Origin of the sequence: Sphingomonas sp. SORGH_AS_0879 (assembly GCF_030819175.1) — a bacterium.
Classification (GTDB): domain Bacteria; phylum Pseudomonadota; class Alphaproteobacteria; order Sphingomonadales; family Sphingomonadaceae; genus Sphingomonas.
The window spans coordinates 3,905,001-4,133,565 of record NZ_JAUTBJ010000002.1; the positions used below are offsets into that span (position 1 = coordinate 3,905,001).

At 66.8% G+C, this 228,565-nt stretch carries 197 protein-coding genes, 3 tRNA genes, 6 pseudogenes and 2 riboswitches (2 of these 208 only partly in view); of the genes and pseudogenes, 102 read left to right on the forward strand and 104 right to left on the reverse strand.

All coding sequences use genetic code 11. The features are described from left to right. Positions 1 to 762 carry the beginning of an aldehyde dehydrogenase (NADP(+)) gene (locus QE379_RS18260; protein ID WP_307002657.1) on the reverse strand. 762 nt of this gene lie to the left of the window's left edge, so only the first 762 of its 1,524 coding nucleotides appear in the window; it begins with the start codon at positions 760 to 762; its stop codon lies off the left edge, out of view. Between the two features lie 125 nt (positions 763 to 887). Between QE379_RS18260 and QE379_RS18265 the strand changes: the two genes are divergently transcribed. After that, entirely contained in the window at positions 888 to 1,649 is a 762-nt protein-coding gene (locus tag QE379_RS18265; protein WP_307003297.1) for a FadR/GntR family transcriptional regulator, read from the forward strand. A 412-nt stretch (positions 1,650 to 2,061) separates the two neighbouring features. On the opposite strand, the gene QE379_RS18270 is transcribed toward QE379_RS18265, so the two are convergent. The 3 genes from QE379_RS18270 to QE379_RS18280 are packed head-to-tail and all read right to left on the reverse strand — an operon-like array spanning position 2,062 to position 4,908. Then, positions 2,062 to 2,931 (reverse strand): SMP-30/gluconolactonase/LRE family protein, encoded by an 870-nt coding sequence (locus tag QE379_RS18270; protein ID WP_373461827.1) that lies wholly within the window; start codon positions 2,929 to 2,931, stop codon positions 2,062 to 2,064. A 31-nt stretch (positions 2,932 to 2,962) separates the two neighbouring features. Beyond that, complete coding sequence (locus QE379_RS18275; RefSeq protein ID WP_307002659.1) at positions 2,963 to 3,751, reverse strand: SDR family NAD(P)-dependent oxidoreductase; 789 nt, start codon at positions 3,749 to 3,751, stop codon at positions 2,963 to 2,965. Between the two features lie 11 nt (positions 3,752 to 3,762). Further along, the gene (locus QE379_RS18280; protein WP_307002661.1) at positions 3,763 to 4,908 is read right to left on the reverse strand and encodes a fumarylacetoacetate hydrolase family protein; all 1,146 of its coding nucleotides are present in this window, start codon (positions 4,906 to 4,908) and stop codon (positions 3,763 to 3,765) included. 247 nt (positions 4,909 to 5,155) lie between these two features. On the opposite strand from QE379_RS18280, the gene QE379_RS18285 reads away from it, so the two are divergent. Beyond that, positions 5,156 to 5,500, forward strand: coding sequence for a hypothetical protein (locus QE379_RS18285; RefSeq protein WP_307002663.1), 345 nt, complete (start codon positions 5,156 to 5,158; stop codon positions 5,498 to 5,500). A 56-nt stretch (positions 5,501 to 5,556) separates the two neighbouring features. Here the strand turns inward: QE379_RS18285 and QE379_RS18290 are convergent, their stop codons facing one another. Together QE379_RS18290 and QE379_RS18295 are read right to left on the reverse strand one after the other, a co-directional pair. Beyond that, positions 5,557 to 7,347 (reverse strand): IlvD/Edd family dehydratase, encoded by a 1,791-nt coding sequence (locus tag QE379_RS18290; protein WP_307002665.1) that lies wholly within the window; start codon positions 7,345 to 7,347, stop codon positions 5,557 to 5,559. Between the two features lie 13 nt (positions 7,348 to 7,360). Then, positions 7,361 to 8,455: an aldose epimerase family protein gene (locus tag QE379_RS18295; RefSeq protein WP_307002666.1), complete on the reverse strand. Its 1,095-nt coding sequence runs from the start codon at positions 8,453 to 8,455 to the stop codon at positions 7,361 to 7,363. 182 nt (positions 8,456 to 8,637) lie between these two features. Between QE379_RS18295 and QE379_RS18300 the strand changes: the two genes are divergently transcribed. The 3 genes from QE379_RS18300 to QE379_RS18310 all read left to right on the forward strand — a co-directional run bounded on the left by QE379_RS18300 (position 8,638) and on the right by QE379_RS18310 (position 11,915). Continuing rightward, entirely contained in the window at positions 8,638 to 9,948 is a 1,311-nt protein-coding gene (locus tag QE379_RS18300) for a sugar MFS transporter (protein WP_307002668.1), read from the forward strand. Positions 9,949 to 10,185: 237 nt separating this feature from the next. Further along, entirely contained in the window at positions 10,186 to 10,737 is a 552-nt protein-coding gene (locus QE379_RS18305; protein ID WP_307002670.1) for a DUF1826 domain-containing protein, read from the forward strand. Further along, a complete protein-coding gene (locus QE379_RS18310; RefSeq protein ID WP_307002672.1) occupies positions 10,734 to 11,915 on the forward strand; it encodes a DUF1624 domain-containing protein in 1,182 nt (393 codons plus the stop codon). The genes QE379_RS18305 and QE379_RS18310 overlap by 4 nt, the downstream gene beginning before the upstream one ends. Here QE379_RS18310 and QE379_RS18315 read toward each other — a convergent pair. From QE379_RS18315 to QE379_RS18340, 6 genes are all read right to left on the reverse strand, one after another. Continuing rightward, positions 11,912 to 13,048 carry a copper resistance protein B gene (locus tag QE379_RS18315; RefSeq protein ID WP_307002674.1) on the reverse strand — a complete coding sequence of 379 codons (1,137 nt, stop codon included), beginning with the start codon at positions 13,046 to 13,048 and terminating at the stop codon, positions 11,912 to 11,914. The two genes, QE379_RS18310 and QE379_RS18315, sit on opposite strands and share 4 nt — an antisense overlap. Further along, complete coding sequence (locus tag QE379_RS18320; protein ID WP_373461872.1) at positions 13,045 to 14,862, reverse strand: copper resistance system multicopper oxidase; 1,818 nt, start codon at positions 14,860 to 14,862, stop codon at positions 13,045 to 13,047. The genes QE379_RS18315 and QE379_RS18320 overlap by 4 nt, the downstream gene beginning before the upstream one ends. Before the next feature lie 51 nt (positions 14,863 to 14,913). Next, positions 14,914 to 15,474 (reverse strand): RNA polymerase sigma factor, encoded by a 561-nt coding sequence (locus QE379_RS18325; protein ID WP_307002677.1) that lies wholly within the window; start codon positions 15,472 to 15,474, stop codon positions 14,914 to 14,916. Between the two features lie 10 nt (positions 15,475 to 15,484). Further along, on the reverse strand, positions 15,485 to 15,916 hold the full coding sequence (locus QE379_RS18330) for a periplasmic heavy metal sensor (protein ID WP_307002678.1): 432 nt from the start codon (positions 15,914 to 15,916) through the stop codon (positions 15,485 to 15,487). Continuing rightward, positions 15,916 to 16,203 (reverse strand): hypothetical protein, encoded by a 288-nt coding sequence (locus tag QE379_RS18335; protein WP_307002679.1) that lies wholly within the window; start codon positions 16,201 to 16,203, stop codon positions 15,916 to 15,918. Before QE379_RS18335 ends, QE379_RS18330 begins: the two co-directional genes overlap by 1 nt. A 401-nt stretch (positions 16,204 to 16,604) precedes the next feature. After that, positions 16,605 to 17,375 (reverse strand): hypothetical protein, encoded by a 771-nt coding sequence (locus tag QE379_RS18340; protein ID WP_307002681.1) that lies wholly within the window; start codon positions 17,373 to 17,375, stop codon positions 16,605 to 16,607. Positions 17,376 to 17,528: 153 nt separating this feature from the next. Between QE379_RS18340 and QE379_RS18345 the strand changes: the two genes are divergently transcribed. The 9 genes from QE379_RS18345 (at position 17,529) to QE379_RS18380 (ending at position 25,835) form a co-directional block, all read left to right on the forward strand. Then, on the forward strand, positions 17,529 to 18,047 hold the full coding sequence (locus QE379_RS18345) for a hypothetical protein (RefSeq protein WP_307002683.1): 519 nt from the start codon (positions 17,529 to 17,531) through the stop codon (positions 18,045 to 18,047). A 1-nt stretch (position 18,048) separates the two neighbouring features. After that, positions 18,049 to 18,690: a hypothetical protein gene (locus QE379_RS18350; RefSeq protein WP_307002685.1), complete on the forward strand. Its 642-nt coding sequence runs from the start codon at positions 18,049 to 18,051 to the stop codon at positions 18,688 to 18,690. Continuing rightward, entirely contained in the window at positions 18,687 to 19,085 is a 399-nt protein-coding gene (locus tag QE379_RS18355) for a hypothetical protein (RefSeq protein WP_307002687.1), read from the forward strand. Before QE379_RS18350 ends, QE379_RS18355 begins: the two co-directional genes overlap by 4 nt. Before the next feature lie 69 nt (positions 19,086 to 19,154). Continuing rightward, positions 19,155 to 19,655, forward strand: a complete 501-nt coding sequence (locus QE379_RS18360) for a hypothetical protein (protein ID WP_307002689.1) — start codon at positions 19,155 to 19,157, stop codon at positions 19,653 to 19,655. 434 nt (positions 19,656 to 20,089) lie between these two features. Next, positions 20,090 to 20,254 carry a DNA modification system-associated small protein gene (locus QE379_RS19705; RefSeq protein ID WP_373461873.1) on the forward strand — a complete coding sequence of 55 codons (165 nt, stop codon included), beginning with the start codon at positions 20,090 to 20,092 and terminating at the stop codon, positions 20,252 to 20,254. Continuing rightward, positions 20,254 to 22,296 carry a DNA sulfur modification protein DndD gene (dndD, locus tag QE379_RS18365; RefSeq protein ID WP_307002691.1) on the forward strand — a complete coding sequence of 681 codons (2,043 nt, stop codon included), beginning with the start codon at positions 20,254 to 20,256 and terminating at the stop codon, positions 22,294 to 22,296. The genes QE379_RS19705 and dndD overlap by 1 nt, the downstream gene beginning before the upstream one ends. Continuing rightward, on the forward strand, positions 22,289 to 23,785 hold the full coding sequence (locus QE379_RS18370) for an FtsK/SpoIIIE domain-containing protein (protein WP_307002693.1): 1,497 nt from the start codon (positions 22,289 to 22,291) through the stop codon (positions 23,783 to 23,785). The genes dndD and QE379_RS18370 overlap by 8 nt, the downstream gene beginning before the upstream one ends. Further along, positions 23,782 to 24,924, forward strand: a complete 1,143-nt coding sequence (locus tag QE379_RS18375) for an ATP-binding protein (protein WP_307002695.1) — start codon at positions 23,782 to 23,784, stop codon at positions 24,922 to 24,924. Before QE379_RS18370 ends, QE379_RS18375 begins: the two co-directional genes overlap by 4 nt. After that, positions 24,924 to 25,835 carry a hypothetical protein gene (locus QE379_RS18380; RefSeq protein WP_307002697.1) on the forward strand — a complete coding sequence of 304 codons (912 nt, stop codon included), beginning with the start codon at positions 24,924 to 24,926 and terminating at the stop codon, positions 25,833 to 25,835. Before QE379_RS18375 ends, QE379_RS18380 begins: the two co-directional genes overlap by 1 nt. A gap of 15 nt (positions 25,836 to 25,850) precedes the next feature. Here QE379_RS18380 and QE379_RS18385 read toward each other — a convergent pair whose 3' ends face one another. From QE379_RS18385 to QE379_RS18400, 4 genes are read right to left on the reverse strand one after another with little or no spacing between them, the layout of a single operon-like run. Beyond that, positions 25,851 to 26,279 (reverse strand): DndE family protein, encoded by a 429-nt coding sequence (locus QE379_RS18385; protein ID WP_307002698.1) that lies wholly within the window; start codon positions 26,277 to 26,279, stop codon positions 25,851 to 25,853. After that, a complete protein-coding gene (locus tag QE379_RS18390) occupies positions 26,276 to 28,492 on the reverse strand; it encodes an AAA family ATPase (RefSeq protein WP_307002700.1) in 2,217 nt (738 codons plus the stop codon). Before QE379_RS18390 ends, QE379_RS18385 begins: the two co-directional genes overlap by 4 nt. A 5-nt stretch (positions 28,493 to 28,497) precedes the next feature. Beyond that, on the reverse strand, positions 28,498 to 29,625 hold the full coding sequence (gene dndC / locus QE379_RS18395) for a DNA phosphorothioation system sulfurtransferase DndC (protein ID WP_307002701.1): 1,128 nt from the start codon (positions 29,623 to 29,625) through the stop codon (positions 28,498 to 28,500). Then, positions 29,622 to 30,779, reverse strand: a complete 1,158-nt coding sequence (locus QE379_RS18400) for a cysteine desulfurase family protein (RefSeq protein ID WP_307002703.1) — start codon at positions 30,777 to 30,779, stop codon at positions 29,622 to 29,624. Before QE379_RS18400 ends, dndC begins: the two co-directional genes overlap by 4 nt. Before the next feature lie 490 nt (positions 30,780 to 31,269). Between QE379_RS18400 and QE379_RS18405 the strand changes: the two genes are divergently transcribed. Together QE379_RS18405 and QE379_RS18410 are read left to right on the forward strand one after the other, a co-directional pair. After that, the gene (locus QE379_RS18405) at positions 31,270 to 31,632 is read left to right on the forward strand and encodes an HNH endonuclease (RefSeq protein WP_307002705.1); all 363 of its coding nucleotides are present in this window, start codon (positions 31,270 to 31,272) and stop codon (positions 31,630 to 31,632) included. Positions 31,633 to 31,893: 261 nt separating this feature from the next. Next, positions 31,894 to 34,842: a MobA/MobL family protein gene (locus QE379_RS18410; protein WP_307002707.1), complete on the forward strand. Its 2,949-nt coding sequence runs from the start codon at positions 31,894 to 31,896 to the stop codon at positions 34,840 to 34,842. Between the two features lie 222 nt (positions 34,843 to 35,064). Here QE379_RS18410 and QE379_RS18415 read toward each other — a convergent pair. Then, positions 35,065 to 35,418 (reverse strand): annotated as a pseudogene (locus tag QE379_RS18415) (recombinase family protein); the annotation flags it as partial. 183 nt (positions 35,419 to 35,601) lie between these two features. On the opposite strand from QE379_RS18415, the gene QE379_RS18420 reads away from it, so the two are divergent. The 6 genes from QE379_RS18420 (at position 35,602) to QE379_RS18445 (ending at position 40,601) form a co-directional block, all read left to right on the forward strand. Continuing rightward, a complete protein-coding gene (locus tag QE379_RS18420) occupies positions 35,602 to 35,793 on the forward strand; it encodes a hypothetical protein (protein WP_307002709.1) in 192 nt (63 codons plus the stop codon). Positions 35,794 to 36,042: 249 nt separating this feature from the next. After that, positions 36,043 to 37,356, forward strand: a complete 1,314-nt coding sequence (locus QE379_RS18425; protein ID WP_307002711.1) for an AAA family ATPase — start codon at positions 36,043 to 36,045, stop codon at positions 37,354 to 37,356. 71 nt (positions 37,357 to 37,427) lie between these two features. Further along, a complete protein-coding gene (locus QE379_RS18430) occupies positions 37,428 to 37,751 on the forward strand; it encodes a helix-turn-helix domain-containing protein (RefSeq protein WP_307002714.1) in 324 nt (107 codons plus the stop codon). Next, positions 37,748 to 38,992, forward strand: a complete 1,245-nt coding sequence (locus tag QE379_RS18435; RefSeq protein ID WP_307002716.1) for a type II toxin-antitoxin system HipA family toxin — start codon at positions 37,748 to 37,750, stop codon at positions 38,990 to 38,992. Before QE379_RS18430 ends, QE379_RS18435 begins: the two co-directional genes overlap by 4 nt. Positions 38,993 to 39,039: 47 nt before the next feature. Next, entirely contained in the window at positions 39,040 to 39,453 is a 414-nt protein-coding gene (locus QE379_RS18440) for a hypothetical protein (protein ID WP_307002718.1), read from the forward strand. Continuing rightward, on the forward strand, positions 39,414 to 40,601 hold the full coding sequence (locus QE379_RS18445) for a hypothetical protein (RefSeq protein WP_307002720.1): 1,188 nt from the start codon (positions 39,414 to 39,416) through the stop codon (positions 40,599 to 40,601). Before QE379_RS18440 ends, QE379_RS18445 begins: the two co-directional genes overlap by 40 nt. A 193-nt stretch (positions 40,602 to 40,794) precedes the next feature. Here the strand turns inward: QE379_RS18445 and QE379_RS18450 are convergent. Next, positions 40,795 to 40,869: transfer RNA gene (locus QE379_RS18450), tRNA-Val, on the reverse strand. Between the two features lie 44 nt (positions 40,870 to 40,913). Next, positions 40,914 to 41,291 carry a cell cycle two-component system response regulator CpdR gene (cpdR, locus tag QE379_RS18455; protein ID WP_267434382.1) on the reverse strand — a complete coding sequence of 126 codons (378 nt, stop codon included), beginning with the start codon at positions 41,289 to 41,291 and terminating at the stop codon, positions 40,914 to 40,916. A gap of 100 nt (positions 41,292 to 41,391) precedes the next feature. On the opposite strand from cpdR, the gene QE379_RS18460 reads away from it, so the two are divergent. The 3 genes from QE379_RS18460 to QE379_RS18465 all read left to right on the forward strand — a co-directional run bounded on the left by QE379_RS18460 (position 41,392) and on the right by QE379_RS18465 (position 42,965). Beyond that, complete coding sequence (locus QE379_RS18460) at positions 41,392 to 42,246, forward strand: N-formylglutamate amidohydrolase (RefSeq protein ID WP_307002723.1); 855 nt, start codon at positions 41,392 to 41,394, stop codon at positions 42,244 to 42,246. A 342-nt stretch (positions 42,247 to 42,588) separates the two neighbouring features. Further along, on the forward strand, positions 42,589 to 42,804 hold the full coding sequence (locus QE379_RS19710; protein WP_373461875.1) for a GFA family protein: 216 nt from the start codon (positions 42,589 to 42,591) through the stop codon (positions 42,802 to 42,804). After that, positions 42,720 to 42,965, forward strand: coding sequence for a hypothetical protein (locus QE379_RS18465; protein WP_307002725.1), 246 nt, complete (start codon positions 42,720 to 42,722; stop codon positions 42,963 to 42,965). The genes QE379_RS19710 and QE379_RS18465 overlap by 85 nt, the downstream gene beginning before the upstream one ends. 69 nt (positions 42,966 to 43,034) lie before the next feature. Here QE379_RS18465 and QE379_RS18470 read toward each other — a convergent pair whose 3' ends face one another. The 3 genes from QE379_RS18470 to QE379_RS18480 form a co-directional block, all read right to left on the reverse strand. Beyond that, entirely contained in the window at positions 43,035 to 43,574 is a 540-nt protein-coding gene (locus QE379_RS18470) for a cytochrome b (protein WP_307002726.1), read from the reverse strand. 4 nt (positions 43,575 to 43,578) lie between these two features. Further along, positions 43,579 to 44,352, reverse strand: coding sequence for a SapC family protein (locus tag QE379_RS18475; protein WP_267434378.1), 774 nt, complete (start codon positions 44,350 to 44,352; stop codon positions 43,579 to 43,581). Positions 44,353 to 44,427: 75 nt separating this feature from the next. Next, positions 44,428 to 45,852, reverse strand: a complete 1,425-nt coding sequence (locus tag QE379_RS18480) for an FAD-binding oxidoreductase (protein ID WP_307002729.1) — start codon at positions 45,850 to 45,852, stop codon at positions 44,428 to 44,430. 67 nt (positions 45,853 to 45,919) lie between these two features. On the opposite strand from QE379_RS18480, the gene QE379_RS18485 reads away from it, so the two are divergent. The 3 genes from QE379_RS18485 (at position 45,920) to QE379_RS18495 (ending at position 48,144) form a co-directional block, all read left to right on the forward strand. Then, positions 45,920 to 46,366, forward strand: a complete 447-nt coding sequence (locus tag QE379_RS18485; protein ID WP_267434376.1) for a hypothetical protein — start codon at positions 45,920 to 45,922, stop codon at positions 46,364 to 46,366. 145 nt (positions 46,367 to 46,511) lie between these two features. After that, positions 46,512 to 47,915, forward strand: coding sequence for a DEAD/DEAH box helicase (locus QE379_RS18490; RefSeq protein WP_307002730.1), 1,404 nt, complete (start codon positions 46,512 to 46,514; stop codon positions 47,913 to 47,915). A 7-nt stretch (positions 47,916 to 47,922) separates the two neighbouring features. Then, positions 47,923 to 48,144: a DUF1289 domain-containing protein gene (locus tag QE379_RS18495; RefSeq protein WP_307002733.1), complete on the forward strand. Its 222-nt coding sequence runs from the start codon at positions 47,923 to 47,925 to the stop codon at positions 48,142 to 48,144. Positions 48,145 to 48,241: 97 nt separating this feature from the next. Here QE379_RS18495 and QE379_RS18500 read toward each other — a convergent pair whose 3' ends face one another. Continuing rightward, on the reverse strand, positions 48,242 to 49,009 hold the full coding sequence (locus tag QE379_RS18500; RefSeq protein WP_307002734.1) for an enoyl-CoA hydratase/isomerase family protein: 768 nt from the start codon (positions 49,007 to 49,009) through the stop codon (positions 48,242 to 48,244). Between the two features lie 364 nt (positions 49,010 to 49,373). On the opposite strand from QE379_RS18500, the gene QE379_RS18505 reads away from it, so the two are divergent. From QE379_RS18505 to QE379_RS18515, 3 genes are all read left to right on the forward strand, one after another. Next, positions 49,374 to 52,313 (forward strand): TonB-dependent receptor domain-containing protein, encoded by a 2,940-nt coding sequence (locus tag QE379_RS18505; protein WP_307002736.1) that lies wholly within the window; start codon positions 49,374 to 49,376, stop codon positions 52,311 to 52,313. Positions 52,314 to 52,381: 68 nt separating this feature from the next. Further along, a complete protein-coding gene (locus tag QE379_RS18510; RefSeq protein ID WP_307002738.1) occupies positions 52,382 to 53,809 on the forward strand; it encodes a glucoamylase family protein in 1,428 nt (475 codons plus the stop codon). 26 nt (positions 53,810 to 53,835) lie between these two features. Next, positions 53,836 to 54,615 (forward strand): SDR family oxidoreductase, encoded by a 780-nt coding sequence (locus QE379_RS18515; RefSeq protein WP_307002741.1) that lies wholly within the window; start codon positions 53,836 to 53,838, stop codon positions 54,613 to 54,615. Positions 54,616 to 54,779: 164 nt separating this feature from the next. On the opposite strand, the gene QE379_RS18520 is transcribed toward QE379_RS18515, so the two are convergent. From QE379_RS18520 to QE379_RS18560, 9 genes and pseudogenes are all read right to left on the reverse strand, one after another. Further along, positions 54,780 to 54,992, reverse strand: coding sequence for a hypothetical protein (locus QE379_RS18520; RefSeq protein ID WP_307002743.1), 213 nt, complete (start codon positions 54,990 to 54,992; stop codon positions 54,780 to 54,782). Positions 54,993 to 55,065: 73 nt separating this feature from the next. Next, a pseudogene (gene rarD / locus QE379_RS18525) lies at positions 55,066 to 55,674 on the reverse strand (EamA family transporter RarD); the annotation flags it as partial. Between the two features lie 284 nt (positions 55,675 to 55,958). Continuing rightward, a complete protein-coding gene (locus tag QE379_RS18530; protein ID WP_307002744.1) occupies positions 55,959 to 57,257 on the reverse strand; it encodes a dihydrolipoamide acetyltransferase family protein in 1,299 nt (432 codons plus the stop codon). Position 57,258: 1 nt separating this feature from the next. Next, positions 57,259 to 58,266: an alpha-ketoacid dehydrogenase subunit beta gene (locus tag QE379_RS18535; RefSeq protein ID WP_307003301.1), complete on the reverse strand. Its 1,008-nt coding sequence runs from the start codon at positions 58,264 to 58,266 to the stop codon at positions 57,259 to 57,261. A 178-nt stretch (positions 58,267 to 58,444) separates the two neighbouring features. Continuing rightward, positions 58,445 to 59,740 carry a 3-methyl-2-oxobutanoate dehydrogenase (2-methylpropanoyl-transferring) subunit alpha gene (locus QE379_RS18540; protein ID WP_307002746.1) on the reverse strand — a complete coding sequence of 432 codons (1,296 nt, stop codon included), beginning with the start codon at positions 59,738 to 59,740 and terminating at the stop codon, positions 58,445 to 58,447. Between the two features lie 208 nt (positions 59,741 to 59,948). After that, on the reverse strand, positions 59,949 to 61,922 hold the full coding sequence (locus QE379_RS18545) for a sialate O-acetylesterase (protein WP_307002748.1): 1,974 nt from the start codon (positions 61,920 to 61,922) through the stop codon (positions 59,949 to 59,951). 222 nt (positions 61,923 to 62,144) lie between these two features. After that, positions 62,145 to 63,044, reverse strand: coding sequence for an endonuclease/exonuclease/phosphatase family protein (locus QE379_RS18550; RefSeq protein ID WP_307002750.1), 900 nt, complete (start codon positions 63,042 to 63,044; stop codon positions 62,145 to 62,147). 68 nt (positions 63,045 to 63,112) lie between these two features. Then, complete coding sequence (locus QE379_RS18555; protein ID WP_267434363.1) at positions 63,113 to 63,796, reverse strand: Fe2+-dependent dioxygenase; 684 nt, start codon at positions 63,794 to 63,796, stop codon at positions 63,113 to 63,115. An 18-nt stretch (positions 63,797 to 63,814) separates the two neighbouring features. After that, entirely contained in the window at positions 63,815 to 66,217 is a 2,403-nt protein-coding gene (locus QE379_RS18560) for a TonB-dependent siderophore receptor (RefSeq protein WP_307002753.1), read from the reverse strand. 507 nt (positions 66,218 to 66,724) lie between these two features. Between QE379_RS18560 and QE379_RS18565 the strand changes: the two genes are divergently transcribed. The 3 genes from QE379_RS18565 to QE379_RS18575 all read left to right on the forward strand — a co-directional run bounded on the left by QE379_RS18565 (position 66,725) and on the right by QE379_RS18575 (position 69,416). Then, complete coding sequence (locus QE379_RS18565; RefSeq protein WP_307002755.1) at positions 66,725 to 67,195, forward strand: GNAT family N-acetyltransferase; 471 nt, start codon at positions 66,725 to 66,727, stop codon at positions 67,193 to 67,195. A gap of 206 nt (positions 67,196 to 67,401) precedes the next feature. Further along, positions 67,402 to 69,021, forward strand: a complete 1,620-nt coding sequence (locus tag QE379_RS18570; RefSeq protein ID WP_307002757.1) for an NAD(P)/FAD-dependent oxidoreductase — start codon at positions 67,402 to 67,404, stop codon at positions 69,019 to 69,021. Further along, a complete protein-coding gene (locus QE379_RS18575; protein ID WP_307002759.1) occupies positions 69,018 to 69,416 on the forward strand; it encodes a reverse transcriptase-like protein in 399 nt (132 codons plus the stop codon). Before QE379_RS18570 ends, QE379_RS18575 begins: the two co-directional genes overlap by 4 nt. A gap of 195 nt (positions 69,417 to 69,611) precedes the next feature. Here the strand turns inward: QE379_RS18575 and QE379_RS18580 are convergent, their stop codons facing one another. From QE379_RS18580 to QE379_RS18595, 4 genes are all read right to left on the reverse strand, one after another. Next, positions 69,612 to 70,607, reverse strand: coding sequence for an IS5 family transposase (locus QE379_RS18580; protein WP_307002762.1), 996 nt, complete (start codon positions 70,605 to 70,607; stop codon positions 69,612 to 69,614). Further along, the gene (locus QE379_RS18585) at positions 70,604 to 71,971 is read right to left on the reverse strand and encodes a chloride channel protein (RefSeq protein ID WP_307002763.1); all 1,368 of its coding nucleotides are present in this window, start codon (positions 71,969 to 71,971) and stop codon (positions 70,604 to 70,606) included. Before QE379_RS18585 ends, QE379_RS18580 begins: the two co-directional genes overlap by 4 nt. Positions 71,972 to 72,048: 77 nt before the next feature. Then, the gene (locus QE379_RS18590; protein WP_307002764.1) at positions 72,049 to 72,759 is read right to left on the reverse strand and encodes a SapC family protein; all 711 of its coding nucleotides are present in this window, start codon (positions 72,757 to 72,759) and stop codon (positions 72,049 to 72,051) included. Continuing rightward, complete coding sequence (locus QE379_RS18595) at positions 72,707 to 74,326, reverse strand: tryptophan halogenase family protein (RefSeq protein WP_307002766.1); 1,620 nt, start codon at positions 74,324 to 74,326, stop codon at positions 72,707 to 72,709. The genes QE379_RS18590 and QE379_RS18595 overlap by 53 nt, the downstream gene beginning before the upstream one ends. Before the next feature lie 136 nt (positions 74,327 to 74,462). On the opposite strand from QE379_RS18595, the gene QE379_RS18600 reads away from it, so the two are divergent. Together QE379_RS18600 and QE379_RS18605 are read left to right on the forward strand one after the other, a co-directional pair. After that, entirely contained in the window at positions 74,463 to 77,294 is a 2,832-nt protein-coding gene (locus QE379_RS18600) for a TonB-dependent receptor (protein WP_307002768.1), read from the forward strand. A gap of 104 nt (positions 77,295 to 77,398) precedes the next feature. Beyond that, positions 77,399 to 77,611: a hypothetical protein gene (locus tag QE379_RS18605; RefSeq protein WP_307002770.1), complete on the forward strand. Its 213-nt coding sequence runs from the start codon at positions 77,399 to 77,401 to the stop codon at positions 77,609 to 77,611. A 107-nt stretch (positions 77,612 to 77,718) separates the two neighbouring features. Here the strand turns inward: QE379_RS18605 and QE379_RS18610 are convergent, their stop codons facing one another. From QE379_RS18610 to QE379_RS18625, 4 genes are read right to left on the reverse strand one after another with little or no spacing between them, the layout of a single operon-like run. Next, the gene (locus tag QE379_RS18610) at positions 77,719 to 78,354 is read right to left on the reverse strand and encodes a TetR/AcrR family transcriptional regulator (RefSeq protein WP_307002771.1); all 636 of its coding nucleotides are present in this window, start codon (positions 78,352 to 78,354) and stop codon (positions 77,719 to 77,721) included. Positions 78,355 to 78,359: 5 nt separating this feature from the next. Then, positions 78,360 to 79,886 carry an efflux transporter outer membrane subunit gene (locus tag QE379_RS18615; protein ID WP_307002773.1) on the reverse strand — a complete coding sequence of 509 codons (1,527 nt, stop codon included), beginning with the start codon at positions 79,884 to 79,886 and terminating at the stop codon, positions 78,360 to 78,362. Positions 79,887 to 79,889: 3 nt separating this feature from the next. Further along, positions 79,890 to 83,075: an efflux RND transporter permease subunit gene (locus QE379_RS18620; protein ID WP_307002775.1), complete on the reverse strand. Its 3,186-nt coding sequence runs from the start codon at positions 83,073 to 83,075 to the stop codon at positions 79,890 to 79,892. Positions 83,076 to 83,081: 6 nt separating this feature from the next. Beyond that, positions 83,082 to 84,275 carry an efflux RND transporter periplasmic adaptor subunit gene (locus QE379_RS18625; RefSeq protein WP_307002777.1) on the reverse strand — a complete coding sequence of 398 codons (1,194 nt, stop codon included), beginning with the start codon at positions 84,273 to 84,275 and terminating at the stop codon, positions 83,082 to 83,084. Positions 84,276 to 84,377: 102 nt separating this feature from the next. Here QE379_RS18625 and QE379_RS18630 point away from each other — a divergent pair, with 102 nt between their 5' ends. Both QE379_RS18630 and QE379_RS18635 read left to right on the forward strand, forming a co-directional pair. Then, positions 84,378 to 84,968, forward strand: a complete 591-nt coding sequence (locus QE379_RS18630) for a TetR/AcrR family transcriptional regulator (protein ID WP_307002779.1) — start codon at positions 84,378 to 84,380, stop codon at positions 84,966 to 84,968. Positions 84,969 to 85,055: 87 nt separating this feature from the next. Then, positions 85,056 to 85,436 (forward strand): hypothetical protein, encoded by a 381-nt coding sequence (locus QE379_RS18635; protein ID WP_307002781.1) that lies wholly within the window; start codon positions 85,056 to 85,058, stop codon positions 85,434 to 85,436. A 173-nt stretch (positions 85,437 to 85,609) separates the two neighbouring features. Here QE379_RS18635 and QE379_RS18640 read toward each other — a convergent pair whose 3' ends face one another. The 6 genes and pseudogenes from QE379_RS18640 to QE379_RS18665 form a co-directional block, all read right to left on the reverse strand. Beyond that, positions 85,610 to 86,257 (reverse strand): OmpA family protein, encoded by a 648-nt coding sequence (locus QE379_RS18640; protein WP_307002783.1) that lies wholly within the window; start codon positions 86,255 to 86,257, stop codon positions 85,610 to 85,612. Then, positions 86,254 to 88,090: pseudogene (locus QE379_RS18645) on the reverse strand (cation:proton antiporter). The gene QE379_RS18640 and the pseudogene QE379_RS18645 overlap by 4 nt, the downstream one beginning before the upstream one ends. A gap of 147 nt (positions 88,091 to 88,237) precedes the next feature. Then, entirely contained in the window at positions 88,238 to 89,815 is a 1,578-nt protein-coding gene (locus tag QE379_RS18650) for a glycoside hydrolase family 27 protein (RefSeq protein WP_307002785.1), read from the reverse strand. Next, positions 89,815 to 90,621 carry a glycoside hydrolase gene (locus QE379_RS18655; protein WP_307002786.1) on the reverse strand — a complete coding sequence of 269 codons (807 nt, stop codon included), beginning with the start codon at positions 90,619 to 90,621 and terminating at the stop codon, positions 89,815 to 89,817. Before QE379_RS18655 ends, QE379_RS18650 begins: the two co-directional genes overlap by 1 nt. Positions 90,622 to 91,078: 457 nt before the next feature. Continuing rightward, entirely contained in the window at positions 91,079 to 92,383 is a 1,305-nt protein-coding gene (locus tag QE379_RS18660) for an IS701 family transposase (RefSeq protein WP_307000416.1), read from the reverse strand. Positions 92,384 to 92,809: 426 nt separating this feature from the next. Then, a tRNA-Ser gene (locus QE379_RS18665) sits at positions 92,810 to 92,900 on the reverse strand. A gap of 96 nt (positions 92,901 to 92,996) precedes the next feature. On the opposite strand from QE379_RS18665, the gene QE379_RS18670 reads away from it, so the two are divergent. Next, complete coding sequence (locus QE379_RS18670) at positions 92,997 to 93,866, forward strand: peptidylprolyl isomerase (RefSeq protein ID WP_307002788.1); 870 nt, start codon at positions 92,997 to 92,999, stop codon at positions 93,864 to 93,866. 145 nt (positions 93,867 to 94,011) lie between these two features. Here QE379_RS18670 and acs read toward each other — a convergent pair whose 3' ends face one another. After that, positions 94,012 to 95,964: an acetate--CoA ligase gene (gene acs, locus QE379_RS18675; RefSeq protein ID WP_307002790.1), complete on the reverse strand. Its 1,953-nt coding sequence runs from the start codon at positions 95,962 to 95,964 to the stop codon at positions 94,012 to 94,014. Between the two features lie 274 nt (positions 95,965 to 96,238). On the opposite strand from acs, the gene QE379_RS18680 reads away from it, so the two are divergent. After that, a complete protein-coding gene (locus QE379_RS18680) occupies positions 96,239 to 98,764 on the forward strand; it encodes a PAS domain-containing sensor histidine kinase (protein ID WP_307002792.1) in 2,526 nt (841 codons plus the stop codon). Positions 98,765 to 98,801: 37 nt separating this feature from the next. Here QE379_RS18680 and QE379_RS18685 read toward each other — a convergent pair whose 3' ends face one another. Continuing rightward, a complete protein-coding gene (locus tag QE379_RS18685; protein WP_307002794.1) occupies positions 98,802 to 100,262 on the reverse strand; it encodes a sensor histidine kinase in 1,461 nt (486 codons plus the stop codon). Between the two features lie 165 nt (positions 100,263 to 100,427). Between QE379_RS18685 and QE379_RS18690 the strand changes: the two genes are divergently transcribed. The 5 genes from QE379_RS18690 (at position 100,428) to gloA (ending at position 105,738) form a co-directional block, all read left to right on the forward strand. Then, positions 100,428 to 102,074, forward strand: a complete 1,647-nt coding sequence (locus QE379_RS18690; protein ID WP_307002796.1) for an MFS transporter — start codon at positions 100,428 to 100,430, stop codon at positions 102,072 to 102,074. Positions 102,075 to 102,077: 3 nt separating this feature from the next. Then, positions 102,078 to 103,250 (forward strand): HlyD family secretion protein, encoded by a 1,173-nt coding sequence (locus QE379_RS18695; protein WP_307002798.1) that lies wholly within the window; start codon positions 102,078 to 102,080, stop codon positions 103,248 to 103,250. Further along, a complete protein-coding gene (locus QE379_RS18700; protein WP_307002800.1) occupies positions 103,247 to 104,638 on the forward strand; it encodes an efflux transporter outer membrane subunit in 1,392 nt (463 codons plus the stop codon). The genes QE379_RS18695 and QE379_RS18700 overlap by 4 nt, the downstream gene beginning before the upstream one ends. An 85-nt stretch (positions 104,639 to 104,723) precedes the next feature. Next, the gene (locus QE379_RS18705) at positions 104,724 to 105,149 is read left to right on the forward strand and encodes an organic hydroperoxide resistance protein (protein WP_307002802.1); all 426 of its coding nucleotides are present in this window, start codon (positions 104,724 to 104,726) and stop codon (positions 105,147 to 105,149) included. Between the two features lie 73 nt (positions 105,150 to 105,222). Then, the gene (gene gloA, locus QE379_RS18710) at positions 105,223 to 105,738 is read left to right on the forward strand and encodes a lactoylglutathione lyase (protein WP_307002803.1); all 516 of its coding nucleotides are present in this window, start codon (positions 105,223 to 105,225) and stop codon (positions 105,736 to 105,738) included. A 6-nt stretch (positions 105,739 to 105,744) separates the two neighbouring features. Here gloA and QE379_RS18715 read toward each other — a convergent pair whose 3' ends face one another. From QE379_RS18715 to QE379_RS18730, 4 genes are all read right to left on the reverse strand, one after another. Beyond that, on the reverse strand, positions 105,745 to 106,242 hold the full coding sequence (locus QE379_RS18715; protein ID WP_307002805.1) for a hypothetical protein: 498 nt from the start codon (positions 106,240 to 106,242) through the stop codon (positions 105,745 to 105,747). Between the two features lie 214 nt (positions 106,243 to 106,456). Then, on the reverse strand, positions 106,457 to 108,382 hold the full coding sequence (locus tag QE379_RS18720; RefSeq protein ID WP_307002807.1) for a TonB-dependent receptor: 1,926 nt from the start codon (positions 108,380 to 108,382) through the stop codon (positions 106,457 to 106,459). Then, positions 108,336 to 109,346: a TonB-dependent receptor gene (locus QE379_RS18725; protein WP_307002809.1), complete on the reverse strand. Its 1,011-nt coding sequence runs from the start codon at positions 109,344 to 109,346 to the stop codon at positions 108,336 to 108,338. Before QE379_RS18725 ends, QE379_RS18720 begins: the two co-directional genes overlap by 47 nt. A 290-nt stretch (positions 109,347 to 109,636) precedes the next feature. Further along, positions 109,637 to 110,449: a ferredoxin--NADP reductase gene (locus QE379_RS18730; protein ID WP_307002810.1), complete on the reverse strand. Its 813-nt coding sequence runs from the start codon at positions 110,447 to 110,449 to the stop codon at positions 109,637 to 109,639. A 328-nt stretch (positions 110,450 to 110,777) separates the two neighbouring features. On the opposite strand from QE379_RS18730, the gene QE379_RS18735 reads away from it, so the two are divergent. From QE379_RS18735 to QE379_RS18745, 3 genes are read left to right on the forward strand one after another with little or no spacing between them, the layout of a single operon-like run. Then, the gene (locus QE379_RS18735; protein WP_307002811.1) at positions 110,778 to 111,125 is read left to right on the forward strand and encodes a hypothetical protein; all 348 of its coding nucleotides are present in this window, start codon (positions 110,778 to 110,780) and stop codon (positions 111,123 to 111,125) included. Then, a complete protein-coding gene (locus tag QE379_RS18740; protein WP_307002812.1) occupies positions 111,122 to 112,687 on the forward strand; it encodes a PepSY domain-containing protein in 1,566 nt (521 codons plus the stop codon). Before QE379_RS18735 ends, QE379_RS18740 begins: the two co-directional genes overlap by 4 nt. Next, complete coding sequence (locus tag QE379_RS18745; RefSeq protein ID WP_307002814.1) at positions 112,680 to 113,054, forward strand: DUF3325 family protein; 375 nt, start codon at positions 112,680 to 112,682, stop codon at positions 113,052 to 113,054. Before QE379_RS18740 ends, QE379_RS18745 begins: the two co-directional genes overlap by 8 nt. Here QE379_RS18745 and QE379_RS18750 read toward each other — a convergent pair. Next, complete coding sequence (locus QE379_RS18750) at positions 112,960 to 113,895, reverse strand: glutaminase (protein WP_307002815.1); 936 nt, start codon at positions 113,893 to 113,895, stop codon at positions 112,960 to 112,962. The genes QE379_RS18745 and QE379_RS18750 overlap by 95 nt on opposite strands. Before the next feature lie 115 nt (positions 113,896 to 114,010). Between QE379_RS18750 and QE379_RS18755 the strand changes: the two genes are divergently transcribed. Beyond that, positions 114,011 to 115,312, forward strand: coding sequence for an MFS transporter (locus QE379_RS18755; RefSeq protein WP_307002816.1), 1,302 nt, complete (start codon positions 114,011 to 114,013; stop codon positions 115,310 to 115,312). Here QE379_RS18755 and QE379_RS18760 read toward each other — a convergent pair. Together QE379_RS18760 and QE379_RS18765 are read right to left on the reverse strand one after the other, a co-directional pair. Next, the gene (locus QE379_RS18760) at positions 115,270 to 116,025 is read right to left on the reverse strand and encodes a DeoR/GlpR family DNA-binding transcription regulator (protein WP_307002817.1); all 756 of its coding nucleotides are present in this window, start codon (positions 116,023 to 116,025) and stop codon (positions 115,270 to 115,272) included. The two genes, QE379_RS18755 and QE379_RS18760, sit on opposite strands and share 43 nt — an antisense overlap. Positions 116,026 to 116,176: 151 nt before the next feature. Continuing rightward, positions 116,177 to 118,978, reverse strand: a complete 2,802-nt coding sequence (locus QE379_RS18765; RefSeq protein WP_307002818.1) for a TonB-dependent receptor — start codon at positions 118,976 to 118,978, stop codon at positions 116,177 to 116,179. A 211-nt stretch (positions 118,979 to 119,189) separates the two neighbouring features. Between QE379_RS18765 and QE379_RS18770 the strand changes: the two genes are divergently transcribed. The 3 genes from QE379_RS18770 (at position 119,190) to QE379_RS18780 (ending at position 122,619) form a co-directional block, all read left to right on the forward strand. Next, on the forward strand, positions 119,190 to 120,416 hold the full coding sequence (locus QE379_RS18770) for a histidine-type phosphatase (protein WP_307002819.1): 1,227 nt from the start codon (positions 119,190 to 119,192) through the stop codon (positions 120,414 to 120,416). A gap of 158 nt (positions 120,417 to 120,574) precedes the next feature. Then, complete coding sequence (locus QE379_RS18775) at positions 120,575 to 121,255, forward strand: response regulator transcription factor (protein ID WP_307002820.1); 681 nt, start codon at positions 120,575 to 120,577, stop codon at positions 121,253 to 121,255. Then, positions 121,252 to 122,619 (forward strand): HAMP domain-containing sensor histidine kinase, encoded by a 1,368-nt coding sequence (locus QE379_RS18780; RefSeq protein WP_307002821.1) that lies wholly within the window; start codon positions 121,252 to 121,254, stop codon positions 122,617 to 122,619. The genes QE379_RS18775 and QE379_RS18780 overlap by 4 nt, the downstream gene beginning before the upstream one ends. 94 nt (positions 122,620 to 122,713) lie before the next feature. Here the strand turns inward: QE379_RS18780 and QE379_RS18785 are convergent, their stop codons facing one another. Further along, the gene (locus tag QE379_RS18785) at positions 122,714 to 125,119 is read right to left on the reverse strand and encodes a TonB-dependent receptor (protein WP_307002822.1); all 2,406 of its coding nucleotides are present in this window, start codon (positions 125,117 to 125,119) and stop codon (positions 122,714 to 122,716) included. Between the two features lie 110 nt (positions 125,120 to 125,229). Continuing rightward, complete coding sequence (locus QE379_RS18790) at positions 125,230 to 127,710, reverse strand: DUF3772 domain-containing protein (protein WP_307002823.1); 2,481 nt, start codon at positions 127,708 to 127,710, stop codon at positions 125,230 to 125,232. A gap of 240 nt (positions 127,711 to 127,950) precedes the next feature. On the opposite strand from QE379_RS18790, the gene QE379_RS18795 reads away from it, so the two are divergent. The 7 genes from QE379_RS18795 to QE379_RS18825 all read left to right on the forward strand — a co-directional run bounded on the left by QE379_RS18795 (position 127,951) and on the right by QE379_RS18825 (position 137,652). Further along, entirely contained in the window at positions 127,951 to 129,516 is a 1,566-nt protein-coding gene (locus QE379_RS18795; RefSeq protein ID WP_307002824.1) for a sensor histidine kinase, read from the forward strand. Then, on the forward strand, positions 129,513 to 129,896 hold the full coding sequence (locus QE379_RS18800) for a response regulator (RefSeq protein ID WP_307002825.1): 384 nt from the start codon (positions 129,513 to 129,515) through the stop codon (positions 129,894 to 129,896). Before QE379_RS18795 ends, QE379_RS18800 begins: the two co-directional genes overlap by 4 nt. Beyond that, on the forward strand, positions 129,893 to 130,663 hold the full coding sequence (locus tag QE379_RS18805; protein WP_307002826.1) for a Crp/Fnr family transcriptional regulator: 771 nt from the start codon (positions 129,893 to 129,895) through the stop codon (positions 130,661 to 130,663). Before QE379_RS18800 ends, QE379_RS18805 begins: the two co-directional genes overlap by 4 nt. A gap of 226 nt (positions 130,664 to 130,889) precedes the next feature. Next, positions 130,890 to 133,532, forward strand: a complete 2,643-nt coding sequence (locus QE379_RS18810; RefSeq protein ID WP_307002827.1) for a TonB-dependent receptor — start codon at positions 130,890 to 130,892, stop codon at positions 133,530 to 133,532. Further along, positions 133,532 to 134,626, forward strand: a complete 1,095-nt coding sequence (locus QE379_RS18815; protein ID WP_307002828.1) for a phosphatidylinositol-specific phospholipase C1-like protein — start codon at positions 133,532 to 133,534, stop codon at positions 134,624 to 134,626. The genes QE379_RS18810 and QE379_RS18815 overlap by 1 nt, the downstream gene beginning before the upstream one ends. A 293-nt stretch (positions 134,627 to 134,919) precedes the next feature. After that, entirely contained in the window at positions 134,920 to 136,431 is a 1,512-nt protein-coding gene (locus tag QE379_RS18820) for a DUF1800 domain-containing protein (RefSeq protein WP_307002829.1), read from the forward strand. Between the two features lie 9 nt (positions 136,432 to 136,440). After that, complete coding sequence (locus QE379_RS18825; protein WP_307002830.1) at positions 136,441 to 137,652, forward strand: DUF1501 domain-containing protein; 1,212 nt, start codon at positions 136,441 to 136,443, stop codon at positions 137,650 to 137,652. On the opposite strand, the gene QE379_RS18830 is transcribed toward QE379_RS18825, so the two are convergent. The 3 genes from QE379_RS18830 to QE379_RS18840 form a co-directional block, all read right to left on the reverse strand. Further along, entirely contained in the window at positions 137,590 to 138,081 is a 492-nt protein-coding gene (locus tag QE379_RS18830) for an Rrf2 family transcriptional regulator (protein ID WP_307002831.1), read from the reverse strand. The genes QE379_RS18825 and QE379_RS18830 overlap by 63 nt on opposite strands. A 223-nt stretch (positions 138,082 to 138,304) precedes the next feature. Next, complete coding sequence (locus QE379_RS18835; protein ID WP_307002832.1) at positions 138,305 to 139,090, reverse strand: glutaminyl-peptide cyclotransferase; 786 nt, start codon at positions 139,088 to 139,090, stop codon at positions 138,305 to 138,307. Continuing rightward, entirely contained in the window at positions 139,087 to 139,650 is a 564-nt protein-coding gene (locus QE379_RS18840) for a helix-turn-helix domain-containing protein (RefSeq protein WP_307002833.1), read from the reverse strand. The genes QE379_RS18835 and QE379_RS18840 overlap by 4 nt, the downstream gene beginning before the upstream one ends. A 106-nt stretch (positions 139,651 to 139,756) precedes the next feature. Here QE379_RS18840 and dapF point away from each other — a divergent pair, with 106 nt between their 5' ends. Next, entirely contained in the window at positions 139,757 to 140,692 is a 936-nt protein-coding gene (dapF, locus tag QE379_RS18845; protein ID WP_307002834.1) for a diaminopimelate epimerase, read from the forward strand. A gap of 184 nt (positions 140,693 to 140,876) precedes the next feature. Further along, complete coding sequence (locus tag QE379_RS18850; RefSeq protein WP_307002835.1) at positions 140,877 to 141,701, forward strand: oxygenase MpaB family protein; 825 nt, start codon at positions 140,877 to 140,879, stop codon at positions 141,699 to 141,701. 47 nt (positions 141,702 to 141,748) lie between these two features. Here QE379_RS18850 and QE379_RS18855 read toward each other — a convergent pair whose 3' ends face one another. The 6 genes from QE379_RS18855 to QE379_RS18880 all read right to left on the reverse strand — a co-directional run bounded on the left by QE379_RS18855 (position 141,749) and on the right by QE379_RS18880 (position 146,370). Next, complete coding sequence (locus QE379_RS18855; protein WP_307002836.1) at positions 141,749 to 142,669, reverse strand: MarR family winged helix-turn-helix transcriptional regulator; 921 nt, start codon at positions 142,667 to 142,669, stop codon at positions 141,749 to 141,751. Positions 142,670 to 142,814: 145 nt separating this feature from the next. Further along, entirely contained in the window at positions 142,815 to 144,326 is a 1,512-nt protein-coding gene (locus tag QE379_RS18860; RefSeq protein WP_373461877.1) for an NAD(P)(+) transhydrogenase (Re/Si-specific) subunit beta, read from the reverse strand. 20 nt (positions 144,327 to 144,346) lie between these two features. After that, entirely contained in the window at positions 144,347 to 144,646 is a 300-nt protein-coding gene (locus QE379_RS18865; protein ID WP_307002837.1) for a proton-translocating transhydrogenase family protein, read from the reverse strand. A 2-nt stretch (positions 144,647 to 144,648) separates the two neighbouring features. Further along, positions 144,649 to 145,044 (reverse strand): endonuclease domain-containing protein, encoded by a 396-nt coding sequence (locus tag QE379_RS18870; RefSeq protein WP_307002838.1) that lies wholly within the window; start codon positions 145,042 to 145,044, stop codon positions 144,649 to 144,651. A gap of 59 nt (positions 145,045 to 145,103) precedes the next feature. Beyond that, the gene (locus QE379_RS18875; protein ID WP_307003303.1) at positions 145,104 to 146,225 is read right to left on the reverse strand and encodes an NAD(P) transhydrogenase subunit alpha; all 1,122 of its coding nucleotides are present in this window, start codon (positions 146,223 to 146,225) and stop codon (positions 145,104 to 145,106) included. Between the two features lie 10 nt (positions 146,226 to 146,235). Continuing rightward, positions 146,236 to 146,370: an aa3-type cytochrome c oxidase subunit IV gene (locus tag QE379_RS18880; RefSeq protein ID WP_307002839.1), complete on the reverse strand. Its 135-nt coding sequence runs from the start codon at positions 146,368 to 146,370 to the stop codon at positions 146,236 to 146,238. A gap of 248 nt (positions 146,371 to 146,618) precedes the next feature. Between QE379_RS18880 and QE379_RS18885 the strand changes: the two genes are divergently transcribed. Then, positions 146,619 to 148,040 carry a sigma-54 dependent transcriptional regulator gene (locus tag QE379_RS18885; RefSeq protein ID WP_307002840.1) on the forward strand — a complete coding sequence of 474 codons (1,422 nt, stop codon included), beginning with the start codon at positions 146,619 to 146,621 and terminating at the stop codon, positions 148,038 to 148,040. Between the two features lie 15 nt (positions 148,041 to 148,055). On the opposite strand, the gene QE379_RS18890 is transcribed toward QE379_RS18885, so the two are convergent. After that, on the reverse strand, positions 148,056 to 148,940 hold the full coding sequence (locus tag QE379_RS18890) for a bestrophin family protein (RefSeq protein ID WP_307002841.1): 885 nt from the start codon (positions 148,938 to 148,940) through the stop codon (positions 148,056 to 148,058). 558 nt (positions 148,941 to 149,498) lie between these two features. On the opposite strand from QE379_RS18890, the gene thiD reads away from it, so the two are divergent. The 8 genes from thiD to QE379_RS18930 all read left to right on the forward strand — a co-directional run bounded on the left by thiD (position 149,499) and on the right by QE379_RS18930 (position 157,596). Beyond that, complete coding sequence (thiD, locus tag QE379_RS18895; RefSeq protein ID WP_307002842.1) at positions 149,499 to 150,326, forward strand: bifunctional hydroxymethylpyrimidine kinase/phosphomethylpyrimidine kinase; 828 nt, start codon at positions 149,499 to 149,501, stop codon at positions 150,324 to 150,326. Between the two features lie 172 nt (positions 150,327 to 150,498). Continuing rightward, entirely contained in the window at positions 150,499 to 151,095 is a 597-nt protein-coding gene (locus tag QE379_RS18900; RefSeq protein ID WP_307002843.1) for a ribonuclease HII, read from the forward strand. A gap of 331 nt (positions 151,096 to 151,426) precedes the next feature. Next, a complete protein-coding gene (locus QE379_RS18905; RefSeq protein ID WP_307002844.1) occupies positions 151,427 to 152,566 on the forward strand; it encodes a site-specific DNA-methyltransferase in 1,140 nt (379 codons plus the stop codon). Between the two features lie 112 nt (positions 152,567 to 152,678). Further along, positions 152,679 to 153,734 (forward strand): dihydropteroate synthase, encoded by a 1,056-nt coding sequence (gene folP, locus QE379_RS18910; RefSeq protein ID WP_307002845.1) that lies wholly within the window; start codon positions 152,679 to 152,681, stop codon positions 153,732 to 153,734. 40 nt (positions 153,735 to 153,774) lie between these two features. Continuing rightward, positions 153,775 to 154,536, forward strand: coding sequence for an exonuclease domain-containing protein (locus tag QE379_RS18915; protein WP_307002846.1), 762 nt, complete (start codon positions 153,775 to 153,777; stop codon positions 154,534 to 154,536). A gap of 65 nt (positions 154,537 to 154,601) precedes the next feature. Beyond that, positions 154,602 to 156,104, forward strand: coding sequence for an ATP-binding protein (locus QE379_RS18920; protein ID WP_307002847.1), 1,503 nt, complete (start codon positions 154,602 to 154,604; stop codon positions 156,102 to 156,104). After that, positions 156,105 to 156,548 (forward strand): response regulator, encoded by a 444-nt coding sequence (locus QE379_RS18925; protein WP_307002848.1) that lies wholly within the window; start codon positions 156,105 to 156,107, stop codon positions 156,546 to 156,548. It begins immediately after the preceding gene. 13 nt (positions 156,549 to 156,561) lie between these two features. Beyond that, a complete protein-coding gene (locus QE379_RS18930) occupies positions 156,562 to 157,596 on the forward strand; it encodes a sensor histidine kinase (RefSeq protein ID WP_307002849.1) in 1,035 nt (344 codons plus the stop codon). A 123-nt stretch (positions 157,597 to 157,719) separates the two neighbouring features. On the opposite strand, the gene QE379_RS18935 is transcribed toward QE379_RS18930, so the two are convergent. The 6 genes from QE379_RS18935 to QE379_RS18960 form a co-directional block, all read right to left on the reverse strand. Beyond that, a complete protein-coding gene (locus QE379_RS18935) occupies positions 157,720 to 158,205 on the reverse strand; it encodes a DUF1440 domain-containing protein (RefSeq protein WP_307002850.1) in 486 nt (161 codons plus the stop codon). 67 nt (positions 158,206 to 158,272) lie between these two features. Beyond that, positions 158,273 to 159,034 (reverse strand): class I SAM-dependent methyltransferase, encoded by a 762-nt coding sequence (locus QE379_RS18940; protein WP_307002851.1) that lies wholly within the window; start codon positions 159,032 to 159,034, stop codon positions 158,273 to 158,275. Positions 159,035 to 159,209: 175 nt separating this feature from the next. Then, complete coding sequence (gyrB, locus tag QE379_RS18945) at positions 159,210 to 161,702, reverse strand: DNA topoisomerase (ATP-hydrolyzing) subunit B (protein WP_307002852.1); 2,493 nt, start codon at positions 161,700 to 161,702, stop codon at positions 159,210 to 159,212. A gap of 413 nt (positions 161,703 to 162,115) precedes the next feature. Continuing rightward, positions 162,116 to 163,159 carry a DNA replication/repair protein RecF gene (recF, locus tag QE379_RS18950; RefSeq protein ID WP_307002853.1) on the reverse strand — a complete coding sequence of 348 codons (1,044 nt, stop codon included), beginning with the start codon at positions 163,157 to 163,159 and terminating at the stop codon, positions 162,116 to 162,118. Positions 163,160 to 163,311: 152 nt separating this feature from the next. Next, positions 163,312 to 164,427, reverse strand: a complete 1,116-nt coding sequence (dnaN, locus tag QE379_RS18955; RefSeq protein ID WP_307002854.1) for a DNA polymerase III subunit beta — start codon at positions 164,425 to 164,427, stop codon at positions 163,312 to 163,314. Between the two features lie 151 nt (positions 164,428 to 164,578). Further along, positions 164,579 to 165,193 carry an outer membrane protein gene (locus QE379_RS18960; protein ID WP_307002855.1) on the reverse strand — a complete coding sequence of 205 codons (615 nt, stop codon included), beginning with the start codon at positions 165,191 to 165,193 and terminating at the stop codon, positions 164,579 to 164,581. Positions 165,194 to 165,333: 140 nt separating this feature from the next. Here QE379_RS18960 and QE379_RS18965 point away from each other — a divergent pair, with 140 nt between their 5' ends. The 4 genes from QE379_RS18965 (at position 165,334) to QE379_RS18980 (ending at position 168,866) form a co-directional block, all read left to right on the forward strand. Beyond that, a complete protein-coding gene (locus QE379_RS18965; protein ID WP_307002856.1) occupies positions 165,334 to 165,993 on the forward strand; it encodes a histidine phosphatase family protein in 660 nt (219 codons plus the stop codon). A 26-nt stretch (positions 165,994 to 166,019) separates the two neighbouring features. Then, positions 166,020 to 166,460, forward strand: coding sequence for a hypothetical protein (locus QE379_RS18970; RefSeq protein WP_373461835.1), 441 nt, complete (start codon positions 166,020 to 166,022; stop codon positions 166,458 to 166,460). A 257-nt stretch (positions 166,461 to 166,717) separates the two neighbouring features. Continuing rightward, positions 166,718 to 167,902, forward strand: a complete 1,185-nt coding sequence (gene rlmN / locus QE379_RS18975) for a 23S rRNA (adenine(2503)-C(2))-methyltransferase RlmN (protein WP_307002858.1) — start codon at positions 166,718 to 166,720, stop codon at positions 167,900 to 167,902. A 205-nt stretch (positions 167,903 to 168,107) separates the two neighbouring features. Next, entirely contained in the window at positions 168,108 to 168,866 is a 759-nt protein-coding gene (locus tag QE379_RS18980; RefSeq protein WP_307002859.1) for a sulfite exporter TauE/SafE family protein, read from the forward strand. A gap of 31 nt (positions 168,867 to 168,897) precedes the next feature. Here QE379_RS18980 and QE379_RS18985 read toward each other — a convergent pair whose 3' ends face one another. Further along, the gene (locus QE379_RS18985) at positions 168,898 to 169,518 is read right to left on the reverse strand and encodes a flavin reductase family protein (RefSeq protein ID WP_307002860.1); all 621 of its coding nucleotides are present in this window, start codon (positions 169,516 to 169,518) and stop codon (positions 168,898 to 168,900) included. A 28-nt stretch (positions 169,519 to 169,546) separates the two neighbouring features. Between QE379_RS18985 and QE379_RS18990 the strand changes: the two genes are divergently transcribed. From QE379_RS18990 to QE379_RS19000, 3 genes are read left to right on the forward strand one after another with little or no spacing between them, the layout of a single operon-like run. Next, the gene (locus QE379_RS18990) at positions 169,547 to 170,275 is read left to right on the forward strand and encodes a cytochrome b/b6 domain-containing protein (RefSeq protein ID WP_307002861.1); all 729 of its coding nucleotides are present in this window, start codon (positions 169,547 to 169,549) and stop codon (positions 170,273 to 170,275) included. Further along, entirely contained in the window at positions 170,272 to 171,015 is a 744-nt protein-coding gene (locus QE379_RS18995) for a molybdopterin-dependent oxidoreductase (protein ID WP_307002862.1), read from the forward strand. Before QE379_RS18990 ends, QE379_RS18995 begins: the two co-directional genes overlap by 4 nt. A gap of 18 nt (positions 171,016 to 171,033) precedes the next feature. Further along, a complete protein-coding gene (locus QE379_RS19000) occupies positions 171,034 to 172,263 on the forward strand; it encodes a cyclopropane-fatty-acyl-phospholipid synthase family protein (protein WP_307002863.1) in 1,230 nt (409 codons plus the stop codon). A 131-nt stretch (positions 172,264 to 172,394) separates the two neighbouring features. Here QE379_RS19000 and QE379_RS19005 read toward each other — a convergent pair whose 3' ends face one another. Then, positions 172,395 to 172,796 (reverse strand): LPXTG cell wall anchor domain-containing protein, encoded by a 402-nt coding sequence (locus tag QE379_RS19005; RefSeq protein WP_307002864.1) that lies wholly within the window; start codon positions 172,794 to 172,796, stop codon positions 172,395 to 172,397. Further along, positions 172,793 to 173,224 (reverse strand): TIGR01244 family sulfur transferase, encoded by a 432-nt coding sequence (locus QE379_RS19010; RefSeq protein WP_267432832.1) that lies wholly within the window; start codon positions 173,222 to 173,224, stop codon positions 172,793 to 172,795. Before QE379_RS19010 ends, QE379_RS19005 begins: the two co-directional genes overlap by 4 nt. A gap of 158 nt (positions 173,225 to 173,382) precedes the next feature. On the opposite strand from QE379_RS19010, the gene QE379_RS19015 reads away from it, so the two are divergent. The 3 genes from QE379_RS19015 to QE379_RS19025 are packed head-to-tail and all read left to right on the forward strand — an operon-like array spanning position 173,383 to position 177,086. Continuing rightward, positions 173,383 to 174,405 carry a YncE family protein gene (locus QE379_RS19015; RefSeq protein ID WP_307002865.1) on the forward strand — a complete coding sequence of 341 codons (1,023 nt, stop codon included), beginning with the start codon at positions 173,383 to 173,385 and terminating at the stop codon, positions 174,403 to 174,405. A 48-nt stretch (positions 174,406 to 174,453) separates the two neighbouring features. Beyond that, the gene (gene crtY / locus QE379_RS19020) at positions 174,454 to 175,614 is read left to right on the forward strand and encodes a lycopene beta-cyclase CrtY (protein WP_307002866.1); all 1,161 of its coding nucleotides are present in this window, start codon (positions 174,454 to 174,456) and stop codon (positions 175,612 to 175,614) included. Continuing rightward, entirely contained in the window at positions 175,611 to 177,086 is a 1,476-nt protein-coding gene (locus tag QE379_RS19025) for a phytoene desaturase (RefSeq protein ID WP_307002867.1), read from the forward strand. The genes crtY and QE379_RS19025 overlap by 4 nt, the downstream gene beginning before the upstream one ends. 286 nt (positions 177,087 to 177,372) lie before the next feature. On the opposite strand, the gene QE379_RS19030 is transcribed toward QE379_RS19025, so the two are convergent. Continuing rightward, positions 177,373 to 179,202 carry an ABC transporter ATP-binding protein/permease gene (locus QE379_RS19030; protein ID WP_307002868.1) on the reverse strand — a complete coding sequence of 610 codons (1,830 nt, stop codon included), beginning with the start codon at positions 179,200 to 179,202 and terminating at the stop codon, positions 177,373 to 177,375. Positions 179,203 to 179,459: 257 nt separating this feature from the next. Further along, positions 179,460 to 181,430, reverse strand: a complete 1,971-nt coding sequence (locus QE379_RS19035) for a S9 family peptidase (RefSeq protein WP_307002870.1) — start codon at positions 181,428 to 181,430, stop codon at positions 179,460 to 179,462. Between the two features lie 121 nt (positions 181,431 to 181,551). Between QE379_RS19035 and QE379_RS19040 the strand changes: the two genes are divergently transcribed. Further along, a complete protein-coding gene (locus tag QE379_RS19040; protein WP_307002871.1) occupies positions 181,552 to 181,782 on the forward strand; it encodes a hypothetical protein in 231 nt (76 codons plus the stop codon). Between the two features lie 151 nt (positions 181,783 to 181,933). Here the strand turns inward: QE379_RS19040 and QE379_RS19045 are convergent, their stop codons facing one another. From QE379_RS19045 to QE379_RS19055, 3 genes are all read right to left on the reverse strand, one after another. Beyond that, the gene (locus QE379_RS19045; protein WP_307002873.1) at positions 181,934 to 182,884 is read right to left on the reverse strand and encodes a phytoene/squalene synthase family protein; all 951 of its coding nucleotides are present in this window, start codon (positions 182,882 to 182,884) and stop codon (positions 181,934 to 181,936) included. After that, entirely contained in the window at positions 182,881 to 183,462 is a 582-nt protein-coding gene (locus QE379_RS19050; protein ID WP_307002875.1) for a TIGR00730 family Rossman fold protein, read from the reverse strand. The genes QE379_RS19045 and QE379_RS19050 overlap by 4 nt, the downstream gene beginning before the upstream one ends. Positions 183,463 to 183,576: 114 nt before the next feature. Then, complete coding sequence (locus QE379_RS19055) at positions 183,577 to 183,861, reverse strand: CsbD family protein (RefSeq protein ID WP_307002877.1); 285 nt, start codon at positions 183,859 to 183,861, stop codon at positions 183,577 to 183,579. Positions 183,862 to 184,008: 147 nt separating this feature from the next. Between QE379_RS19055 and recQ the strand changes: the two genes are divergently transcribed. From recQ to QE379_RS19080, 5 genes are all read left to right on the forward strand, one after another. Next, the gene (gene recQ, locus QE379_RS19060) at positions 184,009 to 185,778 is read left to right on the forward strand and encodes a DNA helicase RecQ (RefSeq protein ID WP_307002879.1); all 1,770 of its coding nucleotides are present in this window, start codon (positions 184,009 to 184,011) and stop codon (positions 185,776 to 185,778) included. Between the two features lie 10 nt (positions 185,779 to 185,788). Further along, positions 185,789 to 186,301, forward strand: coding sequence for a GNAT family N-acetyltransferase (locus QE379_RS19065; protein WP_307002881.1), 513 nt, complete (start codon positions 185,789 to 185,791; stop codon positions 186,299 to 186,301). Positions 186,302 to 186,547: 246 nt separating this feature from the next. After that, entirely contained in the window at positions 186,548 to 187,303 is a 756-nt protein-coding gene (locus QE379_RS19070; protein WP_307003304.1) for a sterol desaturase family protein, read from the forward strand. After that, positions 187,284 to 187,667 carry a DUF2141 domain-containing protein gene (locus tag QE379_RS19075; protein ID WP_307002883.1) on the forward strand — a complete coding sequence of 128 codons (384 nt, stop codon included), beginning with the start codon at positions 187,284 to 187,286 and terminating at the stop codon, positions 187,665 to 187,667. Before QE379_RS19070 ends, QE379_RS19075 begins: the two co-directional genes overlap by 20 nt. A 71-nt stretch (positions 187,668 to 187,738) precedes the next feature. Continuing rightward, on the forward strand, positions 187,739 to 188,623 hold the full coding sequence (locus tag QE379_RS19080; protein WP_307002884.1) for a MipA/OmpV family protein: 885 nt from the start codon (positions 187,739 to 187,741) through the stop codon (positions 188,621 to 188,623). A gap of 134 nt (positions 188,624 to 188,757) precedes the next feature. Here QE379_RS19080 and QE379_RS19085 read toward each other — a convergent pair whose 3' ends face one another. Then, positions 188,758 to 189,270 (reverse strand): hypothetical protein, encoded by a 513-nt coding sequence (locus tag QE379_RS19085; protein WP_307002885.1) that lies wholly within the window; start codon positions 189,268 to 189,270, stop codon positions 188,758 to 188,760. 66 nt (positions 189,271 to 189,336) lie between these two features. Here QE379_RS19085 and QE379_RS19090 point away from each other — a divergent pair, with 66 nt between their 5' ends. After that, positions 189,337 to 189,780, forward strand: a complete 444-nt coding sequence (locus QE379_RS19090; RefSeq protein ID WP_307002886.1) for a DUF1810 domain-containing protein — start codon at positions 189,337 to 189,339, stop codon at positions 189,778 to 189,780. A gap of 25 nt (positions 189,781 to 189,805) precedes the next feature. On the opposite strand, the gene QE379_RS19095 is transcribed toward QE379_RS19090, so the two are convergent. After that, on the reverse strand, positions 189,806 to 190,180 hold the full coding sequence (locus tag QE379_RS19095; protein WP_307002887.1) for a hypothetical protein: 375 nt from the start codon (positions 190,178 to 190,180) through the stop codon (positions 189,806 to 189,808). 114 nt (positions 190,181 to 190,294) lie between these two features. Between QE379_RS19095 and ung the strand changes: the two genes are divergently transcribed. The 5 genes from ung to QE379_RS19120 all read left to right on the forward strand — a co-directional run bounded on the left by ung (position 190,295) and on the right by QE379_RS19120 (position 193,031). Next, complete coding sequence (gene ung / locus QE379_RS19100) at positions 190,295 to 190,990, forward strand: uracil-DNA glycosylase (protein WP_307002889.1); 696 nt, start codon at positions 190,295 to 190,297, stop codon at positions 190,988 to 190,990. Between the two features lie 79 nt (positions 190,991 to 191,069). Continuing rightward, a complete protein-coding gene (locus tag QE379_RS19105) occupies positions 191,070 to 191,381 on the forward strand; it encodes a zinc ribbon domain-containing protein YjdM (RefSeq protein ID WP_307002891.1) in 312 nt (103 codons plus the stop codon). 38 nt (positions 191,382 to 191,419) lie between these two features. Then, the gene (locus QE379_RS19110) at positions 191,420 to 191,674 is read left to right on the forward strand and encodes a type II toxin-antitoxin system Phd/YefM family antitoxin (RefSeq protein WP_307002893.1); all 255 of its coding nucleotides are present in this window, start codon (positions 191,420 to 191,422) and stop codon (positions 191,672 to 191,674) included. Then, positions 191,671 to 191,937, forward strand: coding sequence for a Txe/YoeB family addiction module toxin (locus tag QE379_RS19115; protein WP_307002894.1), 267 nt, complete (start codon positions 191,671 to 191,673; stop codon positions 191,935 to 191,937). The genes QE379_RS19110 and QE379_RS19115 overlap by 4 nt, the downstream gene beginning before the upstream one ends. Positions 191,938 to 191,972: 35 nt before the next feature. Beyond that, the gene (locus QE379_RS19120; RefSeq protein WP_307002895.1) at positions 191,973 to 193,031 is read left to right on the forward strand and encodes a RelA/SpoT domain-containing protein; all 1,059 of its coding nucleotides are present in this window, start codon (positions 191,973 to 191,975) and stop codon (positions 193,029 to 193,031) included. A gap of 23 nt (positions 193,032 to 193,054) precedes the next feature. Here QE379_RS19120 and thiC read toward each other — a convergent pair whose 3' ends face one another. From thiC to gluQRS, 8 genes are all read right to left on the reverse strand, one after another. Beyond that, positions 193,055 to 194,923, reverse strand: a complete 1,869-nt coding sequence (gene thiC / locus QE379_RS19125; protein ID WP_307002896.1) for a phosphomethylpyrimidine synthase ThiC — start codon at positions 194,921 to 194,923, stop codon at positions 193,055 to 193,057. 48 nt (positions 194,924 to 194,971) lie between these two features. Continuing rightward, positions 194,972 to 195,062: riboswitch (TPP riboswitch) on the reverse strand. 157 nt (positions 195,063 to 195,219) lie between these two features. After that, positions 195,220 to 196,224, reverse strand: a complete 1,005-nt coding sequence (locus QE379_RS19130) for a ferritin-like domain-containing protein (RefSeq protein WP_307002898.1) — start codon at positions 196,222 to 196,224, stop codon at positions 195,220 to 195,222. Between the two features lie 33 nt (positions 196,225 to 196,257). Next, entirely contained in the window at positions 196,258 to 197,241 is a 984-nt protein-coding gene (locus QE379_RS19135) for a ferritin-like domain-containing protein (RefSeq protein ID WP_307003306.1), read from the reverse strand. 200 nt (positions 197,242 to 197,441) lie between these two features. Next, on the reverse strand, positions 197,442 to 198,419 hold the full coding sequence (egtD, locus tag QE379_RS19140) for an L-histidine N(alpha)-methyltransferase (protein ID WP_307002899.1): 978 nt from the start codon (positions 198,417 to 198,419) through the stop codon (positions 197,442 to 197,444). A gap of 2 nt (positions 198,420 to 198,421) precedes the next feature. Next, positions 198,422 to 199,693, reverse strand: coding sequence for an ergothioneine biosynthesis protein EgtB (gene egtB / locus QE379_RS19145; protein ID WP_307002901.1), 1,272 nt, complete (start codon positions 199,691 to 199,693; stop codon positions 198,422 to 198,424). A gap of 40 nt (positions 199,694 to 199,733) precedes the next feature. Continuing rightward, on the reverse strand, positions 199,734 to 200,297 hold the full coding sequence (locus QE379_RS19150; protein ID WP_307002903.1) for a cob(I)yrinic acid a,c-diamide adenosyltransferase: 564 nt from the start codon (positions 200,295 to 200,297) through the stop codon (positions 199,734 to 199,736). Between the two features lie 4 nt (positions 200,298 to 200,301). After that, on the reverse strand, positions 200,302 to 200,529 hold the full coding sequence (locus QE379_RS19155) for a twin transmembrane helix small protein (RefSeq protein ID WP_307002905.1): 228 nt from the start codon (positions 200,527 to 200,529) through the stop codon (positions 200,302 to 200,304). Positions 200,530 to 200,538: 9 nt separating this feature from the next. Continuing rightward, the gene (gene gluQRS, locus QE379_RS19160) at positions 200,539 to 201,390 is read right to left on the reverse strand and encodes a tRNA glutamyl-Q(34) synthetase GluQRS (protein ID WP_307002907.1); all 852 of its coding nucleotides are present in this window, start codon (positions 201,388 to 201,390) and stop codon (positions 200,539 to 200,541) included. A gap of 95 nt (positions 201,391 to 201,485) precedes the next feature. Between gluQRS and QE379_RS19165 the strand changes: the two genes are divergently transcribed. The 4 genes from QE379_RS19165 to QE379_RS19180 all read left to right on the forward strand — a co-directional run bounded on the left by QE379_RS19165 (position 201,486) and on the right by QE379_RS19180 (position 205,819). Further along, positions 201,486 to 202,052, forward strand: coding sequence for an HNH endonuclease (locus tag QE379_RS19165; RefSeq protein ID WP_042485172.1), 567 nt, complete (start codon positions 201,486 to 201,488; stop codon positions 202,050 to 202,052). 18 nt (positions 202,053 to 202,070) lie between these two features. Continuing rightward, a complete protein-coding gene (locus QE379_RS19170; protein WP_307002909.1) occupies positions 202,071 to 202,514 on the forward strand; it encodes a hypothetical protein in 444 nt (147 codons plus the stop codon). 222 nt (positions 202,515 to 202,736) lie between these two features. Then, positions 202,737 to 205,412, forward strand: coding sequence for a phosphoenolpyruvate carboxylase (gene ppc / locus QE379_RS19175; RefSeq protein WP_307002910.1), 2,676 nt, complete (start codon positions 202,737 to 202,739; stop codon positions 205,410 to 205,412). 5 nt (positions 205,413 to 205,417) lie between these two features. Continuing rightward, positions 205,418 to 205,819 carry an OsmC family protein gene (locus QE379_RS19180; protein ID WP_307002912.1) on the forward strand — a complete coding sequence of 134 codons (402 nt, stop codon included), beginning with the start codon at positions 205,418 to 205,420 and terminating at the stop codon, positions 205,817 to 205,819. A gap of 204 nt (positions 205,820 to 206,023) precedes the next feature. Here QE379_RS19180 and QE379_RS19185 read toward each other — a convergent pair whose 3' ends face one another. From QE379_RS19185 to QE379_RS19205, 5 genes are read right to left on the reverse strand one after another with little or no spacing between them, the layout of a single operon-like run. Next, positions 206,024 to 206,653 (reverse strand): FMN-binding negative transcriptional regulator, encoded by a 630-nt coding sequence (locus tag QE379_RS19185; RefSeq protein WP_307002914.1) that lies wholly within the window; start codon positions 206,651 to 206,653, stop codon positions 206,024 to 206,026. Next, positions 206,650 to 207,147, reverse strand: coding sequence for a methylated-DNA--[protein]-cysteine S-methyltransferase (locus QE379_RS19190; protein ID WP_307002916.1), 498 nt, complete (start codon positions 207,145 to 207,147; stop codon positions 206,650 to 206,652). Before QE379_RS19190 ends, QE379_RS19185 begins: the two co-directional genes overlap by 4 nt. A 49-nt stretch (positions 207,148 to 207,196) precedes the next feature. After that, positions 207,197 to 207,592 (reverse strand): thioesterase family protein, encoded by a 396-nt coding sequence (locus tag QE379_RS19195; protein WP_307002918.1) that lies wholly within the window; start codon positions 207,590 to 207,592, stop codon positions 207,197 to 207,199. Beyond that, positions 207,589 to 208,194 (reverse strand): DedA family protein, encoded by a 606-nt coding sequence (locus tag QE379_RS19200; protein WP_307002919.1) that lies wholly within the window; start codon positions 208,192 to 208,194, stop codon positions 207,589 to 207,591. The genes QE379_RS19195 and QE379_RS19200 overlap by 4 nt, the downstream gene beginning before the upstream one ends. Next, positions 208,170 to 210,239 (reverse strand): S9 family peptidase, encoded by a 2,070-nt coding sequence (locus tag QE379_RS19205; protein WP_307002921.1) that lies wholly within the window; start codon positions 210,237 to 210,239, stop codon positions 208,170 to 208,172. Before QE379_RS19205 ends, QE379_RS19200 begins: the two co-directional genes overlap by 25 nt. 247 nt (positions 210,240 to 210,486) lie before the next feature. Here QE379_RS19205 and QE379_RS19210 point away from each other — a divergent pair, with 247 nt between their 5' ends. Next, on the forward strand, positions 210,487 to 212,289 hold the full coding sequence (locus QE379_RS19210) for an aminopeptidase P family protein (RefSeq protein ID WP_307002923.1): 1,803 nt from the start codon (positions 210,487 to 210,489) through the stop codon (positions 212,287 to 212,289). A gap of 345 nt (positions 212,290 to 212,634) precedes the next feature. Here QE379_RS19210 and QE379_RS19215 read toward each other — a convergent pair. Further along, positions 212,635 to 217,249, reverse strand: a pseudogene (locus tag QE379_RS19215) (NAD-glutamate dehydrogenase). Between the two features lie 77 nt (positions 217,250 to 217,326). Beyond that, positions 217,327 to 218,130, reverse strand: a complete 804-nt coding sequence (locus tag QE379_RS19220) for a hypothetical protein (RefSeq protein ID WP_307002924.1) — start codon at positions 218,128 to 218,130, stop codon at positions 217,327 to 217,329. A gap of 138 nt (positions 218,131 to 218,268) precedes the next feature. Between QE379_RS19220 and QE379_RS19225 the strand changes: the two genes are divergently transcribed. Both QE379_RS19225 and QE379_RS19230 read left to right on the forward strand, forming a co-directional pair. After that, a tRNA-Thr gene (locus tag QE379_RS19225) sits at positions 218,269 to 218,344 on the forward strand. Positions 218,345 to 218,494: 150 nt separating this feature from the next. Continuing rightward, the gene (locus QE379_RS19230) at positions 218,495 to 219,712 is read left to right on the forward strand and encodes an integrase arm-type DNA-binding domain-containing protein (RefSeq protein ID WP_307003308.1); all 1,218 of its coding nucleotides are present in this window, start codon (positions 218,495 to 218,497) and stop codon (positions 219,710 to 219,712) included. A gap of 31 nt (positions 219,713 to 219,743) precedes the next feature. On the opposite strand, the gene QE379_RS19235 is transcribed toward QE379_RS19230, so the two are convergent. Continuing rightward, positions 219,744 to 219,944, reverse strand: coding sequence for an AlpA family transcriptional regulator (locus QE379_RS19235; protein WP_084220569.1), 201 nt, complete (start codon positions 219,942 to 219,944; stop codon positions 219,744 to 219,746). A 97-nt stretch (positions 219,945 to 220,041) separates the two neighbouring features. Here QE379_RS19235 and QE379_RS19240 point away from each other — a divergent pair. After that, positions 220,042 to 221,207, forward strand: a protein-coding gene (locus tag QE379_RS19240) for an IS3 family transposase (RefSeq protein WP_373461696.1) whose coding sequence is annotated in 2 segments (ribosomal slippage) — positions 220,042 to 220,303 and positions 220,303 to 221,207 — 1,167 coding nt in all. Because the reading frame shifts where the segments join, the coding sequence is not laid out codon by codon here. Between the two features lie 217 nt (positions 221,208 to 221,424). On the opposite strand, the gene QE379_RS19715 is transcribed toward QE379_RS19240, so the two are convergent. Further along, complete coding sequence (locus tag QE379_RS19715) at positions 221,425 to 222,147, reverse strand: FUSC family protein (RefSeq protein ID WP_373461880.1); 723 nt, start codon at positions 222,145 to 222,147, stop codon at positions 221,425 to 221,427. After that, positions 222,059 to 223,804 (reverse strand): annotated as a pseudogene (gene poxB, locus QE379_RS19245) (ubiquinone-dependent pyruvate dehydrogenase); the annotation flags it as partial. The pseudogene poxB and the gene QE379_RS19715, both read right to left, overlap by 89 nt. Between poxB and QE379_RS19250 the strand changes: the two are divergent. Further along, complete coding sequence (locus tag QE379_RS19250; protein ID WP_307002929.1) at positions 223,798 to 223,995, forward strand: hypothetical protein; 198 nt, start codon at positions 223,798 to 223,800, stop codon at positions 223,993 to 223,995. The pseudogene poxB and the gene QE379_RS19250 sit on opposite strands and share 7 nt — an antisense overlap. A gap of 42 nt (positions 223,996 to 224,037) precedes the next feature. Here the strand turns inward: QE379_RS19250 and QE379_RS19255 are convergent, their stop codons facing one another. Beyond that, positions 224,038 to 224,652, reverse strand: a complete 615-nt coding sequence (locus QE379_RS19255) for a LysE family translocator (protein ID WP_307002930.1) — start codon at positions 224,650 to 224,652, stop codon at positions 224,038 to 224,040. Between the two features lie 35 nt (positions 224,653 to 224,687). Beyond that, positions 224,688 to 224,768, reverse strand: a riboswitch (ZMP/ZTP riboswitch). 135 nt (positions 224,769 to 224,903) lie between these two features. Here QE379_RS19255 and QE379_RS19720 point away from each other — a divergent pair. After that, a pseudogene (locus QE379_RS19720) lies at positions 224,904 to 225,285 on the forward strand (phosphotransferase); the annotation flags it as partial. A gap of 14 nt (positions 225,286 to 225,299) precedes the next feature. On the opposite strand, the gene QE379_RS19260 reads toward QE379_RS19720, so the two are convergent. Then, complete coding sequence (locus tag QE379_RS19260; protein WP_307002931.1) at positions 225,300 to 227,201, reverse strand: TonB-dependent receptor domain-containing protein; 1,902 nt, start codon at positions 227,199 to 227,201, stop codon at positions 225,300 to 225,302. 160 nt (positions 227,202 to 227,361) lie between these two features. Then, positions 227,362 to 228,565, reverse strand: the 3' portion of a protein-coding gene (locus tag QE379_RS19265) for a TonB-dependent siderophore receptor (protein WP_307002933.1). 977 nt of this gene lie beyond the right edge of the window; only the last 1,204 of its 2,181 coding nucleotides appear in the window; its start codon lies beyond the right edge, outside the window; its stop codon occupies positions 227,362 to 227,364.

Sequence of the window (228,565 nt, forward strand, 5' to 3'; positions counted from 1 at the left end):
CGGGTTGATGCTCGACATTTCGGCATAGACGGGGATCGGCACGGGGCGTTCCTGGGCGATCTTGACCAGCGCCAAGCCACCCGCGCGCGAGCCGGTGAAGCCGACCGCCGTGATGCGCGGATCGCGGACCAGTGCCCCGCCCAGCTCGTTGCTGGGGCCGGTCAGATGGCCGAACACGCCCTTGGGCAGACCACAGGCTTCGACGGCCCGCTCGATCGCGGCGGCGACCAGCGCGCCGGTCTGCGGATGCGCCGGGTGGCCCTTGACGATCACTGGGCAGCCCGCCGCCAGCGCCGAGGCGGTGTCACCCCCCGCCGTCGAGAAGGCCAGCGGGAAGTTGGACGCGCCGAACACCGCGACCGGACCCAGCGGCACCATGCGCAGACGCAGGTCGGGGCGCGGCAGCGGCTGGCGGTCGGGCAGGGCGGGGTCGATGCGAACCTGGAGATAGGCTCCGGCGCGCAGCACCTTGGCGAACAGGCCCAACTGGCCGACCGTGCGGCCGCGCTCACCTTCCAGACGCGCGCGCGGCAGGCCGCTCTCGCGCATCGCCGCCTCGATCAGCGCGTCACCGACGGCCATGATCTCGGCCCCGATCCGGTCGAGGAACGCGGCTCGCTCTTCACGGCTGGTGGCGCGATAGACGTCGAACGCCTCCTCGGCCGCCGCGCAGGCCGCATCGACATCGGCGGGGCCATGGACCGCGAAAGCGTCGCCCACCGGCTGTCCGGTGGCGGCGTCGATCGAACGGAAATCGGTCATAGGGGAAGCTCCTTTATATTACTCCGACATATTGATTTGACGGAGCGATGGCAATGTTAAACGTTGTGCGCGAAGATAGGGGCGGAGAGGTAAGACACGCGATGACCGACACCAAGATGCAGGACATGCCGCCCGGCCAGGACGTAGAATCGGGGGATGACGCGATCACGACACCGGCCCGCGCACGGCGCGGCACGGGCCGTCGCCTGCACGGCGCGATCGCGCACAAGCTGGGCGCGGCGATCGTTTCGGGCGAGTACCGCCCCGGCGACACACTGTCGGGCGAGGTCGCTTTTTCCGAGGCGCTCGACGTGTCGCGCAGCGCGTACCGCGAGGCGGTACAGGTGCTGAGCGCCAAGGGGCTGGTCGAAAGTCGCCCCAAGACGGGCACACGTGTCCTGCCGCGCAACCGCTGGAACCTGCTCGACCCCGATGTGCTGGCCTGGGCCTTTTCCGGCGAGCCGGACATTCATTTCGTGCGCAGCCTGTTCGAGTTGCGCGCGATCGTGGAGCCCGCCGCTGCGCGGCTGGCGGCGGAGCGGCGCGACAAGGCCGATCTGAAGGAAATGCGCGATGCGCTGGCCGCGATGCGCCGCCACACGCTGGCGACCGAGGCGGGACGCGCCGCCGACCGGGATTTCCACAATGCGGTGCTGGCCGCGACCCGCAACGACGCGCTGGTCGTGCTGACCGCCAGTATCGGCGCGGCGGTCGCCTGGACCACCCAGTTCAAGCAACGATCGCGCGCGCTGCCCCGCAATCCGGTGCCCGACCATGTGAAGGTCTATGACGCGATCGCGGCGGGCGATGTGGAGGCGGCAGGAGAGGCCATGCGGCTGCTCGTCGATCTGGCGCTGGAGGATACCCGCAGCGCGATGGAGAAATAAGCGGCCCGCTCCCCTCGAAGGAGCGGGCCACCCGAGATGCCGGGTTCGGGAAAGGGGATTCTCAGGGCGGATCGCGATTCTTCTCATTCCTCCCCTGCAAGGATTCCTCTGCAAAACTCCCGCCAGCACCATCCCGGCGAAGGCCGGGATCCAGTTGCGGAACGATGATAAATGCCTCTCATCGCTTCCAAACTGGACCCCGGCCTCCGCCGGGGTGGTCGATGTTCATGGGCGGCGTCCCGACTTTCGCAGAGGAATCCTGATAGGGGAGGGGGACCATGCGAAGCATGGTGGAGGGGTGTCCCCGGTTGTTGTTGCAGTCCAACCTCTCACGCCGAGACACCCCTCCGTCAGGCCCTCCGGCCTGCCACCTCCCCTGCAAGGGGAGGAATAAGGGAGTGTCGATCAGCTCTCAGATCACCGCCCGGTGAAGCGGCTTGGCCGGAACCTCGACACGGAAGGTGAAGATATCGCCCGCCTGGATCTGTTCGGCCAGTTGTTCCTCCGACAGACCCTGCCGCGCGGTGGTGGCATAGGCGGTGCGGCCGTCCGGGCCGCCGAGCGCGATCTTGGTGATGTTGGAGACGGGGAAGCGCACCTCGTCGGTCATCACGCCGTCGGGGCCATAACGCCGCGCCGCCGATCCGCCGAAGAAACCGACCCACACGCCGCCTTCGCAATCGCAGATCGCGCCATCGGGATGGCCGTCCGCTTCGCCGAAGCGCGCGAACTCGGTCGCGGGGCCAAGCGTCCCGTCGCTGAGGATCGGATGCGACAGGATCACCTTGCCCAGCGTATCGACATGATAGAGCGTCGAATCATCAGGCGAGATCGCGGGACCGTTGGTGATGCACACCGGATCGGCGGCGGTCGGCTCGACCAGACCCGCCGTCCAGCGGAACAGCCGGCCCGACAGCGCGGCCTCGTCATTGTCCATCGTGCCGAACCAGATACGCCCCTGCCCATCGACACCGGCATCGTTCAGGCGGTTGGCGGGCAGATGCGCATCGACCTCGGCCAGCCGTTCGAACCCGCCGGTCGCGGGGTCGAAATGATGCGGGCCCGACTTCAGCCCCGCGACGAAGCCGCCGCGCTTCGCCGGGACCACCCAGCCGACCATTTCGGGCGAGGCCCAGTGATCGAGCGTGCCCGCCACGGGATCGTGCCGGTAGATGCGCTGCTGCTTGATATCGACGAACCAGAGCGCCTCATCGACCCAGATCGGGCCTTCGCCCAGCGTCGCGCCCACCGTCAGGCAATGTTCGGCCTGCTGCATCTGCATCACTCTCTCCTGCTTGCTCTCGCCCGGTCGGTCAGCGCCAGCCGGCGTCGATGAAATAATCATGACCCGTGCACATCTTCGCATCGTCCGAGGCGAGGAACAGCACCAGCGCCGCGACGTCGGACGGCTGGATGCGCCCGTCGAGGCACTGGGCCGCGACGATTTCCGCCTCGCCTTCGGGCGTGTACCATTTTTCCTGGCGCGGGGTCTGCACATTGCCCGGCACGATGGTGTTCACCCGGATATTCTCACGGCCCAGATCGCGCGCCAGGCTGCGGGTCAGACCTTCGATCGCGGCCTTGCAGGTCTGGTAGAGCACGAGATCGTTGAGCCCGAGATGCCAACTGATCGACCCGAAGTTCAGGATCGCGCCGCCCCCTGCCCGCTTCATCGCGGGGATCACCGCCTGGGCGGCGAAGAACTGGTGCCGCAGATTGACGTTCAGCCGCTCGTCCCAATAGGCCGGGGTGACTTCTTCGATGCTGTGGCGATCGTCATTGCCCGCATTGTTGACGAGAATATCGACCCCGCCCAGCGCCGCTTCCAGATCGGCAAAGATCGCCTTCAGGCTGTCGAGATTGGTCAGATCGCAGCGGCGATGGATCGGCGCGTGGCGCGCATCGGGGGTCAGCCGGTCGACCAGTACCCGGCTTGCCTCCTCGGCGATGTCGACGAAGGCGACGCGCGCGCCCTGCGCTACGAACGCCTCGACCAGCCCCTCGCCGATCCCGGAGCCCCCGCCCGTCACGATGACGCGCTTGTCGATCAGGCTGGGGTAGCGCGCGACCATGTCGGTCGCGGCGCTGGTCTTCTGCAACATGGAAGTCTCCGTCACAACAGGCCGCGCTTGGCCAGGTTGCGCATCAGGTCGCCCAGCCCGAAGGTCCAGGCGGGGGCATCGGCGCTGGTCGTCACCGGATTGACCAGCGTGCCGAGACGCGGGTTGGTGATGACGACGGTGTCGCCGACCTTGTGGGTGAAACCGCGGCCGGGCTCGTCGCGGTCCTGGGTCGGCGCGAACAGCGTGCCGAGGAACAGGACCAGGCCGTCCGGATAATGATGTTCGCTCAGCGCCTGGCCGAGCAGATCTTCCGGATCGCGGCTGATCTGGTCCATCGAACTGGCACCTTCCAGCACATAGCCGTCGGTGCCGGTGATGGTCAGCTTGACCTCGCTCGACCGCACATCGTCCATGGTGAAGCCGTCGTCGAACAGGCGGACCAGCGGCCCCAGCGAGCAGGAGGCGTTGTTATCCTTCGCCTTGCCGAGCAGCAGCGCCGAGCGCCCCTCGAAATCGCGCAGATTGACGTCGTTGCCCAACGTCGCGCCGACCGCGCGCCCATGCGCATCGGCGACCAGCACCACCTCGGGCTCGGGGTTGTTCCAGGTCGAGTCGGAGCGGACGCCGACCGGCATCCCCCAGCCCACCGTCGAGAGCACCGGCGACTTGGTGAAGATCTCCGCATCCGGGCCGATCGCGACCTCCAGATATTGCGACCACAGCCCCTCGGCGATCAGCGCGTCCTTGAGCTGCGCCGCCTCGGGCGAGCCCGGCACGACCGAGCGGATATTGCCGCCCAGCGCCTGTTCCAGCGTGGCGCGAAGCCCCGCCGCCTTGGCATGGTCGCCGCGCGCGCGCTCCTCGATCACCCGCTCCAGCGCGGAAACCGCGAAGGTCACGCCCGCCGCCTTCACGCATTGCAGATCGATCGGCGACAGCAGGCGGTTGGCCGCGCCCTGTTCGGGCGACAGGGTCAGGTCGGCGAGTTCGCCCAGCACCTCGCCCCGCGATGCCTCGATCGCGCCATCCGCGATCAGCGCGGAGACGGTCGGCGCGACCCGGCTCATGTCGTAAACCTGGCCCGCCTCGACCAGAACGGGACAGGGGCCCTCGCCCCGGTCGATGCGACCGACGAAACGCCCCTCGCGCCAATCGTCCGGCAAGGCTTGGATGAGGTCGGTGAACTGGCTGGCCATAAAGTCCTCTCCGCAAATTTTGTTAGCGGTATCGATTGGTGTCGTTCGCTCGTCAAGCGCTGGATGGCGGTGGCGGGGGCCGTTCATCAATCCTGTACCAATGTAGATCCATAACCGTCTGGCTTTATGCGATGATTCGCTTATGGCCGCTATTGGTATCAACGCCGCAGCCGCCGATGCGACGAAAACGGGTGCCCAGGGACAGATGAGTTTGCAGAGAGTCGACGACCCTTCGTTCGTGATCCGGATGGACGATCATCATATCGTCCATGTCCGGGTTTGCGACGTCTGGACCCCGGATGCCGCCGAACGCTATTGGCGCGCCTTCCTCCCCTTTCTGCACCAGTCGCGGGCCCATTTCGCGGGCTATGCCAAGGCATTGATCGATCGGCGCGGTGCCCCCATCATGCCGGTCGCCATGGTCCAGAAAATGCGCGAGGGCATTCTGGAACATTATCGGCCGGAGGATCGGCTGGCGCTCGTCGTCGATTCCAGCCCGCTGAAAGCGCAAATCCGCCAGAACTATCCGCTGCTCAATCTCGACGCCTTCCTGTCCCACGACGCCGCACTGGCCTGGCTCATCAACACCTGAGGCCCCCGCAAACGGGCCGGGCACTCGCCCGACCCGCCCGCCCGATCAGTGCCCGATCAATGGTTGTCGCGCGGCAGCCCCTGAGTCTGGGCGATACGCTGATACTTCTCCGCGCCCTCCAGGATCGCGCCGGTCGACATCTGGCCGACCACCGAGCGCTGGATTTCCTGCCACGGGGTCTGCGACGCCGGATATTTATACCCGCCCGCCGCCGCCAGCACCTTGCGACGCTCGGCCAGTTCCTCGTCCGAGATCAGGATGTTGGCGGTGCCCTTGTTCAGGTCGATCCGCACCCGGTCGCCGGTCTGGATCAGGGCCAGGCCACCCATCGCCGCCGCCTCCGGGCTGGCGTTCAGGATCGAGGGCGATCCGCTCGTGCCCGACTGGCGCCCGTCACCGATGCAGGGCAGCGAGTGGATGCCCTCGGTGATCAGATACGCCGGCGGGCGCATGTTGACGACTTCCGCCGCGCCCGGATAGCCGATCGGCCCCGCGCCGCGCATGAACAGCAAGGTCTGTGGCGTGATGCCGGTCGCGGGATCGTCGATCCGGTGGTGATAATCCTCCGGCCCGTCGAACACGACCGCAGGCCCCTCGAACGCGTCGGGGTCGTCCGGGTTGGACAGATAGCGTTCGCGGAACTCGGGCGAGATCACGCTGGTCTTCATCACGGCGGCGTCGAACAGATTGCCCGACAGCACGATGAAGCCCGCTTCCTCCACCAGCGGCTGGTCGAACGGACGGATGACCTTCTCGTCCTCGATCGCGCGCCCACGGCAATTCTCGCCCATGGTCCTGCCGTTGACGGTCAGCGCGTCCTCGTGGATCAAGCCCTGCTCGATCAACTGGTTGACCACGGCGGGAACGCCGCCCGCGCGGTAATAATCCTCGCCCAGATACTCGCCCGCCGGTTGCAGGTTCACCAGCAGCGGAATCTTGTGCCCCTCGGTCTCCCAATCCTCGACGGGCAGGTCGACGCCGATGTGACGCGCGATGGCGGCCAGATGGATCGGCGCGTTGGTCGAACCGCCGATCGCCGAGTTGACCTTGATCGCATTGTGGAACGCCTGCTTGGTCAGGATGTCGGAGGGCTTCAGATCCTCATGCACCATCTCGACGATGCGCTTGCCGGTGAGGTACGCGACCTCCTGGCGGTCACGGTACGGCGCGGGGATCGCCGCCGAACCCGGCAGCGACATGCCCAGCGCTTCGGCCAGCGAGTTCATCGTGGTCGCGGTGCCCATGGTGTTGCAATAGCCGGTCGAGGGGGCCGAAGAGGCAACCAGACGGATGAACTCCGCATCGTCGATCTCGCCCGCCGCCAGCATCTGGCGCGCCTTCCACACGATGGTGCCCGAACCGGTCCGCTCGCCCTTGTGCCAGCCGTTGAGCATCGGCCCGACCGACAGCGCGATCGCGGGGATGTTCACCGTCGCGGCCGCCATCAGCATCGCCGGGGTCGTCTTGTCGCAGCCGATCGTCAGCACCACGGCGTCGAGAGGATAGCCGTACAGCACCTCGACCAGGCCCAGATAGGCAAGGTTGCGATCCAGGCCCGCGGTCGGGCGCTTGCCGGTTTCCTGGATCGGGTGAACCGGGAATTCCAGGACGATACCGCCCATTTCGCGCACGCCCTCGCGCACCCGCTCCGCCAGCACCAGATGGTGGCGGTTGCAAGGCGACAGGTCGGAACCGCTCTGCGCGATGCCGATGATCGGCTTGCCCGACTGAAGCTCTTCAAGGCTCAGACCGAAGTTCAGATAGCGCTCCAGATAGAGAGCGGTCATGTCGATATTGTCGGGATTGTCGAACCAGGCGCGGCTGCGCAGTTTGGGCGTGTCGGTCATGTCAGGCTTTCGGTCAGCGAACGGTGGAGAAGCGATAGATCATGGTATGCCGGTAAGGCTTGCCGGGATCGACGCGGGGCGAGACGAAGTCGGGCTTGTTGGGCGAATCCGGGAATTTCTGCGGCTCCAGCGCGATGCCGTCGCCCATGCGGTACAGATGGCCCTGCTTCCCGACATAGGTGCCGTCGAGAAAATTGCCCGTGTAGAATTGCACGCCCGGCTCGGTCGACAGCACTTCGAGCACGCGGCCCGAGGCCGGATCCTCCAGTCGCGCGGCAAGCTGCGGCGTGGCGGTCAGGCCCTTGTCGAGCGCGAAATTATGGTCGTAGCCCTGGCCGTAGCGGATCTGCTGGTCGTTGCCGTCGCGAATGCCATCCGCCACCACGCGCGGCTGACGGAAGTCGAAGACGCTGCCCGTAACGGGCTTGCGCTCACCGGTCGGGATCAGCTTGGCATCGACCGGGGTATAGGCCGCCGCCGGGATGGTCAGCTTGTGATAGGTCGCGCCCAGCGGCGAACCCTCGCCGTTCAGGTTGAAGATGGCATGGTTCGTCATGTTGACGATGGTCGGCTTGTCGGTCTTCGCCTCGAACGCAATGGTCAGCGAGCCCGCTTCGTCCAGCGAATAGGTGACGGTCGCATCGACCTTGCCGGGATAACCCTGATCGCCATCGGGGCTGGTCAGCGCCATCACCACGCTGGCGGTCGGGCCGTCCTTCATCGAGACGATGCGCCACAGATGCTTGTCGAAGCCCTTGGTCCCGCCATGCAGAGAATTGACCTTGTCGTTCAGCGTCAGTTGATAGCTGCGCCCGTCGAGCGAGAAGCGACCGCCGCCGATGCGGTTGGCGAAGCGGCCCACCGTCACGCCGAAGAAGTTCGGATGGTTCACATAATCCTCGGCCTTGTCATAGCCGAGCAGCACATCGGCCAGCTTGCCGTCGCGATCGGGCGCCATCACCGACTGGAGCGTCGCGCCGTACGTCAGGACGCGCGCCGACAGCCCGGCCCTGTTGGTCAGGGTCACCGATTCGACGCCCGCGCCTTCGACCGAATAACCGGCGGGCGTACGCTTTGCCTCGCTCGCCAGAGCGGCCGTGGATGTCATTGCGGAGGTTACCGCTACCAAAGTAAGAAAGGTCTTGATTGACGCCATCGACATGCCTCATCCCTCCGTCGCCAGACGCCATTGACGCGCCTTTTGCGTCACTATAGTCAGACAAAATATCAGGAGCAAGCCGGTCGGCGAACAGTTTTTCGCGCCAGGTCGGACCGAAAGAGAGGAATGCAATGGCGGTACCCGTTACGTCACGCGCCACCGGCGCACCGGTCGGGGGAGGAGGGGCGACCAGCTACGGACCAGCACTGGCCCTGCTCGCCAGCCTTTTCTTCATGTGGGGCTTCATCACCGTCCTCAACGACATTCTGATTCCCCATCTGAAGGCCGTTTTCGATCTCAACTATACCCAGTCGCTGCTGATCCAGTTCGTCTGGTTCATCGCCTATGGCGTGGCCTCCTTCCCGTCGGCCAAGTTGATCGAACGGATCGGCTATAAGCGCTCGATGGTGGTCGGGCTGGTCATCATGGCGGTCGGCGCGGTGGGTTTTGTCCCGGCGTCGCAATTCGCCTCCTATGGCTTCTTCCTGACCGCATTGTTCGTTCTGGCTTGCGGGATCACGCTGCTTCAGGTCGCGGCCAACCCCTATGTCGCCGTGATCGGGCCGCCCAGCACGGCGTCCTTCCGGCTCAATCTGGTGCAGGCCTTCAACTCGCTCGGCACCTTCGTCGCACCGACCTTCGGCGCGATGCTCATCCTGTCGCGTTCGGCCTCGGGCACGGCAGAGGGTGGCGAGGTCAAGCTCACCGCCGCGCAGAAGCTGGCCGATGCGCAGTCGGTGCAGATCCCCTATCTGCTCATCGCAGCGGTGCTGGTCATCATCGCGGTCATCATCGGCCGGTTCAAGCTTCCCAATCTCGGTTCCGCGACCAGCCGGATGGCAGCGGCCGAACGGCATCGGCATTCGCTATGGAAGCACCGGAACCTGGTCTTCGGCGTGCCGGCGATCGGCCTGTACGTGCTGGCGGAAATCTGCGTCGGGTCGCTGCTCATCAGCTTCATCCAGCAGCCGAACATCGCCAATCTCAGCGCATCCGAAGCCAGCCATTACCTCACCCTGCTCTGGGGTGGCATGATGGTCGGTCGTTTCCTGGGCGCGTTCATCATGCGCTATGTCGCCCCCGCGCGCCTGCTGGCTTTCAATGCCCTCGTCGCGACCATTCTGGTGATGACGGCGGTGCTGGGCAGCGGCCATCTGGCGATGTGGGCACTGGTCCTGGTGGGGTTGTTCCACTCGATCATGTTCCCGACCATCTTCACGCTGGGCATCAAGGGCCTCGGCCCGCTGACCGAAGAAGGTTCGGGGCTTTTGGTGATGGCGATCGCCGGCGGCGCACTGGCGACCGTCCAGGCGTGGATCGCCGATCACCATGGGTTGAGCATCTCGTTCCTCATTCCGGCGGTCTGCGAACTCTACATCCTGTTCTACGCGGTGTGGGGGTCGAAGCCGACCAACGCCTTCCCCGACGAAGACGCAGGGTAATCCCACCCGTTCCGGCGGAATGACGGACAAGGGCGGTGCCGCGAGGTGCCGCCCTTTCCTTATGGAACCGACCAAAGTCCCTCCCATGCCAAGGGAAGGTAGATCGTCACCCTTTCGCCATCCAATATTCTTTGGTAATGTTACACTGTAACACGAAGAGTGATGATGGCAGGCGTGATCCAGAGTCCAGAATGTAAAGCTTCCCGAACGGACCCGGCCTTGCCCGATCACGTCAGGATGGGCGACGACGCCGAAATCCTCCGCGTGATCGAGGACGACGCCGTGACGCTGGCGGTCTGGCAACGTCCCTCCCCTCTGCCGAGCCCGGATCTGGGCGACTTCCCGGCCATCCGCTTTGCCAGCGACATGCGGCGGGTGGCGCACGGGATCGCCGACGCACTGGCCGCCCTGCCGCGGCAGGACTGGCATCATCGGCTCGCCGCCGATGTCCAGCATCTCGCGCAGCTTTATGGCGCGCTGACCGGCGACGACCGGGTGGAGGTGCGGATCGAGCGGGTGACCGGCAATGGCTGCTGGAAATTCCATGCCGATTACGTCGCGCTCCGCCTGATCACCACCTATTGCGGGCGCGCGACCCAGTGGCTGCCGCACGGCGCATCCGACGATACCGAGCCTCACGCCCTGTCGACGGGCGATGTCGGCCTGTTCAAGGGGCGCGAGCGGGCGGGCGACCGGGCGATCATCCACCGATCGCCGCCGATCGCGGGGTCCGGCGAAGACCGGTTGCTGCTCGTCATCGATGCGCCCTGGCCGGAGGATGACGCATGACCAGCCTCGCTTTGCCCCAAAGCGCGAACCGGACGATCGCGCGTCCCGCCGCCGCGGCCGCGCGGCTGGCCAGCATCGATGCAGTGCGCGGGCTGGTGATGGTCATCATGCTGCTCGACCATGTCCGCGACACCTTCTGCACCCATTGGCAGGTCGGCGATCCGATGGATGCGCGGATCGTCGCGCCTGCATTGTTCTTCAGCCGGACGCTCGCCTCGATCTGCGCGCCGACCTTCATCGCGCTGACCGGCCTGTCGGCCTGGCTCTATGGCCAGACCCACAGCCGCACGGAGACCAGCCGCTTCCTCCTGACGCGCGGCGCCTTTCTGATGCTGTTGGAGGTGACGCTGGTCGCCTTCGGCTGGTCGGCCAAGTTTCCGCCCGAGACCATCTGGCTGCAGGTCATCTGGGCGATCGGGCTGTGCATGATCGCGCTCGCCGGGCTGATCCATCTGCCGCGCATCGCGATCGCCGCGATCGGGCTGGCGATCGTGGCGGGGCATAATCTGCTCGACCCTGTCGTCTTCGCGCCGGACAGCCCCTGGTTCGCCATCTGGGCGCTTGTGCACAAGCGGACCGCGTTCGAATGGATGGGGATCACGATCAAGACGACCTATCCCGTCCTCGCCTGGATCGGGGTGATCGCGCTGGGTTACGCGGTCGGCCCGTGGTTCCGGCAAGCGGCCGAGGAACGGCGGCGCTGGTTCGCCGCGCTGGGGGTCGCATTGCTGCTCGGCTTCGTCCTGCTGCGGACCATCAACGGTTATGGCGATACGCCCTGGGCGCCGGTGGCGGGCGATACGCTTCGCAGCGTGATGAGCTTCCTGGCGCTGACCAAATATCCGCCCTCGCTGATGTTCCTGATGGCGACGCTGGGTGTCGCGGCGCTATTGCTCGCCCTGTTCGAAGGGCGCACCGGCCCCGTCGCCCGCGCACTGGCGGTGATGGGCGGCGCACCGATGGCCTTCTACCTGCTGCACATCTATGTCTTGCGCTTCCTGTATCTGGGCGCGGTGGCGATCTGGGGCACCAATCAGGGGGCGGTGTTCGGCCTGCCCTCGGTCGGGGCGATGTGGCTGATGTATCTGCTGCTCATCGTGCCGCTCTATTTCCCCACCAAATGGTTCGCCGAGTTGAAGCGCCGCCGTCGCGACCTTCGCTGGCTGCGGTACTTCTAGAACCAGGTACGGATACCCAGCGCGAGCGCCGCGCCGCCACCGCTCGCCGGGCCATAGCGCCGCTCCCAGCTGACGCCGACATAGGGGGCGAATTCCCGCGCGATCTCGTAGCGGAGCCGCACGCCCAGTTCGAGATTGGAGACACCCGACGCGATCCCCTGTTCGGGCACGTCCTGCGCGGCGAGGTTCATCTCCACCCGGGGCTGAAGGATCGCGCGCTGGGTGATGCGCTGATCGATCCAGGCTTCGGCCCGCGCCAGCACCTCGCCCTTGTCGGACAGGAACAACGCTCCCTCCACGTCGAACCAATAGGGGGCGAGCCCCTCGATCCCAAGTACGGCATAGGTCCGCCGAGCCCCCGCCCCGACATCCTGCCGCAGACCCGCTTGCAGGTTCCAATAGGGATCGATCGCCCGCGCATAGAGCGCCTGCACCTCCGCCGCGCCGATCCGGGCGCCCAGCCTGCCTTCGCCCTCGCTCTTGATCACCAGCCGGTCGATATCGCCGCCGAACCAGCCCTCCCCGTCCCAGCGATAGCTGTCGCGGCCATCGCGTATCTGCACTTCGGCCAGATTGAACAGGATCTGCGAGAAGCGCATGCCGCCATGCTCCATCCGCATCCGGCGATCGGCGACGGCCATCGCGGCGGGATCGTAGAAACGGTCGGCGGCGCGGTCGCTCGGCGGCAGGGGCGGCGGGGCGTCGCCGACGGGCTGCGGCCCGTTCGCCATGCCCGACATGGCGGCATGATCCATCGCCATGCCGCCATCCGCCGCCGCTGCTGGTTGGCAATGGCCCATCGCAGCGTGTTCGGGCGGACAGGCTTGCGCGGTCGAAGCCTGGGGCATCGAGGCCATGCCCGGCATCACGTCATGCCCCATGGCGTCCTGGCCTTGGGACGGTCTCTCCGCTCGGCAATGCCCCATGGCCGCATGTTCAGGCGAGCACGCGCCGGACTGATCGGAAGGGGACGGGGCGGACCGCGCCTTGGCGGTCGGCCGGGAAGTCTGCCACTTGCCGGCCTTCCGCTTCGCCGCCTGAGCGGCCTTGGGTTTGGCCATCGGCATGGTCATGCCCGGCATCGCCATGTCATGATGCTGTGGCTGAGCGAGCAGCAGCGCGAGCAGGATCATGCCGGGTCCTCCTGCTTCGCATCGCGCCGCACCGTGACGACCTGCATCATCCCCGCATGCATGTGATAGAGCAGGTGACAGTGAAAGGCCCAGTCGCCCTCCGCATCGGCGGTCAGGTCGAAGGTCACGGTGCCGCCCGGCGCGACATTGACGGTATGCTTGCGCGGGGCGTGGTCGCCATGCCCCGTCACCAGTTCGAAGAAATGGCCGTGCAGATGGATGGGGTGCGCCATCATCGTGTCGTTGACCAGCGTCACCCGCACCCGCTCGCCCAGCCGGAACGGGATGGGCGCGGTCACGGCGTTCAGCTTCACCCCGTCGAACGCCCACATATAGCGTTCCATATTGCCGGTCAGATGAATGGTCAGCGCGCGCGACGGCACCCGCCGGTCGGGATTGGGCGTAACGCTCATCAGGTCGCGATAGGTCAGCACGCGGTGCCCGACATCGCCCAGCCCCTGCGGCGGTTCGCCGGTCCGGTCGACCGGCATCGGTGCGACCGTCTGGACGACGGGCGTGCGCGGCAGGCCGGGCGCATTGGCGAAGTCGCGCATGCTGTGCTTCATCGCGCCATGGGCCATAGGTTCGGCGGGCTGGCAATGCCCCATCGCGGCGTGTTCGGGTGAGCAAGCGCCGCCGCCTCCACCGCCGCCGCCATGGTCCATCGTGCCCATGCTCCCCATCCCCATGTCCTTCATCGTGGCGAGCGGACGCGGGCGCAAAGGGGGGACGGCGGCGATCATGCCGGATCGCGGCGCCAGCGTGCCCCGCACCATGCCCGACCGGTCCCAGGTTTCCGCGACCAGCGTATAGGCGCGGTCCTCGATCGGGGTGACGATCAGGTCATAGGTTTCGGCGACCGCGATCTGAAGCTCGTCGACCGTCACCGGTTGCACGTCCTGCCCATCCGCCTGCACCACCTGGAACGACAGGCCCGGTATCCGCAGGTTGAAGATGGTCATCGCGGAGGCATTGACGACGCGCAGCCGTACCCGCTCGCCCGGTGCGAACAACCCCGTCCAATTGTCCGCCGACCCATGGCCGTTGATCAGGTATCGATAGGTCGATCCCGTGACGTCGGACACGTCGCTGGGGTCCATCCGCATCGCGCCCCAGCGCAGCCGCTCCGCCAGGGGTTGGTCCCGCCCGGCCAGCAGGCCCGCCGCCGTCTGCTTCTGATAGTTGAAATAGCCGCCTTGAAGCTTCAGCCGCCGAAAGATCGCATGGGGGTGGAGCGGACTGTGATCCGACAGCAGGATCACATGTTCGCGGTCCGAGGCGATTGGGTCCGCCCCCGCCGGATCGATGACGATGGGGCCGTAATGCCCCTCCTGCTCCTGCAACCCCGAATGGCTGTGATACCAATAGGTCCCGGCCTGGACGACCGGAAACTCATAGGTGAAGCGCCCGCCCGCCGGAATGCCGGGAAAGCTGATCCCCGGCACCCCGTCCATCTGGAAGGGCAGGAGCAGCCCGTGCCAGTGGATCGAGGTCTCCTCGTCCAGCGTGTTGATGACGGTGATCTTCGCCCGCTGCCCCTCGCGCAGGCGGATCAGCGGCGCGGGGGTCGAACCGTTGATGCCGATCGCATGATAAGCTTTGCCGTCGATCATCATCATCTGCCGCGCGACGGTCAGCGTGATCTCCGGCCCATTCAGCACGGCCCCATTCAGCACCGGACGCACGCCGGGCATCGCCGTCGATCCGTGCGCCAACCCGCCGCCATGGCTCTGCGCCCAGGCGGGCAGCGCGACCAGTGCGCCCAGCCCCATGCCACCGGCCAGCATCTCACGGCGGCGGATCGAAATCGCGATGTCGTTCATACCCCCTATACGCCCGCCCGGCGGCCTTCCCTCATGATGCGGTCAGGGAATCGCATCGCGCAGCGCGGCCCGCGCGCGGCGGATGCGAAGCTCCACCGCCTTGCCGCTCAGCCCCAGGGCCTCCGCCGCCTCCGCCTGGCTCAACCCCTCGATCGTACACAGGATCAACGGCACCCTCAGCGCATCGGGGAGGCGGTCCAGCGCCGCCAGCGTCCGCGCCAGCGAATCGCGGTCGATCGCCGCCGCCTCGCCCCCGACCCGGTCGTCGGCGATCTCGGCGGCGGCCTCGACCGGCAGGACCCGCGCGAGCATCGCGCGCACCCGCCGCCGCCGCGCCCAGTCGCGGCATTTGTTGAGCGCGATCCGGCTGAGCCAGGCACGCAGGGACCGCGTCTCGTCGAACCGCGCCAGCGCGCCGTGCGCGGCGACGAAGCTTTCCTGCACCAGGTCCAACGCCTCGTCGGCATCGCGGACATGCGCCAGGATCAGCCGGTACAGCGCCGTCTTGTGCCGCGTGACGATCACCGCATAGGCACCGGGCCGCCCGCTCCGCGCCAGCGCCACCAGATCGCCATCGGCCAGTCCCGCCAGATCGCGGCTCACCGCCCCCGGCTCAACGATCGCTATCGGTCAGCTTGGCCACGACCAGCCGATCGAAGGTCGCCGCCTGATCGGGACGCAGAACCCTGCGCATCGCGAAGACATGCGCCAGCGTCGCCTTTTGCAGGTCGCCCATGCTGTGATGGACGGCATCGATCGCCTGGCTGACCCGCGGCCCGTCACGATGCTCCGCCTCGATCGCCGCCGCCAGCCGCGCATTGTCCCCGCGCAGCCGCGCCTCCAGCGTCGCGCGGGTGGTGGCGAACCGCGCCTCCAGCCGGTCCAGCGCGACGCTCTGCGCCGGGTCGAGCCGGATGTCGCGGTGGACCAGCGCATGAAGATCGCTCGCCGGCGGCTCGGCGGGCATCAGGACACGGCACCCGATCGCCACGCCCGCCAACGCCGCGACGAAGGCGATCACCAGCGTCAGCAGGTTGCGCCGCATCACCGCCCCAGCAACAAGGTCGAAGGGGCCAGGCGCGCATCCAGGGCGACGAGCGCGACGGGGCGCGCCTTCGCCTCGATCCGCCCCGCCATCACGCCCCCCCCGGTCAGCCCGAGCAGCAAGGCGGCCCCACCCGCCAAGGCGATACCCCGAAGCGACACCCCCTCGCCCGCCAACGCCCCCGGTTCGATCGCCGAGGCCACACGGCACTCCAGGTCGTTCAGGGCATCGGGCGGCACAAGGCTGGCCAGCCGGGCAAGATCGCGGTCGAAGGCGTCGGTCATCATGCCGTTATACGCAAAAACCACCCACATCCCTCATCCGCATTTGGAGAAGGCATCCCAAGCTTTGACAGTCACCTGAGCACCAGAGGCATTACAATGGGGAGCGGCGCCATACCAAGAAGCCGCCAAAACCGAGCGATGGGCTATGCCGGATCGCCAAAAACCAAAAACCCCGCCAAGCCGTTGGCTTAGCGGGGTTTTCGATGGTGGGCGTGGCAAGGATTGAACTTGCGACCCCTGCGATGTCAACGAAGATGGGACCGCCTAAGTCGTTGATTTTGCGCCATGCGAGCGCGCAAACGCGAGAGAACGCGACGAGAACAGGCCGTGAAGGGCGATTGCTTCCACGCAAAACACACGCAAGACGATTTTCGAGCCTATGTCCTTTTGAACGAAGGGTTTCCTCATGGCCGCGGCCGACGTCGGGTCGCTGTTGTTTCTGACGGCTTGGCGCTGGGGTCCGGCTCATGGTTCGTGGAGACCCAGCACCGCCGGGGCGATCGAATGCATTCGTTGGGAGCATTGCGCAATTCGATGCCCATCGACCGCCCGAACAACCGCTTGGCTTCGATCTGGTCGAAGGTCCGGGTGATCCGCCTCGCGCGCCAGTCGACCTCATAGGCCTTGAAGGTGCCGAAGCTGTCGCAATTGCTGTGGGGCATGATCTCGGCGGCGAGGATCACCTTCTGCGATCCGCCTTGCCACTGAACGACGGCGACATTGGGATCTTCGCGCCAGCCGCATTTGACCGGGTGCCCGAACGCCGAGCGGATGAGCGGCGATAGGTCCGTTACCTGCAACCCGTTCCGTCCCGCCGCGACGACGATCGCGCGATAGAGGCCGATCGCCCCGCCATCGCTGGTCGTCACCGCGAACGCTCTGGAATCCGGTGCCCAGAGGAGTTCTGAATTAACGCCAGCGCCGAGCGACACGGTGCCCGTTCCGAGCTTGCCGCGCACGCGCAGGGTGACTTCGCCGTCCGTGTTCTCCGTTTCCGTGTAGCGGGCGAGAACATGCGTTTGTCGATCCGGTGCCTCAAGCCGCAAGCCGGTCGGTGCACCGGCAATCCTGTGCCAGATCGGCTGCGCCTGACGCGCGTAGAAACCGGCCGGGGCCGCGGCGACCAATAAGGTCGCTGCAGCCGCAGCAAGGATCGATCGCAGGCGAAGGGTCATATCGCGAGGGTAATGGCACGTCGCAACGCGTGCAATCAGACGTACCGAGGGAAGAGCAGCTGCGCACGGCGAAGCTGCCGGTGGAATGAAAAAACAGGCGGCCTGATCCGGACCCGAGACGGGCCGGTGATCCTCTCGCTGAAAGTGCCCAACATGTTGACCTCCCCGATCAAGCCGTCGCTCGATCCCTCGCTGCGCGTCCTGTCGCTGCCGCTCACCGCCCTCTACGAAGCACCCGTGCCGATCGGCGCACTGGCCGGTCTGCCCGCTGGCGTGCTCGACATCGCCTCGGCCAATCTCCTGATCGCCGCCACGCCCTGCGATCCGCCGCTATTCGGTATGAAGATGGAGGATGCCTGCACCCGCTTCGGGCGCGACGTCATGCTCGTGCGTACCGGGCTGTTCCCGGAGACGATGAACCCGGTCACGGTCGATGTCGCGCTGGTCGGGCCGGACGGGCCGTTCACGATGACTGACCTCGTCTTCATGCGACGGCGCGACGACAGCCTGTGGCTGGTGCCGCAGCGGGCCGGCGCTTTCGTGGAGATCCGGGGCGATGGCCTGGCGCTGCAGACGACGCCTCCTTTCGTCACCTGGGACGAGCGCTGCGACGGGGTCTGCCGCGCGGCCGCCGAGATCGTGCGGATCGTGACCTATCGGCGGGGACGCTGACATGGCTGCGCGCAAGCCCCCCAAGCTGCCGGTCAAGCCGACGCCGACCGACGCCGATCCGCAGAGCTGGCTCTATCTGAACCCGTCCGGGCCGTCCCCGGCGGGGACGGTCTTTGCTGTCCTGCGCCGGGGCTACGCCGGTCGCGTCAACAGCGCGCTGGAGTTCGGCTATCGCAAGGCGCATCTCGGCCCCGCCGTCGCGGGCGCGGATCTCACCGCCTGGTCGCCCAACGTTGAGCGGCTGGAGGTGCTCCTCCCCGCAGGCGCCGACGACAGCCTCGCCGATCCGGCGACGCTGTTGGGGCAGATGGACGCGTATGCCGTCGAGCGCGAGAAGGCGCTGCTCACCTATCTGACGCTGCCGCTCGGCGACGTCGACCGGGTGCATGTCGGCTGGGAGCGGGCGCGCGCCTTCCTGCACGATCGGTTTGCCCGGGATCGCCAACTCGCGTCTGTCCTGATCCTGCATGCGCCGGGGACGATCAACGCCGCCTTCCCGCTCCACGCACACGCGTTGATCGTGCCCAGGCGCCTCACCGGTCTCGGCATCCGCCAGGGCCTGTACGACGAGGACATGATTCACGATCGCGGACAGGCGATCGTCGAGGCGATGTGGGCCGACCATCTGGCGGGATCCCGGTGACCGGCACACAGGACGGAGACAGCGCGGCGCTGGTCGATCTCGCCGGCCGGATCATGCTGACCCATGGCATCAATCCCGGCTATGCCATGCGCCTGCTCGACATCGACCGCGCCGAAGCCGAGGACATGGTTCATCTTGGTCGGCTGCGGTCGCCAACGGACACCGCTCGCGTGGAGCGGCTGCGCCTGTTCATCAACATCCTGATGCGTCTGGAATGGCGGCTGAACCACGACAGCCGCGCGATCCGCCATGTGCTGGACCTGCCGCTCGATGCGCTGGGCGGCGCTTCCCCTGCCGACCGGTTCGGCGGCAGCCTGGACGACCTGCGCGAACTGCGCGGCGCGATCGACAACGTCGCCGCGCCCGCGATCAAATGGTGGCGGGTCGGTCACTGACCGCCCGCCAGAATGAAGAGGAGGCGAAGGCGATCCCGGATTGCGGGATGAAAACAGGAGTAAGCGACCATGACCCACCACGACGACGCCATCCTCCGCGCCTACACCATTGCGGCGACCTGGCTTCTGCTCGGCAACCGCAAGCTGAAAGACGGCGTCGTCGTCACGGGTGGTGAGGCGCTCGATCAGGAAGAGCGCGCCCAGATGGCGCGGACGGCGGCCCTGTCCAGCACCGACGTCGTCGCGCTCGAGTTCGGCACCACCGCGGACGGTCGATTCGGGCGGACCGGGATCACGGTCTACCTGCCGCGCGACGAGGGCTGCTATGTCCAGACCGACTGCCGCTTCTGGCTGAGCAAGGCGGGCAACCGCGCCGTGATCCTGCCCCGGCAGGAATCTCGGGGGCATTTCCGCTTGTCGCCGCGCGAACTGATCCACATCGACGGCAAGCCGGCGGAGGATGTGGTCGACGGCATCGCGCGGGCGGATGCCTGGCTGGCTCGTCGGATGGGGGCGAAGTTTGCCAAGGCCGCGAACGCAGATTTCTTCAGCGTGCATGAACTGGCATGATCACCTGCTTTCGCAAAAGGGCGTTCGCTCATGGCAGGCGCACGCGTCAAAGAGGGAATTGCTGGGTTTGGGGATGCGCTTCAGTCAAGTGCGGACCGGAAAGTCTGGTGGAGAGCCGCTGGTCCGCTTTCGGGCGGCCAAGGGCTAAACTGGACCTTCGTTCATAACGGGATGGGTTTCGCTCGACAGTGCGAATGACGACCTGCGGGGGACGGAGGTCGCCTACTGCGAAGGCTCTGATTGCCCATCTTGGCGTGCGGTAAACCGCCGTCTTGCGGGAACATGCGCGAACTAAATGGCGTGGCTTCAGTGGAGGGACGGTATGATCCTTGTCGAAACCGGTGCTTGTGGTAGGCATCGGTGGCGAGCAGTTCGCACTCACAGTCGAGGTCTAAACGCGGGTGGCGACAAACGAGGTTCTTGAGGAACAGCTGATGGAGGTAAGCAGCAGACACGGTGTGCCTGTCCGCGTCCTGCGGCGCCTCCTTGCTTTAGAAGATGATCATCGGAATCTCCACGGTTGGGGCGCTCGTCCGGCTCTGCGGCGAGACATCGCAGCGGTAATCGAGGAGGAGATGCGGGAAGGTGCCGCGGACTGATGCGTTTCCTCCGGATCGAACTTTCCAACATCTTCGCCTATGATCGCGCGGTCTCCATCGATCTGTCGGTGACCACGCCAGAGCGGCCGATTGTGCTTGTCTGGGGCAGGAACGGCATGGGTAAGACGAGCTTTCTCAATTCAATGAAGCTCCTGTTCATCGGCACTGACGACGACCGACTGCGCCACGTCGGCTTCCCGCCACGCAAGCTGCAACCGAAGGCCTACGTGCTCGGCGACGAGGGCGGCTGGTCAGGCGTCATCAACAGGCGCGCGCGTCATCGTGCGCAGAGCACCGGCGTGCCGGTGACCGCCCACGTTGGGGCCACGTGGGAGATGCCCGACGGGAGGATCATAACCGCGACGAGAAGTTGGACGTCGAGCGGCGGCGGGTTCCAGGAGGGGCTGGTCGTGACCGACGGTGAGGCTCGGCTGACCGGGCTCGCGGCGGGTGAGCGGCTCGAGGAGTTCATGCCCCGGGAGTTCGTCGGCTTCTTCTTCTTCGACGGTGAAGACATTAAGAGCCTCGCCGAGGCCGACGGGATCTATCAGACCCAGTTTGATCGTCTGCTTCGCATCACCTTCGTGGACAGTCTCGCCGGCGAGGTGCGCAAGCTCGCGGCCGACCGGGGTCGCGGCATGCTAAGCGACAGTCTGCGGGAACAGATTCAACAGGCCGAAGAGAGTTTGCTGCGGCTGAGGAATGGTCGCGAGATCGCACAGCAGGAGCTCGAGCGGCTGAATGCGCTTCTGAATGTGGACGAGGCCGATCTGCGGCGTCAGCTGATCAAGCGCGAGAACCTCAGCGGCGGTGCGTCGGAGGCCAAGCGCGAGGCTCTAGAACGGCGGCAGGGCGATCTGCGCGCCGACCTCGCGCGCGTGGAGAGCGAGATCATCGAGAGGGCGCCGGCCGACGCTCCGATGCTGGCCAACCTCGAGCTTCTGGTCGCGGCTGAGGAGGCACTCCGTCACCGCCTCAAGTCGCTCGGTGGCAACGCGCACGACGTGTCGGGCCGTATCGTGGGCGCGCTACCGAGGTGGTTGGACGAGATCGATCTGCCCGTCGACCTTGATGAGAGACGCAGGGTGGTGGCGTTCCTGTCCGAGCGCATGACAGGGTTAACCGCGGCGCCCAGAACGGGAGGCCCGTTCGACTCCCTCGACGCTTTGCACGCGCAGCGCATGCTGGACGACGTCATGCGCTGGACGACGGCCGGCCGCGACCTTCGCCGTGGCCAGGTGGCCCTGCTTGCACAGGTCCGCCGCCTCCGTGGCGATCTGGCCGACCTCGCAGAGGAGATGATGCAGCTGGAGGTCGGCTCGCAGACGACCCTCGAACGGTACAGGGAGGCCGCGGCGGCCGTCGCCGCGCTCGAGGTCCGCGTGGCCGAATACAACCAAGCGATCGGACGGTACCGCACGCAGCTCGACGAGGCCGATCAGCGAGAGCGGAACGCGGCCGAGCTCCTGGCGGGTCTGCGCGCCCGGGAGGACGAGGAACTGCGCAACCAGGAGGAGTCGCGCCATATCCTCAAGATCAGCGCGGCGCTCGTCGACCTGAGGGAGGGGCTGCGCTCCGCGCTCAGAGGACGTCTCGAGGATCGGATCAACGAGCGCTTCCAGTCACTGCTGCACGACAATGAGGTGGTCGAGAGGGTCGCGATCGATGAGAGCTACACGCTCACGTTTTACGGTCGCCTTGGTGACCGCATCGGTCGATCGAGCCTTTCGAGCGGCCTCAAGCAGCTTGCCGCGACGGCGCTTCTCTGGGCGCTGAAGGACACGTCGGGGGTGGTGATGCCGGTCGCTGTCGACACTCCGCTCGGGCGCATCGATCGGGCTAACCAGGGCAGGATGCTCCGTGACTACTATCCCCGCGTCGCGGAGCAGGTGATCGTGCTCCCGACGGACGCTGAGATCGACGCGGAGAAGTATCGCATGCTGCTGCCGCACGTCGCGACCGAGTACCTGATCGAGAATCCTTTCGGCGACGGGGCCGGAATCTCGCAGGGTAGCCTCATGCCGGAGAGCGTACGTGGTTGATCGGATTCATCTGTCCGGAGAGGATCGCGAGACTCTGCAGTCCGTCCTTCGCAAGGGCCTCGCGCAGAGGACGGAGCAGTGGCTCCCCGCCAGGATCGCGCTTGCCCAGTCGCTCCGTATACCCGAACCCCCCGACGCCGAGCGCTACAAGGCGCTCTCGTCCCGACCGGGAGGCGTCGAGATGCACGCGCCCCAGCTCATCGGGGAGGGAAGGGGCCGCGGCGGCGACCTCACCGACGTCATGAGAGCCATGCTCTCCATCTACCACGGCGCGGACGTGGCGGAGGACGACGAGCTGCTGCGGGATCTGCTGCAGCGGCACGTCAGGCGGGGTCTGGACCACATCCGAGCGAGATGGGACGGCGAACGCGACTTCGTCGACTACATGCTGGACGACCTCTACTTCGACGAAGGCGCGGTCGACGAGGCGGCGGCCGCTACCGCCGATGGCGAGGAGAGGCTCGCGCGTGTGCTGGGCCAGCTCGGCGTCGGCGCCACCGTCGTCGAGGTGCGCGACGGACCCAGGCTCACCCGGTTCACCCTCGACCTCCACTCCCTTGAGGATCTTGACCGCCTCCGGCGCAACCTCGCCAAGCTGGCGTTCGCGCTGGGCTTGGACGACAATGCCATTACCCAGACCCGTGCGCCGGGCGAGCAGCAAGTCCACCTTCTCGTCCCGAGGCCCCCGGCGACGTGGCGCACCGTCTCCTGGGTGGATCTGCGCGGCGAACTCTCCTCGGCGCAGGCACGCGCCATGCGGCTTCCGCTCTGCCTCGGCACGGATGCGATGGGGACGCCGCTCCTGCGGGATCTTGCCGACGCGCCGCACCTGCTCGTCGCCGGCACCACCGGCAGCGGGAAGAGCATGACGCTGCACGCGATGCTGCTCTCGCTCATCGAGGCGCCCGACGCCGCGAGCGAGCTCCTGTTGATAGATCCGAAGGCGGTGGAGTTTTCCGCCTACTCGAAGTTCCCGCGGCTCCGCACCGGCGGCGTCGTCACGACGGCTGACGCCGCGCTGGTCGCACTCGAGGATCTCGTCGAGGAGATGGGCGTCCGACAGGAGAGGATGCGCGCCCTCGACGCTCGCGACATCGACGAAGCAAATGCGCTGGGTGCGCGCATGCACCGCATCGTCGTCGTGGTCGACGAGCTCGCCGACCTCTTCTTCTCCAAGAGCGATGTCGAGACGCCGCTGATCAGGCTGGCGCAGAAGGCTCGATCTTCCGGCATCCACCTCGTGCTGGCGACGCAGCGTCCTGAAGCGGCGACCTTCTCGGGCTTGCTGCGGTCGAACATCCCGAGCCGGATCGCTTTGACGGTCCAGAAGGCTGCGGAGTCGCGGATCATCCTGGACGAGGGCGGTGCGGAGGCGCTGCAGAAGCGGGGCGACATGCTTGTGCGGTTCACCGGCGAGAGCACGGTGCGGGCGCATGGCTGTCGCATACTGCCCGGCGACATCCAGGCCGCCATGGGAGATTTGCGATGAGCCTCCGGGTGAGCGACTGGAAGATGGTCGGACTGACCCTCAGCGAGGTCGGCCCGTTCAGATCCGGCAAGCGCGAGTTCTCGTTCATAGGGGAGACCGCTCCCGCCGACGCGGATCCGGGCTCGAGCCCGGGTCCAAGCAACCTCTACATGCTCCTCGCGCCCAACGGCATGGGCAAGACGACCGTCATGGAATCGATCCACGGGCTTTTCGGTCTCATGGCCGATCCCGTAGCCGGACGCTTCTCGAACCCGCGGCATGGAGGTGCGGCCCAGCTTGACGTCCGGGCGTCCTGGGAGATCGATGGCGCGAGCCAGACAGTCCTGCTGTCGATATGGACCGGCGCCGACGCGCCGCTGAAGTTCTGGACCGAGGATCAGATAGCGGATCAGGTCCAGGCCGAAGGGTGGGTGCGGCTCGGACTGACGAGCGGTCTTCAGGGGCCGATCGTACTTCCGGGAACCGACGACCTCGGCCGTAGGCTCTTCACGACCATCCGCGAGGGGCAGAGCGACAAGACGCGGTCGCTGACGGATGAACCAAGCCTCCTGCCCACCGTCCTCTACTTTCCTGCTGACCGATCCCTTGTCGCGCCCCAAGGCGAGAGGGTCGTCATACCTCCCGAAGACTGGGGCTATTCGCCAGTGTACCGGTTCGGGCACGACGGTCCTGAGTGGCGTACCACCGTGGACAGCCTCTTCGTATGGCTTGAGTGGCTCGGCGAGGAGAACGTCAAGCCGTTCCTCGACCGCGTGAGCAGGCACGTCTTCGAGGATGAGAGCGGGAAGACGATCCTCAGGCCCGAGCGCGCCGAACTTACGACCTACGTCGCGACGAGGGACGGTCCGCATCCGCTCGCCGGTTTGAGCCATGGCGAGCGAGCGCTGCTGCAGATGTTCGGCCGCATCTTCAGCTACAGCACGTCCAACACTATCGTGCTCATCGACGAGATAGAGCTTCATCTGCACACGAGATGGGTGAACAGGATGTTCCGTGAGTTGAAGGCGATGCTTGTGGATAAACCCGGGGTGTCATTGTTCTTCTCGACGCACGACCGCGAGCTGATCAAGACGTTTGACTACGAGAACCCAGAAGTTGGCCTGACGAAGGGCGGCTTCCTAATCGATGAGATGAATTGATGCCTCGTCTTTCGGAAATTGGTGACAACGAGGCCATCGACAATCGTTACGCGCGAAAGGTCATCGTCTACGTCGAGTCGGAAGCCGACGCCACGATCTTCTACGGCCTCACCGAGCCGGGCATCAGGGAGTTCCTGGAGTTCAAACCGCCAACGTCTTTGTCCAGAGGAGCCGACGCGGTCATTGAGGAGGTGAGGCTCAGACGTCCGCAGTACCGGCGAACCTTCGGCCTGATCGACGGCGAGGAGGCGGCCGGTTACGGCGCGATCGACGTATTGCTCGAATGTCGCACGACGATCTTCAGGCTCCAGGAGGCCGAGGAGGGTCTGATCTTCCTGGGTCAGCACGAGATCGAGAACGTCCTGATCCTGCACGGCGGTCTGGCGGAGCTCATACGCCGCGACCGCAGCATCCTTTCCTCGGCCGAGCTGTCTGACGGCGAGATCGCGGAGCGGGTGGCGACCGTGGTGCGCCAGTTCTTCCAGGCGGCTCTGCTGAAGTACGCCTCGATGACGTACAACCACCTGGTCAACAAGGTGACGCCAAAGAGCGGCTGCAAGGTTATCGACAGCGCGCGGTTCCTGCGATCGGCACCACGGGGCGCGGTACTCGGTGAGATCAAGGCGTCGGTCGAGGCCGAGGGCATCGTCGCCTGGGATGATCTCATGCGGGAGGTCAAACGGACGTGGCGCCTCGTGCGGCGGGAGTTCATCGACACGCGACCTGATTCCGCGCGGTGCGGCCTCGAGCGCATGCGCCTCACGGATGGGAAGAGCGTGGTGGCGAGGCTGGCCGCCTTGTCGTCGTCGGACTCGGGCAAGTGGAGCAACCATCTGCTCGAGACCGCGAAGACCAGCGACTACGCTGACCGCTTCAGGGCGGAGCTTCTCGAGTTCACGGGCGCCGCCTGAAGGCCGGGCCGGGCTTCACCGCCTCTGAAGAACCTGGCCCGCCGCCTCGAGCAGGGGATCGGCGCGATTGCGCAGGCCGTCCCAGAGCAGCCCCGCACCGCGGGCCCAATGAGCGGCCACAGCGTCTTGTAGTTCCCGGCGACCCAGCGGGCCCGTGTTCGAGTAGCCGGTGATCACGCTGATCCAGGAAGCGAGATCCTCCGCCCCGGCCCCGAAGAGGGTCTCACCGCGGATCACCTTGCCGTCAAGGTTGTCGACGGCGGCCGGAGGGGTCGTGATACTGAGGGACTTGGCGATCGCGAGACGCGCGGGTTGATAGCGGTACTGGAACTCGAGCGCCTTCAGGAGCGAGAGCGTCGCGGTCTCTCCCGAACGGGAGGTGCGGAAATCGATCCGGCCGATTTCTGAGAGGCTGAGGAGCTTTGGAGCGGGAGGGACGTTCACGCGGCCACCTCCTCGACGTATCCGTCGGCGAAGTCGCTGACGCCGACCCCTGAGCCGAGCTGCAGGCGGTGGGTGATGCGTACGACGCCCGCCGTCGCTGGCGCCAGTGCGGAGAGGTGCCGATGGCCGATCTCCTCGGGCTGCGTCAGCAGTATGGTCTGACCGCCGCGCTCCATGAGCATCTTCATGACGCCGGCTCGATGCTGGGAGTCGAGCCGGCTGAGCGGCGTGTCGACCACCAAGGGCAGCTCGCGCTTGGCGACCGCTCCGACCGCGGCGATGAGCGACAGGGCGAACAGCTGGCTCTCTCCGGCCGACAGCCTGTAGTCGGTAACGTCGTGGCCGTTGGCGTCGAACAGCGCGACGGATCCGTCCCGCTTTATCGATACCCGCGCGATCTGGTCCTTGTGGGACAGTCGCCTGAAGCACTCGCTCACTGCCTCGGCGAAGCGGTCGTACTTGGACGCCGCCTGGGCGGCGATCCACCGTTCCAGCTCGTCAGCCAGGTGGCGCGCGGCCGACGCGCCCTTCGTCTTCGGCGCCAGGGTTGCAAGTCTACCTTCGACTTCGCGCAGTTCACGGAGCTCGGGTTCGAGAGAGGCTTCCAGGAGGGACAGCTCGCGCTCGATGCCGCGACGCTGCTCCTCTGCCCTTTCCAGCCGTGCGGCAATTTCCACCAGCTCTCGCTGAGCGTCCTCTCGCCCCGCCTGCCGGCGCTGCTCGTCGAGGCGTGCCATCTCAAGCTTCGTCACCTCGCCGCTGACCTGCTCGAGCTCCGTCCGCAGGGCGCCCACCCGCCCGACCGCGTCGGCTCCCGCGCTCCGGAGGCGGTTAGCGACCATGCGATGCTCGGTACCGGCGAGATGCACATGCACGGGGGCGCCCGCGGGAGCTGCGCCGTCGCCCGCCCAAGCGCGCTCCAAGCGCGAGCGCATCGCCTTCGCCACCGACCGATCCAAAGGAGGGTGAAGCGCTGCGAACCTATGCCAGACCTCCTCCAGACCGGCTCGTCCAAGTTCCGCCGTGGAAGCTATCTGGCCCTCCCGCTCGACCTCGTCGGCAACACGCGACGTGAGTGCCGAACCCATCACGGCGAACGGGCCGAACTCGGCAAGGACGGCGGCGAGTTCCCGGCGGAGCCGCGCCTTCTCGACCTCGAGCGCGTGGCTGTGCTCAAGCGACGCCTGGAGGTCGGCGTGCGTACCGTTGGCTGTGACGGCCAGGGCGATCAGAGCGGCTTCGCGCAGACCGCGTTCTCGCTCCACCTCCTCCTTGACGGCCACGAGGCGCTCGTCGGCGCTGGCGATGGTATTCCTCAAGCGCCCGATGCGATCGTGGAGCTTGACCAGTTCGTCCGGGTCACCAGCGGCCGCGCCGCGTTCGCGATCCTTGGCGTAGGCGCGAAGGTCGTCGGCCAGCGCCACGACGTCGTCCAAGCCCAGGACCCTCTCGATCGCGGTCCTCACTTGGTCGGACAGCCTGCGGTCCGCCCAACGCTCGATCTGCTCGCCATCGAAGACGAAGAACGGCGCGAGGCCGGCGGGCATGATCCTGTGCTCGACCTGCTCCTGCAGCCAGCCGAACGGCTCCGCGCCGTCCGGGGCGCGGAGCAGTTCGCGGTTCCAGCCGACGTGGACGAAGAGCTCCTCGTCGGCTTCGATGAGCGACCCGGACTCGTCGAAGTACCACTTCCTTTCGACTTCGATCGGACCGTCGGCGGTATCGAAGTCCAGCCGGACGGCGCAGGCGCCCTCGCGCCTGGAACGTTCCGCTCGGTGCAGGACGCGTTCCATGACCGCGGCGTAAGATCGACGCAAAGAGTTGCGGCCGGTCGTCACGCCGATGAGCGGTGCGAGGTCGACGAGGGCACGCCGCCCGAACAGCCCGAACGCGAACGCTTCGAGGATCGAGCTTTTGCCGAAACCGTTCTGGCCACCGACGATGAAGAGGGGACGCGCAGGATCCGCGTCGCCGAGACGGAGCTCGGCGCGTTCGAAGGAGCGCCAGTTCCTGAGCCGGATGCGGCTGAGCCGAACTGGGCCTCGATCCGTAATCGAGTCCCCGGCCGCGCGGGGCTCGTCAAGACCTTGGAGCTCGGGGGCGGCCAGCAGCTCGTCGAACTTCGCAAACAGCGTGCGGCGGTTGCCGGCTCCCAGGCTCGCGGAGCGGTTGAGCAGCAAACTCGGGACAATTGCTGGAAGGCGGTCGTCCATGAGCGTCATGCCGCATTCCCCACGGCAGGCGCGAGTGCATCCTCCACCCAATGGCGGTGGATGGCGTCGATCTCGTCCTGTCGGATCAATTCGAAACCGACCTCGGCCTGGGTCGTGAGCAGTCGGTCGAGGATTTCGCGACGCGCCTGCAGCGTGAAGGGGCCGGGGATGAGGCGGCCGCTCCCCACGAAGTTATGGGAGCCGTTGCGCCGCGTGGGGCTCCGCTTGCTGTTGTCGTCGCGCAGCGCCTTGAGCCAGTCCCGCATCTCGAGCAGTGGCTCCAGGGCCTCGTGACCGGCGTCGACGAACGCCTCGGCGCTCTTGTCCTTCTCCACCACCGTGCACGTCCAGCATCCAAATCGCGAGGACTTGGTGCCGCAGGACGGTGCCTCCTCCTTGTCCGTCACGAGGGGGCATTCGCCGCCGCCGGCGTTCCGGTAGATGGTCACCAAGTCGCGATGGCTCCCTCCCCATGGCGGATCGGACTGCAGCAACACCTGCCAGACCTCGTCAGTCGACAGGTCGACTATAGGCTTGAAGATGAAGCATTTCTCGAGGCTGTTGTGCGGATTCAACCGCTTACCCCCGTTGCGATAGCGATGCACGCTGACGGCACGTTGGGGGGACTCCGCCGCCCGAACCCCGAGCAGAAGGACGCTCCTGCCCGCGGACTCGGTCTGCTGCCGTATGTACTTGCTGGTCGGTGCGATCTTCATCCTGTCCGTGCACCAGCGGAACATCCGGCTGGGGGAGGGATAGCCGCGACCGATCAAGTTCACCCAGAACGTCTGTTCGACCTCTGGCATTGTGCGCGCCACGGTGAGCGGCAGGCGGAGCGGCTCGACGCACGCTTCGATCCGGTCGAGGACGGTGTCGAGGTGGCGCGCGATGATGGGTGATTCCACCAGCGTGTCGTTGGCCACCACGTGGACGTGCCGCTTCCGTGCCCTGGGCGGGAGGTCCATCAGCATCTCGAAGACCAGCTGCGCAAGGAGGGTGCTGTCCTTGCCTCCGGAGAAGCCTATGATCCAGGGCGCCGCGTCGGGCTGCGTATACTCGTCGCGGAGCTCGTCGATAATCCCCCTGATCTTGACGTCGAGCGTGGGCTGCTCGTTCTCTCGGGCTGGAGTCATGCTACCTTCCGGTTCATAGATCGCAGTGAGGTGACCGCTTCGGCAAGCGCGTCAATGGCGGTGCTGACTTCGGCACGGTTGGTGGAGGGCCCGAGACTGATGCGGACCGCTCCCCTGGCGCGGCGGTCGTCGGCACCGATCGCCTTCAGGACGTGGGAGGGGTCCAGCGACGAGGATGTGCAGGCCGAACCAGTGGCGAGCGCTATCCTCTGCCTTACGGCCATTACGAGAGCCTCTCCGTCCACTCCTTGGAAGCTCACGTTTAGGTTTCCGGCGAGCCGATGCTCGAGGCCGCCGTTGACCGTGAGACCGCCGAGCGCGCGTAATCCGGTCAGAAGCTTGTCGCGGAGTTCGCCGACACGCGCCTCTCGCTCGACCATCTCCTTAGCGGCGTGTTGGCAGGCGGTACCGAAGGCAATGCACAGGGGTGCGGGCACGGTGCCGGACCGCAGACCGCCCTCCTGTCCGCCGCCTCTGAGCAGCGGCGCGAGCCGGCGTCGCAGGCGCCGGCGGCAGTAGAGGGCCCCGATGCCGGAAGGCCCTCCCATCTTGTGTGACGATAGGCTGGCCAAGTCCATTCTCGCCGCCTGCAACGGGACCTTCGTCAGCGCCTGCGCGACATCAGAATGCAGCAGCGCGCCGGACGCTTCGACGAGGTCGGCGATCTGGTCGATCGGCTGGACGGTGCCGATCTCGTGGTTCGCCGCCGCGATCGACACGAGGCCGACGTCCGGACCCAGGAGGTCGGCGAGATGGTCTAGGTCGACCCGGCCGTCGGCGGCGAGGCGAACCTTATCCACCGCGAAGCCCGGCAGGGACTCTGCCGCCGCGAGGACGGAGGGATGTTCGCCGGCTGATACGACGAGGCGGTTGCGTCCCCCTTCAAGCAGGAACGCGGCGACGCCGCCGAACGCCAGATTGTTGGCCTCGGTTGCGCCAGACAGGAAAACTATCTCTCCCGGCTGCGCCGAGATGGTCCTGGCCACCTCGGCCCGGGCGACTTCGAGCGCGGCCTTGGTCGCCTCACCGGGGCCGTGGGAGGAGTGCGGATTGAAGTCGTAGCGCCCGTACGCGTCGTTCAGCGACGAGAGGGCGCGGGGGTCGATCGGGGTGTGCGCCTGATGATCGAGATAGATGACCGTACCAACCGACAAATCGTGCTCCAGCTTGCATCGGCGCTGCGAGCTTCGCTCCAGCGACGTGGTCTTCTTATAGTTTGACGGTGCTCCGCTTTGAAGCGATTTCCAGTTCGGTAGCCTGGGACTTGCGATGTAATTTCCAGACACGGTGTCAGCGGCGGACGACAATGGGGGCACCGTGCCGACGCGCGAGCCGCGGGGAGGCTCCAAGCGGCACGCGGACGTGCTCGTCGGCTATCGTCAGGACGGACATCCGAAGATGCGCAATTCGTGGGGGCTGCGAAACCCGGACGGGGACGCCATCCGCGATCGGAGCCACTGCCATCTCCCACACGGGTATTTCTAGGGCATCGTCTCGGCCGGGCTCGACGACACCAGCCCGCTGCTGCCGCGCACCGACGACGTTGATCCTCCAGCCGCCGTCCGGGAGGATCGCACGCCCTTCGTCTTCGACGAAGCCCGCGAACGGGTCGCAACGCTGGTCTCGCGCGTGGTCCGGGACCGGGTGTTCCGTCGTATCGTGCTGCGCGCCTATGACGAGCGCTGCGCCGTCACCGGGCTAAAGCTGATCAACGGCGGCGGTCGTGCCGAGGTCGAGGCCGCCCATATCCGGCCGGTCGAGGCGAACGGTCCCGACATCATAAGCAACGGCATGGCGCTGTCGGGCACGGCGCACTGGATGTTCGACCGGGGCCTGATCGGCTTCGACGATGACATGCGCATCCTGGTGTCGCGCCAAGTCAACGATCCCGACAGCGTCCGCTTGATCGTGAACCCGTCCGGGCGCGCGATCCTGCCCGCGCATCTGGTGAGCCGACCGCACCCGGACTTCGTGCGGTGGCACCGCGACCACCGCTTCAAGCAGTAGCTGACACCGGTCCGAACGCTCCGTTGAGGCGGAGCGGTGAACAGCGTGATTCAGGGAGGCGCAATTCCGCTAAGGTGAATCCTTCACCTTTGCGTGCGTCGCCATGCGGCGAGGCGAGGCCGGGACGCCGGGGTCGGCGTCCCCAAGGGCGCGCCGGGGGCGCGGCCCGTCGGTGTCGGGGCCACCTCGGGGAAATCGACATGGAGGTGATTCTCACCGTGATTCACGTCCTGTACCATAGCGGGCATCAGGAGCCCGGCTATGTCGATCCAGCGTCCCCTCGGTCCCATCGGTCATTGTTCTGCACGGTTGCGACGCCTGCTGGCGATCGAGGAGGAAGAGGCGCTCGGCCGCACGGTACGGGTCCGGCGGGATGTCCGTGACGCGGTCAGGGACCGGAAGCCGCACGGCAATCGCTGGTCGCGCTCCCCCAATTTCGCGGTGCCGGGTGCCTTCCACCAGCGGTTCGTCTCGGCAGACGGAAAGGTCACCTTCAACTTCACCTTCGAGCCGGTCAGCAAGACCAGCGATGGCGGCTGCCAGATCAAGACGTCGGAGGGAACCAGGCGATTGGAGGCCGGGGCGGCGAAGGATCACGACGCCTATATCGACCGTCCCGGGGCGGTGGAGGTCACGATCTCGCCGGACTGGTTCGATCGCTATGCGGTGCGACCGTCCGCGACAGAGGCAATCGATGGCAAGCGCGCCGTCTTTTCCAACATCTCGCCCGACCCACTGGAACGGCAAGCCTATTGGCAGGCCGTGCACGAGTGCGAACGCACGCCCGGCGTGGACCGGCTGACGCTGGTGCCGGAGAATGCGTCGCGCGGCGCCTGGCAGGCGCTGGCGGCCGCGCCCGATGTCCCCGAGGCGGTGCGCGACATTGCCGCCGTCTTCGCCACCGCCAGGGGCAAGCGCAAAGCCCGCGCCATCCCGCTCGATGATCTGGCAATCGACGGTGCCGCCGCGCGCGAATTGGCGGAGACGCTCGCCACGATCCTGGGGACCGGCAAGAAGAAGTCGGCTGTCAGGGTCTCGAAGGGACGTGGCGGACGGACGCAATACCGGTTGACGGCGGAGTTTCCCGATGGGCTCGATGCCGCGGGTCGGCGAGCGGTCACCCAAGCCATCTGCGACCGGCTGGATTCGGCCGGCATCATGTACGTCGCCGCGATCCATGCGCCCGATCATCACAATGACCACCGCAATCACCACCTGCACCTCGCCTGTCATGACCGACCCGCCAGGAAGATCGGGGACCGTTGGGACTTCACGATCGCCGAGAAGGTCGAGGGACAGCATCGCCGGGTCCGCTATCCGTACGCACAGAAGAAGGTGGCCGAATGGTCTCGCGATCCGGACGGCGGTAACCATCGCTACTATGGCAGCACCTCGGTGGCTGAGATGCGGGCATTCTTCGCCGACCGGTGCAACGAGGAACTCGACCGACTGGGCGCCACCCGCAAGTTCCATCCAGGCACGCTGCGCTCGCTGGGGTGCGAGCGCGACGGGCAGAAGCCACTCGGCACCCGTGCGGCGCCGCTGGAGGCCGTCGGCGTGCCGACCGCGACGGGCATCGACAATGCCGAGCTCCTCTGGTCGGCCCTGCTCTGCGAAGCGTGGACCGCGGCTGAGGAGCGCACCAAGGCCCGCACCGCCCTCCGCCGCCGGCTGGCCGAGGCGGAGCGTCGGTTCACGGAGGGAGCGGGTGTCGATCAGGCCCACGTCGCCGCCATCCGTGATCTCACCGCCCGGCTCGATGTGGCCGACGCGGTGCTGCGCCAGCATGATGCCGAATGCGCCGAGTACGACGTCACGCTGGCAATGGCACGCGCCCGGCCGGACAAGACGATCACCGTCTGCCGCCGCATCCTGAAGGCTATCGGCGAAGGCAAGGCGGACTCGGCCGAGCAGCGGGCGAACGCCGCGATCGCCGCCCGCGCCGACGCAGCCGAGGCGTTCCTCGCCGGCATCGCTGCCATCGAGCGCGATCATGCCCCGGTGCTGGCCAAGTACCGGACGGCGGTCACAACGGCCCGGGCAGAGGTCGAGGCGATCGCGGATGCTGCAACGCCGCTGATCGAACGCCCTGCACCGGCTCGCACGCTCGAGCCGGCCCGTCCGGACCCGCGGGCAACGCTTGAGGCGCTGTTCGACCGGATCATGACGGACGACATACCGATCCTGCCGCCGGGCGGCACGGTGACCGAATATCGTGTGCCCGGCGTGACGCGCGTCGAGTTCGCCGCTCTGACCACGCCCGCCCTGGCGGAGATGGCGCAGAAGCGCCTCGCCGTTCTGGCCGACATCCAGGCCAAGCGGATGACCGCTGCCGCAAAGCACCTTGCATCGGTCGGCACGGAGGTCCTGACGCGTGCCGCCGCCGATGGCGACCCCGGCGCAGCGCGGACACTGAAGCACGTCCGCGCCTATGGCGCCCATCCCGTCTATCTGCGCGCTCTGGCCGAGGCGCAGAAGACGGAGCCGCCGGTCACTGCGCCCGCCGAGAAGACCGGCCGCACGTGGCGGGATTTCATCGGGGGCCTGCTGGGTCACAATCCGCCGGTCCAGCCTTCTACTCCCATCGAACCGACGCCACAGCCGCCCGTCCCGGAACCGGTCAGGGATGCGGCACTCTCGTCGCGTGACGAGGCGATCGCGGCCCTAGCCGCCGCGCTCCTTGTCGACTCCACCCTGCGGGTTGTCGAAGGGAAGCATGGGCTCGTCATCGACACTGCCGACGCTCCCGACTGGCGGGTGTCCGCCGACGTCTTTGCCGACGCGCCTGCGGTCCTTGACGCGATGCGTCGACGTCACGCGGCGCCGTGGCTTGACCACAGTGCCATCGAGCGGAACCGCCTGCTGGCCGACCTCCGCGCCGCGCTGATGAGTGTCACCCGGCCTCCCCTCCGGAAGATCGGGGAACAGTGGAACGTCGATCTCCCCGACAAACGGCTCGCTGCCCTCGTCACCCGCTGGCGCGGGTACGACAGTCTCGACGCCCTTCTGACTGACGTCGATCGCCAGTGGCGGGGGACCGACGTAGACCGGTACATCGTCGAGGGATCGACTAGCGTTGGAACCGGCGACGCGACCGTCAGCCACGTCCCGGATCTCGGCACGGACCGTGGTGATGGGCTGCACGACGACCGCGCCTTCGCCCCCATGGGCTGGGGGGACCGGGGTCGGGGGTGGAGTGGTGAACGCTAGATAGCGCTTCACCGTCGCCCCGCTGATGCCGAAGTGCCTGGCGGTGACGGACAGGCTCGCCCCGTTCGTGATGCGCCAGGCGATGACCTCGACGGGATCCGCCTTGCGCGGTCGTCCGAGGCTCGGCTTGCCGCGATGCGTCAGACCGGTGGCGGCGAGCGACTTCCTAGCGAGATCACGCCCGGCCTGGGTGCGCTCGCGGATGGTCTCGCGCTCCATCTCCGCGATCTGCGCCAGCACCGCGAGGACCAGGAGACCGACACCCGACGTGATCGTACCGAGCGTGGGCACCACGACTTCAACCTTCTTGTCCATGAGCGCCCGCACCGTCGCCTGGATGTCCAGCGCATCGCGGCCGAGCCGATCGATAGCGGTGACGTGCAGCCTGTCGCCCTCGCGGATGTATTCGAGCAACGCGGCGAAGCCGGGCCGGTCCTGGGTCAGCACCGAGCCGCTGACGTTCTTATCGAAGAACTCCTTGTCGAAGGGCTGGACGATCGATCCGAGCAACGCGCTACGCTGCGCCTCGATCGTCTGACCGCTGGTCGACACACGGTAATAGGCAATCTCACTCATTCTTTTTCATCCTGGGGTGAAAGTTACCCCAGCACTTCCGAACCTAGCTCAATTGCCTTTCTTCTATCTTCTGGGCCCGCGCTGACGCCCGCCGAGACCTTGGCGCGAAAGTTGGAACTTTCGCACGGAGGAAGATGAGGAAGGACCGATTGTGTGGAGGAGGATGAAATGAGACCACCGACGATGACGGACGAAGAGGCAGACGCCCTGTGGCGCGAGATGTGCCTCGAACTGGCGAAGCCGCCCACCGAAATCATCGCGGTGAACGACAATCCTGGTCACATGCCCGTCAGAAAGGACCGGGGACCGCGTCGTTACGATTTCATCTATACCGCTCGGGCATTCATGATGGCCGAATGGCAGGCTGTTCGCTGATCGACGTATCGATCATGAGAACGCGAACGCTTGGCGTTAAGTGGGGGTAAGGGGGTGTAGTCGCTGTGCAGTTCCCACTGCTCATCGCCTCCACCCCCTTACCCCCACAACTATTATACTGCCCAATCCCTGCGATCCGGTTAACATCTGCGTGCCCTCGACAAAGCGATCGGGATCGCCGGTCGCTGTGCGTAAGCCTGACTTTAACGACCCGACCGTATCTCAGCTGCCTAAAGGGGGAACCGCCAGATGACCGGAGAAAGTTGGACTGTCCGCGCACGCCAGGGACACTATCAAGCTGTCGATGCGGCATCGGACCGACAGACGATGGACTATGCCGTCGAGGGCCTGATGCCTGCCACCGGGGCCACGATCTGGTTCGGCGCGGGATCGACCGGCAAGACGCAGCTTCTCCTCTGGCTCGCGGCGCATGTTGCCGCCGCCGGCGACAAGGCGCCGCGTCAGTGGCTGGGCGCGGACGTCAACGTCCGCGGCCACGTGCTGGTCCTGACCGCCGAGGATCTGCGCGAGCATGTGCTCCAGCGCATCGGCATGATCGCCCGCCGCATGATCGACCAGTCCGGCGGCTCCGACGAGGACGTCGCGGCGCTGTGCCGGCGCATCCATGTCATGGCGTTCCTGAGCATGGATACGGCCGAGTTCACGGAGCCTAATCCCTGCCTGTTCAAACGGGGAGCAGGCGGATGGCAGCCAAGCGCTGTCCTCAAGGGCGTCGAATCCTTCCTCGACGACTGGAACGCCCGCGCCGAGGACAATGGTCGCCCCGAGGACCGGATCGTCGGGGTCATTCTCGACTCCGCCGTGTCGATGGCGGGATTCGAACTCGCCAATTCCGAGGCGACGACGAACTTCCTCTTCTACCTGAATCGCCTGTCACGGCGGCAGAAGATGTTCTGGGCGGTGATCGGCCACACGCCGAAGGACGCGGCAAAGAAGGCCGACGACGCCGCGATCGAGCGGCTGCGTGGCTCGGCCATGTGGTCGACCACGCCCCGTACCGTCGTCGAAGTCCGGCTCGCCGGACCGTCCGAGGACCTGGAATCCGTTCGCGCCGCCCATCCCGGCCTGACCGACCGCGACGTCGTCATCGTCGAGGTGGCCAAGGCAAACTCGCTCGGCGCCGATCTGCGGCCTCGCGCGCTGCTCCGGGACAAGCGCGGCGCCTATGACGATATCACGTCGGACTTCCCCGGCATCTTCAGTGCGGCCCCTTCGCCGTCGCGGGGCAAGGCGACCCTGCATACACCCGAGCTCCGCCGCGCCGTTCTAGCCCTGCTCGCGACGTTCGACGGCGGTAAGCCAGGCACCGTCATCGAACGGGACGCGATCCGTGGCGCGTTCAACGCGGCGAAGGCATCGTCCCCGGTCCTCGCCGCAATCTCCGACGAGATCGAAGGCAAGCGTGGAAAAACACCCGGAACGCTGGCCAAGGAACTGGCGGACATGAACAAGGCTGGTCTGATCGATACGCACCGGGGTAACATCCGCATCGTCGATCTCGCGGCCGACAATGACCAGTCGTTGGCTAAGGCCGCAGAATAGCAAGAGCCTGCATTCGTCCAAATATGGCCATCAATGTTGCGCGATCTCGCTTTACGGGCCATATTTGGACGATGCTGCACACACCTGGTGAAATCGCGGCGGATCTCGGCCGGAGGATACAGCATCGTCGCCTGGCGATGAACCTGACGCAAGTCGACGCGGCGGCCCGCGCCGGCGTCTCCTATCGCACCTGGCGGCGCCTCGAGGCCGAGGGCAAGGCGTCGATCGACGACCTCGTCCGCGCGGCCGTGGCGCTGCGGTGCGAGCAGGATCTGTTCACCCTCTTCCCGGAGCCGGTGGCCAGTTCGATGGATGCCCTGCTGGAGCAAAAACGGATGACCGAACGCACCGCGCCGAAGCGCCGCCGCCGGGCCGCGTCGAGGATTCCATCGTGAAGCTGAGGCCGGGGGCACCGCTGGGGCTCGCACTGGCGTTCGACGATTCCGCGCCGGCCGCGCAAGCGGGGCGAGTCGTGATGGCCGGTGGCGTCGCCCAGCTCGAATGGTCTCCCGATGTGATCCGCAGCGGCTTGCTCGTTGCCCCGCTGCTCTATCCTCCCGAGCCGGGCTTGCACGCCGCGCGGAGCCGGTCGTTCGGCGGGCTGCACGGCTTCCTGGCAGACAGCCTGCCCGATGCCTGGGGACGGCTGCTGCTGCGGCGTCGCCTCGCCAGGATCGACGTCCAGTTCGACACGCTGAACCCGGTCGATCAACTGGCGATCATCGGCGCCGGTGGCCGTGGCGCGCTGGTCTATCAGCCAGCCACCACGCCTGACGATGCGATCGGGACGATCGACCTAGATGCCCTGGCCGAGGAATCGCGGTTGCTCCTCGCCGGGGACGAGGGCGCACTGGTCGACACGCTGGCGGCGCTGGGCGGCGCGTCGGGCGGCGCTCGTCCCAAGGTCCATGTCGGCTTCGCCCCCGACGGCGCGATCAGCGTCGGCGAGGCCGCGGACGGCCATGACGCCTGGATCGTCAAGTTCCGCGCGACCGGCGACCCGGTCGACATCGGCCCGGTCGAGGAAGCCTATGCCCGCATGGCCCGCGCCGCCGGTCTGACGATCGCGGAATCCCGCGTCCTGCCCGAGCGCGACGGGCCTGGCTATTTCGCGACGCGCCGCTTCGACCGACCGGCCCCCGGACGCCGGCTGCACATGGTATCCCTCGCCGGGGCAGCCGAAGCCCCGTCCGAGATGCCGAGCCTCGACTATGACGGATTCTTGCGTGCGACCATGGCGATCACCCGCCATGCCGGCGACGTCGAACAAGCCTTCCGCCGCATGGTCTTCAACGTCCTGGCGCATAATCGCGACGACCATACCCGGCAGCATAGCTATCTGATGGGACCGAGCGGTGAGTGGCGCCTCGCCCCGGCCTATGATCTGACCTTCTCGGTCGGCCCGGGCGGCGAACACTATCTCGCGGTCGAAGGCGAAGGCCGCACCCCGACCCGCGCCCACGTCCTCGCGCTGGGCCGCCGCCATGGCCTGTCGGATCGCGTCATCGCCCAGATCATCGACCGAACGCGCGGCGCGCTGGCCGAATGGCCGGTCATCGCCGCCGATGTCGGCGTCACTGTCTCGCGACGCGAGATCGCGGATCGTCTGAAGATCACCGACGACCGCTTCGGGTGAGAAGAAGGCCCTGCACGTGGGGTAACCCACGACAGGAAGGAAAAGACATGATGAGCATCGACGCGGACGCCGGCGGCACCGTCGCGATGACGCCGGGGACCGGCCCGGTCCTCCCCCAGGACATGATCGACGCGGCAACCGCCGACGCCATCCTGCGGCTCGACCGCAAGATCGCCCGTGCGATCCAGACGGACCGGGGCATCAACCTCAAGTCGGAGGATCTCGACCTCCTTACCCTGGTGGGTGCAGTGAACCTGCTCGGAAAGGCGCGAAGCGAAATCCTGAAGGAAAAAGCGCAGTGCCGGCACCGAAAGTTCTCTACCGCCGGGGTGAATTCCACCTCGATCACGTCCGGGGCAAGGACGGCGAGGTTGCCAGTCCGAACTTCTACGTCTGCTGGTACGACCAAGCCACCGGCCGGATGCAGCGACGCAGCACGCGCACGGCTGATCTTCGCCTAGCGATCGAGGTGCTCGACCGTCACTATCTGGCGTTCCACCAGCCTGCCGATGACGACAAGGCGTCCTACACGGTTCATCAGGCGATGACCGACTATTGGACGCTGCACGGCGCCGAACAGGCCAGCGCCGACGCGATCCGCGCCCGGCTGAAACTGGTGAACCGGTTCATCGACCATGAGATCGCGATCGGTGTACTGCGTGAACCCGTGCTGCCGACGGTGCTGGACGCCGAATGGCTGATGCGTTTTCGAAAATGGGGGACCGAGATCGATCCCGTGACCCAGCGGCGGCGTGACCCGGAGACCGGCGAATGGACCGTGTCGACCCGCAAACGGGCGAAGTCGACGGTCGAGGAGAGCATCATCCAGCTGAAGGCAGCCTTGCGGTTCAACGTGAAGCGTATGGAGGCGGTGCCCGAACTGAAGCACCTGCCCCGCGCCGCCGTGACGCCGGAGCGCAACTTCCGCCTCTCGCTCGACCAGATCGCCGAGATGCTCGACTATACGGCGGAAGGAGAGCCGGAGCTCAGCCCGGCGCATCCGGCACGACTGATGCCACTGCGCCGCTACCTGATCGGTGCGATCTGCACGCTAGCGCGGCCGGACGCGCTCTACGATATCTCGGTGCGGCCCGACCGGCAGCAATGGCACCGCGACGCCGGCGTGCTCGACCTCAACCCAGCGGGGCGGATCCAGACGCGCAAAAACCGACCGGCGCTCCCCGTCACATCGCTTCTGGCGAACTGGCTCGAGGCGACGGACGACCGGCTGGTCTGTCACGAGAGCGTGGCAGAGGAGGACGAGGACCGTTGGGTCGTTCAGCGGCCCGTGGCAGACGTCAAAAAGGCATGGAGCGTCATGGCAAGGCGGTTCGGGGTGCCGGTCGGCTTCGGCCCCAAGCTGATGCGCCACAGCATGGCGACCCTGATCGCACAGCGCGGCGTCTCGCAGCAGGAGATCCCGTTGGCGCTCGGACACGTGGTGCTGCCTCAGTCGACGCGGCGCTACGTGATCTTCAGTCCGGCTTATCTCTCCGAGACCCGACAGGGGCTGGAGGACATTGCCTCCGAGCTGGCGCGGAAGATGTCGACGCCGCTTCACGCAAAACCCACGCAAGTCGGTCCCGATGGACGGCGGCGGCGGACGTGACGGCCTGGCATTTTCACGCCATCGCTGCCGCTCCCAATCCGCTGGCGCAGCCGCCCTAGTGCCCTCGAGGCCCCCGTGGACCCGGATGTTCCACTCGGCATGACACGCAAAAGGCACGCAAAACCTTGACGCGCAACTCGGAAGCCTGAAAACCAAAAACCCCGCTAAGCCGTTGGCCTAGCGGGGTTTTCGATGGTGGGCGTGGCAAGGATTGAACTTGCGACCCCTGCGATGTCAACACAGTGCTCTACCACTGAGCTACACGCCCGCCGGAGGTGGGCCAATTAGCAGGTTCGATCGGGCTGGCAACCCCTAAATTGCGCCGTCGACCGAATCCGTGTGAAAAAGTCGGTCCACCTCCATCACCAGGTCACGCAGGTGGAAGGGTTTGGACAGGACGCGGGCGTTGGGCATCGCCTGCCCGGCCTTCAGCGTGACCGCCGCGAAGCCGGTGATGAACATCACGCGCAGATCGGGGACGATCGCGGCGGCGCGCTGGGCCAGTTCGATGCCGTCCATCTCGGGCATGACGATGTCGGTCAGCAGCAGATCGAACCGCTCGCTCTCCAGCAACGGGAGGGCCGCCGTGCCGCGATCGACCGCCGAAACCCGGTATCCCGACCGGGTCAGCGCGCGCGTCAGATATTCGCGCATGACCTCGTCATCTTCGGCCAGCAGAATGTGAAACATGTCGTGATTCCGATCCATCTTGGCCATCAGCTTAGCGAAAAGGTGGTTAATATTTCCAGACCATTGCGTCGATCCGTGCCCCGACCTAGGCTCATGGGCAATGGCAAGCCCGATCCCCGGCGCATCTTTCCAAAGCCTTGGCGGGCCGGTCACTGGCCCGGTCGTGATCTCGGTGCCCCATGGCGGGCGCGATTATCCGCATGCCCTGATCGAGGCGTTGCGCGTGCCGCTTTCCGCCGTGATGGGGCTGGAGGACCGGCTGATCGATCTGGTCGCGCAGGGGGCCTGCACCGACGAGCCGATGCTGGTCCAGACCCTGCCCCGCGCCTGGATCGACCTCAATCGCGACGAGGGCGAGCGGGATCCGGTCATCGATCTGGGCGCACGACCACGAGGGCGCGCCTCGGCCAAGTTGCGCAGCGGGCTGGGGCTCGTCCCACGCCGCGTCGCCGGGCATGGCGACATCTGGTCGCGCCGCTTCAGCGATGCCGAGATGACCGAGCGGATCGCGACCGATCACCGCCCCTATCATGAGGCGCTGGAACAGGCTCTGGCGGAAGCACGGGCGCGGTTCGGCGTCGCCGTCCTGCTCGACCTTCATTCGATGCCGCCGCTGGGGGCCGCCGACCTGGTGCCCCGAATCGTGATCGGGGATCGCCACGGGGTGACGGCGGACACCCGCTTCGTTCGCCGGATCGAGGCGGAGGCGCGGGCTTGCGGCATCGCCGTGACCCGCAACGCGCCCTATGCCGGGGGCCATATCGTGCAGCGCCATGGCGCCCCCCGACGCGGCATCCATGCGATCCAGTTGGAACTCGACCGCTCGCTCTATCTCGACAGCGCGCTGGAGGCCCCCGGTGCGGGCTTCGACGCGACGGTGGCGATGGTCCGCACGATGCTGGCCGCCCTGGCCGCCGAGGCGCTGGGCCAGCCGGTTTCGCTCGCGGCGGAATAGCCCGAACAAAAAACCACCTCGCGCAAGGGGGAGAGCGCGAGGTGGCCAAGGTTCAGGGAGGAGACACGCTGAAAGCGTGTCATACGACATCGCGAAAGGGGGGACACGACGCCGTACAGGATATAAATAAGAAGGGGCCTATTTGGTTCAACCCTGCCCAGCACAATTCGTCATTTTTTCGTCACGGCTGGTGGAAGACCGCCCATTGCGGCCGCCGGGCGAATGTGAAACGCTCCCGCCATGATTACCAATATGCAGGCCAGCACCGGAGGATGCCAGTGCGGAGCGGTGCGCTTTCGTGTCGAGGGGCCTTTGGGCGACGCCTCCATCTGTCATTGCCGAATGTGCCAGAAGGCCACGGGCGGATTGTTCGGTCCTTATGTCAACGCTCTACGCGATGCGGTGACCTGGACCAGGGGCCAGCCTGCTCATTTTCAGAGTTCCAACAAGGTGCGCCGCGGATTCTGTCGGACTTGCGGGACACCCTCACCTTTGAATATGGGGAAAGCATCAGTTTTGCGATCGGCGCGATGGACGAACCGCGATCGATCGAACTGAAAGAGCAACTGGCTTCGCCGGAACGGATCGCGGACTTTGAAGCATGGGCGAAGCTACCGGAACATCCGGTGGATGAGCCCGAGGCAGCGGCCTATCTCGCCCAAATCGTCTCGTTCCAGCATCCCGATTTCGATACGCACGATTGGTCGCCAAGGGCATAGGCGGGGCTATTCGCCCCTCGGCGGTCTTGGGCCGGGTCTGGTTTGTCGAAGCCCCTATCCGGGGGACCATCAGCGCGCGCGAAAACTCATCCGGGCGAGCAGGCCGTCGCGCAGCAGGAAATGATGGCGCAGCGCCGCCGCGACATGGATCGCCACCAAGGCCAGCATCACCCAGCCGAGAATCTCATGCGCCTCATGCCCGACCCCGGCGGCGGCCTTGCCGATCGGCAAGGGCGGTACGTCGAACAGGCCGAACCAGCTGACCGGGCGCGGCACGTCGCGGCCCGATCCCATCGCCCAGCCGGTCATCGGCATGGCGATCATCAGAAAATAGAGGGTGGCGTGCAGCGCATGGGCACTGCCACGGGCCCAAACCGGAATTTCGGCGGGCAGGAACGGCGGGCGATGGCCCAGTCGCCAGACGATCCGCGCGGCGGTCAGCGCCAGCACGGTCAGGCCGATCGCCTTGTGCAGGGGGATGGTCCCCGGCAACAGGCTTTCGTGAAGCAGTCCGATGGCCAGATTGACCACGACCAGCGCCGCGATCGTCCAGTGAAAGACGATCGCGACCTGGCTGTAGCGCGGACTGGCAACGACCGGCCCGCGCATCCCATCAACCCAGCGGCTGGAGCTGCGGCTGCGGCATCTTGCCGAGCTGCGCCTGGCGGGCGAAGATGTCGCGCATCAGCGACAGCGAGAAGAGATGCGCATAGAGCAGCGGCAGCATGCCCGACTGGCTCATCTTGCGGAGCTGGTCACCGCGAAGGTCGACCAGCTTTTCCTCGTTGATCATCTGGAAACCGCGATAGACGAAGGGCTGGTCCGCGCCTTCCGGCTGGATCGAGACTTCGCCGTCCATCAGCAGACCCATTTCGGTCAGCTCGGTCATGAAGTTCTGGGTGCGGGCACCGGCCTGTTCGAACGATTCGTTGAACGACAGGATGTTCTTGGTCAGCTCGCTGGGCTGGTTGCCGTCGAACAGCGCATCGCCCTCGTCGAACGCGCCGATCGTCGGCGAGGTCGGGTCGAAGCAGAGCGACAGCTCTTCCGACTCGGGGCGCAGCTTGGCCAGCATGTACGGATAGCGGCGGATATAGGCCGGGACGTAGAAGTTCGTCTCGGTCAGGCGGCCTTCGTCGTCGACGAAGACGTTCACGCCCTCGTTCAGGCCCATCAGCGCCAGCGGGATCGGCTGGTCGCCGACCGAGAAGACGATCGGCATGAAACGCTGCACCAGCGGAAATTCATCGACGGTCACGGGGATCGCGTGCTGGCCGACCAGGAAAGGCGCGGTCTCTTGCGGACGAACCTTGAAGTTGGCGTGAGCCTCGCTCGAAAGCGGCTCCAGGCCGTTATAGAAAAGGGGAAGGGACGGCGCGCTGGCCATGATAATCTCCAAAAAACTCGTCCACGCGAGCCCCCCGGCCGCGCGTCGTGCCCCCGTGTCTATGGGCCCGGAGCCTCATGCGCAAGCGACGAGCTTGCCGGGATTGAACAGACCGTGCGGATCGAGCGCCGTCTTGATCGCGCGGATCGCGCTAACCCTTTCAGGGGAAAGGCGTAGCAGTTCGTCGCGCTTCATCTGGCCGATGCCATGCTCCGCCGAAATGGTCCCCCCCGCCGCCATCACCAGGTCATGGACGAAGCGGGTGATGGTCGCCGCCTGCTCGGCATAGAATCGGTCGCGATCGGTGCCGGGGGCGGCGCGGACATGGAAATGGATGTTGCCGTCGCCCAGATGACCGAAGCCCGAGGCATGGGTGCCGGGAAAGCGCGCGTCGCACGCCGCCGCCGCCTCGACCATGAAGCGCGGCATCGCCTCGACCGGCACAGCGATATCGTGCTGCACCGCCGGGCCCAGCGCCCGCTCGGCATCGGACAGCGAATGGCGGAGCAGCCAGAAGGCCTCGCTCTGCGCCTGCGACGCGGCGATCACCGCATCGGCGGCGATGCCCTCGGCCAGCGCCTTGGCCAGTTGCGCCTCCAGCATCGCGGCTGGATCGGCGGCGGGATCGCCGGTCACCGCCTCGATCAGGACATGCCAGGGGTGGCTGGTCTGCAACGGGCTGCGCGCCCCGGGCAGATGCGCGACGGCGGCGGCCAGGCTTTCGGCGGGCATGATCTCGAAACTCTCGATCATGTCGCTCGCCGCCTGCAACCGGCGGAGCAGCGCCAGCCCGGCGGCGGGGTCGGACAGGCCGACCCAGGCGGTGGCGCTGGCCGCGATCGCCAGGGCGAGCCGCAGCGCCGCCGCCGTGACGATGCCCAGCGTCCCCTCCGCGCCGATCAGCAACTGGCCGAGATCATATCCGCGATTGTCCTTCTTGAGCGCGGACAGCCCGTCGTAAAGCGTCCCGTCGGGCAGCACCGCCTCCACGCCCAGGGTCAGCCCGCGCATCGTCCCGAAGCGCAGCACCTGCGTCCCGCCCGCATTGGTCGAGACCAGCCCCCCCACCGTCGCATTGCCCTTGGCCCCCAGGGTCAGCGGAAAGCGTGCCCCCTCCCCTTCGGCGGCGGCGTGCAGATCGGCCAGGATCACGCCCGCCTCGGCCACGATCATCGCCGACCCCGTGTCGATCCGCCGAACCCGGTTCATCCGTCGGGTGGACAGGATCAGCGCCGACCCGTCCGCCGGTGGCGTCGCGCCGCCGACCATCGAGCTGTTCCCCCCCTGCGGAACCAGAGGCACGCGGTGCTCGGCCGCCGCGCGCAGCACCGCCTGCACCTCGCCTTTGTCGGCGGGAGCGAGGATGGCGGGGGCATGACCCGAAAAGCGACGCCGCCAATCCACTTCCCATGGTGCGATCAGCGCGGGGTCGGTGACGATCCCCTTCTCCCCCAAGATGGGCGACAGGGCGTGGAGCAGGGCGGTCTGGGCAGGCGTCATGGCGAATGCGACTAGGACAGGTTCATAAAGCGTTCAACGATGGGGCTTATGAAGGGCTCCTGCTGACATGTTGCGCCGCTATCGAAACCTCGCCGCCATCGCGTCGATGACGCTGACGACGCCCGCCTTGCTGGGGGCGGCGGATGCGCCCGCGCAAGTGCAATATGCCCAGGTGATCCTGCGCGAACGGGTCGTAATCCGCGTGCCGCGCACGGCGATCCGCCCGATCGCGCCGACCCGCTGGAAGGAGCGCAAAGGCCCCCGCTGCATTCCCGCTCAGCAACTGGCCGGGGCCCTGCCGGGCGAGGACGGGACGGTCGATATCGTCCTGACCGGCGGCAAGCGGGTGCGCGCCAAGCTGGCCCGCGCCTGTCGCCAGATCGATTATTATTCCAGTTTCTATATCCGCCCCGGCCCCGACGGACAGATTTGCGCCGATCGCGATCCCATCCGCACCCGCGCCGGTCGGACCTGCGATATCCAGAAATTCCGCGCGCTTACGCCGATCCCCTGACCGGGCGGCCCACACGCCGAATCGCGTCGCCCGGATGCTCCCGATTCGGGAGAAACCTTGACTTTTATCGTGGAATCCGCAAGCGCCGGATCGCTGCTGGGCGAGCGCGGGGCGATTCCCATCCCGCCATATCTCGGAAAACTGCATGAGCTTTGCCGATCTCGGCCTCTCCGACGAACTCCTGAAGACGGTCAACGACGCCGGCTATACCGAGCCGACGCCGATTCAGGCCTCCGCCATCCCGTCCGTGCTGATGATGCGCGACATCATCGGCATCGCGCAGACGGGCACGGGCAAGACCGCGTCCTTCGTGCTGCCGATGATCGACATCCTGGCGCATGGGCGCAGCCGCGCGCGGATGCCGCGCAGCCTGATCCTGGAGCCGACGCGCGAACTCGCCGCGCAGGTCGCGGAGAATTTCGAGAAATACGGCGCCAACCACAAGCTTTCGATGGCCCTCCTCATCGGCGGCGTGTCGATGGGCGACCAGGTCAAGGCGCTGGAAAAGGGCGTCGATGTGCTGATCGCGACGCCGGGCCGGTTGATGGACCTGTTCCAGCGGGGCAATATCCTGCTGACCGGCTGTTCGATGCTGGTCATCGACGAGGCGGACCGGATGCTCGACATGGGGTTCATCCCCGATATCGAGGAAATCTGCACCAAGTTGCCGTCGCAGCGGCAGACCCTGCTCTTCTCCGCGACGATGCCGCCGCCGATCAAGAAGCTGGCGGACAAGTTCCTCGACAATCCCAAGACGATCGAGGTGGCCCGTCCCGCCTCGACCAATATCAACATCAAGCAATGGGTCGTGCCCGTCGCGGCGCAATCGTTCGAGAAGCGCAAGCGCCTGCGCCAGCTGCTCCAGCAGGAGGAGGTGCGCACCGCGATCATCTTCTGCAACCGCAAGACGACCGTGCGCGAGCTGAACAAGTCGCTCAAGCAGCATGGCTTCCGTTCGGGCGAAATCCATGGCGACATGGAACAGCCGCAGCGGCTGGCCGAGCTGGAACTGTTCAAGCGCGGCGAGGTCAACATCCTGGTCGCCTCGGACGTCGCGGCGCGCGGGCTGGACATCAAGGGCGTCAGCCATGTGTTCAACTTCGACGCGCCCTGGCACCCGGATGATTATGTGCATCGCATCGGCCGGACCGGGCGTGGCGGTGCGACCGGCATCGCCTATACCTTCGTCGCGCCGGACGACACCGAGAATCTCGACAATATCGAGAAGCTGACCGGCCAGAAGATCGACCGGCTCGAACTCCCCGCCCCCGCCGAAGAGGAACGCCCGGCCCGTCGTTCGCGTCGCGACCGGAGTGCGCGCCCGACCGAGACGGAGGCTCCCGCGCCCCAGGCCGAAGTCGTGGCGGAGGAGCCCCGCGCCCGCCCGCCGCGTCCGCGTCGCGAAGAGCCCCGGTTCGAGGAACCACGCGCCCCCCGTGCCGAGGCTCCGCGCCGCGACCGTCGCCGGTCGGGCGGCGAGGAGGTGGCGGACGACAATGGCTGGAACGGCCCGATCCCGGACTTCCTGAAAGTCTCGTTCGGCCTGTAACCCGATCATGTCGCTCGACATCATCAGCTTCGTCGAACCCCAGCCGCCAAGCCTGGCCAGCCCCTGCGTCAATGTCTGCACGATGGACAAGGCGACGGGCTGGTGCTTGGGCTGCGCGCGGACGATCCGCGAAATCTCCAACTGGAGCGCCAAGCCCGCCGAGGAACGCCAGGCGATCCTGGCGGCCCTGCCCGCCCGCAAGACGGAATTGGCGAAGCGCAAGGGGTAGGGTCGCGCGTTCCGACGCTCCCCCCTTTCCCCCCTCCGTTCAGGCTGAACGGAGGTGAGGGCCTTGCCGGAACGGAGGCGAAAACCGTGACCGCCCCTTACCGTCCCACGAAACGCCCCGGCCGTCGCTCGCTTACGGCCCGCACGCCCTCGGCGAAATCCTCGGTCCGCATCAGCTTCGCCTGTTCGGCCAGTTCGTGATCCGTCGCCGCCTCGACCAGCGCACGCAGATCGCCGCGTAGCGTCCGCCGAGTCGCCGCCACCGCCAGCGGAGCCGCCGCCGCGATCTCATGCGCCAGGGCCAGCGCGGTGTCGTACAGCGCGTCGGCGGGTACGAGCTGGTCCACCAGCCCCCAGCGCTCCGCCTCTTCGCCCCGAATTCGCCGTCCGGTCAGCAACATCATCGCCGCCCGCTGTCGCCCGATCACCCGTTCCAGCACCGCCGAAATGCCGAAGCCCGGATGCAGCCCCAGCGCGACGAAGTTCGCCACGAACCGCGCCTCGGGCGCGGCGATGCGGAAATCCGCGACCAGCGCCAATCCCAGCCCGGCCCCGACCGCCGCCCCCTGCACCGCCGCGACCACGGGTGTCGCCACCCCGAACAGCCGGGCCGCCGCCATGTAGAAGGGGCTGCGCTCCCCCTGCGGCAGGGGATCGGCCACCGGATTGGCGTTGACCAGATCGGCTCCGGCGCAAAATACCCGACCCTCGGATCGAAGCAGGATCGCACGGATATCGGGATCGGCATCGGTGGTATCGAACGCACCCGCCAGTTCGGAAATGGTTCCCAGCCCCAAATGATTATTTGGGCTATTCCTTAGCGTTAGGATCGCGACAGGTCCGTCACGGCGAATTTCCACAGTCATGCCCCCCCTTTTAGCGCGGTTTTGGAACCCATTGCCACCACCATACCCGTTGCTCGAAAGTCACACCCGCCGGGCTTTGTAACCGGTACCATGAAGGGGCGCTTGAGGCCTTCGTGGCGTTGGGACTAGATGACGGGCATGTCACGATGATCGGTCGGCACAGGCCGGGATCGGGCATCAGGAGCCGGCGGGCTCCGTGCCGGGAGAGGATGCCGGGCGGCCCGATGGCGGGTCGCCCTTTCCTCCCCAGCCGACCCGCCCCGCGCGCCCTTCGCGTCGCGGGAACCCGTTCCGGGTCCGGTACCAAAAAACATGGACCGGCGCGGGACGCAGCATCTCAGCCGTCGGCATATGGGGAACAGACATGAAGACGATGATGACGGCTGCATTGCGCGCGGCGCTGGCGACCTCCACGATCCTGGGCAGCGCGACGATGCTGGTCGCGCCCGCCGCCGCGCAGACCACGACCGCGCAGGTGCGTGGACAGGTGCGTAGCGCGGATGGCACCCCTGCCGGAGGCGCACAGATTGCCGCCGTCAATACCGGCACCAACCAGACCTTCCGCCAGATCGCGGACGCACAGGGCAACTATGTGCTCGGCGGCTTGCGTCCCGGCCAGTATCGCATCACCGCGACGGCAACCTCGGGTGAGACCGTCACGCAGGTCGTGGTCGTCGCGATCGGCCAGTCGGCGACGCTCGACCTGACGATCGGCACCGCCGCCCAGCCCGGCGGCGCGGACACGGCGGACATCGCCGGCGGCGGCAGCAGCAATGTCGAGGGCGGTGAAATCGTCGTGACCGGTGGCCGACTGGTCGAAACCAAGACCAGCGAAATCGCCACCAACATTTCGCAGGAGCAGATCCGCACCCTGCCGCAGACCGACCGCAACTTCCTGAGCTTCGCAGCGCTCGCTCCCGGCGTCCGCTATAATGACAGCGAGACCGACAAGAGCTTCTCCTCGGGGGCCTCGCCCGCCGGGCAGGTCAACGTCTTCATCGACGGCGTCAGCTACAAGAACAACGTGCTCGACAGCGGCGTCGCGGGCCAGGAAGACAGCCGTGGCAATCCCTTCGGCCAGCTGGCGGTCGGCGAATTCCGTGTCCTGACCCAGAATTACAAGGCCGAATATGAACAGGCCGGCGCCGCGATCATCACCGCGACGACCAAGTCGGGCACCAATGAATTCCATGGTGAGGCCTTCGCCCAGTATACCGACCGCAACCTGTCCTCGACCGATTATTTCGTGAAGCAGGCCGGGCTGCCCAAGCCCGCCTTCGAGCGCAAGCAATATGGCATCTCGCTCGGCGGCCCGATCATCAAGGACAAGCTGTTCTTCTTCGCCGCCTATGAGGGCAACGACCAGAATCGCGCGTTCAACGTCCGCCTCCAGAATCGCACGCCCGAAAACGTCGCGCGCTTCGGCCAGTATGAGGGCGCGTTCGTCAGCCCGTTCCGCGGCGATTTCTATTTCGGCAAGCTGACCTTCGTCCCCGACGATCGCCAGACCTTCGACCTGATCGTCAGCAAGCGCGTGGAAACCGACATCACCGGCTTTGGCGGGGCGTCGACCAACGCCTATTCCAACGCGCTGAACAAGAAGAACAACGTCGACACCTATATCTATCGCTGGACCTATCGCGGCGACAGCTTCATCAACGAATTCAACGCCAGCTATCTGAACTATACCTACAACCCGACCTCGCTCGATCCGAACAGCAGCACGTTCAACTATCAGGGCGTGATCCGCTTCGGCGGCAAGGAAAGCACGCAGCGGATCAGCCAGGCGAGCTACACGCTGCGCAACGACCTGACCTGGACCGGGATCGACAACCACGTCATCAAGGGCGGCATCCGCTTCGCCTTCCAGGACTATACGTTCCTGAAGAACTTCTTCGTCCAGCCCTTCTACGATTTCCGCAACGATCCGACCAACGGGCTGGACTTCTCGTTCCCGGCGACCGCGCAGATCGGCATCGGCAACCCGCGCATCGCCGCATCCAACTCGCAGGTCGGCCTGTATCTCCAGGACGACTGGGACGTGACCGACAAGTTGCAGGTCAATGTCGGCCTGCGCTGGGATTATGAGAGCAATCTGTTCAACAACAACTATCGCACGCCGGACGCCGCCGCCGCGCTGCTGCGCCAGTTGCCGCAGACCTCCTATTTCAATCCCACCGACTATATCACCGACGGGACCAACCGCCCGCCCTTCCTGGGCGCATTCCAGCCGCGTGCCGGCTTCTCCTATGACTTCAAGGGGGATCAGAGCACGGTGCTGTTCGGCGGCTATGGCCGCTATTACGACCGCAACGTGTTCAACAACACGCTGGATGAGCAATTCCGCCTGCAATATGCCTATGGCCAGCTCTTCTTCTCGCGCGACGGTCGCCCGCGCGCGGACGGCACGCCGACCGTGGTGTGGAACGACCGCTACCTGACGCGCGACGGCCTGCTCTCGCTGATCGCCAATGCGCAGACCGGCCAGCCCGAGCTGTTCGCGGTGAAGAACAACGCCCGCCCGCCCGTTACCGACCAGTTCACCCTGGGCGTGCGCCAGCGGATCGGGATTTTCCAGGCGAGCCTGAGCGGCAGCTATGTCGCGGGGCGCAACGGCTATACGCATCTGTTCGCCACCCGGAACGCCGATGGCACCTGCTGCAATGTCGGAGACGGCAGCCCGACGCGCAATGCGGGCTTCTCCAACGTGCTGATCGGCTATGACGGGCTGAAGACGCGTTACAAGGCGCTCTTCTTCACCCTCGACAAGAACTATACGCAAAGCTCGGGCTGGGGCTTCAATCTGGCCTATACGCTGTCGAAGGGCGAGCAGAACGGCAACGACCTGTTCAGCCTGCAATATGCCACGCCCGAGGCCTATGGCTATCGCCCGCGCCCCGGCGACGAGCGGCACCGGCTGGTCCTGTCGGGGATCGTCGACCTGCCGCTGGGCTTCAAATTCTCGACCATCACCACGCTGGGCAGCGGCAGCGCGTACCAGGTCACCGACGAGACGCGGGGCAGCACGCCCAGCCAGGTGCAGGTCTATACCGTCTATCCACCCAAGAACTGCATCAAGGGCATCGCTGCCTTCTGCGAGGTCAACATGACGTTGCAGAACGACATCGAGATTTTCGCCGGCCACAAGCTCAATCTCGCGGTCGACCTGCTCAATGCGTTCAACAGCAAGAACTTCGGCGGCTTCGACGATTTCACCAATGCCACCGACCCGCTGACGCAATTGCCGCGTGAGCTGATCACCCTGCCCCGCCGGGTGCAGTTCCGGGTCGGCTATCGCTTCTGACGATCGACCGGGCCGGGCGCCGCACAGGCCCCGGCCCGGCCCATCCCGGATCGAAGCGAGGAGAGACCATGTACGATCGTCGCCGCGTCCTGACACTGGGCGGGCTGAGCCTGGCCGCGCTGGCGACGGGCTGTACCGGAATGGCAGAGCGGGTTCGCCCTCCGCGCATCATTCCCCCGCCCCAGCCCGACCTGATCCGCGATCTTCAGGAGCGCACCTTCCGCTTCTTCTGGGAAACCACCGATGCGGAGACGGGCCTCGCCCCCGATCGCTGGCCGACGCCGTCCTTCGCCTCGATCGCGGCGGTGGGCTTCGCGCTGACCGCCTATCCGGTGGGCGTGGTCAATGGCTGGATCACGCGGGAAGAGGCGCGCGTGCGGACGCTGGCCACACTGCAATTCTTCGCCGACGCGCCGCAGGGGCCGGGCGAGACGGGGTTCAGCGGCTACAAGGGCTTTTTCTACCATTTCCTGGGCGTGACCAAGGGCCAGCGCTTCGCCCGGTGCGAGCTGTCGACGGTCGACACCGCGCTGCTGCTGGGCGGCGTGCTGTTCGCGCAGAGCTGGTTCGACGGCGATCATCCCGAGGAAGCGCGCATCCGCACGCTGGCGGACCGGATCTACGGCGCGGTCGACTGGACCTGGATCACCCCGCGCGCGCCGCTGCTGTCGATGGGCTGGCACCCGGAGACGGGGTTCATCAAGTCCGACTGGAACATCTATAACGAGGGGATGCTGCTCTATCTGCTGGCGCTGGGCTCCCCCACCCATCCGCTGCCCGAGGGTACGTGGCAGGCCTGGTCGAGCCGGTTCGAGCCGAGCTGGAGCGATCGCTGGGGAGAGCCGCACCTGCATTTCGCGCCGCTGTTCGGCCATCAGTACAGCCATGTCTGGGTCGATTTCAAAGGCATCCGCGACGGCTATATGGCCGCCAAGGGCATCGACTATTTCGAGAACAGCCGTCGCGCGGTTCATGCCCAGCGGCAATATGCCATCCAGAATGCCGGGCGCTGGCGCGGCTATGGCGCGGATGTTTGGGGGCTGACCGCATGCGACGGGCCGGGCGATTTCGTCCAGACGATCGACGGCGTCCCTCGCGAATTCTACAGCTATTCGGCGCGCGGGCCGGGCGAGCGCGACGATGGAACGCTGGCCCCGACGGCGGCGGCGGCCTCCATTGCCTTCGCCCCCGACATCGCCATTCCGGCGGTGCGCGCAATGCATGACCGCTATGGCCAGGCCATTTACGGCAAATACGGCTTTCTCGACGCGTTCAACCCGACGCTGACCGATCCGCCCGAGCCGTTGAAGCACGGGCATATCGTCCCCAGCATCGGCTGGGTCGACAAGGATTATCTGGGAATCGACCAGGGCCCGATCGTCGCGATGATCGAGAATCAGCGGACCGGCCTGATCTGGAAGACGATGCGACGGAACCCGCATCTGCGGCGGGGATTGCAACGGGCAGGATTTACCGGCGGCTGGCTGAACGAATAGCCGCCGCCCCTGTTGGGAGCGCGGCGATGACCGACACCATCCTGATCACCGGCGCCTCCGCCGGACTGGGCGCGGATTTTGCGCGGGCGCTGGCGAAGAAGCCCGTCACGCTGGTCCTGACCGCCCGGCGGACCGACCGGCTCGCGGCGCTGGCGACCGAACTGGCGCAGCGGCCGGGCGTGGAGATTCATGTCATTTCCGCCGATCTGGGACGGCCGGAGGGGGTGAAGGCGCTGCTCGCCGGGATCGCCGACCGTAGCCTGTCGGTCGACACGCTGATCAACAATGCCGGTTACGGCGCACTGGGCGACTTCGCCGACAGCGATCTGGCGACGCAGACGGGGATGATCGACCTGAACATCCGCGCGCTGGTGACGCTGACCCATGCGCTGATCCCGCCCATGCTGGCGCGCGGGCGTGGAAGGGTGCTGAACATCGCCTCCACCGCCGCTTTTCAGCCGGGGCCCTATATGGCGGTCTATTATGCCAGCAAGGCGTTCGTGCTGCATTTCTCCGAGGCGCTGCACGAGGAGGTGAAGGGCCGGGGCGTGACCGTCACCGCCCTGTGTCCGGGGCCGACCAGGACCGAGTTCGCCGATGTCGCGGGGATGGCAGAGACGCCGCTGTTCACCCGTTTCGCCTCGGATTCCGAACAAGTGGTGCGCGACGGGCTGGCGGCGCTGGAGCGGGGACAGGCGGTGATGGTGTCGGGACTGCTCAACCGCCTGACCGCCGCCAGCACCAGGGTGACGCCGCGCGGCGTTCTCCGGCGGGCGGTGGCGAAATTGCAGAGCGGGCGGCGATAGGTTTTTGTTCGCGCGGAGGCGCGGAGACGCGGAGGTGTCTGGACGCGCCGCGCTGGCGACTTTCATCTCGATCGGCAGACAAAGCCGCCTGGTTGTTGAAATAGGCGGCCTGCGGCGGGGCGGGACACCTCCGCGTCTCCGCGCCTCCGCGCCTCCGCGCGAACCTATTCCACCGTAACCGGCGTCCGGCTCCCCCGAACGCTGTCGAAGGCATAGAGCGCGCAACCGGTCCAGATCAGCGCGAAGGTGACGATATGGACGGGCTTGAGCGGCTCGCCGAACAACAACACGGCCTGTGCGAATTGCAGGGTCGGGGCGATATATTGCAGCAGCCCCAGCGTCGTGTAACGCATCCGCCGCGCCGCCGCCGCGAACATCAGCAGCGGCGCCCGCCGTCACCGCCCCCGCCAGGATCAGCAGCATGTCGAGATGCCGGTCCGCCCCGAACGCCGCCGTGCCATTCGCGCTGGCATGGAACAGCACCGCCAGCGCAGGCGCGGCCAGCAGCAATGTCTCCACCGTCAGACCACCCAGCGCGTCGATCGCCGCGATCTTGCGGACGAAACCGTAAAAGCCGAACGACAGGGCCAGCGCCAGCGAGATGCCGATCGCTCCACCGCCGCTGAACGCCAGCACCGCGACGCCGAGCGCGGCGATCCCCACCGCCACCGCCTGTCCCCGCCGGATCCGCTCACCCAATAGCGCGACGCCGAGCGCGACATTGACCAGCGGATTGATGAAATAGCCGAGGCTCGCCTCCAGCACATGATTGTGCTGGACCGACCAGATATAGACCAGCCAGTTGATCGCGATCAGCGCGGCGCTGATGCACAGCAGCAACAGCGTCCGCCCTCGCGCCGCCGCCACGATCGCCCGCCCCCGCCGCGCGATCACCACCACGGCGGCGAGCAGCAACAGCGACCACAGGATGCGATGCGCCAGCACCTGGAGCGCGGGCACGCCCTTCAGCAATTTCAGATAGAGCGGCAATATGCCCCAACTGACATAGGCTCCGATGCCGAAAAGCAGACCGGTGCGGGCGGTGCGATCGATTGTCATGTCGCCTCTGTTCCACGCACGGCGGGCGGTTGGCAAGCGGCGGCCATGACCGTGATGGTCGTGCGAGCGCCGGACGCCACGATCCCATCGCAGCCGACATGCCGTCCCGCGCTTTGGAGGGACGCGCGCTGGGGGATAGGTTCAAGCGTGCGCTTCGACTTCGCTCAGCGTGAACGGATGTCGGGTATGAGGTGCGGCTGCCGGGTGCGGATGCGGGTTAGGGTCGCGGAACCTCAACCCCCACCCCGTTCAGCCTGAGCGAAGTCGAAGGCCAAGGGAACCCCTCAATCCGCGAACAGCATCACCGGCGTCTCCAGCAACTGCTTCAACGCCTGGACATAGCTTGCCGCATCATAGCCATCGACCACCCGGTGATCGCAACTGATCGACAGGTTCATCAGCTTGGCCCGCGCGATCGTCTCTCCCCCGCGTCCGTCGGAGCGGAAGACCGGGCGCTCGACGATGCGGTTCGGCCCGATGATCGCGACCTCGGGTCGATTGATGACCGGCGTCGTCGCGATCCCGCCCAGCGGCCCCAGCGAGGTCAGGGTGATCGTCCCGCCGCCCATATCGGTGCTGGCGATATTCCCCGCGCGCGCCGCATCGGCCAGCCGCCCGATCTCGGTCGCGAGTTGCCAGACATTGCGGCTCTCGGCGTTGCGGATGACCGGGACCATCAGCCCGGCGGGCGTCTGCGTCGCCATGCCCATATGCACCGCACCCGAACGGTTCACCACGCCCGCCTCGTCATCGTAGCGCGCATTGAGCATCGGAAAGTCGGGCAGCGTCTTGCAGATCGCAACGATCAGCAGCGGCAGCATCGTCAGCTTGGGGCGGTTGCCGCGCCCCGCGTTCAGCTGCGCACGCGTCTCCTCCAGCGCGGTGACGTCGATTTCCTCGACATAGGTGAAATGCGGGATGGCGCGCTTGGACGCGGCCATGTTCTCGGCGATGCGGCGGCGCATCCCGATGACGCGGACCTGCTCGTCGGCGCGGGGGGCACGGATGGGGGTGTAGCCCTGTGCCGAACCATAACGAAGGAAGGCGTCGAGGTCCGAATGGCGCACCCGGTCGCCCTCGGCGGGCTTTACGCTGGCCAGGTCGATGCCCAGGTCCAGCGCACGGGCACGAACCGCGGGCGAGGCCAGCACCTTCTTCTGCTCCCTCTCCCCTTGTGGGAGAGGGTCGGGGTGAGGGGTGGCCACGGGGGACGTCGCTTGCGGCTCCCCCTCACCCCGCCCCTCTCCCACAAGGGGAGAGGGAGTTTGCGCTTCTTCGACGCCGGGATTTTCGGCTTCGAGCACGGGTTCTTCCGTCGCGGGCGATACCGTCTCTTCCACGACGTCCGTCTCGATCACCATCAGCGCCGATCCGATCGGCACCTGATCGCCGACCTCGCCCGCCAGTTCGACCACCGTGCCGGACACGGGCGACTCCATCTCGACGGTCGCCTTGTCGGTCATCATGTCGGCGACCGACTGGTCCTCCTCGACCCGGTCGCCGAGCTTGACGTGCCAGGCGACGATCTCGGCCTCGGAAATGCCTTCGCCGATATCGGGCAGGCGGAAGGTGAAACGAGCCATGTCAGGCGTCCTTCAACAGGGTCTTGAGCGCCTGGCCGATGCGGACCGGGCCGGGGAAATAGGCCCATTCCAGGCTGTGCGGATAGGGCGTGTCGAAGCCGGTCACGCGCGCGATCGGCGCTTCGAGGTGATAGAAGCAGCGCTCCTGGACCAGCGCGGACAGCTCCGCGCCGAAGCCCGCCGTGCGCGTCGCCTCGTGCACGATCATGCAGCGTCCGGTCTTCTTCACCGATTCCTCGATCGACTCGATGTCGAGCGGGATCAGCGTGCGCAGGTCGAGGATTTCGGCGTCGACGCCCATCTCCGCGACCACGGCGGCGCAGACATGGACCATCGTGCCATAGCAGAGGATCGTCACCGCCTCGCCCGCGCGCACCGTCGTCGCCTTGCCGAGCGGGACTTTGTAATAGCCGGTCGGCACCGCGCCACCGGGATGCTTCGACCAGTTCTCGGCCGGGCGATCCCAATGGCCGTTGAACGGGCCGTTATAGATGCGCTTGGGCTCGAAGAAGAGGACGGGGTCATTGTCCTCGATCGCGGCGATCAACAGGCCCTTGGCGTCATAGGGCGTGGCCGGGATCACCGTCTTTATCCCGGAGACATGGGTGAAGATGCCCTCCGGCGACTGGCTGTGCGTCTGCCCGCCGAAGATGCCGCCACCGAAGGGCGAGCGCACCGTGATCGGCGCGGTGAACTCGCCCGCCGAGCGATAGCGCAGCCGCGCCGCCTCGCTGACCAACTGGTCGAGCGCGGGGTAGATATAGTCGGCGAACTGAATCTCCGGCACCGGTCGCAGGCCGTACGCGCCCATGCCGACCGCGACGCCGATGATGCCGCATTCGGTGATCGGCGTGTCGAACACGCGGGTCTTGCCATATTTCTTCTGGAGGCCCGCAGTCGCGCGGAAGACGCCGCCGAAATAGCCGACATCCTCGCCCATCACGACCACATCCGGGTCGCGCGCCATGACCACGTCCATGGCGGAGTTGATCGCCTGGATCATGTTCATGCGGGTGGTTTCGCCCGTTTCGGGGGCGGTTTCGGTGCTAGGATCGCTCATCGATACTCTTCCACCCCGGCGAAGGCCGGGGTCCAGTTGCAAGACGATAGGAGGCGCGCAATGCCCTGCGGACGCCGGGACGTGGCGACTGGACCCCGGCCTTCGCCGGGGTGGTGCGGACGGGTGTTCACTTGCGCGCCCATGGCCGTCCGCTCGCCCGTTCCTCGTCGAGCATCTGCTGGCGCTGCTCGCGAAGGTGCCAGGGCATCTCCTCGAACACGCCGTCGAACATGCTGTCGAGCGGCTGGTGCAGGCCGTGACCGAGAATGCCGTTCGCCTCGGCCGCCTTTTGCGCGGCGCGGACTTGCTCGGCGACTTCGCGGTCCTGAGCCGCGTGGCGGTCCTCGTCCCATTCGCCCAAGCCGATCAGATGATCCTTCAACCGCCGGATCGGATCGCCCAGCGGCCAGGCGGTCGGCTCGCCCGCCGAGCGATACTGGGTGGGATCGTCGGAGGTCGAGTGCCCCTCGGTGCGATAGGTGAAATGCTCGATCAGCGTCGCGCCCTGATTGGTCCGCGCCCGCTCGGCCGCCCATTGCGTGGCCGCATAGACCGCCAGCGCGTCATTGCCGTCCACCCGAAGGCCTGCAAGGCCATAGCCGATCGCCCGCGCGGCAAAGGTCGTCGCCTCCGCGCCCGCGAAACCGGAAAAGCTGGAGATCGCCCACTGGTTGTTGACGACGTTCATCACGACCGGCGCGCGATAGACGGCGGCGAAGGTGCAGGCCGAGTGGAAGTCGCCCTCCGCCGTCGAGCCCTCGCCGCACCACACCGCCGCGATCCGCGTATCGCCCTTCGCGGCCGAGGCCATCGCCCAGCCCACCGCCTGCGGATACTGCGTCGTCAGATTGCCCGAGATCGAGAAGAACCCGGCCTCTTTCGCGGAATACATGATGGGCAATTGCTTGCCCCCCAGCCGGTCCGCGCTGTTGGAATAGATCTGGTTCATCATGTCGACCAGCGGCCAGTCGCGCGCGATCAACAGCCCCTGCTGGCGATAGGAGGGGAAGCACATATCCTCATGATCCAGCGCATGGGCGGCGGCGACGGCGACCGCCTCCTCGCCCAGCGCCTTCATGTAGAAGCTGGTCTTGCCCTGACGCTGGGCGCGGAACATGCGCTCGTCAAAGGCGCGGAGCAGCACCATGTGGCGCAGCATCCGGCGGAGCCGATCGGGCGAGAGCTTGGGATCCCAAGGGCCGACCGCGCGGCCCTCGTCATCGAGCACGCGGATCAGCGTGTAGGCGAGTTCGTGGAAGCTGTCGGCAGGCGCGGCGGTGTCCGGGCGGCGCTGGGCACCGGCGGGCGGAACCTCCACCCCGGCGAAGTCGACCGCATCGCCCGGCCGGAATTTCGGCTCGGGCACGTGCAGTTGCAACGGGGCCAGGTTGGCGCGCGAAATGCCTTCTGGCGGCACGGCCATGCTCTCTCCTCAACGCTTCGCCCGATTCCGTCGGGTCGTTGCTATCTTTCAACCGGATGACATTTTATTTCAAGCACCTTTTGGAGCGCTTCATCCGGTCGAACGCGTCGAGTGGCGGGATTTCTCCCATCATTCCCGTCGCCCCAGCGCAGGCTGGGGCCTTTTGGAGAGGGAAGGCTGCTCTCTCCAAGGGGCCACGACGGGTGCTTTACTGGCCGCTGATCGCCATCTCGAACGGCACCACCGGATGCGGGGCCTCGTCATAGACATTGACGACCGGCGCATCGGCCCAGGCATAGCGGACGCGGACATCGCCCGGCGTCGCACCGGCCAACCGCACCTCCGCGCCGTTCACCGTCGCACTCGCGTAGCGACAGGCCGACGCATCGCACAACTCGAACCCGATCGGTGCCGCCCCGCTCCACGCATGGAGCGCCCCCTGCACGCCCGCAAAGCGCAGCACCACCTCGCCCTGGCCCCGCGTCGCAGAGGCGATCATCGGGCCCGAGGCATTGGCGCGGTCCCCCGCGTCCAGATGCGTTTGCGCGAAGACCAGCCGCTTGGCGAGTTCGTTCTTGTCCGCCGGGTGGATGTCGTTGCGCACCCCGATATCGATCGTCGTCGCCAGCGCGCTATGCGCATCGCGCAGCACCGCCAGCCGCTGCGTCTCCCGCAGCGCCGCCCAGCCGCTATCCTCGATCTTGACCGGCGGCGCGCCGAAATTGGCGAGTTGCACGATCAGGAAGGGCAGGTTCGCATCCCCGAACTGCCGCCGCCACCCGGTCATCAGCGCGGCCAGACGGTCGCCATAATCGGCACGGCCCACATCGGATTCGCCCTGATACCAGGCGACGCCCTTCAACCCGATCGGCCCCAGCGGTGCGATCATGCCGTTATAGAGGGTGCCGAGCCCCGCATGGCTTTCCCAAGGGCTGCGCGGATAACTCTGGTCGTTCGCCTTGTAGATGGAATAGCGCCAGCCGGAGCCGAGCGGGATCGGCTGGCCGCCGGCGGGCGTGAACCGGATCTTGTCGCCGGGCCCGAACATGCCGCCCGGACCATAGGTATCGCCCAGCCCGATGACGATCTCGTTGCGCCCCTTCTTCAACGCCGCACGCGGCACGGTGTAGCGCCGCCAGTCGCCCCAGCCGAAGGTCGCCCCGACCACCACGCCGTTGATCCACACGGTGTCGAGTTCGTCGATCCCCGCCAGTTCGATCACCCCGTCGCCGGTCGGCGCGGCGGGAAGGTCGAAGTCCTGCCGGAACCAGACCAGCCCGTTATAATCGGCAAGCGCAGGCACGCCCCATTCCTCCCAGGGGCTGAATTTGGGCACCAGTTGCCAGGTCAGGCGGTCGGGCGCGTTCCATGGCTCCTGCCCGCGCTTCGTCCCGCTCGCCTTGCGCCACCAGTCACCCCAGCGATCGCCGAACGCGCGGAGCCCCGCCGCATGGTCGCGGGCATAAAGCGCCAGCAGATCGGCATCGGCGGACAGGCCCGGCAGCTTGCGCGCGTCGGCCCCGGCGATCCAGGGCAGGATCTTGGTCCCGCCCCAACTCGAATCGATCGCGCCCATCGGCACGTTCGCCTTGGCGGCCAGGTCCTTGACCATCAGATAGCAGGCCGCCGAGAAATCGCGGACGCTCTCGGGGGCCGACGCCGCCCAGACGGGACGCTTCTCCAGCATTTCGTCGGCGGACAGTCCGACATGATGCGCGATATCGAGCAGCCGGATACGGTCATTGGCCGAACCGCCGACCAGCCCTTCGCCGTTCAACGCCTGCTTGGTCGGATATTCCATGTTGGACTGGCCCGAACACAGCCAGACATCGCCGATCAGCAGATCGTCCATGCTGTCCGCCGCGCCGTCCCTGCCGGTCGCGCTCAGGGTCAGCGGGGTCGCCGTCGCCGCCATGGCGGGCAGCGTCGCGCGCCAGCGGCCCTGGCGATCGGCCGTGGCATCGGTGCTTTGGTCACCCAGCTTGACGGTCACGCGCTCGCCCGCATCGCCCAGCCCCTCGACGACGATCGGGCGGTCGCGTTGCAGGACGGCATGCGCGCTCATCGGGGTCAGGATGCGGGGCCGCGCCTCCGCCATGAGCGGCCATGCCGCCACCGCGCCAAATGCGAGCGCCAGACCCACGCCGCCCCGAGCACCCGAACGCCATTGCCCCTTCCGCATCGTCAACCCTCTCCTGTACCGACGATACCGCCCGTTCGCGTCCATCGGCTGTCCCGCCGATCATAGGTTCTCCGGAATGATAACGCTATCGGGAAACGATCCTCCCCGGCACGGGGAGGGGGACCAGCGAAGCTGGCGGAGGGGCGTCCCACACAGGACATGCCTTGCGGAAGCCCCCCTCGTCAGGGCTTCGCCCTGCCACCTCCCCTGCCGGGGAGGATTTCAGCGATCGTCCTCGAACGACACTATCGCCTGGATCGGGAAATGGTCCGATGGATAGGTCTTGCCCTGATGGTAGGTATCGGTGGCGACCGTGTCCGCCCTGAACCCGCGCAGGAACAGATAGTCGATCCGCCGGTCGGGCGTGCCGGTGAAGTCGTGAAAGGTCATCTCCGGCCCCTCGCGCCGCTTGGCGGTGGTCCATGCATCGCTCAGCGCGGTCGCCAGGGTGCGATAGGCGGCGGTGTCGGGCCGCGCGTTCATGTCCCCGGCCAGCACCACCGGCAAGTCCTTCGCCAGCTTGGGCAGGCGCGACAGGATCAGCTTCGCCGAGCGGTCCCGCGCCTCGGCATCCTCCTCCCGGTGCGCCAGATGGGTGTCGATGAACAGGAAGCGCTGGGGCTTTTGCCCCTTGGTCTCGAACACCGCCCAGTTCGCCATGCGCGGCAGGTCGGTGCCCCAGCTCCGGCTGCCGACGGTTTCGGGTGTATCGGACAACCAGAAGTCGCCATGCCCGATCAGGGTCAGGCGATCCGGACGATAGAATATGCCCATATGCTCGTCGCCATGCCCGCCACGCCGGTCGCGCCCGAACCAGCGATAGGCGGGAAGCGCGCGCACGATGTCGTCACCCTGCCGCTGGAGCAGTTCCTGCGTGCCTATCAGATCGGGCGCGGCGCGGCGGAGCAGTTCGACCAGCACGGGCCGCCGCACTGCCCAGCGCTGCGGCCCCTCGTCGGAGGCATAGCGGACGTTGAACGTCATGACCTTCAGCGGCTGGGCGATGGCCGCCACCGGGGCCAGCAGCGCCGCCGCCAGCGCCATCACGATCCGCCCGTTCCGCCACGCTTTCATCATCTCGCCATCCTCAAACACCCGCCCGCCCCGATCGGAGCAGGCCATGGCCGCTCTTGGCAAGCCTGCATGGCATTGGCGTGACGGTTTGACGGTTCGGATGCTTACCCCAGCGATCAGGCGTCGGCCCAGCGCCTTAGCAAATTATGATAGACCCCGGTCAGTTCGACCACCGACCGGTCGCCCTGCCCCTTGTCCGCCCCGACCCGCTGGATCGCGCGGTCGAGGTCGAACAGGATGCGCCGCTCGCCATCGTCGCGGACCATCGACTGGATCCACAGGAACGAGGCGACCCGCGTGCCGCGTGTCACCGGCTCGACCCGGTGGAGGCTGGAGGCCGGATAGAGGACCGCGCTGCCCGCCGACAGCTTGACCCGCTGTTCGCCGTACAGATCCTCGACCACCAGTTCGCCGCCGTCATAGGCCGCCGCGTCCTCCAGGAAGAGCGTCAGCGACAGGTCGGAGCGCATCCGAAAGTCGCTGCCCCGCTTCAACCGGACGGCATTGTCGACATGCACGTCGAACGCCTGCCCCCCGGCATAGCGGTTGAACAGCGGCGGATAGACTTTGAGCGGCAGGGCCGCCGCCACGAACAATGGCGAGCGGCCCAGCGCGTCGAGGACCATCCGCCCCGCCTCGATCGCCGCCGCCGAATCCTCGGGCAACTGGTCGTTGCGTTTCGCCAGCGCCGCCTGTGGCCCGGAGGTGGCGTTGCCGTCCGCCCAGGCGCCCGCATCGATGAGGCTGCGGACCCGGGCGACCCCGGCGGGATCGAGGATGTCGGGGAGGACGATCAACATCGGCGAAGCCTAGCCCGTTCAGAAATTGTAGAACAGGCTCAGCGTCGCCTGCCGCCGGTCGCCGGGAATCGCCCAGCCGCCGGTGACGACGCCGGTCGTCGCATTGATGTTGTTGCGCACGCCCGTGACATATTTCTCGTCGGTGAAATTCTGGACGTTGAGCTGCATCGTCCAGCGCTGCGCGATGGTATAGGCCAGATAGGTCCGGTGGATGAGGTAATCGTCCACCTTGAACTGCACCGGATTGGCCGCGACCGGCGCATTGGTCGCGAACGACCCCTGATAGGTCAGGCCGTAACCGACCTCCAGGCCGAAGGGCAGTTTGTAGGTGGTGAACAGGCTGCCCGAATGTTTGGGCGTCTGGATCAACTGGCTGCCCGCCTGCGGATCAGCGACGCCCGCCGCCTTGTCGCGGTTGGAGATGCTCTGGAGCACCTTTCCGTCGAGATAGGTATAGTTGGCGAAGATCGTCCAGGCCCGGGTGATCGTCCCCGACGCGCCCAGCGCGATGCCGTCGACGCGGCTGCGACCGTCAAGCACCTGGAGGCCCGCTGGCAGCGCGGGATCGTTGGAGGGCACACGGTAATTGGTCCGCTCGTTGCGGAACACCGCCGCCGTCAGCTCCAGCTTGCGGTCGAACAGTCCGGCCTTCACCCCCGCCTCGTAATTCCTGGCGGTTTCAGGCGCGACGGCGCAGGGGTCCGCCGCCGTCGCGCTGGCGGGTACGCCGCAGCCCAGCCGCACGGTCGAGGAGGACGGCGTCTTGGCATTGCCGTAGCCCGCATAGAGGCTGACATTCTCGACCGGGTGGAACACGCCGCCGACCCGCCAGGAGAACAGGCGCTCGCTGCTGACCTGCGGACGTGCCTGAAGCGCGGTCAGCGGGGTCGACCCCGGCGGCACCACCGCCAGCGGCAATGCGCGGAAATCGGCGTCCTGGGTTTCATAGCGGACGCCGCCGTTCAACTCGAAATAGCGGTTCAACTCCACGGTGTCGAAGGCATAGACGGCCAGGTTGCGCGTCTCGCTGCGCGACTGGGCGGTGATCGTATAGTTGATCGGCCCGGTATAGTTGGTGTTGGGATTGGCGATGTCGATCAGCGGCAGGGGCGACACCGCGCTGCCATTCGCATTGCGCAGCAACGAGGCGGTGGTGATCCGGTAATTTTCCAGCATCCCCGACACGCCGACATTCAGCACATTGTGGAACCCGCCCTTGCTGCCCGCTTCGTGCCGCAGGTCGAGCTGATCGTAGAGCATCTGGTTCTGCTGGTCGCGCACCAGCCCGCGCGGGCCCGAGGGCAGGTAGGAGCCCGCCGGCACGTTCGCCGGACAGGCCGCGCCCACCGTCGCCCCCGGCGTCGCGGTGATCGGCTGCAACCCGGTCGAGGCGAGGCAGAAGGTGCCCTGCGGCGCGGAGGTGACGCTATACTGGGTCACCTGCTGCCAGCGGGTCAGGTTGCGGACGCTCCAATGCTCGTCGATCTGGTGGCGGAAGGTCGCGGTAAAGCGATCGACCGTCGTATCCTGCCGGTCGAGATTGGCGATGCCGTAATAGCTGCTGCGCTTGGCCCCCGGCACGAAGCCGTCGACCAGGCCGTTGTCGAAATAGGGAATGCCATAGATCGGCGTGTTGCGATCTTCCTGATGCACATAGGCGAGCGTCAGGCTGGTAGGGCCGGTGATGCCGATCGTGACGGAGGGGGCGATGCCCCAACGCTCCATCTTCTCGACGTCGCGACCGGGCACGTCGTTATGGTGATAGGCGCCGTTCAGCCGCACCGCGACCAGATCCGACACGCGGACATTGCTGTCGATCGCGCCGCGATAATAATTGTCGGTGCCGACCGAGCCCTGCGCGATCGTCAGCGTCTCGGGCGTCGGCACCTTGGAGACGAGGTTGATCGTGCCGCCGACGGAGCCCGATCCGTTGAAGACGCTGTTCGCGCCGTTATAGACCTCGACCTGTTGCAGGTTGAACGGGTCGGTGCGGCTATATTGCGCGCTGTCGCGAACCCCGTCGATGGTGATGTCGTTGTTCGCCGAATAGCCGCGCAGGTTGATCGAGTCGCCATAACCGCCGCCGCCTTCGCCCGCGCCGAAGGTGATGCCCGGAATCGTCTGAAGTACGTCGCGCAGCGTCTGGAGATTCTGTTTGCGGATGGTCTGCTCGCTGACCACGGTGATCGTCTGCGGCGTGTCGAGCAGCGGCGCGGTCGCCTTCGGGCTCTCCAGCGTCTCGGTGGCGGCACGCTGGCCGGTGACGATGACGGTGTCGCGCTGGCCGGTCGAATCCTGGGCGCGCGTCGCGGGTGCATGGACGCCCGACGGATCGGCGCGTCCCTCCGTCTCGGCGGCGGCGACATGCGGTGCGGTCGCCAGGAAGCCCACGCACGACAGGGCGATGAACGTTTGTGACATGATGATTCCCCTTCGCACCCGCCGCTAATGCGAGACACTCTCATCGTCAATGAGATTGATAGTGATTATCATGAATGTCATGCAATGTGGCGGTTTCGCCCCCCGGTGCCGTGAGACGCGGACGTCAGCCATTTCTTGCAGGGCGAACCACATTGCCTTACGAGCCCGATGCTGACCGAAATGGGCAGCCAGGCAGAGATTCAAGGCATCAAGCGGAAATCACGCTGCCTGTGCTTGTCAGCGGGAAACCAAGTTTTCACATGCCTTTGTTATCGATCCCCTTATGAGAAAGCCGTCAAATGCGCGCCTGCGCCTTCCTATCGGGGGGCGGCAGATGGAACGGGGCATATATGGTCATACTGTCCGCCGCTCCCCGCCGAAGAAACCATTTTGGCGAAAGTCCTTCCTGCTGGTGGATGAGCGGGACCGAGCCAAGATTGGCGAAACGCTGTCCCATGTCGCTATCGACCTGAACACGGCGCACCGCCCGACCGACCGCGTGCCGTCATGCTGATCCGCCCGGCCGTCGAACGGGATGCACCGGCGTTGAGCCGCGTCCTGCTCGACATCATCGCGCTTACCGGTCGGATGCGTCCGCACGATCCGGACTTCACCCTGTCGCACTATATCGCGAACCGCGACAGCATCCGGTGCAGCGTCGCCCTCGACGCCGAGGGTATGGTCATGGGCTTTCAGTCGCTGGTCCGCGCGGTGCCCGGCAATCGCTATGACGTGCCCGAGGGTTGGGGGATCATCGGCACCCATATCAGCCCGCGCGCGCATCGCAGGGGCGTGGGCACCGCGCTGTTCGCGGCGACGCGGCCCGCGGCGGTCGCGGCGGGCCTGCCCCGGATCGACGCCTATATCGGTGCCGACAATGCGATGGGTTTGCGCTATTACGAAGCCATGGGTTTTCGCACCTGGCGCGAAAGCGACGGCATCGTGCAAAAGATGCTGGTCATCACGCCCGACGACTGAGAGTCTGTCTGGAAAATTGGCGAAAGAGCCAATTTCCGGCGGCACCGGCCCGCTCCCCCACCCGACCTCCCATCAAGGATACTCTGTGGGAGGTCGGGTGGGGGAGCGGGCCGGTGCCGCTCGAAACTCGCTGCAAGCGAGTTTCCAAACGGACTCTGACACGCGGGCGATGGCGGGACCTCGCGCAATTCTGTATGGCGCGCGGGATGATCCGCCTCAGTGAATTGAAACTGCCTCTCCACCATCCGGACGAGGCCCTGCCCGCCGCCATCTGTCGCCGGTTGCGGGTGACGCCGCGCGAGCTGGTGCGCTTCGTCGTGGCGCGGCGCGGGCATGACGCGCGTGACAAGAACAATATCCAGTTGGTCTATTCGGTCGACGTCAACCTGAAGAACGAGGCCGCCGTGCTGGAGCGTTTCCGGCGCGACCGCGATGTGCAGCGGACGCCCGACACCCGCTATCACCTGCCCAGCGCGCCGCCGCCGGGTGCGAAGCGCCCCGTCGTCATCGGCGCGGGCCCCTGCGGCCTGTTCGCCGCCCTCGTGCTGGCGCAGGCCGGATATCGCCCCATCATCCTGGAGCGCGGCAAGGTGGTCCGCGAACGGACGCAGGACACCTGGGGCCTGTGGCGGCGCAGCGTGCTCAACCCCGAATCCAACGTCCAATATGGCGAAGGTGGGGCGGGCACCTTTTCGGACGGCAAGCTCTACAGCCGGATCAAGGACCCGCGTCACCTGAACCGCAAGGTGCTGACCGAGTTCGTCAAGGCGGGCGCCCCGCCGGAGATCCTGACCGAAGCGCATCCGCATATCGGCACCTTCCGCCTGGTCACCATGGTCGAGAGCATTCGCGCGACCATCGAGGAACTGGGCGGCGAATATCGTTTCTCCACGCGCGTCGACGGGCTGGACGTGGAAACCGACGGATCGGGCGAGCGGCGGGTACGCGGGCTTCACCTGAACGGCGGCGGCTATCTGGAAGCCGATCATGTCGTGCTCGCCATCGGCCACAGCGCGCGCGACAGCTTCGCGATGCTGCAAGGCGCGGGCGTGTATGTCGAGGCCAAGCCCTTTTCGATCGGCGTGCGCATCGAACATCCGCAAGGCTGGATCGACCGCGCACGCTTCGGGCATCAGGCGGGCAACCCGATCCTGGGCGCGGCGGAGTATCACATCTCGCACCACTGCCAGAACGGACGCACGGTCTACAGCTTCTGCATGTGCCCCGGCGGCACGGTGGTCGCCGCCACCTCCGAAGAGGGCCGCGTCGCCACCAACGGCATGAGCCAATATTCGCGCAACGAGCGCAACGCCAATTCGGGCTTCGTCGTCGCCATCGACCCGGAGCGCGACTATCCGGGCGACCCGCTGGCGGGGCTGGCGCTGCAACGCCATTGGGAGGAGCGCGCCTATGTCGCGGGCGGCTCCAACTACAAGGCCCCGGCGCAACGGGTCGGCGACTTCCTGGCGAAGCGTCCCTCGACCAGCCTGGGTTCGGTCACCCCCTCCTATCGCCCCGGCGTGACGCCGACCGACCTGTCCGAATGCCTGCCCGACTTCGTGGTCGAGGCGATGCGCGAGGCGATTCCGGTCTTCGGCCGCCAGATCGCCGGATACGATCACCCCGATGTGGTGATGACGGGGGTGGAGACGCGCACCTCCTCGCCCGTCCGCTTCACGCGGGGCGAGGACGGGCACAGCCTGAACACGCGCGGGCTGTTCCCCGCAGGCGAGGGCGCGGGCTATGCGGGCGGCATCCTGTCGGCGGCGGTCGACGGCATCAAGACCGCCGAGGCGGTCGCACAGAGCATCGCCACGCGCCCGTGAAGATCTTCTTCGACGGCGGCCACCGCCCCTCCGGCATGGAATGGGCGGTGGTGCTGGGAGGGCGCACCCATATAGCCCGTGACCTGGGACCGGGCAGCAGCATGACCGCCGAGTGGCTGGCGCTGATCGCGGCCATGCGGGCGGCGCGGGAGGCGGGGCTGGACGATGTCCTTCTGCTGGGCGACGCGGCGGCGGTGATCGCGCAGGCCATGGGCAAGGTGCGGGTGCCGCCCGCTCATCGGGAGCATTTCGCGCTCTGGTCCACGCTTCCCCGCCCGCCGCGCTTCCGGCTGCGTCACATCAAGCGCACCCAGAATCTCGCCGGGATCGCCTTGGCAAGACAGCCGCTCCGCCACCAAATTCCTCCCCTGCAAGGAGAGGGGGACCATGCCTAGCATGGTGGAGGGGTATCCTCACTGGCCGTGACACCCCTCCGTCAGTCCTGCGGACTGCCACCTCCCCTTGCAGGATTCCTCTGCGAAACGGCTCATTTGTGACAGAGGATCTGGGCGAGGCTTTCGCTGCAGGGATCCGGTACGGGCCTTGGTCAGCTTTGGCTGGCCGGTTTGGAGGGGCAGGATCGCCCCGGCTCAGCCAGCGGCAAGGATGGCGGCGCGTCTGAGATTGTAGATGGTGGCAAAGGCGAGGAAGTCTGCGGCGTTCCGCTCGATCGACAGGCATCTGGTGCGCGCCTTGCCGTAGAGGCGCTTCATGGCGCTGAAGACCGCCTCGACAGGGGCGCGCCGTCTGGCGATGAGGTGGTTGCGCCGGGCCTGCCAGCGCGGCAGCTTTGGCATGTAGCGGTGCCGGCGATGCATGATGCGATCCTTGATCCCGGCCGCCTTCAGGGCCTTGCGACGCGCCTGGCCCTCATAGGCCCGGTCGGCATAGACCGCGCCTTCGTCGCCGCAGACCAGCGCGTCGGCCCGTTCGACATCCTGGACCCTGGCCGAGGTGAAGGCCAGCTTGCGGATCAGGCCCGAGCCCTCGTCCATGCCGATAGGGAAGCGGTAGCCGAACACCGGCTTGCCGTCCTTGCGCGTCCAGTCGGCACCCGGCTCCTGGGGGTGCGGATCACCCGGCGCGATCCCGTCCCCGCGCGGGGGCTTGCGGGTCGCCTTGACCACCGAGGCATCAAGGATCGTCCCCCGCCGCAGCACCAGCCCCTGCGCATCCAGCTGCCGGTTGATCTCGGCAAAGCAGCGCTCCAGCACGTCCCCCGCCGCCGCCGCCGCGCGAAACCGGCACAGCGTCGTCTCGTCCGGCGTGCCGCCATCCAGCGCAAAGCCGCAGAACCGCCGGAACGACAGCCGGTCGAGCAGCGCCTCCTCCAGCCCGGGGTCCGACAGATCATACAACGCCTGCAGATACAGCGCCTTGACCATCGCCAGCGGCGCATAGGGCGGTCGACCCGTCCGACCCTGCCGCAGCGGCGACACCAGCGGCTCCAGCCGGCTCCAGTCGATCAGCCGCTCGATCCCCGACAGCTTCGCATTCGATCCCAAGCGCGGATCCATCAACGCTTCCACCAGCGATCGCTGCTCGACCATCACCATGCCCTCCTGCCCGCACAGTGAATCACTCAACCATCCTCATTGCCAGACGTTTCGCAGAGGAATCCTTGCAGGGGAGGATGAGCCATCGCGAAGGTGCGCGACAGGCCGTGGTACAGTTTCTCGCGGCACACCAGCTGGCTGACCCCGTCGGCGATGAAGGCGGTCGCGAACATGGGCAGCATCAGGCCACGGCTGGCGGTCGTCTCCGACAGGATGATGACGGCGGTCAGCGGCGCGCGGACCACGCCCGCGAAATAGCCGACCATCCCCAGGATCACGATGGCGGAGGCGGGCGAGTCCGGGAAGATCGAGCGGAGCAGATTGCCCACCCCCGCCCCGACCGCCAGCGACGGCGCGAAGATGCCGCCCGGCAACCCCGCGATCGCCGTGGCGAGCGTCGCCAGGAACTTGGCCGGGCCGAACCACAGGGGCGCATCGACCCCGACGATCATCGCCCGCGCCGCGCCGTAGCCGGTGCCCCAGGTCAGCCCCGTCCCGACGCCCAGCCCCGCGACGACGCAACCGCACAGCGCCGCAAACAGGATCGGCCGCTGCTTGCTCCACCGCGTCACCCGATTGGTGCCGGTCGCCATCACCAGCATCAGCCGGGCAAAGCCGCCGCCCGCCAGCCCGCCGACGATCCCGGCGACCGGTGCCGCGACCAGCGCCGTCACGATCGGCATATGTGCCCCGATCAACCCGAAATACACATAGTCGCCCTGCACCGACTGGGCGACCATGCCCGCAATCGCGATCGCCGCGATGACCAGCAGCGTGACCTTCTGCTCATAGGCGGAGGCCAGTTCCTCGATCGCGAAGAGCAGCCCGGCGAGCGGCGTGTTGAACGCCGCAGCGACCCCCGCCGCGCCACCCGCGATCAGCACCGCCCCGCGCAACGGCACGCCCAGCAACCGGTGCGTCAGCCCCATGATCGCGGCGGCGATCTGCACCGTCGGCCCCTCTCGCCCGACCGACGCGCCGCCCAGTACCGCCGCCAGGGTCAGCCCCGCCTTGCCGACCACGGTGCGGATCGACACCAGCCCTTGCGTCGCCTGATCGGGATCGGCCTGCGCCGCCATCACCTGGGGGATGCCCGACCCGCGCGCCAGCGGCACGAAGCGCCGCGTGATCCAGACCAGGGCAGCGAACAGCAGCGGCGTCGCCACCAGCGGCGCCCAATGCCAGCGCGCGGCGAAATGGCCGAACATCTCGCCCGCCAGATCCGCGGCCTGGGCAAAGACGGTCGCGGCCAGCCCCACCGCGACCGCACCGATCAGGATGGCGAGCCGCGTCCGGAAATGGACGGATTTGGGCCCCTGCGCCCGCAACAGCGCCCGGTAGCGGGCGGGCGTCCATTTCCGTATGCCGGGATTGTCCGATCGGGGGTCTGCCATATGCCGTCCTCTACACCCGGATCGCGATCGAAAACCAGCCGGAGGCCGCCGTCCGCCTCCCCGATCCCGGCTGCGCGTCAGCCCAACGTCACCCGGTCGATGGCGGGGGTGAAGCGCGCATTGTGCAACTGGCGCAATCGCTCGGTCTGCGCCAGCGACGCGGCCATCACCGCCGCCGGGGCAAGCGCGTCGGCGCGGTGAAGCGCGACCAGCGCGGCCTCGGGCAAGGCCCGCATCGCCGCCTCGTCGATGGTGTACAGCCCGGCCAGATCATGCTCCCCACCGCCCGCCAGCCCCAGCGACAGCGGCAATGGCCGGATCAGCCGCAGCGCGGCATAGCGGTCGACCAGCGCCTGCGCCGCCTGCATGTCGGCGATCACCTCGGTCAGCGCGGTGCGGACGCGGCCCGGCAACGGCGTGGGCGCTCCTCGCTCGAACAGCGGCTCGCCCGTCTCGCCGATGGTCGGATCGGCGGGATCGATCGCCAGCCCCTCCACCCCGCCATCATGCAGCCGAAACCCGCCGAGCAGCGCCGCGCGCGGGACATAGGTCGCCTGGAACCCGCCGCCGAAGACGAACAGATTGGCGGGCTCGACCAGCGCCATCAGCGCGATCATGTTGAACCGCCCGGTCTGCCCGTCCTTGGCCAGGCAGAGCGGCATGTCGGCGGCGGCGAAGGCGAGTTCGGACAGGCCGATGCGCACGAAGCGCCGCGTCGCCCCCGCCGCATGACGGTCATAACGCAGCGCGGCATGCGCGGTCGGGGAAAGCGGGACGGGGCCGGTCATACCCGTTGCAGACCATGTTCGCGGATCGCGCGCAACAGGTCGCGGTGACGCGGGGCCCGTGCGCGCAATTCATCCTTCGCCCGCGCGTTGCGTGCCGCGAAACGCTGCGCCGTCGCCGCATCGGGCGAGGCCGGATCGACCCGGGGATAGGCGCTGGCAAAGCCCATGCCGTGCAGGATGTACTGATAGCTGGGCCAGGAGAACACCTCGCGCGCATGGTCGAAATCCTGCGGGCCGGGCGAATGCCGTGCCGCCACAGCTCCAGCCGCTCGCGCAAGCCGTCCGGGATGGAGGCGGCGGCGACATTGTCGCGCCAGAATTCCGTATCGGTCCGCCGGGTCAGGACATAATGCAGCTTCAGGAACTCGATGATCCGCATCCAGTGATGGGTGAAGGTCGCGTTGAACTGCCGCGCCATCACGTCCATCGCGGCGCGGGTGCGCGGCAGGCGGTCGGCGATCGCGTCCATCGACGTCTCGATCAGCATCAGGGCGGACGCCTCCAGCGGCTCGATGAACCCGGCGGACAGCCCCACCGCGACGCAGTTGTTCTGCCAGAAGCGGGTCCGGTGCCCGGCATCGATGGTGATCCGGCGGACGTTCAGCGTGTCGGCCCCGGGCCCGGCATAACGACGCAGCGCCGCCTCCGCCGCGTCGTCGCTGATATGCGCGCTGCTATAGACATGGCCGATCCCGCGCCGCGTCCACAGCCCGATGTCCCAGATCCAGCCCGCATCCTGCGCCGTCGCCACGGTGTGGCAGGTGATGGGGGCGTCTTCGGTGTCATAGGGAAGCTGCAACGCCATCGCCCGGTCGGCGAACAGCACATCGCCACAGCGCCGGAACGGCACCTCGTAAACGCCCCCGATCAGCAGCGCGGCGAAGCCCGTGCAATCGACGAAGAAATCCCCCTCCACCACGCGGCCATCCGCCAGGTCCAGCGCGGCGATATCGCCATGGTCGGTCATCCGGGGCGTCACCACGTCGCCCAGCACATGCTCCACCCCCAGCACCCCGACGCCGTGATCGCGCAACAGGGTCGCGAACTTGCCCGCGTCCAGATGATAGGCGTAATTGGCGTGACCCGCATATTCGGGCATCACGATGCTCTTGGGTGCCAGCCCCGCATCGCACAGCATCGCCTGGTAATCGACCCAGTCGGCGAAATCGCCCGCCCCTCTCTCGCGCCCGTGCAGCCAATGCGGAGCCATGTCGATCTCGGTCGCCCCCGCAGGCGGATTGAGCGGGTGGTAATAGGCGTCGCCGGGCGTCCCGTCGGCCCAGCCGACGAAGCGCGCGCCCTGTTTGAACGCCGCGTCGCAGGAGCGGATGAAGTCGGTTTCGGTGATGCCGATCCTGGCCAGCGTGTTGCGCATCGTCGGCCAGGTCCCTTCGCCCACGCCGATCGTCGGCACGGTGCGCGATTCGACCAGGGTGACCGCAACCTCGCCACCCGTCCGCCGCGCGCTGGCGGCCAGGCGACAGGCCGCGATCCATCCCGCCGAACCGCCGCCCACCACGACCACCCGCCGCACGGGCCGATCCCCCGCCCCCGCTCGATCCGTCATCGCTTTCCTCTCCCCCCGCCGCACATTGATCTACATCGACATTGTTTTCATTTGAATTTGTCAGACATAGCGCATAACAGACGCCAATCAAGCAGCCCGGCCGAGGCTGAAATCGAGACTGACATAGGGGAGAGACATGACTCAAGTCGCTGCAACAACCAATGGTGGCCGTTTGCTCGGCCGTGCCGGATTGTCCACCGCACTTGTCGCACTTATCACCGCCACGCCGGCGCTGGCCCAGACGCAGACCCCGCCGGCCGACCAGACCGCCACCCTGCCCAGCCAGAGCGAGGCGGACGGCACGTCGGGCGACATCGTCGTCACCGGCATCCGCCGCAGCATCGAATCCGCCGCTGCGATCAAGCGCGACGCCGCCGGTATCCTCGATGCGATCTCGTCCGAAGACCTGGGCAAGTTCCCCGACGCCAACGTCGCCGAATCGCTCCAGCGCATCCCCGGCGTCGCGATCGACCGCAGCAATGGCGAAGGCGCCTCGGTCAGCGTGCGCGGCCTCGGCCCCGCCTTCAACACGGTGTTGTTCAACGGGCGCAGTTTCGCATCGGACAATTACAACCGCGCCTTCTCCTTCGACCTGATCCCCGCCGAGCTGATCAGCGGCGCACAGGTCTATAAGAGCTCGCAAGCTCCGCTCCAGGGCGGCGGCATCGGCGCGACGATCAACGTCCAGACGCCGCGCCCGCTCGCGCTCAAGGAGTTCAAGGGCGTCTTCACCGGCAAGGCCCTGTACGAAGGCAACAGCAAGAAGTTCACGCCGCAGCTGTTCGGCCTGCTCAGCGACACCTTCGCCGACGGCAAGCTGGGCCTGCTCGCCTCGCTCTCCTATCAGAAGCGTATCGCCTCGATCCGGGCGATCAGCACCGACGGCTATATCCCCGGCACCTCGGTCGGGCCGAACAGCGCGCCGCTCTACACCAATGTCTATGCGCCGCGTAACCAGGACGTGAACGAGACGCGCGACGATCGCACCCGCCTGGGCGCGACGCTGGTCGCGCAATATGCGCCGACCGACGAGCTGACCTTCACCGTCGACGGCCTCTACAACCGGTTCAAGAGCGACACGACCACGCGCGGCCTGGGCAGCTGGTTCGAGCCGACCAGCTATACCGCCGCGCAGATCGATTCGAACCGCAGCGTCACCTCGCTGACCACCAACGGCAATGCCGACTTCATCGCCTCTGGCGGGGTGCGCGAAACGACGACCTATGAGGCCGGGTTCAACGCCGAATGGCGGCCCGCCGATACGGTGCGCATGGTCTTCGACGCCACCTATTCGCAGGCCAAGAATGCGGGCGGCGGCAAATCCTATTTCACCGTCATCGGCGTGCCGACCCGATATTCGTTCAACGCGGCGGAAGGGAACGGCATTCCCTCCACCTCCGGCTATGACAATGGCGTGCTGACCAACCCGGCGCTGGGCCGCACCCATATCGCCGGGCGCAGCGGCAACGACGTGACCGAGAAGGTCCAGGAATATCGCTGGAACACCGAATGGAAGCCGGGCTGGAACATCGTCTCGGCGCTCCGCTTCGGCCTGACCGGCACCTCGCGCGACAAGAGCAACGTGCCCTTCTCGTCGGACCCCAATATCGGCTGCCTCTATTGCGGTTACCCGACGCTGGCCGATCCGTCGCTGCTCTCGCCCTTCACCCTCGGTTCGCTGGGGCAGAAGGGCGGCAGCGTGCCGACCACCTTCCTGACCTATGACCCGCAGGCCTATTTCAACTATCTGACCAGCCCGGCGGCGACCACCGCGCTCGACCTGGCGCGGGGCCAGCCGGTGGGAACGACAGCGGCGATCTTCGCGCGGACCAACGGCTATGCGGTGACCGAGCAACCCTCGGCACGGGTCCGGGAAAAGGTCTTCGCCAGCTATGCCGACATGGACCTGGAAGGCACGGTCGCGGGGCTTCCCTGGTTCATCAATATCGGCGGGCGCTATGAATATACCGAGCTGGTGTCGTCCGGGCAGCAGTTGCAACTGACCGACCTGCTTCCCGTGGCGGGCGATCCGACCACCTATACCGGCGTCTTCGCGAACAACCGCGCGGCGGTATCGGTCAACAAGCGTTCGTCCTACAGCAACTTCCTGCCCAATCTGAATGCGAAGCTGAACCTGACGCCCAAGCTCCAGGCGCGTTTCGCCGCCTACAAGACGCTGACCCGCCCCGCGATCGGCGATCTGGCGCCCAGCCTGGATATCGGGACGCTCCGCCCCGCGACGCTGACCGCGACCGGCGGCAATCCGGACCTGAAGCCGTATCGCGCGACCAATTTCGACCTGTCGCTGGAATGGTATCCCACGCCCACCACCACCCTCTCGGCGGCGGTGTTCCACAAGACGGTGGACGACTTCATCGTCCAGACCTTCGGCGAGGAATTGTTCACGATCGCCAATGCGGGCAATCTTCCGGTCGGCGGGCTGATCGTCGGGCCCAACACCGCCAAGTTCAGCGTGCGCCGTCCGCGCAACGCCCAGTCGCTGAAGATCAAGGGGTTGGAGCTGAACCTGGTCCATACCCTCGACTGGTTGCCCGGCGTGCTGAGCGGCTTCGGCGTGCAGGCCAACGCGACCTTCGTCTCGACCAACCGCGAATTCGACGTCAGCCAGATCGGCCAGTCCTTCGCGGCGGAAGGCATCGGCAATTCGCAGAACGCCACCCTGTTCTACGAGAAGTTCGGCGTGTCGGCGCGCATCGCCTATAACCGGCGCGAACGTTTCCTTCAGCAGCTGGCGGGCGGTCCGGGCAACGAGCCGGTGTTCGTGCGCGATTACGGCCAGTTCGACGGCAGCGTGGCGGTGAACGTCACCCCCTTCGCCCAGGTCTTCGTCGAGGGGACGAACCTGTTCAACGCGAAATATTTCGCGACCGGGCGGTTCGACAACCAGTTGCTGCGCTATCAGAATTTCGGGCCGCGCTATGATGCGGGCGTCCGTTTCTCCTTCTGATGCGTGACCGGGGCGGGGTGGACCGGCCACCCCGCCCAGCGGCACGATCGGCCTGGGTCGAAATCGCGGGCCGCGCGTTCATTCCTCTTAGGAAGGAGAACGACGTGCCTGAAAAAACCGTTGCGACAGAAGAGCCCGCCAGCTTTGCCGATCTCCCCATCCAGCCGACCGGCTCGGGGGTGCAGGACCTGGAGATCGCCTATGAGCAGATGGCATTGTCCCAGGGCAGCCCCGCATCGTCGGCGGACGGGCTCGATGCGCCGATCCCGACCGAGGAGGATGAAGCCGCCATGGTCAGCGCCGCCCATCCGAGCTGATCGTCACGCCATCTTGCGGGCCATGACACGCCCATCGAAGAGCGAAAGGCCGCTCCCATGGCGGGGCGGCCTTTCCTCGATCGAACCTGACGGGGCGCGATGGCCGGTCAGCGCAGCATCGGCGCCATCCGATCCCATTTTTGCGAAAACAGCGCCGCACACTCCGCGTCCGACAGATTTTCCCAATAGGTCGCCCGGCTCACCCCCTCGACCATGTCCAGCAAGATCCGGGCGATGACCATCGCCTGTTCCTCTTGGCCCACCGACCTTGCGGCCGCCAGGACGAAAGCCCGATAGAAATCGAAATGCGCCCTGCGCCACAGGGCGAACCACTGGTGCATGGACTTGTCGCTCAGCGCCTCGGACATCAGGATGGTGACGCTCCGCTCGCGCACGCCCCCATCCGGCCTGCACATGCGCCAGGACAATTCCTTCAGGGCGAGCACGGGATGTGGGGGCAGGCCGTCGGCAAGACGGAAATGGACCGTCTCCATGACCCGGTCCATCACGTCCATCAGCAGCGATATCTTGCTGGACCAGCGCCGATAGACCGCCTGCTTGCTCACCCCCACCGACTGGGCGATCTGGTCGATGGAGATGTCCAGGCCCTGCTCGACAAAGGCGATGATCGCGGCTTCGACGACCAGATGACCGATCTCCGCCGCGCGCTCGACGCTGGGGCGGCCGCGCGACCGTGGGACGGGATCGCGACCGCCCGGAGGCGAAACCAAAACATCACCCATATCGGCTAGTTCAGCCCGCCGCCCAGCGAACGGTACAGTTCCACCATATTGCTCTCGCGATTGAGACGGGTGGTCACCAGCAACTGCTGCGCCGAATAGGCGGTGCGTTGGGAATCCAGCGTCGTCAGGAAGGACTCGACGCCCGTCCGGTACCGCGCATCCGAGATTTTCAGCGCGACATTGGCCGCCTTCACCCGGGCCGTCTGCGCCGCGATCTGCTCGTCGATGGTGCCGCGTTGCGCCAGCGCGTCGGCAACCTCGCGGAACGCCGTCTGGACGGTCCTTTCATAGGTCGAGACGGCGGCCTGTTGCTGCGCGCGCGCGACGTCCAGATTGCCGCGAAGCCGTCCCCCGTCGAACAGCGGCAGCGAGACCGACGGCGCGCCGGTATAGGTGAAGCTGCCACCCGCGAAGAGGCCGCTGAGCGCGGTGCTGATCGTGCCCAGCGTCGCGGTCAACGAGATGCGCGGGAACATCGCCGCGCGCGCCGCGCCGATATTGGCGTTCTGCGCGATCAGTTGATGCTCGGCCTGCAACACGTCGGGGCGGCGCAGCAATATCTCGGACGACAGGCCGGTGGGCAGCACCGGCAAGGCCGCACCGCTGTCACCCAATCCTTGCGGCAGCAGATCGACCTGCACCGGCGCGCCGACCAGCAGGTCGAGCGCGTTCTTGTCCTGCGCCACCCGCGTCTTCAGCACCGCGATGTCGTTGCGCGCGCCCTGATAGGTCGTCTCGGCCTGCCGCGCCTCGAGTTCGGAGGCGACGCCGATCCGAAACTGCGCGCGCGTCAGCTCCAGCGATTGCGCGAAGGATTTCAGCGACTCCTGCGAGATGCGCAACTGGTCCTGATCCGACGCATAGGTCAACCAGGCCGTCGCGATCTCGGCGATCAGGCTGATCCGCGTCGAACGCTGGGCTTCCTCGGTCGCGAAATACTGTTCCAGCGCGGCGCGGTTGAGATTGCGGACGCGCCCGAACAGATCCAGTTCGAAGGCCGAGAAACCGGCATTGACCGAATAGAATTCCAGATTGGACGCGGACGAGCCCACACCGACGCCCAGGCCCGTGCCACCGGTTCCGGCTCCGGCTCCGGCGCCAGCACCGGTTCCCGTGCCGGTACCCGTCCCCGCCCCGGCGCCGCCGCCTGCCGCTCCGCCGAGCGCGCCCGCCGCACCCTGGATGTTGTTGGTATAGGTACCCGAACCCGACAGGGTGGTCGATGGGACCAGATCCGCACGCTGGACCCGGTACTGCGCCCGTGCCTGCAACACATTGGCCGCCGCGATGCGCAGGTCGCGGTTGTTCTCAAGCCCCAGCGCGATGGTGCGGCGCAGGCGGTCGTCGGTAAAGAATTGCTGCCACCCGATCCTGGTCACATCGGGCGCGTCGGACGCCGCCGCCGGATAGATGCCGTCCTGGGGCAAAGTCGCGGGGACGGCGCCCACGGGGCGGACATATTTGGGGGCGAGATTGCACCCGGCCAGCGTCGTCGCCGCCAGCAGGGCCAAGGCAGATTTGGAACGGATCATGGATCAAACTCCCTGCACGGACGGCGTATCGGAGTGGCCATCGTCGCGCGGCTGCGTATCGCCCTCGGCCTTGCGGTTCTTGCTGCGGTCGAACAGCCGCATCACGACGACGAAGAACATCGGCACGAAGAAGATCGCCAGGATTGTCGCCGAGAACATGCCGCCCACCACCGCGCGACCGATGGCGTTCTGGCCGCCCGCGCCCGCGCCATTGGCGATGGCCAGCGGGAACACGCCGAAGATAAAGGCCAGGCTGGTCATCAGAATGGGCCGCAGGCGCAGCTTGGCCGCCTCGATCGCCGCGTCGAAGGCGTTATAGCCCTCGCGCATCCTTTCTTCGGCGAATTCGACGATGAGGATCGCGTTCTTCGCCGACACGCCGATCGTGGTGATCAGGCCCACTTGGAGATAGATGTCGTTGTTCAGCCCGGTCAGCAGGGCGGCGAGCAGCGCGCCGACGACGCCCAGCGGCACCACCAGCATGACCGAGATCGGCACCGACCAGCTTTCGTACAGCGCGGCGAGGCACAGGAAGACGATCAGCAGCGACAGGCCATAGAGCGCAGGCGCCTGTCCCCCGGACAATTGCTCCTCATAGCTGAGGCCGGTCCAGTCGAGCCGGGTGCCGGGCGGCAGCTTCGCCTGCATCTCCTCCATCGCCCTCATCGCGGCCCCCGACGCCACGCCCGGCGCGGCCTGGCCCAGGATTTCCATCGAAGGCTGGCCGTTATAACGGGTGAGCTGCATCGGCCCCTGCTTCCACGAGACGTTGGAGAAGGCGGTGAACGGCGCCATCGTGCCCGTGGAGCCGCGCACATAGAGGTCGCCAATATCCTCGGGCGCCATGCGATAGGCGGCATCGGCCTGGATATAGACGCGCTTCACGCGGCCCCGGTCAATGAAGTCGTTCACATAAGACCCGCCCCAGGCGGTCGCGATCGTGCTGTTGACGGTCGACAGGTCCAGGCCCAGCGCACGCGCCTTGTCCTGGTCGACATTGACCTTGAGTTGCGGCGCGTCGTCGAGCGCGTTGGGACGCACGCCGACCAGCGACTTGTTCTGCGACGCCATGCCGAGCAACATGTTGCGCGCCGCCAGCAGCTTGTCATGGCCGATGCCGCTTTCGTCGACGAGCTGCATGTCGAAGCCGGTGGCATTGCCCAGTTCCTGGACGGCGGGCGGGATGACCGCGAAGATCAGGCCGTCATTATAGCGGGCGAACGCGCCCATCGCGCGGCCGATGATCGCCTGCGCCTTGTTCTGCGCGCCGGGGCGGTCCTTCCACTCCTTCATCGGGATGAACGCGATGCCGCTGTTCTGGCCCTGCCCCGCAAAGCTGAAGCCGTTGATCGTGTAGACGCCGCGAATGGCGCTGCCCGCATCGCTCAGGAAATGGTCGCGGACCAGATCGAGGCCCTTCTGGGTCCGCGCCGTGGTCGCCCCCGGCGGTCCCTGGACCAGCGCGATCATCACGCCCTGATCCTCGTCGGGCAGGAAGCCGCTCGGCAACCGCATGAACAGGAACGCCATCCCTGCGACGATCAGCGCATAGGCGATCAGCGAACGCCCCCAGCGCCGGGCCGTCGAGCGCGCGCCCTTCTCATACCGGTCACGACCACGGTCGAACTTGTCGTTGAACCAGCGGAAGAAGCGTGCCAGCGGACCATGGCCCTCCCCCTTGTTGGGGTCGTGCGGCTTCAGGATGGTCGCACAGAGCGCGGGCGTCAGGATCAGCGCGACCGCGACCGACAGCACCATCGCCGACACGATCGTGATGGAGAACTGGCGATAGATTACGCCAGTCGATCCGCCGAAGAACGCCATCGGCAGGAACACCGCCGACAGCACCGCCGCGATGCCGATCAGCGCGCCGGTGATCTCGTCCATCGACTTGCGCGCCGCCTCCTTGGGCGACAGATGCTCGGTGGTGATCAGCCGCTCGACATTCTCGACCACGACGATCGCGTCGTCGACCAGCAGGCCGATGGCCAGCACCATGCCGAACAGGGTCAGCGTGTTGATCGAATAGCCGAACGCCGCCAGCACCGCGAACGTCCCCGTCAGCACCACCGGCACCGCGATCGTCGGGATCAGCGTGGCGCGGAAATTCTGGAGGAAGAGGAACATCACGAGGAAGACGAGCACGACCGCCTCGACCAAAGTCTCGATGACCTGCTCGATCGACAGGCGCACGAAGGGCGAGGTGTCGTAGGGGAAGATGACCTTGACGTCGGAGGGGAATTCCTTCGCCAGCGCGTTCACCCGCTCCTTGACCGCAACGACGGTGTCGAGCGCGTTGGCGCCGGGGGCCAGCTTGATGCCGATGCCCGAGGCGGGCTTGCCGTTCCACTGCGCCGAGAAGGCGTAGTTCTCCGCGCCGATCGCGACGCGCGCGACGTCGCCCAGCCGGACGATCGACCCGTCGGTGTTGCTCTTCAGGCGGATCTGGGCGAACTGCTCTGGCGAGGTCAGGCGCGACGAAACCGAGACGGTCGCGTTGAGCATCTGTTCCTTGGGCGCGGGCTGCGCGCCGATCTGGCCCGCCGAAACCTGCGCGTTCTGCGCCGTGACCGCGTTGGTCACGTCCGCCATGGTCAGCGCATAATTGTTGAGCTTGATCGGATCGACCCAGATGCGCATCGCATATTGCGAGCCGAAGATCTGGGTGTCGCCGACACCGGTGACGCGCGACAGCGGATCGGAAATCCGCGAGGCGACGATATCGGCCAGATCGTCCGCGTCATGCTTGCCATTCTCGGAATAGAGACCGACGAACAGCAGGAAATTCTGCGTCGCCTTGGCGACGATGATGCCCTGGCGCTGGACCTCCTGCGGCAGCAGCGGGGTCGCCGCCTGCAGCTTGTTCTGGACCTGCACCTGCGCGATGTCGGGATCGGTCCCCTGCTCGAAGGTCAGCGTGATCGTCACGCTGCCCGCCGAGGAGGAGGACGACGAGAAGTAGCGAAGGTGGTCGATCCCCTTCATCTGCTGCTCGATGATCTGGGTGGTCGTGTTCTCCAGCGTCTGGGCGTCGGCGCCCGGATAGGTGGCCGTGATCGACACCGCGGGCGGCGCGATCGCCGGGAACTGCGCGATCGGCAGCGTGCGCAGCGAGAGCAGGCCGGCGATGACGACCAGCACCGCCAGCACATAGGCGAAGATCGGGCGATCGATGAAATAGCGTGACATGGCTGGTTACTTCGCCTGTACCTGTGCCTGGCCCGCTTGCGGCGATGCGCCGGCGGGCTTGGCGTTGGGATCCCATGGCTTGCCCTGCACCGGCATGCCCGGACGCAGCATCATGCCGCCCTCGACGATGATCTTGTCCCCGGGCTTCAGGCCGCTGGTGACGATCCAGTTGTCGCCGACCGACCGGCCGGTCTGGAGCGTGCGCGGCTCGACCTTGTTGCCCGCGCCGATCACCATGACCGTCGCCTGCCCCTTCTCATCGCGGCTGACCGCGCGCTGCGGCACCAGGAACGCCTTGGACTGAGTCCCCTCGACCAGCGAGGCGCGCACGAACATGCCGGGCAGCAACAGGCCGTTGGGGTTGGGGAACAGCGCGCGGATCACCTGCGATCCGGTCGTCGGGTCGACGGTGACGTCGGCGAAGCGCAACGTGCCCTGGGCACCATAGTCGCTACCGTCCTCCAGCGTCAGCTTGACGCGGGCATTGCCGTCGCGGGTCAACTGACCGCTCATGATCTGCCGACGCAGCTTCAGCAGTTCGGCGCTCGGCTCCTGGATGTCGACATAGATGGGGTCGAGCCGCTGGATGGTGGCCAGCGCCTGGGTCTGCGAGGCGGACACCAGCGCGCCGGTCGTGAAGACCGAACGCCCGATCCGGCCGGTGATCGGCGCCCGGATGGTGGTGCGCCCCAGATCGATCTGCGCGGTGCGCAAGGCGGCCTGCTGGGCCGCCACATCGGCACGCGCCTGCGCCGCGCTGGTCTGCGCGTTCTCATATTCCTGGCGGGCGATCGCGTTGATCTTGACCAGCTCGCCATAGCGGCGCGCCAGCGCGGCGCTCGACGCGATGCTCGCCTGCGCACGGGTCAGCGCGGCGCGGGCACTGGCGACCTGGGCCTGGTAGGGCGCGGGGTCGATACGGTATAGCGGCTGCCCCTGACGGACCACGTCACCCTCGACGAACAGCCTCTGGGTGATCAGGCCGTTGACCTGCGGGCGCACATCGGAGGTTTCGAAGGCGGTGGTCCTGCCCGGCAACTCGGTCGTGAGGGTGACAGGCTGTTCGCTCGCCACCACATAACCGACAGGGGCCGGCCCCTGGGGCGCCTGCTGCTGCTGCTTGCCACCGCTGCCGCAGGCGGCCAGTGCGAGCAAGGCGCCGGATGCCAACACACGACCGAGAAGCCGATTGGAGGACATATCATTTCCCGCTTGAAAAATTGTTTGAGAGCGATCACTCACAAATAGCGCCGTTAGACCCGCCGTTCGAGCGCGTCAACATGGAATGAGAGAGGCCGTAACGTGTTGAATACCGACTGCCAGCCCCGGTCGCGCGCCGAGATGCGCCGACACAATATCAAGGAGGTGGCCCGGCGCCTGTTCGTCGAGAATGGCTTCCACGCGACGGGAATCGCCGCGATCGCCAAGGAATCGGGCGTCGCCGTTCAGCAGCTATACCGCGACTTTCCGTCGAAGGAGGACATCATCGCCGCGATCGTCGCGGCGGATTGCGAACGCATCGCGGACCAGGACACGCTCAACACGGCGCTGGCCGACAGGGATCGTGCGGGGATCATCGCCTGGCTCGTGTCGACGCCTTGCCGCAAGGACGAATGCGGCGACCGGCTGTTCCTGGAGATCGCGGCGGAGGCGGCGCGTAACGAGCGGATCAATGCGATCTTCCAGGACGTTCGGGCCCAGGCGTTCGAGAATATCAGCCGCGCCTTTGCCGGACTGATGGGCAGCGATACGGTGGAGAGCGAACACCGCACCCTCGCCCAGGCCTTCATGATCATCTCCCTCGGCTCGGTCTGTGCGCGGACGCTCCATCAAGAGGCGGTGAAGCCGGCCAGCGACCTTTTGATCGACTGCCTGATCGAAGGGACAAAATAGCGGAATATCCTTGGATCGACGGGGTTCTTTTCGCGACATGCCTCGTTGATGGATGCCGGCACGAGCCGGTGTGGAAAGGATCATGCGATGGCTGTCAAATTCGCCGGAACGATGAACGCGATCAACCGCGGCATCGAGAATACCAAGGCCGCCAAGGGCGCCAATATGGTAGAGGACTGGGAAGCCGCGCTGGCGGAAGTCGACACGCCGGGTGCGAAGGGCATTCTTCGCGACCTCGCCTCGCTCCGCAAGCAGCTGGAAAAGGACGAACCCGACGCCGACCGCATCCACGACCTTCTCCACCGCCTGGGCACCGCGACGACGAAGATCGCCGACCGGGCGGACAAGTCGCAGGACAAGCTCAAGGCCCTCGGCCAGGCGCTGACCGAAGCGGGCGAAGAACAGGCCGATGAGGAAGAAGACCTCGAAGCCGCCGCCACGCCCAAGCGCGCGCGCAGCAAGAAGTAAGGGATGTCGGGGCGGCGGCGGTTTCGTCGCCGCCCCGACGACCAAGCGGTTGGGGTTGATGGCTCACGTGATTGGACGCAGGGGCCAGCCGACGCCGCCACCGTTCACGCCTTTTCACGCTTCGGAGAAATGGGACACCGAATTTCGGCGGCGGATGTCCGATTTGGGTGGCATCAGGGCACCTCGTTCGCCTCCCCGACCGGCGCTGTCTTGGGCAGGTCCACCTTGATCTCCACGCGCCGGTTCTTATCGCGGCCTTCCGGATCGTCCGAGCCGTCGAGCTTGCGGTTGGGCGCCACGGGGCGGGCTTCGCCCAGCGCCACGACGGTGATCCGGTCGGCAGCGACGCCCATCTTGACCAGATAGTCCCGCGCCGCCTCCGCGCGGTGGCGGGACGCGAGCAGGTTGGCCGCATCCGAGCCGGTCGAGTCGCTATGCCCCCAGATCGTGATCGGCCCGCCCAGGGCCAGGACCGGATCGGCCAGCAGCGTGTCGAGCTGCGCCATGCCCGCCTGGTCCATCTGCGCCCCCTTGGCGGGGAAGGGAATGGTCATCTCGACCGGCCCGGCGGGCGGCGTCGGGGTCGGCGAGGGTGCGATATCCGGGCGGATGATCGACTTCTTGGCCTCTTCCGGTTCGGCCGCCGCCAGGTCGTTGCCGGGCATCGCCGCATTATTCTCGGCCGCTCCATCGGCTTCGACCGCCGCCGCCTCGTTACCGGCGGGCGCGCCGCCGCCCGGCTGGCAGGCGGTGATGGCCAGGCCGATCATGCCCGCCGCGATGGCGCGCGCGGTCCGGTTGCTCCATGTCGATATCGTCATGCGACATCCCCTCCGATGTGACTGGACTGTTTAGCGTCGGGATCGCCGTGGCGCGAGGGCCCGTAGGACACGACGATATCGCCGGTCTGCGGAGTCGGTCGTGCCGCATGGGTGAAGAAGCGGATGCGACCGTCCTTGCGCAGCACGAACAGCATGTCCGCCTCGTCGGGCAGTGTCGAGCGGGCATGGTCGAAGTTGAACTGCTCGCTGATCCGCGTCTTGCGGAAGGTCCAGCCCGCCGCCTCGCGTTGCAGGATATCCTCCACCCCGTGGCCGGTGGTGAACATGGCCCGCCCGCGCAGCGCTTCCGGCAGGCTGCGATGATCCTCGTCGTCGCCGCTCCCGCCGAGCTGATAGACGGAGTCGCGGCCGATATCATGCGCGAACTCGTTGCAGACCAGCGCGTTATACGCCTCGTTGTCGGTCGTCGCGACCAGCACCTGGAACTGGGTCAGGTCGAGCCGCTCCTCGGTCGTCTCGGCCAGGATTTCGCCATGATAGGTCCCGATCCCCGCCTGGCGCGGGCCGGACAGCCTCTGCCAGCTGGTATCAGCGATCGTCACCGGCAGCCCCAGCGACTGGATCTGCTGGGCCAGCGAGATGCTCCACGGCGTGCTGCCGACGATCAACAGGCCCTTCTGCGTCGCCCCGGTGACCTTCAGCCAGCGCGCGACATAGCGGATGCTGAAACCATGGGCGATGATCGTCGCGACCACCACGGCGAAGGACAGGGTGACCAGGATATTGCCGTTGCCATAGCCCAGCTGGTCGAGGCGCAATGCGAACAGCCCCGACACCGCGACCGCGACGACGCCGCGCGGCGCGATCCAGGCGACCAGCAGCCGCTCGTTCCAGGGAATCTTGCTGAAGGCCAGGGCGATCAGCACGGTCGCCGGGCGGACCAGGAACAGCAGTGCGAACAGGAACGCGGCAAAGCGCCATTCGAACAGGCGCAGCACATTCAGGTCCAGCGACGCCGAGAGCAGGACGAACACGCCGGAAATCAGCAGGACCGTCACATTCTCCTTGAAGGGATGGATGTCACGCAACGAATCCAGCCGCATATTGGCGACCGCCACGCCCATCACGGTGACCGCGAGCAGCCCCGTTTCCTGCTGGATCAGGTTCGACAGGACGAAGGTGCCGATGACCGCGACGAGCAGCACCGGCGCCTTCAGATATTCCGGCACATGGCCGCGCGGAAAGGCCCAGGCGATCGCGCGCGCCATGCCATAGCCGATCAGCCCCGACACCACCGCCGCCCCGAGCAGCGCGACGACGACGGACAGCAGCGTCCCTCCCTGGTCGACGCGGCGCAGATATTCATAGGTGATGACCGCGCACAGCGCCCCGAAGGGATCGTTGACGATCGCCTCCCATTTCAGGATCGCGCGCGGGCGCGCGGCGATATTGCTCTGGCGCAGCAGGGGGATGACCACGGTCGGGCCGGTCACCACCAGGATACCGGCGAACAGGATCGCCACCGGCCAGACCAGCCCGGCGACATAATAGCAGGCGAGCGAGCCCAGCACCCAGCCCAGCGGGATGCCGATCATCATCAGCCGCGTCACCGCGCCTTCGGTCTTGCGCAACTCGCGGAAGTTGAGGCTGAGCCCGCCCTCGAACAGGATCAGCGCGACGGCGACGGATATCATGGGTTCGAGCAGATCGCCGAACGTGTGCTCGGGGATGATGACGCCGGTGATCGGACCGGCGATGACGCCGGCGGCCAGCATCAGCGCGATGGCCGGGCCACCCCGTCCGCCACGCGATCCACTGCGCGCCGATCCCCAGAACACCGATCAGCGCCATGACGAGAGCTTTTTGTTCCATATCGCCGCTTAACCTCTGGCGTCCCCAAAGGTAACCGCACGGCTGCTTTTGCCGCATAAAACCGCTGGCCGGGGGGAGGTGAAAACCGCCCGGCATGGACCTCCCGGTCCGACGGAACAATGGCTTATCGGGGTGAGGTAACGGGACTCATCGCCCCTCGACCGGCTCGATCCGCAGCAGGACGACGCCGTGCGGCGCGACGGTCGGCGCCACCTCGCCCTCCGCTAGTACGCGATCCTCGAACAGGTCGCGCACCCGGACCGCACCGGCCAGTCCGCTATCCTCGGGGAACAGCCGCGCGCGTTGCGCCAGAGTGGTGCGGTTGAAGATCGCGACGGCCACCGACCCGTCGGACAGCCGCTTGCGCCATAGCTCGATCCCCTCGGCGCGACGGATGCGGTGGCCCTGCTCGCCCAGCCGGTCCTGGTCGATGGCGATCACCGCGCGCATGGCCAGCAGGCGACGGGTATCGTCGGTCATCCGGCGCAGGTCGTGGCCCATGATCAGCGGCGCCGCCTGCATCGCCCATAGCGCCATATGGGTGCGATATTCGTCGCGCGTCATCCCGCCATTGCCGACCTCCAGCATGTCGGGATCGTTCCAGCCGCCGGGGCCGTGATGGGGAAAGCGGGGATTCCGCTCGAAGCCGATCTCCGCCATTGTCTTGTAATCGTCGGTGATGTCGCCGGTCGTGCGCCACACATGCCCGCCGACCGACCGGCCCCAGTCGGCGACGTCGAACCGTCCATATTCGCACAGCGAGAACAGGATGGGCCGCCCGGTCGCACGCAATGCCTGGCCCATTGCGTGATAGGCCTGCTTCACGCGCTCGGCCGTGTCGTAGAACCATTCGCCCGAACACAGGTCGTACTTCAGATAATCCACGCCCCAGGCCGCGAAGGTCCGGGCGTCCTGCGCGACATGGCCGTAACTGCCCTCATAGCCTGCACAGGTGCGCGGCCCCGGCGCGCTGTAGATGCCGAGTTTCAGCCCCCTGGCGTGAACATAATCGGCCAGCGCCTTCATGTCCGGAAAGCGATCATTGGCCCGCAGCGCCCCGTCCGGGCCGCGTGTCCCCTGCCAGCCATCGTCGATATTGACATAGACATAGCCCGCATCGCGCAGACCGCTGGTCACCAGCGCGTCGGCCATCGCCCGGATGGTGGCGTCATCGATCCTGTCGGCGAACCTGTTCCAGCTCGACCACCCCATGGGCGGCGTCGCGGCCAGGCCATCGGGGGCGAGCGTCCCCAGCGGCGGCAGCGGGGCGGCGGGCCGAAAGGCAAGGCGGCGCACCTCCTGCGGGGTGCCGCGCCGACCGTGCTGGGCGATATCGCCATGCCAGATACCGCCCTTCAGCAGGACACTCCGCCTGCCGTCGAAGGTCGCGGTCCAGTGGCGCGTCGGACGATCGCGATCGTTGATGTTACGGGTATCGAAGTGCAGCGTGGCCCCGCGCAGCACGATGCCACGCATCTCCACGTCGCCATACCAGCGGCTGGTCAGCCGCCCGACCATGCCGCGCCCCTTCGGCTCGACCCGCATCATCGTGATGCCCGGATAGTCGGCCACATCGTCGAAGACCCAGGTCCCCGCCGGCCGAACCTCCGCCGCGACAAGCCCCGGCCAGGCGAGCGGCGCCAGCATCGTGACCAGCCATAGGGCCATCCAGCGGCGCAGACGCGCGGGAGTGACCGCCCGGCCCGGCGTCCGTCCGGCGCGCATCAGCAGACCTCCGCAGTGGAGCGGGGCAGAGGCCCGGACGGCACGCGCGCCGGGTGATCGTAGAAGACATCGGCATCGAGATGATGCCGATCGCCATAGACCTCGGCCAGCAGCGCATAGAGCGCCGGATCATAGGCACGCAGATCCTGATCCGACAGGATGCGCTGTCCGTCGACCACCGCCAGCTTGTTGGAGTTGAACCAAAATTGCGTGCCCTCCGCCCAATATTCCTCGGCGGTGGTTTCGCCATATTCGCCCTTCCAAAGGCCCCTGGCCTTCGCCTCGGCATAGCGCGCCTTGATCCGCGCGAAGAGGTCGGGGTCCGCGACCTCGATCCCGGTCATGATCTCGTGCGAAAATTCATGGACGAAGATGTTCTCGCCGAAATACCGGGTGCCCGGCCGCCCGAGCAGATTCTCCTCCGCGCCGCTGGTCAGCAACCCGCCCATGCCGCGTGCACGACCATTCCAATAGTCGCGGTCGCTCAGCCGCCCGATTCGTTCGTCATAATGTTTGCGTTCACAAAAGGTCAGGACCGGGTCGTCGCGTTCCGGCTTCTTCCAGTCGGCCTGTTCGGGAAGATCGGTCGTCCCCTCCGTCTCCGCCATGATCGCGATCCGCGCACCGCTCTTTCTCAGCGCGAGCAGGATGTCCGGGCGATGCGCCAGCATCTGGACGGCAATCTTGCGCGCCCGCCGCATGGCCGCCGGAGAGACCTGGCTGGACGCAGTGACCGGAATCCCCCCGGCGTCGAGATACCGGGTATAGAATGGAGCGAGTTTCAGCGCGGCGGGCGGCGGCCTCATGGGCGCGCAGGCGCTGGTTCCCAAAGCGAACAGCAGGCCGAAGGTGAGCGATGGGATGCGGACGTGCCCCCTGGTTCGCGGACCTTCATCACCTTCTCTTCGGGTCCGCCCACATCCAGCAGCCATAAGTCCAACCTTTGTATTTCGTATACGAAGATTGGGCTATGCCGAACGGCTTGTCCAGTCTGAAACCTGTGCCCTCATCATCCCGCCCGCGATCAGGCGAAGGAGTAAGCCCGCCAAGGCTCCGCTGCCACGAAATCCTCCGGCGGGATGCCAGCCGTCGACAGCGCCCAGGCCAATTTCCGCACCGGCGCATCCCAGTGACTGCCACCACCGAAGGTTCGCCGCGCGCTGTGCCAGCGTGAGCGAATGCTAGCCCCGGCGTTTCCTTCATCCGCGCCGGGGCTAGCACTACTTTGGCAGAGTAGGTTTGTCGGCGGTTATCAGCTGCTTATTACAGTGCGGGCAGTGCATTGACGGTGGTCGTGCCAGCCAGTCGAGGATCGCCTGCCGGATGGCAGGCAGGGTTGGTTGCGGGGGCGGTCCTCCGACTCTTTTTTTTCCGTCCCGCAGCTTTGAGGCGGCGGGATTGCAGGAAGGCGTAGGCGAGCATCGTCATCAAGGCATGTCGATGCAACCCCGGCCATGATCGCCCTTCGAAATGGTCGAGCCCCAGTTCCTCCTTGAGCTGCTGGTGGGCCTGTTCGCAGACCCACCGCGCCTTGATGGCAGCGGCAAGCTGCCGCAGCGGCGTATCGGGCGGGAGATTGGATACGTAGTATTTGCGCTCGCCGCTCGACCGTCGTTCGCCAACCAGCCAGACTTCCTCACCGGGCATGGCCTGGACACGGTTGTCAGCCATGCGGTGCCGATGGCCCTCGGCGATCCGGACGCGTCGGGCAGCGAACAGGCAGGTGAGCCGCCCCTTCGTGCCGCGGCGCCAGGCGACCTTGCGCCACGGCTCGTCGGCAAGCATGTCGGCCACCGATACCGGCGCCCGGTCAGGAATATGATATTTGCGCGGACGTCCGCCTTGAGCCTGCGGAAAGGTCAGTTCAACATCGGGTGCATAGACGGTCTGCCGGGATGACAGGCCCACCGCCCATGACAATCCCCGCTCGCTCAGCGCCTGGCGGAACGCCGTTCCCGAGCCGTATCCCGCATCGGCCAGCACGCATCCGAACCGAACGCCCGCGGCCATCACCCGGTCGATCTCGGCGATGGCGATCTCGGGCTTGCTCATCGCGGCCTGTCGTCCGGCCGGCACCCGTGCACGCTTCATACGTGCCGGATCGCTCGTCCAGTTCTCCGGCAGGAACAGGCGCAGCCCCACCATCACCGGCACCTCGCGCGATGCCAGCGTCACTGACACCAGCGACTGGCAGTTCGCGGTCTTGCCCTGCGACGACGCATATTGCGGCGCCACGCCGACCGAGGCGCGTCCCTTCTTCGGCAGCGCGGTGTCATCGATGACGAGAAAGCCCTTCGCATCGCCGACCAGCAGGTCCGCCTCCGCCAGCAGCCGGCGCTCGAGCGGCGCTGCGTCCCATGTCCCGCTGGCGATGAAATGGTGCAGCTGGTCGTAGCCGGCATCCTCCGTTCGCGCCGCCAGCGGCTGGATGCTCTTGCGGTCGCCCGGGCCGATCAGGCCGGCGATGTAGGTCGGACACATCCGCCGCTGCGCCGGGTGCGTCAGCTCGGCGAGAAACGGCGCCAGCCACGTCTCCAGATCTTGCCGCCAGCTATCCCTCGCAACCATCACGCATCGTCCCGGTCAGCATCTTCATGCCACCGGAATCAACGACGATTCCACCAGTTCCCCTACTCTGCCAAAGTAGTGCTAGTTCATTCTTGCTTAGCCGTTCTGCGATGATTGCGATACAAAGCCCGAATGGTGGGCGTAGCAGCGAGTGCAGATAGCAAATCGATCGTCATCCTTGGACATGGATTGGCGATTACGGAAGAATTTGAGTTATCCACTGGCATCGTCGTCTCGCCAGCTATTCCGAAGCTGAACCTTCAGGCAACGGTAGCGGGATGCAATCATTTCGGCGACTACGCTGCTGCACTACATCCGAACTTGATCGGCTTGCGGTTGCAACCAACGTTACGTGAGATCAAGAGCGGGCATTATGGCGGACAGGGTGCCATAATGGCCACTAAACCACTGCAAAACAATGGTTTTTGGCGGAGCGGGAGGGATTCGAACCCTCGATACGGTTTTGCCGTATACTCACTTTCCAGGCGAGCGCCTTCGACCACTCGGCCACCGCTCCGCATGAGTTCATGCCTGGAGCACGCGCCCCTAATGCGCTTCGGCGCCCCGCGCAAGCGATTGCGTGGGGGATCGGGCTGGGGCAGTCTGTTCCACCATGACGATCGCGCTTCTGCTCGCCGCGCTTTTCGCGCAGGCTTCACCCGCTCCCGCTCCTGCCGTCGCGCAGGCGAGCGATCCCCTGCCCGGCGACTGGATCGCGGTGCCGGATGACGAGGTGCTGATCTTCACCCTGTCGAACGGCAAGACGGTCACGGTGCGCCTCGCCGCCGTGCAGGCACCGGTGCATGTCGCCAATATCCGGGCCCTGGCGCGGGCGCATTGGTGGGATGCGGGGACCAGCGTCTACCGGGTGCAGGAGAATTACGTCGCGCAATGGGGCGACGCGACCGAGAAGAAGCCGCTGCCCCCCGGCATCGTCGCCAATCCGCCCGCCGAATATATCCGCGCGGGCAACAGTGCGGTCGCGCGGTTGAGCAGGCCCGATCCCTATGCCGCCTGGGCGGGCTATAGCCGCGACGGCTGGCCACTGGCGGGGGATGCATCGTCGGAATGGATTCCGCATTGCTATGGCATGGTCGGCGTCGCGCGCGACCTGGCGCCGAGCACGGGGACCGGGGCGGAACTCTACACGATCATCGGCCACTCGCCGCGCGGGCTGGACCGCAATATCGCAGTGGCCGGGCGGGTGATCGACGGGATGGAGGCGCTGTCCACCCTGCCGCGCGGAACGGGCGATCTGGGCTTCTATAGGCAAGAGGCGCAGCGTCTGCCGATCGTCTCGGCGCGGCTGGCCAGCGAACTGCCCGCCGCCGAGCGACCGCATTTCCAGTATCGCGAGACGGCGTCGCCGCGCTTCGCCGCCTGGATCAAGGGGCGGGAGAATCGGCGGAACGACTTCTTTACCGTGCCCGCGGGGGGTGTGGACATTTGCGCGGCGTTGCCGCCGGTGCGCAAGGCGCCTTGATGGGGGTGGGGCGTGGCCTTCGACGCCGCTCAGGCTGAACGGACGTTGGGTATGAGAGGCCTTCTTCCTTCGCTCCGTTCAGCCTGAGCGAAGTCGAAGGTCACGGACAAGCGGGGCCGCCCAGCCAGCGGCCCCTGTCCTCAAATCACGCCGCCTTCTTCCCCGGCTCGATCCGGTTGGCGACCAGGTGATCCACCACCGCCGGGTCGGCCAGGGTGGAGGTATCCCCCAGTGCGTCGACCTGGTTCTCGGCGATCTTGCGCAGGATGCGGCGCATGATCTTGCCCGAACGCGTCTTGGGGAGCGCGGGCGCGAATTGCAGCGCGTCGGGGGTGGCGATCGGCCCGATCTCGCGACGGACCCACTGGACCAGTTCGGCGCGCAGCGCTTCGTCCTCCTCCACGCCGGCATTCAGCGTAACGAAGGCGTAGATGCCCTGCCCCTTCACGTCGTGCGGCATGCCGACCACCGCCGCCTCGGCGACCTTCACATGGGCGACCAGCGCCGACTCGACTTCGGCCGTGCCCATGCGGTGGCCCGAGACGTTGATGACGTCGTCGACCCGGCCCGTGATCCAGTAATAGCCGTCCTCGTCGCGACGGCACCCGTCGCCGGTGAAATACTTTCCCGGATAGGTGGTGAAATAGGTCTGGAAGAAGCGGTCGTGATCGCCCCAGACCGTACGCATCTGCCCCGGCCAGCTATCGGCGATGACGAGGTTCCCTTCGACCGCGCCGGCCAGCACCTTGCCCTCGGCATCGACGATCTGGGGCAGCACGCCGGGCAACGGCTTGGTCGCCGAACCGGGCTTGAGCGCCACCGCGCCGGGGATGGGGGCGATCATATGGCCGCCGGTTTCGGTCTGCCACCAGGTATCGACGATCGGGCAGCGGCTGTCGCCGACGACGCGGTAGAACCACTCCCATGCCTCCGGATTGATCGGCTCGCCCACCGATCCCAGGACGCGCAAGCTGGAGCGGTCGGTCTTCTTCACCCATTCGTCGCCCTCGCGCATCAGCGCGCGCAGCGCGGTCGGCGCGGCGTAGAAGGTCGCGACCTTATACTTGTCGACGATCTGCCAGAAGCGGCTGTGGTCGGGATAATTGGGCACGCCCTCGTACATCAGCGTCGTCGCGCCGTTGGCGAGCGCGCCATAGACGACATAGCTGTGCCCCGTGACCCAGCCGACATCGGCGGCGCACCAGAAGACCTCGCCCTCGCGATAATCGAACACATGCTGGTGGGTATAGGAGGCCCAGAGCAGATAGCCGCCGCTGGTGTGCAGCACGCCCTTGGGCTTGCCGGTCGAACCGCTGGTATAGAGGATGAACAGCGGGTCCTCCGCCCCCATCGCCTCGGGCGGGCAGTCGGTGGAGGCGGCGTCGACCAGATCGCCGTACCAGCGGTCGCGACCGTCCTTCATCGTCACATCGACGCCGCTATGCTGGACGACGACGACATGATCGACCGTCACGCCATGATGCTCCAGCGCGGCATCGACATTGGCCTTGAGCGGCACCGCCTTGCCCCCGCGACAACCGCCGTCCGCAGTAATGACGATCCGCGAATCGCAATCGATGATGCGATTGGCGAGGCTTTCGGGCGAGAAGCCGCCGAACACGATCGAATGGATCGCCCCGATCCGCGCACAGGCGAGCATCGCGAAGGCGGCTTCCGGGATCATCGGCAGATAGAGGGTGACGCGGTCGCCCCGCGCGACGCCCAGTGCCTTCAGCGCGTTGCCGAGGCGCGAGACCTGTTCGTGAAGCTCGCGATAGGTGATCCGCCGCTCGGTGCCCGGCGTGTCGCCTTCCCACAGGATCGCGACCTGATCGGCGCGGGTTTCCAGATGCCGGTCGATGCAGTTGGCCGCGACGTTGAGCTGTCCGTCGGCGAACCACTCGATGCGGAAATCCGCCTCGGCGAAGCTGGTGTCCTTCACGCGGGTGAAGGGCGTGATCCAGTCCAGCCGCTGCGCCTGTTCGCGCCAATAGCCGTCCGGATCGGTGCGCGCCGCGTCATAGGCCTGGGCATAGCCGTCGGCGGTCATGGACGCGCTGTCGGCCCAGTCCGGTACAGGGTGAAGATGTCCGCTCATGCCTGTCTCTCCTATTTTCGCCGAGCTTTAGCAGTCCAACATGGCAAATGCCTATCGGGTCCGTGACAAAGTGATGCGTGCGGGCGACCAGCCGGATCGAGTCGCCGCATGGGTAGACATCGCAAGCGTAACGATGGCCGCAACAAACAAAAGGAACGGATTTGGAATAATTTCACCTACCCAGAGCAAGATACGGGGGCGCACCTCTGTTCCTCGGACGAAAGCAACGCTACACTATCACTTGCGCCGGGTTTCGAGGGGGGACGGACCGAGCATGATCGCGACTACCCACGACCCAGCCGACATCCCCGCCGGGTTTGCCGCCATCTTGGCGCGCAACGGCGAGATGGGGCGGTTGATCGCGGGGCATGACTGGGGCGCGACGCCATTGGGGCCGATCGCCGGCTGGCCGCAGAGCCGGTTGACCGCGATCGGCATCGCGCTGTCCTCCTCCATCCCGATGGCGACGATCTGGGGGCCGGAGGGCATCCTGATCTACAATGCGGCCTATGCGGCCTTCTCAGGCGACCGGCACCCCGCGATCCTGGGCACACGGCTGGTCGATAGCTGGCCCGAGGCGGCGGTGTTCAATGCACAGGTGGTCGCGACCGTGCTGGGGGGAGAACCGCTGGCCTATCGCGATCAGGCCATGCTGCTGGCGCATCGCGGCGTGGCGGAACAGCATTGGCTGGACCTGGACTATACGCCAATCGCGGACGAGACCGGGCAGCCTTCGGGCATATTGGCGACGGTGATCGACAGCAGCGCACGGATGCGCGACCGGCAGGAGCGGGAGATCGCCATTGCCGCCGCGCGGGAAAGCGAGGCACGGTTCCGCAACGTCGCCGACCATGTGCCCATCATCATGTGGGTGACGCGCGCGGACGGCCACTGCGTCTATATCAACCGGGCCTGGAGCGTGCAGACCGGACTGCCGATGGAGCAGGGCCTCGACTTCCAGTGGTTGAAGGCGATCTTTCCCGACGACCGATCCGCCGTAGAGGCGGCGTTCCGCCACGCGACCGGAAACCGGGTGTCGTTCAGCCTGGAATTCCGCCTGCTGCATCATGACGGCACCTATCGCTGGTCGATGGTGACGGCGATCCCGCGCACCGACGAGGACGGCACCTATCTGGGCATGGTCGGATCGGTGTTCGACATCGACGAACGCCGCCGGGCCGAGGAAACGCTGCGCGACGTCAACGCCGTGCTGGAACGCCGCGTGGTCGAGGCGCTGGCCGAGCGCAAGCTGTTCGCCGACATTATGGATTCGACCGGCACGATGGTCCAGGTGCTGGGCTTCGATCACCGCTATCTGGCGATCAACCGCGCCGCCGTCGACGATTTCGAGCGCATCTTCGGCATCCGCCCCCAGATCGGTCAGCACAAGAGCGAGGCGATGGCGCGTCGCCCCGAGATCCTGTCGGTGATGCGCGATTACTGGACGCGGGTGCTGGCGGGCGAGGACTTCTCGGTCATCCAGGCGCTGGAGGATCTGGACGGCCATCGGCGGCATTATGAGTTGCGGTTCAGCCCGCTGGTCTCGACCGAGGGCACGCCGCTCGGCGCCTATCAGTTCGCCACCGACGTATCGGAACGCCTTGCCCAGCAGGAGCGGCTCGCCGATATGGAGGCGCAGCTCCGCCAGAGCCAGAAGATGGAGGCGGTAGGCCAGCTGACCGGCGGCATCGCGCACGACTTCAACAATCTGCTCCAGGTCGTGGTCGGCAATCTGGAGATGCTGGACCGCTTCCTGCCGATCGACGAGCATCCCCGCGCCCGGCGCGCCGCCACGCATGCGATGACGGGCGCGAAGCGGGCCGCGACGCTGACCCAGCGGCTGCTCGCCTTTTCACGGCGGCAGCCTTTGGCGCCGCAATCGGTGGATGCGATCCGGCTGGTCGACGGATTGTCGGACCTGTTGACCCGGACGCTGGGCGAGCAGGTGTCGCTGGCGATCGAGGCCGCGCCCGATCTCTGGCCGGTCGAGGCCGATCCCAACCAGTTGGAAAGCGCGATCCTGAACCTGGCGGTCAATGCGCGCGACGCCATGCCGCATGGCGGCACCCTGTCGATCGCGATGCGCAACGCGACGCTGGACGGGCTGACGACGATGGCGGCGGGTCCGGTCCCCTATCCCACCGATCCGGGCGATTATGTCGCGATCGAGGTCAGCGACACCGGCATCGGCATGGACCGCGCGACGCTGGGCCGGGTGTTCGAACCGTTCTTCACCACCAAGGAGGTCGGCAAGGGCACCGGGCTGGGCCTGTCGATGGTCTATGGCTTCGCCAAGCAATCGGGCGGGCAGGTGAATATCGAGTCCCACCCCGGCCAGGGCACCCGCGTCACGCTGTTCCTGCCGCGCCACCATGGCGAGGCGGCACCGAAGGTCGAAGCACCCGCTACCACCCGCCCGATGCGCGGGTCGGAGACGATCCTGGTGGTCGAGGACGATGCCGATGTCCGCGCCTATTCGACCGAGGCACTGCGCGAGCTGGGCTACGAGGTGCTGGAGGCGGAGGACGGCGCCTCCGCGCTCGCCCTGCTGGACGCGCCCGAGGCGACGCGGATCGCGCTGCTCTTTTCCGACGTGGTGTTGCCGGGCGGCATGACCGGGGCCGACCTGGCTTCCGCCGCGCGGTCGCTCCATCCCGAGCTGAAGGTGCTGTTCACCACCGGCTATGCCCGCGACGTGATCGTCCATGGCGGGCGACTGGACGCGGGCGTGGCGCTGATCACCAAGCCGTTCGACTTCGCCGATCTGGCGGCGCGTATCCGGGCTATGCTGGACGACTGACGACTGGCAGGTAAGGGAAGGTCACGGTATCGGGCGATCAGATCGCGCTTGACCCCATGCTGGTCGAAACCGGCATCGCGATGGTGCAATGCACGCCTTCCGGCCCCAGTTCGTAGGTGGTGCGCGCGCCGAGTTGATAGGGGAGCGCCTGTTCGATCAACTCGCGCCCCTGCCCGCCACCGTGACCGTCCGGATTCGACGCGAGCATGTCGACCCCGGTTTCCCGCCAGTCGATGTGCAGCCAAGGCTTGTCGCCCAGTCCGTCCGGCTCCAATGTCCAGCGGATCGACAGACGCCCCCCCGGCTGACCCAGCGCGCCATATTTGACCGCGTTGGTCGCCAGTTCATGCAGCGCGATGGCCAGCGTATGCACGGTCGAGGAGCGAAGACGGACCCCGACCGGCCCGTGCAGCGTAACGCGCTCCGCGTCACCCCCCATCGCCGCCAGCTCGCCATGGATCAGGTCGTCGAACGACACCCGGTCATGCTCGCTCAGCCGCGACAGCAGGCTCTGCACCCGCGACAGCGCCTCCAGCCGGTCGTTGAACTGGGCATGGAAGCCCGCCAGATCGCTGTTGGCGCGCACGCTGTCGTTCGCGATCGAGCGGACCACGCCCATCAGATTGCTGGTGCGATGCTGTAATTCGGCGATCAGCACGCGCTGGAGCGCATCGGCCTTGCGCCGTTCGGTCAGGTCGGAGGTAACCACCAGGAATCGCTTCGCCTGCCCAGGCATATCGGGCAGCAGCGAGATGGTGCTGTTCGCCCACACCAGTTCCCCGTCGGGACGACGATAGCGCTTGTCCAGCGTGCTGGGCGTCCCCGTCTCGGCGGCGCGGGCCAGGGCGTCCAGGCTGGGGGCCAGATCATCGGCATGGGTCAGGTCCGCGACCCCCGAGGCCAGCACCTCGTCGCGCGGGCGGCCGAAGATCCGGCACAGTTCGTCATTCACCCGCAGGAAGCGGCCATCGGGCGCGACGACCGACAGGCCGACCGGCGCGGTCGCGAAGATCGCCGCCAACTGGCTCTCGCTATCGGCCAGCTTGATCCGCACCATCTCCTCGCGAAGCCGGATGACCTCGGCCTGCGACGTCTTCCACTCGGTGATATCGCGGGTGGTCGTCGCCACGCCGTCGCCCAGCTTCACGACCGTCTGATAGAACCAGCCGTCGAACTGCTCATGGACGTAATGATGCTCCTTCTGCTCGGCGATGCCGGTTTCGGTCACCCGGCAAAAACTGTCGAAAATCCCCTCCACCACCACACCGGGATTGCGTTCGAGCAGGCTCTGGCCGCGGACCTCGCCATACAGGCTTTCCGATCGGTGGTTGTTGAGCACCCAGCGGAAATCGACGATCCGCCCGGCATCGTCCCGGATCGCCTCGAACACCTGGATCATGTCGGTGGAGGCATCCATCGTCGCCTGGAGCAGATCATGGCTGATCGGCATTCGGGGATCGCGCTTGCCCATCGGCACCTCTTCCTCACCTTCGCGCATAAGGGCGGTTATTCGACACGACAGCGGAAAATAGCAGGAACGGCCAGTTCCGTAACCGGGATATGTCGGCTGTATCGCAACAAAAGCGCTTAGCGTCGGCCTCGGCGTCACGCACCCGAAACGGTCGCTTGCGCGTTTGGGGCGTGCGCCAAGAGAGGACGGGGGATGGCATCGCGGTTTCGGCAGTTCTGGAGCGAGGAGGAATGGGCCTTCGCTCCCCATGAAAAGCCGACCATTCCCGGATCGCCCGGCAATTTCGAGCATCCCTATCGACGGCGCGTCGCCTATGGCGCGATCGCGGTGCTGATCGGGATCACCGGCGGGCTGGGCAATGCGCTGGTCCAGGTCAATACGGTGCAGTTGCAGGGTGCCCTGGGGCTGGACCCGACCGAGATCGCCTGGCTGCCCATCGTCTATGTGATGACGAACGCCTCGATCAACCTCCTACTGATCAAGTTCCGCCAGCAATTCGGCCTCAGGCCCTTCGCACTGCTGTTCGCTGGGCTCTATACCATCCTGACCTTCGCGCATCTGTTCGTGCGCGATTTCTCCACCGCCATCGCGGTGCGCGCGGCGAGCGGCATGGCGGCGGCGGCGCTGTCGTCGCTGGGCCTCTATTACATGATGCAGGCTCTGCCGGCGAAATGGCGGCTGAAGGCGATCGTGCTGGGCATCGGCGTGCCGCAATGCGCGATACCGCTCGCCCGCCTCTTCTCGCCCGAGCTGCTCGCCATGTCGCAGTGGCGGACGCTGTACCTGTTCGAGTTCGGGCTGGCGGCGGTCAGCCTGGCCGCGATCATCGCGCTTCGCCTGCCCCCGACGCAGCGGGTCAAGGCGTTCGAGCCGCTCGATTTCCTGACCTTCGCGCTCTACGCGCCCGCGATCGGGCTGTTCTGCGCGGTGCTGGGCCAGGGGCGGCTGGTATGGTGGACGCAGGCCGCCTGGATCGGCTGGTCGCTGGCCATCGCCATCCCGCTGCTCGCCGCCGCTTTGTGGATCGAGCATCACCGCGCCAATCCGCTACTCAACACGCGCTGGCTGGGGTCGATGGACATCGTCCGCTTCGCCATCGTCACGGTCATGGCGCGCATCGTGTTGTCGGAACAGAATTTCGGCGCGGTCGGCCTGCTCACCGCGCTGGGCCAGAACAACGATCAGTTCCGCACGCTGTTCGCCATCGCCTTTATCGCCTCGGTCGCGGGTGTCGTCCTGAGCGCGGTGACGCTGGATGTGAACCGGTTGAGCCATCCCGTCATGTTCGCGATCGGGCTGGTCGCCATCGCCGCCTATGCCGACAGCTTCTCGACCAACCTGACCCGCGCGCCCGAGCTGTACGCGACCCAGGCGCTGATCGCCTTTTCGACCACCTTCTTCCTCGGTCCGTCGCTGCTGTTCGGGATGACCCGCGCGCTGCAACAGGGGGCGGGGCATGTCATCAGCTTCATCGCATTATTCGGTGTGCTGAACTCGGTCGGCGGGCTGGGTGGCACCGCCCTGCTCGGCACCTATCAGGTGATCCGCGAAAAGGCGCATAGCGCCGCCATCGTCCAGAATATCGACCCCACCGACCCGCAGGTGACGCAACGTATCCAGGCGGGCGGCGCGCGCGTCTCGGGCGTGGTGGGCGATCCCGCGCTAGCCCGTGCCGAGGGGGCTGCCCTTTTGTCCCAGGCCGCCACGCGCGAGGCGAATATCCGCGCCTATAACGATGTCTTCCGGCTGGTCGCCGCGCTGGCCGCCGCCGTCACCCTGTTCCTCGCGCTGCTGACCTGGCGGCGCGCCCGGCGCGCGCGCGCCGTTGCCAAGGCATAAGCCATGACCGACCCCCGATCGCCCGTCTCCCCCACCCCGATGACCGAGGAAGCCGCCGCCGAGGCGGGCGTACCGCCGCCCGCCCCCGCACCGGTTCCCCCGCCCGCCCCGGCCTCGCGCTGGCGGCCGCCCTCGGGCGGGTGGCGATCGCGCGCGCTGATCGCCTTGCTGGTCATCGGCGGGGTCGCGGCGGTGCTGGCGGCGTGGCGGCTGCCGCCCTTCGCGACCGATCGCCAGTCGACCGACAATGCCTATGTGCGCGGGCGGACCACCGTGATCGCACCGCAGGTCAGCGGCTATGTCACCGCCGTGCTGGTCAAGGATTTCGAGACGGTGCGCGCCGGACAGCCCCTCGTCCGCATCGACGACCGCATCTATCGCCAGCGCGTCGATCAGGCGACCGCCCAGGTCGAGGCGCAGGCGGCAACGCTGGCGAACAGCCGACAGGCCGCCGCCTCGCGCACCGCCAGCCTCGCCGCGCAGGACGCCGCCGTCGCCAATGCCGAGGCGCAGTTGATGCGCGCGCGGGCCGACATGGCGCGGGTCGACGACCTGGTCACCGACGGATCGGTAAGCTTGCGCGAACGCGACCAGACGCTGGCCACGCTGCGCCAGGCCCAGGCCGCGCTCCGCCAGGCCCAGGCCGCGCGCGAGATCGCCCGGCAGGACATCCGCACGGTTCAGGTCGGGCGCGGTGGCCAACAGGCGGGCGTCTCGGGAGCCGAGGCCGCGCGGCGGCTGGCACAGATCGACCTCGCCAACACCGTCATCCGCGCGCCCGAGGATGGTCGCCTGTCCGAAGTCGGCGTGCGGCTGGGCCAATATGTGACGGCGGGATCGCAGTTGATGTTCCTGGTGCCGCCCGAAACCTGGGTCATCGCCAATTTCAAGGAAGCCCAGACCGCGCGCATGGCGGTGGGACAGCCCGCCAGCTTCACCGTCGACGGGCTGAACAATGCCCGGCTGAAGGGCCATGTCGAGCGGATCTCCCCTGCCGCCGGGTCCGAGTTCGCGGTGCTCAAGTCCGACAACGCCACCGGCAACTTCACCAAGGTGCCGCAGCGTATCGCGGTGCGCATCCGCGTCGATCCGGGCCAGCCGCTCAGTCAGCGCCTGCGCCCCGGCATGTCGGTGCAGGCCAGCGTCGACACCTCGGGCGGACCGAGCGTGCGATGAGGCGCGGCATCGCCCTTCCCTTCACCGCCGCGCTGTTACTGGCGGGATGCATCGGCCCGCGCCCGGAACGCCCCGCCGATACCTCCGTGGTGCCGCCACCCGCCTGGCGCACCTCGCTGGGCCAGGGCAGCCCGATCGCCGCCGACTGGTGGCAGGCCTTCGGCGACCCGCAATTGACCGCGCTGGTCTCGCGCGCGCTGGCGGACAGCCCCGATCTGGGGAGCGCCGCCGCACGGGTGGAGGAAGCACGCGCCCAGGAACGCCTCGCCCGTGCGCAGCTTTCGCCCAACATCACGGCGGGCCTGCCGCTGACCGAGGGGCGCACGGTCACCGCCTTCGGCGCCGGGCTCGACCAGTTCGGGTCGCAGCCGGTCGTGCAGGCCAGCTACGACTTCGACCTGTTCGGTCGGTTGCGCAACGCCCGCGCCGCCGCGCGCGCGCAATTGCTGGCGACCGAGGCCGCGCGCGACACCGTCCGCCTCGCCCTCGCCGCCGGGGTGGCGAGCGGCTATGTCACCTTGCGCGCACTCGACCACCGGCTGCACATCGCCGAGGAGACGCTGGCCGCGCGCGCCGACGCGCTGCGCATCGCGCGGCGGCGGGCGACGACGGGCTATACCTCGAACCTGGAATTGCGGCAGGCGGAGGGCGAATATCGCGCGACCGAGCAACTGGTCGCCGCTGCCCGGCTGGCGGTGACGCGGCAGGAAAATGCGCTCAGCGTCTTGATCGGCGGCGTGCCCGGCCCGATCCCGCGCGGGCTACCCATCGACCGGCTGGTCCGTCCCGCCATTCCGGACGGCCTGCCCGCCGACCTGCTGCGCCGCCGACCCGATCTGTTCCAGGCGGAACAGGCGCTGGTCGCTGCCGATCGCTCGCTCGACAGCGCACGCGCGGCGATGCTGCCCAGCCTGGGGCTGACCGGCTCGGCGGGCGTGGTGCTGTCCAGCGCGCTGGCCGACCCGATCACCATCTTCTCGATCGGGGGCAGCGTGCTCGCGCCCATCTTCGACGCCGGACGGCTGCGGGCCCAGGCCGATGCCGGCGTGGCCCGTCGCGATCAGGCCGCCTATGCCTATCGCCGCACCGCCCTGACCGCCTTTCGCGAGGTGGACGACAGCCTGGCCTCGGTCCGGCGCTCGGGCGAGCAGGCGGTGGCGCTCGCCGGGCAGCGCGCGGCACAGGCGGACGCCCTGCGGATCGCCTCCAACCGCTACCGCGCGGGCTATTCCTCCTATCTCGAACAGCTCGATGCACAGCGTGGGCTCTTGAACGCCGAACTGGCGCTGGCGGAGGCGCAGGCCAATCGGCTGACCGCCTATATCACTCTGTACCAGGCGATGGGCGGTGGCTGGTCCCCCGATGCGATCCGCGCGACGCAGCGGTAATCGGTCCGTCATGGAACGCCCAGGGCCTTGACGCGCTGACGCCAACGAACCGATTCTGGACCGAACCGGCAATGGGAGATTCGATATGGGCGTGAATGTGATCTACAAGACCAGGGCCACCGCGACGGGCGGCCGTGACGGCGCGGCGCGGTCCGAAGACGGCTCGGTCGACGTCAAGCTGGTCGTGCCGAAGGAAATGGGCGGACCGGGCGGCGACGGCGCCAACCCGGAAAAGCTGTTCGCCGCCGGTTACTCCGCCTGTTTCCTGGGCGCGATGAAGGCCGTGTCGGGCAAGGAAGGGGTGAAGGTGCCGCAGGACGCGACCGTCACCGCCGAGGTCGGCTTCGGCCCGCGTGAGGAAGGCGGCTATGGCATCACCGTCGACCTGCTCGTCAACCTGCCCGGCGTCGATCGCGCGGATGGCGAGAAGCTGATGCATGCCGCGCATCAGGTCTGCCCCTATTCCAACGCCACCCGCAACAATGTGGATGTCGGCCTGACGCTCGCCTGAGCCTCCGCCATTCCCTATCCAGAGCCCTCCGCCCGGCACACCGGCGGAGGGCTTTGCCGTTCCGAAGGACCCGATGATGACCCGCCCCACCGGCACCGAAAGCTTCGCACTCAATCAGACGATGCTGCGCATCCGCGATCCCGAGCCCTCGCTCGCCTTCTATCGGGACGTGCTCGGCATGACGTTGCTCCAGAAGCTGGACTTCGCGGAGATGCGCTTCTCGCTCTACTTCCTCGCCTATCTCGCCGAGGGAGAGGCGATCCCCGAAGACCCCGCCGAGCGCGCCCGCTTCATCTTCAATCGCGAGACCACGCTGGAGCTGACCCACAATTGGGGCACCGAGTCGGACGCGGACTTCAAGGGCTATCATGACGGCAATAGCGAGCCGCGCGGCTTCGGCCATATCGGGATCAGCGTCGCCAACGTGGCGGAAGCCTGTGCGCGGTTCGAGGCGCTGGGCGTGCCCTTCAAGAAACGCCCCCAGGACGGCAAGATGAAGGACATCGCCTTCATCACCGATCCCGACGGCTATTGGATCGAGATCCTGTCGGCGGGTGGCATGGCGGACAGCATCAGCACCGCCGGCTGACCCGGATCACAGCGCTGCGCGCGGCTGGTCGCGCAGCGTCATCCGCTCGATCAGCGGACGCAGCGAGGTCAGCCATTGCCGCACACCCTCGCGCGTCTGCTCGCTCAGGCTGAGCAGTGCCAGGCGCCGGTCGGTCGGGTGCGGCGCGCTTTCGAACATGCCCAGCGACACCAGCATGTTGATCCAGCGGACCGCCGTGGTGCGTGGTACGCCCGATGCGCGATAACAGGCGCTGGTTTCCACCGGTCGCCCCGCCTCTTCCTCCAGGAAGACGAACAGCAGCATGTCGAATGCCGGGTCGGCGAACAGGCTGGCATCGAAAAATCGGCCGATCCCCTCGCGCGCGGAGCGGACCACCCGTCCGATATCCGCCGGGGCTATCCGCGCCTCGTTCTCGCTGCGCACCAGCGATTCGACCAGGGCCAGTTCGTCGCGTATCCGACGAAGCCGGTCATCGATCCCCGCCGGTTCGGCGTCCACCCCTGCATCGTAGTGGTCATCCATGACCTCCACTCTCCGACCCATTTTCCGCACCCCATCGTCCGAGATCGTGCGGCTCTACGACATACGGACCGCTATTCCGGTTCCGCTGCGTCGCCGCAATTCACCAATTAACCTGATGACGGCAAAATTAGAGTAGGTTAACCAAAAACTTAATCTTCCGATCCGGAAACGATCCCAAAATGGACTATTATTCGCGGCAGAAGATCGGCGGGGATCAGAAGAAGAGTTTGCGGATCGACAGGCGAATGGTGCGGCCCAGCGGATCGAGATAACCGGGCTGATAACCGATCGGAACCGTGCTTGCGCCGTCGGTCACCCGCTGGCGCTGGTTGAACAGATTGTCGACCGACAGGCTGATCCGCGTGCCCCGGACCCAGGGATGCGCGCGGACCAGGTCCAGCCGCTGCCCCAGATCGGCGAACAGGCGGAAATCGACCGTCGCCAGACTGCTGAAATCCAGCGCCTGTGGATTGGCGGGGGTGCCGCCATTGACCCGCGTCGCGCTCTGCCAATTGCCCGAGAAGCGCACGCCGATGCCATTGTTCGAATAGCCCGCCTGCGCCTCGACCTGATGGCGCGAGGTGCCACCGCTCGACCCGATCGCATCGCCACGCAGCAGGTCGAGCACGGGGCCGCCATCCGCCACGGTCACCCGGTCGGCGAAGGTCCATGTGTGGTAGAGCGCGAACTGCATCCGCCCCCCGCCGCCGCCACGACCGCCGCCAAAGCCGCCGCCCCGGAAACCCCCGCCGCCGGGGCCGCCCGGCCCGCCCTGTGGCCCTGGACCACCCGGTCCTCCGGGGCCACCCGGTGCCGCATTGGCCGTCCCGGGTGCGCCGCCGGGCGCGCCCGGGCCTTCGCCACGCGGCCCCTCGCCCCCCGGCCCTTCGCCACGCGGGCCCCGTCCGCCGGGGAAGCTCATCCCGGCAAAGGGATTGGGGCCGGTGCCGGCGCGGAAGGCTTCCAGTTCCTTCTGGATCTTCGACTTGATGGGGCGTGAGAAATTGACGCCCCAGCGCAGTTGCGACCGCTCGGTCCGGGCGAAGTTGATCGGGCGGGAATCGACACGCAGCAGATTGCCCGAGGCGTCGCGCGAGAAGCGGTCCGGGAAGGCCGCCTCGATCGCCACGGTCGGCGTCGGGAAGGAGGCGATCGGATCGTCGGTGTCGATGCGGTAATAATTGGCGGTCAGGTTGATGTCCCGCTCGCGCCACGGCTTCAGGGTCAGGCCCAGCTTCATGACATGGCGGTTGTCCGCGACCAGCGCCGGATTGCCGCCCGTCACCGCCGTGATCGTCGCGGTCGTGCCGCTGACATAGTCGAACAGGCGGACATTGGGCGTGGTGATCGTCGGATTGCCCAGTTGCTGCGCGGTGGGAGCATCCTCCTGATCGGTCCAGGACGCGATGAAACGCACCCCCTCCAGCGGATTCCAGTTCGCACCGTAACCCACCGTCGTCAGCGTGCCGAAGTCCGACAGATGGTCCGCGCCGACATTGAGGTTCAACGACAGATTGCCGATCGCGCCCAGCACCTGGCGGTCGCGATTGGCGATGGGCAGGTCCAGATTGACCTGGCCGTTGACGATATCGCGCGACACGTCGCCGGTCTGGACCAGCCCGAACCGGGTCGAGCGGCTGGAGAAATCGGTCGTCTGCCCGCCCAGCTTGACGCTGGCCTGCACATCGCCCGCCGGCAACGCGAAGACGCGACCGTTGAGCAGCGCGTCCACCTCGCCCGATGATGAGGTCGACCGCGCGAAATTGCGCGCGGCCAGCCCCAGCCCGCTCAGCGGACCATAGGGATTGGCGGTCGGATCGCCCGCAGTCAGCCGGGCCTGCAAATCGGTCACGTCCAGCCCGGTATCGGTCGCCACCCGGCTCTCGGCCCGGTCATAGGCCCCGGTCAGCGACCAGCGCCACTTGCCGATATCGCCATTGAACGCGGTGCCCAGATGCGCGGTCAGCCCGGTGTTGTTCTGGACGAGCGGGCCATAGGCATCGCTCAGCCGCGCGACCGTCGCGCTGGTCGCAAAGGGCGAATAGGGATTGCCCGCGGGGACCACCAGATTGGCCGAGGGCAGGCCGTTCCAGCTATTGCTCTGCGTCGTCTGCACCTCGGCATTGAACGAGGCCGACACCTTGTCGAAGATGTTGCGCGCATAGACGATATTGGCGTCCCATTGCCGCTGCGCCGATTGCAGCGTGCGATAGGGGGTGACGTCGGTGCTGGTAGCCGGGCTGCCCGCAAGCTGGGCGAGGCCGGGGCGCGGCGGTCAGGCCGGTCGGAAGCCCGACCACGCTGGGGCTCGTGCCGGTCAGCGCCGCGAGACCCGGATCGGCGGTGACGATATTGCCGCCAAGCGACGCGTTGGACGAGGGCGCGACGATCCCCCGCTCCGCCTCGGTCAGGCGCGAGGTTTCGGAATAGTCGGTGTGGATGCTCAGCCGCGTGTCGCGCCGGATTTGCAACTGGTCGAGCCGAAGCTGCCCCATCGCCGAGCCCCCTTGCGTCGGCACCCTGCCGATCGCCTCGACCGCCAGCGAGCGGAAGCGCGGGCGCAGGACGAAATTGACCACCTTCTGATCGGCGCGATAGCCGTATTTCAGCGCGACTTCCTCAGGCAGGATGTCGACGCGCAGGATCGCCTCGGTCGGCAGGTCGCGGATTTCCTGGAAGCCCGCGATCCGGCGACCGTTGAGCAGGATCACCGGCGATCCGCCGCGCCCGCTGGTCGTCTGTGGCGCCAATTCGGTCAGCAGGTCGGCGACGCTCGACACGCCGTAACTGCGAATATCGGCGGGGTTCAGTTGCTGGTCGGGCGGGATGTCGCCTGGCACGCGCCCCGGTTCGCGCCGGGCGGTGACGACGACATCGCCTTCCTCCGCGCCGTCATCCTCCGCGTCGGGGTCGGAATGGGTGGGAGCGGCGGTGGAGGGGGCGGCGGGCGTCTGCTGCGGCGGGGCGGCGGTGGTCGCCGGAGCCGCAGCCGCCCCATCGGTGCCGGCGGGCGTTTGCGGGACAGCGGGGGACGTGGTCGCCACCTGCGCCTGCGCGATCGCCGGCATCGCACTCGCCAGCATCAAACCCGCCCATAGCCGCATCGATCGTCCCTCTTCCCACTCTTCGGGTTTCGGGCGTTAGGACGCAAATGTCGCACAAATGTGCCGTGCGGGACGACATTTGTCGCGGGCGTGCAGAAGGATAGATTCTCCACGACCCCGGCGAAGGCCGGGGCCCAGGATCGGTGCAGTTCACGGTATGCGGATATGAGGCGGGGGAGGCCATCGCGACGCGCTCGCTTCTGCCTCCCCCGCCTTGTCGCTATGCCACCTCACCACCTCGCAACTGGGCCCGGCCTCTGCCGGGGACGTGCTGGTGGTAAGGGCGGCGCTTAACCCGCGAACGCCTTCTCGATCACATAGGCACCCGGCTGCGCGTTCGAGCCCTCGGGAAAGCCCATTTCCTCGAACCTGGCGCCCAGCGACTTGATCATCTCCATGCTGCCGCACATCATGATCCGGTCGGTTTCCGGGTTGAAGCCATGCGCGCTGGGCAGCCCCGCGAACAACCGGCCATCGTCGATCAGCGCGTCGATCCGGCCCGAGGTGTGGAAGGGTTCGCGCGTGACGGTCGGGACATAGTGGAATTTCTCCGCCGCGACGTCACCGACCAGGGGATCGTCGGCCAGCTTGCCCGCCAGCTCGTCATGGAAAGCGAGATCGCTGACCCGGCGGACCGAGTGAACGATGATGACCTCATCGAACATGTCGTAGATATCGGGATCGCGCGCGACCGACAGGAAGGGCGCCAGGCCCGTGCCGGTCGACAGCATGAACAGCCGCTTGCCGGGCAGCAGCGCGTCGGCGACCAGCGTACCGGTGGGCTTGCGGCCGAGATAGATCTGGTCACCCGGCTGCACCTTTTGCAGCTTGCTGGTCAGCGGGCCGTCCTGGACCTTGATCGACAGGAAATCGAGCTTCTCGTCATAGGACGGGCTCGCCACCGAATAGGCGCGGAGCAGCGGCTTGCCGTTGTCGCCCTGGAGGCCGATCATCACGAACTCGCCCGACCGGAAGCGGAAGCTGTCGGGGCGCGAGACCGAGAAGGAGAAGAGATGCTCGTTCCAGTGATGGACGCTCTGAACCGTCTCGACGCTCAGCGCGGTGGTCGGGGTCAGTTCGGGCAGGGCAGTATCGGTCGACAACCTCAAAACTCCTTTGCGCCCCGCGCCCGTCGATGGTTCGTCGGGGCGGGCGGATACGTCATGGGCGAATGAATCGGGTGGCCCTTACCAAGAATAGCGCAGGCTGCCTACAAAGGTCCGCCATGCCCCATAATAGCAGCCATTGTTCAGGAAAGGGCCGCCGACGGACCGCGCGGCGAACCCGTCGGGCCGGAATGCCGCCCGCCAGCGGGGCCGTCCGCCCAGGAGCGCCGTGCGAAGGCGATGCATAAATTTTTCCCCTGCTATTGATAGTGACTCTCAAATACTGCTAAGGGCCTGCCCGTGAATTGACAAGGGGTAAGCGCGGGTGGCGTCACGCCAAGCCATTGACGAACGGGCCGGACAGGCCTCGCGGGGCACCCGCACCCGGTGGTTTGCCGGGACGGCGATGGCGTGGCGCTGGTTCACCGCGATCGTCGGCGGTTATGGGTTCGCGGTGGCCGCCGCGATGCTGACCGCGCGGATACTCCCCGCGCCCGACACTATGGCGCGAATCGAGGTGACGGGCTGGCCGATGCTCTTGTCCTTCCTGGTCTATGCCGGGATCGGATTATGGGCATTGCACGAAATTCGCTTGCGGCGGGTCGGCGCGGTGGTCTGGGGCGGCGCGATCGTCATGGCGGGCCTGATCTGGTGGCTGGGCACGCGGGCATGAGCGAGGCGACGATGTCCGGCCAGCGCGGCTGGCGACAGACGATGGCCTGGGCGCATGGCTGGCTGGGCCTGATCGCCGGGTGGATCCTGTTCACCATGTTCCTGACCGGCACCTCGGCCTATTTCCGGCCCGAGATCACCCAGTGGATGCAGCCGGAGATTCGCCCCGCCACGGCGTCGACCGGACAGGCGGCGCAGTCGGCGGTGCGCCATTTGTCGCGGATCGGTCCGGACGACCTGCAATGGTATATCTATCTGCCCGATGGCCGGACGACCGCGACCCGCGCCTTCCGCATCCCCGCCAAGCCCGATCGCACACGGCGCGGCGGCGAGCTCGACCTCGATCCCGTCAGCGGCGCCCCCCTGACCGCGCGAGAGACGCGCGGGGGCGAGCATTTCTATCGCTTCCATTTCCAGCTTCAATTGCCGCACCCCTGGGGCCGCTGGCTCGCCGGGCTGTGCGCGATGGCGATGCTGGGCGCGATCGTCTCGGGCGTGATTACCCATAAGCGCATCTTCGCCGACTTCTTCACGCTGCGCTGGAACAAGGGGCAGCGGAGTTGGCTGGACGCGCACAATGTCACCGCCGTGCTCGGCCTGCCCTATCATGCGATGATCACCTATACCGGGCTCATCACGCTGGTCACCATGTACATGCCGTGGCCGGTCCTGATGAATTATGCCAAGCCCGCCCAGTTCCTTGAGGTCGCATACGGCACGCCGGCGGACGTCGCCGCCAGCGGCGTGCGCCGTCCGCTGGTCGCGATCGCGCCGCTGGTCCGCGATGCCGAGCGGCGGATGGGCGGACAGGCGACGCGGATCATCGTGCAGAATCCGGGCGATAGCGCGGCGCGCGTGACCATCGCGCAAGGATCGCGCGGCGCGATCAGCGCGCGGACGCCCACCGTCACCTATGACGGCGCGACCGGCCGTTTCGTCGCCCAGACCGGCCAGGTCGCCTCGGCGATCGGGACGGCGGGCGTGCTGCTCGGCCTGCATCTGGCGAGCTTTGCCGGGCCGGCGCTGCGCTGGGCCTATTTCGTGATGGGCCTGACCGGCGCGGCGATGGTCGGCACCGGCCTGCTGCTCTGGACCGCCAAGCGACGCAAGCCCGGCGCGGCACCCTTTTTCGGACTGAAGCTGGCCGAGCGGCTTAACATCGCGGTCATCGCGGCCTTCCCCAGCGGCATGGCGGCCTATCTGCTCGCCAACCGGCTGATCCCCGCCGGGATGGAGGGGCGCGCCGAGATGGAAGTGTCGGCGATGTTCTGGACCTGGGGCCTGCTCGCGCTCGCCCAGTTCGGCCTGCCCGCCCGCCGCGCCTGGACGGCCCTGTTCGTCGTCGCCGCCGCCCTGTGGAGCGCGATTCCGATCGTCAACGCGCTGACCACGTCGCGCTCGCTGGTCCCCGCGCTGCTCGACGGCGATCACCTGTTCGTCGCTTTCGACCTCGCCTGCCTCGCCATCGGGATCGGCTTCGCCGTCGCCGCGCGGGTCAGTGCCCGTCCCGCTGCCCGTACTCCCACACGGACCCGTCGCCCCCTGGAGCCTGCCCATGCTTGATACGATCGCGCTTTGCTTTGTCGGCTTCTGGCTGCTCGCCGCCGGGTCCTATCGCCATGCCAGGGACGCGGGCACGCTGCACGATGCGCGGCTTCGCACCGGATTGAAGCTGCTGGGGGCCGCCGTGCTGGTGCTGGCGCTATCGGCATGCGGGACGCAGATCACGGGCGAGCGGATCGTGCGGCTGCTGGGTGCGGCGTCGATCGGCGGGATCGCGCTCAACCTGCTGCTGTCGGTGCGCGCGAGCGCGGCCTTCGCCCCCTTGCGTGCGGTCAACCGGCTTGCGGGTCGAACACGGACCAGCCGGTCCGCTGCACCAGCCGTTCGAGCGCCAGCGTACCAAGCTGCGAATTCCCGCGCGCGTTGAGGCCGGGCGACCAGACGGCGATCGAAGCCCTGCCGGGCACGATCGCCAATATGCCGCCGCCCACCCCCGATTTCCCCGGCAGGCCGACCCGGAAGGCGAATTCGCCCGAGCCGTCATAATGGCCACAACTCATCATCAGCGCGTTGATCCGCCGCGCCCGCTGCGCTGACACGACCGAGCGCCCGGTCCCCGGATGGAGGCCCCGCGCCATCAGATAGCGCCCCGCCAGCGCCAGTTGCCGACAACTCATCGCCAGCGCACAGAAGTGGAAATAGACCCCCAGCACCCGCTCCACGGGATGATGGAGATTGCCGAAGGCCCGCATGTAGTGCGCCAGCGCCTGGTTGCGGTGCCCCGTCTCCATCTCTCCTCGCGCGACGACGGCGTCGATGACGATGTCCTCCTCCCCCGCCAGCGCCCGGACGAAGCGCAGCATCTCGCCGATCGCCTCGCGCGGCTCGTAGCCGCCGAGCAGCACGTCCGCGACCACGATCGCGCCCGCATTGATGAACGGATTGCGCGGGATGCCGCTTTCGGTTTCCAGTTGCACGATCGAGTTGAACGCCGTCCCCGACGGCTCGCGCCCCACCCGCCGCCACAACTGGTCGCCGACCGCGCCGAGCGCCAGGGTCAGCGCGAAGACCTTGGAGATGCTCTGGATGGAGAAACTCTCTTCCGCATCCCCCGCCAGATGACATCGCCCATCCGCCTCGACGATGGCGATGCCGAAGCGTTGCGGATCGATCCCCGCCAGCGCGGGAATATAATCCGCCGGTTTGCCCCGGTCGGGCGCGTCCGCCATTTCGGCGGCGATATCGGCGACGATCGCGGACAGGTCCATGGTCCTCTCGTGCCGTGGGACGTTCCCTTTGTCGAGCGCCGCGAACCCGTCACAAACCGGGGTTAGGGAGCCGTCGCTTCCTCCCAAAGCACCGAAACGGACCGAAATCAGTATCATGCGCGATAGGGACACCACCCCGCCCGCCCCCGGTTTCTGGACGCTCGCCAGCGTCGAGGGATGGGAACGTTGTGCGATCCAGGGCGCCAAGTCGCTGCTCACCCTGTTCCTGCTGACCGACCTGCTGGCACGCGGCCATGCGGTGGTCGGCCTTGCCGAACTGCGCATGGCGGTCGAGCGGATGACCGGCACGCAGGGCGACGTCGCCTTCGCCTCGCAGCTTTACGGGCTGTACGGTGCGCTGACCTATCTGGTCCTGCCGCTGGGCGGATGGATCGCGGACCGCAGCGGGCGGCGACGGACCGCCATGTATGGCGGCGCGCTGCTGATGGCGCTGGGGCTGTTCGCGCTGGCGAGCCGAACCTGGGCGCTGGCGGGGCTCGGGTTGCTGATCGCGGGGATCGGGTTGCTCAAGGGCAATCTCGCCGCCGAGGTCGGCGCATTGCGCGGGAAGGCCGGTGGCGACCGGCTGTTCGCGGCCTATCTCGCCTGCCTCAACGGCGGGACGTTGCTGGGGCCGCTGTTCGGTGGATGGCTGGCGCTGAGGTTCGGGTTCGCCGCCGCCTTCGTCGCGATGGCGGCAGGCATGGGGGTCGCGATACTGCTCCTTCGCACCGCACCGCGCGTGGCGCTGTCCCCGCCCGCGCCGGGGGAGGATCATCGGACCGACTGGGCGCGGGTGGTGCCCGCCATATTGGGGGTGACGCTGTGCTTCTGCGCCTATGAGCAGTTGACCAACATGGTGCTGGTCTGGGCCGAGGCGCGCGTAGATCTGGCCGTCGCCGGGGTCGCGATCCCGCCGAGCTGGCTGGCGGCGGCGGATGGGCTGTTCACCATTGCGCTGGCGCTGCTCGCCTATCGACTCGGCCCCCGGCTTGCGCGGCGTGGCCGGGAGCCGGGGCCTGCGCGCAAGCTGGTCGCCGGGGGCGTGGCGATCGCACTGGCCTATGCCCTGCTGGCGTCTCTGTCGGGTGGCGCGGAGCGGATCGGACTGGGCGGGCCGATCATGGCGGTGCTGTTGCTCGACATCGGCGTGGTGCTCGCCTGGCCCTCGGCGCTTGCCATCGTCAACGCCGCCGCGCCGCCCGCCCGCCGGGGGCTGATGACCGGGCTATTCTATCTCCACGGCTTCGTCGCGCATCTGGCGGTGGGGCAGTTGGGCACGCTCTATCCGACGATGGACCAGCCGCATTTCTGGATGGTCCATGCCGCCTTCGCCCTAGCGGGGGCGGGCATCGCCCTGGCCATTCCACGCGGTCAGGCGACCACCACCTCCACCCCGGCCAGCGCCTCGGCATAGGCCGGGGACAGCGCCATGTCGGTCACCAGCATCGCCACATCGCCCAGCGCCGCCACCTGGATCGTGCCCGGCCGGTCGAATTTGCTCTGGTCCGCCGCGATCAGCGTGCGGCGCGAGCGTGCGATCATCATCCGGCACACGGCCGCCTCCCCGCTGTGATAATCGGCAAAGCCATGGTCGAGATTGACCGACTCGACCGACAATATCGCCAGCGCGGGCGTGAACATCGCCAGATAGTCGCGCGCGGTGGCGTCGAAACAGGCGCGATACTCGTAATCCATCTCGCCCCCCGCCAGCATGATGCGGTTGTCGTTGCGCCCGCCCAGTTCGGCGGCGACGCCCACCGCATTGGTGACGACGGTCAGCCGCTGATGATCGCGAAGCGCACGGGCGACATAATGGCCGGTGGTGCTGGCATCCAGATAGATGGTCTGCCCATCCGCCACGAGTTGCGCGACGGCGGCGGCGATCCGCTGCTTGGCCTCGGCATGGCGTTGCAGCCGGGTGGCGAAGGAGCCCTCCGTCTCCACCTTGGCGATGCGCACCGCACCGTGGGCGCGGACGACCGCGCCGGAGGCCTCCAGCACGCGCAACTCGCGGCGCACCGTCTCTTCGGAGACCGACAGCGCCTGGGCCAGTTCGCCGATACCGTGAAAGCCACCCTCTCCCAGAAGCGCCACGATCTCGTTCTGGCGGCGCTGGCGTTTCATCATGTCTGGCAGGTCCTCTGGTTCGGGTCATGCTAGCGTGCGACCATCCGGTCAGGAAGCCCACACAAAGCCGCCGACGGCACAGGGTGCGCCGTCGGCGTAGGAGCGCTCCGGTGCCGCTGGGGGCAGACGCCGGATCGGGGAGACTATAGGGTTAAAAGGCGTAGGTCAGGTTGAGCATGTAGATGCGCCCCGTCTCGACATAGCCGCCCTTGCGGTCGTTCGAGAGATAGGCCTTGCGCTCGCTGGTCGTCGCCCAATAGCTGTGCTCGTTGAACAGGTTCTGCACCGACGCGCCGACCGTCAGCCCCGAGGGCAGCGTATAGTTGACGATCAGGTTCGAGATGGTCGTCGGCTGGATATAGGTGTCCGGGCGGCTGGAGCGCAGATCGTACAGGCGGTCGCCGGTATAATTATAGTTCCACTCCGCCGCGAACCCGCCATGGCTGTAGAACAGCGCGGCGTTGTACATCACCTCGGGCGCCTGGGTCATGCGCTGCTGACGGTTCTGGCCGTTGACGAAGACGTTCGCCTGCGCCTTTTGCAGCGTGACGTTCGCCTGAAGCCCCAGTCCGTCGAGCAGACCCGGCAGGCCCTTCAGCGAATAGCGGCCGAAGAATTCGACGCCATAGATCTTGCCGGTGGCGTTGGTGGTCAGGCTCGACACCTCGACCCCGCCCTGCTGTTCCGACTGGGGATTGCCCCAGATGTTATAGTCGCCGCCCGCATTGGTGGTACCGGTCGCGAACAGGACATGGTTCAGCTTTTTGTAGAAGGGGCTGACCGAAAAGAAGTCGGTGCCCTGCCCCTTGATCTCCAGCGAGGTGTCGTAATTCCACGAGGTCTGCGCATCGAGGTTGGGGTTGGGGATGAACACCCCGGTCAGTTCGTTCAGATCGTTGCGCGTCACCCGCGTCGGGCCAAGCAGCAGGTCGAAGGCCGGCCGCGAATAGCTTTTGCGGATCGAGGCGCGGATCACCATCGCGTCGTTGGGGCGGTAATTGGCGATGACGCTCGGCAACCATTGGTCGTAATGGCGGGCAGATGTCACGAACTTGCCGGTGTCGTTGCCCTGATCCTGCCAATAGGTGCCCTTGAACCGGTTATATTCGTAGCGGACGCCCGGCACGACCTGGAGATCGCCGAACTGCAAGGTCGCCATGACATAGCCCGCCAGCCGGTTCTCACGCCCGTCGAGGCGGTTCTCCTTGAGTTTCACGGGATCGAGATTGGCGAGTTTCGGGGTCGAAAGCTTCGCCACCTGATTCTCGATATAGTCGGTATCGATCAGGAAGATCGGCACCTGCGCCGCGCCGTTCATGAACCCGCCGAGCAGCCGTCCGGGCAGCGAGGTCAGCGCGGGGCCGGTCGCCGCGTAACGCGGCGAGTTGCTGCCATCCGCATTGGGGAAGGTATATTGCAGCGCGCCGTCGTCACCCAGCGCATTGGCATAGCGCTTGGCATCCTCGACCTTGGCGCCCGCCGCGATCGACACCAGCCCCTGATCGGCATGGTGCCAGACGGTGTCGAACTGCCCCTCCAGGCGGCGTTCCCAGGTGTTCTCGAACTGCTGGGTGACGTACCATTGTTTCAGCTTCGACAGGTCGGTCAGATAGGCGCGCGCCGCGTCGGTCAGCACCACCTGGGGCGAGGTGCGGTCGCCGATCGAGGTGACCATGCGATACGCCGCCGTACCGCTGTTGGTCGCGGTGCCGATATAGGGGCGGCCCGCGAAACCCGACTGGATGCGCAAGGGATAATCCTGCGACCCGCGCGAATAGGCGCCGTGATAGTCGAAGGTGAAATCGCCCGAGCGCGTCTGGCCGCCGACCTTGGTGGTCACCAGTTCCTGCTTGCTGTGTTCGGTGCGGAAATAATGCGTCGCGGTCAGGCCGTAATCCGCACGGAAGCCCGCCGCGTCATAAGAGCCGTTGCCGGGGTTCGGACTGATCTGATCGGGCGCCAGGCTGGTCTGGCGGAGCGCGGTCTGGTCCATCCAGCTTTTCAGATTGTACCGGCCATAGGTGGAGTGCCAGTAAAGGTCGGTCCCCTCGCCCTTCCAGTCGAAGTTCAGCGTGCCGCCCATCCGCTCGATCCGGTTGCGGAAGGACTGCCACTGCACGCCGCGCGAGAAGAGATTGTCCAGATTGTCGCGGATCATGCCGGGGATGTTGGTGTTATATTTCTCCCAGTCATGCTGCATCGCGGTCGACTCGCCCAGCACGTGCTTCAGGCCGTAATAGGCCGAGGCATAGACGCCGAGGTCGCCGAGATGCTGCGCGGTTTCGACCTGCACGGTGCCGCCCCAGGGATCCTGGCGACGCGCATCCGCACGCCCGGCAAGCTGGCCCTGAAGGCGGATCTGGGTGCGGTGGTTGGGCAGGTCGAACGCGGTGATCGGCACCATGTCGATGATGCCCGCGATCGCATCGCCGTCGAAGCGCGCGGTCGGCGCCTTGTCGACCCGCACGGTCTGGAGCGAGAAGGGCGAGAGCAGGTTCATCGAGATGGCACGGGTGCGCGCATCGGTCTGTGCCAGCCGCACGCCGTCGAGCGAATAGGCGTTGTACGAGGTGTCGAGGCCCCGGATCGAGACATATTGCGCCTCGCCTGTTGCCGCCGCGTTGCGCGACTGGTCGACCGAGGAGCTGATGCCCGGCAGGCGGGTGAGCAGATCGGCCAGATTCTGCTGCGGCTGAAGACGCAGTTCCTCGCCCGAGACGACGGTCGCCAGCGACTGGCTGCGAAGCTGTTCGTCCTGGGCATCGACCATGGCCTGGCGATGGCCCTTGACGATCACGTCCTCGCCGACCTGCGGATCGGGTTCGGCCGTGACGGGCTCGGCAACGATCGGCGCGACCGGATCGGCGGCCAGTGCCGGTCCGGCGATCAGAAAGGTAGCGGCGGTGCCGCACAACAGGCGCACGACATGCGCCCGCTTGAACGAAGCGGTCATGGAAATTCCCCCTGGAACAATCGTGATGGCGACGCCCCCCGGGCGCCTTCGATGGCCCCGCTAGGGACGGGCTGTTACAATGCGATGACTTATTGACCGTTTTTTGATGACATTCGGAAATTCGGTCGTTCTTTGCGATGATGGGCGGCAATGATCGAACCAATGTCACAGTTCTGACCCCGAAATTCGGCAGAGACGCCCCATGTCTGTCATGCCTGTCACCGCCCGCCGCCTCGCCCTGATGCTGGCGCCGTTCCTCTTCTCCGCCACCGCCACGCCCGCCGCCGCGCAATCGGGGGACGTGCCCAAGGGCATGACCCTGGACCGGGTGGTGATGCTGATGCGTCACGGCGTCCGCGCGCCGCTGGACGGCGAAGTGCCGCACGGCACGCGCACCGCCCGGCCCTGGCCCCTATGGTCCACCCCGGAAAGCGAGCTGACGCCGCGCGGGGCGGACGCCCTGGCCATCGAGGCGCGCGCCGACCGGGCGGACTGGATCGCGCAAGGATTGCTCTCCGCGAAAGCCTGCCCCGCGCCCGGCACGGTACGCATCCGGACCAACAGTTCGTCGCGTACCATCGCGAGCGGGGCCGCCTATGCCAAGGGGCTAGCCCCCGGCTGCGCTCTGCCCGTCGAGCACGAGCCGATGGGACAGGTCGATCCGCTGTTCGAGCCGCTGCGCGCCCGCGCCACCCGCTTCGACGCGGCGGCGGCGGTTGCGGATATCGATCGCTTCACCGGCGGCATGGACGCGCTGGTCGCGCGGCACCGCGATGCGTTGCGCCTGCTCGACGCGGTGCTGGGTTGCGGCGATCGGGCGGGCTGCGATCCGGCGGGGCCGACGCGCCTGACGCCGTCTGCCGATGGTCATGGCATCGACCTGACCGGTCCGATCCGTACCGCATCGGGCACCGCGCAGGTGCTGCTGCTGCAATATGCCGAGGGGCTGTCGCCCTCGGTCGGAGGGACGCCGGTCGATGGCGCGGTGCTGGCGCGATTGGGCGCGGTCCATGCCGCGCTGTTCGACGTCTATTCGCGCTCGCCCTATATGGCCGCGCACCAGTCGGCGGCGTTCGGGCGCCATATGATCGCCGCGCTGACCGAGGCCAAGGGGCCGAAGCTGGACATACTGGTCGGGCACGACACCAACGTCACCGCGCTGGCGGCGCTGCTCGGTTTCGATCTGGTCGCGCCGGGCTATGCGGTCAACGACGCGGCACCGGGCGGCGCGATCCTGATCCGGCGCTGGCATGACCGGGCGGGCAAGCCCTTCGTCACCCTCGCCTATCGCACCCAGTCGGTCGAACAGATCCGCGCCCGGTCGAACGCCGTGACGGTGACGCCGGTGCGGGTGCCGGGGTGCCCGACGGACGCGCCCTGCCCGCTCGACCGGTTCGTCGCGCTGTTCGGGGACAAACTGGCGCCGCTCGCGGAATGATCGTCGCGCCGGTTCTCGTTACCGGGTGAAATTGCCGTCATCCGCCGACATGGACATGGACGTCGCGGGCCGATTGATCCAACCCGTTCCGACCGGGACGACTTGTCGATATAATCTGGATCGACAGGGCGACCGGAACGACGATTTGGAAGCTGTTGATGAGTCTGCACCTGATTCTCGTCGAGGACGACGAAGACTATGCGCAGGGGCTGGCCGCCGACCTGAAGGCGATGGGCCACCGGGTCGAACGTGCCGGGGACGGGCGACAGGCGCTCGCCGCGCTCGACCGCGAGCAATATGACGCGGTGATCCTCGATCGGATGATGCCGCGCCTCGACGGGCTGTCGGTGGTCGAGACCTTGCGCGCACGCGGGATCACCGTGCCGGTCATCATGCTGACCGCGCTGTCCATGGCATCGGACAAGGTAGACGGGCTGGAGGCGGGGGCCGACGACTATGTCGTCAAGCCGGTCGCCGCCGAGGAACTGAGCGCGCGCATCCATGCGGTGATGCGCGGTCGCCGCTGGATGGTCAGCGAAACCGACACGATCCGCGCTGGCGATATCGTGGTCAGCCCGACCAGCTTTCGCGCCTGGCGTGGTGGCCAGCCGATCACGCTGGCCAATCTGGAGCTCAAGCTGCTGGCAGAACTGGCGCGCCATGCGGGGGAGGTGCTGACCCGCGCCATGCTGATCGAGCGTGTCTGGGGCTATGATTTCGAGCCCGAGACCAACATCGTCGACGTCTATATCCGGCGGCTGCGCATGAAGCTGACCGAACAGGGCGGTGCGGACCCGATCGAAACGGTGCGCGGGATCGGCTATTCGCTGAAACCATGATCGAACGCGCGATCCGGCGGATGAGCTTGCGCAGGTTGACCGCCTGCGTCCTGATCCTGTTCCTGATCGCGACGGCGGCGACCGGCCTATCGATCCTGGCGGCCAACCGCGTCACCGTGGCGCGGCTGGTCGATCAGCGGATCGAGGCGATCGCCGAACTGGTGCTGGAACGCGATGCCGGGCAGGCCATGGTGCCGACGCCCGAAATACGGGCCCGCATCGCCACCTTGTCGGGCGCGCGCGATACCGGCGATGTCGGCCTGTTGCTGCTCGATCCGGCGGGGCGGGCGCTGGGCGGCAACATCACCCTCCGCCGCCCCCTGCCACTGGGTCGATCCGACCTGCGCGAGCGGGACGGGATCACCGGTCTGTCGCATGGCCGTGCGCTGGTCCGCGAGGCGGGCGCGGGGCGGCGGCTAGTCGTGGTCGCGGAAACCGAGCCCTTCGACAGCTACCGCGCGACGCGCACCCGCATCTATCTGATCGGCTTCGGGTCGATCATCCTGATCGTGTTCGGCGGGGTCATCGCCTTTTCCCTGCTGGTCAGCCGCCGGATCGGCGACCAGCGGCGCACGGTCGAGGCGATCATCGCAGGCAACATCCGCCACCGTGTGCCCGTCACCGGATCGGACGACGAGTTCGACCGCCAGGCCGCCGCATTCAACCGGATGCTCGACCGGATCGGCGCGTTGATGGAGGGATTGCGCGGCGTCTCCAACGACATCGCGCACGATCTGCGCACCCCCCTTGCCCGGCTTCGCGGACAGGTGGCGCGGATCGCCCAGGAAGCGCACGACCCGGTTCAGGCCGAGCGCGCCTCCGCCGCGCTGGCGCAGTGCGACACGCTGCTCGCCATGTTCGCCGCTTTGCTGCGTATCGCCGAGATCGAGGCGGGGCACCGGCAGGCGGGCTTCGCGCCCGTCGATCTGGCGGCGCTGGTCGAGGAGACCGCGACCATGATGATCCCCGTCGCCGAGGAGGCGGGACAGCGGCTGGGCGTTACCGCGACGGCGCGCCCGACCGCGTTCGTCGGCGACCGGCAGTTGCTGATCCAGGCGCTGGTCAATTTGATCGGCAATGCGATCAAATATGGTGCGCCGGGCGGCGCGATCCGCGTCGCGCTGGACAGAGCAGCGGACGGCGGCGTGACGTTGAGCGTCGCCGATAACGGCCCCGGTATCCCGCCCGAGCAGCGCGCCCGGGCGCTGCGCCGTTTCGGGCGGCTCGATTCGTCGCGCGGACAGGCGGGGCATGGCCTGGGCCTGCCGCTGGTCGCCGCGATCGCGCGGCTGCATCGCGGGCGGCTGGTGCTGGGCGATGCGGAGCCTGGGCTCCGGGTGTCCCTGATAATGCCCTGCCGCTAAAACGGACCGAAGGGGAGGAATGACTCTACGCGACAGGCCCCACAAAAAAAGGCCGCCCCGAAGGGCGGCCCGTCAGTTGGGGTATCGATCGGGATCAGAAGCGAACCGTCCCCTCCAGACCGATGGTGCGGGGCGGGTTGAAGTTGCCGTAATCGCCCAGCGTCGTCGCGTTGGCCGCCGAGCGACGATAGACGAACGTATTGTCGAGCAGGTTGCGGCTCCACAGCGAGATAGTCATCTTCGTGCCGCTCTCGGTCAGCGGGATGTCGGCCAGCGCGATGCGACCGTTCATCACGAAGGTCTTGTCGGTGCGCGTCGTCTCGTTCTGGAAGCTATAGGCCGGGTCGGCATAGTTGCCGTCCAGGTGGAAGCGGACCTTGGCATCCGAACCGGGCAGCGGCACCTCGTAATCGACATAGGCCGAGGCGGCGTTGCGCGGCGTGTAGACGACGAACACCTGGGTCAGCGCATTGCCCAGGAACGGGTTCGCCGTCGCGGGCACGTTGGTATAGGTATAGGCATAGGATGCGCCCACCGTCATGCCCTCGACCGGATTGGTCGTGATGTCGGCCTCGATCCCGCGAATCCTGGAGGTGCCCGGCGCGTTGCGTGTTTCCTCGGTATGCAGGTTGTAGGTCGGGCTCGACGGATTGGTGTCGACATTGTCGAAGTCGATCTGCGTGCCCGTGCGGTCCATGATATACCCGGCCAGGTTGAGGCGGACGCGGCGGTCGAACAGGTCCATCTTCGACCCGATCTCATAGGCCTTGACCGCTTCGGGACCGAAGGCGGCGAAGGTCTGCGACCGGTCGTTGGCACCGCCCGCGCGGTAGCCGGTCGAATATTTGGCATAGAGATGGACGGTGTCGGTCGCGTCGAACGCCGCCGTCACCATCGGATCGAACCGGTTGTTGTTGAAGGTGAAGGGGAAGTTGGTCGACTTGCCCTGCACCAGATACAGCGTGCCGTTGCGCTTGTCGCGGGTGTAGCGACCGCCCAGCGTCAGGTGGAAGGCGTCGAAGCCCGCCGGCGTATAGGTGCCCTGCGCGAACGCCGCATAGCTATAGGCGCGCGCGAAGCTGCCGCGCTGGAAGAGGAACGAACCCGGGGCCCAGCCCTGGTTGCCCGAACCGATGGTGCCCAGCGCGGTCTGCGACAGGATGGTGTAGCCGGTGCCGTCGGCATTCCACTGGTTGGTCGACGGGGTCGCCGCCGTTTCGCGGGCATTCTCGGTGAAATAGTATAGACCCGCCACATAATCGAACTGCGGCACGCTGCCCACCGCCTGGAATTCCTGGCTGAACTGGTGCTGCTGCATGAAGGAAAGGCTGTAGCGGCTGAACTTGCCGTTCGGCAGGAAGACGGTGCGGTGCGCGCCGCCCGAATTGTCCCACTGGTCAGTCGTCACACCGCGCCATGCGGTGATCGAGCGCAGCTCCAGCCCCGGCGCGACGTCATAGTTCAGCTTGGCGGAGAAGCCGTGCGTCTTGTCGACGCTATACTGCTGCGGCACGCCGATATCGGCGGTCTTCATGCGATTGTCGCCCGACACGACGACCAGCGGCGACAAGGGCGCGATGGTGCCCGAGGGCAGCTTGCCGCCATTGGCGTTGATCTGCGCGATCGTCGCGACGGGCAGGCCGCGCGGGTTGTAGTTGATCAGCTGGCTGTAGAAGGGCGTGTTCTCGTCCTTCGCCTGGTCATAGGACAGTTCCGCCGAGAAACCGTCGACCGGCTTCCACACGGCGGCGACATGGCCGCCGACGCGGTTGAACGCGCCCCAGCCCACGCTGCCGGGCAGCGGGTTCTTCACGAACGGATTCTGGTGCTGGATCACGCCGTCCAGCTTGATCGCGATGTTGTTGAATTCGGGCAGGTTGACGTGCGCGGCGGTGTTGTACGCCCCGTAATTGCCGAAGCCCGCGGTCAGCGAGCCGCCGAACTTGCCGGTCGGCTTGGCGGTGACGATCGACAGCGCGCCACCCTCGGTATTGCGGCCGAACAGCGTACCCTGCGGCCCGCGCAGCACTTCGACGCGCTCGATATCGAACAGAGCGGCGTTCAGGCCCTGCGAGCGACCGATATAGACGCCGTCGAAATAGACGCCGACGCCGGTGTCACGCGCGGTCTGGTTCTGGTCGAAGGGGACGATGCCGCGGATGCCGACGGTCAGCGCCGACTGGCGCGCCTCGAAGGTGGCGACACGCAAGCTCGGCACGCTACCGTCCGCCAGGTCGAGCAGGCTCTGGACGTGGCGGTCCTTGATCATCGCGGGGTCGATGACCGAGATCGCGATCGGCGTCTTCTGAAGGCTGGTCTCGCGCTTGGTCGCGGTGACGACGATTTCCTTCAGCTCGCCCGCATCGGCGGTCGGTGCCGCCGCGGCGGCCGCAGGGGCCGGATCGGCGGGCTTGGTGTCGGCGGCGAAAGCGGGAGCGCCCGCCAGCGCCAGAAGCGCGGTCCCGCCCAGCAGCGTCGCGCGAATGAAATTGGTCGTCATGATCGTAATTATCCCTATCCCCCGATCGACCTGTCAGGTCGTCGCTGGCCGCGCGGATAGGAGCGCTGAAAGAAGCTGGTGTTACCTTTCCATGACCTGCCGAGACTTGTTCATTTCATCTTGGTTTCATCTTGGGCGGCCGTACTGGGCGCGGGCGCGGCGTAAGTCCCGGACTGGCGCACCAATTCCATCTTCTGCGGCACGGTGCCGATCTCGATGCCTTTCTCCCTCAGCGTGGAGAGGAGCGCGAACAACACGGCGCTGCGCGTGCCATAGGCGGCGCGCGGGCTGTCGACATGGGCGAAGCAGTTGAAGTGGATGCGACCGTCGACGATCGAGTCGATAAAAGCCTTGGGCGCCGGGTCGTCCAGCACCGCCGACTCCGCCGCGAAGGAATCCAGCACCGCCTTGCGCACCACCTCCGCGTCTTCCTCGATCGGCACGGAAAACTGGATCTGAACCCGCCCCAGCGGCCCGGACAGCGTCTTGTTGAGCACCGATTTGGTGATGAGCTCGGAATTGGGGACGATCAGCGTCGAATGGTCGGCCAGTTCGATCTCGGTCGAGCGCACGCTGATCCGCTTGACGTCGCCCTCGTCGGTGCCGACCCGGATCAGATCGCCGATCTTGATCGGCCGCTCGGCCAGCAGGATCAGGCCGGAGACGAAATTCTGGGTGATCGCCTGAAGGCCGAAACCGATGCCGACCGACAGCGCGGAAAGGAGCAGCGCGATCCGCTCCACCCCGATGCCCAGCGACGCGAGCGCCCAGATGACCGCCAGCGCGATGCCGATATAGCGCGCGACCAGGCTGATCGAGTTGCGCCCCGACCCGTCCAGGTCGGTCGCGGGCAGGTAACGCTGCTCCAGCCAGCGCATGAAGATGCGCACCAGCCCCAGCCCGACGAACAGCACGACCAGCCCTTGCAGGATCGCGCCCGGCGATATCCAGACATTGCCGACCTTGATCCCGTCGGCGACCGTGGCAAGCTGATCGAAGATCGCCCCCGGATCGCCGCTCGCGCCGAAGGGGCGCAACAGCATCCCGAGCGCCAGCAGGACGAGCGCCAGCCGCGCCACGCCCGACAGGATCAATCCGAACTGGTCGACCATGCTGCCGCGAATACCCAGCGCACGGGTCAGGGTGATGCCGACCTTGCTGTCCCGCACGAAGACGGTGGTGGCGATATCGTCCGCCGCGACCAGCATCAGATACAGCGCCGAGCCGAGCAGCACGGTCCAGCCGATCATCAGCGCGACGAACCAACTGAACCAGATATAGCCGATGACCAGCGCCAGCCCGGCCACGCCCACCGCGATCCAGGCGAGCAGGGTCGCGACGCTCAGCCCCGCGCTGACGCCCGCATGGGTCGCCTCTTCGCTGGTGGCGCGACGCGCGCGCAACTGGCCCAGCACGACCAGCGTCGCGACGATCAGCAACAGATGGAGCAGCGCCTCGGTCGCTTGGGTGGCGATCACCGCGCTGCGGCTGCTGCCGATCGCGCCCTCGAACGACCCGATCATCGCGGTCGCGAAGGTCAGCAGCGTCAGCACCCAGGACAGGGGGCGCAGGCGGTTGGCCGTCTCGTCGTCGATCGGGGCGATCCGCCAGCTCGGCTGGCTCCGCATCAGGACCGCGCCGGTCACCGCCGCGGTGAACCCCGCCACGCCCGAGGCGAAGACGAAACCGTCGAGGAAACTGGTCCAGCGCTGCGGCAACAATCCCGACCAGCGCAGCCCCTGGACGAAGATAAAGGCCGCCGCCAGCGGACACAGCGTGCCGACCGCCACCCGCCAGAAGGTGTTGGCGGAGCGCCGCACCCGGCTGGGCGGCGCCTCCGCGATCAGGCGGCGCTGCGCCAGTCGATGTGCGCCCAGCCGGACCGGGCCCAGCAGGATGATCGCCAGCGCGAAGCCGAGCAGCGCATGCCACGGCACCCCGCCGCGCCAATGCTGCGCCACCTGCTCGCTGCCCTGTTTCAGGAACAGACCGACACGGCGAAGGTCGCGCGGCGCCTGTTCGAGCACGATGCTCCAAAAGGCCGGACTCAACGGCGACGGCGTCTTGGAGGATAGCTTCTCGTTGAACCGCTCGGCCTGGCTCCGGTCGATCTCGTCGATCAACTGTCCCGCCTCCACGCCCGCCAGCCGCCCGCGCTTGATCGCGGCGTCGAGCGTCGAACGCAGCGTCGAGAGGCTCTTGCGCTGCGCCTGCAATTCCGGGGCCTCGACCTCGCCCGGCGTGGCGGTGCCCAGACCCGTTATCCGCGCATTGACCAGCGCCAGTTGCTCGGTCAGGTCGGCGACCGCCTGCGTCGTGGCGTCCTGCGCCCCTTGTGCCCGGTCGCGCAGCGCGCGGCGGTCGTCGTCATCGACCTGGGCATCCAGCGCCCGGTCGACCGAGCGCACATCCACCTCGGCCTGGGCGATGCGGGTCGTGGATTCCGCCGCCGGATTGCCCTGCGCCGACGCGGGCGCCGCCATGGCGGTCAGGGCGATCAGGGCCGTCACGAACGCCGTCACCCACAGGGCGAGCCGGGCCCGAATGGCGGTTCGTGGAATGGCGGGCGACGACGGAAGATCTCGGGGCATATACCGGGCCGTAAATTGCTGACTCCCGGCTCATAGCTTCCCACGCCCCGTCCGACGAGGGGGGAAGCCGCGTGGACCGAGGGCCGCTGCCAGCCCGCTCCGATTGCCACCTCGTCCGCTTTCGGGTGTATCGGGAGCCCGCAAGCACTGGGATCGTTGAAGAGGCTCGGGATTTTTCAGCGCATGACGGATTTGGCATTGATGAACGGGCAATCACCCCTACCAGCGCCGTCCGCCCCGATGCCCCAGGGCCCGGTGCCCCAAGGCCCGGTGCACCGCGATGCGCATGTGCTGGCCGGCATCAACCGCATCCTTCAGGAAGCGCTGCGCGCCTCGACCGAAGAGGAACTGGGTCGACTGTGCCTGGAGGTGGCGGAGGACCTGACCGGAGCGGAATTCAGCTTCTTCGGCGAACGGGGCCCATCGCACGACCGGCTGGACCATATCGCGATCAGCGAGCGCGGCTGGGCCGCCTGGCGCGGCGACGATCCCGATTACAGCGAGCGACAGCTTCCCAACGGCATGAAGATCCACGGCATCTTCGGCCAGGTGATCCTTCAGAATCGCAGCCTGATCGTCAACGATCCCGCCAGCCATCCCGACCGGGTGGGCACGCCCGACGGGCATCCGGGGCTGCGCAACTTCCTGGGCGTGCCGCTGCGCCGCGATGGCGAGACCTTCGCGATGTTCGCCCTCGGCAACCACCCGACCGGCTTCACCGAACGCGAACTGGCGATCGCCGAGGAACTGGCCCCCGCCATCGTCCAGGCGCTTCTGCGCAAACGCGCCGAGGTCGCCTCCCGCGCCAGCGAGCGCCGCCTGCTGTCGCTGATCCAGGGGATACCGCAACTGGTGTGGACCGCGACGCGCGACGGCCAATGGACCTGGGCGAGCGCGCAATGGGTGGCGATGACCGGCCTGTCGGTCGAGCAAAGCCTGGGCGATGGCTGGCTGGCCGCCGTCCATCCCGACGACCGGGACGCCGCACGCCGTTTCTGGGAAAGCGCGAGCGAGAATGGCGATCTGGCGATGGAGGGACGGCTGCGCCACGGCCAGACCGGACGCTATCGCTGGTTCAAGACGCGCGCGACGCCGGTGCATGATGATCATGGCCGGGTGGTCGAATGGTTCGGCACCTCGACCGACATCGACACGCTGCGCCGCCTGCGCGAACGGCAGGAGACCCTGGTCGCCGAGTTGCAGCACCGGGTGCGCAACATCCTGACCATCGTCCGGTCGATCTTCACCCGCACGGTCGAAAGCGGCGGTCCGATCGACGAGATCGCGGACCATTTCCGCGGGCGGCTCGACTCGCTGGCGCGCACGCAGGTCGTCGCGACCCAGACGCGGTCGGGCAAGATCGACCTGGAAAACCTGATCCGCGACGAACTGCTGGGCGTCGGCGCGATCGAGGACGAAAGGCTGTCGATCGAGGGGCCAGACGTGGCCCTGCCCGCCGATACCGCCGAGTCGATCGGGCTGGCGATCCATGAATTGACCACCAATGCGCTCAAATACGGGGCACTGCGCCACCCCGCCGGCAGGCTCACCATCGCATGGGGAATCGAACATAAATCAAATAATAAATGCGAACTGATTGTAAAATGGGATGAAACAGGTGTACCAGCGATGCCGGTCCCACCCGTACGCCAGGGATTCGGGACCGAGTTGATCCGTGAGGCTTTGCCCTATGGGCTGGGTGCACGGACCAGACTGGAATTTCGCGGTGGCGGCGTGCTGTGCGTGGTATCCCTGCCATGGAGCGCGGACGACACCGATCCTGTGAACCGGAGCGCCGAGGGATGAGTCAGCCATCACCGCTCGCCGACAAGCGGATTCTTGTGGTCGAGGACGAATATTTCATCGCCCGCGACCTGGAACGGGCCCTGCGCGCCGCCGATGCGATCGTGGTCGGTCCGGTGGCGACCCTCGAACAAGGTCTGGACCTGGCCGAGAACCAGGCGCTCGACGCCGCTGTGCTGGACGTCAACCTGTCGGGCGAGCGCGCCTTCGAGATCGCCGATCGCCTGTCCGCGCGCGACGTGCCCTGGACCTTCCTGACCGGCTATGACGAATGGGCGTTGCCGGCCCCCTATCGCTCCGCCTCGATCGTCGCCAAGCCGTTTCAGGCCGACCGAGTCGTTCGCGCGATCGGGGCGCTGATGCCCGACAAAGGATGCGCATGACCCCTGCTATCGCCGCTTCGGCCGCTTCGCCCGAGACCGTGGCCACCGCCGCGATCCGCCGATTGTCGGCGCTGTCGCCGCTCGATACGGGGGACATGGCAGTGCTGGACCGGGCCGCCGAAAGGGCGCGGACCTATCCGGTGCGGCACAGCTTCCTGACCATCGGTCGCCCCGTCCCGGAGCCGTTGCTGGTCCTGCAGGGCTGGGCGGCGCGCGTCCGCGTCCTGCCCGATGGACGGCGGCAGTTCATGAGCTTCTATCTGCCCGGGGAGGTGATCGGGACGACGCGCCATGCCACGCCGATCGCCTCGGCCACGGTGGTTTCGCTGACCGAGTGCACCGTCTGCACCGCGCCCACCGCCACGCCGGGCTCCTCGCTGGAACAGGCCTATGCGATCGGCGAGGCGCTGGACGAGGCCTATCTGCTGGGTCATGTGGTCCAACTCGGGCGGCTCAATGCGCAGGAGCGGATCGGCGACTTCCTGCTGGAAATCTATGAGCGACTGTCGCTCGCCGGCCTGACCGTGGGCGGCAGTTTCGAGATGCCGCTGACCCAGGAAATGCTGGCCGACGCGCTGGGCCTGACCCCGGTCCACGTCAACCGGATGATCCAGCAGGCGCGGCGCGACGGCGAGTTGATGTGGAAGTCGGGTCGCGTCCTGCTACGCGATCCCGAACGCACCGCGCGGACCATCGGTCGCTTCAGCCCGCAAGTCACCGGCCCGCAGACCCCGCTCGATGCGCGTTCCGCGCAATATGGCGACTGACCCCATCCCTGTTTGAGGGGCACCCGGCGCGGCGTGCCCTGCGTCAGTCCTGACAGGCCCCTTCCCCCCTTCCGGCGAAATTCGGTCGCTCATCCGCCATTTCTGACCGATTCTTGATCGACTTGGCTCCTTTCACGGTAACGTCATCAAATTTTCGCCAAGCTGACACTCAGCCAACCTAACGCCCCCGCCGAACCGGCAAGACAGCCGATGGGGGATTTATCAAATGCTTACGTTCCGCAGCCTGTTGAAGGCATCGGCCTCGCTCATTCTGGCGACCGGCCCGCTGGTCGCCCATGCGCAGGACACCACCGCCGAGAGCAGCGACGGGCAGAATGACGAAATCGTCGTCAACGGCACCTATGCGCGCAGCCTGGCGGCCGGCATCGAGACCAAGCGCCGCGCCGCCTACGGCGTAGACTCGATCAGTTCGACCGATATCGGCAAATTCCCGACCCAAAATGTCGCCGAGGCGCTTCAACTCGTTCCCGGCGTGGCGATCACCCGCCCGCGCGGCGAAGGCCTCTATGTCAGCGTTCGTGGCCTGGGGCCGCAATTCCAGAACACGTTGATGAACGGTCGCACCGTCGCGCTCAACGACCTGATCGAGAATGGCGGCGCGGCGGGGCGTCAGTTCCGCTTCGAGATGCTGCCCGCCGAATTCACCTCCAGCATCGATGTGGTGAAGACTCCGACCGCCGATATGAGCGAGGGCGCGCTGGGCGGCAACATCGACGTCAAGACCTTCCACCCACTGGAGGTCGGCAACAAGACGACCGTCAACATCCGCGGCACCTATACGACGCAGACCAAGGATGTGCGGCCCAACGTCACCGTGCTGACCAGCGCGAAGAATGACAGCGGCACCTTCGGCATCCTGGCGGGCGCGCAATATTGGGGCAAGGCGGTCCGCAACGACCGGTTCATGAATTTCGGCTGGCTGCTCAACCGCTACACCTCGCCACAGGCGGGCGGCGCGCCCACCGGTCTCTACTCGCCGACCCGCACCCGCCCCACCGTCGAGACCGAGGATCGCAAGCGCATCTCCGGCATCGTCTCGGCACAATGGGCCCCGACCCCGGAATTGCAGACGACGCTGGACGTGATCGCGACCCGGCTGGATGTCGCCTATGACGAGTTCGGCCTCGATATCTATCCCGATGACGGCGGCACGGCGGGCGGTCCCCCGGCGCAGATCCAGCCGGGCTATACGGTCGTGGGCGACACCATCACCAAGGCGACGATCAACAATGTCCGCTTCATGGGCACGCGCGAATACAGCCTCAACCGCCACGACCTGCTGACCATCGGGCTGAAACAGGCCTGGAACCCCGATCGCTGGCATGTCACCGCCAATGTCAACTGGTCGGCGGCGCACAGCTATCACCCCGATTACCGCACCGGCACCGTGCGCAGCCGTGCGTATTTCATCGCGCCGCTGACCTATGACGCGTCGGCGGGCTATCAGTCGATCCCGACCTTCACCACGCCTGTCGACGTCACCAACCCGGCCAATTACAAGCTGTTCCAATTCAATATCGCGCCGAAGGACAGCAAGGACTGGGACGTCTATTCGCGGGCGGACGTGGCCCGTGATTTCGACGGTTTCCTGTCGAAGCTGGCGGCGGGCGGCGAATATCACTGGCGCAAGCGCGACTATTTCCGCCGCGATTACCTGATCGACACGGCGACCAACCAGCCGCTGACCAATTTCGGCGCGGGCGCGTATCAGCAGCTTCCCTATGACGATTTCCTGTCGGGCGTGTCGGGCAATGCCTTCCGCAACTGGCTGGTGCCGGTGACGGCGGCCTATGTCGGCAATTTCTTCACCCCCGCCATCCAGGCCCAGCCGATCACCAATGGCGATCGCCGTTCGTCCTTCGTGGTGACGGAGAAGATCGCCGCGGCGTACTTGCGCGCCGATTACCAGTTCGATGCGGGGCAGGTGCCCGTCACCGGCAATCTGGGCGTCCGCTATGTCCATACCGATCAGGTGGCGAGCGGCACACTGACCAGCGGCAGCGTCGCCACCCCGGTCAGCTACCCCAAGACGTTCAACAACGTCCTGCCCAGCTTCAACCTGCGCGCCGACCTGACGCCCAAGCTGGTCGGTCGTCTGGCCGCCAGCCGGGTGCTGACCCGCCCCAACGTCACCGACACCGCGCCGCGCATCACCGTGTCGACCGACGCGCCGACCGCCAGCGGCGGCAACCCGCAGCTCGTGCCCTTCCTCGCGACGCAATTCGACGGATCGCTGGAATGGTATTTCGCCCCCTCGGGGATGCTGTCGGGCGCGGTCTTCTACAAGGCGATGGACGACTACATCACCCAGTCGAACACCGAGATCAACATTCCGGGTCGCGGCATCGTACGCCTGTCCAGCTCGGTCAATGGCGGCAATGCCAAGGTCTATGGCGCGGAGGCGGCCTATAGCCAGGTCTTCACCTTCCTGCCCCAGCCCTTCGACGGCTTCGGCGTGCAGGGCAGCTACACCCATACCGAGGTGAAGGCCGATTACACGGCCGGTTCGCGGACCATCAAGGACCAGTTGATCGGCCTGTCGAAGAACAGCTTCAACCTGGTCGGCTTCTACGACAAGGGGCCGCTGTCGGCGCGTCTCTCCTATGTCTGGCGCGACAAATATCTGTCGGGCACGGGCAGCACGGTGCAGGCGCCCACCTATGTCGCGGCCTTCGGTTCGCTCGACGGGCAATTGTCGGTGCGCGCTGCGGAAAACCTGACGCTCAGCCTGGAGGGCATCAACCTCGCCAGTGCGCATCAGGACACCTATAACGACAGCAAGCAGCGCTTCGGCGAGATCAACTATTATGGCCGGACGATCCTGTTCGGCGTGCGGGCGGAGTTCTGATGAAGGTCTTCCTCACCCTGGCGGCGGTCCTTGCGACCGCCGCCGCACCCGTGCCGCAACAGCCGCTCCGGATGAACGACATTCAGGTCGTCGGCTCGCACAACAGCTACAAGAAGCGGATCGCGCCCGCCGTCTTCGCCGAGCTGGAGCGCCGGGATCCCAAACTCGCCGCCGCGCTGGATTACGATCATCTGACGCTGGCGCAGCAGCTCGACCGGGGCGTGCGCCAGTTGGAGATCGACATCTTCGCCGACCCTGAGGGCGGTCGCTTCGCGCATCCCAAGGGTGAGGCGATGGCGCGTGCGGCGGGCGAGCAGACCGGCTTCGACATGCCTGCGATGATGAAGCCGGGCTTCAAGGTCTTCCATATCCCGGAGGTCGATTACCGCTCCTGCGGCACCTTCAAACAGTGCATCGGCCAGATCGACGCCTGGTCGCGCGGGCATCCGCGCCACCTGCCGATCATGGTGACGATCAACGCCGCCGACCGGCCGCTCCACAAGCCCGGCGTCACCGATCCCCTGCCCCTGACCGCGCCGCTGCTCGACGCGTTGGATGCGGAGATTCGCAGCGTTCTGAAGCCGGACAGGATCATCACGCCCGATGACGTGCGCGGCAACGCGGCGACGCTCCGCGAGGCGGTGACCAGCAACGGCTGGCCGACGCTAGAGAGCGCGCGCGGGAAAATCTGGTTCGTGCTGGATACGCCCAGCGACGTGTCCGACCTGTACCGCGCCGGTCACCCCTCGCTGAAGGGGCGGGCCATTTTCGGCTGGTACGACACCGACCAGCCCGAGGCCTCGGTCGAGATCGTCGGCGATCCGCGCACCGACGGCGCAAAGATCGGCGAATGGGTGAAACAGGGCTTCATCGTCCGCACCCGCAGCGACGCCGACACGAAGGAAGCGCGCGAGAACGACCATGCCCGCGCAAAAGCCGCCATCGACAGCGGCGCGCAGGCGGTGTCGACCGACTATTACCCCGGCGCGCCGACGCGGAGCTGGAGCAAGGGCTTCAACGTGACCCTGCCGGGCGGGGTGATGGAGCGGTGCAATCCCGTGACGCGAGCCGTTGGGTGCGAGTTGCCGGAATAAACAAATCCTCCCCGGTACGGGGAGGTGGCAGCGCGCAGCGCTGACGGAGGGGGGCTTCCACACAGGATGTGCCCAGCGGCGATCCCCCTCCACCAGCTTCGTGTTCGAGCGAGATTGTGCCCCCGGCACAATCTCGCTCGAACACCCCCTGCCCGTGCCGGGGAGGATTGATGGCCGTCCGCTGACGCGCTTGTCACGTCCGAGCAAGCCGAGGTTCAGTCTCTTTCTGCCACAGAAAGCGCCGACGAAGCCTGTGCCCGTTCGGTCGGTACAGGCACCACCGAGAGCGGATCATGGCGCGGATCGCTTGTCTGGGAATGATGGTTCCGGCGCTGTTGGCGGCGGCGCCTGCCTCTGCCGCCGATGCAGCGCGCGACGCCGCCTGGGCCGAGCGGCTCGGCTGGGGGCCGTCGGCGGCAGCCGATGGCGGCCCCGCACCGGGCAGCGACGCCTGGCTGCGCCACCAGTTGAGCGACCCGCCCGCCCCCCTGCCCCCGGCAGCGCAGGCTCAGATCGACGCGATGCGCATCTCGCGCGAACGGGTCGCCGCCTTGGTCGTCGAGACCGACGCCATGCAGCGCGACCTGAAGGCGATCACCGATCCCGATCAGCGCAAGGCCGCGCGTCAGGCCTATCAGAAGACGCTCAACGGCCTGGCCGACGAGGCGCGGCAGCGTTTCGTGCTGCGCGCGCTCTATTCGCCCGACCAGTTGCGCGAGCGGATGACCTGGTTCTGGTTCAACCATTTCAACGTCCAGGCGGGCAAGCGCGACATTCGCGCGATGGTCGGGGACTATGAAGAGACGATCCGCGCCCATGCGCTGGGCCGCTATCGCGATCTGCTGGAGGCGACGCTGCGCCACCCGGCGATGCTGCGCTATCTGGACAATGACCAGAACGCCAAAGGCAAGATCAACGAGAATTACGCGCGCGAGATCATGGAGCTGCACTCCATGGGCGTCGGCTCGGGATACAGCCAGCAGGACGTGCAGGAGCTGGCGCGCATCCTGACCGGCGTCGGCGTCGACCAGAAACCCGATGCGCCGAAGCTGAAACCCGAGCTTCAGCCGCTCTACCAGCGCGCCGGACTCTTCGAGTTCAATCCGGCCCGCCACGATTTCGGCACCAAGCATTTCCTGGGCCACGAGATCAAGGGATCGGGCTTTGCCGAGGTCGAGCAGGCGCTGGACCTGATCGCCGACAGCCCGGCGACCGCGCATCATGTGTCGCTGCGGATCGCGACCTATTTCATGGGCGACACGCCGCCCCCCGCGCTGGTCGATCGGATGGCGGCGAAATTCCGCCAGAGCCATGGCGACATCGCCCAGGTCCTGCGCACCATGATCCGCTCGCGCGAATTCGGCGGCGCGGCCACCGGCGGGTTCAAGGAGCCGGTCGGCTATACCCTGTCGGCGGTGCGGCTGGCCTATGGCGGCCGGGACGTCACCAATGCCAAGCCAATCATCAACTGGATGCGCCAGATGGGCGAAGGGCTGTACGACCATGAGACGCCCGACGGTTATGACCTGTCCAGCGCGGCCTGGTCGGGGCCGGGACAGATGGCGACACGCTTCGATATCGCGCGGCAGATCGGCGGCGGCGCGGCGCGGCTGTTCCAGTCGCCCGACGCCGCACCCGATGCGCCGCCGCCGCCCTCCCCGCCGCCCCTGTTGAAGGACTCGCCCGTCATCGCCGCGCGCATGGCGACGCTGGGCAAGCCGACGCTCGCCGCGCTCGGCCAGGCGCGATCCCCGGCGGAGTGGAACAGCCTGTATTTCTCCTCGCCCGAATTCATGCACCGATAGGAGGATCGCATGAGGAATCCCCATATTCACCGCCGCGACCTGTTGATGGGCGCCGCCGCCATGGCGCCGATGGTGATGGCGGGCCGCGCCTTCGCCGCACCGCAGGCGGGCAGCCGGTTGCTGGTCGTCTTCCTGCGCGGGGCCTATGACGCGGTGAACATCGTGGTGCCCAGCACCAGCGACTTCTACCGCCAGTCACGCCCGACCATCGCGCTGCCCCGGCCCGATCCGGCCAACCCCGATGCCCCGCTGCCGCTCGACGCCGATTGGGCGCTGCATCCGGCGCTGAAGGATTCGATCCTGCCCCTCTGGCAGGCGAAGCAGATCGCCTTCGTCCCCTTCGCAGGGACCGACGATATGAGCCGCAGCCATTTCGAGACGCAGGACACGATCGAGCTGGGCCAGCCGGTCGGCGGGCACCGCGATTACGGCTCGGGTTTCATGGCGCGGCTCGCCGACATATTGGGCACGGGCGAGAAGCCGATCGCCTTCACCGACCAACTGCCTTTGTGCTTCCGGGGCGGCGACGATCCCATCCCCAATCTCGCGCTCGCCAATGTCGGCAAGCCGATCGATCAGCGCCAGGCCACGCTGATCCAGAGCATGTATGCCGGGCATCCCGACCTCGCCCGTTCGGTCAGCGAGGGCTTCACCGTGCGCGACACCGTCTACAAGACGCTGGATCAGGAGATGAAGGCCGCCAGCCGGGGTGCCGTCTCTGCCAAGGGATTCGCGCTGTCGGCGCAGCGGATCGGCACGTTGATGCGCGACCGGTTCAACCTGGCCTTTGTCGATGTCGGCGGCTGGGACACCCATGTGAACCAGGGCGGCGCGACCGGTTATCTGGCCGACCGGATCGGCGATCTGGGGCGCGGGCTGGCCGGGTTCGCCCAGGCGATCGGGCCGGAGGCGTGGCGCAGCACCACCGTCGTCGTCGTGTCGGAGTTCGGCCGCACCTTCCGCGAAAATGGCGACCGGGGGACCGATCACGGCCATGGCAGCATCTATTGGGTGATGGGCGGCGGCGTGTCGGGCGGGCGGATGGCGGGGGAGCAGGTCCCCCTGTCCGCCGCCACGCTCAACCAGAATCGCGACCTGCCCGTGCTGACCGATTACCGCGCGCTGATCGGCGGGCTGGTCGGGCGGCAGTTCGGCCTGTCAGCCAGCCGCCTGGCGCCGCTGTTCCCCGACAGCCGCACGACCGATCTGCGCCTGATCTGACAGGACCCCGGCACGCCCGCGAATATCGTCGAGCACATCGTCCAGCGTCAGCCCGGCGAGCTTGTCCTCCAGCGCCTCGCGCACCGGGGTCAGCATCGTCTCCAGGCTGGCCGTGATGTGCCGGTCGATCATCCCCTCGCCATCGGGCGGCTGGCGGTGAAAGGCGAAGAAGTTGCGATCCTCCACCGCCTGATACACATCCACCAGCCGGATATCGGCGGAGGACTTGGCCAGCATAGCACCACCGCGATTGCCCAGTTGCGACCGGGTCAACCCCGCCGCCGCCAGCCGCAGCAGCAGCGCGCGGACCACCGCCGCGTTGGAATTGACGCTGACCGCGATATCCTCGGAGCGCAGCGGCGTGTCGCCATGCTCGGCCATCAGGGCGAGCATATGCAGCGAGACGACAAAACGGGTGCTGGTCGGCAACTCTCAACGCTCCTTGTTCACGGCCCCGGCGCGGCCGCGTCAACCGCGACGGCCATGGATCGGCGTCGTCCCCATGAATGGATCATGGCGACTTTTCAATTCCTGATCCATGTTACTTTTCATAATCTTATTTCGTTAACGTTCCAGGGTTGAAACATATCCAAATAATTTTCGGTCATGATGGATCGGATTCGCCGCCCTCGCGACGTCCGACGCCGCCAGTTCAGCGCGGCTTGGCGGAGGGGAGGCGGATCTCGAACAATTCCGGCCAGTTCTTGCCTGTCACATAGATACGATGCTTCACCCGGTCATAGGCGATGCCGTTGGGCACCGAATCCCGGTCGGTCAGGGCGACCCGGTTCACCAGGTCGCTGAGATCGACCACACCCGCCACCGTGCCGGTCGCCGGATCGATCCGGACGATATAGGGCGTCATCCAGACATTGGCCCAGATCTGCCCGTCGATATATTCCAGCTCGTTGAGATATTTCAGCGGCCGCCCATTGACCGTCACGTCGAGCGTCCGCGCGACCCTCATCGTCCTGGGGTCAAGGAAACGCAGCCGGGGCGTGCCGTCGGACAGGATGATGTGATGCCCGTCATCGGTCATCGCCCAGCCTTCGCCGTCATAGCGCCATTCGCCGGTGCGCTTCAGCGCGGGACGGGTCCAGCGAAAACCGCGACCGCCATGCCAGGTGACGCTGCGCAATTCGGGGCCCCAGGCGACGATCCCCTCGCCGAACAGCCCATCGGGCACGGTCGCCTGGCGGAGTGTCTTGCCGGTGGCGAGATCGACCTGGCGGATGATGCTCTGCCCCTCGCGCCCCGTACTTTCGTACATCGCGCCGTCCGCGATCAGCAGCCCTTCGGTAAAGGCGGTGGTATCGTGCGGATAGGCCTGGATCAGTTCGGGCTTCTCGACCGGCGCGGGCGTGGGCGTAGGAGCCGCCTGCTGCGCCGCGGCGGGCAGGGCCAGGACGAGCGCCAGCGGCAGGACGAACCGGATCACAGCGTGCGCACCAGTCGCGCGACCCGTGCGATCCAGGCGGGCGCGGGCACCGTCACCCCCGCCGTCCCCGGCTCCAGCGGCAACAGGTGGAGCGCGTCGGGCAGCACGGCGGCAAGCCGTGCGAAGACATAGCCACCGGCGGGGCGGGGGACGAGGATATCGCGATTCATGGCCTGGCTGAATCTATCCGGCCCCAGCGGCTCGCACCAGAGTTCATCGCCTGCCCGGTAATCGCCGATCGCACCCGTGACCGTCACCGCCATCATCCCGGGCGTCGCGCAAGGCGGCGAGACGACCCGTGCGCTGCGCGGCGCCACCGCCCCACGCGGCCCCAGCAACGCCGCGACCGGCAGGGTCTCGCGCACCGGCAACGTCACCAGATCGGTCGTGGTGCAGCCCAGGGCGGCGGCGATCCGGTTGAGCCAGGGCAGCGACACGGTGCGCGTTCCCATTTCCAGCCGCCCGATCGTCTGCGGCGTGGTGGGCGGGCAACAGGCGCGCGCGACATCGTCCAGCGTCATGCCCTTGGCGCGGCGCACCTCGCGGATCGCGGTGATCATCGCCGTTGTCCCTTCCCATCCACGCGGTCGCATCCTTCCTGCCCGGCTGGCGAAGCCGGTCCAGCTGGGCTAAGCGGCTGGCCTATCATCTGCCGGAGTTATCGCCATGCGGTTCGCGATCGTCAAATGCCATGGATCGGGCAATGATTTCCCGATGATCGACGCACGCGACCTGTCCCTGAGCGAGACGGAGTGGGCGGGCGTGGCACGCGCACTCGCCGACCGGGCCGGGCCGGTGGGTAGCGATGGCATCCTCCTGCTGGTCCCCGGTGATGATCGCGCCGCGTTCGGCATGGTGATGCGCAACAGCGACGGCAGCGAAGCCGAAACCTGCCTCAACGGCGTCCGCTGCGTCGCGCGGGCAGGGTTCGAGGCGCTGGGGATCGACGCCGCGACCGTCCGGCTGAAGACCTCGCACGCCGATGCCGTTCGCGACGCCGAGCTGTCGCCGGGCGTCTATACGGTCCGCGAAACGGCGGGACCGGCGGGGCTGTCCACCGCCGCCTGGCCGATCCATGGCGCGCCGGAGCGGCTGGTCGATGCGGTGCTGCCCATGCTGGACGGCACCCGCCGCTTCACCGCCGTCACCATGCCCAATCCCCATCTCGTCCATTTCGTCGACCAGGTGGACGAGGCCGAACTGGTCCGCCTGGGCCGGATATGCGAAGCCGCGCCCGAATGGCTGCCCAACCGCGCCAATCTGTCCTTTGTCGAACTGCGCGGCGACGCGCTGTTCGTTCGGACGTTCGAGCGGGGCGTCGGCCTGACCGATAGCTGCGGCAGCGCGATGGCGGCCTCCACCTATGCCGCCTGCCTGACCGGACGAATCGCCTGGGACCGCCCGACCGTGGTGTTCAATCGGGGCGGCCTGGTCCGCGCCTTTGCGGGGCAGGACGGAATGGTCACGCTGTCGGGCAATGCCACCTATGAATGGGCGGGTTCGGTCTCGGTCGATCTGGCGACCGAGACGGCCAGCGACCTGGTGGTCGAACGGCGCTTCCCCGATGAGATCGCCGCCTGGGATGCCGCCAAGCGGGGGTGAGCCAAGCTGTCGGTTCGGCAAGCGCGGAGCATGGCGTTTAACCGCGCTCAGGCTGAACGAAGATTTGGCAGGCCGTCTGGGTTATCTTCTCACCGATCATCCCACCATCCGCTCGCACTGAGCGAAGTCAAAGTGCATGGGCCGCCCCTCGCAACACATTGCGGAAGCGAAGCGTTGACCCGTCATGCTTCCCGTCCGCCGCCAGATCGCCGACCAGATACGTGACGTGGTCGGTTCCCGCGCGCTCGACCTGACGCGGCCGCCGGGAGATGACGGCCTGTTCGGGCCGGGCTCGGCGACATGGGCGGTGCATGGCGATTTCACCGCGATGATGGCGGGCGGGATCGCATCGCTGCTTATCCAGATGCTTCACCCCGCCGCGCTGGCGGGGGTGTGGGACCATTCCAATTTCCGCCGCGACATGGCGGGGCGGCTGCGGCGGACGGCGGGGTTCATCTCGGTCACCACCTATGGCTCGACCGAGGCGGCGGAGGCGATGATCGCGCGCGTCCGGCAGGTTCACGACCGGGTCGGCGGTACCCTGCCCGACGGCACGCCCTATAGCGCCAATGACCCGCATCTGCTGACCTTCGTCCATGCCGCCGAGGTGGATAGCTTCCTGCGCGCGCATCGCACCTATCGCGATCCCGATTTCTCCGACGCACAAGCCGACCGCTATCTGGCGGAGATGGCGACGATCGCGTACCGGTTGGGCGCTAGGGACGTGCCGGAGGACCGGCATCACCTCGCGCGCTTCCTCGATTCGATCCGGGCGGAACTGCGCGTCGATGCGCGCACCCGCACGGTCGCGCGCACCCTGCTCAACCAGCCCGCCCCCAGCCCCGCGCTGGCGCCGGTCGCGACCTGGCTGACCCAGGCCGGGATCGCCCTGCTACCCGACTGGGCGGCGCGATTGCACGGGCTGGACGGCCCCGCCGCCATCCGTCCGGCGATCCGGGCGGGCACCCGGCGGTTGGGGGGCGCGATCCGCTGGGCCCTGGCGGGCTGAGCCGAAGCTTTTGGAAATTAGCTATTTTTCCAATTCCCAACAGCCTCTTACAGCGTCCCCAGCCGCCGGATCGCGTCGAGATAACCGCGCATCCCGTCCAACGCATAGGGGGTCAGCATCATGAAGGCGCGGCGGCGGTCGACCGGGTCGGGCTGGCGCGCGAACAGGCCCGCCTCGGTCATCTTGCCGATCCAGCGCAGCGCGGTCGTGGGCGCGACGGCGGCGGCGATGCACAGGCTGGAAACCGACACCCGCGTCCCCTCCAGACTGGCGGCGTAGAGGTCGAGCAGCATGTCCCAGGCGGGTTCCTCGAACAGTCCCGAGCCAAAGAAGCCGTCACGCAACCGCCGGGCCCGGATCATCCGGCGCACCAGCTCGGCGTCGCCCGGTTGCGCGCGGGCCGGGGTCGCGTGAAAACTCTGGTGCCGATCCCCGACACCGCCGCGCCGGCTTTCCTCCTCCTGCACCGACAGCCGCGCCAGCGCCTCGGCGATCCGGGCGACCTCGGCGTTCAGCCGCCGCAGGCGTTCGGACTCCCCCTCGCGGAAATGGGCGTGCAGCAACGAGGCGGCACTGTTGCTCGCCCCCGCGACCGCGAGCGCGGCGACCAGTTCGGTCTGGCTGGCGTCGCACAGCATCGCGACGCGCGGCCCCAGCAGCATCGCGGCGACCAGGTCGATCTCCGCCGTGCCCAGACTGACCACGATGGGCAGGTCGAGCGCGGTCGCCACCGCGTCGATCCGGGCGAGCGCGATCTCCATCGCGTCCGGCTCCGCCCCATGCGTATCGACCAGCAATAGCGGACGGCCCGCCTGCTGCCCGATCTCATCGGCGACGGATGTCCATGCGATCGTGCGCAGAACCCGCCCCCCGGCCTGCTGCACCGCATCGCTCGCCGCTGCGGAAAGCGCCGGTGCGCTGATCACCACGACCCCGAACCCACCCCCGTAAAGCTCTTGTCCGTTCACCCTCGTCCCCTGCGGCCTTCCCATCGCAGGCCCGTAGATCGCCCCGATCCCACGGGCCCAGCGTATGTATCACTACGACACACGGTGCCATTGATCTAGCAACTGGAACGGCGTTCGGGGGGCTGCGTCAGTCCGAATCGGACACTTAGCCGAGAGCTTTGACGATTTCCTCGACCATCTTCTTGGCATCGGCCAACAGCATCATGGTATTATCGCGATAAAACAGTTCGTTATCGACCCCGGCATAACCGACGCCGCCCATCGACCGCTTGATGAAGAGTACGGTCTTGGCTTTCTCCACATCCAGCACGGGCATGCCGTAAATGGGGGAGGAGCGGTCGGTCTTGGCCGCGGGGTTGGTCACGTCGTTCGCGCCGATGACGAAGGCGACATCGGTCTGGGCGAATTCGGCGTTGATGTCCTCCAGCTCGAACACCTCGTCATAGGGGACGTTCGCCTCGGCCAGCAGGACGTTCATATGGCCGGGCATACGGCCCGCGACCGGGTGGATGGCGTATTTGACGCGGACGCCTTCCTTCTTGAGCAGATCGCCCATCTCGCGAAGGACATGCTGCGCCTGCGCCACCGCCATGCCGTAGCCGGGGACGATCACGACCTGCTCGGCCTGGCTCATAAGGAAGGCCGCATCCTCGGCACTGCCCCGCTTCCACGGGCGATCGGTCGCCGCGCCGCCGCCCGCGCTTCCCGCATCGCTCGCGCCGAAGCCGCCCGCGATCACACTGATGAAGCTGCGGTTCATCGCCCGGCACATGATGTAGGACAGGATCGCGCCCGACGAACCGACCAGCGCGCCGGTGATGATCATCGCGCTGTTGTGCAGGGTGAAGCCCATCGCCGCCGCCGCCCAGCCCGAATAGCTGTTCAGCATCGACACCACGACCGGCATGTCCGCCCCGCCAATGGGCACGATCAGCAGGAAGCCGATGGCGAAGGACAATATGGTGATCGTCCAGAAGATCCATGGCGACTGGTCGCGCGTGAACATCGCCACCAGGATGACGATCGCGCCCAATATGCCGAGATTCAGCGCATGGCGGCCGGGAAGCAGGATCGGCTTTCCCCCCATATTGCCGTTGAGCTTGAGGAAGGCGATGACCGAGCCCGAAAAGGTGATCGCGCCGATCGCGACGCCCAGCGCCATCTCGACCCGGCTGACGACATGGATGCTGGCGAATGGCTGGCCGATCATCGGCACCACCATGTCGGCGATATCGAACGCGACCGGGTTCAGGAACGCGGCGCAGGCGACCGCGACCGCCGCGAGGCCGACCAGCGAGTGGAAGGCGGCGACAAGCTGCGGCATGGCGGTCATCGCGATACGGCGCGCGGTGGTGATACCTATAGCTGCGCCCAGACCGATGGCGGCGAGGATTTCCGCGATCGCGATCCAGTCGACGCCTTGATCGTCGAAATTGCGGCTCCCCTCCGGCAGACCAAAGGGCACGTGCGTGACCAGGGTGGTGATGACCGCGATAGCCATGCCCGCCATGCCAAAGCGGTTGCCCCGCTGGCTGGTCGTCGGGCTCGACAGCCCACGCAGCGCCAGGATGAAGCACACCCCCGCGACCAGATAGGCGAGCGAAACCCAGGGGCTGGCGGGGAGCGCATTCACCCCGCCGATGGTCCCGGTGGACAGCGCGGGTGGCACGGGTGCGATCACGAGCGCTTCTCCTTCTTGCGGTACATGGCGAGCATCCGCTGCGTCACCGCAAAGCCGCCGAAGATGTTGACGCTGGCCAGCACCACCGCGCCCAGCCCCAGCCATTTGGCCACCCCCGATCCCGTCGCGCCCGACGTCGCCGCCGCCGCGATCAGCGCGCCGACGATGATGACCGAGGAGATGGCGTTGGTCACCGCCATCAACGGCGTGTGCAGCGCGGGCGTCACCGACCAGACGACATAATAGCCGACGAAACACGCCAGCACGAAGATCGACAGGATCGCTATGAAGTCCATGATCACTCCTCCCCGGCACGGGGAGGGGGACCGCTCGCCGCAGGCGAGTGGTGGAGGGGGGCCGCCGCCAGCGAGACGATCGAAGCGGCAACCGCCCCGGCATCGCGCAGGATTTCAGCGGCTCCGATCCGGATGACCCTGTACCCGTTGTCGTTCAAATATCGGTCTCGCGCGGTGTCGCGCTTGGGGCGCGTCTCAATGCCGTGGATGGCGCCATCGACTTCGACGATCAGTCGCGCCTTTGCACAGAAAAAATCGGCGACATAACATCCGATGGGATGCTGCCGCCGGAAGCGTAGGCCGGCGGGTGAACCGCGAAGCTGCTGCCAAAGCATGACTTCCGGCAAAGTCATGGTCCGCCGAAGTTTGCGAGCCAGCGCAACTTCGGGCCGTGGCATTTGCCGCACGCCCCCTCCACCGGCTTCGCCGGTCCCCCTCCCCGTTCCGGGGAGGATCGTCACGACGCCAACCTCGGGTTCACCACCTGCCCGCCCCGCGTCAGCCGGATCGCGTCGCCGATCTCGGCGTCCAGCACCGGCCGCCCGGCCTCCTTGTCCCAGAAGGCCGCGAGGAAATTGTGCAAATTGCGCGCGAACAGCGCCGAGGCGTCCGCCGCCAGGCGGCCCGCCATGTTGCGATGGCCGATGATCGTGACGCCGTGGCGCTGGACGAGCTCGCCCGCCACCGCGCCCTCGACATTGCCGCCGGCCTCCACCGCCAGGTCGACGATCACGCTGCCGGGGCGCATCGTCGCGACTTGTGCATCGGTCACCAGGCGCGGCGCGGGGCGGCCGGGGATCAGCGCGGTGGTGATGACGATATCCTGCTTGGCGATATGCCCGGCGACCAGTTCCGCCTGCGCGCGGCGATACTCCTCGCTCGTCTCCCCGGCATAGCCGCCCGCGCCTTCGCCCTCGATGCCCTCGACACCTTCGACGAAGACCGGCTTGGCCCCCAGCGACTGGATCTGCTCCCGCGTGGCGGAGCGGACATCGGTGGCCGAGACCTGCGCCCCCAGCCGCCGCGCGGTCGCGATCGCCTGGAGCCCGGCCACCCCCACGCCCATCACGAAGACGCGCGCCGCCGGGATGGTGCCCGCCGCCGTCATCATCATCGGAAAGGCACGGCCATAGGCGTTCGCCGCCTCCAACACCGCCTTGTACCCGGCCAGGTTCGACTGGGACGAGAGGATGTCCATCGACTGGGCGCGGGTGATACGCGGCATCCAGTCCATCGCCAGCGCCTCCAGCCCCGCCCCCGCATAGGCCGCCACCGCCTCGCCACGTCGAAAGGGATCGAACGCCGCGACCACCCAGGCCCCCGACGCCGCCCCCGACAGCGTGTCGGCATCCGGGGCCTGCACCGCCAGTACGATCTCCGCGCCCGCCAGCACCTCGGCCCGCGCGCCGACATGCGCGCCGGCCTGTTCATAGTCGGCGTCGGCGATCCCCGCGCCCGCCCCGGCGCCGCGCTCGACCGCCAGCGTCGCGCCCAATGCGATCAGCTTGCGCACCGTCTCCGGCGTGGCGGCGACGCGGGCTTCGCCGGACGTCGTTTCGCGTAGCGCCGCGATGCGCACGCCCATGGCGTCAGGCGATCAGCCAGAGGACGATCGCCACCAACAGGGCGACGACCACCGATCCCCATTTGAGCATGTTGATCAGCAATCCGTAGGTGGCGACATGCGCCTTCATCCCGCCGGTGCCGGTGTCATTGGCCGCCATGATCCTCACCTCCGCTATCGGCCCGTGGCGGTCGGTCCCGCCATCATGACCTTGTATCCAAGCTTATTCACCGGGGCAGAGGGATCAACCCCGAAACGTTCGACTCCAAACCCCGAATCGCGCACAATCGGGCAGTTCAGGGGATAGAAAGACATCTTTAATCATACGGGCCCATCACTGTCCCGATTTAAGGCAGATTTTAACATTGTTGCGCTATAGCGCCGCAAACAGGGGTTATGGGACGAGATATGACGCGCAACGGTCAACGTTTGCTGCTGCTGATCGACGACGAACCTGCGCAGCGGCGGCTGATCGCAGCGTTGGCGCAGCGTGGCGGCTGGCGCACCCTGTTTGCCACCGATGCGGACATGGCGGCCTCCGTCCTGGGTTCGGCACAAGGGCGCGAACTCGATGCGGTATTGATCGATCACTGGGCACCGGGGGCCGATGCGACCCAGTTGATCGCCGATTGCCACAGGCTGCGTCCCGAACTCCCCATCCTGATGCTGACCGCCAACGAGTCGGTGGAGGGCGCGGTGGCGGCGATGCGCGCGGGGGCGACCGATTTCCTGGTCAAGCCGCTGGCCCCCGAACGGCTGCTCGCCGCGCTGGAGGCCTGTGTCGCGGGCCAGACCAGCGGCGAGCTTCGCCCGCTGACCGAGAAGATTCCCGCCCTCCTCGCCTTTGACGAAATCGTCGGCGACGCACCTGCATTCCGCGCGGCGCTGGCCATCGCGGCCAAGGCCGCCCGGGCACGGGTGGCCGTGCTGATCGAGGGCGAGGGCGGCGTGGGCAAGGAATCGCTGGCCGAGGCGATCCACGTCGCCTCCCCCCGCGCGGAACGGGCGATGATCCGGGTCAACTGCGCCGCGACCGCGACCAATCTGCTCGACAGCATCATCTTCGGCCATGAGGAGGGCGCCTTCGCCGGTGCCTTCGAACGGCGGATCGGCAAGATGGTCGAGGCGGACGGATCGACCCTGTTCCTCGACGAAGTCTCGGGCATGCCGCCCGAAACCCAGGCGCGGCTGTTCGACATGTTGCAGACCGGCACCATCGTCCCGCTGGGCGGTCGCCATGCGCGCGAGGTCGATGTGCGCATCATCGCCGCGACCGATGGCCGCCTGCTGGAAGCGGTCGAGGCGGGGCGGTTCCGCGAAGACCTGTATTACAAGCTCAACGTCGTCCATGTCGCGGTGCCCGCGCTGCGCGACCGGGCGGAGGACATTCCCGCGCTGACCCGCCACCTGCTGGGCCGGATCGCGCAACAGCCGGGCCTGCGCGCGCTGGACATCACCGACGACGCGCTGGACCTGCTGCGCCGCTATGACTGGCCGGGCAATGTCCGCCAGTTGCAGAACGCGCTCTTCCGCGCCGCCGTGCTGTGCGAGGGCGATGCCCTGACCCCCGCCGATTTCCCGCAGATCGCATCGCTGGGCGACCGCCCCTCGGTCGGCAGCGCGACGGTGGGGGCGACGCATAGCGGCGGGATCAACCTGTTTCGTCCCGACGGCAATCTGCGCCCGCTGGAGGATATCGAGGCCGACGTCATCCGACTGGCGATCAGCCATTATCGCGGGCGCATGACCGAAGTGGCCAGGCGACTGGGGATCGGACGGTCGACGCTCTATCGCAAACTGGGCGAACTGGGCATCGACAACGCGGCCTGATCGCCGGGGCCACCGTTACCAGAGCACCCCGTCGACCGGCTTCATCGGTTCGGGCGCGGGATCGCCGATCGACTGGAGCAGGTCGATCTCGATCGTCCGGCACATCGCGCTCAGCGGCAGGTCGTGGACCGTGTCGGAGAAGGGATCGACCAGGTCGTCGCCGATCTGGAGCGCCGCCAGGAACATCAGCCCCGCGATCGACGAGCCGACCGGAGTCGCGAAGCCCAGCGTCTCGACCAGACCGATCGGCAACAGCACGCAGAACAGCCGGGTGAAGAAGGCCGGGATGAAGCGATACTGGTTGGGCAGCGGCGTGTTCTTCAACCGCTCCATGCCGCCCTGCGAATTGGCGATGTCGACCAGCACGGCCTCCATCTGGGTCTGCTGGATGGTGTCGATCCACCCCTTTTTCTGCGCGTCGGCGATCCGGCGACCCGTACCGTCGAGCAGGCCGTTGGCGGTGTTGGTCCGCCGGAGCGCGGGCTCCGCCTCGCCCTGCGACAGGAAGCGCAGCACTTCGCCATCGACCGGCTGCTTGCGCAGCTGGCAGCGCAGCGCGTTCACATAGGCGATCTGGCGCAGCACGATCGAGCGTTTCAGATCATGCCCCTCGGGATCGGGCAGGAAGTTGCGGGCGCTACGCGCGATATTGCGCGAGGCGTTGATCATCAGGCCCCAGAGCTGCCGCCCCTCCCACCAGCGCTGATAGGCCGAATTGGTGCGGAACCCCAGGAACAGCGCCAGCGCGGTGCCGAACAGGGTCAGCGGCAGCGAGGGCGCCTTGAACGGCAGCACGTAATAGGCGATCGTGACGATCACGTCCCAGATGAACAGCGCCAGTAAGGGGCGCCAGACTTCTGCGATGATGATGCGGGTACGGGGTACGGCATCGACGATCAAATCAGGTCTCCCTCATGCGGTCCGGCAAATGTTCCAGGGCGCAGCAACGCCCCAAATCTTCGATTGGATGCGCGCCCGAAATAATAGTGCGGTGCAGCGAGAAAAGCCCCGGATGCGCCGGGAAACGAAACATTACGAAGATGCCCTGAAACCGGGCGCGCAGGGCGCAGGACGATGATCGGCCAAGTATTTCTATCCTCGCGCTTTCCCAGGGCCGATCGACATTCTGCGATGACTTCTTCCCTCTCCCCTGGACAGGGGAGAGGGTTAGCGGAGCTTGCCAGCCTGCTGGCTAGCGCAGCTTGGGTGAGGGGTTGAGCGAGCCACAGGCTCGCGCGCGCTCCGCGCGCTCACCCCTCACCCAGCTCCGACTAAGCCTTTGCTTTCGCAAAGACCAAGTCTGCGCAACCCTCTCCCCTCTAGGAGGGGCGAGGGAAAAGAAGGGCATATCTGAATGTCGATCCGACCTGATCATCAGGAGCAGGAGCGGGTTTGCAGGCGATTGGGCCGCGCGTGTGACCGCTTGCCCGCTTCCGCCACGACAGGCATGGCGAATCCATGACCACGCCTACCCCGCCCCGCATCCTGATCGTCGCCGGTTCCGATTCCGGGGGCGGCGCGGGGATTCAGGCGGATATCAAGACGGTGGCGATGCTGGGCGGTCACCCGATGACCGCGATCACCGCGATCACCGCGCAGAACACGCTGGGCGTGCAGGCGAAGCATCCCGTGCCGACCGATATGGTGATGGCGCAGATCGACAGCGTGCTGGCCGATATTGGCGCGGACGCGGTCAAGATCGGGATGATCGGATCGGCGCAGACCGCCCATGCGCTGGCCGACAGGCTGGAGGCGCTGGACCTGCCGGTGGTGTTCGATCCGGTGATGATCGCGACCAGCGGCTCGGTCCTGGCGGACGACGACGTCATCGCCGCCTTTCGCCGCTTCCTGGCGCTGGCGACCTTGTCCACGCCCAATCTGCCCGAACTCGCGGCGCTGGGTGGCGAGGCGATGGTCCGGCCCCAGACGCGCGCGTTGCTCGTCAAGGGCGGGCACGGCGAGGGGCCGGTGATCGAGGACCGGCTGGTGGAATCGCAGGGCGAACAGCGCTGGCAGCATCCCCGGCTCGACACCCGCTCGACCCATGGCACCGGCTGCACGCTGGCGAGCGCGATCGCGACGGGGTTGGGCCAGGGCATGACGCTGGCCGATGCGGTGGACCGCGCCATCGCCTTCGTCCAGGCCGTACTCGCCGCCGCACCGGGGCTGGGCCGGGGCCATGGGCCGATGGGACATGCGATGGGGATGGTCCCCTTCTATCACCTGCTCGCCGCGATCAGCCGCGAAGGCTGGGACGCCGCCGCCTTCGCCGCGCGTTGGGGGTGATCCGATCCTCCCCACTCGTGGGGAGGTGGCAGCCCGAAGGGCTGACGGAGGGGGGCTTCCGCATAGGATGCCTGTTGTGGAACGCCCCCTCCACCATGCTGCGCATGGTCCCCCTCCCCGTGCCGGGGAGGAATCTTGTCGGCGCGCACCCTCCACGATAAAGCCGCCCACCATGGTCGACATCGGTTTTCCCACACCCTTATGCGGCGTGGATGAGGCGGGGCGCGGGCCGCTGGCGGGGCCGGTGGTCGCCGCCGCCGTCATCCTGCCGGAGCGCGATTGCCCCCAGGGCATCAACGATTCCAAGAAGCTGACCGAGAAGACCCGCGCGCGGCTGTGCGCCGAAATCCGCGGCTGTGCGGTGGTCGGGGTCGGCATCGTCCACCCGGAGGAGATCGACCGGCTCAACATCTATTGGGCGACGATGAAGGCGATGACGCTGGCGGTCGATGCGGTGGTGGATAGGCTGGGGTGTCACCCGGCGCATGTGCTGGTCGACGGCAACCGCCTGCCCAAATGGGGTTATGCCGCGACCCCGATCGTCGGTGGCGACGCCAAGTCGCTGGCGATCGGGGCCGCCTCGATCGTCGCCAAGCATGTTCGCGACGAGATGATGATCGCGGCGGCCCAGGAGTGGCCCGCTTATGGCTGGCACAGCAACAAGGGTTATGGCTCGGCGACGCATCTGGCGGCGCTGCGCGAACATGGCCCCACGCCGCTCCACCGCCGCAGCTTCGCGCCCGTGGCGCAATGTTACCTGGACCTCTGAATCCTCCCCATCTTTGATGGGGAGGGGGACCGCGGCCGAAGGCCGTGGTGGAGGGGCATGGCCGGTCCGGCTCCGCCCCTCCACCATTGCTGATGCAATGGTCCCCCTCCCCAAGCAAGCTTGGGGAGGATTTAGCGGCGGATTGAGTCGCCCTCACCACACCCCCCACTTGTTGGGGGCGAAGTTATCCACAACCCCAATATCTGCCACATGACCGCAACACGCGGCCGAATCTGGCGGATTCCCGCGAGTCGCGCGTGCGAATCGCCTCTTGACGACCGACTCCTTCAGGGTGGATGCGAGGGTTCGAGGGTAGAAGGGACGGTTAACGATGGGGGTCATCCAGACGGTAGGAAGGCCGATCGGGACGCGGCCGGTATCGGCGCACCGCGAAAGCGACCTGCCGCTGAACCAGATCCTGATGGGTGACTGCATCGCGGCGCTCCGCTCGCTGCCCGACAAGTCGGTGGACATGGTCTTCGCCGACCCGCCCTATAATTTGCAACTCGGCGGCGAGCTGTTCCGCCCCGATGGCAGTCATGTCGATGCCGTCACCGACGCCTGGGACAAGTTCGACACCTTCGCCGCCTATGACGCCTTCACCCGCCTGTGGCTCGCCGAATGTTACCGGGTGCTCAAGGACAATGGCTCGCTCTGGGTGATCGGCAGCTATCACAACATATTCCGTGTGGGCACGGCGGTGCAGGATCTGGGCTTCTGGATCCTCAACGACATCATCTGGCGCAAATCCAACCCCATGCCCAATTTCAAGGGCACCCGCTTCACCAATGCGCACGAAACGCTGATCTGGGCGTCGAAGGGCGAGAAGGCGAAATACACCTTCAACTATCGCTCGATGAAGACGCTGAACGACGAAATCCAGATGCGCTCGGACTGGGAATTTCCGATCTGCGGCGGTCAGGAACGACTGAAGAAGGACGGGCACAAGGTCCATCCGACCCAAAAGCCGGAAGCTTTGCTCTATCGCATCCTGCTGGCCTGCACCCGGCCGGGCGACGTGATCGCCGACCCGTTCTTCGGCACCGGCACGACCGGCGCGGTCGCCAAGCGGCTGGGCCGCCGCTGGATCGGGATCGAGCGCGAGCCGACCTATTGCGCCGCCGCCATCGAGCGGATCGAGGCCGCCCTGCCCCTGGACGAGAGCGCGCTCGCGACGATGCAGAGCCCCAAGGCGCAGCCCAAGGTCGCGTTCGGGACGCTGGTCGAGAATGGCTATCTCGCCCCCGGCATGCCGTTGATGGACGCCAAGCGCAAATGGCGCGCGACGGTGCGGGCGGATGGTTCGCTTTTGTCCGAATGCGGCCAGGCGGGGTCGATCCACCGGCTGGGCTCGATGTTGCAGAACCGGCCGACCTGCAATGGCTGGACCTTCTGGCATTATGAGATGGAGGGCGCGCTGAAGCCGATCGACGCGATGCGCCAGAACTGGTTGCTGGCGACCCAGCCATAGGAACCCGTCGCCCCAGCGCAGGCTGGGGCCTTTATCGGCTGGAGAAGCGCGGCCTCCAGAGATCCCAGCCTTCGCTGGGATGACGAATGTCTTGAAAGCGATTCCCCCCGTCATGCACCTGCGTCCCATCCAATTCGTCGATACGCCGATCGGGCTGGAAGAGGGCAGCGTCGCGCGGCTGGCTGGTGGGATGCAGTGGTTCGCGGCCTATGAGGTGCGCGAAGGCACCACGCGCCGCATCGTCCCCGTCGCCCGGTTCCAGCAGGAACTGGGCGGCTCGTCCCGCGCCGAGGCGCTCCACGCCGCCATCACCGCCCCTCGCACGCCTTGGGTGATGGGCGAACGCACCCTGCGTTTCGACCAGCCCCAGGTCGCGGCGATCCTGAACGTCACGCCCGACAGCTTCTCCGATGGCGGCAAGCATATCGGCGATCCGGCGGCGGCGGCGGACAGCGGCATGGTGATGGCCGCCCTGGGTGCCGCCGTCATCGACCTGGGCGGCGAGTCCACCCGCCCCGGCGCCGCCCCCGTCTGGGAAGGCGACGAGATCGCCCGCACCGCCCCCGTCATCGAACGACTGGCGAAAGGCGGCGCGCTGGTGTCGATCGACACGCGCAAGGCCGCCGTGATGGAGGCGGCGCTGGCGGCGGGCGCGGGCATCGTCAACGATGTCGCCGCGCTGCTCTGGGACGACCGCGCGCTGGAGGTGGTGGCCAGGGCGGGCTGTCCCGTCATCCTGATGCACTCGCCCGACCCGGCCAAGGGCGGGCATGGCCGGGTCGGCTATGGCAATGTCCTGACCGAGGTCTTCGACTGGCTGGAGGCGCGGGTCGCGGCGGTCGCGGCGGCGGGCGTGCCCCGCTCGCACATCATGGTCGATCCCGGCATCGGCTTCGGCAAGTCGCTGGCCGACAATCTGGCGCTCATCAATGGCTTGGCGATCTTCCACGGCCTGGGCTGCCCGATCATGCTGGGGGCCAGCCGCAAGCGGATGATCGGCGCGCTGTCGAACGAAGCGGCGGTCGATATGCGGCTGGGCGGGTCGCTCGCGCTCGCGCTGAAGGGCGCGGAGGCGGGGGTGCAGTTGATCCGCGTCCACGACGTGGCCGAGACGGTGCAGGCATTGCATGTCTGGCGGGGCCTGCGCGACCAGGCCCTGATGGGATAACGCCCTCGCTTTTCGGGGTCCGAAAGCCCACATAGGGGCGATGCTACGCCCCCAGCCCCAGATCATCCGTGTCATCGACCTGGAGACGACCGGACAGGCCCCGCCGACCCACGGCGTGTGCGAGATTGGCTGGCAGGACGTGGCGCTGGGCAAGGACGGCCGCTGGGAACTGGAGGGCGAGGGCGGCAGCATCCTGGTCAATCCCGGCCGCCCCATCCCGCCGATCACGCAAGCCATCCACCATATCCTGGACGAACAGGTCGCCGATGCGCCCTGGTGGCACGATGTCGCGCGCCGCGTGCTCGATCCCTGGCCCCGCCGCCTGGCGCTGGCCGCGCATCGCGCCGATTTCGAGCAGCAATATTGCACCCCGGCCATGACCCGGTCCGCCGACTGGATCTGCACCTGGAAATGCGCGTTGCGCCTGTGGCCCGACAGCCCCAGCTTCTCCAACCAGGTGCTGCGTTACTGGCGCAAGCCCGAGGGGCTGGTGCATGACCGCGGCCTGCCCATCCACCGCGCCTTTCCCGACGCCTATGTGACCGCGCACCATCTGCGCGACCAGTTGAACGAGGCGAGCCTGGCGCAGTTGCTGGAATGGTCGCGCAGCCCCGGCCTGTTGCCGCGCGTCCGCTATGGCCCCGATCGTGGCAAGGACTGGCGCGAGATCGAAGAGGAGTCGCTGATCGGCTTCCTCAGCGATCGCGATCCCGATGTCCGCTTCACCGCCGAAACCGAAATGGCGCGGCGGCGGGGCGGCGGCCATGTCGGGCGACCCAGCCCGCAGGAACTGTTGCTGTAACTGCTGGCGCAACCACGACTTAACCGGACTGGCGTCGATGCCCGCGCTTCGATAAGGCATGGATCATGCAGGGCGTCGATACCGCATCCACGGCTGAAAATCCGATTGGCCGCATCCTGATCGCCGCCATGGCGACGGGCTTCATCGCGTTGCTCGTCGCGGCGGTGGCGGCGGCTTACGCGATCCGTCAGGGCAACCGGCATACCGACTGGGTCATCCACACCTATCGCGTCGAAAGCGTCCTGACCGAGGCGCGGCGACTGGCCGAGCAGCAGGAGACGGCGCGGCGCGGCTATATGCTGGCGGGCACCCCGGCCTTTCTCGCCAGCTTCGAGCGCGCCCATGCCGCACTGGTCCCCCGGATCGCCGAACTCCGCCACCTGACCGCCGACAATGCGCGCCAACAGGCACCGATGAACGGCGTCGTCCAGCAACTGGCCGAGATCGAGCGATCGCAGCGCGCGACCAACGAACTGGTCCGCCAGGGCCGTGGGGCCGAGGCGTTGCGCCATTTCCGCGCGGATAGCGGCCTACAGCGAATGGCCGGACTCCGCGCGATCTTCGAGACGATGGCGCAGGAGGAACGCCGCCTGCTCGCGCTTCGCGATGCCGAACAGATCGCCAGCCGCCGGACCTTCTCCATCGTGGTGACGGTGGCGGGGCTGCTCTTCGTGCTGGTGTCGGTGGTGTCGTTCCTGACCGTGCGCCGTTACACCGCCGACCTGCACCGGTCGCGCACCGCGCTGGCGGGCCTCAACGCCACGCTGGAGGAACAGGTGCACGAACGCACCGCCGACCTCGCTCTGGCGAACGAGGAAATTCAACGCTTCGCCTATATCGTCAGCCACGACCTGCGCTCGCCGCTGGTCAATGTGATGGGCTTCACGGCCGAACTGTCCGCCGCGACCCAGCCGCTGTCCGACCTGATCGACCGGGCCGAGGCGGAAGCACCGCATATCGTGACCGAGGAGGAGGCACGCCTGGCCGCGCGCGAGGATCTGCCCGAGGCGATCGGTTTCATCCGCACCTCCACCGCCAAGATGGACCGGTTGATCAACGCCATCCTGAAGCTCAGCCGCGAAGGCCGCAGGGTGCTCGCGCCCGAGATGATCGCGCTCGACCAATTGGTGGAGCAGATCACCGATTCGATCCGCCACGTCATCGACGATCGCGGCGTCACCCTGACCATCGAACGCCCCATGCCGGTGATCGTCAGCGACCGGGTCGCACTGGAGCAGATTCTGTCCAACCTGATCGAGAATGCGACCAAATACCGCCACCCGACCCGCCCCGCCGAGGTCCATGTCTCCGCCTCCGAAACGCCGGGCCGCGTCATCGTCGCGATCCGCGACAATGGCCGGGGCATCGACCCGCGCGACCATCAGCGCATCTTCGACCTGTTCCGCCGCTCGGGGCAGCAGGACCAGCCGGGCGAGGGCATCGGCCTCGCGCATGTCCGCGCGCTCGCCTATCGGCTGGGCGGCACGATTTCGGTCGAATCCCAACTGGGTGAAGGCGCGACCTTCTTCCTTTCGCTACCCCCCACCCTTTCCATTGAAGGCGCCTGAATGAACGACCATCGCTCCGTGGGCATCGTCATGATCGAAGACGATGAAGGCCATGCCCGTCTGATCGAAAAGAATATCCGGCGCGCCGGTATCCTCAACGATATCCGTCACTTCACCGACGGCACCACCGCGCTCGACTATCTGTTCCACGCGCCCGATGGTCCGGCCAAGAACGGTCCGGCGCTGGTCCTGCTCGACCTCAACCTGCCCGACATGAGCGGCACCGACATTCTGGCCAAGATCAAGGAGGAGGGCAGCCCGCTCCGCCGCGCGCCCGTCGTCGTGCTGACCACCACCGACGACAAGGTGGAGATCCAGCGCTGCTATGATCTGGGCTGCAACGTCTACATCACCAAGCCGGTCAATTACGAGAATTTCGCCCAGGCGATCCGCCAGCTCGGCCTGTTCCTGTCGGTGATCCAGGTGCCCGAGGTCGAGGGCTGAGTCCCCCGCCGCGATGCCGAGCACGACGTCCCCGCATATCCTTTACATCGATGACGACGACGCGCTGCGCCGGCTGGTGTCGCGCGCGCTGAGTCGGCACGGCTATACGGTCGCCAGTGCGGCGTCGGGGGCCGAAGGTATCGCGATGGCGGCGCAAGGCGGCTTCGATCTGGTCGCGGTCGACCATTATATGCCGGGCATGGACGGGCTGGAGGCGCTGGCCGCGATCACCGCGCTGCCCGATCCGCCGCCCGTCGTCTATGTGACGGGCTCGGACGAGGGGCGGATCGCCGTCGCCGCGCTGAAGGCCGGGGCGGCCGACTATGTGGTGAAGACGGTCGGCGAGGATTTCTTCGACCTGCTGTCGGCCAGTTTCGAACAGGTGCTCGACCGGACCCGGCTGGAACGCGCCAAGGCGGCGGCGGAAACCGAATTGCGCGCCTCCAACGCGCGGCTGGAGGCGATGCTGAGCGAGGTGAACCACCGCGTCGCCAACTCGCTGCAACTCGTCTCGGCGATGATCGGGTTGCAGAAGGGCGTGCTCGACGATGCCCATGCCCGCGAGGCGTTGGAGGACACCCAGCGTCGCATCCGCGCCATCGCGCAGGTGCACCGGCGGCTCTATACCGCCAACGATGTGGAGCAGGTCGACTTGCGCGACTATCTGGGTGCGCTGGTCGAGGAACTGGCCGAAAGTTGGTCGAGCGACGCCCGCCCGCGCACCCTGACCCTATCCGCCGAACCGATCCGGGTGAAGACCGACCGCGCGGTGTCGATCGGGGTGATCGTGACCGAGTTGGTCACCAATGCCTGCAAATACGCCTATCCCGATGGCGGGGGCGAGGTGCGCATCACCGTCCGCGAGGCAGAGGGGCAGTGCGTGCTGATCGTCGAGGATGACGGTTGCGGCATGACCGAGAACCAGCAGCCCAAGGGCACCGGCCTGGGCGCGAAGCTGATCCGCGCGATGGCGCAGAGCTTGCAGACGGCGGTGGAATATGATCCGGCCCACCGGGGGGTGCGGGCGATGTTGCGGATGGCGGTTTAAGGCCAAACGACAAATCTCCCCTCCCGTAAACGGGAGGGGCCGGAGGAGGGCATGGAGTCTCGCAGAGACCGGCACCCATGGCCGTCGCCCCTCCCCAACCCCTCCCCTACCGGGAGAGGGGCTTTACGCCACCCGCACCGCCAACCGCCGCACACCCTCCAGCACCAATCCGAACACCACATGCGACGCCGCGCTATAGCCATGGGTCGCGACCGGCGTATCCTGCGGCGCAGGGCCCCAACCAAAGGCGGGCACCGCGACATCATCCACCGCCAGCATCGTCGCCAGCCCGAACGGCACGCCCAGCCCCAGCGCCGCCTCGGGCCGTTCATGGGTGAGCACGCCGTACAGGCCGCCGAGCGCCGCACCGGTCGCATAGTGAACCACCGAACCGGCGGTTTCGCGATATTTCTGGGTCACCGGCTCGCCGGTCGTCGCCTTGGCGAGCGTGTCGGCGGCCTTCACCGTGGCGGGATCGTCATTGCTGCCGCTCTGCCCGAACGCCCCGGCGGCCAGTGTCTGAAACTGGTTCATCGCCAGCGCGGCGACCAGCCCGCCGACCACGCCGACGCCGATCGCCCATCCCAGGCCCTGCTTCGTCTCCACCATGCGCGCCGCTCCTATTGCCATGTCGCTCCTCAACGGGCCGACCGGCTGAGAGTTCAGCGCCAAGGCGTCAGGGTTTGCGGAACTTGAATACGAACTGGTCGGTCCGCCCGCGAATGGCGGGATCGAAGACGTTCTTCGTGTGATCGTCTTCCGGGTTGCGCAGCACCTTGCTCTCGCCGACGAAGCGGAAGCCGACCGACTGGACCTGGCGCTTCACATAGTCCGGGTCGATCCGGTGCGTCGTGTTGGTGTTGGCCAACCCCTTGCCCACCGCATCGGCGTGATCGATGATGATATAGGTGCCGCCGGGCTTCAGCGCCTTGAACACCGCCTGGTCGAAGGCGCGCAGCGCCGGTTCGCCCGCATTCTTGTTCGCGACGTCGTGATAATTCTGGACGGTCCAGAACAGGTCGACCGGCTGGTCGGCGGCGGGCAGGTTCACGCCCTGCACCTGCGCGGTGACGTTGGGCAGGTTCCGCCCCTGAAGCGTGCCCAAAGTTCCTTCCGCATATTTCTGCGCGGCGGCGGGCCAATAGGCATAGACATGGCCCTTGGGGCCCACGATCCCGGAGAAGATGCGCGTCCAATAGCCCTTGCCCGGCAGGTAATCGATCACCGTATCGCCCGGCTTCACACCGGAAAAGGCCAGGACGGCGGCGGCCTGGCGGCGCTGGTCGTCGCCCGCCTGGTCGGCGCGCGCGGGGTCGGCCAGCGCGGCGATGATGAAGGCGGGGACGGGGGCGGACTTGGCCGGAGCGGCAGGCTTTTGCTGCGCCACCGCAACGGTCCCGCCCGCCACCAGCATCAGTCCCAGTGCGATTGCCTTCATGCCTGCTCTCTCCTGTCTCATACCGTTGCCACCACCCTCAACCTCCGTTCAGGCTGAGCGAAGTCGAAGCCCAAGGGAGTCGCGTGGCCTTCGACTTCGCTCAGGCTGAACGGGGCGTAGGATATCTGGACATCCACGAACGCGCTCAGCCCGAACAGAGGGCGGGGCGTTGGCCTTACACGTCCAGATTCGCCACGTTCAGCGCATTGTCCTGGATGAACTCGCGGCGCGGTTCGACCACTTCGCCCATCAACCGGCTGAACACCTCGTCCGCCGCCGCGACATCGTCCGAAGTCACGCGCAGCATCGAGCGGACCGCCGGGTCGAGCGTGGTTTCCCACAACTGCTCGGCATTCATCTCGCCCAGGCCTTTGTAGCGCTGGATGGCCAGGCCCTTGCGTCCGGCGGTCAGGATCGCCTCCAGCAACTGGCTCGGCCGTGCGACGCGGGTCTCGCCGCGCGCCAGCGTGGTGCTGTTGCCCTCCTCATCGGTCGCCACGACATCGGCCGAGGGCTCGGTCGCGGCGCTGCGCAGCGGCACCAGCTTGGCGGCGTTGGTGAAGCTCTCCGCCTGCTCGGCGGCCAGCGTGTGCAGCTTGCGCGCCTCGGCCGAGGCGATGAAGCTGGCCTCCACGATGTGGTGATCGGTCACGCCGCGCCACAGCCGTTCGAAATGGATACCGCCATCTTCCGTGAGACGCGCCGACCAGCGCGCCTCGTGATCGCCCGACTCCAGCCGACGCGTGGTCTCGACCACCGTCGCCATCCGCTGCTCACGGGTCAGCACCGGATCGAGCGCACCCGCCAGCGCCAGCACCTCGATGATCGAAGCGTCGTAACGGCGCGGCACATAGCGCATCAGCGTGCGCATCCGCCGCGCATGATCGACCAGTCCCTTCAGGTCGTTGCCCGAGCGCGCACCGCCCGGCCCTTCCAGCACCATGGTGGAGACGCCCGCCTCAACCAGATATTCGTCGAGCGCGCTGTCGTCCTTCAGGTAGACTTCCGACCGCCCCTTGGTCGCCTTGTAGAGCGGCGGCTGGGCGATATAGAGATGCCCGCGCTCGATCAGCTCGGGCATCTGGCGATAGAAGAAGGTCAGCAGCAGCGTGCGGATATGCGCGCCGTCGACGTCTGCGTCGGTCATGATGACGATCTTGTGGTAGCGCAGCTTGTCCGCGTTGAAATCGTCGCGGCCGATGCCGGTGCCCATCGCCTGGATCAGCGTGCCGATTTCCTTGGACGAGATCATGCGGTCGAACCGCGCGCGCTCGGTATTCAGGATCTTGCCGCGAAGGGGAAGGATCGCCTGGAAATGGCGGTTGCGCCCCTGCTTGGCCGAACCGCCGGCCGAGTCACCCTCGACCAGGAAGAGTTCGGACTTGGCGGGATCGCGCTCCTGGCAGTCGGCCAGCTTGCCGGGCAGCGAGGCGATGTCCATCACGCCCTTGCGCCGCGTCAGCTCGCGGGCGCGCTTGGCGGCCTCGCGCGCGGCGGCGGCGTCGATGATCTTGGCGACGATCGCGCGGGCGTTCTGGGGATTTTCCTCCAGCCAGTCGGCCAGCTTGTCGGCGATCAGCGATTCCAGCGGCTGGCGCACCTCGGACGAAACCAGCTTGTCCTTGGTCTGGCTGCTGAACTTCGGGTCGGGCAGCTTGACCGAGACGATCGCGGTCAGCCCCTCGCGCATGTCGTCGCCGGTCAGCGTGACCTTCTCCTTCTTCAGAAGGCCAGACTTGTCGGCATAATTGTTGAGCGTGCGGGTCAGCGCCGCGCGGAAGGCCGCGATGTGCGTGCCGCCGTCGCGCTGCGGGATGTTGTTCGTGAAGGCGAGGACGTTCTCGTAATAGGAATCGTTCCACTCCAACGCGACGTCCATGCCGATCGCATCGCGCTGACCATGAATCGCGATGGGTTCGGGGAAGAGCGGCGACTTGGACCGGTCCAGCCACTTCACGAAGGCAGCGATCCCGCCCTCATAATAGAGTTCGACTGTCCTGGGTTCGTCATGCCGCGCATCGGTCAGGAACAGGCGGACGCCCGAGTTCAGGAACGCCAGTTCGCGGTAACGATGCTCCAGCTTGTCGAAGTCGAACTCGGTGATCTTGAAGGTGGCCGGGCTGGGCAGGAAGGTGACGCGTGTGCCCTTCTGCCCCGGTTCGGCCTTGCCGACGACCTTGAGCGGGGCGACCGCGTCGCCGTGCGCGAAGCGCATATAATGCTCCTCGCCGTCACGCCAGATGGTCAGGTCGAGGAACTCGGACAGCGCGTTCACCACCGAGACGCCGACGCCGTGCAGGCCGCCCGACACCTTATAGGCATTGTCGTCGCTGGTATTCTCGAACTTGCCGCCCGCATGGAGCTGGGTCATGATGACCTCGGCCGCCGAGACGCCCTCTTCGGGGTGTATGCCGGTCGGGATGCCGCGGCCGTTATCGGTCACGCTGACCGAGCCATCGGCGTTCAACTGGATATCGATGCGGTCGCAATGCCCCGCCAGCGCTTCGTCGATCGCGTTGTCGCTGACCTCGAACACCATGTGGTGGAGGCCCGAGCCGTCGTCGGTGTCGCCGATATACATGCCCGGCCGCTTGCGCACCGCGTCGAGGCCCTTCAGCACCTTGATCGAGGAGGCGCCGTACTCATTCGTCTGGGGGGTATCTGCCATAGCGAGTATATAGGAATTACGAGGCCCCAAAGGAAGCAAAATGGGAGGGGGCGGCGCCCTTTCGCATGGCCCGGCGAAGGAGGCGTCACACCGTGCCGAATCGGTGCGACCGACACCGAATTCATGGAGTGGGGGGAGCCCGAAGCGCCGCCCGTGCGCCCCCTTCCCAACATTGTCCATGACAGAGCATCGATGACCGGCAAGACCCTGATCCTCGCGACGCGGATCTGCCGGTCTCTGTGAGACCCCCTGCCCTTCCCCATCCCCTCCCGCCTGCGGGAGGGGTGCGTTACCGGACGACGTTCGGATTGCCGCCGAAATCGATTCCTACGGCTTCACCAAAGCGCGCCCCTCCCGCAAGCGGGAGGGGATGGGGGAGGGATAGGTGTCTCACCGAGCCCCCGATCACCAACTCAAAACGCCACCCGCGTCGCCTCCCCCGGCACATCGGTGAACAAGGCGGGTTCGGTCCCGGTCATCCACACCTGCCCCCGCCCCGCCAGCCGCCCGAACAGCGCCGCGCGGCGCGACGGATCGAGATGCGCCGCCACCTCGTCCAGCAACAGCACGGGCGGCACCTCGCGCCGTTCGGTGACCAGGTCCGCATGGGCCAGCACGATCCCCAGCAGCAACGCCTTCTGCTCCCCGGTCGAACAGAGCGCGGCGGCCTGCCCCTTGGCGACATGGGTGACACGCAGGTCGGCGCGGTGCGGCCCCACCAACGTCCGCCCCGCCGCCGCATCGCGCCTGCGCCCCATCGCCAGCGCATGGGCGAAGCCCCCCGCTTCCACCGCCTCCCCCTCCAGCGCCAGCGACGCACGCGCGAACACGCTCTCCGGCGCGTCGGCCAGCCGCTGGTCGAGCGCCGCCACCGCCGCCACACGCGCGGCATCGATCGCCGCGCCATGCTCGACCATTCGCGCTTCCAAGGCGCTCAGCCAGTCGGGATCGACCGGGCCTTCGCTGGCGAGAAGCCGGTTGCGCTCCCGCATCGCCGCGTCATAGCGGGTGGCGTGCATCCCATGCGCGGGCGCCAGCGCCATCACCAGCCGGTCGAGGAACCGCCGCCGCTCCGACGCGGGCTCGACGAACAGCCGGTCCATCGCCGGGGTCAGCCACAGGACGGACAGCCAATCGGCCAGCGCATTGGCGCTGGTCCCCGCCCCCTGCACCCGCACGACCCGCCGTTCGGGCGCGGAGGGCAGCGCCCCGGTCGCGATCTCGACATCGCCGTCCAGCGTCGCGGCGACACCGAACCCGCCCTTGCCCCCCTGCCGCGCCATCGCCGAAAGCGCCGCGCGGCGCAGGCCCCGGCCCGGGGCGAGCAACGACACCGCCTCCAGAACATTGGTCTTCCCCGCGCCATTCTCGCCGGTCAGCACGACGAACCCCGCGCTCGGAAAGAGCGCGAGGTCGGCGTGATTGCGGAAATCGGTGAGGACAAGGCGGGTGAGCATTTCGTCCGCCTTAGAACATCCTCCCCGGTACGGGGAGGGGGACCGCCGCGAAGCGGTGGTGGAGGGGGGTAACCGCAAGGGACGTCCTATGCGGAAGCCTCCCTCCGTCAGGCCTTCGGCCTGCCACCTCCCCGTGCCGGGGAGGATGGGAATTACACCCGCATCGGCATCAGTACGTAGAGCGCGGGCGCCTTGTCATTCTCGCGGATCAGGGTCGGCGCGGCGGCGTCGGCCAGGTGGACCTCCACCGTGTCGCTGTCGATCTGGCCCAGAATATCGAGCAGATAGCGGCTGTTGAACCCGATCTCGAAGCCCAGCGAGGTATATTCGCCCGGCACCTCTTCCGACGCGGTGCCGTTTTCGGGGCTGGTCACCGACAGGGTGATCCGGTCGCGGTCGAGCGCCATCTTCACCGCGCGGGTCTTTTCCGTCGCGATGGTCGACACGCGGTCGACGCCCTGCATGAACGCCTTGGGGTCCAGCTTCAGGATCTTGTCGTTCGCGGTCGGGATGACGCGGCTATAGTCCGGGAAGGTGCCGTCGATCAGCTTGGAGGTCAGGATCGCCTGGCCCAGATCGAAGCGGATCTTCGTCCCCGACAGCGACACGCCGACCGAACCGTCCACCTCGTCGAGCAGCTTGCGCAGTTCCGCGACGCACTTACGCGGCACGATCACGTCGGGCATCTCCTCGGCGCCGTTCGGGCGCTCGATGGTGACGCGCGCCAGGCGGTGGCCGTCGGTGGCGGCGGCCTTCAGCACGGGCGCGCCATTGTCCTCGGCCACGTGCAGGAAGATGCCGTTGAGGTAATAGCGCGTCTCTTCGGTCGAGATGGCGAAGCGCGTCTTGTCGATGATCTGCTTGAGCAGTTCGACCGGCAGCTCGAACTGGGTGGGCAGTTCCCCTTCCGCGATCACCGGGAAATCGTCGCGCGGCAGGGTGCCGAGCGAGAAGCGCGCACGGCCAGCGACGATGGTCATGCGACCGTCCGCCGCCGTCAACTGAACCTGCGCGCCCTCGGGCAGCTTGCGCGCGATGTCGAACAGCGTGTGCGCCGACACGGTGGTCGAACCCGGCTGGTCGACCGCGGCGGCAACGCTGTCGTTGATTTGCAGGTCCAGATCGGTCGCCATCATCCGCAACTGGCCCTCGGCCGTTGCTTCCAGCAGCACGTTGGAGAGGATCGGAATCGTGTTCCGCCGCTCCACCACCGACTGGACATGGCTCAACCCCTTGAGCAGCGTTGCGCGTTCGATCGTCGCCTTCATTTCCTGATCCCCCGCCGGAACGACCGCATGGCCGGAGTCCGATAGTGATAAATGGCCTTGGTTCCTACCCGCCAAGAAGGGGCCGAAGCAAGGCTTCGACCCCTCCATCACTGGTAGTAAAACCACCGTTAATGTGGAAAAGAATCCCGGCTCAGAAGCGCAGGCCCAGTCCGGCGAGTAGCTGGTGCCGGTTCGGGTTGATGCCGACGCCGTCCATTTCGTCATAGTGCGAATAGCGATATTCGCCCTTTACGAAGGTGTTGGGGCTGATCGCATATTCCAGACCGGCACCCAGGCGATAGCCGCCGACTTCCTGGTCGTTGGACGTGGTGACGCCCGCCGTGGTGTAGCGCGCATCGAACTTGGCGTTGGTATAGCCCGCCTTCAGATAGCCCATGGCGACCGGCGAGATGACATAGCCGACCCGCGCACCGGCATAGAGATCGCGGCCCGCACCCAGGCGAAATTCGTCACCGGGGATGCGAATGCCGTTGCTGCGCGTGTCGGAACTGGAACCGGTGATCTCGCCTTCCGCGCCCAGGATGACGGGTCCGGCGGCGATGTCGTACCCGATGCCCGCACCATAGAGCACACCGTCGCTCGAGCTCTTGTCCTGGCCCTGGCGATCGTTGAGGCTGTCATAGCCGATCAGGCCTTCGACGCGGAACCCCGTGAAGGGCTGGCCCGTGGTCGTCTGGGCGGCGGCGGGCACCGCGGCGGCAAGGACGGCCGAGGTCGCCAGGGCGGCGAGCATGAGCTTACGCATAACTTACTCCGTTACTGTACAGGCCGCCGTTACGATGGCGGTCGCAGGCTCAATGACGGGAAAGCGCGGCCGTTGCATGAACCTCAGCTAAACAGGAAAAAGCGTTGCATCCGCGCAACAGCCGCGACAGGGATAGGGCCATGCCGATGCCCGCACCCCCGCCCCCGCAGCCGGACCATGTGCGCCGGGGCCGCGACTTCATCGCCCGGCATGGCGAGACGGTGTTCAACCGGATCGGCAGGATCCAGGGGGACCGCACCGATCTCCACACCCCGCTGACCCGGCGCGGCTTCGCACAGGCGGAGGCATTGGGCGAGGTGCTGCGGCACCATCTCGGCGAATCGCCGGCATTGACGCTATGGTCCTCACCCACCGGCCGCGCGCTCCAGACGCTGGCGGTGATCGCCGAGCATCTGGGGCTCGACTGGCATAGGACAACGCATGATTCGCGGCTGATCGAACTCGGATTCGGCAGTTGGGGCGGACAGGTCTTCGCCGACCTCGCCGCCATCCATGGGCCCATCGTCCATCCGCACGGCATGGCGGTCGGCGCACCCGATGGCGAAAGCTATGCCGCGATGGCGGCCCGGTTGCGCGGGTGGATGGCGGATACGCATGACCATGACGGCGACCGGCTGATCCTGATGCATGGCCTGTCCAGCCGGGTGCTGCGCGGATTGATGCTGGGCTGGGCGGACGATCCCCTGTGCGGCGTGCCGGTGGCCGAACGCCTGCCGCAAGGATCGATCGTGATGATCGAGGCGGGCCGCGAGACGCTGATCCACCGGGCCTCGGCATGAGGCGGCTGGCGCTGGTCCTGGCTTTGATGGCCACGCCCGTGATCGCGCGCGAGACGATCGGAATCTACAAGGGCTGGGGCGCGTTTCGCGATCCCGACCGCTGCTATGCCATTGCCAAGCCGGTGCTGGCGAACGGACGGACGGACGGTTTCGCCAGCGTCGGCACCTGGCCCGCCCGCCGCCTGCGCGAATCCTTTCACCTGCATCTCAGTGCGCCGCGCGACCGGGCCGCGTCGGTCACCCTTGCGATCGGCGAGCGCCGCTTTCCGCTGGTGGGCGGGGAACGGGATGTCTGGCCGCCCGATGCCGCGACCGACCATGCGCTGGTCACGGCGATGCGTTCGGGCCGGAGCATGAGCGTATCGGCGGTCGATCCCCGCCACCGCCCCTTTGCCGATACCTATGCGCTGGCGGGCGCGGCGGCGGCGATCGATGCGGCGACCCTGGCGTGCGTGGCGGGCCAATAATCCATCCTCCCCTTCCGAAAGATCGTTGCAGAACCCATCGCACCATCCAGGCGAAGGCCGGGATCCAGTTGGGATGGCACGGGTACATTGCTCCAATCGGTTCGGAGCTGGACCCCGGCCTTCGCCGGGGTGGTGGAGAGGGAGGCGGAAGGGCGAGTTTTGCCACGACCCCCGGCACGCGAGGATGAATCGGCCCAGTGGAAATCGTCGCGATTTTGCGCTATGGGCACGCGATGCAGACAGTTTCGGCCGCCCCCATGCCCATCCCCGGGCACATCGATCCCGTGCCCGTGCCGCGCGGTGTTCAGCCGCGCCCCGATGGCCGGGTGGACCTGATCGGCCTGACCAAGGACCAGTTGCGCGAGGCGCTATTGTCGGCGGGCATGGAATTGAAGCAGGCCAAGCTGCGTTCCAAGCAGATCTGGCACTGGCTCTACAATCGCGGCGCGACCCGCTTCGCCGACATGACCGACATCGCCAAGGCGCAGCATCCCTGGCTGGAGGAACGCTTCGTCATCGGCCGTCCCGAGGTGGTCGAGGCGCAGGTGTCGAGCGACGGCACGCGCAAATGGCTTCTCCGCTCGCCCGACGGGCAGGATTACGAGATGGTGTTCATCCCCGACGCCGATCGGGGGACGCTGTGCGTGTCGAGCCAGGTCGGCTGCACGCTGAACTGCCGCTTCTGCCACACCGGCACGATGCGGCTGGTCCGCAACCTGACCGCGGGCGAGATCGTCGGGCAGGTGATGCTGGCGCGCGATTCGCTCGGCGAATGGCCCAGCCAGCCCGAGGGGCGGATGCTGACCAATATCGTCATGATGGGCATGGGCGAGCCGCTCTATAATTTCGACGCGGTGCGCGATGCGCTTAAGCTGGTGATGGACGGCGACGGCCTGGCACTGTCCAAGCGTCGCATCACCCTGTCGACCAGCGGCGTGGTGCCGATGATGGCGCGCGCGGGCGCCGAGATCGGCGTGAACCTGGCGGTGTCGCTCCACGCCGTGACCAAGGACGTGCGCGACGAACTGGTCCCGCTCAACAAGAAATACGGCATCGAGGAGTTGTTGCAGGCCTGCGCCGATTATCCGGGCGCGAACAACGCCCGGCGCATCACCTTCGAATATGTGATGCTGAAGGACAAGAACGATTCGGACGCCGATGCGCACGAACTGGTCCGGTTGCTGCGCCATTACGACCTGCCCGCCAAGGTGAACCTGATCCCGTTCAACCCCTGGCCCGGTGCCGATTACGAATGCTCGACCCCGGAGCGGATTCGCCGCTTCTCCGACATCGTGTTCGAGGGCGGCATCTCCGCGCCCGTCCGCACCCCGCGCGGACGCGACATCGACGCCGCCTGCGGCCAGTTGAAGACCGCCGCCGAGAAGAAGAGCCGCGCGCAACTGGACCGCGAGGCGGAGGAGAAGTTCGCGGCTTTGGGGTGAGGCCCCTCCACCATCGCTGACGCGATGGTCCCCCTCCCCAAGCAGGGCTTGAGGAGGATTTAAAGAAGACCGTCATTCCTCCCCAAGCTCTGCTTGGGGAGGGGGACCGCCCGGCGAAGCCGGGTGGTGGAGGGGCCCCCCTACCCACTTGCCCCCCGCCCCCGCCTGGGGCACGGAAACGCGTAACCATGCGTTACCGCCCGCAATGATCGACTGGACCTTCCTCGCCCTCGCTGCCGCCGGGGGTTTTCTCGGCGGCGCGATGAACGCGCTGGCGGGCGGGGGCAGCTTCTCGACCATGCCGACGCTGATCGCGCTGGGCCTGCCCTCCACCGTCGCCAACGCCACCTCGAACGTCGCGCTCCAGCCCGCCGCGATGGCGAGCGCCTGGGCCTATCGTCATGGGCTGGAGCCGGTGATGGGCGTGACGATGCGGCGGATGGTCGCTATCACGATGATCGGCGCGTTCCTGGGCAGCGCCCTCCTCTTCTTCACATCGCCGCGCGCCTTCGACCTGATCGTGCCCTGGCTCCTCTTGACCGCGACGCTGGCGATCGCGGGCGGACGCCATGCCTCGGACTGGCTGGCCCGCATCGCCCGGCCGGGACCCCGCGCGCTGATGACGGCGCAGGGGGTACTGGGCGTCTATGGCGGCTATTTCGGCGGCGGCATCGGCATGATGCTGACCGCCGCATGGGGGCTGTTGTCGGGGCGCGATCCGGCCCAATTGGCCGCGCCCCGCACGCTGATGCTGGCCACCGCCAACGCCGCGGCGACCCTGGTGTTCATCGCCACGGGCATGGTCGCCTGGGCCCAGTGCCTGCCGATGCTCGCGGGCGGCATCGTCGGCGGATGGAGCGGTGCGCTGGTCGGGCGCAAGCTGCCCGCCGGACTGATTCGGGGCTGGACGCTGCTGCTGACCACGGTGACGACGGCGGTGTTCTTCTATCGGGGCTATGCGTGACGCAGCCGAACGACCGTCGCCGAAGGGCGTCTCAATCCGGCCGCCGCATCTCGAATCGCGCCGCCTCGGTCACTTCGAAATAGTCCACCGGCCCGCCGCCGCGCAGGATGGGGCGGGCGCGGGCGGTCTGGTAGATACCGTCCGTGATCATCTCGGCGGCGATATGGATGCCCACCGCCTCGCCGATGACCAGCCACTGATCGAGCTCGCGGCCCTCCTTCGTCTCCAGCCGGATCAACTGGGTCAGGCGGCATTCGAACGACACCGGGCTGTCGGCGACACGCGGGGCAGCGACCAGGCGACCGTCCTCCGCCGTCACCCCCGCGAGGGCGAATTCGTCGATCTCCGCCCCCACCGCGGCGGCGCTGGCGTTCATCGATTCGGCCAACGCCATGGTCGCGAGGTTCCAGGTGAAGACGTTGGTTTCCGCGATGTTGGCGACCGAGTCCTTCCACCCCTGCGACGAAAAGCCGATCAGCGGCGGGCGGTAGTTGAAGACGTTGAAAAAGCTGTAAGGTGCCAGATTGTTGACGCCCTGCGCCGACCGGCTGCCGATCCAGCCGATGGGCCGGGGCGCGACGATCGCGTTCAGGGGATCATGCGCCAGCCCATGGCCGTTGACGGGTTCGTAGAAATGCCAGTTCTGGGTCATGCCTGGGGATCACCGAAAGGGAGTGTGGATGGAAGCGCCAACGCCGCAAGAGCCTCAAAGGCCCCGATCGCGGCCGGTCATTCGCCGTCACGGCGTGGTGACGCGGGTCTGGCACTGGGTCAATGCGGTGGCGGTGCTGATCCTGCTCGGCTCAGGCCTGGGCATCTCGAACGCGCATCCCCGGCTCTATTGGGGCCGCTATGGGGCCAATTTCGATCCGGCCTGGGCGACCCTTCCCCATTTCCCCGCATGGATCACGATCCCGGCCCGCTACAACCTCGCCATTTCGCGGCGCTGGCACCTGTTCTTCGCACTGGTGCTGGGGTTCGGACTGCTCGCCTATATGATCGGCGGCCTGCTGACCCGGCATTTCCAGCGCGATCTGCGGATACGGAGGCGTGAGCTTCGCCCCGCCATGCTGTGGGGGGATTTCCGGCGGCATCTGGCCTTCCGCTTCCATGACGAGCATGATCCGCGCCGCTACAACCTGTTCCAGAAGCTGAGTTATGTGCTGGTCCTGTTCGTCGCCCTGCCTCTGGCGATCCTGACGGGGATCGCGCTGTCGCCGGGCATGAACGCCGCCTGGCCCTGGGTGCTGGAGATATTGGGCGGGCGGCAATCGGCGCGGTCGATCCATTTCATCACCGCCAGCGCGCTGGCCTTGTTCACCATCGTCCATCTCGTGCTGGTCATCCTGGCGGGCGCGGGCAACGAAATGCGGTCGATGATCACCGGTCGCTGGAGGATTCCCGAATGATCGGCCGTCGAACCATCCTGACCGGCGGGGCCGGGCTGCTCCTGGCGGGGTGCGATCGGATCGTCGAACAACCGACCGCGCGCAAGATCCTGTTCGCGGGCGAGGATATACAGAAGGGGCTGCAACGCGCGCTGACCAATCGCGGCGCGCTGGCCCCCGAATATCGCCGCGATCAGATGTCGCCCTATTTCCGCACCAACGGCACGCGCGATCCGGGTACGCCCGCATATGCCGCGCTGCTCGCCAACCGGTTCGAGGATTGGCGGCTGAAGATCGGGGGGCTGGTCGGTAATCCCCTGTCCCTCTCGCTCAGGCAGATCGGCGAGTTTCCCGCGCGTCGCCAGATCACCCGCCACGACTGTGTCGAGGGTTGGAGCGCGATCGGCGAGTGGATGGGCCCGATGCTGGGCAATGTCCTGAAGGCCGCGCATATCCGCGACCGGGCCCGCTATGTGGTCTTCACCTGCGCCGATTTGTACGGTGGCCAGCCCTATTATGAATCGCTCGACCTGATCGACGCCTTCCACCCCCAGACGATCCTCGCCTGGGGCATGAACGGGCGGATGCTGGATGTCGGCCACGGCGCGCCGCTCCGCCTGCGGGTCGAACGGCAGCTTGGCTACAAGCACGCCAAATATCTGATGCGGATCGACGCGGTCGAAAGTTTGGCCAACATAGGTTTAGGCAAGGGCGGATACTGGGAAGATCACGTCGATTATGACTGGTATGCCGGGATTTAAGACACTAGTCGGTGCCATATGGCGCTGATCGATCTCTTTCTGTCGCGCGCGGTCCGCAAGGGCCGCCTGACCCTCACCCATCATGACGGCAAGGTCCGCGAGTTCGGGACGCCCGAACCCGGCTATCCCGATGTCGCGATCCGCTTCACCGACTCGAGGGTCGCCGGGCAGATCGTCCGCAACCCGGCGCTGGCGGCGGGCGAATCCTTCATGGACGGCCGCTTGGTCGTCGAGAAGGGCGATGTCCGCGACCTGGTCGAACTGCTGACCGCCAACGACAAATGGGAAGCGGGCCGGGCGAACCTGAACCCGTCGCGCTTCGTCCGGGCGGCGGGGGCGATCAAGCACCGGATCGACCGGATCAACATGGAGCGGCGGTCGAAGAAGAACGTCGCCCACCATTACGACCTGTCCGCCACGCTGTACGAACTCTTCCTCGACACCGACAAGCAATATAGCTGCGCCTATTTCACCGATCCGGCCAATGATCTGGAGCGGGCGCAACGCGACAAGAAGGCGCATATCGCCGCCAAGCTGGCGATCCAGCCGGGGATGAAGATACTCGACATCGGCTGTGGCTGGGGCGGCATGGCGCTCTATCTGCACCAGATGTGCGGCGCGGAAGTGCTGGGCGTCACCCTGTCCGAAGAGCAGTTGAAGGTCGCGCGCGCCCGTGCCGAGGCTTTGGGCGTGTCGGACAAGGTGAAGTTCGAGCTGATCGACTATCGCCGGGTGGAGGGGCGGTTCGACCGCATCGTCTCGGTCGGCATGTTCGAGCATGTCGGGCCGCCGCAATATCGCACCTTCTTCCGCAAGTGCCGCGACCTGCTGACCGAGGACGGCGTGATGCTGCTCCACACCATCGGGCGGCTGAACGGGCCGGGCGTCACCGACGACTGGACGACCAAATATATCTTCCCCGGCGGCTACAACCCCGCTCTGTCGGAGATCGTGCGGGCGCAGGAGGGCTTGCGCATGTTCCTGACCGATGTGGAGGTGCTGCGCTGCCATTATGGCTGGACGCTGGATATCTGGTACGACCGGACCGTGGCGGCGAAGGACAAGATCGTCGCGCTCTATGACGAGCGCTTCTATCGCATGTGGCTCTTCTATCTGGCGGGCGCGGGGGCGGCGTTCCGCAATGGCGGCTTGTGCAACTATCAGGTGCAACTGACCCGTGGGCGGCTCTCGGTGCCGGTCACGCGGGATTATATGTACGAGGGCGAACGCGCGCTGCGGGACCGTTAAATCCTCCCCTGCAAGGGGAGGGGGACCGCCGCGAAGCGGTGGTGGAGGGGGGCTTCCTCATAGGATGTCCCTGGTGGCGAGCCCCCTCCACCAGCTTCGCTGGTCCCCCTCCCCGTGCCGGGGAGGATCGGTCAGGCTCGAAGCCGCCGGATATCCAGCACATCCACCCCGGCGAGCGTCACCGGGCCGAAGCGGCCATCGACTTCCGCGACGATCCCCTCGGCGGTCGAGCGCACGCGGGTCCAGGGGATTTCGCGCACCGCCATGCGGCGGCCCTGGAGCTTGATCGCCGCGACGCGACCGTCCTGCGCCACCGCCAGCGCGCCCTGGCCATCGGCACCGACCACCGCGCCGGATACCGCAAAGCCCTCCAGCGCGGCTTCGGCCGCCGCCGCGACATCCTCCGGCGCGCCGAGGCGGCGGTTGCGGCGGCGGCGGACCAGCCAGCCGATCCCGACTCCGCCCAGCACCGTTCCGGCCCCCAGACCGGCCAGCGCCCAGCCCATCACGGCGCCGGTGATCGGCAGGATCATCCCGCCGCGCCCGACAGGGCTTCGAGCGTCGGCCGAAGACCGGACAGGTCGTACCCCGCCCCCTCGGCCTGCATCACGATCAGGGTCGGGTTGCGCCCCGCCTTGGCTGCCGCCAGCGCCCACAGGTTGCAGCTTCGCGTGCCCGACCGGCAATAGGCGAGCACCGGCCCCTTGGCCTCGACCAGCGCCTGGGTCATCTGGTCGACCATCTCGTGGCTGAACCCGCCCGGCGTCACGGGGATCGCGGTATAGGCCAGCCCCTGATCCTCCGCCGCCGCGCGGATCGAGTCGCCATTGGGCTGCCCCGGCTCCTCGCCATCGGGGCGGTTGTTGACGATGGCGGTATAGCCCGCCGCCTTGATCGCCGCGACATCCTCGGGGCGGATCTGGGGGGCGACGGCGACGCTTTCATTGAGTGGGCGGATCATGCGACTCACCTATTCAAAGGGCCGTTTCACCGCAACCGGTGCCGAGCCATCTTCGTCAGGAAAAGACGCATCAATCGGTGCTTGGCTCCGATGGCATGGGAACATCCCGCGCTCCCCCACGTCTGATCCGCAATGGATTTTCGCAGGAGCCGGGCGCCATGTCGCTGATCGATCGTCGCCAGGGGCTGTGGGGCCTGGTCGCGCTGGGCGCCGCCGCCGCCGTACCGCTCGCCTGGCGCCGGGCCCAGGCCGCCGCCGCCGGCCCCACGACGCTGGCGGTCGTGGAAAAGGGCGCCGGGCGCGTCGCCTTCTACAGCGTGCCCGAAGGGCGGCGGCTCGGCACCATCCCGCTCGGCGCGCAACCGCATGAGATGGTCGCCGATCCCGCCCGCCGCTTCGCCTATATCGGGGGATATGGCGTCCAGGGCTGGCAGTTCGCGGGCGAGGGCGGGCATCAACTCTGGGTGATCGATCTCGTCGAACGACGGCTGGTGCGGACCATCGACATGGCACCGCATCGCCGCTGGCACGGCATGCGGATGGATGCGCGAGGCCGCCTCTATGCGCTGTCCGAGAGCGACAGCCTGCTGGCGCGATTCGATACGCCCGCCACCGCCGAAACCCCCGACCGCATGATCCCGGTCGGCGGCGCGCGCAGCCATTATTTCGTGGTGAAGGCCGATGGCACCCGCGCCTATGTCGCCGACACGATGAGCGGCATGGTCATCATGGTGGACCCCGACGATGCCAGCTTCGCACCCGTCAAACAGCATATCGGCACCGCGCCCGAGGGTCTGGCGCTCAGCCCCGACGAGCGCACCCTGTACGTGATCGACCGTCCGGCGGGCGTGCTCCACGCGCTGGACGCGATTACGCTGCGCCCCCGTGCCCGCACGACGCTGCGTGGCGAGGCGGTGCGGGTGATCGTCCAGGCCGATGGCCGCCTGATCGTGTCCAACCCGGCGGACAAGAGCCTGACCCGCCATTCGCCCGCCACGCTGAAGGAGGAAGCCAGGCTTCCCCTGCCCGCCGCCGCACCGGGGCTGAACCTGTCGGCGGGAGGGTCCATCCTCTATGCCGCGCGGGACGACGACCGCATCGCGATCGTCGATCTGGCGACCTGGCGGATCGTCGGCGGCTTCGCGACCGGCGACGCGCCGGATACCGCCGTGCTTCTGTAATGGCACCGGCCCTTTGCCTTCGCGCCGCTTTACGGTAGCGGTAAGGCGATGGCTGCCAAAATCTCCTGCGATGTCGCGATCATTGGTGCAGGCCTGGCCGGCGGCCTGATCGCGCTGGCGCTCAAGGCGCGGCACCCTTCGCTCGACGTGCGGCTGGTCGATGCGGGCGAGACGATCGGCGGCAATCACCTCTGGTCCTTTTTCGGCAGCGATGTGGCCACGGCCGATCGCTGGATCGTCGAGCGGCTCGTGGCGCATGGCTGGCGCTGCTATGACGTGGCCTTTCCGGCGCATGCGCGGACACTGAACCAGACCTACTACTCGATCGAGAGCCACCGGCTGGACGCCGAGGTCCGCCGCGTGCTGCCGCCCGAAGCCCTGATGCTGGGCCGCAAGGTGCTGTCGGTGACCGCGACTGCCGCCGTCTTCGCCGATGGCGACCGGGTGGAGGCGACCGGCGTGATCGACGCGCGCGGCGCGGGCGACCTGTCCTCGCTGTCCTGCGGATGGCAGAAATTCGTCGGCCAGGAACTCCGCCTGACCCACCCGCATGGCAGCGAGCGGCCGGTGGTGATGGACGCCACCGTCAAGCAGATCGACGGCTATCGCTTCGTCTACACCCTGCCCTTCGCGCGGGATCGGATCTTCGTCGAGGACACCTATTACTCCACCTCGTCCGATCTGAACCGCCGCGCCATCGTCCAGCGAATCGAACGCTATGCCGAGGCGCGTGGTTGGGAGACGGTGGAGGTGATGCGCGAGGAGGCGGGCGTGCTTCCGGTCGCGATGGGGGGCGACTTCGACGGCTATTGGCGCAGCGGCGGGGCCAGGACGCCCAAGGCCGGGATGCGCGCCGGGCTGTTTCACCCGACCACCGGCTATTCGCTGCCCGATGCGATTCGTATGGCGGCAATGCTGGCCGAGCGGCGCGATTTCGCCGGGGCCGATCTGCACGACGCAACCTATCGCATGGCGCGCGCCGCCTGGGACGCGCGAAGCTTTTACCGGATGCTCGACACGATGTTGTTCAAGGCGGCGGAGCCGGATGAGCGATACCGCGTTCTGGAGCGTTTCTATCGACTTCCGCCCGACCTGATCGGGCGATTCTATGCGGGGCAATCGACCATGGCCGACAAGGCACGAATATTGACCGGACGGCCGCCGGTGCCGATCCTGCGCGCCATCGCCGCGCTGCGGGGTCGGTCATGAAGAGCGCGGTCGTCATCGGATCGGGCTTCGGCGGCTTGGCGCTGGCCATCCGCCTGCAATCGGCGGGCGTGCAGACGACGATCGTCGAGGCGCGGGACAAGCCCGGCGGGCGGGCTTATTATTGGGAGCGCGACGGCTTTACCTTCGACGCCGGGCCGACCGTCATCACCGACCCGGCCTGTCTGGAGGAACTCTGGGGCCTGACCGGGCGCAGCATGTCGGAGGATGTGAAGCTCGATCCCGTCAGCCCCTTCTACCGGCTCAACTGGGTCGACGGCACCAATTTCGACTATAGCAACGACGACACCCAGTTGCGGTCCGAGATCGCCAAGCTGAACCCCGACGATATCGCGGGCTATGGCAAATTCCTCGACTATGCGGCGGGCGTGTATCGCGAGGGCTATGAGAAGCTCGGCCATGTCGCGTTTCTCGATTTCGCCTCGATGATCAAGGCCGCGCCGTCGCTGATGAAGTATCAGGCGTGGAACTCGGTCTACGCCATGGTTTCGAAATTCGTGAAGTCGGAGAAGCTGCGCCAGGCGCTGTCCTTCCACACGCTGCTGGTCGGCGGCAATCCGATGACGACCAGCGCCATCTATGCGCTGATCCACAAGCTGGAGCGGGACGGCGGCGTCTGGTTCGCGCGCGGCGGCACCAATCGGCTGGTCGCAGGGCTGGTCGCACAGTTCGAGCGGATCGGCGGCGTCCTCCGCCTCGGCGATCCCGTCACCCGGATCGAGACGCTGGGCGACCGCGCGACCGGCGTGGTCACGAAGAGCGGCCTGACCATCCAAGCGGATGCCGTCGCGACCAATGCCGATATCATGCACAGCTATCGCGACCTGCTGACCGACAATCGCTCGGCCCGGCGGACGGTCAACTCGCTGGAGCGCAAGCGCTATTCGCCATCGCTTTTCGTCGTGCATTTCGGGATCAAGGGCGCGTGGCCGGGTATCCCGCACCACATGATCCTGTTCGGCCCACGCTATAAGGGCCTGCTGACCGACATCTACGACACCGGCGTGCTGTCGGAGGATTTCTCGCTCTACCTCCACCACCCGACCGTCACCGACCCCAGCCTTGCGCCCGAGGGGCATTCGACCTTCTACGCATTGGCCCCCGTCCCCCACATGGGCAAGTTCCCGATGAACTGGGACGAGGTCGGGCCGATCCTGGAAAAGCGTATCCTGGACGAGGTGGGCCGCCGCCTGATCCCCGATATCCATGAGCGGATCGTGACCAAATTCCACTATGCGCCATCGGACTTCGCGACCGATCTGAACGCGCATATGGGCTCGGCCTTCTCGCTCGAGCCGATCCTGACCCAGAGCGCCTATTTCCGGGTGCACAATCGCGACGATTCGATCCCGAACCTGTATTTCGTCGGAGCGGGGACGCATCCGGGTGCGGGTATTCCGGGCGTGGTGGGCAGCGCGAAAGCCACGGCGGCACTGATGCTGGAGAGGAAGTAGGCCCCCGCCTCCGTTCAGCCTGAGCGAAGTCGAAGGCCAAGGGATGACCTTTCCCCGTGTCCCGTGGGCGAGCCCGTCGCGTGGCCTTCGACTTCGCTCAGGCTGAACGGGGGGGATAGGAAGTTGGCACCGTCCCACGGATCGATCCGGGTGTTCCCACCATGCCTCGGCGTCTATCACGGCGTTGGACTCAAGATGATCCTGGGCTGGACCGCCGTGGCGCGGATCGCATTCGGTTCGGCAAATCCGGTTGCGCTGCCGCTGACGCCCTTTGCTCGGCGGAGGATCACGCCAGCAGCGCGTCTTCCTCTTCCGCCTGCTCCACCTCGGCGGCCTGGCGGGCCCACATTTCGGCGTAGAGCCCGCCCTTCGCCAGCAACTCGCCATGCGTGCCGCGCTCCGCCACGCGCCCGCCATCGAGGACGACGATCTGGTCGGCATGGACGATAGTCGACAGCCGGTGCGCGATGACCAGCGTGGTCCGCCCGCGCTCGATCGCCTGGAGCGTCGCCAGGATATCCGCCTCGGTCCGGCTGTCCAGCGCGCTGGTGGCTTCGTCCAGGATCAGGATCGGCGGGTTCTTGAGCAGGGTGCGCGCGATGGCGACCCGCTGCTTCTCGCCGCCGGACAGCTTCAGCCCGCGCTCGCCGACGCGGGTGGCATAGCCCTGGGGCTGGCGTTCGATGAAGTCGGCGATCGCCGCGCCCTTCGCCGCCCGTTCGACCTCGGCCTGATCCGCGCCCTCGCGGCCATAGGCGATGTTGTAGCCGATCGTGTCGTTGAACAGCACCGTGTCCTGCGGCACGATGCCGATGGCCGCCCGCAAGCTGTCCTGCGCCACGTCGGACACCGGCTGGCCATCGATGGTGATCGCGCCCTCGCTCACGTCGTAGAAGCGGAAGAGCAACCGCGCGAGCGTCGACTTGCCCGCCCCCGACGGCCCCACCACGGCGCAGGTCGTCCCCGCCGGAATGTCGAGCGTCAACCCTTTCAGGATCGCCCGGTCGGGCTCATAGCCGAAGACGACATGGTCGAACCGGACATGCCCGCCCGTCACGCTCAGCGGGGGCGCGCCGGGGGCGTCCACCACTTCGGCGGGCGTGTCGATCAGGTCGAACATCGCGCCCATGTCGATCACCCCCTGACGAATGGTACGATAGACCATGCCGAGCAGGTCGAGCGGCCGGAAAAGCTGCGACAACAAGGTGGAGACGAACACCACATCGCCCGGAGACGCCGCGCCCCGGCTCCATTCGCGCGCGACCCAGGCCATGGCAAAGCCCAGCATCAGGCTGGTGATCGCCGCCTGCCCGACATTGAGCCAGGCGAGCGAGTTTTCCGACTTGGTCGCCGCACGGGCATAGGCCGCCACGCCGTTTTCATAGCGCCGGGCTTCGCGTTCCTCGGCGTTGAAATATTTGACCGTCTCGAAGTTGAGCAGCGAGTCGACCGCGTGCGCCACTGCGCCGGTGTCGAGATCGTTCATCCGGTTGCGCAGCGCATTGCGCCAATCGGTCACCTTGCGGGTGAAGACGATGTAGAGGACCACCATCACCAGCGTGGTGACGACCAGCACCGGCCCGAAGCTCCGCCCAAAGATAGTCAGGACCAGCGCCAGTTCCAGCACGGTCGGCGCGATGTTGAAGAGGAGGAAGTAGAGCATCGTGTCGATGCTCTTGGTCCCGCGCTCGACCACCTTGGTCACCGCCCCCGTGCGCCGTTCGAGGTGGAAGCGCAGCGACAGGCGGTGGAGATGGCGGAACACGTCCGCCGACAGCCGCCGGGTCGCGTCCTGCCCGACCATCTCGAACACCGCGTTGCGCAGATTGTCGAACAGCGTCGTCCCGAACCGCGCCGCCGCATAGCCGATGACCAGCAGGACGACGAGCATCACCGCGCCGCGGTCGCCCCCCGCCATCCGGTCGATCGCATATTTCAGCGTATAGGCCGCGCCCAATACCTGAATCAGCTTGGACACCACGACCAGCGCCATCGCCGCCACGATCCGCACGCGCAAGGCAGGGGCTCCGGCGGGCCAGAGATAGGGGAGGAAACGGCGAAGCGTCGGGATCAGCGGCCGGTCAGGCGTACCGGCGGTGGAATCGAGTGGCGGCATGTCACCCCCATGTCGGCGGATCGGGGGCGAAGTTCAATGGGGGAGCGTTTGCGAGCCGTATCGCTTGCGGCCCTGCCCTCCCCCAACCCCTCCCGCTTGCGGGAGGGGCGTTTTGCAGGAATTTTGGCTGCCCACATCCCCGCCCATAGAAATTACGGTGATCGCTTGCCCCTGGCCGCTCCCCTCCCGCAAGCGGGAGGGGATGGGGGAGGGCTTCGGTGTCTCACCGAGCTACCCGCCCCACCCCCCGACTGGCCTCACTTCAACCCCTTCACATACTCCGCGCCATGCTTCACCTGCGCGGTCGAGCCCTTCAGCGTGTCGCCGATCGGCTCCGCCCGCCCGCCAAGGCAGGGCGCGAGGAAATTCTCGGCCACCGCGTTGAAGGCGATATTGTTGGCGGGCCGCGCAAAGCCGTGGCCTTCGTCGGGGAACAGGACATAGGTGACGGGGATGTTCTTCGCCGCCATCGCCGCGACGATCTGGTCGCTTTCCGCGACATTGACGCGCGGGTCATTGGCCCCCTGCCCGATCAGCAGCGGCTTCTTGATCTGGTCGACGAAGGTCAGCGGCGAACGCTCCTTGAGCAGCGCGCGGCCCTCTTCGGTCGTGGGGTCGCCCATCCGCTTGTAGAATTGCTGCTTGCCCGCTTCCCAATAGGGCGGGATCGTCTTGAGCAGGGTGAACAGGTTGGACGGCCCGACGATGTCGACGCCGCAGGCGAATTTCTCCGGCGTGAAGGTCAGGCCCGCCAGCGTCGCATAGCCGCCGTACGAGCCGCCCATGATCGCCACCTTGTCGGGCGTGGTGACGCCCTGCTTCACCGCCCAGTCGACCGCGTCGATCAGGTCGTCATGCATCTTGCGGCCCCATTGCAGGTCGCCCGCCGAGATGAAGTTCTTACCAAAGCCGGTCGAGCCGCGATAATTGACCGACAGCACCGCATAGCCGCGATTGGCGAGCCACTGGTGATAGCTGTTATAGCCGAACCCGTCGCGCGCCCAGGGTCCACCATGGACGAACAACACCATCGGCACCGGCCCGGTCACGCCCTTGGGCCTGGTCAGATAAGACACCAAAGTCAGCCCATCGCGCGCGGGGATTTCCACCGCCTCCATGGGCACGAGCGGCGCATCGGCCAGTTCGGGGCGGCTGACGTAAAGCTGGGTCAGCTTTTTGCCCTTGCGATCGTATAGCCAGGTGGAGGCGGGTGCGGTGACGGGATCGAATGTCACCAGCCATTTGTCATCGGCATCGGTGCGCGACCCGATCGAGAATTCGCCCTTGTTCTGCGCCTTCAGGAAGGCGAGGTCCGCCTTCACCGCGTCACCGACCGGCACATAGTCGCGCTTGAGGTAATTGACCGAATAGGCTTCGACCCGCCCGGTCTTGGGATTGAACAGCCCGCCGCCGACATCGGCCTTGGGGCTTTCGCCGATCACGGCCATCTTGCCGCTGCCCATGTCCTGCGCCATCAGCGCGGCGGTGTTCCGGCCCCGGCTGTCCATCCAGTAAAGCGTCTTGCCGTCCACCGTGAAGCCGAGCGGCGAGGTGGTCAGCGAATCGTCCAGCCCGAACTGCACGACCGGCGTCGCCTCGACGGTGGTGCCGTTGACGCGGTAATAGTCCGAACCGCCATCGGGCCGCGCCTTGGCCGCCATCCGCAAGCGCAACTGGTCGTCGGCGAGGAACCCGGCATAGCCGTCATTCTGCATCACCTTGGTCAGCGCGCCGGTGGTCAGGTTCAACTCGTACACGTCATGCCAGCGCGGATCGCGATTGTTGACGCCGACCAGGATGCGGTCCTTGATCGTCTCGCTGGTGCCGATGATTTCGACGCGGGTCTTCTCGAACGGGGTCAGCGCCTTTTGCGCCCCGGTCGCGACATTGACGCCGTAGAGCAGGAAATTCTCGTCGCCGCCCTTGTCGTTGACGAACAGGATCGACTTGGAGTCCGGGGACCAGAAGGTCTGGCGGATCGGTCGCGCCTTCTCGGCGGTCAGCGGCCTGGCCTGATCGGGCGTCGCGATCGGCGCGACCCAGACGTTGAGCACTCCGTCGCGCGGCGCGATATAGCTGATCCATTGGCCGTCCGGGGAAAGCTGTCCGCCGATGCGGGTCGGATTGCCGAACAGCTTGGCCCGTTCGATCAGCGGCACGTCCGCCGCCATCGCCGATTGCGCCACCATCAGCGCGGCCCCCGCCGCGAGCAAAGCCTTGAACCCCATCTCATGCTCCCATCATGAACTGTGTTGGTGGAGCATGACAGTCCCATCTCTACCCGGCAAGCGCAAAATCGGAACAACCCGCCGCACCCTTGCGTTCTGGAAAACAAGTGGAGGCGGTTAAATGGAACCGATTTTCTATGTCATGGCGATCCTCGGCTGCGGCGATGGCAGCGTCGATTGCACCGAGGCGCGGATGGTCCCCGCCCGGTACGAAACCATGGCGCAATGCCGCGCCGACCTCGCCAACCGGATCGCCGCCAATACCGATGTGCCCTATCCGGTGATCGGGGCGGATTGCCGCCGCATGGGTGCGCAGATGGCCAAAGCAGGGCGGAAGCCGTCCAGGGGGTAACCCGCTCCTCCGTTCAGCCTGAGCGAAGTCGAAGGCCAAGGGAAACCCTCGCGGCAAGGGTCGTAGCGTACGCTTCGACTTCGCTCAGCGCGAACGGGGCTGGGGATTGTCACACCCGCCCCACTATCCGCCTTCGTCTCGACAGCAAAAACTATCGCGGCCGCGTCCATAGCGCCGGATCGCGCGGGGTGATCGTCATCTTGTCCCGCCGCGCCGCCAGGACGCTCGCACCGGCCATGAAGCGCAGCTTCTCGGTCTTGCTGGTGCCGACCCGGCTGTCCCAGGCCCCTCGCCCGCGCCGCGCCACCTTGCGCCCGATCGCGCCATAGATCGCCGCCGCCGACAGCACCGCCCAGGCCGAGCGATAGGATAGCGCGGGCACCCCCATCCGCGCACTCGCCTCGAACCGGGCCGCCTGGTCGGTCAGGCGGCGGGCCAGCGCGCTCAGGCCCGGCCGGTGCGAGGGCGCCATGATCGCGTCGGGGGATATGCTCTTATAGGCCAGCCACTCGCGCGGCAGATAATGCCGCCCCGCGCCCGCATCCTCGGCAATGTCGCGCGCGATATTGGCAAGCTGGAACGCCATGCCCAGGTCGCAGGCGCGGTCGAGCGTCGCCTGGTCATCGGGCGCGACGCCCATCGTCACCGCCATCATGCAGCCGACCACGCCCGCGACATGATAGCAATAACGATAGAGATCCTCCTCCGTCTCGGGCCGCCAGTCCTGCGCATCCAGCGCGAACCCGGCGATCAGGTCGCGCGGCCAGCGGTGCGGCATCCCCGTCTCCGCCGCGACGACACGCAGCGCGTCGAAGGCCGGGTCGCCGACCACCTGCCCCGCCAGCGCCATTTCGGTCTTTTCGGTCAACTCCGCCAGGCGCGCGGGGGCATCGGCCACGCGGGTCATGCCATGACCATGATCCTGCCCGTCGGCGATATCGTCACAGCGGCGGCACCAGGCATAGAGCAGCCAGGCCCGCGCGCGCGTTTCGGGCTCGAATAGCAGGCTGGCCGCCGCGAAACTCTTCGAGCCCTTCGCGATCGACGCCCGCGCCGCCGCCACCAGCGCGTCGCGCTCGGTCGGGGCGGCGGTGTCGCTCACAGATCGCCCGCGTTCATGCGCACGATGGGCTGGGTCGGCACATGTTCGGTCATCTTCGCCAGCAACCCGTCGAGCGTCGTATCGACGATCAGCAATTCGCGGTGCTGTGGCCGGAGGAAGCCGACCTCGCCCATCTTCTCCCAGAAGGCGACGAGATGGTCGTAATAGCCGCCCGTGTTGAGCAACCCGACCGGATCGGCATGATAGCCGAGCTGCGCCCAACTGAGCGCTTCCCACAATTCGTCCATCGTGCCGGTGCCGCCCGCAATGGTGATGAAACCGTCGGACAGGTCGGTGAACGCCTTCTTACGCTCATGCATGCCGGGCACGACATGAAGTTCGGTCAGGCCGCGATGCGCGACCTCCGCATCGACCAGCGCCTGCGGGATGATGCCGATCACCTCGCCACCCGCCGCCAGCGCCGCATCCGCCACCGCACCCATCAGGCCCAGCCGGCCACCGCCATAGACGACGCCGATGCCGCGCTCCGCCAGGCCGCGTCCGACGCTACGAGCGGTTTCGATGTAAAGGGGATCGCTGGGGGTCGCCGACCCGCAATAAATGGCCAATCGCTTCATGCGTCATGCGCTAGGCCAAGCCGCCGGACGGAACAAGCGGGCAAGCGCCCCGCCACGCCCGTCGCGCGTCGATTATGGAAGGGGCGACGCGGGCGCAGCCGCCCCCTCCCGAAATCACTTGCCGCGCAGCGTATTCAGCAGCGCGATACCCAGCACGCCGCCCAGCGCCGCCGAGGCATAGGGGCGATCCTTCACGAACTGGCGCGCCTGGTCGATCAGCGGGCGGACGGTCTGGTCGATGCTGGTCTTGGCATCGCCGAACGCCTTCTGCGTCTTGCCGCTCCACTGTTCACCCTTGCCCTCGGCCTGCATGGTCTTGTCGCCCATGGCCGTGCCGATGCCTTCCTTGACCTTGCCGCCAAAATTGGTGGCAGCACCATCGATCGTGTCGGTGTTCATGAAACATCTCCTCTTGGGGATCAGGGATGATGGAGATTGGAAACCCCGCAGGACGCCGATGTTTCCCGGCCATCGTCGCGGGAAAGGCGGCAGGACCGAAAGCCGAGCCCCTTTCCCCGCCCCCGCCCGGACGCTACATGCACCCCGATGGTCGCCGACCCCCTTGCCAAGCTCCACGAAGTTTTCGGGTACAGCCAGTTTCGCGGCGTGCAGGAACAGGTGGTGGACCGTGTCCTGAACCGGCAACGCACATTGGCGGTCATGCCGACCGGGGCGGGCAAGTCGCTCTGCTATCAGTTGCCCGCCGTGATGATGGACGGATGCTGCGTCGTGGTCAGCCCGCTGATCGCGCTGATGCACGACCAGTTGCGCGCGGCCGAGGCGGTCGGCATCCGCGCCGCCACCTTGACCAGCGTCGATCAGAATCGCGGCGAGACGATGGCCCGCTTCCGCGATGGCCAGCTCGACCTGCTCTATGTCGCGCCCGAACGTGCCTCATCGGCACATTTCCGTGAGTTGCTCGGCTCCGCGCCGCTCAGCCTGTTCGCGATCGACGAAGCCCACTGCGTCAGCGAATGGGGGCACGACTTCCGCCCCGATTACCGGCTGCTCGAACCGTTGATGGATGCCTTCCCGGAGGTGCCCCGGCTCGCGCTGACCGCGACAGCCGACGCGCATACCCGCGCCGACATCGCCAAGCAGTTGGGCATTCCGGTCGAGGGGATGATCGTCTCGGGCTTCGACCGGCCCAATATCCGCTATGCGATCAGCCCCAAGGCCAATGTGAACCTCCAGATCGCGCGGGTGGTCGCCGACACGCCCGGCCCCGGCATCGTCTATGCCCAGACGCGCGCCGCGACCGAAAAGCTGGCCGAGGCGCTGGCGCGGACCGGCCGCCCGGTGCGCGCCTATCATGCCGGGCTCGACCCCGCCGTGCGCGCGAAGAACCAGGCCGATTTCGTGGCGAGCGAGGATATGGTGATCTGCGCCACCGTCGCCTTCGGCATGGGGATCGACAAGCCCGATGTGCGCTTCGTCGCCCATGCTGGCCTGCCCAAGTCGATCGAGGCCTATTATCAGGAGACGGGCCGCGCGGGGCGCGATGGCGATCCTTCCGTGGCGCATCTCTTCTGGGGGGCCGACGATTTCGCCCGCGCCCGGCAACGCATCGCCGAGGTCGAACCCGAACGCCAGCCGGGCGAGCGTGCGCGCCTTTCGGCCCTGGGTGCGCTGGTCGAGACGGGCGGGTGCCGCAGGCGGATCCTGCTGCGCCATTTCGGCGAGGAGCTGGCGGAGGATTGCGGCAATTGCGACAATTGCCTGGGCTCACCCGATGCGGTGGATGCGACCACCACCGCGCAGAAATTCCTCTCCGCCGTGTTCCGCACCGGCCAAATGTTCGGCGCGGGCTATATCGAGCAGGTGCTGACCGGCCAGTCGACCGAGCGCAGCCTGATGAACGGGCATGAGGCGCTGTCGGTGTGGAACATCATCGACGGGGACGAGGTCGCGCTGATCAAGCCGGTCCACCGTGCGCTGCTGTTGCGCGACGCGCTCCGCACCAATCATCATGGCGGGCTGGAGTTCGGCCCCGCCGCGCGCGCGCTGATCAAGGGGGAAGCGCGGCTGTCGCTGGTGGTGCCGCCCAAGCGCGAGCGCAAATCCCGCCGCACCGCGCCGGTCGCCGCCAACCCCGCGGACAATCCGCTGTTCGAGGCATTGCGCGCCAAGCGCCGCGAACTGGCGCAGGAGGCGGGGGTGCCGCCTTATGTCATCTTTCACGACTCGGTGCTGCGCGACATGGCGGCGCAGCGACCGAACAGCCGTGCCGCGCTGTCGCTGCTGTCCGGCATCGGGGCGCGCAAGCTCGATGCCTATGGCGAGGCGTTTCTGGCGGTGATCCGCGACGCAGGCTAAGCTGCGGGGCATGACCGCCCCGACCCTGACCACCGACCGGCTGACCTTGCGCGGCCATCACCCCGACGATCTCGACGCCTTGGCCGCGATGTGGGCCGATCCGGCGGTTTACGCCATGATCGGCGGCAAGCCGCGCGCGCGCGAGCAGGTTTGGATTCGCCTGCTCCGTTCGATCGGGCAGTGGACGGCGTTCGGCTATGGCGCATGGGTGGTATGCGACCGGACGACGGGCCACGTGCTGGGCGATATCGGCCTGCTGGAATCGCGCCGGGCGATCGTGCCCGAACTCACCGTACCGGAGATGGGATGGGCCCTCGCCGCCGCCGGGCACGGCAAGGGCTATGCGGTCGAGGCGATGCGCGCGGTGCTGGACTGGGCGGATGCAAAGGGTTTGGCGCGGACCTGCTGCATCATCGATCCGGGAAATAGCGCCTCGATCCGGCTGGCGGCAAAGCTGGGATATGGCGCGCCGGTCGAGGGGATCTATCACGAGCGACCGATCCTGATCTTCCATCGGGGCTGATACTCCCCTTCGCGCCGAGGCGCGGAGAGGAAGCGCCCGGCCGACAGGCCGCTTCTTACCGGCGACGGTGCGGCAAGGTGCAACGTCGAACGGACACCTGACGCCGCTGCACGGGCAAATCTCTCTGCGCCTCCGCGCCTCCGCGCGAACAAAAGGCCGCCTATCCGACGATCACGGTTCAAGCCCCGCCTTCGATAGGGTACAGTCCCGCCCGTGACGCTTGCCCTGATCCTGTCCGCCATCGCCATGACGCTGATCGTCGGTGTCCGCTATCTGCTCGCCTCGGGGGCGTTCGCGCTGGCGACGCGGGCGCGGCATCCCGATCTTTATGCCGGGCTCGACCCGCAAATCCGGCGGGAGATCGCCTGGAGCCTGGCCTCCGCCGCCATTTACGGCATTCCCGCCGGGATCGTCGCCTGGGGATGGCAGAATCGCGGCTGGACCCGGATCTATGCCGATGTTCATGCCTATCCGCTCTGGTATCTGCCCGTATCGGTGCTGCTCTATCTGATCGCGCACGACACCTGGTTCTACTGGACGCATCGCTGGATGCACCGCCCGGCGATCTTCAAGCGCGCCCATGCCGTCCACCATGCCAGCCGCCCGCCCACCGCCTGGGCCGCGATGGCGTTTCACCCGATCGAGGCGGTGACGGGGGCTGTGGCCATTCCGCTACTGGTCTTCGTGATTCCGATCCATGTCGGCGCACTCGGCTTGGTCCTGACGATCATGACCGTTATGGGCGTCACCAACCATATGGGGTGGGAAATCTTTCCCCGCTTTCTGTGGCAGGGACACCTGGGGGGGTGGCTCATCACCGCCAGCCATCACCAACGGCATCATGAGCAATATGGGTGCAATTATGGACTCTATTTCCGCTTCTGGGATCGACTCTGCGGGACCGACCGGGGACTCGGCGATTTCGCGCGTACCCATGCGCAGGCCGCGCGTCGCGCTTCTGTTACTGGCCGCCCTGCCGTTGATGAGCACCGCGCCGGTTAGCCGGCTGGACATCGGGATCGACAATCTGCGCTCGGGCAAGGGGATGATCCGTCTGTGCCTGACCGCCGACCCGGACAATTTCCCCGCCTGTGTCGACGATGCCCGAGCGATGACGCGCTCCGTCCCGGCGGGCCAGAAGGCCTTGCACCTCGACGGCCTGCCGCACGGCGATTACGCCGCGGCCGTCATCCATGACGAGAACGGCAACGCCAAGCTCGACACGCTGGCGGGCATTCCGCGCGAGGGCTTCGGCTTTTCGCGCAACCCGGCGATCCATTTCGGTCCGCCACGCTTCACGGCGGCCCGCTTCAGCCTGGATTCTGTGGCCGAAACACAACAGATTCGGATGCGTTACATTTTCTGAACGACGGAACCGGAGCGAAATCCTCACCCTGGCGTTCCATTTCGGATAATCCATTCAGGGAGTTTTCCGTCTTGCGCCTTTTTCCGCGCGTAATCGCCCCGCTGATCGCCACGGGCGCGCTGTCCCTGTCGCTGCCCGCCTGGGCGCAGGATACGACCGTTTCCAGCAACCCCGCCGCCGCCCAAATGGCGGGGCAGATGGGCAAGAACACCATCACCATCGGGCTCGGCGCGGCCTATCTCCCCGATTATGAGGGATCGAACGACTATAGCCTCTCCCCCGCACCCGCGGCGCTGGCCTATATCGACGGGCACACCATCACGCTGATCGGCAACCGCGTGTCGGTCGACCTGATCGGCGACAAGAACAACCGCGAATGGGATTTTCAGGCGGGCCCGATCGGCGTCGTCAATCTCGACCGCACCGCCCCGTCGCGGATCGACGATGCCCGCGTCCGCGCGCTGGGCAAGATCGGCGCGGCGGTGGAACTGGGCGGCTATGTCGGCATCGGCAAGGTCGGCGTGGTCACCAGCCCCTATGACCGGCTGTCCGTCTCGGTCAGCTATCGCCATGACGTGACCGGGGTGCATGACAGCGGCATCTGGCAGCCTTCGGTCAATTACTTCACGCCCCTGTCGACCAAGGCGGCGGTCGGCCTGTTCGCCACCGCCGAACATGCCGGGCGCGGCTATGCCCGCCGCTATTTCTCGATCGACCCGAACCAGAGCGTGGCGAGCGGCCTGCCCGTCTACAACGCGCGTTCGGGGTGGAAGGACTGGTCGGTCGGCGGCCTCGCCACCTATTCGATCACCGGCAATCTGCTGAAGGGGTGGAAGCTGGTCGGCGGCCTGACCTATGGCCGGATGGTCAACGACTTCGCCGACAGCCCGATCGTGTCGCAGGCCGGTTCGCGCAGCCAGTGGCTGAGCGCGCTGGGGGTCGCCTACACGTTCTAACCCTATCCTCCCCGGCACGGGGAGGGGGACCATGCGAAGCATGGTGGAGGGGGATCGCCGCACAGGCTGTCCTATGAGGAAGCCCCCTCCGTCAGGCCTTCGGCCTGCCACCTCCCCGTACCGGGGAGGATTTCTTACTCCTGCGGGCATTCCCCCGGCTGGGTCACCGGCGCGCCGCCCATATACCATTGGCTGCGGTCGCCCATCGTCTCGCGATCGTGATAGCAGACCCGCGCCTTGGACGATTGGGTGTCGATCTCGACCGTCCAGTTGTTGTCCGAACAATCATGCGGGGTGCAGCCATGCGCCGCGATCCCTTGTTTCCCCCGGCGGAAGATCGGCACCGTCACCGCGCCGCGCGACATGATCCGCTGGATCAACTGCTGATTGCCCACCGCGTCGTGCAGCGCGCTCGCCACCTCGGTCCGGTCGAAAAAGGCTACGCCGTCGACCGCGTCGTTGGGATAATGGCCGATATAGGCGGTCAGCGGATTGACCTGCGCCACCCCCGCCACCGGCGTGGGCCGCGCGGTGCCGGGCGGGGTGAAGTTGCCCGGCGCGACGTCCGAATCCGCATCCCCTTCCCGACTGCCACAGGCCGCGAGCGCCAACAGGGCCATGGGGGCAAGGAAGGCGAAGCGGCGCATCTCTCTCTCCTGAAAACAATCGCTTTTGACGGGAACGCTTTGACCGCATGGCCGGTTGCCAAAGCGATGACAGCCGCGCCCTCCCCTGATTCCGACCTGTCCCGCTTCGTCGAGGCCCAGGCGGACAGTTTCCCCACCGCATTGGCCGAACTGCGTGTCGGACGAAAGCGAAGCCACTGGATGTGGTTCATCTTTCCCCAGATCGCCGGTCTCGGTCGCAGCCCCACCGCGCGATATTATGCGATCCGGGACGCGGGCGAGGCGCGGGCCTATCTGGCACATCCGATCCTCGGCCCCCGCCTGCTCGAAGCGGTCCGTACCGCGAACGCCGCGCCCGGATCGGCGGAGGCAGTGTTCGGCGGGATCGATGCCATCAAGCTGCGCTCCTCACTGACCCTGTTCGCCGCCGTCGCCGATGACCCTGCGCCCTTTCGCGAAGGGCTGGACCGGTTCTTCGACGGGCAGGCCGACGACGCGACCCTGGCGAAGCTCGACCACCCCGCACCGTGACTCGGGGGGGCGAGCCTCGCAACGGTCACTTGATGGTGACGGGCCCCGGGCCGGTCACGCTGGCCGACTGATCGGCGGTCAGGACGATGGTCCACTGAGTGCTGTTGTCGCACACCGCGTTCCAGCTCGGGTTCCCGTTGACCGGGGCGGCTTCCTTCATCGCGGTGACCGACTGGCAGCTCGCACCCGAAGGCCCGGCATCGCGGATCGCACGGAACAGCACGCCGCGCCGCTGCCCCTCGGGCAGGTCGCGGATCTTGGTGCCCAGCGCGTCGGCACTCATCACATTGCCGGTAGCGGCGACCGTTGCGGTGTTGTTGGCAGGCTCGGTCGAGGAGCCGCACGCCGCCAGCGGCAAGGCGGCGGTCATCACGGCGAGGGTGATCGTCGAACGCTTCATGATCATGGTCCTCCAATAGGCTCGGCGGCCGGCGGAATGACGACCGTATCGGGTGCATAACGATTATCCGCCAAGCCGGTTGCGCGCCAATCGCACCGGGGGCAAGAGGATGCGATGAGCGACATCCGACTGGACCCAAGCTGGCTGGCCGTCCTGCGCGACCAGTTCGACGAGCCCTATATGAAGGCGCTCAAGACCTTCCTGGCGGACGAGCGCGCCAGCGGCCAGCGGGTCTTCCCCCGCCCCGCCGAATGGTTCCGCGCGCTGGACCTGACCCCGCTGCCCCAGGTGCGTGTCGTGATCCTGGGGCAAGACCCCTATCATGGCGAGGGGCAGGCGCATGGCCTGGCCTTCTCGGTCCAGCCGGGCGTCCGCCCGCCGCCCAGCCTGGTCAACATCTATAAGGAGATGGCGACCGACCTGGGTATCGCCCCACCCAGCCACGGGTTGCTCGACCATTGGGCGCGGCAGGGGGTGCTGCTGCTCAACTCGGTGCTGACCGTGCGGATGGGCCAGGCCGCCTCGCATCAGGGGCGCGGCTGGGAGCGCTTCACCGATGCCGTGATCCGCGCCGTCGCCGCCAAGCCCGAGCCGGTCGTCTTCATCCTGTGGGGCGCCTATGCGCAGAAGAAAGCGGGCTTCGTCCGCGAGATGGGGGCGGGGCGACACTGCGTCCTGACCTCGGTCCACCCCTCGCCTTTGTCGGCGCGGGGCGGGTTCTTCGGCTCGAAGCCCTTTTCCAAGGCCAACGCCTTTCTGGTCGGGCAGGGCCGCGAACCGATCGACTGGGCCCTGCCGCCGCTGTCCTGATCTGTAATCACACTGGCTTCAATTGCCGCCAAGGCGCATAGGGGCCGCCATTCCACCGATGCGATAAGGACCAAGCGCGATGGCCGACGACGAATATGTGTATGACGAAGCGACCGGCGAATGGATCAGCGCCGCCGACGCCGCCGCCAAGGCGGGCACGGTCAACGATAATGATGCCGTGGTGGTGCGCGACTCGGTCGGCAATGTGCTGAGCGACGGGGATCAGGTGACGCTGATCAAGGACTTGACCGTCAAAGGCGCCGGCCAGACGCTGAAGCGCGGCACCCTCATCAAGTCGATCCGCCTGACCGGCGATGCGCAGGAAATCGACTGCAAGTTCGACGGGATCAAGGGCCTGGTGCTGAGGGCGGAGTTTGTGCGGAAGCGGTGAGGTTGACATTGGACAGGTGATTGTACAACTTTAGTTGTATGCAGGCTGTCTCCTATTCCGAAGCGCGTGAGAATCTGAAGGCGATGATCGACAAGGTCGTCGCCGACCGCGCGCCCGTGGCGATCACCCGCCAGCGAGGTGAAGGTGCCGTGCTGATCTCGGCCAGCGAATGGGCGTCGATCGAAGAGACGCTCTATCTGCTGCGCTCGCCCAAGAACGCCCAGCGCCTGCTGGAAAGCATTGCCGAGCTGGAAGCAGGCGGCGGCGAAGCGCACGATCTCATCCAGCCGTGAAGGCTCAGTTCTCGTCGCGATCGTGGGCCGAGTATCTCGACCTCCATGCTCATGACGCGAAGCTGTTCGCGAAGCTCAATGCCCTGATCGAAGAATGCCGCCGCCACCCTTTCAAAGGGACCGGCAAGCCCGAACCGCTGGGCGGCAACCTGTCAGGCTGGTGGTCGCGCCGGATCAGCCATGAGCATCGGCTGGTGTACCGGGTGGCGGGCAGCGGCGACGAACAGGTGCTGCAAGTGGCGCAGTGTCGGTATCATTATTGATCGCTTGCCCATTATGACGGCGCTATAGTCGCCACATGGCCTATCAAGAACCTCCTAGCAATAAGTCAGCTGTCCGTCGTGCCGGCCTGGCTATTTCTGCCGGTAACGCCACTGATGACGATTATCTACTGGTGGACAAATGGAGGTCAGCGCATGGATATGTTATCAATACATTTCAAGCGTGGCTCAAAGGCCACATCAATAAGCAGGAATACTATATAGAATTCGCACAACGCCTAAAGCGAAGAAATACTGTAACTGACAAATTACTAAGAAAAAATTCTGCAGGTACGCCGCTAATAGCAGATGTATCTGCCATGCATGACTTCGCTGGCTGCCGGATGATATTTAACGACGTTCAGCAATTAGTAGAGTTCAGGTCTTACATTCACTCCTCGCAGGTAATGCGAAATGTTGAGCATAGTTTGCGCCATGATCCTGATAAATATAATTATATAGAGCATCCAAAAGCGACAGGATACAGAGGTATACATGACGTTTATCGTCATTTTCCTCGTGGCAGCACTAGAAGTCAGGAAAAGAAGCCTTGGGATGGGTTATTGGTGGAGCTTCAATATAGAACGCGCGCCCAGCATGCTTGGGCAACTGCCGTAGAAATCTCCGACCTTCTAGATGGTGAGCGGACAAAGTTTGAACTGGATTCAACCGAGCGGGGGCGCTTTTTTTCTATTGCAAGCGAAATTATTGCCCGCAGACATGAAGGCCTATCAAAAGCCTTTCCAGAGCTCGATACTCAAGACTTACAGATCGAACTTCAAGGCCTTGAAGACAAGCTTGGGATACTTAGGCGACTTGAACTTTTGAAACAGTTTGAGGATGAAGAAAACCTTCAAAATCATAACGTTCTAAACATTCATCGCCATCAAAATGGATCTCTCGAACTTGAAGTTTTGCCATTCAAAACAGCAGCCTTGGCGATTGCAAAAGCAAGCGAATTGGAAGCAAGCGACGATAGTGTTAATGCGGTATATGTCCGATCCGATAACCCGAAGCAGTTGAGATCGGCATATCGCAACTATTTTTATGACCCCATCGATTTCGTGAAAATAATTCAAGAGGAAGGCGGTTTGTAAGAAACCGCCTTCCACCTGACCCCTCACTCCGCCGGAAGGTAAACCTCCCCGCCCTTCTCGCGGAATTTCTCGCTCATTTCCTGCATCCCCGCCTCGGCGTCCTCGGCCGCGACGAAGGTCTCCACCGGGGCGTTCTGCTTCGCCGCGAATTCCCGAACCTCCTGCGTGATCTTCATCGAGCAGAATTTCGGGCCGCACATCGAACAGAAATGCGCGGTCTTCGCACCCTCCGCCGGAAGCGTCTGGTCGTGGTAGGATTCCGCCGTGTCGGGGTCGAGCGACAGGTTGAACTGGTCGCGCCAGCGGAACTCGAAGCGGGCGCGGCTGAGCGCGTCGTCGCGCATCTTGGCGGCGGGATGCCCCTTGGCCAGGTCGGCGGCGTGGGCGGCCAGCTTGTACGTCACCACGCCGACCTTCACGTCGTCGCGGTCGGGCAGGCCCAGATGCTCCTTGGGCGTGACGTAGCAGAGCATCGCCGTGCCGTACCAGCCGATCATCGCCGCGCCGATGCCGCTGGTGATATGGTCGTATCCCGGCGCGATGTCGGTGGTCAGCGGCCCGAGGGTGTAGAAGGGCGCCTCGCCGCACGCCTCCAGCTGCTTGTCCATATTCTGCTTGATCTTGTGCATGGGCACATGGCCGGGGCCCTCGATCATCACCTGCACATCCTGTTCCCAGGCGCGCTTGGTCAGCTCGCCCAGCGTGTAGAGTTCGGCGAACTGCGCCTCGTCATTGGCGTCGGCGATCGCGCCGGGACGCAGGCCGTCGCCCAGCGAATAGGCGATGTCATAGGCCTTCATGATCTCGGTGATCTCGTCGAAGCGTTCGTAGAGGAACGACTCCTTGTGATGCGCCAGGCACCATTTCGCCATGATCGAGCCGCCGCGCGACACGATGCCGGTCACGCGCTTCGCGGTCAGCGGGATATAGGGCAGGCGGACGCCCGCATGGATGGTGAAATAGTCGACGCCCTGCTCGGCCTGTTCGATCAGCGTATCGCGGAAGATTTCCCAGGTCAGCTCCTCGGCGATGCCGCCGACCTTTTCCAGCGCCTGATAGATGGGCACGGTGCCGATCGGCACCGGCGAGTTGCGGATGATCCATTCGCGCGTGTCGTGGATGTTGCGGCCGGTCGACAGGTCCATCACCGTGTCCGCGCCCCAGCGGATCGACCAGACCAGCTTGTCGACCTCGGTGGCGACGTTGGAGGCGACCGCCGAATTGCCGATATTGGCGTTGATCTTGACCAGGAAGTTGCGGCCGATCGCCATCGGCTCGGATTCGGGGTGGTTGATGTTGTTGGGGATGATCGCCCGGCCGCGCGCCACTTCGTCGCGGACGAATTCGGGCGTGACATAATCGGGAATCGCCGCGCCGAAGCTTTCGCCGTCGCGGGCATATTCGCGCAGCATCTCGCGGCCCAGATTCTCGCGGGTCGCGACATATTCCATTTCCGGCGTGATGATGCCGCGGCGTGCATAATGCATCTGGCTGACGTTCATGCCTGCACGCGCGCGCAGCGGCCGATTCAGCCCGGTGCGCGGGAATTGCGGCACGCCGCCCGAACGGTCGGGGCCGAGCTGGCCATTGTCCTCGGGGCGGATTTCGCGGCCGTCATAGGCCTCGACATCGCCGCGCCCCTCGATCCACGCGCGGCGGATCTGCGGCAGGCCCGCCATGATGTCGATGCGTGCGGTCGGGTCGGTATAGGGGCCGCTGGTGTCGTAGACGCGCAGCGGCGGCTCGCCCGAGGAGGGGTCGAGATGGATTTCGCGCATCGCGACGCCCAGCGGTCCGACATGAATCTTCTTCGAGCCACGAATGGGGCCGGTGGTCACGCCTATTGCGCTGCCCGCGGGGGGAATCTCGGTCTTTACGGGGATATCTGCCATAGTCGTCCACTCCATGCGGAGGAAACGGACCATGAGAGATGGGGCCGCTCCCTCCCTACGCCGGTGTCAGCCGGATCAGGTTCAGCGGGTCGGGGGCTCCTGCCCCCCTCTCAAGCGCAGGCCAGCGCTCCCCCGGGGATGGGCGCAGCATAAGCGGTTTTACGGCGGATAAGAAGGGGTTTTGCTTTGCCGCGCCATGACCCGCCCGGATAGGGGCACGGCGCGGCGACAAAAAAACCCCGACCGGCCAGGGGACTAGGGCCGATCGGGGCAAGGACCGTGAAGAGGATCGGTGCTTATCCGCTGGCGGCGCTGGTCCGGACGTTGCCGTTCAGGCCGTTGGGGAAGAAGCCCCCGCCGGTCACCGCCGCCTTGTTGAGATAGACGACGTTCAGCACCTGGCCGGGCGTGCGGGGAAAGGCGATCGCATTGGAATCGGCGGGAACGATGTTCGCCACCTGCGTGCCGTTGACCGTCGCGACGATGCCCTGATCGAGGTCGGCCGAGCCGTCCAGGCTGTCGCGCGCGTCGGAGATCTGTCCGGCGGCGGTGGTCAGCCCCTTGCGATACAGGACCGAGCGGACAAGCCCGGCATGATAGGCCTCCGCCGCATGGATGCCCGCCGCCGCCTCGACATAGGTCTTGTTGGTCAACAGGGTGACACCGCCCATATAGGCGGTCACCCCGACATCCTCGAAGATATAGGCGGCGAGCAGGAAATTCTCGTCCGAGGCGTAAGGATCGAAGGTCGCGTCCGCCGCGATCACGCCGGCGGCACGCGCCGCCGCGGTGAAGGCGCCATTGGCATCGCCCGACAGGTTGATCGCCGGTTGCGCCACCGCCGAGGTGCCGAGCGCGGTGCGCAGGAAGTTGACGTGCGCGATCTCGTCCAGAGCGATCTCGCGCGCATATTGCGCGACGATCGGGTCCTTGAACGCGACCCCGCGCGGCTGGCCGCTGGTGCCGGTCGCGACCGCCCCTTGCGTGCCCGTCCCCGTCTGGAACGACGCGGCGAGGCCCGTATTGAAGGCGGCATAGCTGTAGAATTGCGCTTCCAGATATTCGAGTTGGAGCGCGAAGTTCAGCACATCGGCATCGGTGACCGACCCGGTCGGGCTGGCGGTCGGCGTCGGGGTGGGGACGACGATCACGTCGTCATCGTCATTGTTGCAGGCGCCCAGCATCGCCAGTCCGCCCACGGCCCCCGCTCCGGCGGCCATGCGCATGAAACGGCGGCGATCGGCCCGGCGCTTGGCCGAGGCTTCGTCAATGACATCGAGAATGAAGCGTTCTTCGCTCATGATGATAATCCTCTCGAAACGAGGAAAAAGGGATCAGTTCGCCGCACTGGCGCGCAGGGTGCCGTTCACGCCCGCCGGGAAGAAACCCCCGAGCGTCGCCGCCGCATTGTTCAGATACACGATGTTGAGCACCTGCTGCGGCGTCCGGCTGAACGCGATGCCGTTATTGTCGAGCGGCACGATGTTCGACACCAGCTGACCGTTGACGGTCGTCTGCGCGATCCCCTGGTCGAGGTCGGTCGAGCCGTCGAGGCTGTCGCGCGCGTCCGAGATGCGGCCTGCCGCGGTGATCAGCGAGGGCTGCGGGTTGTTCATGTCATAGCCCAGGCCGTAGAGCGTCGTGCGAACGATCGCGGCATGATAGGCCTCGACCGCCAGGATGCCCGCCGCGGCCTGGAGGAAGGTCTTGTTGCTGATCAGCGGCGAGGCGCCCTTATAGGCGGTCACCCCGACATCCTCGAAGATATAGGCGCCCAGCAGGAACGCGGTCGGCGAGGCATAGGGGTTGAAGGTTTCGGTGGCACCGACCACGCCCGCCGCGCGCGCCGCCGCCGTGAACGGACCATTGGCGTCGCCGGAGATGTTGATCGCCGGTTGCGCGACGGCCGCACTGCCCAGCGCGGTGCGCAGGAAGGCGACATGGGCGGCCTCGTCGGCGGCGATCTCTCGCGCATATTGGCCGATGATCGCGTCGTCGCCGTTGCCGGTGGCGAAATTGACCTGCGCGCCGCCGGTCACCGCACCCTGGTTGCCCGTGCCCGTCAACTGGCTGGCGGGCAGGCCCGCGCCGTTGGCGGCATAGGCATAGAATTGCGCCTCGAGATATTCGAGGTTCAGCGCGAAGTTCAGGATGTCGGTATCGGTGATCGCCGCCTGTGCCCCGGCCTTGCTGGTCAGGGTGAAGGCGGTCGCTCCGGCAGCAGCCGCTCCGACCGCGAGTTTGAAGAAATCGCGCCGCAGATTGCGGCGCTCGGCCCGCGCGTCGAACGCGTCGAGCAGTTGTGCGCTTTCCGTCATCATGCTCCTCCCTAAAGGAACCAAGATGAGCTCTTCTGTATTTAGGTAACCGTCAGAAGAGCTCACAAAGGGGCATGGCCGAGAACTTTCCTTGATCTAGGTTTTCAGCCGGACCATGAAGCGAAACGTCATCCACCCAAAAAAGACGCAGCTTTTTTAAAAAAAAGCGTTTTGCCGAAAATCTTATGCCGACAGGCCGGTCATGGCGCGAGACGGACCGATTGCGCCTCGGCAAGATAGACGGCGAACAGGTCGTCCGGGTCGCTCCACTGCGCCACCGGCGTCCAGCCGCCCGCACGCAACAGGATCTTGGCATCGCGCGGGCCATATTTGTGGCTGTTCTCGGTATGGATCGTCTCGCCCGCCGCCATGGCGAAGGGGCGGCCCTCGATGGTGAAGTCGACGTCCCGCTCGGCGGCCAGGTGCATTTCGATGCGCGAGCGATCGTCGTTCCACACCGCGCGGTGGCGGAAGGCGTCGACCGGGATGGTGCCGTCGAGCTCGCGATTGATCCGGTCGAGCAGGTTGCGGTTGAACGCCGCCGTCACCCCCTGCGCATCGTCATAGGCGGGGACCAGCACCTCGCTCGACTTGGCCCGGTCCATCCCGATCAACAGCATCGCCCCCTCGCCCAGCGAGCCGCGCATCGCGCGCAGCAGGTCGGTCGCCATGGCCGGGGTCATGTTGCCGATGGTCGATCCGGGGAAGAAGCCCAGCTTGGGCGCGTCGGCGACCATGGCAGGGAGCGCCAACGGGCGCATGAAATCGCCCTCCAGCGGATGGATGGGCAGGTCCGGGAAGGCCTGTTGCAGGTTGCGCGCGGAGTCGCGCAGGAAATCGCCCGAAATGTCGATCGGTACATAGGCGGACGGCTCGACGCAGCGGAGCAGCACCGGCGTCTTGGTCGATGAGCCCGATCCGAACTCGACCACCGCGCGCCCCTTGCCGACATGCCGGATCAGATCGGGGCAGATGGTCTTCAGGATCGCGGTTTCGGCGCGGGTGGGATAATATTCGGGCAGGTCGGTGATCGCCTCGAACAGTTCCGACCCCTTGCGGTCATAGAACCAGCGGGCGGGAATGGCGCGCGGGCGACGCTCCAGCCCGGCCAGCACATCGGCGCGGAAGGCGGGGTCGGCAAGCGACATCTGACCGTCCTCGATCTCGGGCTTCAGCATGGTTACAGGTCCTTTGCCAGACGGACGCCGGTGAATTGCCAGCGCTGATGGGGATAGAAGAAGTTGCGGTAGCTGGCGCGCGCATGGCCGCGCGGCGTCGCGCAACTGCCGCCGCGCAGGACGAACTGCCCGTTCATGAACTTGCCGTTATATTCGCCGACCGCGCCCTCGACGGGGCGGAAGCCGGGATAGGGGCGATAGGCGCTGCCGGTCCATTCCCAGACATCACCGAAAAAGGCCGGCCCCTCGGTGGCCGGGCGCGGCTCGATCGCGCCGGCGGCGTCCATCTGGTTGCCGGCGGAGGCGTCGTGCGCGGTCGCCGCCGCTTCCCATTCCATCTCGGTCGGCAGCCGCGCGCCCGCCCAGGTCGCATAGGCATCGGCCTCGTAGAAGCTGACGTGAGTGACGGGCGCGGCGGGGTCGATCGCGCGCCGCCCGTCCAGCCCGAAACGGGTCCAGCCGCCGTCGCGTTCTTCCCAATAGAGCGGTGCGGCGATGCCCTCTGCCTTCACCCAGGCCCAGCCGTCCGACAGCCAGAGGCGCGGATCGCGATAGCCGCCATCCTCGATGAAGCGCATCCATTCGGCATTGGTGACGGTCCGGTCGGCGACGGCGTGCGGATGGAGCAGCGCGTCGTGGCGCGGCCCCTCGCAATCGAAGGCTAAACCTTGTCCGTCATGGCCGACCTGCACGATCCCCTGCCGCCCCTCGATCCAGCCGATCGGCCCCGGCATGGCGACCGGGGTCTTGGGCCGGGGCGCGTAGAGCGCGGGTTCGAGCGGGTTTTCGGAAAAGAGATGCAGGATATCGGTGACGAACAATTCCTGATGCTGCTCCTCGTGGTGGCACCCCAGCGCGACCAGTTCGAGCGCCGCCTCGGGCAGATCGGGCATCGCCGCCATCAGCGCGTCATCGACATGCGCCCGGTACGCCCGCACCTCGTCCAGCGTCGGGCGGGTGATCATCCCCCGGCGGTGCCGCGCATGGCGCTTTCCTTCCGCCTCGTAATAGCTGTTGAACAGGAACGGGAAGCGCGGGTCGTGCAGTTGATAACCCGGCACATGATCGCGCAACACGAAGGTTTCGAAGAACCAGGTCGTGTGCGCCATATGCCATTTGGCGGGCGAGGCGTCGGGCATGGACTGCACCGTCGCATCGGCGTCGGACAGCGGCTCGGCCAGCGACAGGGTCAGCCCCCGGACCGCGCGATAACGGGATGCCAGTCGATGAGCAGGCGTCGGCGCCGTCGCGGAGGACGGGACGATAGTCGGCATTCGGGTGCTCCCCGGATTGCGGGGAACAGCGACCGGCCCTTTACCGTGTCGTTCGCACCCCTCCTGGAACCCAAAGAACGTCCGACGCGCCGTTTTGGTTCACCGCGCGCGCGGCGACGAACAGCCAGTCCGACAGACGGTTGAGATAGGCGAGCGCGGACGGGTTGATCGCCTCCTGCTCACCCAGCGCGACCCCAGCCCGCTCGGCGCGCCGCGCGATCGCACGCGCCAGATGCAGATGCGCCGCCGCCGATGTGCCGCCGGGCAGGATGAAGCTGGTGAGCGGCGACAGCGTCGCGTTCATCGCGTCGATCTCCGCCTCCAGCCGCGCGACCTGTTCGGGCAGGATACGCAGCGCCCCCTCGATCTCCCCCGGCGTGGCGAGGTCGGCGCCCAGGTCGAACAGATCGTTCTGGATGCGCGTCAATTGCTCGTGAAGCGTCCCCTCGATCGACAGCAGCGCGACGCCGATCGCGCTGTTCGCCTCATCCACCTCGCCGATCGCGACCATGCGGGGCTCGGCCTTGGACCGGCGCGATCCGTCGACCAGCCCGGTGGTGCCCGTATCGCCGGTGCGGGTGTAGATTTTCGTCAGCTTGACCAAGGAATCAGGTCCGCCCCGCCATGAACAGCAAGAGCACGACGACGGTGATCGCCAGCGCCTGGAAGAAGATGCGCTGCTGCATCATCCGGTTGGACTTGAGCTGCGACGCGGTCGGCCCCTCCCCCTTCGCCTCGGCGGTCGCTTCCTGAAGGAAGGAGATGATGCCACGCACCAGCGCGACGACGGTGGCGATCATCGCGGCGATCAGCAGGATCACGAGAAAAGTGCTCATGCCCGAAGCTTACGCCTCCCCCAGCCGAAATCCAGCGGGAAGCATATTGCGGCGCAGCGCATCCGCCAGCGCGCGGCCGTCCACCCCGTCCTCTCGCATCGCCGCCAGCGCGGGCGCGCCGTGGCGCTTGGCCAGACGCTGGCCGTCCGCGCCGACGATCAGCGGATGGTGGTGATAGAGCGGCGTCGGCAGGCCCAGCAGCGCCTGGAGCAGCCGATGGACATGGGTCGCCTCGAACAGATCGACCCCGCGCACCACATCGGTCACGCCCTGGGCCGCATCGTCCACCGTCACCGCCAGATGATAGCTGGCGGGCGCGTCCTTGCGCGCCAGGATCACGTCGCCATGGCTCAGCGGATCGGCGACGACTGCACCCGCCCCTTCGTCATGCCAGTCCAGCGGGCCTGCCAGCGCCGCCGCACGCGCCATGTCGATCCGCCAGCCATGCGGCTCCGCCATCCGCGCGGCGCGCTCCTCGGCGGACCGATGACGGCAGGTGCCGGGATAAATGGGCGAAGGTCCATGCGGCGCGGACAGGCTGGCGGCGATCTCGGCGCGGGTGCAGAAACAGGGATAGAGCAAGTCGGCCAGCCGCGCCTGCGCCGCCGCATACAGGTCCAGTCGTTCGGACTGGAAGGACAGATCGTCCCATTCCAGGCCCAGCCATTCCAGATCGCGAAGAATCGCCTCGACATGCTCGGGGCGGCTGCGGGTGCCGTCGATATCCTCGATCCGCAGGAGGAAACGGCCGCCCCCCGCCCGCGCCAGATCATGCGCGCGCACCGCCGACAGGGCATGGCCCAGATGCAGCCGCCCGGTCGGGCTCGGCGCAAAACGCGTCACGGGTCGCACTCCGCTCATCGCCCAGCCTCTTGACCGCGATTCCCGTCCCATGCTGTCATAGCCATGTCACGCTGCTGGGCGAAAGGCGCAGCAGTACCGCGAAGGGAGGAGCTGTGTTTCATCCCGACTTGATCCGACACCCGGACTCCTGTCCGGCTCTCGTGCTGAACGCCGATTATACGCCGCTGTCCTATTATCCGCTGTCGGTCTGGCCCTGGCAGACCGCGGTGAAGGCCGTGTTCCTCGACCGGGTGGATATCGTCGCCCATTATGAGCGTGAGGTGCGCAGCCCGACCGCCAAGGTCAAGCTGCCCTCGGTCATCGCGCTCAAGCAATTCGTGAAGCCGTCGCAATTCCCGGCCTTCACCCGTTTCAACCTGTTCCTGCGCGACCGCTTCTCCTGCCAATATTGCGGATCGCACCGCGACCTGACCTTCGACCATGTCATCCCCCGCGCACAGGGCGGGCGGACGACCTGGGAGAATGTCGTCACCGCCTGTGCCCCCTGCAATCTGAAGAAGGGCGGGCGCACCCCGCGCCAGGCCGCGATGCCGCTGCATATCGAGCCGATCCGCCCGACGAATTGGCATTTGCAGGAACATGGCCGCAGCTTCCCGCCCAATTATCTGCATGAAACATGGCACGACTGGCTGTACTGGGACGTTGAGTTGGAAGCGTAACGAAGCTGGGAGTGTCGAATGCGTGCATGGGCGATGGGCCTGGGGCTGACGGCGTTGATGGCCGCGACCACCGCCTGTGGAAAGAAGGAGGAAAACCGCGCCGAGGCCGATCGCGCCGCCGCCAAGGCCGGGTTCGTGCCGCCTTCCGTGACGTCGCGGGTCGATTTCGGAGGCATGATGGCGCGCCGCTTCCGCGAACTGGATCGCGACGGCAACGACATCATCACGCCCGATGAAATGCCCAGCACCAATTCCCGGCTGTGGGAACTCGACCGCAACAAGGACGGCGAGATCACCGAGAGCGAATTTTTCGAGGGGATGCTGGCCCGGTTCGACCGGATGGACCTGAACCGCGACGGCACGGTGACGTCGGAGGAACGCGAAGCCTCGCGCACCGAACGCCCCGCCACGCCGAGCAATCCGGTAGCGACGGGCGCGGGTGCGCCAGGGAATACGAATTAAGGGTATCAACTCATCATCTGTCGGCGCGGAATTTCAGCGGCGATGCCCAACAGCCCGGAATTACGGACCTCACACTTGTCGGGCTCGCACGATGCCGCCTTCGCCACGCTGCCGAGCCCCGTGAAACGCAACTACCGACACGCATTATCGAATAATATTATACCAAAATTACGCACGGCAATCGGTTGACGCCCAAGCTATTGCGTTGCAGCAATGGCGCCTATGACGACCTTGCCTCCTATCGCCAACAATGCCGACATCCGCTTTCTGGGCGCGCAACTGGGTGACGTGATCCGCCGCTATGGCGGCGATGCGCTGTTCGAGGCGACGGAGGCCATTCGCCGCGCCTCGGTCAATCGCCACCGCGGCCTGGGCGACGATGCCGAGGTCGATCTACAACTGGAAAAGCTGGCGCTGGACGAGACGCTGGATTTCGTGCGCGGCTTCATGCTGTTCTCGATGCTCGCCAATCTGGCCGAGGATCGCCAGGGCATCGCGCGCGAGCCGGGCACCGATATCGCTGAGGTGCTGGAGACGCTGGCTGACAAGGGCATCGACCGCGAGGCGGCGATGGAGTTGCTGGCCCGTGCGCTGGTCGTTCCCGTGCTGACCGCGCACCCCACGGAGGTGCGGCGCAAGAGCATGATCGACCACCGCAACCGCATCGCCGAACTGCTGGCGATGCGCGATGCGGGCCGCGACGTGACGCCCGATGGCGATGATGTGGAGGCCGCGATCGGCCGCCAGATCGCATTGCTGTGGCAGACCCGTGTGCTGCGGCGCGAGCGGTTGTACGTCACCGACGAGGTGGAGACGGCGCTGTCCTATCTGCGCGACGTGTTCCTGCCGGTGCTACCCGCCTTGTATCAGCGCTGGGACAAGGCGTTCGGCGCGCGCGTGCCCGCCTTCCTGCGGCCCGGTTCGTGGATCGGCGGCGACCGCGACGGCAATCCCTTCGTCACCGCCGAATCGCTGACCACCGCGCTCGCCCAGGCGGCGGACGCGGTGCTGACCCATTATTGCGAGGCGGTCCACGCGCTGGGCGCCGAGCTGTCCATCTCGACCGAACATGCCGAGGTGGACGCGGCGGTACTGGCCTTGGCCGATGCGAGCGGCGACGATGCGCTCAGCCGCTCGGACGAGCCCTATCGCCGTGCGCTGTCGGGCATCTATGCCCGCCTCGCCGCGACCCATCAGAAATTGACCGGCAAGACCCCGCCGCGTCCCGGTCGGCTGACCGGCGAGCCCTATCCCGATCCCAAGGCGCTGCGCACCGATCTGGTCGCGATCGCGCGCGGGCTGGCGGCCCGCGGTGACGGGGCGCTGGCGAGCGGTGGCGCGCTGGGACGGCTGATCCGCGCGGTCGAGACCTTCGGCTTCCATCTGGCGACGCTCGACCTGCGCCAGAATTCCGCGGTGCATGAGCGGGTCGTCGCCGAACTGTTGAAGGTCGCCGGGGTCGAGGCGGATTATCTGGCGCTGGACGAGGACGCCCGCGTCGCGCTGCTCCGCCGCGAACTGGCCAATGCCCGACCGCTGTTCAGCCATTATGCGGACTATTCGGACGAGACCCGCTCCGAACTGGCGATCGTCCAGGCGGCGGCCGATGCGCATGCCAAATACGGGCCGAAGTGCCTGACCAACTATATCGTCTCGATGGGCAAGTCGGTGTCCGACCTGCTGGAAATCAACCTGATGCTGAAGGAATTCGGCCTCTACCGCCCCGGTAATCCCGCCACCGCCGCGATCATGGCGGTGCCCTTGTTCGAGACGATCGAGGATCTGGAGGCAGGCCCCGAGATCATGCGCGCCTATTTCGCGCTGCCCGAGATCGCCACCATCGTCCGCGCGCGAGGGGCTCAGGAGGTGATGATCGGCTATTCGGACTCGAACAAGGATGGCGGCTACCTGACCTCCACCTGGTCGCTGTCCAAGGCATCGAGCGCCTTCCGCCCGGTGTTCGAGGAGGCGGGCGTGCGGATGCAGCTGTTCCACGGGCGCGGCGGTGCGGTGGGGCGCGGCGGGGGTAGCGCCTTCGCCGCGATCCGTGCCCAGCCGCACGACACGGTGCAGGGGCGCATCCGCATCACCGAACAGGGCGAGGTGATCGCGGGCAAATATGGCACACGCGACTCCGCGCTGACCAATTTGGAGGCGATGGCCTCGGCCACGCTCCTCGCCAGCCTGGAGCCCGACCGTTTGTCGGCGGCGGATAACGCGCGCTTCACCGCCGCGATGGAGGAGCTGTCGGCGACCGCCTTCACCACCTATCGCGATCTGGTCTATGGCACGGAGGGCTTCCGCACCTTCTTCCGCCAGATGACCCCGATCGCCGAGATCGCCGGGCTGAAGATCGGCAGCCGCCCGGCCAGCCGCAAGAAATCCGACGCGATCGAAGACCTGCGCGCCATCCCCTGGGTGTTCAGCTGGGCGCAGGCGCGCGTCATGCTGCCGGGCTGGTTCGGGGTCGGCACCGCCATCGCGCGGTTCGAGGACAAGGCGCTGCTCGCCGAGATGGCGAAGAGCTGGCCCTTCTTTGCCGCGACGCTCGCCAATATGGAGATGGTGCTCGCCAAGTCGGATATCGGCATCGCACGCCGCTATGCCGGGCTGGTCGAGGATGAAGCGATGCGCGATGCGATCTTCGGGCGCATCCATGACGGCTGGCACCGGGCGCGTGACGGGCTGCTGACCGTGACCGAACAGACGCGACTGCTGTCCGCCAATCCGGCACTGGAGGCCTCGATCCGCCTGCGCCTGCCCTATATCGAGCCGCTCAACCTGCTCCAGATCGAGCTGATGAAACGCCACCGGGCGGGCGAAGACGATCCCCGCATCGGCGAGGGCATCCTGTTGTCGATCAACGGCATCGCCACGGCCTTGCGCAACAGCGGATAAGCGTCGTGGCGGATTTCGTCGTTCATTACGAAGGCGGGCTGCGCTGCCATGTCGCACATCCCGATAATGGCGCAGTGCTGGTCATGGATGCGTCGCAGGAACTGGGCGGACGGGGTGAGAACTTCTCGCCGAGCGACATGCTGTCGGTGTCGCTGGGCGGCTGCGTGCTCAGCATCATGGCGATGGCGGGACGCGTCGCCGGGCTGGAACTGGCGGGCGCGACCGCGACCGTGACCAAGGAGATGGGCAACGCCGCGCGCCGGATCGTGAAGATGGCGGTGACGGTGCGCGTGCCGGGGCGATACGATGTCGGCCAGCGCAAGCGACTGGAAGCAGCGGCTGCGGCCTGCCCGGTCCATGCGGTGCTGGGCATCGACGCGCCGATCCGAATCATCTGGCAGGACTGACCGACGATCCTCCCCGGCACGGGGAGGTGGCAGGCCGAAGGCCTGACGGAGGGGGGCTTCGGCAAAGGACGCCTCGCACGGCGCGCCCCTCCACAATATTACGCATGGTCTCTCACCCGTTTCGGGTGGAGTCGCTTCAAGGCCCCCGTTACGGCCATTGATCCTCCGCCGGCCAGCGACCATCTGGCGAACCGCCGCAAGCCTCTACCGCTCCGCCATCACCTCCGCCATCGCCCGGTCGCCCGAGTCGGAGGACGCCGCCAGCCCGGCGATCACGCCGCGGCGGTTCGCGTCATCATGATGTTGCGCGATCTTCCATATGCCTTCCAGCCGCTCCACCCGGAGCGTCAGCCCGACGATCCCGCGCTGCAAGCCCTGGATGAAACCGTCCGGGGCATCGTCCAGCGACCAGGGATCATCACGGCCGGCTTCCCGCGCATCGGTCAGCCGCGCGAGATGCGCCGCCAGCCATGCCGGATCGCGTGTCGAGAATAGCGGACCATGCGCATGGACCGTGACGTAGTTCCAGGTGGGCACGACCTTCCCATGTTCGCGCTTGGCCGGATACCAGCCGGGATGGACATAGGCATGCGGTCCCTGAAAGATCGCCAACGCCGCGCAACCGCCCTCGGCCAGCCGCCACAATGGGTTGGCGAGCGCGACATGCCCCTCCAGCATCCAACCATCGCCCTGCGGCACCGCCAGCATCGGCAGTGAAACCGCCTCGGGCGCGCCGTCGCGCACCACGACCAGCGAGGCGAGGCCGATGGCCCCGACCGCCTCCAGCAACACCGCTTCGCGCGTTTCCCGAAACTGACGTGGCGGATAGCTCATGCCAGAGCCAGCGCCGGTTCGCCGCGCTCGTGCGCCAACAGCCACTGCTTCACCGCCAGTCCGCCCGCAAAGCCGGTCAGCGTGCCGTTCGCGCCGATCACCCGGTGGCAGGGCGTGACGATCGACAGCGGATTGCGGCCATTCGCCGCCCCCACCGCCCGCGACGCCCCCGGCCGCCCGATCGCGGTGGCGAGCGCGGCGTAGCTGCGCGTCTCGCCATAAGGAATGGCGTTCAGGGCGGTCCAGACGCTCTTCTGAAAGTCGGTGCCCACGGGATCGAGCGGCAGGTCGAAGGCGCGGCGCTGGCCATCGAAATAGTCGGTCAGTTGGCGGACCGCCTGGGCCAATATGCCATGGGCCGGGTCGCTGCGCCGTTCGGGCAAGGGCACGCGGCCCGCCCGCTCTTCGGCCCAGAGGACGGCGCGCAAGCCGCGCTCGCTCGCCACGAGGGTCAACTCGCCCACCGGCGAGGCCATGGTGCATTCGCTCAACATGGCGCGACCTTATCGCATCATGGGCGACGATGCGTCCTGCTTCTTGCGGTCAAACCTCGAAGAAGGGGGCGGCGATCTCCGGCGTAACGCGGAGCAACCGGCCCGTCGCGCGGTCGATCAGCGCCCAGGTGGTCACCGCCTCCACCTTCACCTGACCATCCGCGCCCAGGAAGCGGACATGCCGGTCGAACCGCGCGCCCTTGGGCGGGTCGGGCACCCAGGTTTCGGCCGTCACCGTCTCCCCCGCCACGACATTGCCACGATAGTCGATCTCGTGCCGCGTCACGACCCATACATGGGCCGCGACATGCTCCGGCGGGGCGACGGCTTCCCAATGCGCGGTGGCGATCGCCTGAATCCACTGGACCCATACGGCGTTGTTCACATGGCCCAGTTCGTCGATATGCTCAGGCGCGGCGGTGATCTGGATCGAGAAGCGGCTCATCCCTGTTCGTTCGGCTCCCTGTATCTCTGCCACAGCGCGCGGACGCCCCAACCTATCGCGGCGGCGACCATCACCAGCGCGGCGGCCATCAGGATATGGCGCGGACTGGGGCGGTAGCGCGCGGCAAGCTCCTGAAACGCCTCGCCGAACAGATAACCGATGCCGGTGAAGATCGACGCCCAACATGCGGCGGATGCGGCGTTGACCGCGACGAACAGCCGGGTCGACACCTTGCTGGTGCCCAAAGCCACCGGGCTGATCGTGCGCAGGCCATAGAGGAAGCGGAAGGCGAAGATGAAGCCGACCGGATAACGCTCCATCATATGGGTCACGCGCGCATAGACCCGCCTTTTGCGCAGCTTGCCGATCCAGCGCCCGTCGCGCGACCTTCGACCGATGGTGAAGAAGATCTGATCGGCGACGAACGATCCGATGGCCGCGGCGATCAGCGCGGCGGGCCAGGCGACCAGCCCCTGATGCGCCAGGATGCCGCCGGTGACGACCGCCGTCTCCCCCTCCAGCCCCGCGCCCAGCGCGATCGCCGCGACGCCGAAACGTGCGACGATCGCCTCGATGCTCAGGATTCGACTCCCATCTGCCACAGGACGAAGGCATGTTCCTCCGCCCCTTCGCGCAAGGATTCGAACCGGCCCGACTTGCCGCCATGGCCCGCGCCCATATTGGTCTTGAGCAGCAGCAGGTTGTCGTCGGTCTTGGTCGCGCGCAGCCGGGCGGCCCATTTGGCGGGTTCCCAATAGGTCACGCGCGGATCGTTCAGCCCGCCGGAGATGAACATCGGCGGATAGGCTTGCGGCTTCACATTGTCATAGGGGCTATAGCTGCGGATCAGTTCGAAGGCCGCCTTGTCCTCGATCGGGTTGCCCCATTCGGGCCATTCGCCGGGCGTCAGCGGCAATTCGGCATCCATCATCGTGTTGAGCACATCGACGAACGGCACGTCCGCGATCACCGCGCCCCAGAGTTCGGGGTCGGAATTGACCACAGCGCCCATCAACTCGCCCCCCGCCGAGCGGCCCGCGATGGCGATCCGGCCCGCCTGGGTCCAGCCGCCCTCGATCAGCCCCTTCGCCACATCGACGAAGTCGTGAAATGTGTTGGTCCGCTTCTCCAGCTTGCCGTCCAGATACCATTGCTGGCCCAGATCGTCGCCGCCGCGAATATGCGCGATGGCATAGGCGAAACCGCGATCGAGCAGGCTCATGCGACCGGTCGAGAAGCCCGGCGGAATCGCATAGCCGTAAGCGCCGTACGCATAGAGGAACAGCTTGCCCGACCCGTCGCGCGGGAAGTCCTTCGGATAGACGATCGACACCGGCACCAACGTTCCGTCGCGCGCGGCGATCTTCAGCCGCTCGGTCCGGTATTTGTCGGCATCATAGCCCGAGGGGATTTCCTGCACCTTCAGCACGGTCATCCCGCCCGTCGCCACGTCATAGTCATAGACGGTGCCCGGCGTGACCATCGACTCATAGCCGAGCCGCAGCACCGACACGTCATATTCGGGATTGTCACCCAGGCCCGCCGTATAGCTTTGCTCGGGAAATTCGATCCGCTGGGGCACGGTCGGCGTGTCGTAGCGATGGATGGCGATCCGGTCCAAACCGTCCTCGCGGCCCTCGACCACGAAGAAGTCCTTATAGCACTCCACCCCGGTCATATAGAAATGCGGGTCCGGCCCGATCAGCTCATGCCAGTCGCCGGGGTTCTCGATCGAGGCGGTGCACAGGCGGAATTGCGGGTCCACATCGTTGGTGTGGATGAACAGCGTGCCGTCATGCTCGTCCACATCATATTCGCGGCCTTGCCTACGGGGCGCGACCAGGATCGGTTCGGCAAAGACATTGTCGGCCGGAAGGAGGCGCACCTCGCTGGTGACATGGTCACCAGTCGCGATCACGATCCAGTTGCGTGCGGAGGTTTCGGCAACGGCGACGCGATAGCCTTCGTCGTCTTCATGGAACAGTTCGACATCCTGCTCGACCGGCGTGCCCAGCCGATGGAAACGGGCATTGTCGGTCCGCCACTGCGCATTGGCGACACCGTAGAGAAAGCCGCTATCGTCCGCGACCCACACGATTTCCGACAACATGCCGGGGATGACGTCGGGCAGATGCTCGCCGGTGGTCAGGTCCTTGACCCGCACCTCGAACCGTTCCGAACCATTGTCGTCGATCGCATAGGCGAGGTAACGGCCATTGTTGCTGATCGAGAAGGCACCCAGCCGGAAATAGTCCTTGCCCTCGGCCAGCGCCGGTTCGTCGAGCAGCAACTCGTCCGGGCCGCCCGCGACGGGCTTGCGCCACCATTTGCGATATTGGCCGCCGGTCTCGAACGCGGTCCAGTAGAGCCAGTCGCCGTCCTTCTGGGGCACGGAGGATTCGTCCTCCTTGATCCGCCCCTTCATCTCTTCGTACAGCCGGTCGATCAACGGCTGGCGCGGGGCCATGACCGCCTCGAAATAGGCATTCTCCGCCTCGACATAGGCGAGCACATCCTTGTCCTCGACCTCGGGGTAAGCGGGGTCTTTCAGCCAGGCATAGGGATCTTCGATCGTGATCCCGTGCGCGGTGAAGCTGTGGGCACGGGTTTCGGCAATGGGCGGAGTCAGCGCGGGGCGTTCGGTCATCGCCCGGATGTAGCTAGGGTTACGTCCTGTCGGAAGGGGGTCGAGCGGTTTCCTCATACCCTCTCCCCAACCTCCGTTCAGCCTGAGCGAAGTCGAAGGCCATGGGAATCCTGTGCGGCGATGGGCGGTACGTGCACTTCGACTTCGCTCAGTGCGAACGGAAGATGGGGTACAACCCTTCTGGCTCGACGATGTGTGAAGGCGGGGCTAGACCGCGATCACTCTCCTATCGCTGCCAGGTCTTGCCATGCCCCATTCCGCCCGCCCAACCACCCGACTGGCCGCCCTCCGCGCCGAATTGGCCGCGCAAGGGCTGGACGGCTTCGTCGTGCCGCTGACCGACGAGCATATGAGCGAATATGTCGGCGACTATGCGCAGCGCCTGGCCTGGCTGACCGGCTTTGGCGGGTCGGCGGGAACGGCGGTGGTGCTGGCGGACAAGGCGGCGATCTTTACCGATGGGCGCTACACGCTTCAGGTGCGCGAGCAGGTGTCGGGCGAGGATTACGCCTATATCCCCGTGCCGCAGGATAGCGTCGCGGGATGGCTGGGGCGCGAGGCGGCGGCGGGACAGCGGATCGGGTACGACCCGTGGCTGCACACCCGCCAGCAGGTCGCCGACATGACCGCCGCGCTGGCCGACCGGGATGCGGAACTGGTCGCGGTGAGCGCCAATCCGATCGACGCGGTGTGGACCGATCGCCCCGCCCCCTCCCCCGCCGTGCTGAGCGTGCAGGAGGATGCAGTGGCGGGCGAAAGCTCGGCGGCCAAGCGCGCGCGGATCGGCGAATGGCTGGCCGAGCAACGCGCCGATGCGGTGGTGCTGTCGGCGCTGGATTCGATCGCCTGGGCGCTCAACGTGCGCGGCACCGATGTCGCGCACACGCCGGTCGCGCTGTCCTATGCGATCATCCATGCGGACGGCGAAACCGACCTGTTCCTATCCCCTGAGAAGATCACGCCCGAGGTGCGCGCGCATCTGGGCAATGCGGTGCGCCTGCACGAGCGCGCGGCGTTCGAGGGCTATCTGACCGGCTTTGCAGGCCAGCGCGTGGTCGCGGACCCCGAACGCGCGGTGGCGGCGATCGCGCAAGCGCTGGAGGCGGGCGGGGCCAAGGTGCTGGGCTTGCGCGATCCGGTGGTGCTGACCAAGGCGATCAAGAACCCCGCCGAAGTCGCCGGGCACCGCGCCGCCTCTGTGCGCGACGGGGCGGCGATGGTGAAGTTCCTCCACTGGGTCGAGCGCGAATGCCCCAAGGGCGGGCAGACCGAATTGTCGGCAGCCGCCAAGCTGCTGGCGTATCGCGAAGCGACCGGGTTGCTCAAGGACACCAGCTTCTCGACCATCTCGGCGACCGGCGCGCATGGCGCGAGCCCGCATTATCACGTCACCGAGGAATCGAACGCCGCGATCGAGCCGGGGCAGTTGTTCCTGATCGACTCCGGCGGCCAATATCAGGACGGCACCACCGACATCACCCGCGTCATGCCGATCGGCGAGCCGACGGCGGAAATGCGCGACCGCTTCACCCGCGTGCTCAAGGGGCATATCGGCCTCGCCACCGCCGTCTTCCCGGATGGGACGTTGGGCGGGCATCTGGACTCGCTGGCGCGGCGGCCGCTCTGGGAGGTCGGGCTGGACTATGCGCATGGCACCGGCCACGGCGTCGGCGCCTATCTGTCGGTGCATGAGGGGCCGCAGCGGATCGCCGCGCCCAACTATCCCGGCGGCGCGGCGATGGAGCCGCTGCGCGCGGGCATGCTGCTGTCCAACGAGCCGGGTTATTACAAGGCGGGCGAGTACGGCATCCGCATCGAGAATCTGGTGCTGGTCGAGCCGCGCGACATCGCGGGCGCGGATCGGGAGATGCTGGGATTCGAGACGCTGACGCTCTGCCCGATCGAACGGACGCTGATCGTGGCGGATTTGCTGACAGCGGGGGAACGGAACTGGCTCAACGCCTATCATGCGCGGGTGGCGGAGAGGCTGGCCCCGGAACTGGAGGACGCGGATCGCGACTGGTTGCTGGAGAAGTGTGCGGCGATCTGATTTTTGTTCACGCGAAGCCGCGATGACGCGAAGAAGAAAAGAAGATTTGGTTCGCGCGGAGGCGCGGAGACGCGGAGATGTCTCGCCCGCCGCGCCAGCGGCCCTCTTATCTCAGGCGGTGACGAATAGAGGGCGCTGCGCGCGGCATATCCTCTCTGCGTCCTCTGCGCCTCTGCGCGAACAAACCTTCTTCTCCGCGCCTCCGCGTCTCCGCGCGAACCAAAACTCTTCGCGTCATCGCGGCTTCGCGTGAACAAAAACGCCGCGCGGGAGGGGCCTCCCACGCGGCATTTTGCGCACCTCATGCGACACAGAAACTGGACCCCGCCCTTCGCCGGGGAACAGTTAGCGCCCGAGGAGCACGCGCGCCTGCCCAGCTATCTGGGCCAGCATCGCGGCATTGGGCTGAGCGGCCAGACGCGCCCGGTCGATCACCGCCTTGAACTGGCCGACCCGTGCGGCATTGCGCTCCAGCCAGGCCTCGACCGCGGCTTCGGGATCGGTCGCGCCCGCACGGCCCAGGAAGTCCAGCCGCTGCTGCTGGAAGTCGCGCGCGAGGCCCGCGATCAGCAACCGCTCCCACGGATCGCTGGGGTTGATCCGCGCCGCCTGACCCTGCGCCCAGTCAAGGCCCAGCGCCTGGCCCAGACGGGTAAAGGCATGGGTCAGCCGCGTCTCGTCGAGCGACAGCCGCTGGCCCAGATCGGCCAGCCCCACCGCGCCGTCGAGTTCGGACACCCGCACCACCTGCGCCGCCAGATCGGCAGGCGCACCCGCCTCTGCCAGCGCGGCCACCACCCGCGCACTCTGCGCCTTGGCCTCGTCGCGAAGCAAGGCGGGCGTTTCCGCCGCCAGCCGCGCGATGCCCGGCTGCAACCGCTCCAGCACCTCGCCGGGGGCCGTGCCCGCAGGCATCGCCCGCAACAGGTCGGCGATCTGCGAGCGGGTCGCGCGCGCCACCTCGTCGAACAATCCGATACGCGCGGCCTCGGGCATCGCCGCCGTCTCGATCGCGGTCCACAAGGTCGGCAGATCGAACAGCCGCTCGACCACGACGAACATCGCCGCGATGTCGGCCATCGCCGCGCCTTCCTCCTCCGCCAGTTCGAACGGGTGGAGAATGCCCATCCGGTTGACGATCCGGTTGGCCAGCTTGGTCGCGACGATCTCGCCCCGCAGGCGATGCTGGTCGATGGCCTCGCCGAACTGCGCCTGCATGGCGGGCGGGAAGGCCGCGCGCAGATCGGGGAGCAGTTCGTCGTCCAGCGCCAGCGGGCTGGTCTCGATCGCGTCCTGCAAGGTCAGCTTGGCCGTCGCCAGCAGCACTGCCAGCTCGGGGCGGGTCAACGGAATGCCGTCCTGCCCGCGCCGCAGCAGCACGTCGTTGCTACCCAGCCCCTCGACCGCGCGGTCGAGCCGCCCGGCGCTCTCGAAGATCTCGATGACGCGGACGTAACTCGGCATCGCGCCCGCGCCATCCGCCTCGGCGATCGACAGCCCCAAGGTCTGGAGCCGGTTATCCTCCAGCACCAGATGCGCCACGTCATCGGTCATCGACGCGAGAAGCGTGTTGCGGTCGCCCTCCGCCAACCGGCCCTCGATCATCTCGCGGTTGAGCGCGATCTTGATGTTGACCTCGTTATCCGAGCAGTCGACGCCCGCCGAATTGTCGATGAAGTCGGTGTTGATCCGCCCGCCACGCTCGGCAAAGGCGATGCGCGCGGCTTGCGTGACGCCCAGATTCGCGCCCTCGCCGATGGCGATGACCCGCAAATCCTCGGCATCGACGCGCAGGCGGTCGTTCGCCGGATCGCCGACCTGGACGTTGTTCTCCGCCGCCGCCTTGATGTACGTCCCGATGCCGCCGAACCAGAGCAGATCGGCCGGGGCCTTCAGGATCGCCGAGATCAAGGCCGCCGGTTCGAGCGAGGTCGCGGTGATGCCCAAGGCCTCACGGATTTCGTCCGACAGAGGAATGGTCTTGGCCGAACGCGGGAAGACGCCACCGCCCGCCGAAATCAGGCTGGTGTCGTAATCCGCCCAACTCGACCGGGGAAGCGCGAACATGCGCGCGCGCTCGTCCCAACTCGCCGCCGGATCGGGGTTCGGGTCGAGGAAGATGTGGCGATGATCGAACGCGGCGACCAGCTTGATCGCCTTGGACAAGAGCATCCCATTGCCGAACACGTCGCCCGACATGTCGCCGCAACCGACCACGCGGATCGGCTGGCTCTGCACGTCGATGCCGCGCTCGGCGAAGTGGCGCTGGACCGAGACCCATGCGCCCTTGGCGGTGATGCCCATCGCCTTGTGGTCGTAACCCTGGCTACCCCCGGAGGCGAAGGCGTCGCCCAGCCAGAAACCGCGCTCCAGCGCCAGCGCATTGGCGACGTCGGAGAAGGTCGCGGTGCCCTTGTCGGCGGCGACCACGAAATAGGGGTCTTCGCCGTCCAGCACCCGCACGCCGTCCGGGTGCACCACCGCGCCCTCGACGATATTGTCGGTGATCGACAGCAAAGCGCGGATGAAGACGCGGTAGCTTTCCTTGCCCTCGGCGGCCCATCCGTCGCGGTCCGTGACCGGCGACGGGAGTTGCTTGGGATAGAAACCGCCCTTGGCCCCGGTCGGCACGATGACCGCGTTCTTCACCCGTTGCGCCTTCATCAGCCCCAGGATTTCGGTGCGGAAGTCGTCGCGGCGATCCGACCAGCGCAAGGCCGCCACGTGCCACCGGCCCGGCGCGCAGGTGAATGCCCTCGACCCGCGGGGAATAGACCCACACCTCACGCCACGGCAGCGGCGCGGGCAGGCCCGGAATCCTATGGCTGTCCAGCTTGAACGCCAGCGCTTCCTTGCCAGCCTCGGCAAAGGCGTTGGTGCGCAACGTCGCCGCGATCATGTCGCGGAAGCTGCGCAGAATACGGTCGTCGTCGATGGCCGACACCGCATCCAGCCCGGTCGCGATCGCGGCATCGGCGGCGGCGATGTCGCCCGTCGCCTTCGGGTCATGCGCCGCCGTGAACCGCTCGATCAGCGCGGTCGCCAGCCTGGGCGCGCGGCGCAGCGCATCGACCACGGTGGTCAGCCCGTAAGGCAGTCCCGCCTGCCGCAGATAGCGGAACCAGGCGCGGAACAGCACCACCGCCTGGGGGCTCAACCCCACATCGACGATCAGCCGGTTGAACGCGTCATTCTCCGCCGCGCCCTCCAGCACGGCGGCAATCGCGCCCTCCAGCACCGCCGCGCCCCTGGGCTCGGTGGTCGCCTCGGTCTCGACGATGAAGTCGTGGACGAAGGGATCGGAATCGTCACGCAGCCTTGTCGGCAGTTCGCCGATCACGCGGAAGCCGAAATTCTCCAAGACCGGCACCGCGTCCGACAGGGCCAGCGCGCCGTTCAGCTTGTAGATCTTGAGCTGGCGATCCTGCCCCGGCTGGACCGGGAAGAGGCGGACCGAACGGCTGCCCTCATTCTCCAGGCTCGACAGGCGCAGAATATCCGCCGCCGCCTCGCCCGCATCGCTGAGGTTGCGATAATTGGTCGGGAAGGCATTGGCCCAGCGCAGCGCCAGACGCGCCGCACGGGGGGCGGGCACCTGTTCGGCCAGCGCCGCCTCGACATCGGGCATCCATCCGCGCACCATCTTGCGCAGCCGCTCGGCCAGCGCCGCCGTATCCGGCAGGCGGCCATCCTGGCGCAGGTCGATGGTATAGCGGATCAGCGCGACGACGCCGTCCTCCAGCGCGATCGACCAGTTGAGCAGCGATCCGTTCGCCGCCTCGCCCAGCATGTCACCGATGGCGACGCGCCGCGCGGTGGTCAGTTCGTCGCGCGGCAGCCAGACAAAGGCGAACAGATGCCGCTGCAACACCGAGCGGATCAGCACCAGTTCGGGACGCGGCCGGTCCGCCAGCGACATGGCGGTCAGCGCCAGCGTCTCCAGCGCCTCGGCCGGGAAAGCCGTGACCAGATCATGCGGCAAGGCGGTCAGCGCATGGGTCAGCGCCTTGCCCGTATGGCCGCGCGGATCGAAACCGAACTTGGCCTGCAACGCGGCGAGGCGCGTGCGCAGCACCGGCACCTCGTGCGGGGGGCTGGCGAGCGCGGCGCTGGTCCACAGACCCGCATGGATCGACAGACCGACGGGGCGACCGCCCTGGATGATCGGCACCAGCACCAGATCGAGCGGCACCGAACGGTGCACGGTCGAGATCGCGTTGGACTTGAGCAACAGCGGCGCCGCGCCACCTTCCGCGAAATAGGCCAGCGCCCGCTGCCGCGACGTGTCGGCCAGCAACGGCACCTTGTGCGGCGTCCGCGCCACGCCCAATGCGGGGGCGTCGCGGCCATCCTCATACCATGTCTCATGGCCGAGCAGCGTCAGCTTGCCGTTCAGGAACCACAGCAGGAGCGCCGCGCCCTCGCCATTCTTCTCGCCCAGCGTGGTCGCATCGGCGGCCAGCGCGTCCTGCAAGCCCGACCAGTCGGCCACGGCGGCGCGCACATCGGCCAGAACGCCACGCAGATCATCGACCAGGCCGCGCCGGTCGCGCGCATCGGCGCGTTCCATTTCCAGATAGATGAAGGATTCGGACTTTCCGCCCGCCCCGATCGCCTGAAGCTCGCCCTCTGCGTCGCGGGTCACAGGCAGGACGGGGTGGATCACCCGGTCGATCGCGATACCGTCCGCGCCGACCATGGCGGCGATCGAATCGACCAGGAACGGCATGTCGTCATTGACGATGGCCAGGCGCATCCGGCGATGCGTGTCGTCGCCCGACATCGGCTCCAGCGCGATGGAGGGCTCTCCGGCCGCGCGCCGCTGCGCCACCCCCGCGACGAAGGCCGCCGCAGCCGCCACCTCCGCGGGGCCAAACCCCTGCAACTCCGCCGGAAGGGCGCCCTGGGTCAGCCGCGCGGCAATCGCGTCGGCCATCGGATGCGACATATTCGGTGCCATGGACGCTAGTCCTAGGCCCGGCGTCCGCGCCGCTCAACCCTTTGCAACCCGAGAAAAGATGTTGCGTCGCAGCGCAATTATCCGCGCGTGGCGCGCAATACCCTTTCGGCCAACCGCGCATCGCCGCTGACCGAACCGGTGATCGCCACGCCGCCTGCGACGCTGACATGACCGACCAGCACCATCGGCGTTCCGGGCGCGGCATCGGTCGCGAAATCGACATGCCCGATGACCTCGGGCTCGGCCATGGCCTTGGCGGACGGTGGATTCCACAAGTCCTCGGCGGTCCCTTGCGCCACCGGTGCCGGCGCACGGCTCGCGGATTGAAGCAGCGCCGAATCGAGCGTCGCCTGCAACAGCGGATCGGCCAGTTCCTTCCAACTGACCACTCCGTGCACGAAATCGATCATCAGCCCGTCGGACGAATAGGGCAGCAGGATGCCACGATAGAGCGTGGTCCGCCCCCGTCCGTTGATGAACTCGGCCTCGAACCCCGCCGGGGCCTGATCGATCAGGATCCGGTCGCAATGCCCCGTCAGCCGGGCGAGCAGCGATCGTTCGGGAAGGTCGGCGACGCGCTTGACCGGTCCCGCCATGCCGCACTCCTCGCGCAGCGCCTGGCCGATATAGGCGATGGCCGGATCGCGCCGGTCGCCGCGAAAGTCGAGCAGGACGGAATTGGCCGCGAAATCCCCCATCGCGTCGGCTTCGAGCGCCCCGATCACCGGGAACCGCGCATCTCCCAGCAACGACGCCCAATGGTGATAGGCCCGCGCATGCAACCGTCGCTCGACCCCGCCGAGGTCCAGAAGCACATCATCGCCTCGATCGGCCCCATCGCTCCCGACCGATACGGTATCGGGGTGCGGGGCGCTGCTCATGACTGTCTTCCTGGCCATGCTCCGGTCATGCCCGCCTATAGTTAACCCCGGGTAAAGATCGCAAAGACGCTTGCCAGCCCCCCAACGACCTGTTAAGCGCGCCCACCTCGACCGGACACCAGCCGGTTCGATCGACGGGCCGCTTTAGCTCAGCTGGTAGAGCATCGCATTCGTAATGCGGGGGTCACAGGTTCGAGTCCTGTAAGCGGCACCATCACGTCTCCGGAACAAACCTGGAAAACCGCAGAAATCTGCGGTAAACTGCCTCTCGGCGGTCCCGTGAAATCTCATTATGTTCCGCCTTGGCCCACTCAAAAGGGGCCACGAATCATGGGGCCACGAACGTTGCAGGAGGCGTGGCCCCATGCTTACGGTTGTGCAGATTCGGGCGCTGAAACCGGCAGAGCGTCCTTACAAGGTGGCCGATTCGGACGGCCTGTATCTACTGGTGCAGCCATCCGGCACCCTGCTCTGGCGCTTTCGCTATCGATGCTGCGGCATCGAGCGCAAACTTTCGCTGGGCAGTTTCCCCGATGTCACCTTGGTGCAGGCGCGCAGGAAGCGCGACGAGGCCAAGGCCGAACTCGATGACGGGATCGATCCGGTCGAGGAAAAGCGCCAGCGGCGGCTTAAGGCCGAACTCGCCGCGCAGACAACCTTCGCCCTGGTGGCGGAGGAATATATCCAGAAGATGGAGCGGGAGGGACGCTCCCCCGCCACCATCAAGAAGGCGCGCTGGTTCCTTGAACTACTCGATGGCATCGCCAAGCGCCCGATCGCAGCGATCACCCCGCATGAGCTTCTCGACGTGCTGAAGCGGGTAGAGCGTCGGGGGCATCATGAGACAGCGCTTCGGCTACGCTCCTTTGCCGGCCGCGTCTTCCGCTATGGTTTCGCGACCCTGCGCACCGAGCGCAATCCAGCCGACATCCTGCGCGGGGCCCTTACCGTACCCCGGGTCAAACATCATGCCGCGATCGTCGAGCCCAAGAAGGTCGGCGACCTGCTGCGCGCAATCGACGGGTACACGGGCCGGCCCGAGACCTTGCACGCGCTCAGGATCGCGCCGCATGTCTTCCTGCGTCCGGGTGAGCTGCGGCAGGCGAAGTGGAGCGAGATCGACTTCGCCGAAAAGGTCTGGCGCGTGCCGGCCGAACGCATGAAGATGAAGCAGCCGCATGCCGTACCCTTGTCGCGGCAGGTGCTGTTCCTTTTGCAGGATCTGCGGTCGCTGGCGCGGGACAGCGAATTCCTCTTCCCGGCGCTTCATACCACCAAGCGCTGCATCTCGGACAATACGCTGAACGTCGCGCTGCGCCGCCTGGGGTTCGAGAACGACGAGATGACCAGCCACGGCTTCCGCGCCATGGCCAGCACGCTCCTCAACGAGTCAGGGCTGTGGCATCCCGACGCCATCGAGCGCGCGCTGGCCCATGGCGAGAAGGACAAGGTGCGCGCCGCCTATCATCGCGGCGCGCACTGGGCGGAACGGGTGCGCATGGCGCAGTGGTGGTCGGATTATCTCGACCAACTCCGGGTTGGCGGTGCCGTCATCAAAGGCAAGTTTCGGAAGCGAGCGTAAGACTTGCGACACCTGCCATATGATGATGGCGTTATTTCGCAGGATCGTAGGAAGCGGGATTGCGCATCCACTCGTCGATGGCCGAGGCACGCCAGCCTATGCAGCGGGTGCTGAGCTGAGTGCTCCTTGGAAAGGTGCCGTCGGCCATCTTGCGATATAGGGTGGAACGGCAAAGTCCTGTCTGCGCCAGGACGGCGTTCAGACGGAGAAAGCGGTCAGGATTAGCGGACATGGGCGCCACCTTTCGGTTTTGCGGTTGGGAAGTGACGTGACCCCCGTTTCTTCATCCAACTGGAAGTAGAGACCGTCTCCTTAAAGGGACGGACGGAATGAAGCGGAAGCAGTTTTCGGAAGAGCAGATCATCGGCATCCTGAAGGAGGCCGAGGCGGGTGCGGTGGTGACGGAGCTGTGCCGCAAGCACGGGATGTCGAGCGCGACTTACTATGCGTGGAAGGCGAAGTTCGGCGGCCTGGAGGTGTCCGACGCAAAGCGCCTGCGGTCGCTCGAAGAGGAGAACGCCCGGCTCAAACGGCTACTGGCGGACACGATGCTGGACAATGCGGGGTTGAAAGACCTGCTGTCAAAAAAGTGGTGACGCCCGCCGCGAAGCGGCAAGCGGTCGCGCATCTCCAGGCGACGCTGGGGATGAGCGAGCGGCGGGCATGCACGGTCGTTGGGGCAGACCGCACGAGCATGCGGTATCGCTCGTGCCGGGCGGATGATGGCGACCTGCGGTCGCGGCTGCGCGAGCTGGCGCAGCAACGCCGACGGTTCGGCTATCGGCGTCTGCACATCCTGCTGCGCCGGGACGGCATCACGATCAACCGCAAGAAGACCCAGCGGCTCTATCGTGAGGAGGGTTTGACGGTCAGGCGCCGGAAGGGACGAAGGCGCGCCACAGGCAGCCGTGCGCCCGCGTCAGTGCTGGCGCTTCCCAACCAGCGCTGGAGTCTGGACTTCGTCCACGACCAGCTCGTGACCGGCCGTCGGTTCCGCGTGCTCAACATCGTCGATGACGTCACGCGCGAATGCCTTCGGGCGGTGGTGGACACGTCGATCTCGGGCCGGCGGGTCGTGCGCGAGCTGGCCGATCTGATCGCCGAGCGTGGCAGGCCGAAGATGATCGTCAGCGACAACGGGACCGAACTGACGTCGAACGCGGTGCTCGCCTGGTCCGGCGATGCCCGCATCGAGTGGCATTACATCGCGCCGGGCAAGCCCACGCAGAACGGGTTCGTCGAGAGCTTTAACGGTCGCATGCGCGACGAGCTGCTCAACGAGACGCTGTTCTTCACCATCGGTCAGGCCCGCTCGATTCTGGCCCGCTGGGTCGACGACTACAACAACGAGCGTCCGCACTCCTCGCTCGGCTACGCCACTCCGGCAGCCTTCGCTGCCGGGCTCGAACAGCAACGGGCGGGGTTAACCCCGCCCGTTGCTTCACCTGCGCTTATGCGCGAAAACCACGGTCGGTCTCTGGTTGCCGCTGGATGAAAGACCGGGGTCACGTCAGTAACGACTCTCTGCTACAATCGTAGCGAGGCGAGAATGAGCGTAGCTGGTTAAGCGTGATGGCGGCACTTACGATTTCCGGGGTTCGATCCCACTGGCCCAAAGGCAAAGACTGAACCGCGCCGGGTTTGCCGGGGGGGGGCCCGACGCCTGAGGCGAAGCGGCCTTGAGAAACAACAGGACAAGGTTCCGCCCCAGGTCACGCCCCCCGGCGAAACAGGAAGCGCTCGGATATCCAATGTGCGGCAGCGCCAATGGCGACGCCGAGCAACACCTCCTCGGCGCGCGCCAGCGCGGCCGTGACGATCGATCCACCGGGCGGTGCCGTCAGCAGCACGATCACCGACGTCCACATGCAGACCCGCAGTTCCGGGCGGAGACGGGCGATGCTGGCGGTGATACCCACCGCAACCGCCAGCATCGCGACCTGCCCCGCCCCGCGCATCGCGATGGCGACCAGCAACGCCACCACCAAGCCCACGACGGTCGCGGCAATCCGCGACGTCAGCGATCGGTGCGTGTCGCCCAGCCTGTCCTGCGACACCACCAGCGCCGACACGCTCGCCCAAACCGGATGGTCCAGCCCCATCCGGTTGGCGATCACCAGCGCCAGCACCGCGGCCGCCGTGCAGCGCGCGACGAAGGCGATCGAACGGATCGCCTCCGTGCGGGACACGGCCGCAGTCACCCACGACCGCAGAGCGAGCGGTCGCCTCACCGGAACAGATTGGCCTTGGCCAGTTCCAGCACCTCGTCGCCACGTCCGCTGAGCACCGCGCGCGGGCGGCGTAGAGGCTGAAGCCCTTGACCTGCTCGGCCTGGATCTTGGGCGGCATGATGAGTTCCTGCGTTTCGGTGACGACGTCGACCAGCGCGGGGCCGTCATGCGCGAAGGCATCGCGCAAGGCGCTCTCCAAAGCATCGGACCGCGTCACGCGCACCCCGAAATAGCCCATCTCGCGCGCGATCGCGCCGAAATCGGGGTTCTGGAGCGAGACATTCTCGTCGACATAGCCCGCCGCCTTCTGCTCCAGCGCCACGAAGCCCAGCGTGGAGTTGTTGAAGACGACGATCTTGATCGGCAGCTTCATCTGCACCGCGGTCAGCATGTCGCCCATCAGCATGGCGAGGCCGCCGTCGCCCGACATCGACACGATCTGGCGCGCGGGGAAGGCACCCTGCGCGCCCAGCGCCTGGGGCAGTGCATTGGCCATCGAGCCATGGTTGAACGATCCGATCAGCCGCCGCCGCCCGTTCATCGTCAGATAGCGCGCGGCCCAGACGGCCGGGGTCCCGACATCGGCGGTGAAGATCGCATCCTGGGCGGCCAGCCGGTCGATGGTGCGCGCGACGAACTGCGGGTGGAGCGGCTTGTCGCCATCGCGCGTGGTCGCCAGGTCGTCCAGCCCCTTGCGGGCATCGCGATAATGGGCGCGGGCCTTTTCCAGGAACCGGTCGTCCCGCTCGCCCCGGATCAGCGGGACCAGTCCCCGCGCCACCTCGACGACATCGCCGACCACGCCCAGGTCGAGCGGCACGCGGCGACCGAGCGCACTGGGGTCGCGGTCCACCTGAACGACCTTCGCCTTTTCAGGGTAGAAATTGCGATAGGGAAAGTCGGTGCCGAGCATCAGCAGCGTGTCGCAGTCCATCATCGCGTGATAGCCCGACGAAAAGCCTATCAGCCCGGTCATCCCGACATCATAGGGATTGTCGTACTCGATATATTCCTTGCCACGATAGGCATGGACGATGGGGGCCTTCAGCGCCTCGGCCAGCGCCACCACCTCGTCATGCGCACCCGCCGTGCCCGAGCCGCAGAGCAGGGTCACCGCCTTCGACCCGTTGAGCAGGTCCGCGATCTTCGCCAGTTCCGCCTGCCCGGGCACCAGGCGCGGGGTGGCGAGCGGCGGGAAGGCGACGGCCCGCGCCTCGGGCGCGGGCTTCAGCGCGATATCGCCTGGGATGACCAGCACCGCGACGCCGCGCTGGCCGATCGCGGTGCGGATCGCGCGGTGGAGCAGTTCGGGCATCTGGCGCGGGTCCTGCACCATCTCGCAGAAATGGCTGCACTCGCGGAACAGCTCGGTCGGATGGGTTTCCTGGAAATATCCGAGGCCGATCTCGCTCGACGGGATATGCGCAGCGATGGCGAGGACCGGCACATGGTTGCGGTGGCAGTCATACAGGCCGTTGATGAGGTGGAGGTTGCCCGGCCCGCAACTGCCCGCACAGACCGCCAGCGCACCGGTCGCGGCCGCCTCCGCCCCCGCCGCGAAGGCGCCCGCCTCCTCGTTGCGGACATGCATCCATTGGATCTTGCCCGATTTCCGCAGGCTGTCGTTGAAGGCGTTCAGGCTGTCGCCGGTCACGCCCCAGATGCGCTCCACGCCCGCCTCGACCAGCGTGCGGTTCAACAGGTCGGCAATCGTCTCGGCCACAATCCGTCCTCTCTTGTATCGATCGGGGCGCAGCGCCACCGTCTTCACGTTGCAAGGGCGAAACGAGGAGGCGAAGGATTGGCTTCCAATAAGAGCGATGATGTTTTTGCAACGTGCCGTGCCAATGATGCATGACATGCGATGTCGCGATGGTCAGCGAAGCGGGCGGAGGAGGCGCGTATGTCCTCGGCAAGGGCGGCCCGTTGCTCCCGCGCCGGACATCGAACACGCGCTCGACCCGGCTTCGCGGAGGCATCGACATGAGCGGCGTGCAAGGCGCGCGCCACGCCGAATGCGAGATGGCGATGCTGCCGCAGCGACAGGGATGACCCTCGCCGTCAGCGATGCTGAAGGCGAGGAGCCGTTCCGACCTATCGACGAGCTTCCGTCGCCATCCTGACGGCCAAGGCTGCCAACACGGTCCCCATGACCCAGCGCTGGATCAGTGCGAATGTCGGGCGCTGGGTCAGGAATATGGCAATCGAGGCGGCGGACACCGCGATCAGGGCGTTGACGCCAACGCTGAGGATGATCTGGACGCTTCCCAGCACCAGCGCCTGCCCCAGGACGCTGCCGCGCGCGGGGTCGATGAACTGCGGCAACAAGGACAGATACATCACCGCGATCTTTGGGTTCAGCAGATTGGTCAGGAAGCCCATCAGGAACAGCTTGCGCGGACTGTCCACCGGCAGATCCCTGACCTGGAACGGCGAGCGTCCCCCGGGCCGGACCGCCTGCCATGCCAGCCAGATCAGATAGAGGGCGCCGACAATGCGAACGGCGTCATAGGCATAAGGCACCGCCAGCACGAGCGCGGTGATGCCGAAGGCCGCGCACAACATGTAGAAGACGAAACCGAGTGCGACACCGCCCAGCGAGATCAGGCCGGCGGTCCTCCCCTGACAGATCGAGCGAGAGATCAGATAGACCATGTTCGGCCCCGGCGTCAGGGCCATGCCGAGGGCGATGGCGGCAAAGGTCAGCAAGCTGGCGAGTTAGGGCATCTGCTTTCTCCCTATGGAAAGGATGCCCAGACGCGCGGCGAATGCCCCCGCGCTCCCCGATGGTACTCCATCTGTCAGCGTCAGTCGCGCGAGGTGTCGGAAGATAGTCATCGGCGTTGCGATCTGTAAAGACCGACCTGTCGTGACGGCATCGAGCGCCGCTTTGCTGTGCAAGCAAAGCCCTGGCGACCCTTCCGTCAGCGGATATCGACCGCCAGGAGCAGCGTGGCGGGGTGATGGATATGGATCGGGAAGAGGAATGTGCAGCCATAACGCTGCCGGAGAGCATGTCCGCGTTGTCGGCGGGGTATGAGTGGGCGCGCGACACTGTCGGGGAGTCGGGCGGTGCCGTCTATCGGCTGCATGGCAGGATCGCTGCGCCCGACCTGTTCCTCAAACATGGCCGAGTCTCTGTCGCTGGCGGCATTCCTGCGGCGCCTCCACGCGGGTCTGGTCTAGGAAGAGGATTTCGACGCCGACCGTGAGGGCTGGACTGCGGAACAGCGATGGGACGCGATGCAGCGCCTGTTGCCGCTGCCATCCGATCCCGTCGTCACGCGCGGCGACTTCTCGCTCGATAATATCTTGCTGGTCAACGGCGAGGTGGTCGGCTGTGCAGCTTGGGCGGCCTATGTCTCCAGATCGGTCGCGAGGGAAAAGCCGACATAGCGACCGGCATTGTAGGTCAGGCCCCCCGAGGAGTCGGCGATCCACCGATAGCTATCGAACAGGTTCATCACCTGAACGCGGGCGATCACCTCGCGCTGCCCGAGCCGGAGCCGGTGACGCGCGCCCAGGGCGACGGTCGGGCGCGATGGCAGGCGGAGGGCATTGGCCTGGTCGGCGAACGACCCGCCATGCCGCGTCACCTGAAGATCGAAGGACGATCCGCGCCAGCTTTCCGGATGCACGTCCAGCGCCAGGACGATGCGACTGCGGCTGGTGCCGACCGGGCGCGGGCCGATCGTTCCGTCTTCGACCAATTCCCCGGTGACGCGCGGATCGAGCAGGACCGCACCCGCAACGATGCTGGCGAACGGCGTCATGTTCCCGCTCAACGACCCCTCGATACCGCGGTGGCGGACCTCGCCCAACCGGCGGTAGAGGTTCGAGCCGTCGAGATTGAAATAGGGCTTGCGCACATCGAACACGCCCATCGCCGCTTGCAGCTTGCCCAGCGAGGCGCGCACGCCGGCATCGACCTGCCGCGTCCGCAGCGCGGGCGGCGCCGCATTGCGGTTGACCGCGATATCCGGGGCCACCTCGCTTTCCTCCAGCCCTCGCGTCACCCCGGCATAAGCCGACAGGCCGGACGCCACGTCGATCGAGGCCATCAGGTTGAACAGCCACGGCCGGTCACGCGACAGGATGGCGTCGCGCCCGGGCGGACGGACATGCTTGCGATAATCGGTCTTCTGGATGCCGATGTTGAGGCTGCCCCGCCCCTTCCAGCGCCCCTCATAAGCGATGCCGCCCGTCACCTGTCGAACGTCGTCGGGCGTGCGCTCCGCGAAGGTGAAGGACGGTTCGGCGATCGGCGCGCGCGTCGCGATGTCGCGGCGGGACAGTTCGACCGCCTCCGCCTCGCCGTAGAGGCGGACCTGATCGCGGGCGCGGGCCGATACATGGAAGCGATGCAGCCGCGGACCTTCGGTGAAGGTGCGGGACACGCGTACCTCGCCCGAGGTGGAGGCATAGCGCGACGGCGGGGCCGCATAGACGGTTTCCGTGCCGGTGCCTTCTTCGTCCACGTCGAGCCACAGCGTCGTCCGATCGCGGCTGACGGCGAAGATCGACCGGAACAGGCCGCCCGCCACCGACCAGTCCCCCAGCTTCGTGCGGGCGATCAGGCCCGTATTGCTGCCGCGACTGGTGTTGGTCGCCCAGTCCTGCCCGGTGTAGCGGCGGCGATCGCGCACGCGCGGCGGGACAAACGCGCCGCTGGTGAAATAGGTCGGCAGGGCCTCCTCGCTCCAGATCGAGTCGAGGCTCCAGAACGGGATGATCTCGGTATCGGGCGCGGGCCGCCACCGGAGGCTGACGCCGCCGGAGAATAGCTTCGGCGTGCCCCCGAACCATTCATCGTCACGATAGAGGCCGAACCCGCCCGCCGCCGACAAGGTTCGACCGACGATCGGTGCGCGAACGTCGAACTCGATACTGGCGTCGCCGAACGTGCCCGCGTTCAACCGGGGGCTGAGGACCAGGGCCTCGGGCGCCTCGGGTAGGCGAAAATCGGCGATCCCGGTCGGCGCCGGGAACGGATAGTCGATCGCCGTCAGGCCGATGCGGATGATCGAGCTGTCGACGATGCGATAGCTGAGGTCCGCCTGCTGATCGATATACAGCCCCTCGATACGGACATTGCCCGCGTCGATCGGCGAGAAGCCGCGCACGTCCTCCTCATCGTACAGTCCGACGGACTCGTTGGCGTAGCTGACGCCGAACGCGTCCTCGGCCGCTCGCGCGGCGTTCTGGTCGGCGCGCTGCGCCCATGCCTCCCCCGCGAACCCGAAGGCCGCGAGTGTCATCAATGCCCATTTCCGCATGTCTGCCCCCGCCGCCCCCTCTAGCGAGGGACTTGCGGCTTACCAAGATCAAACCGGATCGGCCGCACTGCTGCATCGGGCCATGCCCCATATGGGGTCTGGATCAGCGCGGCCCCTTCGGCGGGAGAAGAAGTCTCCTGAATCAAAAGGCGTAGCGCAGCGTGGCCTTCACGTCGGCCGGGCGCCCATAGGCAAGCTGATCGTAGAAGCCGATCTGCGAATAATATGTCTTGTCGAAGATATTGTCCGCATTGACCTGCACCGACAACCGCTCCGTCACCGGATAGCGCGCCATCAGGTTGACCAGAGCATAATCGTTGATCTGCAACCGCTCGGGGGCGTTCGTCACCGGGTTGGTGGTGTCGGTATAGCTCTCGCCCTCCCAGTTGACGCCGCCACCGATGGTGAGCCCTCTCAAGCCGCCGCCCCGCACCTCATAGGTGGTGAACAGCCGCAGCAGGCGATCCGGGTAGTTGCTGTTCACCCGCTTGTCGTCGCGATCGCGCACCTTGAACTGGGTATAGTTCACGCTCACCGCCCAGCCCGGCATGATCTCGCCATTGGCTTCAGCCTCGAAACCCGTGCTGCGCGCGCCGTTGGCGGCATAATAGGCCTGGTTGATCGTGCCGGGGATCAGATGACCCGCATCGATCTGCGCCAGATTGTCCTGTTCCACCCGGAAGACGGATAGCGCCGTCTTGAGCCGACCGGCGAAGAAACTGCTCTTCAGGCCCGCTTCGTAATTCTTGCCCGTCACCGCCGGCAAATAGCCGCCATTGCGGTCCTGTGCGTCCTGCGGCTGGAAGATCTCGGTATAGCTGACATAGACCGTGTGGTTGGGCGTCAGGTCGTAGAGGATACCGGCATAGGGGATGAACTCGCCACGCTTGCCGTAATCGGCGACCGTGCCATAGGACAGGCCGTCCCGCTCCCAGGAGGCGAGACGCGCGCCCAGGATCACCTTCAGCGGATCGGCAAGCGACAGGCGGGTCGCCGCGAAATAGCCCCATTGCCTGGTGCGCACGTCCACCACCTGCGATCGGGCGCCCCAAGTCGGTTCTGGGAAGGAGCCGTCCCAGGCGTTGAAATCGCCCACGGCGGCGGCGGGGCTGCCGTCATAGCCATAGAAGTCGAGATTCTGCCGCGCATAGCTGGCGCCCGCGATCAGATTGTGGCGACGGCCCAGCAGCTCGAACGTGCCGGTCAGCCGCGCGGTCAGGTCCAGTTGCGAGAGCCGGCTGTCATAGCGGGCGGGGATGGCACCCATGCCCAGCCCGGTCACGCGGTCGGGCTGTCCGGTCAGGTATAGCAGCCGCATGTCGCCGCTATTCCGGCTGTAATTGCCG

What these genes read in the sequence shown, in the direction of transcription:
- gyrB (WP_307002852.1), bottom strand. Translation starts at nt 161,702, where the DNA reads ATGGCAGATACCCCCCAGACGAATGAGTACGGCGCCTCCTCGATCAAG.
- QE379_RS18275 (WP_307002659.1), bottom strand. Translation starts at nt 3,751, where the DNA reads ATGTTGCAGAAGACCAGCGCCGCGACCGACATGGTCGCGCGCTACCCC.
- QE379_RS18540 (WP_307002746.1), bottom strand. Translation starts at nt 59,740, where the DNA reads ATGGCCGTGCCGCCAGAAGGCATTTCGCGCGCCAACCTGGCCCCGTTG.
- QE379_RS19095 (WP_307002887.1), bottom strand. Translation starts at nt 190,180, where the DNA reads ATGAAGCGTTCGACGATCACCCTCGCCGTGATGACCGCCGCCTTGCCG.
- QE379_RS19195 (WP_307002918.1), bottom strand. Translation starts at nt 207,592, where the DNA reads ATGAGCCGCTTCTCGATCCAGATCACCGCCGCGCCTGAGCATATCGAC.
- QE379_RS18495 (WP_307002733.1), top strand. Translation starts at nt 47,923, where the DNA reads ATGTCGCTCGACATCATCAGCTTCGTCGAACCCCAGCCGCCAAGCCTG.
- QE379_RS18930 (WP_307002849.1), top strand. Translation starts at nt 156,562, where the DNA reads ATGCCGAGCACGACGTCCCCGCATATCCTTTACATCGATGACGACGAC.
- recF (WP_307002853.1), bottom strand. Translation starts at nt 163,159, where the DNA reads ATGCTCACCCGCCTTGTCCTCACCGATTTCCGCAATCACGCCGACCTC.
- QE379_RS18810 (WP_307002827.1), top strand. Translation starts at nt 130,890, where the DNA reads ATGCTTACGTTCCGCAGCCTGTTGAAGGCATCGGCCTCGCTCATTCTG.
- QE379_RS18420 (WP_307002709.1), top strand. Translation starts at nt 35,602, where the DNA reads ATGACGGACGAAGAGGCAGACGCCCTGTGGCGCGAGATGTGCCTCGAA.
- QE379_RS18870 (WP_307002838.1), bottom strand. Translation starts at nt 145,044, where the DNA reads ATGCCACGGCCCGAAGTTGCGCTGGCTCGCAAACTTCGGCGGACCATG.
- QE379_RS18715 (WP_307002805.1), bottom strand. Translation starts at nt 106,242, where the DNA reads ATGGATGACCACTACGATGCAGGGGTGGACGCCGAACCGGCGGGGATC.
- egtB (WP_307002901.1), bottom strand. Translation starts at nt 199,693, where the DNA reads ATGCCGACTATCGTCCCGTCCTCCGCGACGGCGCCGACGCCTGCTCAT.
- QE379_RS18505 (WP_307002736.1), top strand. Translation starts at nt 49,374, where the DNA reads ATGAAGACGATGATGACGGCTGCATTGCGCGCGGCGCTGGCGACCTCC.
- QE379_RS18480 (WP_307002729.1), bottom strand. Translation starts at nt 45,852, where the DNA reads ATGACGCCTGCCCAGACCGCCCTGCTCCACGCCCTGTCGCCCATCTTG.
- QE379_RS18690 (WP_307002796.1), top strand. Translation starts at nt 100,428, where the DNA reads ATGGCATCGCGGTTTCGGCAGTTCTGGAGCGAGGAGGAATGGGCCTTC.
- QE379_RS18265 (WP_307003297.1), top strand. Translation starts at nt 888, where the DNA reads ATGCCGCCCGGCCAGGACGTAGAATCGGGGGATGACGCGATCACGACA.
- QE379_RS19715 (WP_373461880.1), bottom strand. Translation starts at nt 222,147, where the DNA reads ATGCTTTGGAGAGCGCCTTGCGCGATGCCTTCGCGCATGACGGCCCCG.
- QE379_RS19250 (WP_307002929.1), top strand. Translation starts at nt 223,798, where the DNA reads ATGACATGCGATGTCGCGATGGTCAGCGAAGCGGGCGGAGGAGGCGCG.
- QE379_RS18345 (WP_307002683.1), top strand. Translation starts at nt 17,529, where the DNA reads ATGTTGACCTCCCCGATCAAGCCGTCGCTCGATCCCTCGCTGCGCGTC.
- QE379_RS18660 (WP_307000416.1), bottom strand. Translation starts at nt 92,383, where the DNA reads ATGGTTGCGAGGGATAGCTGGCGGCAAGATCTGGAGACGTGGCTGGCG.
- cpdR (WP_267434382.1), bottom strand. Translation starts at nt 41,291, where the DNA reads ATGTTTCACATTCTGCTGGCCGAAGATGACGAGGTCATGCGCGAATAT.
- QE379_RS19010 (WP_267432832.1), bottom strand. Translation starts at nt 173,224, where the DNA reads ATGATCCGCCCACTCAATGAAAGCGTCGCCGTCGCCCCCCAGATCCGC.
- QE379_RS18935 (WP_307002850.1), bottom strand. Translation starts at nt 158,205, where the DNA reads ATGGTGGAGACGAAGCAGGGCCTGGGATGGGCGATCGGCGTCGGCGTG.
- QE379_RS18965 (WP_307002856.1), top strand. Translation starts at nt 165,334, where the DNA reads ATGCCGATGCCCGCACCCCCGCCCCCGCAGCCGGACCATGTGCGCCGG.
- QE379_RS19050 (WP_307002875.1), bottom strand. Translation starts at nt 183,462, where the DNA reads ATGAAGCGATTGGCCATTTATTGCGGGTCGGCGACCCCCAGCGATCCC.
- ung (WP_307002889.1), top strand. Translation starts at nt 190,295, where the DNA reads ATGAGCGACATCCGACTGGACCCAAGCTGGCTGGCCGTCCTGCGCGAC.
- QE379_RS18800 (WP_307002825.1), top strand. Translation starts at nt 129,513, where the DNA reads ATGAGTCAGCCATCACCGCTCGCCGACAAGCGGATTCTTGTGGTCGAG.
- QE379_RS19065 (WP_307002881.1), top strand. Translation starts at nt 185,789, where the DNA reads ATGACCGCCCCGACCCTGACCACCGACCGGCTGACCTTGCGCGGCCAT.
- QE379_RS19230 (WP_307003308.1), top strand. Translation starts at nt 218,495, where the DNA reads ATGCTTACGGTTGTGCAGATTCGGGCGCTGAAACCGGCAGAGCGTCCT.
- QE379_RS18750 (WP_307002815.1), bottom strand. Translation starts at nt 113,895, where the DNA reads ATGGACCTGTCCGCGATCGTCGCCGATATCGCCGCCGAAATGGCGGAC.
- QE379_RS18560 (WP_307002753.1), bottom strand. Translation starts at nt 66,217, where the DNA reads ATGTCACAAACGTTCATCGCCCTGTCGTGCGTGGGCTTCCTGGCGACC.
- QE379_RS18850 (WP_307002835.1), top strand. Translation starts at nt 140,877, where the DNA reads ATGCTTCCCGTCCGCCGCCAGATCGCCGACCAGATACGTGACGTGGTC.
- QE379_RS18925 (WP_307002848.1), top strand. Translation starts at nt 156,105, where the DNA reads ATGAACGACCATCGCTCCGTGGGCATCGTCATGATCGAAGACGATGAA.
- thiC (WP_307002896.1), bottom strand. Translation starts at nt 194,923, where the DNA reads ATGGCAGATATCCCCGTAAAGACCGAGATTCCCCCCGCGGGCAGCGCA.
- QE379_RS18440 (WP_307002718.1), top strand. Translation starts at nt 39,040, where the DNA reads ATGATGAGCATCGACGCGGACGCCGGCGGCACCGTCGCGATGACGCCG.
- QE379_RS18555 (WP_267434363.1), bottom strand. Translation starts at nt 63,796, where the DNA reads ATGTTGATCGTCCTCCCCGACATCCTCGATCCCGCCGGGGTCGCCCGG.
- QE379_RS18685 (WP_307002794.1), bottom strand. Translation starts at nt 100,262, where the DNA reads ATGCGCGAAGGTGAGGAAGAGGTGCCGATGGGCAAGCGCGATCCCCGA.
- QE379_RS19005 (WP_307002864.1), bottom strand. Translation starts at nt 172,796, where the DNA reads ATGATCCTGCCGATCACCGGCGCCGTGATGGGCTGGGCGCTGGCCGGT.
- ppc (WP_307002910.1), top strand. Translation starts at nt 202,737, where the DNA reads ATGACGACCTTGCCTCCTATCGCCAACAATGCCGACATCCGCTTTCTG.
- QE379_RS19130 (WP_307002898.1), bottom strand. Translation starts at nt 196,224, where the DNA reads ATGAGCGAAGAACGCTTCATTCTCGATGTCATTGACGAAGCCTCGGCC.
- QE379_RS18350 (WP_307002685.1), top strand. Translation starts at nt 18,049, where the DNA reads ATGGCTGCGCGCAAGCCCCCCAAGCTGCCGGTCAAGCCGACGCCGACC.
- QE379_RS18650 (WP_307002785.1), bottom strand. Translation starts at nt 89,815, where the DNA reads ATGCGCGCCGGACGGACGCCGGGCCGGGCGGTCACTCCCGCGCGTCTG.
- QE379_RS18900 (WP_307002843.1), top strand. Translation starts at nt 150,499, where the DNA reads ATGGTCGACATCGGTTTTCCCACACCCTTATGCGGCGTGGATGAGGCG.
- recQ (WP_307002879.1), top strand. Translation starts at nt 184,009, where the DNA reads ATGGTCGCCGACCCCCTTGCCAAGCTCCACGAAGTTTTCGGGTACAGC.
- QE379_RS19070 (WP_307003304.1), top strand. Translation starts at nt 186,548, where the DNA reads ATGACGCTGATCGTCGGTGTCCGCTATCTGCTCGCCTCGGGGGCGTTC.
- QE379_RS18410 (WP_307002707.1), top strand. Translation starts at nt 31,894, where the DNA reads ATGTCGATCCAGCGTCCCCTCGGTCCCATCGGTCATTGTTCTGCACGG.
- QE379_RS18570 (WP_307002757.1), top strand. Translation starts at nt 67,402, where the DNA reads ATGATCCGCCTCAGTGAATTGAAACTGCCTCTCCACCATCCGGACGAG.
- QE379_RS18885 (WP_307002840.1), top strand. Translation starts at nt 146,619, where the DNA reads ATGACGCGCAACGGTCAACGTTTGCTGCTGCTGATCGACGACGAACCT.
- QE379_RS18805 (WP_307002826.1), top strand. Translation starts at nt 129,893, where the DNA reads ATGACCCCTGCTATCGCCGCTTCGGCCGCTTCGCCCGAGACCGTGGCC.
- QE379_RS18635 (WP_307002781.1), top strand. Translation starts at nt 85,056, where the DNA reads ATGGCTGTCAAATTCGCCGGAACGATGAACGCGATCAACCGCGGCATC.
- QE379_RS19030 (WP_307002868.1), bottom strand. Translation starts at nt 179,202, where the DNA reads ATGCCGCCACTCGATTCCACCGCCGGTACGCCTGACCGGCCGCTGATC.
- thiD (WP_307002842.1), top strand. Translation starts at nt 149,499, where the DNA reads ATGACCACGCCTACCCCGCCCCGCATCCTGATCGTCGCCGGTTCCGAT.
- QE379_RS19090 (WP_307002886.1), top strand. Translation starts at nt 189,337, where the DNA reads ATGACAGCCGCGCCCTCCCCTGATTCCGACCTGTCCCGCTTCGTCGAG.
- QE379_RS18625 (WP_307002777.1), bottom strand. Translation starts at nt 84,275, where the DNA reads ATGTCCTCCAATCGGCTTCTCGGTCGTGTGTTGGCATCCGGCGCCTTG.
- QE379_RS18340 (WP_307002681.1), bottom strand. Translation starts at nt 17,375, where the DNA reads ATGACCCTTCGCCTGCGATCGATCCTTGCTGCGGCTGCAGCGACCTTA.
- QE379_RS18445 (WP_307002720.1), top strand. Translation starts at nt 39,414, where the DNA reads ATGCAGCGACGCAGCACGCGCACGGCTGATCTTCGCCTAGCGATCGAG.
- QE379_RS18780 (WP_307002821.1), top strand. Translation starts at nt 121,252, where the DNA reads ATGATCGAACGCGCGATCCGGCGGATGAGCTTGCGCAGGTTGACCGCC.
- QE379_RS19110 (WP_307002893.1), top strand. Translation starts at nt 191,420, where the DNA reads ATGCAGGCTGTCTCCTATTCCGAAGCGCGTGAGAATCTGAAGGCGATG.
- QE379_RS18315 (WP_307002674.1), bottom strand. Translation starts at nt 13,048, where the DNA reads ATGATCCTGCTCGCGCTGCTGCTCGCTCAGCCACAGCATCATGACATG.
- QE379_RS19155 (WP_307002905.1), bottom strand. Translation starts at nt 200,529, where the DNA reads ATGAGCACTTTTCTCGTGATCCTGCTGATCGCCGCGATGATCGCCACC.
- gluQRS (WP_307002907.1), bottom strand. Translation starts at nt 201,390, where the DNA reads ATGAGCGGAGTGCGACCCGTGACGCGTTTTGCGCCGAGCCCGACCGGG.
- QE379_RS19235 (WP_084220569.1), bottom strand. Translation starts at nt 219,944, where the DNA reads ATGTCCGCTAATCCTGACCGCTTTCTCCGTCTGAACGCCGTCCTGGCG.
- dndD (WP_307002691.1), top strand. Translation starts at nt 20,254, where the DNA reads ATGCGTTTCCTCCGGATCGAACTTTCCAACATCTTCGCCTATGATCGC.
- QE379_RS18305 (WP_307002670.1), top strand. Translation starts at nt 10,186, where the DNA reads ATGGGCGACGACGCCGAAATCCTCCGCGTGATCGAGGACGACGCCGTG.
- QE379_RS19210 (WP_307002923.1), top strand. Translation starts at nt 210,487, where the DNA reads ATGCCCCATTCCGCCCGCCCAACCACCCGACTGGCCGCCCTCCGCGCC.
- QE379_RS18755 (WP_307002816.1), top strand. Translation starts at nt 114,011, where the DNA reads ATGCGCGATAGGGACACCACCCCGCCCGCCCCCGGTTTCTGGACGCTC.
- dnaN (WP_307002854.1), bottom strand. Translation starts at nt 164,427, where the DNA reads ATGAAGGCGACGATCGAACGCGCAACGCTGCTCAAGGGGTTGAGCCAT.
- folP (WP_307002845.1), top strand. Translation starts at nt 152,679, where the DNA reads ATGCACCTGCGTCCCATCCAATTCGTCGATACGCCGATCGGGCTGGAA.
- egtD (WP_307002899.1), bottom strand. Translation starts at nt 198,419, where the DNA reads ATGCTGAAGCCCGAGATCGAGGACGGTCAGATGTCGCTTGCCGACCCC.
- QE379_RS18995 (WP_307002862.1), top strand. Translation starts at nt 170,272, where the DNA reads ATGATCGGCCGTCGAACCATCCTGACCGGCGGGGCCGGGCTGCTCCTG.
- dndC (WP_307002701.1), bottom strand. Translation starts at nt 29,625, where the DNA reads ATGACTCCAGCCCGAGAGAACGAGCAGCCCACGCTCGACGTCAAGATC.
- QE379_RS18920 (WP_307002847.1), top strand. Translation starts at nt 154,602, where the DNA reads ATGCAGGGCGTCGATACCGCATCCACGGCTGAAAATCCGATTGGCCGC.
- QE379_RS18565 (WP_307002755.1), top strand. Translation starts at nt 66,725, where the DNA reads ATGCTGATCCGCCCGGCCGTCGAACGGGATGCACCGGCGTTGAGCCGC.
- QE379_RS18515 (WP_307002741.1), top strand. Translation starts at nt 53,836, where the DNA reads ATGACCGACACCATCCTGATCACCGGCGCCTCCGCCGGACTGGGCGCG.
- QE379_RS18770 (WP_307002819.1), top strand. Translation starts at nt 119,190, where the DNA reads ATGCCTGTCACCGCCCGCCGCCTCGCCCTGATGCTGGCGCCGTTCCTC.
- QE379_RS19205 (WP_307002921.1), bottom strand. Translation starts at nt 210,239, where the DNA reads ATGACCGAACGCCCCGCGCTGACTCCGCCCATTGCCGAAACCCGTGCC.
- QE379_RS19705 (WP_373461873.1), top strand. Translation starts at nt 20,090, where the DNA reads ATGGAGGTAAGCAGCAGACACGGTGTGCCTGTCCGCGTCCTGCGGCGC.
- QE379_RS18610 (WP_307002771.1), bottom strand. Translation starts at nt 78,354, where the DNA reads ATGGGTGATGTTTTGGTTTCGCCTCCGGGCGGTCGCGATCCCGTCCCA.
- QE379_RS18545 (WP_307002748.1), bottom strand. Translation starts at nt 61,922, where the DNA reads ATGCGGAAGGGGCAATGGCGTTCGGGTGCTCGGGGCGGCGTGGGTCTG.
- QE379_RS18500 (WP_307002734.1), bottom strand. Translation starts at nt 49,009, where the DNA reads ATGACTGTGGAAATTCGCCGTGACGGACCTGTCGCGATCCTAACGCTA.
- QE379_RS18460 (WP_307002723.1), top strand. Translation starts at nt 41,392, where the DNA reads ATGGCAAGCCCGATCCCCGGCGCATCTTTCCAAAGCCTTGGCGGGCCG.
- QE379_RS18985 (WP_307002860.1), bottom strand. Translation starts at nt 169,518, where the DNA reads ATGACCCAGAACTGGCATTTCTACGAACCCGTCAACGGCCATGGGCTG.
- QE379_RS18640 (WP_307002783.1), bottom strand. Translation starts at nt 86,257, where the DNA reads ATGACGATATCGACATGGAGCAACCGGACCGCGCGCGCCATCGCGGCG.
- QE379_RS18695 (WP_307002798.1), top strand. Translation starts at nt 102,078, where the DNA reads ATGACCGACCCCCGATCGCCCGTCTCCCCCACCCCGATGACCGAGGAA.
- QE379_RS18865 (WP_307002837.1), bottom strand. Translation starts at nt 144,646, where the DNA reads ATGGACTTCATAGCGATCCTGTCGATCTTCGTGCTGGCGTGTTTCGTC.
- QE379_RS19075 (WP_307002883.1), top strand. Translation starts at nt 187,284, where the DNA reads ATGAGCACCGCGCCGGTTAGCCGGCTGGACATCGGGATCGACAATCTG.
- QE379_RS18510 (WP_307002738.1), top strand. Translation starts at nt 52,382, where the DNA reads ATGTACGATCGTCGCCGCGTCCTGACACTGGGCGGGCTGAGCCTGGCC.
- QE379_RS18535 (WP_307003301.1), bottom strand. Translation starts at nt 58,266, where the DNA reads ATGAACATGATCCAGGCGATCAACTCCGCCATGGACGTGGTCATGGCG.
- QE379_RS18840 (WP_307002833.1), bottom strand. Translation starts at nt 139,650, where the DNA reads ATGATCACCGCGATCCGCGAGGTGCGCCGCGCCAAGGGCATGACGCTG.
- QE379_RS19055 (WP_307002877.1), bottom strand. Translation starts at nt 183,861, where the DNA reads ATGAACACCGACACGATCGATGGTGCTGCCACCAATTTTGGCGGCAAG.
- QE379_RS18270 (WP_373461827.1), bottom strand. Translation starts at nt 2,931, where the DNA reads ATGCAGATGCAGCAGGCCGAACATTGCCTGACGGTGGGCGCGACGCTG.
- QE379_RS18815 (WP_307002828.1), top strand. Translation starts at nt 133,532, where the DNA reads ATGAAGGTCTTCCTCACCCTGGCGGCGGTCCTTGCGACCGCCGCCGCA.
- QE379_RS18310 (WP_307002672.1), top strand. Translation starts at nt 10,734, where the DNA reads ATGACCAGCCTCGCTTTGCCCCAAAGCGCGAACCGGACGATCGCGCGT.
- QE379_RS18300 (WP_307002668.1), top strand. Translation starts at nt 8,638, where the DNA reads ATGGCGGTACCCGTTACGTCACGCGCCACCGGCGCACCGGTCGGGGGA.
- QE379_RS18520 (WP_307002743.1), bottom strand. Translation starts at nt 54,992, where the DNA reads ATGTTCGCGGCGGCGGCGCGGCGGATGCGTTACACGACGCTGGGGCTG.
- QE379_RS18990 (WP_307002861.1), top strand. Translation starts at nt 169,547, where the DNA reads ATGGAAGCGCCAACGCCGCAAGAGCCTCAAAGGCCCCGATCGCGGCCG.
- QE379_RS18285 (WP_307002663.1), top strand. Translation starts at nt 5,156, where the DNA reads ATGGACGATCATCATATCGTCCATGTCCGGGTTTGCGACGTCTGGACC.
- QE379_RS18760 (WP_307002817.1), bottom strand. Translation starts at nt 116,025, where the DNA reads ATGATGAAACGCCAGCGCCGCCAGAACGAGATCGTGGCGCTTCTGGGA.
- QE379_RS19260 (WP_307002931.1), bottom strand. Translation starts at nt 227,201, where the DNA reads ATGACACTCGCGGCCTTCGGGTTCGCGGGGGAGGCATGGGCGCAGCGC.
- QE379_RS18680 (WP_307002792.1), top strand. Translation starts at nt 96,239, where the DNA reads ATGATCGCGACTACCCACGACCCAGCCGACATCCCCGCCGGGTTTGCC.
- QE379_RS18470 (WP_307002726.1), bottom strand. Translation starts at nt 43,574, where the DNA reads ATGCGCGGGCCGGTCGTTGCCAGTCCGCGCTACAGCCAGGTCGCGATC.
- QE379_RS18655 (WP_307002786.1), bottom strand. Translation starts at nt 90,621, where the DNA reads ATGAGGCCGCCGCCCGCCGCGCTGAAACTCGCTCCATTCTATACCCGG.
- QE379_RS18595 (WP_307002766.1), bottom strand. Translation starts at nt 74,326, where the DNA reads ATGACGGATCGAGCGGGGGCGGGGGATCGGCCCGTGCGGCGGGTGGTC.
- QE379_RS19220 (WP_307002924.1), bottom strand. Translation starts at nt 218,130, where the DNA reads ATGAGCAGCGCCCCGCACCCCGATACCGTATCGGTCGGGAGCGATGGG.
- QE379_RS18725 (WP_307002809.1), bottom strand. Translation starts at nt 109,346, where the DNA reads ATGCGGCTATGGGCGGGTTTGATGCTGGCGAGTGCGATGCCGGCGATC.
- QE379_RS18375 (WP_307002695.1), top strand. Translation starts at nt 23,782, where the DNA reads ATGAGCCTCCGGGTGAGCGACTGGAAGATGGTCGGACTGACCCTCAGC.
- QE379_RS18820 (WP_307002829.1), top strand. Translation starts at nt 134,920, where the DNA reads ATGGCGCGGATCGCTTGTCTGGGAATGATGGTTCCGGCGCTGTTGGCG.
- QE379_RS18775 (WP_307002820.1), top strand. Translation starts at nt 120,575, where the DNA reads ATGAGTCTGCACCTGATTCTCGTCGAGGACGACGAAGACTATGCGCAG.
- QE379_RS19710 (WP_373461875.1), top strand. Translation starts at nt 42,589, where the DNA reads ATGTGCCAGAAGGCCACGGGCGGATTGTTCGGTCCTTATGTCAACGCT.
- QE379_RS18615 (WP_307002773.1), bottom strand. Translation starts at nt 79,886, where the DNA reads ATGATCCGTTCCAAATCTGCCTTGGCCCTGCTGGCGGCGACGACGCTG.
- QE379_RS18290 (WP_307002665.1), bottom strand. Translation starts at nt 7,347, where the DNA reads ATGACCGACACGCCCAAACTGCGCAGCCGCGCCTGGTTCGACAATCCC.
- QE379_RS18960 (WP_307002855.1), bottom strand. Translation starts at nt 165,193, where the DNA reads ATGCGTAAGCTCATGCTCGCCGCCCTGGCGACCTCGGCCGTCCTTGCC.
- QE379_RS19135 (WP_307003306.1), bottom strand. Translation starts at nt 197,241, where the DNA reads ATGACGGAAAGCGCACAACTGCTCGACGCGTTCGACGCGCGGGCCGAG.
- QE379_RS19170 (WP_307002909.1), top strand. Translation starts at nt 202,071, where the DNA reads ATGCGTGCATGGGCGATGGGCCTGGGGCTGACGGCGTTGATGGCCGCG.
- QE379_RS18600 (WP_307002768.1), top strand. Translation starts at nt 74,463, where the DNA reads ATGACTCAAGTCGCTGCAACAACCAATGGTGGCCGTTTGCTCGGCCGT.
- QE379_RS19040 (WP_307002871.1), top strand. Translation starts at nt 181,552, where the DNA reads ATGGAACCGATTTTCTATGTCATGGCGATCCTCGGCTGCGGCGATGGC.
- QE379_RS19105 (WP_307002891.1), top strand. Translation starts at nt 191,070, where the DNA reads ATGGCCGACGACGAATATGTGTATGACGAAGCGACCGGCGAATGGATC.
- QE379_RS19025 (WP_307002867.1), top strand. Translation starts at nt 175,611, where the DNA reads ATGAAGAGCGCGGTCGTCATCGGATCGGGCTTCGGCGGCTTGGCGCTG.
- QE379_RS19120 (WP_307002895.1), top strand. Translation starts at nt 191,973, where the DNA reads ATGGCCTATCAAGAACCTCCTAGCAATAAGTCAGCTGTCCGTCGTGCC.
- QE379_RS18790 (WP_307002823.1), bottom strand. Translation starts at nt 127,710, where the DNA reads ATGCCCCGAGATCTTCCGTCGTCGCCCGCCATTCCACGAACCGCCATT.
- QE379_RS19035 (WP_307002870.1), bottom strand. Translation starts at nt 181,430, where the DNA reads ATGGGGTTCAAGGCTTTGCTCGCGGCGGGGGCCGCGCTGATGGTGGCG.
- gloA (WP_307002803.1), top strand. Translation starts at nt 105,223, where the DNA reads ATGATGACCCGCCCCACCGGCACCGAAAGCTTCGCACTCAATCAGACG.
- QE379_RS18380 (WP_307002697.1), top strand. Translation starts at nt 24,924, where the DNA reads ATGCCTCGTCTTTCGGAAATTGGTGACAACGAGGCCATCGACAATCGT.
- rlmN (WP_307002858.1), top strand. Translation starts at nt 166,718, where the DNA reads ATGCCCATCCCCGGGCACATCGATCCCGTGCCCGTGCCGCGCGGTGTT.
- QE379_RS18330 (WP_307002678.1), bottom strand. Translation starts at nt 15,916, where the DNA reads ATGCGGCGCAACCTGCTGACGCTGGTGATCGCCTTCGTCGCGGCGTTG.
- QE379_RS18970 (WP_373461835.1), top strand. Translation starts at nt 166,020, where the DNA reads ATGGCCACGCCCGTGATCGCGCGCGAGACGATCGGAATCTACAAGGGC.
- QE379_RS18705 (WP_307002802.1), top strand. Translation starts at nt 104,724, where the DNA reads ATGGGCGTGAATGTGATCTACAAGACCAGGGCCACCGCGACGGGCGGC.
- QE379_RS18475 (WP_267434378.1), bottom strand. Translation starts at nt 44,352, where the DNA reads ATGGCCAGCGCGCCGTCCCTTCCCCTTTTCTATAACGGCCTGGAGCCG.
- QE379_RS18585 (WP_307002763.1), bottom strand. Translation starts at nt 71,971, where the DNA reads ATGGCAGACCCCCGATCGGACAATCCCGGCATACGGAAATGGACGCCC.
- QE379_RS18765 (WP_307002818.1), bottom strand. Translation starts at nt 118,978, where the DNA reads ATGACCGCTTCGTTCAAGCGGGCGCATGTCGTGCGCCTGTTGTGCGGC.
- QE379_RS19185 (WP_307002914.1), bottom strand. Translation starts at nt 206,653, where the DNA reads ATGAGCTATCCGCCACGTCAGTTTCGGGAAACGCGCGAAGCGGTGTTG.
- QE379_RS18740 (WP_307002812.1), top strand. Translation starts at nt 111,122, where the DNA reads ATGAGCGAGGCGACGATGTCCGGCCAGCGCGGCTGGCGACAGACGATG.
- QE379_RS18915 (WP_307002846.1), top strand. Translation starts at nt 153,775, where the DNA reads ATGCTACGCCCCCAGCCCCAGATCATCCGTGTCATCGACCTGGAGACG.
- QE379_RS18880 (WP_307002839.1), bottom strand. Translation starts at nt 146,370, where the DNA reads ATGGCGGCCAATGACACCGGCACCGGCGGGATGAAGGCGCATGTCGCC.
- QE379_RS18940 (WP_307002851.1), bottom strand. Translation starts at nt 159,034, where the DNA reads ATGAAGGCAATCGCACTGGGACTGATGCTGGTGGCGGGCGGGACCGTT.
- QE379_RS18550 (WP_307002750.1), bottom strand. Translation starts at nt 63,044, where the DNA reads ATGGCCTGCTCCGATCGGGGCGGGCGGGTGTTTGAGGATGGCGAGATG.
- acs (WP_307002790.1), bottom strand. Translation starts at nt 95,964, where the DNA reads ATGAGCGGACATCTTCACCCTGTACCGGACTGGGCCGACAGCGCGTCC.
- crtY (WP_307002866.1), top strand. Translation starts at nt 174,454, where the DNA reads ATGGCTGCCAAAATCTCCTGCGATGTCGCGATCATTGGTGCAGGCCTG.
- QE379_RS18490 (WP_307002730.1), top strand. Translation starts at nt 46,512, where the DNA reads ATGAGCTTTGCCGATCTCGGCCTCTCCGACGAACTCCTGAAGACGGTC.
- QE379_RS18620 (WP_307002775.1), bottom strand. Translation starts at nt 83,075, where the DNA reads ATGTCACGCTATTTCATCGATCGCCCGATCTTCGCCTATGTGCTGGCG.
- QE379_RS18745 (WP_307002814.1), top strand. Translation starts at nt 112,680, where the DNA reads ATGCTTGATACGATCGCGCTTTGCTTTGTCGGCTTCTGGCTGCTCGCC.
- QE379_RS18360 (WP_307002689.1), top strand. Translation starts at nt 19,155, where the DNA reads ATGACCCACCACGACGACGCCATCCTCCGCGCCTACACCATTGCGGCG.
- QE379_RS18430 (WP_307002714.1), top strand. Translation starts at nt 37,428, where the DNA reads ATGCTGCACACACCTGGTGAAATCGCGGCGGATCTCGGCCGGAGGATA.
- QE379_RS19190 (WP_307002916.1), bottom strand. Translation starts at nt 207,147, where the DNA reads ATGTTGAGCGAATGCACCATGGCCTCGCCGGTGGGCGAGTTGACCCTC.
- QE379_RS18670 (WP_307002788.1), top strand. Translation starts at nt 92,997, where the DNA reads ATGACGATCGCGCTTCTGCTCGCCGCGCTTTTCGCGCAGGCTTCACCC.
- QE379_RS18485 (WP_267434376.1), top strand. Translation starts at nt 45,920, where the DNA reads ATGTTGCGCCGCTATCGAAACCTCGCCGCCATCGCGTCGATGACGCTG.
- QE379_RS19000 (WP_307002863.1), top strand. Translation starts at nt 171,034, where the DNA reads ATGGCGCTGATCGATCTCTTTCTGTCGCGCGCGGTCCGCAAGGGCCGC.
- QE379_RS18530 (WP_307002744.1), bottom strand. Translation starts at nt 57,257, where the DNA reads ATGGCTCGTTTCACCTTCCGCCTGCCCGATATCGGCGAAGGCATTTCC.
- QE379_RS18825 (WP_307002830.1), top strand. Translation starts at nt 136,441, where the DNA reads ATGAGGAATCCCCATATTCACCGCCGCGACCTGTTGATGGGCGCCGCC.
- QE379_RS18280 (WP_307002661.1), bottom strand. Translation starts at nt 4,908, where the DNA reads ATGGCCAGCCAGTTCACCGACCTCATCCAAGCCTTGCCGGACGATTGG.
- QE379_RS18905 (WP_307002844.1), top strand. Translation starts at nt 151,427, where the DNA reads ATGGGGGTCATCCAGACGGTAGGAAGGCCGATCGGGACGCGGCCGGTA.
- QE379_RS18785 (WP_307002822.1), bottom strand. Translation starts at nt 125,119, where the DNA reads ATGACGACCAATTTCATTCGCGCGACGCTGCTGGGCGGGACCGCGCTT.
- QE379_RS18335 (WP_307002679.1), bottom strand. Translation starts at nt 16,203, where the DNA reads ATGATGACCGACGCCTTCGACCGCGATCTTGCCCGGCTGGCCAGCCTT.
- QE379_RS18590 (WP_307002764.1), bottom strand. Translation starts at nt 72,759, where the DNA reads ATGACCGGCCCCGTCCCGCTTTCCCCGACCGCGCATGCCGCGCTGCGT.
- QE379_RS19085 (WP_307002885.1), bottom strand. Translation starts at nt 189,270, where the DNA reads ATGCGCCGCTTCGCCTTCCTTGCCCCCATGGCCCTGTTGGCGCTCGCG.
- QE379_RS18795 (WP_307002824.1), top strand. Translation starts at nt 127,951, where the DNA reads ATGCCCCAGGGCCCGGTGCCCCAAGGCCCGGTGCACCGCGATGCGCAT.
- dapF (WP_307002834.1), top strand. Translation starts at nt 139,757, where the DNA reads ATGCGGTTCGCGATCGTCAAATGCCATGGATCGGGCAATGATTTCCCG.
- QE379_RS18390 (WP_307002700.1), bottom strand. Translation starts at nt 28,492, where the DNA reads ATGGACGACCGCCTTCCAGCAATTGTCCCGAGTTTGCTGCTCAACCGC.
- QE379_RS18295 (WP_307002666.1), bottom strand. Translation starts at nt 8,455, where the DNA reads ATGACATCCACGGCCGCTCTGGCGAGCGAGGCAAAGCGTACGCCCGCC.
- QE379_RS18425 (WP_307002711.1), top strand. Translation starts at nt 36,043, where the DNA reads ATGACCGGAGAAAGTTGGACTGTCCGCGCACGCCAGGGACACTATCAA.
- QE379_RS19015 (WP_307002865.1), top strand. Translation starts at nt 173,383, where the DNA reads ATGTCGCTGATCGATCGTCGCCAGGGGCTGTGGGGCCTGGTCGCGCTG.
- QE379_RS18980 (WP_307002859.1), top strand. Translation starts at nt 168,108, where the DNA reads ATGATCGACTGGACCTTCCTCGCCCTCGCTGCCGCCGGGGGTTTTCTC.
- QE379_RS18700 (WP_307002800.1), top strand. Translation starts at nt 103,247, where the DNA reads ATGAGGCGCGGCATCGCCCTTCCCTTCACCGCCGCGCTGTTACTGGCG.